Annotated in this window: 218 protein-coding genes, 6 tRNA genes, 1 pseudogene and 1 riboswitch (2 of these 226 cut by a window edge); of the genes and pseudogenes, 156 read left to right on the top strand and 69 right to left on the bottom strand. The window is 70.7% G+C overall.

Annotation, left to right across the window (positions count from 1 at the left end):
* Both MYK68_RS11415 and MYK68_RS11410 read right to left on the bottom strand, forming a co-directional pair.
* On the bottom strand, positions 1-1255 hold the 5' portion of the coding sequence (locus MYK68_RS11415; RefSeq protein WP_247863823.1) for a neutral/alkaline non-lysosomal ceramidase N-terminal domain-containing protein. 782 nt of this gene lie to the left of the window's left edge; 1255 of the gene's 2037 nt are visible here — the first part of the coding sequence; its start codon is at positions 1253-1255; the stop codon falls past the left edge of the window.
* A 126-nt stretch (positions 1256-1381) separates the two neighbouring features.
* On the bottom strand, positions 1382-2842 hold the full coding sequence (locus MYK68_RS11410) for an MFS transporter (RefSeq protein ID WP_283255213.1): 1461 nt from the start codon (positions 2840-2842) through the stop codon (positions 1382-1384).
* A gap of 99 nt (positions 2843-2941) precedes the next feature.
* Between MYK68_RS11410 and MYK68_RS11405 the strand changes: the two genes are divergently transcribed.
* From MYK68_RS11405 to MYK68_RS11380, 6 genes are read left to right on the top strand one after another with little or no spacing between them, the layout of a single operon-like run.
* Positions 2942-3424: a MarR family winged helix-turn-helix transcriptional regulator gene (locus MYK68_RS11405; RefSeq protein WP_247863822.1), complete on the top strand. Its 483-nt coding sequence runs from the start codon at positions 2942-2944 to the stop codon at positions 3422-3424.
* Positions 3421-4905, top strand: coding sequence for an amidase (locus MYK68_RS11400; protein ID WP_247863821.1), 1485 nt, complete (start codon positions 3421-3423; stop codon positions 4903-4905). Before MYK68_RS11405 ends, MYK68_RS11400 begins: the two co-directional genes overlap by 4 nt.
* A gap of 56 nt (positions 4906-4961) precedes the next feature.
* Complete coding sequence (gene dapB, locus MYK68_RS11395; protein ID WP_247863820.1) at positions 4962-5720, top strand: 4-hydroxy-tetrahydrodipicolinate reductase; 759 nt, start codon at positions 4962-4964, stop codon at positions 5718-5720.
* 3 nt (positions 5721-5723) lie between these two features.
* Positions 5724-6242, top strand: coding sequence for an NADH-ubiquinone oxidoreductase chain 4L (locus MYK68_RS11390; protein WP_247863819.1), 519 nt, complete (start codon positions 5724-5726; stop codon positions 6240-6242).
* A complete protein-coding gene (locus MYK68_RS11385) occupies positions 6235-6792 on the top strand; it encodes a TIGR03086 family metal-binding protein (protein WP_247863818.1) in 558 nt (185 codons plus the stop codon). Before MYK68_RS11390 ends, MYK68_RS11385 begins: the two co-directional genes overlap by 8 nt.
* Complete coding sequence (locus MYK68_RS11380; RefSeq protein ID WP_247863817.1) at positions 6792-7253, top strand: flavodoxin family protein; 462 nt, start codon at positions 6792-6794, stop codon at positions 7251-7253. Before MYK68_RS11385 ends, MYK68_RS11380 begins: the two co-directional genes overlap by 1 nt.
* A 9-nt stretch (positions 7254-7262) precedes the next feature.
* Here MYK68_RS11380 and MYK68_RS11375 read toward each other — a convergent pair whose 3' ends face one another.
* Entirely contained in the window at positions 7263-7637 is a 375-nt protein-coding gene (locus MYK68_RS11375) for a winged helix-turn-helix transcriptional regulator (protein WP_247863816.1), read from the bottom strand.
* 133 nt (positions 7638-7770) lie between these two features.
* Here MYK68_RS11375 and MYK68_RS11370 point away from each other — a divergent pair, with 133 nt between their 5' ends.
* From MYK68_RS11370 to MYK68_RS11305, 14 genes are all read left to right on the top strand, one after another.
* Entirely contained in the window at positions 7771-8421 is a 651-nt protein-coding gene (locus tag MYK68_RS11370; RefSeq protein WP_247863815.1) for an NAD(P)-dependent oxidoreductase, read from the top strand.
* A gap of 477 nt (positions 8422-8898) precedes the next feature.
* Positions 8899-9072 carry a hypothetical protein gene (locus tag MYK68_RS11365; protein ID WP_247863814.1) on the top strand — a complete coding sequence of 58 codons (174 nt, stop codon included), beginning with the start codon at positions 8899-8901 and terminating at the stop codon, positions 9070-9072.
* A gap of 42 nt (positions 9073-9114) precedes the next feature.
* On the top strand, positions 9115-10104 hold the full coding sequence (locus MYK68_RS11360; RefSeq protein ID WP_247863813.1) for a zinc-binding metallopeptidase family protein: 990 nt from the start codon (positions 9115-9117) through the stop codon (positions 10102-10104).
* A gap of 80 nt (positions 10105-10184) precedes the next feature.
* The gene (locus MYK68_RS11355) at positions 10185-10943 is read left to right on the top strand and encodes a thymidylate synthase (RefSeq protein WP_247868025.1); all 759 of its coding nucleotides are present in this window, start codon (positions 10185-10187) and stop codon (positions 10941-10943) included.
* 19 nt (positions 10944-10962) lie between these two features.
* A complete protein-coding gene (locus MYK68_RS11350) occupies positions 10963-11466 on the top strand; it encodes a dihydrofolate reductase (protein WP_247863812.1) in 504 nt (167 codons plus the stop codon).
* A complete protein-coding gene (locus MYK68_RS11345) occupies positions 11463-12689 on the top strand; it encodes a winged helix-turn-helix domain-containing protein (protein ID WP_247863811.1) in 1227 nt (408 codons plus the stop codon). The genes MYK68_RS11350 and MYK68_RS11345 overlap by 4 nt, the downstream gene beginning before the upstream one ends.
* Before the next feature lie 43 nt (positions 12690-12732).
* A complete protein-coding gene (locus MYK68_RS11340; protein ID WP_247863810.1) occupies positions 12733-13503 on the top strand; it encodes a class I SAM-dependent methyltransferase in 771 nt (256 codons plus the stop codon).
* A 50-nt stretch (positions 13504-13553) separates the two neighbouring features.
* Positions 13554-13901: a helix-turn-helix transcriptional regulator gene (locus MYK68_RS11335; RefSeq protein WP_247868024.1), complete on the top strand. Its 348-nt coding sequence runs from the start codon at positions 13554-13556 to the stop codon at positions 13899-13901.
* 69 nt (positions 13902-13970) lie between these two features.
* A complete protein-coding gene (locus tag MYK68_RS11330; RefSeq protein WP_247863809.1) occupies positions 13971-14378 on the top strand; it encodes a VOC family protein in 408 nt (135 codons plus the stop codon).
* Between the two features lie 250 nt (positions 14379-14628).
* Positions 14629-15162, top strand: a complete 534-nt coding sequence (locus tag MYK68_RS11325) for a hypothetical protein (RefSeq protein WP_247863808.1) — start codon at positions 14629-14631, stop codon at positions 15160-15162.
* 36 nt (positions 15163-15198) lie between these two features.
* Positions 15199-15582 carry a hypothetical protein gene (locus tag MYK68_RS11320; protein ID WP_247863807.1) on the top strand — a complete coding sequence of 128 codons (384 nt, stop codon included), beginning with the start codon at positions 15199-15201 and terminating at the stop codon, positions 15580-15582.
* Positions 15579-16787, top strand: coding sequence for a CaiB/BaiF CoA transferase family protein (locus MYK68_RS11315; RefSeq protein WP_247863805.1), 1209 nt, complete (start codon positions 15579-15581; stop codon positions 16785-16787). The genes MYK68_RS11320 and MYK68_RS11315 overlap by 4 nt, the downstream gene beginning before the upstream one ends.
* A complete protein-coding gene (locus MYK68_RS11310; RefSeq protein WP_247863803.1) occupies positions 16780-17700 on the top strand; it encodes a hydroxymethylglutaryl-CoA lyase-like TIM-barrel protein in 921 nt (306 codons plus the stop codon). The genes MYK68_RS11315 and MYK68_RS11310 overlap by 8 nt, the downstream gene beginning before the upstream one ends.
* Positions 17701-17742: 42 nt before the next feature.
* Positions 17743-18513 (top strand): HAD-IIB family hydrolase, encoded by a 771-nt coding sequence (locus tag MYK68_RS11305; protein WP_247863801.1) that lies wholly within the window; start codon positions 17743-17745, stop codon positions 18511-18513.
* Here MYK68_RS11305 and MYK68_RS11300 read toward each other — a convergent pair.
* Together MYK68_RS11300 and MYK68_RS11295 are read right to left on the bottom strand one after the other, a co-directional pair.
* Positions 18510-19367: a tyrosine-protein phosphatase gene (locus MYK68_RS11300; protein ID WP_247863800.1), complete on the bottom strand. Its 858-nt coding sequence runs from the start codon at positions 19365-19367 to the stop codon at positions 18510-18512. The two genes, MYK68_RS11305 and MYK68_RS11300, sit on opposite strands and share 4 nt — an antisense overlap.
* A 74-nt stretch (positions 19368-19441) precedes the next feature.
* A complete protein-coding gene (locus MYK68_RS11295; protein WP_247863798.1) occupies positions 19442-19822 on the bottom strand; it encodes a VOC family protein in 381 nt (126 codons plus the stop codon).
* A 104-nt stretch (positions 19823-19926) separates the two neighbouring features.
* On the opposite strand from MYK68_RS11295, the gene thyX reads away from it, so the two are divergent.
* The 5 genes from thyX to MYK68_RS11270 all read left to right on the top strand — a co-directional run bounded on the left by thyX (position 19927) and on the right by MYK68_RS11270 (position 27637).
* On the top strand, positions 19927-20676 hold the full coding sequence (gene thyX / locus MYK68_RS11290; protein WP_247863797.1) for an FAD-dependent thymidylate synthase: 750 nt from the start codon (positions 19927-19929) through the stop codon (positions 20674-20676).
* A 39-nt stretch (positions 20677-20715) separates the two neighbouring features.
* Positions 20716-21621 carry a 4-hydroxy-tetrahydrodipicolinate synthase gene (gene dapA / locus MYK68_RS11285; RefSeq protein WP_247863795.1) on the top strand — a complete coding sequence of 302 codons (906 nt, stop codon included), beginning with the start codon at positions 20716-20718 and terminating at the stop codon, positions 21619-21621.
* Positions 21621-23513, top strand: a complete 1893-nt coding sequence (locus tag MYK68_RS11280; RefSeq protein WP_247863785.1) for a ribonuclease J — start codon at positions 21621-21623, stop codon at positions 23511-23513. The genes dapA and MYK68_RS11280 overlap by 1 nt, the downstream gene beginning before the upstream one ends.
* Before the next feature lie 72 nt (positions 23514-23585).
* Positions 23586-26468: a DNA translocase FtsK gene (locus tag MYK68_RS11275; protein ID WP_247863783.1), complete on the top strand. Its 2883-nt coding sequence runs from the start codon at positions 23586-23588 to the stop codon at positions 26466-26468.
* A 188-nt stretch (positions 26469-26656) separates the two neighbouring features.
* Complete coding sequence (locus MYK68_RS11270; RefSeq protein ID WP_247863782.1) at positions 26657-27637, top strand: TerC family protein; 981 nt, start codon at positions 26657-26659, stop codon at positions 27635-27637.
* On the opposite strand, the gene MYK68_RS11265 is transcribed toward MYK68_RS11270, so the two are convergent.
* Together MYK68_RS11265 and MYK68_RS11260 are read right to left on the bottom strand one after the other, a co-directional pair.
* The gene (locus MYK68_RS11265; protein ID WP_247863780.1) at positions 27638-27919 is read right to left on the bottom strand and encodes a YciI family protein; all 282 of its coding nucleotides are present in this window, start codon (positions 27917-27919) and stop codon (positions 27638-27640) included.
* A gap of 16 nt (positions 27920-27935) precedes the next feature.
* Positions 27936-28481, bottom strand: coding sequence for an amino-acid N-acetyltransferase (locus tag MYK68_RS11260; protein ID WP_247863778.1), 546 nt, complete (start codon positions 28479-28481; stop codon positions 27936-27938).
* 76 nt (positions 28482-28557) lie between these two features.
* On the opposite strand from MYK68_RS11260, the gene pgsA (MYK68_RS11255) reads away from it, so the two are divergent.
* From pgsA (MYK68_RS11255) to MYK68_RS11225, 7 genes are all read left to right on the top strand, one after another.
* Positions 28558-29151 carry a CDP-diacylglycerol--glycerol-3-phosphate 3-phosphatidyltransferase gene (gene pgsA, locus MYK68_RS11255; protein ID WP_247863777.1) on the top strand — a complete coding sequence of 198 codons (594 nt, stop codon included), beginning with the start codon at positions 28558-28560 and terminating at the stop codon, positions 29149-29151.
* Positions 29152-29298: 147 nt separating this feature from the next.
* Entirely contained in the window at positions 29299-29595 is a 297-nt protein-coding gene (locus MYK68_RS11250; RefSeq protein WP_247863775.1) for a helix-turn-helix domain-containing protein, read from the top strand.
* A gap of 50 nt (positions 29596-29645) precedes the next feature.
* A complete protein-coding gene (locus MYK68_RS11245; protein WP_247863773.1) occupies positions 29646-30440 on the top strand; it encodes a PspA/IM30 family protein in 795 nt (264 codons plus the stop codon).
* 14 nt (positions 30441-30454) lie between these two features.
* Positions 30455-31699 carry a glycosyltransferase gene (locus MYK68_RS11240; RefSeq protein WP_502798249.1) on the top strand — a complete coding sequence of 415 codons (1245 nt, stop codon included), beginning with the start codon at positions 30455-30457 and terminating at the stop codon, positions 31697-31699.
* Positions 31690-31884: a DUF3046 domain-containing protein gene (locus tag MYK68_RS11235; protein ID WP_247863770.1), complete on the top strand. Its 195-nt coding sequence runs from the start codon at positions 31690-31692 to the stop codon at positions 31882-31884. The genes MYK68_RS11240 and MYK68_RS11235 overlap by 10 nt, the downstream gene beginning before the upstream one ends.
* A gap of 176 nt (positions 31885-32060) precedes the next feature.
* Positions 32061-33104: a recombinase RecA gene (recA, locus tag MYK68_RS11230; protein WP_247863769.1), complete on the top strand. Its 1044-nt coding sequence runs from the start codon at positions 32061-32063 to the stop codon at positions 33102-33104.
* Positions 33105-33109: 5 nt separating this feature from the next.
* The gene (locus MYK68_RS11225) at positions 33110-33637 is read left to right on the top strand and encodes a regulatory protein RecX (protein ID WP_247863767.1); all 528 of its coding nucleotides are present in this window, start codon (positions 33110-33112) and stop codon (positions 33635-33637) included.
* Here the strand turns inward: MYK68_RS11225 and MYK68_RS11220 are convergent.
* Genes MYK68_RS11220 through MYK68_RS11205 form a run of 4 tightly spaced genes read right to left on the bottom strand, consistent with a single transcriptional unit; the run spans position 33585 to position 36965 of the window.
* A complete protein-coding gene (locus MYK68_RS11220; protein ID WP_247863765.1) occupies positions 33585-34517 on the bottom strand; it encodes an amino acid ABC transporter permease in 933 nt (310 codons plus the stop codon). The two genes, MYK68_RS11225 and MYK68_RS11220, sit on opposite strands and share 53 nt — an antisense overlap.
* Positions 34514-35197, bottom strand: a complete 684-nt coding sequence (locus MYK68_RS11215; protein WP_247863764.1) for an amino acid ABC transporter permease — start codon at positions 35195-35197, stop codon at positions 34514-34516. Before MYK68_RS11215 ends, MYK68_RS11220 begins: the two co-directional genes overlap by 4 nt.
* Positions 35198-36235: a glutamate ABC transporter substrate-binding protein gene (locus MYK68_RS11210; protein WP_247863762.1), complete on the bottom strand. Its 1038-nt coding sequence runs from the start codon at positions 36233-36235 to the stop codon at positions 35198-35200.
* A 1-nt stretch (position 36236) separates the two neighbouring features.
* Complete coding sequence (locus tag MYK68_RS11205; RefSeq protein ID WP_247863760.1) at positions 36237-36965, bottom strand: amino acid ABC transporter ATP-binding protein; 729 nt, start codon at positions 36963-36965, stop codon at positions 36237-36239.
* 77 nt (positions 36966-37042) lie between these two features.
* Between MYK68_RS11205 and miaB the strand changes: the two genes are divergently transcribed.
* From miaB to MYK68_RS11190, 3 genes are all read left to right on the top strand, one after another.
* Positions 37043-38641, top strand: a complete 1599-nt coding sequence (gene miaB, locus MYK68_RS11200) for a tRNA (N6-isopentenyl adenosine(37)-C2)-methylthiotransferase MiaB (protein ID WP_502798248.1) — start codon at positions 37043-37045, stop codon at positions 38639-38641.
* A gap of 66 nt (positions 38642-38707) precedes the next feature.
* Entirely contained in the window at positions 38708-39430 is a 723-nt protein-coding gene (locus MYK68_RS11195; RefSeq protein ID WP_371307733.1) for an Rv2732c family membrane protein, read from the top strand.
* Positions 39430-40263, top strand: coding sequence for a hypothetical protein (locus MYK68_RS11190; protein WP_247863757.1), 834 nt, complete (start codon positions 39430-39432; stop codon positions 40261-40263). Before MYK68_RS11195 ends, MYK68_RS11190 begins: the two co-directional genes overlap by 1 nt.
* Before the next feature lie 7 nt (positions 40264-40270).
* On the opposite strand, the gene MYK68_RS11185 is transcribed toward MYK68_RS11190, so the two are convergent.
* Positions 40271-41644, bottom strand: coding sequence for a DUF349 domain-containing protein (locus tag MYK68_RS11185; protein ID WP_247863753.1), 1374 nt, complete (start codon positions 41642-41644; stop codon positions 40271-40273).
* A gap of 219 nt (positions 41645-41863) precedes the next feature.
* Here MYK68_RS11185 and MYK68_RS11180 point away from each other — a divergent pair, with 219 nt between their 5' ends.
* From MYK68_RS11180 to hflX, 4 genes are all read left to right on the top strand, one after another.
* Entirely contained in the window at positions 41864-42649 is a 786-nt protein-coding gene (locus MYK68_RS11180) for a class III extradiol ring-cleavage dioxygenase family protein (protein ID WP_247863752.1), read from the top strand.
* Positions 42649-43566, top strand: a complete 918-nt coding sequence (miaA, locus tag MYK68_RS11175) for a tRNA (adenosine(37)-N6)-dimethylallyltransferase MiaA (RefSeq protein WP_247863751.1) — start codon at positions 42649-42651, stop codon at positions 43564-43566. Before MYK68_RS11180 ends, miaA begins: the two co-directional genes overlap by 1 nt.
* A 10-nt stretch (positions 43567-43576) precedes the next feature.
* Entirely contained in the window at positions 43577-44488 is a 912-nt protein-coding gene (gene dapF, locus MYK68_RS11170; RefSeq protein ID WP_247863750.1) for a diaminopimelate epimerase, read from the top strand.
* A gap of 85 nt (positions 44489-44573) precedes the next feature.
* Positions 44574-45992 carry a GTPase HflX gene (gene hflX, locus MYK68_RS11165; protein ID WP_247863748.1) on the top strand — a complete coding sequence of 473 codons (1419 nt, stop codon included), beginning with the start codon at positions 44574-44576 and terminating at the stop codon, positions 45990-45992.
* A gap of 6 nt (positions 45993-45998) precedes the next feature.
* Here the strand turns inward: hflX and MYK68_RS11160 are convergent, their stop codons facing one another.
* The 5 genes from MYK68_RS11160 to MYK68_RS11140 form a co-directional block, all read right to left on the bottom strand.
* Positions 45999-46379, bottom strand: a complete 381-nt coding sequence (locus MYK68_RS11160) for a PIN domain-containing protein (RefSeq protein ID WP_349306133.1) — start codon at positions 46377-46379, stop codon at positions 45999-46001.
* A gap of 399 nt (positions 46380-46778) precedes the next feature.
* Positions 46779-47039, bottom strand: coding sequence for an HPr family phosphocarrier protein (locus tag MYK68_RS11155; protein WP_247863746.1), 261 nt, complete (start codon positions 47037-47039; stop codon positions 46779-46781).
* Between the two features lie 109 nt (positions 47040-47148).
* Positions 47149-49284 carry a PTS fructose transporter subunit IIABC gene (locus tag MYK68_RS11150; RefSeq protein WP_247863744.1) on the bottom strand — a complete coding sequence of 712 codons (2136 nt, stop codon included), beginning with the start codon at positions 49282-49284 and terminating at the stop codon, positions 47149-47151.
* Positions 49285-49305: 21 nt separating this feature from the next.
* Positions 49306-50253: a 1-phosphofructokinase family hexose kinase gene (locus MYK68_RS11145; protein WP_247863743.1), complete on the bottom strand. Its 948-nt coding sequence runs from the start codon at positions 50251-50253 to the stop codon at positions 49306-49308.
* The gene (locus tag MYK68_RS11140; RefSeq protein WP_247863741.1) at positions 50250-51017 is read right to left on the bottom strand and encodes a DeoR/GlpR family DNA-binding transcription regulator; all 768 of its coding nucleotides are present in this window, start codon (positions 51015-51017) and stop codon (positions 50250-50252) included. Before MYK68_RS11140 ends, MYK68_RS11145 begins: the two co-directional genes overlap by 4 nt.
* A gap of 118 nt (positions 51018-51135) precedes the next feature.
* Here MYK68_RS11140 and MYK68_RS11135 point away from each other — a divergent pair, with 118 nt between their 5' ends.
* Complete coding sequence (locus tag MYK68_RS11135; protein ID WP_247863739.1) at positions 51136-52839, top strand: phosphoenolpyruvate--protein phosphotransferase; 1704 nt, start codon at positions 51136-51138, stop codon at positions 52837-52839.
* Between the two features lie 2 nt (positions 52840-52841).
* Positions 52842-53498: a DUF2971 domain-containing protein gene (locus MYK68_RS11130; protein WP_247863737.1), complete on the top strand. Its 657-nt coding sequence runs from the start codon at positions 52842-52844 to the stop codon at positions 53496-53498.
* Between the two features lie 29 nt (positions 53499-53527).
* Here MYK68_RS11130 and lexA read toward each other — a convergent pair whose 3' ends face one another.
* Positions 53528-54226: a transcriptional repressor LexA gene (lexA, locus tag MYK68_RS11125; protein WP_247863736.1), complete on the bottom strand. Its 699-nt coding sequence runs from the start codon at positions 54224-54226 to the stop codon at positions 53528-53530.
* A 151-nt stretch (positions 54227-54377) separates the two neighbouring features.
* Between lexA and MYK68_RS11120 the strand changes: the two genes are divergently transcribed.
* Both MYK68_RS11120 and nrdR read left to right on the top strand, forming a co-directional pair.
* Positions 54378-54974, top strand: a complete 597-nt coding sequence (locus tag MYK68_RS11120) for a LysM peptidoglycan-binding domain-containing protein (RefSeq protein ID WP_247863733.1) — start codon at positions 54378-54380, stop codon at positions 54972-54974.
* A gap of 41 nt (positions 54975-55015) precedes the next feature.
* The gene (nrdR, locus tag MYK68_RS11115; protein WP_247863730.1) at positions 55016-55477 is read left to right on the top strand and encodes a transcriptional regulator NrdR; all 462 of its coding nucleotides are present in this window, start codon (positions 55016-55018) and stop codon (positions 55475-55477) included.
* A gap of 30 nt (positions 55478-55507) precedes the next feature.
* Here the strand turns inward: nrdR and hrpA are convergent, their stop codons facing one another.
* Positions 55508-59194, bottom strand: a complete 3687-nt coding sequence (gene hrpA, locus MYK68_RS11110; protein ID WP_247863728.1) for an ATP-dependent RNA helicase HrpA — start codon at positions 59192-59194, stop codon at positions 55508-55510.
* Between the two features lie 27 nt (positions 59195-59221).
* Between hrpA and MYK68_RS11105 the strand changes: the two genes are divergently transcribed.
* From MYK68_RS11105 to MYK68_RS11090, 4 genes are all read left to right on the top strand, one after another.
* A complete protein-coding gene (locus tag MYK68_RS11105; RefSeq protein ID WP_247863727.1) occupies positions 59222-60142 on the top strand; it encodes a cytochrome c oxidase assembly protein in 921 nt (306 codons plus the stop codon).
* A gap of 49 nt (positions 60143-60191) precedes the next feature.
* Positions 60192-60674 (top strand): SRPBCC family protein, encoded by a 483-nt coding sequence (locus MYK68_RS11100; RefSeq protein ID WP_247863721.1) that lies wholly within the window; start codon positions 60192-60194, stop codon positions 60672-60674.
* 73 nt (positions 60675-60747) lie between these two features.
* Positions 60748-61176 (top strand): YdeI/OmpD-associated family protein, encoded by a 429-nt coding sequence (locus MYK68_RS11095; protein WP_247863720.1) that lies wholly within the window; start codon positions 60748-60750, stop codon positions 61174-61176.
* A gap of 73 nt (positions 61177-61249) precedes the next feature.
* Complete coding sequence (locus MYK68_RS11090) at positions 61250-62479, top strand: aminotransferase family protein (RefSeq protein WP_247863719.1); 1230 nt, start codon at positions 61250-61252, stop codon at positions 62477-62479.
* An 86-nt stretch (positions 62480-62565) separates the two neighbouring features.
* On the opposite strand, the gene MYK68_RS11085 is transcribed toward MYK68_RS11090, so the two are convergent.
* Together MYK68_RS11085 and MYK68_RS11080 are read right to left on the bottom strand one after the other, a co-directional pair.
* Positions 62566-63093, bottom strand: a complete 528-nt coding sequence (locus MYK68_RS11085; RefSeq protein ID WP_247863716.1) for an alkyl hydroperoxide reductase — start codon at positions 63091-63093, stop codon at positions 62566-62568.
* A gap of 19 nt (positions 63094-63112) precedes the next feature.
* Complete coding sequence (locus MYK68_RS11080) at positions 63113-63700, bottom strand: peroxiredoxin (protein ID WP_247863714.1); 588 nt, start codon at positions 63698-63700, stop codon at positions 63113-63115.
* A 133-nt stretch (positions 63701-63833) separates the two neighbouring features.
* Between MYK68_RS11080 and MYK68_RS11075 the strand changes: the two genes are divergently transcribed.
* Positions 63834-64769: a hydrogen peroxide-inducible genes activator gene (locus MYK68_RS11075; RefSeq protein WP_247863712.1), complete on the top strand. Its 936-nt coding sequence runs from the start codon at positions 63834-63836 to the stop codon at positions 64767-64769.
* Here the strand turns inward: MYK68_RS11075 and MYK68_RS11070 are convergent.
* Positions 64753-66861, bottom strand: coding sequence for a DEAD/DEAH box helicase (locus MYK68_RS11070; RefSeq protein ID WP_502798331.1), 2109 nt, complete (start codon positions 66859-66861; stop codon positions 64753-64755). The genes MYK68_RS11075 and MYK68_RS11070 overlap by 17 nt on opposite strands.
* On the bottom strand, positions 66858-67805 hold the full coding sequence (locus MYK68_RS11065; protein ID WP_247863710.1) for a proteasome assembly chaperone family protein: 948 nt from the start codon (positions 67803-67805) through the stop codon (positions 66858-66860). Before MYK68_RS11065 ends, MYK68_RS11070 begins: the two co-directional genes overlap by 4 nt.
* Positions 67806-67949: 144 nt before the next feature.
* On the opposite strand from MYK68_RS11065, the gene MYK68_RS11060 reads away from it, so the two are divergent.
* Both MYK68_RS11060 and MYK68_RS11055 read left to right on the top strand, forming a co-directional pair.
* On the top strand, positions 67950-68576 hold the full coding sequence (locus MYK68_RS11060) for a hypothetical protein (protein WP_247863708.1): 627 nt from the start codon (positions 67950-67952) through the stop codon (positions 68574-68576).
* Between the two features lie 133 nt (positions 68577-68709).
* Positions 68710-69837, top strand: a complete 1128-nt coding sequence (locus MYK68_RS11055; RefSeq protein ID WP_247863706.1) for a DUF4192 domain-containing protein — start codon at positions 68710-68712, stop codon at positions 69835-69837.
* A gap of 4 nt (positions 69838-69841) precedes the next feature.
* Here MYK68_RS11055 and MYK68_RS11050 read toward each other — a convergent pair whose 3' ends face one another.
* The gene (locus tag MYK68_RS11050; protein WP_247863704.1) at positions 69842-70522 is read right to left on the bottom strand and encodes an iron-dependent transcriptional repressor DtxR; all 681 of its coding nucleotides are present in this window, start codon (positions 70520-70522) and stop codon (positions 69842-69844) included.
* Between the two features lie 96 nt (positions 70523-70618).
* On the opposite strand from MYK68_RS11050, the gene MYK68_RS11045 reads away from it, so the two are divergent.
* Both MYK68_RS11045 and MYK68_RS11040 read left to right on the top strand, forming a co-directional pair.
* The gene (locus tag MYK68_RS11045) at positions 70619-71863 is read left to right on the top strand and encodes an acetoin utilization protein AcuC (RefSeq protein WP_247863703.1); all 1245 of its coding nucleotides are present in this window, start codon (positions 70619-70621) and stop codon (positions 71861-71863) included.
* On the top strand, positions 71832-74549 hold the full coding sequence (locus tag MYK68_RS11040) for a bifunctional acetate--CoA ligase family protein/GNAT family N-acetyltransferase (protein WP_371307746.1): 2718 nt from the start codon (positions 71832-71834) through the stop codon (positions 74547-74549). The genes MYK68_RS11045 and MYK68_RS11040 overlap by 32 nt, the downstream gene beginning before the upstream one ends.
* Positions 74550-74583: 34 nt before the next feature.
* Here MYK68_RS11040 and MYK68_RS11035 read toward each other — a convergent pair whose 3' ends face one another.
* Positions 74584-75552 carry a sigma-70 family RNA polymerase sigma factor gene (locus MYK68_RS11035; protein WP_247863700.1) on the bottom strand — a complete coding sequence of 323 codons (969 nt, stop codon included), beginning with the start codon at positions 75550-75552 and terminating at the stop codon, positions 74584-74586.
* A gap of 124 nt (positions 75553-75676) precedes the next feature.
* On the bottom strand, positions 75677-76105 hold the full coding sequence (locus tag MYK68_RS11030; RefSeq protein WP_247863698.1) for a DUF3099 domain-containing protein: 429 nt from the start codon (positions 76103-76105) through the stop codon (positions 75677-75679).
* A gap of 82 nt (positions 76106-76187) precedes the next feature.
* Between MYK68_RS11030 and MYK68_RS11025 the strand changes: the two genes are divergently transcribed.
* Positions 76188-76418: a DUF3039 domain-containing protein gene (locus MYK68_RS11025; protein ID WP_247863696.1), complete on the top strand. Its 231-nt coding sequence runs from the start codon at positions 76188-76190 to the stop codon at positions 76416-76418.
* On the opposite strand, the gene MYK68_RS11020 is transcribed toward MYK68_RS11025, so the two are convergent.
* On the bottom strand, positions 76408-77412 hold the full coding sequence (locus tag MYK68_RS11020) for a YihY/virulence factor BrkB family protein (protein WP_502798247.1): 1005 nt from the start codon (positions 77410-77412) through the stop codon (positions 76408-76410). The genes MYK68_RS11025 and MYK68_RS11020 overlap by 11 nt on opposite strands.
* A gap of 212 nt (positions 77413-77624) precedes the next feature.
* Here MYK68_RS11020 and MYK68_RS11015 point away from each other — a divergent pair, with 212 nt between their 5' ends.
* The gene (locus tag MYK68_RS11015) at positions 77625-79367 is read left to right on the top strand and encodes a DEAD/DEAH box helicase (protein ID WP_247868021.1); all 1743 of its coding nucleotides are present in this window, start codon (positions 77625-77627) and stop codon (positions 79365-79367) included.
* A gap of 84 nt (positions 79368-79451) precedes the next feature.
* Here the strand turns inward: MYK68_RS11015 and MYK68_RS11010 are convergent, their stop codons facing one another.
* The gene (locus MYK68_RS11010; protein ID WP_247863692.1) at positions 79452-79640 is read right to left on the bottom strand and encodes a DUF7455 domain-containing protein; all 189 of its coding nucleotides are present in this window, start codon (positions 79638-79640) and stop codon (positions 79452-79454) included.
* A 118-nt stretch (positions 79641-79758) separates the two neighbouring features.
* Positions 79759-80355 carry a TetR/AcrR family transcriptional regulator gene (locus MYK68_RS11005; protein WP_349306132.1) on the bottom strand — a complete coding sequence of 199 codons (597 nt, stop codon included), beginning with the start codon at positions 80353-80355 and terminating at the stop codon, positions 79759-79761.
* A 106-nt stretch (positions 80356-80461) separates the two neighbouring features.
* Between MYK68_RS11005 and MYK68_RS11000 the strand changes: the two genes are divergently transcribed.
* Genes MYK68_RS11000 through MYK68_RS10985 form a run of 4 tightly spaced genes read left to right on the top strand, consistent with a single transcriptional unit; the run spans position 80462 to position 84282 of the window.
* Positions 80462-81220 (top strand): SDR family oxidoreductase, encoded by a 759-nt coding sequence (locus MYK68_RS11000; protein ID WP_247863691.1) that lies wholly within the window; start codon positions 80462-80464, stop codon positions 81218-81220.
* Complete coding sequence (locus tag MYK68_RS10995; RefSeq protein WP_247863690.1) at positions 81217-82014, top strand: SDR family NAD(P)-dependent oxidoreductase; 798 nt, start codon at positions 81217-81219, stop codon at positions 82012-82014. Before MYK68_RS11000 ends, MYK68_RS10995 begins: the two co-directional genes overlap by 4 nt.
* Positions 82011-83024 (top strand): phosphotransferase family protein, encoded by a 1014-nt coding sequence (locus tag MYK68_RS10990; RefSeq protein ID WP_247863689.1) that lies wholly within the window; start codon positions 82011-82013, stop codon positions 83022-83024. Before MYK68_RS10995 ends, MYK68_RS10990 begins: the two co-directional genes overlap by 4 nt.
* Before the next feature lie 31 nt (positions 83025-83055).
* The gene (locus MYK68_RS10985) at positions 83056-84282 is read left to right on the top strand and encodes an acyl-CoA dehydrogenase family protein (protein WP_247863688.1); all 1227 of its coding nucleotides are present in this window, start codon (positions 83056-83058) and stop codon (positions 84280-84282) included.
* 2 nt (positions 84283-84284) lie between these two features.
* On the opposite strand, the gene MYK68_RS10980 is transcribed toward MYK68_RS10985, so the two are convergent.
* Positions 84285-85601 (bottom strand): D-arabinono-1,4-lactone oxidase, encoded by a 1317-nt coding sequence (locus MYK68_RS10980; protein WP_247863687.1) that lies wholly within the window; start codon positions 85599-85601, stop codon positions 84285-84287.
* A 101-nt stretch (positions 85602-85702) separates the two neighbouring features.
* Here MYK68_RS10980 and MYK68_RS10970 point away from each other — a divergent pair, with 101 nt between their 5' ends.
* On the top strand, positions 85703-86626 hold the full coding sequence (locus MYK68_RS10970; protein ID WP_283255210.1) for a LysR substrate-binding domain-containing protein: 924 nt from the start codon (positions 85703-85705) through the stop codon (positions 86624-86626).
* Here MYK68_RS10970 and MYK68_RS10965 read toward each other — a convergent pair.
* Complete coding sequence (locus MYK68_RS10965; protein ID WP_247863686.1) at positions 86614-87990, bottom strand: RNA polymerase sigma factor; 1377 nt, start codon at positions 87988-87990, stop codon at positions 86614-86616. The genes MYK68_RS10970 and MYK68_RS10965 overlap by 13 nt on opposite strands.
* A gap of 166 nt (positions 87991-88156) precedes the next feature.
* The gene (gene ppgK / locus MYK68_RS10960) at positions 88157-88951 is read right to left on the bottom strand and encodes a polyphosphate--glucose phosphotransferase (RefSeq protein ID WP_247863685.1); all 795 of its coding nucleotides are present in this window, start codon (positions 88949-88951) and stop codon (positions 88157-88159) included.
* Positions 88952-88984: 33 nt separating this feature from the next.
* Between ppgK and MYK68_RS10955 the strand changes: the two genes are divergently transcribed.
* Entirely contained in the window at positions 88985-89926 is a 942-nt protein-coding gene (locus tag MYK68_RS10955; protein WP_371307753.1) for an inositol monophosphatase family protein, read from the top strand.
* Between the two features lie 22 nt (positions 89927-89948).
* On the opposite strand, the gene cei is transcribed toward MYK68_RS10955, so the two are convergent.
* Positions 89949-90605: an envelope integrity protein Cei gene (cei, locus tag MYK68_RS10950; protein ID WP_247863683.1), complete on the bottom strand. Its 657-nt coding sequence runs from the start codon at positions 90603-90605 to the stop codon at positions 89949-89951.
* Positions 90606-90839: 234 nt separating this feature from the next.
* Here cei and MYK68_RS10945 point away from each other — a divergent pair, with 234 nt between their 5' ends.
* Entirely contained in the window at positions 90840-91139 is a 300-nt protein-coding gene (locus tag MYK68_RS10945; protein WP_247863682.1) for a DUF4193 domain-containing protein, read from the top strand.
* A gap of 84 nt (positions 91140-91223) precedes the next feature.
* On the opposite strand, the gene MYK68_RS10940 is transcribed toward MYK68_RS10945, so the two are convergent.
* Positions 91224-91736 carry a DUF3093 domain-containing protein gene (locus tag MYK68_RS10940; protein WP_247863681.1) on the bottom strand — a complete coding sequence of 171 codons (513 nt, stop codon included), beginning with the start codon at positions 91734-91736 and terminating at the stop codon, positions 91224-91226.
* A 113-nt stretch (positions 91737-91849) separates the two neighbouring features.
* On the opposite strand from MYK68_RS10940, the gene dut reads away from it, so the two are divergent.
* Together dut and MYK68_RS10930 are read left to right on the top strand one after the other, a co-directional pair.
* Positions 91850-92347, top strand: coding sequence for a dUTP diphosphatase (dut, locus tag MYK68_RS10935; protein ID WP_247863680.1), 498 nt, complete (start codon positions 91850-91852; stop codon positions 92345-92347).
* 8 nt (positions 92348-92355) lie between these two features.
* Positions 92356-93180: a DUF3710 domain-containing protein gene (locus MYK68_RS10930; RefSeq protein ID WP_247863679.1), complete on the top strand. Its 825-nt coding sequence runs from the start codon at positions 92356-92358 to the stop codon at positions 93178-93180.
* A gap of 4 nt (positions 93181-93184) precedes the next feature.
* Here MYK68_RS10930 and MYK68_RS10925 read toward each other — a convergent pair whose 3' ends face one another.
* Complete coding sequence (locus tag MYK68_RS10925) at positions 93185-93901, bottom strand: alpha/beta hydrolase (RefSeq protein WP_247863678.1); 717 nt, start codon at positions 93899-93901, stop codon at positions 93185-93187.
* Positions 93902-93963: 62 nt separating this feature from the next.
* Here MYK68_RS10925 and MYK68_RS10920 point away from each other — a divergent pair, with 62 nt between their 5' ends.
* The gene (locus tag MYK68_RS10920) at positions 93964-94338 is read left to right on the top strand and encodes an OB-fold nucleic acid binding domain-containing protein (RefSeq protein ID WP_247863676.1); all 375 of its coding nucleotides are present in this window, start codon (positions 93964-93966) and stop codon (positions 94336-94338) included.
* An 18-nt stretch (positions 94339-94356) separates the two neighbouring features.
* On the opposite strand, the gene MYK68_RS10915 is transcribed toward MYK68_RS10920, so the two are convergent.
* From MYK68_RS10915 to MYK68_RS10895, 5 genes are all read right to left on the bottom strand, one after another.
* Positions 94357-94791 carry a hypothetical protein gene (locus MYK68_RS10915; protein WP_247863675.1) on the bottom strand — a complete coding sequence of 145 codons (435 nt, stop codon included), beginning with the start codon at positions 94789-94791 and terminating at the stop codon, positions 94357-94359.
* 44 nt (positions 94792-94835) lie between these two features.
* Positions 94836-96017 carry a globin domain-containing protein gene (locus MYK68_RS10910; protein ID WP_247863674.1) on the bottom strand — a complete coding sequence of 394 codons (1182 nt, stop codon included), beginning with the start codon at positions 96015-96017 and terminating at the stop codon, positions 94836-94838.
* A complete protein-coding gene (locus MYK68_RS10905) occupies positions 96014-96529 on the bottom strand; it encodes an RrF2 family transcriptional regulator (RefSeq protein ID WP_247863673.1) in 516 nt (171 codons plus the stop codon). The genes MYK68_RS10910 and MYK68_RS10905 overlap by 4 nt, the downstream gene beginning before the upstream one ends.
* A 108-nt stretch (positions 96530-96637) precedes the next feature.
* A complete protein-coding gene (locus MYK68_RS10900) occupies positions 96638-97300 on the bottom strand; it encodes a potassium channel family protein (RefSeq protein WP_247863671.1) in 663 nt (220 codons plus the stop codon).
* The gene (locus MYK68_RS10895; RefSeq protein ID WP_247863670.1) at positions 97297-97968 is read right to left on the bottom strand and encodes a potassium channel family protein; all 672 of its coding nucleotides are present in this window, start codon (positions 97966-97968) and stop codon (positions 97297-97299) included. The genes MYK68_RS10900 and MYK68_RS10895 overlap by 4 nt, the downstream gene beginning before the upstream one ends.
* A 48-nt stretch (positions 97969-98016) precedes the next feature.
* Here MYK68_RS10895 and MYK68_RS10890 point away from each other — a divergent pair, with 48 nt between their 5' ends.
* The 3 genes from MYK68_RS10890 (at position 98017) to dxs (ending at position 103254) form a co-directional block, all read left to right on the top strand.
* Positions 98017-100032 carry an APC family permease gene (locus MYK68_RS10890; RefSeq protein WP_247863669.1) on the top strand — a complete coding sequence of 672 codons (2016 nt, stop codon included), beginning with the start codon at positions 98017-98019 and terminating at the stop codon, positions 100030-100032.
* Complete coding sequence (locus tag MYK68_RS20790; RefSeq protein ID WP_283255209.1) at positions 100029-101306, top strand: class I SAM-dependent RNA methyltransferase; 1278 nt, start codon at positions 100029-100031, stop codon at positions 101304-101306. Before MYK68_RS10890 ends, MYK68_RS20790 begins: the two co-directional genes overlap by 4 nt.
* A gap of 73 nt (positions 101307-101379) precedes the next feature.
* Positions 101380-103254: a 1-deoxy-D-xylulose-5-phosphate synthase gene (dxs, locus tag MYK68_RS10880; protein ID WP_247863668.1), complete on the top strand. Its 1875-nt coding sequence runs from the start codon at positions 101380-101382 to the stop codon at positions 103252-103254.
* Here dxs and MYK68_RS10875 read toward each other — a convergent pair.
* From MYK68_RS10875 to MYK68_RS10865, 3 genes are all read right to left on the bottom strand, one after another.
* Entirely contained in the window at positions 103220-104467 is a 1248-nt protein-coding gene (locus MYK68_RS10875; protein WP_247863667.1) for an HRDC domain-containing protein, read from the bottom strand. The two genes, dxs and MYK68_RS10875, sit on opposite strands and share 35 nt — an antisense overlap.
* The gene (locus MYK68_RS10870) at positions 104464-105102 is read right to left on the bottom strand and encodes a DUF3000 domain-containing protein (protein WP_247863665.1); all 639 of its coding nucleotides are present in this window, start codon (positions 105100-105102) and stop codon (positions 104464-104466) included. Before MYK68_RS10870 ends, MYK68_RS10875 begins: the two co-directional genes overlap by 4 nt.
* Before the next feature lie 75 nt (positions 105103-105177).
* Positions 105178-105648: a DUF2510 domain-containing protein gene (locus MYK68_RS10865; protein ID WP_247863663.1), complete on the bottom strand. Its 471-nt coding sequence runs from the start codon at positions 105646-105648 to the stop codon at positions 105178-105180.
* Positions 105649-105822: 174 nt separating this feature from the next.
* Here MYK68_RS10865 and hemE point away from each other — a divergent pair, with 174 nt between their 5' ends.
* The 4 genes from hemE (at position 105823) to hemQ (ending at position 111270) form a co-directional block, all read left to right on the top strand.
* A complete protein-coding gene (hemE, locus tag MYK68_RS10860; RefSeq protein WP_247868018.1) occupies positions 105823-106863 on the top strand; it encodes a uroporphyrinogen decarboxylase in 1041 nt (346 codons plus the stop codon).
* Complete coding sequence (gene hemG, locus MYK68_RS10855) at positions 106860-108227, top strand: protoporphyrinogen oxidase (protein WP_247863661.1); 1368 nt, start codon at positions 106860-106862, stop codon at positions 108225-108227. Before hemE ends, hemG begins: the two co-directional genes overlap by 4 nt.
* A 362-nt stretch (positions 108228-108589) precedes the next feature.
* Entirely contained in the window at positions 108590-110515 is a 1926-nt protein-coding gene (locus MYK68_RS10850; protein WP_247863659.1) for an HNH endonuclease signature motif containing protein, read from the top strand.
* 59 nt (positions 110516-110574) lie between these two features.
* Positions 110575-111270: a hydrogen peroxide-dependent heme synthase gene (hemQ, locus tag MYK68_RS10845; protein ID WP_247863658.1), complete on the top strand. Its 696-nt coding sequence runs from the start codon at positions 110575-110577 to the stop codon at positions 111268-111270.
* 13 nt (positions 111271-111283) lie between these two features.
* Here hemQ and msrB read toward each other — a convergent pair whose 3' ends face one another.
* Positions 111284-111718: a peptide-methionine (R)-S-oxide reductase MsrB gene (gene msrB, locus MYK68_RS10840; protein WP_247863657.1), complete on the bottom strand. Its 435-nt coding sequence runs from the start codon at positions 111716-111718 to the stop codon at positions 111284-111286.
* Between the two features lie 57 nt (positions 111719-111775).
* On the opposite strand from msrB, the gene MYK68_RS10835 reads away from it, so the two are divergent.
* Entirely contained in the window at positions 111776-112567 is a 792-nt protein-coding gene (locus MYK68_RS10835; RefSeq protein ID WP_247863656.1) for a thioesterase family protein, read from the top strand.
* On the opposite strand, the gene MYK68_RS10830 is transcribed toward MYK68_RS10835, so the two are convergent.
* The 5 genes from MYK68_RS10830 to MYK68_RS10810 are packed head-to-tail and all read right to left on the bottom strand — an operon-like array spanning position 112560 to position 118310.
* Positions 112560-113780: a glycosyltransferase family 87 protein gene (locus MYK68_RS10830; RefSeq protein ID WP_247863655.1), complete on the bottom strand. Its 1221-nt coding sequence runs from the start codon at positions 113778-113780 to the stop codon at positions 112560-112562. The genes MYK68_RS10835 and MYK68_RS10830 overlap by 8 nt on opposite strands.
* 31 nt (positions 113781-113811) lie before the next feature.
* Entirely contained in the window at positions 113812-115365 is a 1554-nt protein-coding gene (locus MYK68_RS10825; protein ID WP_247863653.1) for an alpha/beta hydrolase, read from the bottom strand.
* Entirely contained in the window at positions 115362-116072 is a 711-nt protein-coding gene (locus MYK68_RS10820; RefSeq protein WP_247863651.1) for a dihydrofolate reductase family protein, read from the bottom strand. The genes MYK68_RS10825 and MYK68_RS10820 overlap by 4 nt, the downstream gene beginning before the upstream one ends.
* A complete protein-coding gene (locus MYK68_RS10815; protein ID WP_247863649.1) occupies positions 116069-117067 on the bottom strand; it encodes an asparagine synthase C-terminal domain-containing protein in 999 nt (332 codons plus the stop codon). Before MYK68_RS10815 ends, MYK68_RS10820 begins: the two co-directional genes overlap by 4 nt.
* Complete coding sequence (locus MYK68_RS10810) at positions 117060-118310, bottom strand: tetratricopeptide repeat protein (protein WP_247863648.1); 1251 nt, start codon at positions 118308-118310, stop codon at positions 117060-117062. The genes MYK68_RS10815 and MYK68_RS10810 overlap by 8 nt, the downstream gene beginning before the upstream one ends.
* Positions 118311-118414: 104 nt before the next feature.
* On the opposite strand from MYK68_RS10810, the gene zapE reads away from it, so the two are divergent.
* Positions 118415-119446: a cell division protein ZapE gene (zapE, locus tag MYK68_RS10805; RefSeq protein ID WP_247863647.1), complete on the top strand. Its 1032-nt coding sequence runs from the start codon at positions 118415-118417 to the stop codon at positions 119444-119446.
* Positions 119447-119467: 21 nt separating this feature from the next.
* Here zapE and MYK68_RS10800 read toward each other — a convergent pair whose 3' ends face one another.
* The 4 genes from MYK68_RS10800 to MYK68_RS10785 all read right to left on the bottom strand — a co-directional run bounded on the left by MYK68_RS10800 (position 119468) and on the right by MYK68_RS10785 (position 123585).
* The gene (locus MYK68_RS10800; protein ID WP_247863646.1) at positions 119468-120031 is read right to left on the bottom strand and encodes a GNAT family N-acetyltransferase; all 564 of its coding nucleotides are present in this window, start codon (positions 120029-120031) and stop codon (positions 119468-119470) included.
* 5 nt (positions 120032-120036) lie between these two features.
* Entirely contained in the window at positions 120037-122034 is a 1998-nt protein-coding gene (locus MYK68_RS10795) for an FUSC family protein (RefSeq protein ID WP_247863645.1), read from the bottom strand.
* A gap of 34 nt (positions 122035-122068) precedes the next feature.
* Complete coding sequence (locus MYK68_RS10790; RefSeq protein WP_247863644.1) at positions 122069-122563, bottom strand: MarR family winged helix-turn-helix transcriptional regulator; 495 nt, start codon at positions 122561-122563, stop codon at positions 122069-122071.
* Positions 122564-122628: 65 nt separating this feature from the next.
* Entirely contained in the window at positions 122629-123585 is a 957-nt protein-coding gene (locus MYK68_RS10785) for a GlxA family transcriptional regulator (RefSeq protein ID WP_247863642.1), read from the bottom strand.
* Positions 123586-123690: 105 nt separating this feature from the next.
* Between MYK68_RS10785 and MYK68_RS10780 the strand changes: the two genes are divergently transcribed.
* The 3 genes from MYK68_RS10780 to MYK68_RS10770 all read left to right on the top strand — a co-directional run bounded on the left by MYK68_RS10780 (position 123691) and on the right by MYK68_RS10770 (position 126848).
* Positions 123691-124674, top strand: coding sequence for an NADP-dependent oxidoreductase (locus tag MYK68_RS10780; RefSeq protein WP_247863641.1), 984 nt, complete (start codon positions 123691-123693; stop codon positions 124672-124674).
* A 120-nt stretch (positions 124675-124794) separates the two neighbouring features.
* A complete protein-coding gene (locus tag MYK68_RS10775) occupies positions 124795-126192 on the top strand; it encodes a sensor histidine kinase (RefSeq protein ID WP_247863640.1) in 1398 nt (465 codons plus the stop codon).
* Positions 126193-126209: 17 nt separating this feature from the next.
* Positions 126210-126848 (top strand): response regulator transcription factor, encoded by a 639-nt coding sequence (locus MYK68_RS10770; protein ID WP_283255310.1) that lies wholly within the window; start codon positions 126210-126212, stop codon positions 126846-126848.
* 19 nt (positions 126849-126867) lie between these two features.
* Here the strand turns inward: MYK68_RS10770 and MYK68_RS10765 are convergent, their stop codons facing one another.
* Entirely contained in the window at positions 126868-128100 is a 1233-nt protein-coding gene (locus MYK68_RS10765) for an esterase/lipase family protein (protein ID WP_247863638.1), read from the bottom strand.
* A gap of 72 nt (positions 128101-128172) precedes the next feature.
* On the opposite strand from MYK68_RS10765, the gene MYK68_RS10760 reads away from it, so the two are divergent.
* A complete protein-coding gene (locus MYK68_RS10760; protein WP_247863637.1) occupies positions 128173-128808 on the top strand; it encodes a hypothetical protein in 636 nt (211 codons plus the stop codon).
* 16 nt (positions 128809-128824) lie between these two features.
* On the opposite strand, the gene MYK68_RS10755 is transcribed toward MYK68_RS10760, so the two are convergent.
* The 5 genes from MYK68_RS10755 to MYK68_RS10735 form a co-directional block, all read right to left on the bottom strand.
* Positions 128825-128899 (bottom strand) — tRNA-Val (locus MYK68_RS10755).
* A 26-nt stretch (positions 128900-128925) separates the two neighbouring features.
* Positions 128926-128999: transfer RNA gene (locus MYK68_RS10750), tRNA-Cys, on the bottom strand.
* Between the two features lie 7 nt (positions 129000-129006).
* A tRNA-Gly gene (locus MYK68_RS10745) sits at positions 129007-129079 on the bottom strand.
* A 166-nt stretch (positions 129080-129245) separates the two neighbouring features.
* Positions 129246-129320, bottom strand: a tRNA-Val gene (locus tag MYK68_RS10740).
* A gap of 23 nt (positions 129321-129343) precedes the next feature.
* Positions 129344-129416 (bottom strand) — tRNA-Gly (locus tag MYK68_RS10735).
* 200 nt (positions 129417-129616) lie between these two features.
* Between MYK68_RS10735 and MYK68_RS10730 the strand changes: the two genes are divergently transcribed.
* The 11 genes from MYK68_RS10730 to MYK68_RS10680 all read left to right on the top strand — a co-directional run bounded on the left by MYK68_RS10730 (position 129617) and on the right by MYK68_RS10680 (position 140178).
* A tRNA-Val gene (locus tag MYK68_RS10730) sits at positions 129617-129688 on the top strand.
* Positions 129689-129744: 56 nt separating this feature from the next.
* The gene (locus MYK68_RS10725; protein WP_247863636.1) at positions 129745-131055 is read left to right on the top strand and encodes a glycosyltransferase 87 family protein; all 1311 of its coding nucleotides are present in this window, start codon (positions 129745-129747) and stop codon (positions 131053-131055) included.
* An 82-nt stretch (positions 131056-131137) separates the two neighbouring features.
* Complete coding sequence (locus MYK68_RS10720) at positions 131138-132463, top strand: glycosyltransferase 87 family protein (protein WP_247863635.1); 1326 nt, start codon at positions 131138-131140, stop codon at positions 132461-132463.
* Positions 132464-132495: 32 nt separating this feature from the next.
* Complete coding sequence (gene thrS / locus MYK68_RS10715) at positions 132496-134577, top strand: threonine--tRNA ligase (protein WP_247863633.1); 2082 nt, start codon at positions 132496-132498, stop codon at positions 134575-134577.
* Positions 134574-135104, top strand: coding sequence for an ATP adenylyltransferase (locus MYK68_RS10710; protein ID WP_247863632.1), 531 nt, complete (start codon positions 134574-134576; stop codon positions 135102-135104). Before thrS ends, MYK68_RS10710 begins: the two co-directional genes overlap by 4 nt.
* Positions 135101-135781, top strand: a complete 681-nt coding sequence (gene pgsA, locus MYK68_RS10705; RefSeq protein WP_247863631.1) for a phosphatidylinositol phosphate synthase — start codon at positions 135101-135103, stop codon at positions 135779-135781. The genes MYK68_RS10710 and pgsA (MYK68_RS10705) overlap by 4 nt, the downstream gene beginning before the upstream one ends.
* Entirely contained in the window at positions 135778-136674 is an 897-nt protein-coding gene (locus MYK68_RS10700) for a phosphatidylinositol mannoside acyltransferase (protein WP_247863630.1), read from the top strand. The genes pgsA (MYK68_RS10705) and MYK68_RS10700 overlap by 4 nt, the downstream gene beginning before the upstream one ends.
* The gene (locus MYK68_RS10695; RefSeq protein WP_247863629.1) at positions 136671-137795 is read left to right on the top strand and encodes a glycosyltransferase family 4 protein; all 1125 of its coding nucleotides are present in this window, start codon (positions 136671-136673) and stop codon (positions 137793-137795) included. The genes MYK68_RS10700 and MYK68_RS10695 overlap by 4 nt, the downstream gene beginning before the upstream one ends.
* Positions 137796-137809: 14 nt before the next feature.
* Entirely contained in the window at positions 137810-138322 is a 513-nt protein-coding gene (locus MYK68_RS10690; RefSeq protein WP_247863628.1) for a LemA family protein, read from the top strand.
* A gap of 183 nt (positions 138323-138505) precedes the next feature.
* On the top strand, positions 138506-139354 hold the full coding sequence (gene pdxS, locus MYK68_RS10685) for a pyridoxal 5'-phosphate synthase lyase subunit PdxS (protein WP_502798330.1): 849 nt from the start codon (positions 138506-138508) through the stop codon (positions 139352-139354).
* A 41-nt stretch (positions 139355-139395) separates the two neighbouring features.
* Positions 139396-140178: a PP2C family protein-serine/threonine phosphatase gene (locus MYK68_RS10680; RefSeq protein WP_247863627.1), complete on the top strand. Its 783-nt coding sequence runs from the start codon at positions 139396-139398 to the stop codon at positions 140176-140178.
* An 89-nt stretch (positions 140179-140267) separates the two neighbouring features.
* On the opposite strand, the gene MYK68_RS10675 is transcribed toward MYK68_RS10680, so the two are convergent.
* A complete protein-coding gene (locus MYK68_RS10675) occupies positions 140268-142226 on the bottom strand; it encodes an acyl-CoA dehydrogenase family protein (RefSeq protein WP_247863626.1) in 1959 nt (652 codons plus the stop codon).
* 55 nt (positions 142227-142281) lie between these two features.
* Between MYK68_RS10675 and MYK68_RS10670 the strand changes: the two genes are divergently transcribed.
* Genes MYK68_RS10670 through MYK68_RS10610 form a run of 13 tightly spaced genes read left to right on the top strand, consistent with a single transcriptional unit; the run spans position 142282 to position 156536 of the window.
* Positions 142282-143139 carry an acyl-CoA thioesterase gene (locus tag MYK68_RS10670; RefSeq protein WP_247863625.1) on the top strand — a complete coding sequence of 286 codons (858 nt, stop codon included), beginning with the start codon at positions 142282-142284 and terminating at the stop codon, positions 143137-143139.
* A complete protein-coding gene (gene pdxT, locus MYK68_RS10665; RefSeq protein WP_247863624.1) occupies positions 143136-143786 on the top strand; it encodes a pyridoxal 5'-phosphate synthase glutaminase subunit PdxT in 651 nt (216 codons plus the stop codon). Before MYK68_RS10670 ends, pdxT begins: the two co-directional genes overlap by 4 nt.
* Positions 143786-144541, top strand: a complete 756-nt coding sequence (locus tag MYK68_RS10660; RefSeq protein ID WP_247863623.1) for a YebC/PmpR family DNA-binding transcriptional regulator — start codon at positions 143786-143788, stop codon at positions 144539-144541. Before pdxT ends, MYK68_RS10660 begins: the two co-directional genes overlap by 1 nt.
* A gap of 57 nt (positions 144542-144598) precedes the next feature.
* Positions 144599-145186 (top strand): crossover junction endodeoxyribonuclease RuvC, encoded by a 588-nt coding sequence (gene ruvC, locus MYK68_RS10655; protein WP_247863622.1) that lies wholly within the window; start codon positions 144599-144601, stop codon positions 145184-145186.
* The gene (ruvA, locus tag MYK68_RS10650; protein ID WP_247863621.1) at positions 145183-145779 is read left to right on the top strand and encodes a Holliday junction branch migration protein RuvA; all 597 of its coding nucleotides are present in this window, start codon (positions 145183-145185) and stop codon (positions 145777-145779) included. The genes ruvC and ruvA overlap by 4 nt, the downstream gene beginning before the upstream one ends.
* Positions 145776-146867 (top strand): Holliday junction branch migration DNA helicase RuvB, encoded by a 1092-nt coding sequence (ruvB, locus tag MYK68_RS10645; protein WP_247863620.1) that lies wholly within the window; start codon positions 145776-145778, stop codon positions 146865-146867. The genes ruvA and ruvB overlap by 4 nt, the downstream gene beginning before the upstream one ends.
* 37 nt (positions 146868-146904) lie before the next feature.
* The gene (locus MYK68_RS10640) at positions 146905-148803 is read left to right on the top strand and encodes a serine/threonine-protein kinase (RefSeq protein ID WP_247863619.1); all 1899 of its coding nucleotides are present in this window, start codon (positions 146905-146907) and stop codon (positions 148801-148803) included.
* 56 nt (positions 148804-148859) lie between these two features.
* Positions 148860-149255, top strand: coding sequence for a preprotein translocase subunit YajC (gene yajC / locus MYK68_RS10635; RefSeq protein WP_247863618.1), 396 nt, complete (start codon positions 148860-148862; stop codon positions 149253-149255).
* Positions 149256-149299: 44 nt separating this feature from the next.
* A complete protein-coding gene (secD, locus tag MYK68_RS10630) occupies positions 149300-150856 on the top strand; it encodes a protein translocase subunit SecD (protein ID WP_247868016.1) in 1557 nt (518 codons plus the stop codon).
* On the top strand, positions 150853-151950 hold the full coding sequence (secF, locus tag MYK68_RS10625; RefSeq protein ID WP_371307776.1) for a protein translocase subunit SecF: 1098 nt from the start codon (positions 150853-150855) through the stop codon (positions 151948-151950). The genes secD and secF overlap by 4 nt, the downstream gene beginning before the upstream one ends.
* Positions 151947-153647 carry an ABC transporter substrate-binding protein gene (locus MYK68_RS10620; RefSeq protein WP_247863617.1) on the top strand — a complete coding sequence of 567 codons (1701 nt, stop codon included), beginning with the start codon at positions 151947-151949 and terminating at the stop codon, positions 153645-153647. The genes secF and MYK68_RS10620 overlap by 4 nt, the downstream gene beginning before the upstream one ends.
* Complete coding sequence (locus MYK68_RS10615) at positions 153644-154201, top strand: adenine phosphoribosyltransferase (RefSeq protein ID WP_247863616.1); 558 nt, start codon at positions 153644-153646, stop codon at positions 154199-154201. The genes MYK68_RS10620 and MYK68_RS10615 overlap by 4 nt, the downstream gene beginning before the upstream one ends.
* A 25-nt stretch (positions 154202-154226) precedes the next feature.
* The gene (locus tag MYK68_RS10610; protein ID WP_247863615.1) at positions 154227-156536 is read left to right on the top strand and encodes a RelA/SpoT family protein; all 2310 of its coding nucleotides are present in this window, start codon (positions 154227-154229) and stop codon (positions 156534-156536) included.
* A 7-nt stretch (positions 156537-156543) separates the two neighbouring features.
* Here the strand turns inward: MYK68_RS10610 and MYK68_RS10605 are convergent, their stop codons facing one another.
* Positions 156544-157473, bottom strand: a complete 930-nt coding sequence (locus MYK68_RS10605) for a peptidylprolyl isomerase (RefSeq protein ID WP_247863614.1) — start codon at positions 157471-157473, stop codon at positions 156544-156546.
* A gap of 104 nt (positions 157474-157577) precedes the next feature.
* On the opposite strand from MYK68_RS10605, the gene MYK68_RS10600 reads away from it, so the two are divergent.
* The 3 genes from MYK68_RS10600 (at position 157578) to MYK68_RS10590 (ending at position 160790) form a co-directional block, all read left to right on the top strand.
* Entirely contained in the window at positions 157578-158279 is a 702-nt protein-coding gene (locus MYK68_RS10600; RefSeq protein ID WP_247863613.1) for an MBL fold metallo-hydrolase, read from the top strand.
* Positions 158276-159541: a histidine--tRNA ligase gene (hisS, locus tag MYK68_RS10595; RefSeq protein WP_247863612.1), complete on the top strand. Its 1266-nt coding sequence runs from the start codon at positions 158276-158278 to the stop codon at positions 159539-159541. Before MYK68_RS10600 ends, hisS begins: the two co-directional genes overlap by 4 nt.
* 151 nt (positions 159542-159692) lie before the next feature.
* The gene (locus MYK68_RS10590; RefSeq protein WP_247863611.1) at positions 159693-160790 is read left to right on the top strand and encodes a linear amide C-N hydrolase; all 1098 of its coding nucleotides are present in this window, start codon (positions 159693-159695) and stop codon (positions 160788-160790) included.
* 63 nt (positions 160791-160853) lie between these two features.
* Here the strand turns inward: MYK68_RS10590 and ypfJ are convergent, their stop codons facing one another.
* Complete coding sequence (gene ypfJ / locus MYK68_RS10585; protein ID WP_247863610.1) at positions 160854-161741, bottom strand: KPN_02809 family neutral zinc metallopeptidase; 888 nt, start codon at positions 161739-161741, stop codon at positions 160854-160856.
* A 117-nt stretch (positions 161742-161858) separates the two neighbouring features.
* Here ypfJ and aspS point away from each other — a divergent pair, with 117 nt between their 5' ends.
* The 3 genes from aspS to MYK68_RS10570 are packed head-to-tail and all read left to right on the top strand — an operon-like array spanning position 161859 to position 166220.
* Positions 161859-163661: an aspartate--tRNA ligase gene (gene aspS, locus MYK68_RS10580; protein WP_247863609.1), complete on the top strand. Its 1803-nt coding sequence runs from the start codon at positions 161859-161861 to the stop codon at positions 163659-163661.
* On the top strand, positions 163658-164782 hold the full coding sequence (locus tag MYK68_RS10575; RefSeq protein WP_247863608.1) for a hypothetical protein: 1125 nt from the start codon (positions 163658-163660) through the stop codon (positions 164780-164782). Before aspS ends, MYK68_RS10575 begins: the two co-directional genes overlap by 4 nt.
* Positions 164783-164789: 7 nt before the next feature.
* Entirely contained in the window at positions 164790-166220 is a 1431-nt protein-coding gene (locus tag MYK68_RS10570) for a replication-associated recombination protein A (RefSeq protein WP_247863607.1), read from the top strand.
* Here the strand turns inward: MYK68_RS10570 and MYK68_RS10565 are convergent.
* A complete protein-coding gene (locus tag MYK68_RS10565) occupies positions 166195-166674 on the bottom strand; it encodes an OsmC family protein (protein ID WP_247863606.1) in 480 nt (159 codons plus the stop codon). The genes MYK68_RS10570 and MYK68_RS10565 overlap by 26 nt on opposite strands.
* Before the next feature lie 80 nt (positions 166675-166754).
* Between MYK68_RS10565 and alaS the strand changes: the two genes are divergently transcribed.
* The 10 genes and pseudogenes from alaS (at position 166755) to MYK68_RS10515 (ending at position 178451) form a co-directional block, all read left to right on the top strand.
* Positions 166755-169421, top strand: a complete 2667-nt coding sequence (gene alaS / locus MYK68_RS10560; RefSeq protein WP_247863605.1) for an alanine--tRNA ligase — start codon at positions 166755-166757, stop codon at positions 169419-169421.
* The gene (gene ruvX, locus MYK68_RS10555) at positions 169418-169870 is read left to right on the top strand and encodes a Holliday junction resolvase RuvX (RefSeq protein WP_247863604.1); all 453 of its coding nucleotides are present in this window, start codon (positions 169418-169420) and stop codon (positions 169868-169870) included. Before alaS ends, ruvX begins: the two co-directional genes overlap by 4 nt.
* The gene (mltG, locus tag MYK68_RS10550) at positions 169863-171662 is read left to right on the top strand and encodes an endolytic transglycosylase MltG (RefSeq protein WP_247863603.1); all 1800 of its coding nucleotides are present in this window, start codon (positions 169863-169865) and stop codon (positions 171660-171662) included. The genes ruvX and mltG overlap by 8 nt, the downstream gene beginning before the upstream one ends.
* On the top strand, positions 171653-172486 hold the full coding sequence (locus MYK68_RS10545; protein ID WP_247863602.1) for a shikimate dehydrogenase: 834 nt from the start codon (positions 171653-171655) through the stop codon (positions 172484-172486). The genes mltG and MYK68_RS10545 overlap by 10 nt, the downstream gene beginning before the upstream one ends.
* A gap of 81 nt (positions 172487-172567) precedes the next feature.
* Positions 172568-172954 (top strand): A24 family peptidase, encoded by a 387-nt coding sequence (locus MYK68_RS10540; RefSeq protein ID WP_247863601.1) that lies wholly within the window; start codon positions 172568-172570, stop codon positions 172952-172954.
* Between the two features lie 168 nt (positions 172955-173122).
* A complete protein-coding gene (locus MYK68_RS10535) occupies positions 173123-173842 on the top strand; it encodes a DUF1906 domain-containing protein (RefSeq protein WP_371308105.1) in 720 nt (239 codons plus the stop codon).
* A 3-nt stretch (positions 173843-173845) separates the two neighbouring features.
* On the top strand, positions 173846-175051 hold the full coding sequence (gene aroC, locus MYK68_RS10530) for a chorismate synthase (protein WP_283255309.1): 1206 nt from the start codon (positions 173846-173848) through the stop codon (positions 175049-175051).
* Between the two features lie 26 nt (positions 175052-175077).
* A pseudogene (locus MYK68_RS10525) lies at positions 175078-175479 on the top strand (shikimate kinase); the annotation flags it as partial.
* Between the two features lie 81 nt (positions 175480-175560).
* Positions 175561-176667, top strand: coding sequence for a 3-dehydroquinate synthase (aroB, locus tag MYK68_RS10520; RefSeq protein WP_247868012.1), 1107 nt, complete (start codon positions 175561-175563; stop codon positions 176665-176667).
* 248 nt (positions 176668-176915) lie between these two features.
* The gene (locus MYK68_RS10515) at positions 176916-178451 is read left to right on the top strand and encodes a DUF726 domain-containing protein (protein ID WP_247863600.1); all 1536 of its coding nucleotides are present in this window, start codon (positions 176916-176918) and stop codon (positions 178449-178451) included.
* Positions 178452-178540: 89 nt separating this feature from the next.
* Here the strand turns inward: MYK68_RS10515 and MYK68_RS10510 are convergent, their stop codons facing one another.
* A complete protein-coding gene (locus tag MYK68_RS10510; RefSeq protein WP_247863599.1) occupies positions 178541-179041 on the bottom strand; it encodes a B-4DMT family transporter in 501 nt (166 codons plus the stop codon).
* Between the two features lie 42 nt (positions 179042-179083).
* Here MYK68_RS10510 and MYK68_RS10505 point away from each other — a divergent pair, with 42 nt between their 5' ends.
* The 10 genes from MYK68_RS10505 to pyrF all read left to right on the top strand — a co-directional run bounded on the left by MYK68_RS10505 (position 179084) and on the right by pyrF (position 190143).
* A complete protein-coding gene (locus tag MYK68_RS10505; protein ID WP_440712303.1) occupies positions 179084-180211 on the top strand; it encodes a M24 family metallopeptidase in 1128 nt (375 codons plus the stop codon).
* A gap of 34 nt (positions 180212-180245) precedes the next feature.
* Positions 180246-180809 carry an elongation factor P gene (efp, locus tag MYK68_RS10500; RefSeq protein WP_247863598.1) on the top strand — a complete coding sequence of 188 codons (564 nt, stop codon included), beginning with the start codon at positions 180246-180248 and terminating at the stop codon, positions 180807-180809.
* A 55-nt stretch (positions 180810-180864) separates the two neighbouring features.
* The gene (nusB, locus tag MYK68_RS10495; protein ID WP_247868010.1) at positions 180865-181281 is read left to right on the top strand and encodes a transcription antitermination factor NusB; all 417 of its coding nucleotides are present in this window, start codon (positions 180865-180867) and stop codon (positions 181279-181281) included.
* Positions 181282-181366: 85 nt separating this feature from the next.
* Positions 181367-181924 carry a bifunctional pyr operon transcriptional regulator/uracil phosphoribosyltransferase PyrR gene (pyrR, locus tag MYK68_RS10490; RefSeq protein WP_247868009.1) on the top strand — a complete coding sequence of 186 codons (558 nt, stop codon included), beginning with the start codon at positions 181367-181369 and terminating at the stop codon, positions 181922-181924.
* The gene (locus MYK68_RS10485; protein ID WP_247863597.1) at positions 181921-182922 is read left to right on the top strand and encodes an aspartate carbamoyltransferase catalytic subunit; all 1002 of its coding nucleotides are present in this window, start codon (positions 181921-181923) and stop codon (positions 182920-182922) included. Before pyrR ends, MYK68_RS10485 begins: the two co-directional genes overlap by 4 nt.
* On the top strand, positions 182922-184214 hold the full coding sequence (locus MYK68_RS10480; protein WP_247863596.1) for a dihydroorotase: 1293 nt from the start codon (positions 182922-182924) through the stop codon (positions 184212-184214). The genes MYK68_RS10485 and MYK68_RS10480 overlap by 1 nt, the downstream gene beginning before the upstream one ends.
* Positions 184211-184786 (top strand): PH-like domain-containing protein, encoded by a 576-nt coding sequence (locus MYK68_RS10475; protein WP_247863595.1) that lies wholly within the window; start codon positions 184211-184213, stop codon positions 184784-184786. Before MYK68_RS10480 ends, MYK68_RS10475 begins: the two co-directional genes overlap by 4 nt.
* Positions 184783-185979, top strand: a complete 1197-nt coding sequence (carA, locus tag MYK68_RS10470; protein ID WP_247863594.1) for a glutamine-hydrolyzing carbamoyl-phosphate synthase small subunit — start codon at positions 184783-184785, stop codon at positions 185977-185979. The genes MYK68_RS10475 and carA overlap by 4 nt, the downstream gene beginning before the upstream one ends.
* A 7-nt stretch (positions 185980-185986) precedes the next feature.
* Complete coding sequence (gene carB, locus MYK68_RS10465) at positions 185987-189337, top strand: carbamoyl-phosphate synthase large subunit (protein ID WP_247863593.1); 3351 nt, start codon at positions 185987-185989, stop codon at positions 189335-189337.
* Complete coding sequence (gene pyrF / locus MYK68_RS10460; protein ID WP_247863592.1) at positions 189334-190143, top strand: orotidine-5'-phosphate decarboxylase; 810 nt, start codon at positions 189334-189336, stop codon at positions 190141-190143. The genes carB and pyrF overlap by 4 nt, the downstream gene beginning before the upstream one ends.
* 240 nt (positions 190144-190383) lie before the next feature.
* On the opposite strand, the gene MYK68_RS10455 is transcribed toward pyrF, so the two are convergent.
* A complete protein-coding gene (locus tag MYK68_RS10455; RefSeq protein ID WP_247863591.1) occupies positions 190384-191448 on the bottom strand; it encodes a polyhydroxyalkanoate synthase family protein in 1065 nt (354 codons plus the stop codon).
* Positions 191449-191666: 218 nt separating this feature from the next.
* Between MYK68_RS10455 and mihF the strand changes: the two genes are divergently transcribed.
* The 9 genes from mihF to MYK68_RS10410 all read left to right on the top strand — a co-directional run bounded on the left by mihF (position 191667) and on the right by MYK68_RS10410 (position 200477).
* Positions 191667-191981 (top strand): integration host factor, actinobacterial type, encoded by a 315-nt coding sequence (gene mihF / locus MYK68_RS10450; protein WP_005939231.1) that lies wholly within the window; start codon positions 191667-191669, stop codon positions 191979-191981.
* Between the two features lie 3 nt (positions 191982-191984).
* Positions 191985-192575 (top strand): guanylate kinase, encoded by a 591-nt coding sequence (gmk, locus tag MYK68_RS10445; RefSeq protein WP_247863590.1) that lies wholly within the window; start codon positions 191985-191987, stop codon positions 192573-192575.
* Positions 192576-192613: 38 nt separating this feature from the next.
* Positions 192614-192910 (top strand): DNA-directed RNA polymerase subunit omega, encoded by a 297-nt coding sequence (rpoZ, locus tag MYK68_RS10440; RefSeq protein ID WP_247863589.1) that lies wholly within the window; start codon positions 192614-192616, stop codon positions 192908-192910.
* An 8-nt stretch (positions 192911-192918) separates the two neighbouring features.
* Complete coding sequence (gene coaBC / locus MYK68_RS10435) at positions 192919-194220, top strand: bifunctional phosphopantothenoylcysteine decarboxylase/phosphopantothenate--cysteine ligase CoaBC (protein ID WP_247863588.1); 1302 nt, start codon at positions 192919-192921, stop codon at positions 194218-194220.
* Between the two features lie 9 nt (positions 194221-194229).
* On the top strand, positions 194230-195444 hold the full coding sequence (metK, locus tag MYK68_RS10430; protein WP_247863587.1) for a methionine adenosyltransferase: 1215 nt from the start codon (positions 194230-194232) through the stop codon (positions 195442-195444).
* Between the two features lie 145 nt (positions 195445-195589).
* Positions 195590-197533: a primosomal protein N' gene (locus MYK68_RS10425; protein WP_247868008.1), complete on the top strand. Its 1944-nt coding sequence runs from the start codon at positions 195590-195592 to the stop codon at positions 197531-197533.
* Between the two features lies 1 nt (position 197534).
* Entirely contained in the window at positions 197535-198491 is a 957-nt protein-coding gene (fmt, locus tag MYK68_RS10420) for a methionyl-tRNA formyltransferase (RefSeq protein ID WP_247863586.1), read from the top strand.
* Positions 198488-199924 carry an RsmB/NOP family class I SAM-dependent RNA methyltransferase gene (locus MYK68_RS10415; protein WP_283255204.1) on the top strand — a complete coding sequence of 479 codons (1437 nt, stop codon included), beginning with the start codon at positions 198488-198490 and terminating at the stop codon, positions 199922-199924. The genes fmt and MYK68_RS10415 overlap by 4 nt, the downstream gene beginning before the upstream one ends.
* Before the next feature lie 4 nt (positions 199925-199928).
* Positions 199929-200477 (top strand): hypothetical protein, encoded by a 549-nt coding sequence (locus MYK68_RS10410; protein WP_247863585.1) that lies wholly within the window; start codon positions 199929-199931, stop codon positions 200475-200477.
* A gap of 114 nt (positions 200478-200591) precedes the next feature.
* Here MYK68_RS10410 and MYK68_RS10405 read toward each other — a convergent pair whose 3' ends face one another.
* Both MYK68_RS10405 and MYK68_RS10400 read right to left on the bottom strand, forming a co-directional pair.
* A complete protein-coding gene (locus MYK68_RS10405; RefSeq protein ID WP_247863584.1) occupies positions 200592-203012 on the bottom strand; it encodes a VWA domain-containing protein in 2421 nt (806 codons plus the stop codon).
* Positions 203009-204235, bottom strand: a complete 1227-nt coding sequence (locus MYK68_RS10400) for a PASTA domain-containing protein (protein WP_247863583.1) — start codon at positions 204233-204235, stop codon at positions 203009-203011. Before MYK68_RS10400 ends, MYK68_RS10405 begins: the two co-directional genes overlap by 4 nt.
* A 357-nt stretch (positions 204236-204592) precedes the next feature.
* On the opposite strand from MYK68_RS10400, the gene rpe reads away from it, so the two are divergent.
* The gene (gene rpe, locus MYK68_RS10395) at positions 204593-205291 is read left to right on the top strand and encodes a ribulose-phosphate 3-epimerase (RefSeq protein ID WP_247863582.1); all 699 of its coding nucleotides are present in this window, start codon (positions 204593-204595) and stop codon (positions 205289-205291) included.
* 3 nt (positions 205292-205294) lie between these two features.
* Positions 205295-206317, top strand: a complete 1023-nt coding sequence (gene ribD, locus MYK68_RS10390; RefSeq protein WP_247863581.1) for a bifunctional diaminohydroxyphosphoribosylaminopyrimidine deaminase/5-amino-6-(5-phosphoribosylamino)uracil reductase RibD — start codon at positions 205295-205297, stop codon at positions 206315-206317.
* A gap of 67 nt (positions 206318-206384) precedes the next feature.
* Here ribD and MYK68_RS10385 read toward each other — a convergent pair whose 3' ends face one another.
* Positions 206385-206657: a Z-ring associated ZapG family protein gene (locus MYK68_RS10385; RefSeq protein ID WP_247863580.1), complete on the bottom strand. Its 273-nt coding sequence runs from the start codon at positions 206655-206657 to the stop codon at positions 206385-206387.
* Between the two features lie 124 nt (positions 206658-206781).
* A riboswitch (FMN riboswitch) is annotated at positions 206782-206944 on the top strand.
* 56 nt (positions 206945-207000) lie between these two features.
* On the opposite strand from MYK68_RS10385, the gene MYK68_RS10380 reads away from it, so the two are divergent.
* The 4 genes from MYK68_RS10380 to MYK68_RS10365 are packed head-to-tail and all read left to right on the top strand — an operon-like array spanning position 207001 to position 209883.
* Positions 207001-207633, top strand: a complete 633-nt coding sequence (locus MYK68_RS10380) for a riboflavin synthase (protein WP_247863579.1) — start codon at positions 207001-207003, stop codon at positions 207631-207633.
* 2 nt (positions 207634-207635) lie between these two features.
* Positions 207636-208910 (top strand): bifunctional 3,4-dihydroxy-2-butanone-4-phosphate synthase/GTP cyclohydrolase II, encoded by a 1275-nt coding sequence (locus MYK68_RS10375; protein WP_247863578.1) that lies wholly within the window; start codon positions 207636-207638, stop codon positions 208908-208910.
* Positions 208907-209383 (top strand): 6,7-dimethyl-8-ribityllumazine synthase, encoded by a 477-nt coding sequence (gene ribH, locus MYK68_RS10370; protein ID WP_247863577.1) that lies wholly within the window; start codon positions 208907-208909, stop codon positions 209381-209383. The genes MYK68_RS10375 and ribH overlap by 4 nt, the downstream gene beginning before the upstream one ends.
* Positions 209380-209883, top strand: a complete 504-nt coding sequence (locus tag MYK68_RS10365; RefSeq protein ID WP_247863576.1) for a PH domain-containing protein — start codon at positions 209380-209382, stop codon at positions 209881-209883. Before ribH ends, MYK68_RS10365 begins: the two co-directional genes overlap by 4 nt.
* A gap of 26 nt (positions 209884-209909) precedes the next feature.
* On the opposite strand, the gene MYK68_RS10360 is transcribed toward MYK68_RS10365, so the two are convergent.
* Positions 209910-210773 (bottom strand): hypothetical protein, encoded by an 864-nt coding sequence (locus MYK68_RS10360; RefSeq protein ID WP_247863575.1) that lies wholly within the window; start codon positions 210771-210773, stop codon positions 209910-209912.
* Positions 210774-210812: 39 nt separating this feature from the next.
* On the opposite strand from MYK68_RS10360, the gene MYK68_RS10355 reads away from it, so the two are divergent.
* From MYK68_RS10355 to MYK68_RS10290, 14 genes are all read left to right on the top strand, one after another.
* A complete protein-coding gene (locus MYK68_RS10355) occupies positions 210813-212327 on the top strand; it encodes a bifunctional phosphatase PAP2/diacylglycerol kinase family protein (RefSeq protein ID WP_247863574.1) in 1515 nt (504 codons plus the stop codon).
* A 4-nt stretch (positions 212328-212331) separates the two neighbouring features.
* Positions 212332-213318 carry a hypothetical protein gene (locus MYK68_RS10350; protein WP_247863573.1) on the top strand — a complete coding sequence of 329 codons (987 nt, stop codon included), beginning with the start codon at positions 212332-212334 and terminating at the stop codon, positions 213316-213318.
* A 10-nt stretch (positions 213319-213328) separates the two neighbouring features.
* The gene (gene uvrC, locus MYK68_RS10345) at positions 213329-215338 is read left to right on the top strand and encodes an excinuclease ABC subunit UvrC (protein WP_247863572.1); all 2010 of its coding nucleotides are present in this window, start codon (positions 213329-213331) and stop codon (positions 215336-215338) included.
* Between the two features lie 47 nt (positions 215339-215385).
* Positions 215386-216237 carry an RNase adapter RapZ gene (gene rapZ / locus MYK68_RS10340; protein ID WP_247868006.1) on the top strand — a complete coding sequence of 284 codons (852 nt, stop codon included), beginning with the start codon at positions 215386-215388 and terminating at the stop codon, positions 216235-216237.
* Complete coding sequence (locus tag MYK68_RS10335; RefSeq protein WP_247863571.1) at positions 216234-217220, top strand: gluconeogenesis factor YvcK family protein; 987 nt, start codon at positions 216234-216236, stop codon at positions 217218-217220. The genes rapZ and MYK68_RS10335 overlap by 4 nt, the downstream gene beginning before the upstream one ends.
* A gap of 124 nt (positions 217221-217344) precedes the next feature.
* On the top strand, positions 217345-218322 hold the full coding sequence (gene whiA, locus MYK68_RS10330) for a DNA-binding protein WhiA (protein WP_247863570.1): 978 nt from the start codon (positions 217345-217347) through the stop codon (positions 218320-218322).
* Between the two features lie 5 nt (positions 218323-218327).
* On the top strand, positions 218328-219071 hold the full coding sequence (locus MYK68_RS10325; protein WP_247863569.1) for an immunity protein Imm33 domain-containing protein: 744 nt from the start codon (positions 218328-218330) through the stop codon (positions 219069-219071).
* Between the two features lie 109 nt (positions 219072-219180).
* Positions 219181-220197: a type I glyceraldehyde-3-phosphate dehydrogenase gene (gap, locus tag MYK68_RS10320; RefSeq protein ID WP_247863568.1), complete on the top strand. Its 1017-nt coding sequence runs from the start codon at positions 219181-219183 to the stop codon at positions 220195-220197.
* 5 nt (positions 220198-220202) lie between these two features.
* Positions 220203-221420 carry a phosphoglycerate kinase gene (locus MYK68_RS10315; protein ID WP_247863567.1) on the top strand — a complete coding sequence of 406 codons (1218 nt, stop codon included), beginning with the start codon at positions 220203-220205 and terminating at the stop codon, positions 221418-221420.
* Positions 221420-222211 (top strand): triose-phosphate isomerase, encoded by a 792-nt coding sequence (tpiA, locus tag MYK68_RS10310; protein WP_247863566.1) that lies wholly within the window; start codon positions 221420-221422, stop codon positions 222209-222211. Before MYK68_RS10315 ends, tpiA begins: the two co-directional genes overlap by 1 nt.
* 86 nt (positions 222212-222297) lie before the next feature.
* On the top strand, positions 222298-222531 hold the full coding sequence (gene secG, locus MYK68_RS10305) for a preprotein translocase subunit SecG (RefSeq protein ID WP_247863565.1): 234 nt from the start codon (positions 222298-222300) through the stop codon (positions 222529-222531).
* Positions 222532-222664: 133 nt separating this feature from the next.
* Positions 222665-225496: a phosphoenolpyruvate carboxylase gene (gene ppc / locus MYK68_RS10300; RefSeq protein WP_247863564.1), complete on the top strand. Its 2832-nt coding sequence runs from the start codon at positions 222665-222667 to the stop codon at positions 225494-225496.
* A 4-nt stretch (positions 225497-225500) separates the two neighbouring features.
* The gene (locus MYK68_RS10295) at positions 225501-229121 is read left to right on the top strand and encodes a DUF3376 domain-containing protein (RefSeq protein WP_247867885.1); all 3621 of its coding nucleotides are present in this window, start codon (positions 225501-225503) and stop codon (positions 229119-229121) included.
* Positions 229118-229546: the start of a cation:proton antiporter domain-containing protein gene (locus MYK68_RS10290; protein ID WP_247867884.1), read on the top strand. Its footprint extends 1359 nt past the window's final position; 429 of the gene's 1788 nt are visible here — the first part of the coding sequence; it begins with the start codon at positions 229118-229120; its stop codon lies off the right edge, out of view. Before MYK68_RS10295 ends, MYK68_RS10290 begins: the two co-directional genes overlap by 4 nt.

The following is a 229546-nucleotide window of genomic DNA, read 5'->3' as shown; positions in this document are numbered from 1 at the left end:
GCGGGAACAGCTCGGCCTTGGGCGCCTGCGCGTAGACCATCCACGGCTCGGGGGTGGGGACGGCGGTGGCGCCGAGAGCGACGGTCAGCTCGTTCCGCATCCCCTCGTGCAGGATCGAGAGCTGGCTGCGAGTGTTGTCCTCCATGCTGGTCGCCGCGGCGGCCATTCCCATCATCGCCGGGGTGGTGCGCGCGGCCTTCCCATTGGGTGTGTAGTGGCCGTCGATGTGCATGTCGGCCAGGTTGAGATACTTGGTGGCGCAGTCGATGCCGCCGCGCAACGGCCGTGCACCGGCGAGTGCGTTCTGGCCGGCGCGGTCCTGGCGCTGCCCGATCAGGATGCGGTTGGTCCGGTGGTTCGCTGTCGGCCCGCCCGGGTGCATCTTGCGCAGCCACAGGTTCGGCGTCATGTCACCGGCGTTGGTCTGCGCGTGCGCGGTGACCACGTGCGGATCGCGTTGTTCGGCCAGATACGCCGCGTAGCCCTTGTTGTCCGGGCCGATCAGGAAGTTGGCGTCGGTGAGCGACGTGCCGTGCGTGGCGAACCAGATGATCTCGCCGATCGTCTGCCCGCCGCGCCGCAGCCGGATGGCCGTCACCTGCGGATCGATGTGCTGCGGGAAGTGCTTGCGGTCGGGTTCGGGATTCATCGCGAACGCCGGCATCGAGCGGTTGGCGCTCGCGTTGTGGAGTTCGGCGAAGCCCAGTTCGACGGTGCCCGGGCCCAGGCTGCGGTGCGCCTGATCGACGGCGTCGAGCAGCCCCGCCATCTCGGCGACGAGCGAATTGTGCCGGTGTCCCTTCGCGGCCAGGGTGTACGCGTAGTCCCACGACGTGCCGCCGCACGAGTTGTGGTTGTGCGTCGCGTTCAGGTTGACGTTGTGTTCGTCGTACAGATGGCCGTAGCGCTTGCGCAGTTCGGCGAGCAGCAGATTGTGGTGCGAGGTGAAGATGCACGCGATGTCGGCGGTGATGAACAGGACCCGCTTGCCGGTCGCCGCGTCGGCGATCACGTACGCGCGCGCCCAGGTCCGCTGCAACAGACCTTCCGCGACCTGTTCCATGTCGGAGTAGCCCATCATGCCCTGGCCGGCGATGGCCCCGGTCATGTCGCCCTTGCCGGCGCCGACCAGATAGCCGCTCCCGCCCGGGGCCGCGGTGGCGGGCGACGAGGCCCCGGCGATGCCGAGGGCGCCCACCCCCGCGGCGGTGACGGCGGCGGCCTGCAGCAGGTTTCGGCGTGAGATGTCGGCCATGGTTGCTCCCCGAGCTAGAACGTGTGGCAATTCGCTGTACGTTAACTCACGAGTAGCGATAAGACGAGACCCGGGTCACCCATTCGGGTGACCCGGGTCTCGTCGAGGAAGCGCGGACGGCGGCGGTCAGGCGGCGGTGACGGCGTCCTGGAGTTCCTGGGGAGCGAGTCGGCGGCCGCGCAGCGGATAGACGAAGGCCGCCAGGACGGCGCCGATCGCTGCCGCCACCGCACCGACGATGAAGCACAGCTGGAAGCTGCCGAGGGTCGGCACCTCGTGGCCGCCGAGATCCATGGTCCGGCTGGTCATCACGACGGCCATCACCGCACCGGAGACGGTGGTGCCGATGGACCGGGCCAGGCCGTTGACGCCGACGCTCGCTCCGGCTTCGGCCGGCGGCACGTTCTCCAGGATCAGGGTCGGCATGGCGGCGTAGCCGATGCCCACGCCGGCGAAGCCGACGCAGGTGGCGATCAGCAACTGCCACGGGGCGCCGGTGAGGAAGATCGCGAGTACGTAGCCGACGGCGAGGACCAGTCCGCTCAGGGTGAGCGTGAGACGTCCGCCGATGGTCGACAGCAACTTGCTCGACACGGGAGCGAACAGCAGCATCATCAGGCCGCTCGGCGCCATCCAGAGGCCCGCCTGCAGAATGCTCCGGCCGAGACCGTATCCGGTGGCCTCGGGCATTTCGAGGAGTTGCGGCACGACGATGGCCTGCGCCATCATGCCGAACCCGATGAGAACGGCGGCGAGGTTGGTCATCAGGACCGGCCGGCGCGCCATGGTCCGCAGGTCGACCAGCGGATCGTCGAGGCGCGTCTCGAACACGCCCCAGAGCACCAGCACCGCCAGACCTCCGAAGATCGCGCCGAGCGTGGTCGCCGACGTCCAGCCCCAGTCCTGCCCCTTGGAGATGCCGACCAGGAAGGCGACGAGACCGATGGCGAGGCCGATGGCGCCGAGCCAGTCGAGATGCGCGTCCTGCGCGTCGTGCACGTGTGGCAGGAAGAGCAGCGACAGGACGACCATCACCGCGGCGAAGCCCAGCGAGACCCAGAACAGGATGTGCCAGTCGCGGCCATCGGCCAGCCAGGCGGCCAGCGGGAGGCCGAGTGCGCCGCCGACGCCGAGCATGGCGCTGATCGACGCGACCGCGGTGTTCACCAGGTGGAGCGGGGTCACCTCGCGAACGAAGCTGATCGCGACCGGGATGTAGCCCATCGCCATCCCCTGCAGGACCCGCCCGACGAGCATCGGGGCGAGCGTGTCCGAGAGCGCACAGATCAGGGAGCCGACCAGCAGTACGACGCTCAGCGCGACCAGGACCGGCTTCTTGCCGAAGATGTCGGCGAGGCGGCCGGCCACCGGCATCGCCACGGCACCGCCGAGCAGTGTCGCCGTCAGCACCCAGGAGGCGTTGGCCGGGCTGGTGTTCAGGAGGCCGGGGAGCTCGAGCTGGATGGGGAGCACCAGCGACTGCATCAGCGAGACGAACAGGCTGGACACACCGAGCGTGATCACGATGACGATGGGGTTCACCGGCGTGCCGGCTCGTGGCCGCACGTCTGGGTCGGGGATGTTCACGTGAGAAATCCTTTGCATGAATGAGGTGTGCAAACTACACAGCGACGATTGTGTAGATTACACACCGGACCGAACGGTCCCCATCTCCGAGAGGGCGACGTGAGCGAGAGCACGCAGATTTCCGGCGAATACGACTATCGCGGCCTCGGCGACGAGCCGAGCCTCCGGATGGCGAAGGCACTCACACGCCTCGAGGGCTTCCGGCGTCATCGGCCCCGCGACGGCGGGCTCGGTGCCGCGGACATGCGCCTGTTGTGGCTCCTGGTGGAATCCGGCCCGCAGACGCTCGCCGAGGTGACCTCGGCGCTCGGTCTGGAGCGGTCGACGGTGAACCGCCAGGTCAATGCGGCGGTCGCGGCGGGTCTGCTGGGGAAGGAGCGCATCGCGGCGTCCAGCGCGTACCGGGTGTTCCTCACCGCGGACGGCTATCGCGCCTTCGGCGAGGGTGCCCGCCGGGTCCTCGCGTCGATCGGCGAGACGCTCGCCGACATGGGGGAGGACGACTCGACGCGCCTGCTCGAACTGACCGAACGCTTCGTCGACGCCTATGGGCGCCGGATCGGTGGTGAACTAGAGGGATGAACCTCGACGAATACCTGTCTTACGACGCCACCGGACTCGCTGAACTGGTCGCCACCGGCGAGGTGACGCCCGCCGAACTCCTAGACCTCGCCCGGCAGCGACTCGCCGCGGTGAATCCCGCTCTCAACGCCGTGGTGATCGAGACCGCCGAGAACGCCGACGTCCAGGTGGCCGGCGACCTCACCGGACCGTTCGCCGGGGTGCCGTTCCTGATCAAAGACCTGTCGCAGGAGTACCGCGGCTACCCGACCACCGGCGGCTGCAAGGCTCTGCGCAACGACATCGCGACGGAGAACGCGCTGGTCACCGACCGCTTCCTGGATGCGGGGCTGGTGATCTTCGGCAAGACCAACACCCCCGAACTCGGTTCCAAGGGGATCACCGAGTCGCAGCTGTGGGGGCCGGCGCGCAACCCCTGGGACACCACGAGGACGCCCGGCGGCTCGTCGGGCGGTTCGGCCGCCGCGGTGGCCGCGGGAGTGGTTCCGGCCGCGGGCGCCAACGACGGCGGGGGATCGATCCGTATTCCGGCCGCCACCACCGGCCTGGTGGGACTCAAGCCGAGCCGCGGTCTGGTGCCTTACGGGCCGCAGACCGGTGAGCCGATGTTCGGAATGGCCGTGGAGGGTGTCGTCTCGCGGACCGTGCGCGACACCGCCCGCCTGCTCGACACCATCGTCGGCGCCGATCCGGCCGCGGACTATCTCGCCCAGTTCCCGCCGGAGCCCTTCGCCGCCCGGCTGGCGGAGCGGCCGGGCCCGCGCCGCATCGGGTATTCCGCGCACTCGGCCATTCGCGGCGAGCCGACACCGTCGGCGCGGCGGGCGATGGAGGAGACCGCGCAGCTGCTCACCGACCTCGGTCATCATGTCGAGGAGGTGCCGCCGCCGTACGACGACAAGGCGCTGGCCGGGACCTTCCTGACGATCTGGTTCGCGCAACTCGCCGGTCAGGTGGCCGAGATCAAGGAGCGCACCGGTGCCGGTGACGGCGACTTCGAGGCCGACACCCTCGCGATGGTCGAACTGGGCCGGGCGAACGGCGCGGTCGGGCTGCTGCGGGCGCTCGGCGAGATCACCGGGTACACGCGGGCGATGACGACGTTCTACGAGAGCTACGACCTGTTCATGACGCCGACGCTCGCCGAGGAGCCGATCAAGGTCGGCTCCCTCGAGACTCCGGCGCCGTTGCGGGCAGGCGCCCGTCTGGCGCATCGGCTGCACGGCGGCCGGCTGCTCACCGCCACCGGTGTGATCGAGCAGATGATCGACGACAACCTCGGCTGGGTGCCCTACACCCAGATGGCGAACCTCACCGGCCGCCCGGCCATCACCGTCCCGATCCACTGGACCCCCGCGGGCCTGCCGCTGGGCGTGCAGTTCAACGGGCCTCTCGGCGCGGACGGTGCGCTTCTGCGATTCGCGGCTCAGCTGGAGGAGGCGGCACCCTGGATCGACCGGTTCCCGGCCCAGCCCGCCTGAACACCACCGCCTAGACTCGGTGCCGAGAGCGGCGTCGAGTGATGAAGGTGGAGACGATGAGCAGCGGTGCGATCCGGGTCGGTGTGCTGGGCAGCAGGGGCAAGGTCGGGCAGGCGATCGTCGCCGGGGTGCAGGCCGCGGAGGACACCGAGTTCACCGTCGGCGTGGACACCGGCGATCCGCTGAGTTCGTTCGTCGACTCCGGCACCCGGGTGGTGGTCGACTTCACCCACCCCGATGCGGTGATGGACAACCTGAAGTTCCTGATCGACAACGGTATCCACGCCGTCGTCGGCACCACCGGATTCACCGATGAGCGACTGTCCCAGGTGCAGGCCTGGATCGACGATGCGGACAACGGCGTCGGTGTGCTGATCGCCCCGAACTTCGCGATCGGCGCGATCCTGTCGATGTACTTCGCGGAGAAGGCGGCGCCGTACTTCGACTCGGTGGAGATCGTCGAACTGCATCATCCGTACAAGGCCGACGCGCCGTCGGGGACGGCGGGACGTACGGCCGGGCTCGTCGCGCAGGCCCGGGCCAAGGCCGGCAGTGCCCCGATGCCCGATGCCACGTCGACCGGGCTCGAGGGTGCCCGCGGGGCCGACGTCGACGGGGTGCGCGTGCACTCGGTACGACTCGCCGGACTCGTCGCGCACCAGGAAGTGCTGCTCGGCACGCAGGGGGAGACGCTCACCATCCGGCACGACTCCATCGACCGCACGTCGTTCGTGCCCGGCGTGCTCCTGGGCGTCCGCGAGATCGGCACCCATCCCGGTCTGACCGTGGGCCTCGACCGATTCATGGACCTGTAGCCGATGGCGGATCAGCGGAGGGCGAAGCAGAAGGATGCCCGGCCGATCGTCCTGATGATCGGATTCATGGTCTTCGCGATCGGCGTCTACCTGGTGCTGCTCAGCCGGTCCGCGGTGCGGCTCATCCAGACCGGCGGCGCGGTGGGCATCGGCCTGGGCGTCGGTGTCTTCATCCTGCCGGTGATCGGCGTCTGGATCGTCGTGCGCACACTGCAGGCCGGGATCGAGCACCAGCGGATGGCCGCGGCGGTGGCCGACGCCGGGCGCGACCTGAACGTCGACGACCTGCCCCGCCGGCCGTCCGGCCGGATCGAGCGGGACGCCGCGGACGAGCTGTTCGCGCAGGTCAAGATCGAATGGGAGGCCGACCCCTCGGACTGGATGAGCTCCTACCGGATCGCTCGCGCCTACGACTACGCCGGCGACCGCAAACGGGCCCGCGAGATGATGTCGCGCGCCGCGGAGGGATACCGGGCCGCGAAGGCGGCCGGAGGACTCGCGGAGACACGCGAGCATGAATGATGCCGACCGGACACTCGACGACGCCGAGGCCCTCTGGGCCGCAGCGCTGTCGAGTGCCGGTGCCGGCACCCTCTCGGCGCCGAGCGGCTGCGGCGAGTGGAGCAACCGCGAGTTGATCGACCACGTGATCGGCGGCGCCGACCGGTACCGGATGCTGATCGAGGGCGCCTCCGCCGGCGACACCGCGGTCACCCGGGGCCGGGACTACATCGGCGACGATCCGGTCGCGGCGTTCTGGCGATACGAGCGCGCTCTGCGCGCCGCGGCCTCGTCGGCCGATCTCGGCCTGCCGGTGGACCATCGCGCCGGGCCTCGGTCCGGCACGGAACTGATGACGATGCGCGTCATGGAGCTGACGCTGCACGCGCAGGATCTGTGCGTGGGTCTCGGGATTCCGTGGGCGCCGCCGGAGCGGCTCTGCGAGTATCTGCTGACCGAGGCCGCGCCGGTGATCGACGGCCTGCGCGGACTCGGTCTGTTCGCCGCCGCGACGGCACCCCGATCCGCGACGCCCGCGGATCGGCTGCTCGCTTTCACCGGGAGGTCGTGATGTCCGAGCCTCGACGACTGCTGATCGTGCACCACACGCCGTCGCCGCACTGCCAGGAGATGCTGGAAGCGGTGATCGCGGGGGCCACCGACCCGGACATTCGGGGCGTGCGCGTGATCCGGCGCGCCGCTCTCACGCTGTCGCCGGTCGACGTGCTGGAGGCCGACGGCTATCTGCTCGGTTCGCCGGCGAACCTGGGCTACATGTCGGGTGCGCTCAAGCACGCGTTCGACGTCATCTACTACCCGTGCCTCGACGCCACCGGCGGGCGTCCGTACGGACTGTTCATGCACGGCAATCAGGGCACCGAGGGAGCTCAGCGGAGCGTCCACTCGATCGCCGGTGGACTCGGCTGGGTCAAGTCGGCCGACGACGTCGTCGTCTCCGCCAAGCCGACGAAAGACGAAGTCGAGGCCTGCTGGAATCTCGGCGCGACCGTCGCGGCGTGCCTGATGGACTGACTCGGGCCGTCAGGATCCGGTGCGCGCGGCCTGCTCGCGGGCGTCGAGGATCTCGCCGATGTGCGTGTTGGCCCAGAGTTCGAGCTCGTGCAGCGGTGCGCGCAGCGAATGGCCCAGGGGGGTGAGTTCGTATTCCACGCGCGGCGGGATCTCCGGGTACTGGGTGCGGGTGAGGAGGCCGTCGCGCTCCAGGCCGCGCAGCGTCTGGGTGAGCATCTTCTGGGAGATGCCGTCGATGCGGTGGGCGATCTGGCTGAAACGGCGAGGGCCGTCGCTGAGCGTCCCGATGATCAGCACGGTCCAGCGGTCGCCGATCCGGTCGAGGATGTCGCGCGTCGGGCAGTTGCGGTCGTACGGGTTCGGGGCCGTCGGTGCGCCGGTCATGCCGGGTCCCTTCTTCGTCGGTGTGTAAGTTACCGAAAAGTGCCTACTTACCAATAGAGAGTAACACGCCTACAGTGAGTCAAGAGGGGTCGTGAACAGGTCACGACCCGGAACGACAAAGGGAGAACTCTTCATGGCGCACATCACCGTTCTGGGCGGCACCGGCTACGCGGGCCGCCACCTCGTCGCGGCCGCCGCGAGCCGGGGACACTCGGTGACCTCGTACAGCCGCTCGCAGCCGTCGTCGCCGGTCGCCGGTGTCGACTACCGTACCGGCGATCTGACCGATCCGGCCGTCCTCGCCGCGGCCACGCAGGGGGCCGATGTCGTCGTCTCGGCGCTCTCCCCGCGCGGTGAACTGGAAGGACCCGGCGTGCTGCGCGCGCTGGAACAGACGATCGCCGATGCGGCGGCGACGGCAGGCGTGCGCTTCGGGGTCATCGGCGGCGCGGGCTCCCTGCTCGTCGCGCCGGACGGCCCGCGCGTCGCCGACACCCCGGACTTCCCGGCGGAGATCAAGCCGGAGGCGCAGGAGATGGCCGGCGTACTCGACGATCTGCGCGCGAGCGACTCGGGAGTGGACTGGTTCTACGTGAGCCCGGCCGGCGGCTTCGGGCCCTGGGCCGAGGGCGAGGCCACCGGTACCTATCGCATCGGCGGCGATGTGCTGCTGGTCGACGACGCCGGTCAGTCGAACATCTCCGGCGCCGACTTCGCGGACGCGGTCGTGCGCGAGATCGAGACGCCGGCGCACCGCGGCTCCCGGTTCACGGTGGCCTACTGAGCCGCGGCAGCCGCGTATCCGAGAAGGGCGCGCATCGCAAGGGGTGACCCGCCCGGCCTGTGGACGGCGGCCGTCGTCCACAGGCCGGAGACTGGGGGACTGGTGCCGCCGGTACGCCGCGGGAGACGCTGGTCTCCGACGAGGGGAGCCGGCGATGGGGGCACAGGTCTGGGTCACGCTAATCGTCGGCCTGGGGGCGACGTTCGGTGTGCTCGCCACGCTGTGGCAGCGGCAGCGATCGGAACATCTCCGACCGTGTTGAGCAGCGCCGCGATCGCCTGCGGCACGACGAGCAGCAAGCGCGTGTCGAGTGGTGGCGACGGTCGGAGTGGGCCGTTGAACTGGCGTTATCGGATGACGACGCGACAGAGGCGACAGGGATCGAAACGCTCGAAGCTCTCGTCTTGTCGCCACTGCAGACACCCAGTGAGTTCGGTATCGTCGAGATATACCTGAAGAATCGGGGAGGAATCGGCGATGGATCTCAGTGAGAGCGAGCGCCAGCGGATGAACGCCGACTACACGCTCCGTGGCAGGACCCCGCGGGCGCGGTCGGCAGCGGCGCGAGCATTGGTGACGATCGCCCGTCGGCGTGGTGAAGAGCCGGACCAGTGGGTGCTCGACGTCGCCGAGGGCCGGCTCCCCGCCTGATCGCGCCGTGCGCGGGGTCGTCGACCGTGCGAGTCTGGAACGGTGAAACGCTACTCATGCCGTCGCTGCGGCGCGGCGCTGTTCTTCGAGAACTCCATCTGCGTGACGTGTGGCTCGGCGGTCGCGTTCTCGCGCGCGGAACGCGAGATCGTGCCGGTCGACGACGGCTCCTACGTCGACGCGGACGGGCTGATCTGGCACGTCTGCGAGAATCTCGGACTGTCGGGCTGCACCTGGCTGGCGGAGGTCGCCGGTGGTCAGTGCTTCGCGTGCGATCTGACGCGGACGCGTCCGGCCGATGACGACGAGACCGGCATCGCGCAGCTCGTGGACGCCGAGCGCGCCAAGCGGCAACTGGTGGCCGAACTCGATACCCTCGGATTCCCGCTGGTCGGCAAGCGGGACGACCCGCTGAACGGACTCGCTTTCGACCTGCTGTCCAGTGCCGACGAGCAGGTGCTCATCGCCCACGCGGATGGAATCGTCACGATCGATCTCGCGGAGAGCGACGACGTGCACCGCGAGAAGGTGCGCGATCAGCTGGACGAGCCGTACCGGACGATGCTCGGGCACCTGCGGCACGAGGTCGGCCACTACTACGAATGGCAACTGGTGGAACTGGTCGGCGGCGGCCTGCTCGATCGGGCCAGGACGTTGTTCGGCGACGAGACGTCCTCGTATCAGGACGCGGTCGCGCGGCATTACGACGACGGACCTCCGCCGGGATGGGAGGAGACGTTCGTCTCGTCGTACGCGACGATGCATCCGTACGAGGACTTCGCCGAGACATGGGCGCACTATCTCCATATCCAGGATGCCGTGGAGACGGCCGTCGCGTACGGCCTGCTTCCGGCCCGGGAGGTGCGCAGCCGGGACTCCTTCCGGGATCTGGTGAGCCGGGACTGGATTCCGCTCGCGACGGCTCTCAACATGGTCAATCGCTCGATGGGTCTGCACGATCTCTACCCGTTCGTCCTGTCCGGGCCGATCCTGGACAAGCTGGAGTTCGTCGCGGCCCTGCGTCCGGTGTAGCGGAGGCCGGCGGATCGGTAGACTCGGTCGATGTGAGCACGAGGATCCCGACCCCGTACGAGGACCTGCTGCGGCAGGTGATGTCGACCGGCACGCCGAAGGCCGACCGGACGGGGACCGGGACCCGCAGCATCTTCGGCGCGCAGCTCCGGTACGACCTTGCCGAGGGCTTCCCGCTGATCACCACCAAGCGTGTCCATCTCAAGTCGATCGTCTACGAGCTGCTGTGGTTCCTGCGCGGTGACTCCAACGTGCGGTGGCTTCAGGAGCATGGTGTCACCATCTGGGACGAGTGGGCCGACGCCGACGGCGACCTCGGCCCCGTCTACGGGGTCCAATGGCGCAGTTGGCCGACGCCCTCGGGCGCGCACGTCGACCAGATCCAGGCGGCGCTCGATCTGCTGACATCCGATCCGGACTCGCGGCGCAACCTCGTCTCGGCGTGGAACGTCGGCGAGATCCCGCAGATGGCGCTGCCGCCGTGCCACGCGTTCTTCCAGTTCTACGTCGCGGACGGCAAACTCAGCTGCCAGCTGTATCAGCGCAGCGCCGACCTGTTTCTCGGGGTGCCGTTCAACATCGCGTCGTACGCGCTGCTCACCCACATGATGGCGCAGCAGGCCGGGCTCGGTGTCGGTGAGTTCATCTGGACCGGTGGCGACTGCCACGTCTACGACAACCACGTCGAGCAGGTCCGCGAACAACTCGCACGTGACCCCTACCCGTATCCGGAACTCGAACTGCGGCAGGCGGATTCGATCTTCGACTACACCTACGACGACGTCCGCGTCGTCGGCTACGAGTCGCACCCGGCGATCAAGGCGCCGGTCGCGGTCTGACGGCAGGAAGAGGAGAGCGGTGGACATCACGCTGGTCTGGGCGCAGGATCGCGCCGGCGCGATCGGGCGCCGGGGCGCCATTCCGTGGCGGGTGCCCGAGGACATGGCTCACTTCCGCGAGGTCACCGGCACGGGTGCGGTGATCATGGGGCGCAAGACCTGGGAGTCGTTGCCGGAGCGTTTCCGGCCGCTGCCGGGGCGACGGAACATCGTGCTGACCCGCTCGGGTGCCTTCACCGCCGACGGCGCGGAGGTGGCGACCGATCTCGAAGCCGCGCTCGAGCTGGTCGGACGGGTCGCGGCGGTGATCGGCGGAGGCGAGATCTATCGCGCCGCCATGGCGCACGCCACGCGACTGCACGTCACGGAAATCGGGATGCTGGTCGACAGCGCCGATGCCTTCGCTCCCGAGGTCGACCTCGACACCTGGGAGCAGGCCCGGGTGAGCGACTGGCGACACTCGCGGACCGGCACGCTCTACCGCTTCCTCGAGTACCGGCGGATCGACTACACCGCCCGGTGACCATCGAACTCTCGCCGGCGCAGGCGCGCCGGATCGCGCTCGCCGCACAGGGATTCGCCGATCCGGTGCCTACCGGTCCGCCCACGCGCGCCCATCTGCGGCGGGTGCTCGGCCGCACCCGGCTGCTCCAGATGGACTCGGTCAACGTGCTGGCACGGGCACACTATCTGCCCGCGTTCAGCCGTCTCGGACCGTACGACGACGCGCTGCTCGACCGCGCCGCGTGGCGATCGACCGCCCGGGCACCCCGGCTCCTCGCCGAATACTGGGCGCACGAGGCCGCACTGATCCCCGTCGACGACTGGCCGCTGTTCCGCTGGCGCATGCGTGAGTACGCCGAAGGACGCTGGCGGCATACGCGAGAGGTGCTGGCGCGCAACGGATCTCTCGCCGACGACGTGGTGGCCGTGATCGCCGAGGCGGGTCCGAGCACGCCGCGCCGCCTCGAAGAAGCACTCGGGATCGAGCGGCCGTCGTCGCAGAAGGGCAGCTGGTGGGTGCGCGGCGAGGTGAAGCACCTGTGCGAGGCGCTGTTCGCCGGCGGCCGGCTCTCCGCGGTGCGCGACGACCAGTTCTCCCGGCACTACGACCTCACCGAGCGGGTCATCGACCCCGGTGTCCTCGCGCAGCGGATCTGTGACGACGATGCCCGGCGCGAACTGGTGCGCCGGGCGGCCGCGGCGCACGGTATCGCGACGGTGGCCGATCTGGCCGACTACTACCGCCTCAAGACGGCGCAGGTCCGCGGGGTGCTCGGCGACCTGATCGACGACGGCACCGTGACCGAGGTGTCCGTCCGGGGCTGGGCGGACCCCGCGTATCTGCACCGCGACGCACGCCGTCCCCGCCGCGTGCGGCGGTCGGCGCTCCTCTCGCCGTTCGATCCGCTCGTCTTCTTCCGGCCGCGTACCGAACGGCTCTTCGACTTCCACTACCGGATCGAGATCTACGTCCCCGAACACAAGCGCGTGCACGGCTACTACGTGCTGCCGTACCTGCTCGACGGCGAGCTGGTCGCCCGTGTCGACCTGAAGGCCGACCGTAAGTCCGGTGTGCTGCACGTACTCTCGGCGCATCGCGAACCGGGCGCCGACGCCGGACCGGTCGCCGAGACGCTGGCGGGTGATCTGCGGGCGATGGCGGACTGGCGCGGTCTGGGTGACGTCGTCGTGCATCCGCGCGGCGACCTGTCCGGGCCGCTCGCGGTGGCCGCCGCGCGTTAGCCTCGCCGAGCGGAGCTGTTGCGTCCGGCGTAAATTCTGGTTTGTGAACTGGTTCAGCACCGGGGGCGCCGGCTACGCCGAGCACCGCCCGACCTATCCCGCGAGGCTGGCGCGCCTGCTGGCCGAGGCCGCACCGCGCCGCCGTGTGGCGGTGGACGTCGGTTGCGGAACCGGACAGTTCACCGCGCTGCTGGCCGAGTACTTCGACACCGTGATCGGGCTGGACCCCAGCCTGGATCAGCTGGCGAACGCCGCGGTCCGGCCGGAGATCGAGTACCGCGCGGCCCCGGCGGAGGCGACCGGACTGCCCGACGGCGGTGCCGATCTGATCACCGTCGCCCAGGCGGCCCACTGGTTCGACCTGCCCGTCTTCTACGACGAGGTCCGGCGGATCGCCGCCGACGGTGCCGTGCTGGCGCTCATCACCTACGGGGTGGTGGAACTCGAGCCCGATCTGGCGCCGCGGTTCTCGCGGCTGTACACCGAGGAGATCGGGCCGTACTGGCCGCCCGAACGCAGGCATGTCGACAACCACTACGCCGATCTCGAGTTCCCCTTTCCGCGGATCCCGATCGAGGCGCCCGCCATCGAGCGGGACTGGACGCTCGACGAGTTCACCGGCTATCTGCGGACCTGGTCCGCGGTGCGCCGCGCGGAGACGGAGGGCACCGACGACGTCGTCGAAGCCTTCGCCGACGACGTTCGCGGGGACTGGGGCGACGAGCACCGGCTTGTCCGGTTCCCGGTCACGGTGCTGGCCGGCGTCGTGCGGGACCGAGGTGCCCGGAACGGCGGCGGGGCGTCGGACGGGTGAGCCCGCAGTCACCGGAGACGCTGGCGCATCTGCGGCGGGCTCGCGACCTGATGGACCGTGACTACGCGCAGCCTCTCGACGTCCCGGCGATGGCGGCGCGCGCACTGATGTCGCCGTCGCACTTCTCGCGCGAGTTCAAGACGGCGTACGGCGAGACTCCCTACGGCTACCTCGTGACCCGGCGGGTGGAGCGTGCGATGGCGTTGTTGCGCGGCGGGTCGTCGGTGACCGACGCCTGCATGACGGTCGGGTTCTCATCGCTCGGGTCGTTCAGCAGCACCTTCACCCGGATCGCGGGTGAGACTCCGTCGGCCTATCGTGCTCGCCCGCACGACGGGCTCGAGGCGATGCCGTCGTGCATCACCAAGATCCTGGCCCGGCCGATGCCTCCGCGCTGAGTACGGCGTCCCGGCTTCGAGCAGGATTGGAGAAGCACCGCGCGGCCGACGGCCCCTACCGTGGGAGCCATGAGCAACGACATCGATCTCACCGCCACTCCCATCACCGTCGACGACGTCGACGCCGCTCTCGGCTTCTACCGGGACGGTCTCGGCCTCGAGGTGAAACTCGACGTCCCGAACGGCGAATTCCGTTGGGTCACACTGGGTTCGGCCGACTCGGAGTCGAACATCGTCCTGTCCGCCCCGGGCGCCGGCCGCTCGCCGGAGGACGCGGAGGCGCTGCACCGCCTGGTCGCCAAGGGCGTGATGGGGCCGTACATCTTCACCGCCGGTGACCTGGACACGGTGTTCAACCGGCTCGTCGACAGCGGCGCCGAGGTGCTGCAGGAGCCGACGGTCCAGCCGTGGGGGCCGCGCGACTGCGCCTTCCGCGATCCGGCGGGAAACATGATCCGGATCAACGCGGCCGGCTGACCTCGCGCGCGTCATCCGAACCCGAGCCCCGGTGATATGAGCAGCAGATCCCCGGGTTTGGTGACCACATGCTGGTCACGAACGACGGGCCTCCTCACCTGCCCCGTGGCTGGGGGATGATCCCCCGGGGCTGGTGACCATCGGCGGGTCACCAGTCCCGGATGTGCTCACGCGTCCCAGGTGTGGAGAGCAATCCCGGGGCTGCGCTGCCGACGATCGCCCGCCCGCGCCGACGGTCTACGGTTCTCCTGTGACCAACGACAATCCCGGTATGGAGATCCACGGCGCCTGGGGCGCGCTGCTGCCCGACGACACCCGCGCGCAGATGGCGGTGGTCGGCCGCGACGGCCGGCACGTCGTGATCTATCGCACCCGCGAGGACGACTGGGACACGCTCGCGGTCGCGTACGACGAGGAAGCCGCCAAGCGCACCGCCGACCTGGTCCGGAAGATGACCGGCATGCCCGAATACCTCCGGATCGGCGGAGAAGGGATTCTCACCGGGCTCGACTCGGAGCATCCCGGAGTGGAATGGGTGGTCCCGACCGCCGTCGTCGACGACCCGGACCCCATCGTCCGGATCACCGGCCCGGGCACCGATCGGCTCTGGGCGGTGCCGAGCACCGACGGCGAGGTCCTCGGTCTGCTCAACCCCGACGGCGACCCCCGCGAAATCGCCGAGTTCACCTCGGCCGGCGCCGCCGACGCGTTCATCGCGATGGTGGACGCCCTCTTCGCCCTCGCCGGAAGCCGCGGCTTCACCGAAGGACTGGGCGACGACTGAGCCTGCCCGCCGCCCGACCGCACTACGCTGGGCCCTGTGACTACCTTTCAGAAGGCCGCGCGACAGGTGAACAAGCTGGTGGCGCCGATGCTGAATCTTCCGCTGGTCGGGTCGCTCCTGCGCAGGTCGATGACCGAACTCACCTACACGGGCCGGCGCAGCGGTGAGACCTTCCATCTCGTCGTGAACTACACCCGGCGCGGCGAGGACGAGATCGTCGTCGGCGTGGCCATGCCGGACCAGAAGACCTGGTGGCGCAACTTCTCCCCGGAACCCGGCCCGATCCTGGTGAAGCTCGACGGGACGCAGCGGCCCGGGACCGCCGTCGCCAAGCGCTCCGACAAGGGCACGAGCGTGCGCATCATCTTGCAGCCCCTGGGAATCACCGACGCGGAGGACCACCGCGGGAGCGATCTGTGACCGACCGCCGACTGCCACTCGAGGGTGTCCGCGTCCTGGAGCTCGGCAACTACATCGCCGCGCCGTCGGCCGGGCGACTGCTCGCCGATTTCGGCGCGGAAGTGATCAAGATCGAGCGGGAGAGCGGCGACGAACTCCGTAACTGGCGGCTCTACGCGGGCGAGACCTCCATGCTCTTCCGCACGCTCAATCGCAACAAGAAGTCGATGGTCCTCGACCTGCGCACCGAGGACGGCCGCGACGACGCCGCGCAGCTCGCCGCGCAGTGCGACGTGGTCCTGGAGAACTTCCGGCCGGGCACCCTGGAGAAGTGGGGGATCGGTCCGGACGTGCTCAGCGCGGGCAACCCGGACCTGATCTTCGTCCGCATCTCGGCCTTCGGACAGACCGGACCGTACTCCGAGCGTCCCGGATTCGCGGCGGTCGCCGAGGCCTACGGCGGCTTCCGGGAACTGATCGGCGACCCCGACCGCCCGCCGGTGCGCACCGGCGTCTCCATCGGGGATTCGATCGCCGGACTCTACGGCGCCTTCGGTGCGGTCATGGCCCTGTACGACGTGCTGCGCCGCCGGGACGCCGCGGAGGAGCCGCTGCCGCTCGCCGACCGGATCGTCGACGTCGCGCTCCACGAAGCGATCTTCTCGATGATGGAGTCGCTGGTCCCCGACCTCGGCGCCTACGGGGTGAAGCGCGAGCGCACCGGCGGCCGCATGCAGGGGATCGCCCCGTCGAACGCCTATGTCTGCGCCGACGGCTATTCGGTGGTGATCTCCGGCAACGCCGACGGCATCTGGCCCCGCTACATGGCGGCGATCGGCAGGCCGGATCTGGCGGCCGACCCCGGTCTCGCCGACAACGACGGCCGCTGGAACAGACGCGACGAGGTCGACGACGCGATCGGCGCCTGGACCGCCCGGCACACGCGCGAGGAGGTGTTGTCCGCGATGGAGGCGGCCGGCGTTCCCGCGGGCCCGATCTACACCGCGAGCGACATCGTGGCCGATCCGCAGTACAAGGCGCGCAACATGATTCAGGAGTTCGACGTCGACGCCGGGGGTGCCGGCCCGACCCGGGTCGGTTTCCCGGGGATCGTGCCGGTGCTGGGCGGCGCGTCGTTGCCGATCCGCTCACTCGGACCGGAGATCGGTGAGCACACCGACGAGATCCGCGCCCGGTTCCTCACCGCGGAGCGCGGCGATGAGTGAGCCGGTCCTGCGCGATGTGACACTGCGTGACGGACTCCAGCTGACCGGAAAGCTGCTCGACACCGCGTCGAAGGTGCGTCTCGTCCGGGCCCTCCTCGACATCGGGATCCCGGAGATCGAGATCGGTTCGATGGCCCGCGGCGATCTGGTCCCGCCGATGGCCGACAGTCTCGACGTGATCGAGGCGCTGACCCCGGCCGAACTCGAACGTTGCTGGGTATGGGTCGCCACGCCCCGGCACGTGGAGAAGGCGGCCGCCGCCGGGGCCCGGAACTTCTCCTACTGCTTCTCCGTCTCCGACGCGCACAACCGGGCCAATCTCGGCCGGAGCACGCAGGACAGTCTCGCCGCGCTCCCGGCCGCCGTCGAGCACACCGAGAGCGTCGGGGGCAACATCGAACTCACCCTCGCGACCGCCTTCACCTGCCCGTTCGACGGCCCCGTCGATCCCGGGCGGGTGCTGGAGGTCGTCGCCGATCCGCGCACCGAGGGCACGTGCGACGTGATGCTCGCCGACACCCTCGGGCAGGCGTACCCGCGCCAGGTGCACGACCTGTTCACGGCGGCCCGGCCGGCCGCCGGAGCGCGCCGCCTCGTCTTCCACGGCCACGACACCTGGGGCCAGGGTGTGGCCAACTCGCTGGCCGCGATCGACGGCGGCGCGGCGATGATCGACGGCGCCCTCGGCGGTCTGGGCGGCTGCCCGTTCGCGCCCGGCGCCAGCGGCAATACCGCGACCGAAGACCTCCTGTTCGCACTGCGCCCGGCGTACCTCACCCCGGAACGATTCGCGCGGGCCGTCCGGGCGGGCGAGGAACTCCTCGCGGAGCTGGGGGAGACCTCACGCTCGAAGGCCGCGCAGGGCGCCCGATCCAGGGCCGGGGCGTTCGGCTGGGTGATCGCGGAGTCGTAGCTGCGTCGGGCCCGACCGGCGTGTCTGGCTATGCTGACCGGCATGACTGACGGAGTGACCCACAACGGCAAGACCTATCAGCTGGTCATGTTCGACCTCGACGACACCCTCGCGCCGTCGAAGACGGCCATGAGCGACGACATGGTCGGACTGTTCCGCGAGCTGCTCGGCACCAGCCTCGGCTGCATCATCTCCGGCGGCCAGATGGGCCAGTTCTCCAGCCAGGTCCTCGACCGGCTCGGCGAGTTCGACGACCGCGGCAACCTGCACCTGATGCCCACCAACGGCACCCGCTACCTGCGCTGGGAAGACCCGGAATGGGTCACCGTCTACGCCGAAGACCTGTCCGACGATCAGAAGGCGCGCGCGCTCGCCGTCGTCGAGGAGGGCGCCCGGGAACTCGGCCTGTGGGAGAGCGAGACCTGGGGCCCGATCCTGGAGGATCGGGGCAGCCAGATCACCTTCAGCGCACTCGGGCAGGCCGCGCCGGTCGATGCGAAGGCCGCGTGGGACCCCGACGGCCGCAAGAAGGAGTCGCTGCGGGCCTACGCCGCCGAGCGACTGCCCGACCTGGAGGTCCGCAGCGGCGGCTCCACCTCGGTCGACATCACCGCCAAGGGCATCGACAAGGCGTACGGTGCCCGCCGGCTGATGGACATCCTCGGCCTGGACACCGGCGACATCCTGTTCTTCGGCGACCGCCTCGACGAGGGCGGCAACGACCGGCCGGTGATGGAACTCGGGATCGACTCGATCCCGGTCCACGGCTGGGAGGACACCTACGCGAAGCTCTCGGCCATCGTGCGGGGCTAGACCAGGAGCTGGCGGCGCAGGGCGGCCAGGTCGGCGTCGGACAGCTTGAGGCCGACCTTCAGGTAGCGGTCGAAGGTGCCGTAGCGGGCCTTGACGGCGCGGTACGAGGTGTTGAGCAGTCCCATGTTCACGCCGTTGAGCGGGTCGTTCGCGCGGGCGTGACGGTAGTGGTTGCTGGCCAGGTAGTCGGCGTTGATCGTCGCCCGGTCCACCCCGAGGATGGTCAGCAGCGTCACCGCGACCCAGCCGGTGCGGTCCTTGCCCGCGGTGCAGTGGAACAGCGCGGTGCGGCCCTGCGCGGTGGTGTTCTTGATGGCGATCAAGGTGTCGCGGATCTCCCGGCGGGCCTGCGCGTCGTTGACGAACGCGGAGTACGCCTGCGGCAGGTCGATCAGCGCGAGCGGAGGCACCCCGCCGAGCACGTCGGCCGACATCCACCGCGCCCCCGGCACCGGTCGGTCGGGCTGGATCTGCCGCTCGATCCCGGTGCGCAGGTCGACCACCACACCGACCTTGCGCGCGGCGAGTCTGCGCTGGTCGGACGGGGTGAGCTTGGACAGATTGTCGCTGCGCAGCACCAGATTGTTCACCACTTTGCCGCCGAGTCCGCGGTAGCCCGCGAGCAGCCGGGTGTTGTCGGTGCCCGCCAGGCCGATCTCCCGGCCCGGCACGATCACCTTGTTCGGCAGGGTGACGGTGGTCCACGACGCCGCGAGCGTCGCCGACGGCTGCGCGGCGGCGTGCGGGGCGAACGCGATCGGGGCGAGGGGGGCGAGGAGAGCTCCGGACAGGGCCACCGCGGCGATGCGGTGAGAGGAGCGCAGGCGGGTTCGGGTGCGAGCAGTGTGCGTCATACCGGGGATTCTCGCGTACCGGGGGCGGCGGTGCGCGCCCGCCACCGAGAATTCATCCGCCGGTCCCGGCCGGGTCATGCCAGATTGAGCTGCCACGAGACGCCGAACCGGTCGGACACCCAGGCGAAGGCCGTGGAGAAGCCGTAGTCGCCGACCGGCATCAGCACCCCGCCGCCGTCGCCGAGGGTCGCGGCGAGCCGTTCCAGTTCGGCGCGGTCGTCGACGGCCACGAACAGCGACATCGACGGGGTGAAGTCGAAGGCGTGCGGGACGGCGCTGTCGCTGACCAGGACCCGGAGTCCCGACAGATCCAGTTCCGCGAGCTGCACGCCGGTCGCCGGGTCGGCATGCGGGACCGCGGCGACCACCTCGCCGTCGAACACGCCGAGGTAGAAGTCGATCGCCTCCTGGGCGACGCCGTGCTGGAACATGAGGAAGGGCCGGATCGTCGACATGCGCTCAGGGTATGGGGTCCGGTGCGACGCCGGCCCGCCGTCGGGGACAATGAGCCCGGGTCCCGCGTCGAGTCCGGGGCGGAACACGAAGGAGGCGTCGCACTGTGGCGGAACTGGTCCCGTTGAACGTGCAACTGGTCGCATCGACCACGTTCGACATCCCGGACGTGCCGTGGGCGACCGACGCGGAAGGCGGCGAGGCCCTCATCGAGTTCGCCGGCCGCGCCTGCTACGAGAGCTGGGACAAGCCGAACCCGCGGACGGCCAGCAACGCCGGCTATCTGCGGCACGTGCTGGAGGTGGGGCACACCTCGCTGTTCGAGCACGCCAGCGCGACCTTCTACATCACCGGTATCTCCCGGTCGTGCACGCACGAGCTGATCCGGCACCGCCACTTCTCCTATTCGCAGCTCTCCCAGCGGTTCGTGCCGTCGGGCGACGCCGACGTGGTCGCCCCGCCGGCGATCCGCGGCGACGCCGAACTCGAAGCGCTCTTCATCGCCGCCACCGATGCGAGCCGGGCCGCGTACAACGAACTGCTGGCCGGGCTGGAGGAGAAGTTCGCCGACGTGCCCAACGCGATCCTGCGGCGCAAGCAGGCGCGGCAGGCGGCCCGGTCGGTGCTGCCGAACGCCACCGAGACGCGGATCGTGGTGACCGGCAACTACCGCGCGTGGCGGCACTTCATCGGGATGCGGGCCACCGAGCACGCGGACGTCGAGATCCGGCAGCTCGCGGTGGAGTGTCTGCGGGCGCTGCAGGGGCTGGCGCCGACGGCCTTCGGCGACTTCGAGATCAGCGAACTGGCAGACGGTTCCGAGGTCGCTACCTCGCCGTTCGTGTTCGAGGGCTGACGGTCTCGCGGCCGGTGGGGGTGCGGTAGCGTAATCGGCATGAATTCGCCTGCTGCCGGGGGAGATACCGTGCCTTTCGGAACCAATGCCGTCGCCATGGTCACGCCGTTCGATGCGGAGGGCAAGGTGGATCTGGACAAGGCCGCCGAGCTCGCGGACCACCTGGTGACCGGCGGCCTGGACGCGCTGGTGGTCTCCGGCACCACCGGCGAATCACCGACGACGACGCCCACCGAGAAGAACGACCTGCTGCGCGTGGTGCTCGACGCCGTCGGCGACCGCGCCCGGATCACCCAGGGCGTCGGCAGCTACGACACCGCCGAGTCGGTCCTGCGCGCGCGGGAGGCCGCCGAGATCGGGGCGCACGGGCTCCTCGTCGTCACCCCGTACTACTCCAAGCCGCCGCAGCGGGGCGTGCTCGCGCACTTCCGGACCATCGCCGACGCCACCGACCTGCCGGTGATGCTGTACGACATTCCGCCGCGTTCGGTGATCCCCATCGAGACCGAGACCATCCTGGCGCTCGCCGAGCACCCGAACATCAAGGCCGTCAAGGACGCCAAGAGCGACCTGCACGCCGCGCGCAAGATCATCACCCAGACCGACCTGCAGTACCTCAGCGGCGAGGACGCGCTCAACCTGCCGTGGCTCGCGATCGGCGCGGTCGGCTTCGTCAGCGTGATCGGGCACCTGGTGCCCGGCCGGATGGCGGCACTGCGCGACGCGGTGGCCGCCGGCGACCTGGACACCGCCCGCTCGCTCAGTGACTCGATGGCGCCGCTGGTCGACGCGATGGGTCTGGTCGGCGGCGTGACCATGGTCAAGACCGCATTGCGTCTCACCGGATTCGACGTCGGCGACCCGCGTCTGCCGCAGGTGCCGGCCACACCCGAGCAGATCGAGCAGATCCTCGGCTACCTGCGCGCCGCCGAGGTGATCGCCTGATGACCGGTCCCGGCCGCAGCAGCCGTCGTCGTGCCGGACGCAAGGCGGGCCCGCCCGCCGAGTCCCGCCCGGCGGCCGAGAATCCCACGCAGGACAAGCCGCACCCGGCCGCCGAGGCGGCCACCGGCATCGGCGTCACCGGCGACCTGATCGAGCGGCTGCCCGATCCGCCGGCGCTGGCCCCGAACGGGCTGCGCATCGTCGCGCTCGGCGGCATCGGCGAGATCGGCCGCAACATGACCGTCTTCGAACTCGGCGCCGGGAGCGGAGCGAGCGGGCCGGATGGTGCAGACGGGCGCCTTCTGATCGTCGACTGCGGGGTGCTGTTCCCGGAGGATCAGCAGCCCGGCGTCGACCTGATCCTCCCGGACTTCCGGTATATCGAGGACCGGGTCGGCGACATCGACGCGATCGTCCTGACCCACGGGCACGAGGATCACATCGGCGCCGTGCCGTTCCTGCTCCGGCTGCGCGCCGACATCCCGGTCGTCGGCTCCAAGTTCACCCTCGCGCTGGTCGCCGCGAAATGCCGCGAGCATCGGCTGCGTCCCAAGCTGATCGAGGTCCGGGAGGGCGACCGCCAGCCCTTCGGGCCCTTCGACTGCGAGTTCTTTGCGGTGAACCACTCTATTCCGGACGCGCTCGCGGTCGCCATCCGCACTCCGGCGGGCCTGGTGCTGCACACCGGCGACATCAAGCTCGACCAGTTGCCGCTGGACAAGCGCCTCACCGACCTGGCCGGCTTCAGCCGGCTCGGCGATGAGGGCGTCGATCTGTTCCTGGTCGATTCGACCAACGCCGAGGTCCCCGGCTTCGTCACCCCCGAGCGCGAGATCGGCGGGGTGCTCGACACGGTGATCGGCAAGGCGCAGCAGCGGGTGATCGTGGCGTCGTTCGCGAGCCACGTGCACCGCATCCAGCAGATCGTCGACGTCGCGCACCGGCACGGCCGCCGCGTCGCCTTCGTCGGGCGGTCGATGGTCCGCAACATGCAGATCGCCCAGGACCTCGGCTATCTGGACGTCCCGGAGGGCGTGGAGGTCGACATCGACACCGCCGCGGCCCTGCCCGACGACAAGATCGTCCTGGTCACCACCGGCTCGCAGGGCGAACCGCTGTCGGCGCTGTCGCGCATGGCGCGCGGCGAGCACAGGCAGATCAACATCCGCGCCGACGACCTCGTCGTGCTGGCGTCGTCGCTGATCCCCGGCAACGAGAACTCGGTGTTCGCCGTGGTCAACGGCCTGGCCAAGAGGGGAGCCACGGTGATCACCCAGCAGAACGCCAAGGTGCACGTCTCCGGTCACGCGTCGGCGGGCGAGTTGCTGTACCTGTACAACGCGGTGCGGCCGTCGAACGCGATGCCGGTGCACGGCGAATGGCGGCACCTGCGGGCCAACGCGGCGCTCGCCGAGGCGACCGGGGTGCCGTCCGACCGGATCGTGCTCGCCGAAGACGGTGTCACGGTCGACCTGATCGACGGCCGGGCCCGCATCTCGGGCAAGGTGCCGGTCGGCTTCGTCTATGTCGACGGCAATTCGGTGGGTGACGTCGGTGACTCGACGCTGTCGGACCGCCTGGTGCTCGGCGAGGGCGGCTTCATCTCGATCACCGTCGCGGTCGACGAGCACACCGGCCGGGCGGTCAGCACCCCGCAGATCTCCGGTCGCGGATTCTCCGACGATCCCGATGCGCTCTCCGAGGCGGCGGCACTGGTCGACAAGGCGCTCGACGAGCTGGCCAGCGAGGGGGTGACCGATGCGCACCGGATCGCCCAGGGTGTCCGCCGCACGGTCGGCCGCTGGGTGGCGCAGAAGTACCGGCGCCGGCCGATGATCGTGCCGACCGTTCTGGAGGTCGAGTCGGCCGGGCAGCAATTGCCGCGAGAGTAACAACTTCGACACGGCCCCGACGCGCCTGAGGCGGGTGTGACTGGTGTGGCGCAGAGGCACTAGGCTGAGCGCATGGCTTCTCAGGCAAGCACGCGTAGCTCCGCGCCCGCATCCGGACGTGGCGGTGCCGGCTCCCGCTCCCGCGGCACCCGGTCCACCGCGGCCGGAAGCGGTGGGGGAGCGCGCCGCGCGGCGCCGAAGACGGCGTCGTCGGCCCAGCGCCGCGCGGGCGGCCGGGCGCCGGCCCGCACCCAGCACTCCCAGGATCTGCACCGCGGGGCGTCGACGCTCGGCTCGGTCGGCCGGGGTATCGGCCGCGGCGTCGCCGGTGCCTGGAATCTGACCGCCCGCGGCCTCGGCGGTGTGGCCCGCATCGGGCTGGCGCCCCAGGTGGACCCGGAGGACCCGGATTCGCTCATCGAGCCGACCCGCTCACCCCGGCGCGATGGCGCCGCGCTCGCGTTGACCCTGGTCGCCGCCGTGGTGATCGCCGGCTTCTGGTTCGGGGTGCCGGGTGCGATGGGTGCCTTCGTGGAGGTTCTGGTCCGGGCGGCCATCGGGTCGCTGGGCTATGTGCTGCCGGTGGTGCTGCTCGGCATCGCGGTCGCCCTGATGCGCTGCGGGCCGAACCCGTCGCGCCGGGTGCGCAACGTCGGCGGCGGTCTGCTGCTGGGGCTCTCGGCCCTCGGGCTGGCGCACGTGCTGCTCGGATCGCCGACCGAGTCGGTGGCCCGGCGCGGTGCGGCCGGCTTCTTCGGCTACGCCGTCGGCACCCCGCTGACCCAGGCCGTCACCCTCTGGGTGTCGGTTCCGGTCTTCGTAGTCTGCGGCCTCGGCGGGCTGCTGCTGCTCAGCGGCCGGACGCTCCGCGAGGTGATCGACGCGACCGCGTCGTACCTGGGCATCGGCGCCTACCGCGGTCTCGAAGACGAGTGGGACGACGACTACGACGAGGACGACGCCTACGACGAGTACGAGGACGACGAGCCCGACGAGGAGCCCGCCCCGGCGCGGTCCCCGCGGCCGGCCCGCCGCGCGCGCTCGGTCGTCGACGACGACCCGGACGCCGAGGCCGACTGGGGCGACCCGTACGACAACTATCCGCCCGACGAGCGTCGCCGTCCGGTGGCCCGTACTCGTCGCCCGGCGCCCACCGGCCAGACTCCGGCCGCTCAGTCGCCGGCCGCACCGTCCCGGCCCGCCCGCCGTCCGGCGCGACCCACCGCGGGTGCCGACCGCGACGCCCATCTGGCCGACCTGATGACCGAGCCGTTGCTCGACGCCGCGGTGTCCGAGCTGGTCACCGAGCCCATCGATCCGCCGACGCCGACCCCGGCCGCCGAACCGGTCCGCCGTCCGGCGGCCCGCCGGCCCGCGCCGAATCCGGCGGCGGCGCCCAAGCCGGCGCCGAAGCCGCGGCCCGCGCCGGTCCCGGCGCCGCGCGCCGTGGACGCGGGGGACTACCAGCTGCCGTCGACCGATCTGCTGATCCACGGGGATCCGCCGAAGCTCGGCAGTTCCGCCAACGACGACATGATCGACCGGATCAACGGGGTGCTCGAGCAGTTCAAGGTCGACGCCGCGGTCACCGGTTACACGCGCGGCCCGACCGTCACCCGCTACGAGGTGGAACTCGGCCCCGCGGTGAAGGTGGAGAAGATCACCCAGCTGCAGCGCAACATCGCCTACGCGGTGGCCACCGACAACGTCCGCCTGCTCGCGCCCATCCCGGGCAAGTCGGCGGTCGGCATCGAGGTGCCCAACGCCGACCGCGAGATGGTGCGGCTGGCCGACGTGCTCACCGACCCGGACACCGCCGACGACCCCAGCCCGATGCTGATCGGCCTCGGCAAGGACATCGAGGGCGACTTCGTCAGCGCGAACCTCGCCAAGATGCCGCACCTGCTGGTGGCCGGTTCGACGGGCTCGGGCAAGTCGAGCTTCGTCAACTCGATGCTGGTCTCGCTGCTCACCCGGGCCACCCCGGAAGAGGTCCGCCTGATCCTCATCGACCCCAAGATGGTGGAGCTCACTCCGTACGAGGGCGTCCCGCACCTGATCACGCCGATCATCACCGAACCCAAGAAGGCGGCCGCCGCGCTCGCCTGGCTGGTGGAGGAGATGGAGCAGCGCTACCAGGACATGAAGGCCTCGCGGGTGCGGCACATCAACGACTTCAACGCCAAGGTGCTCTCCGGCGAGATCACCACGCCGCTCGGCAGCGAGCGCGTGTACAAGCCGTATCCGTACATCCTGGCCGTGGTCGACGAGCTCGCCGACCTGATGATGACCGCCCCGCGCGACGTCGAGGACGCCATCGTCCGCATCACGCAGAAGGCCCGCGCCGCCGGTATCCACCTGGTGCTGGCCACCCAGCGGCCGTCGGTCGACGTGGTCACCGGTCTGATCAAGACCAACGTGCCCTCGCGGCTCGCGTTCGCGACGAGTTCGCTGACCGATTCGCGCGTCATCCTCGATCAGCCGGGCGCGGAGAAGCTGATCGGCATGGGCGACGGCCTGTTCCTCCCGATGGGGGCGAACAAGCCGATCCGCATGCAGGGCGCGTTCATCACCGACGAGGAGATCAACGACGTCGTCGAGTTCACCAAGGAGCAGTCCGAGCCGGAGTTCGTCGAGGGCGTGACCAGCGCGAAGGCCGGTGACAAGAAGGAGATCGACGCCGACATCGGCAACGATCTGGACGACCTGCTGCAGGCCGTCGAACTCGTCGTGTCCAGCCAGTTCGGCTCGACCTCGATGCTGCAGCGCAAGCTGCGCGTCGGGTTCGCCAAGGCCGGCCGCCTGATGGATCTGATGGAGACGCGCGGCGTCGTCGGGCCCAGCGAGGGCAGCAAGGCGCGCGAGGTGCTGGTGAAGCCGGAGGACCTGGCCGGGGTGATCGCGTCGATCACCGGCGGCGGTGGTGGCGAGGACGACGAGCAGCCCCCGTTCTGACGTGAGGTAGACTGGCCCTCACGATCAGGAGGGGAGTATCCCCTTCACGACGCTCTCGTCAATACGGCGGCGTGGGCCCGGAGTGCCGATCACTCCGGAACCGCGGCGCCCGGGACGTCGGTCCGCCTCGGGCGGACGGGAGAGACCTCCAGCATCGCTTCCTTAGTGTTGCGCGCTGGAGGTTCGGCATGGATGTCTCTGTTCTCACCTGGGTGATCACCTGCGCGGTGATCATCGGGTTGTTCGTCTTCGATTTCTTCTCCCACGTGCGGGTGCCGCACGAACCGACGCTCCGCGAATCCGGGTTCTGGTCGGCCGTCTACATCAGCCTCGCGCTCGCCTTCGGCGGATTCGTCTGGTGGAGATGGGGCGGCACCTACGGCGGTGAGTACTTCGCCGGATTCGTCACCGAGAAGGCCCTGTCGGTCGACAACCTCTTCGTCTTCGTCATCATCATGGCCAAGTTCATGGTGCCGCGGATCTACCAGCAGAAGGTGCTGCTCCTCGGCATCGTGATGGCGCTGGTCATGCGCGGCGCGTTCATCGCCGTCGGCGCGGCCGCGATCTCCGCGTACAGCTGGGTGTTCTACCTGTTCGGCCTGTTCCTGATCCTCACCGCCGTCAAACTCCTCACCGAGAGCGAAGAGCCGGTGGAGCACGAGCGGGAGCGGGAGGGCCGGATCGAGCGCTTCGCCAAGCGTTTCCTGCGGACCACCGACTCCTACGACGGCGACAAGCTGGTCACCCGGATCGACGGCAAGCGCTATGTGACGCCCCTGCTGGTGGTGCTGATCGTCATCGGATTCACCGACGTGCTCTTCGCACTCGACTCGATCCCGGCGATCTACGGGCTCACCCAGCAGCCGTACCTGGTGTTCACCGCCAACGCCTTCGCCCTGATGGGCCTGCGCCAGCTGTACTTCCTGCTCGGCGGCCTGCTCGACGAGCTGATCTACCTGTCGTACGGGCTGTCGCTGATCCTGGCGTTCATCGGCGTCAAGCTGGTCCTGCACGCCCTGCACGAGAACACGCTCGGCTTCATCAACGGCGGCGCCCCGGTGCACGTGCCGGAGATCTCCACGCCGCTCAGCCTGGGTGTCATCGGCGCCACACTGCTGGTCACGACGGTGGCCAGCCTGGTGGTCAGCCGCCGCCGCGCCCGGACCTGATCAGGCGAAGGGGCCGTACAGGCAGTTCCACTCCCGCACGCGGGTCTCGTCGATCGCACCGACGAGGGCGAACGGGTCGTGGGCCAGCACCTCGGCGGCGGCCTCCGCGTCGTCGGCGTTCACGATGACGAGGGCGCCGCTGCCGTCGGCGAAGGCACCGACGGCGAGGACGATCCCGGCCTCGTGGCCGTCGTGCAGCCAGAGCCGGTGCGCGGGGCGGTGCTCGTCGCGCAGCGCGGCGGTGTCGGGCAGGTAGGTGTATTCGGCGACGTACTTGGGCATGGGATGACCTTACGGCCTACAGATAGGCGAGCATGCGGGTGTTCCCGAGCGTGTTGGGTTTGACGAAGCTCAGGTCCAGGAACTCGGCGACACCGGTGTCGTACGACCGGCACATCTCCTCGTACACCTGGTGCGTCACCGGGGTGCCCTCGATCTCGGCGAACCCGTGCCGGGCGAAGAAGTCCACCTCGAAGGTGAGGACGAACACCCGGTCGAGCTCGAGGTCGCGGGCGACGTCGAGCAGCTTGGCCACCAGCCGGTGACCGATGCCCCGGCCCGCGACGGCAGGGTCGACGGCGACGGTGCGGACCTCGCCGAGGTCGTCCCACATGACGTGCAGCGCCCCGCAGCCGACGACGCGGCGCCCGCCGTCGTCGGCCAGTTCCACCACCCAGAACTCCTGGACCGACTCGTAGAGGGTGACCAGGTTCTTTCCCAGGAGGATCCGGCCGGCGTAGATGTCGATCAGTTCCTTGATGCGTGGGACGTCCGAGGTGCGTGCACGGCGGACGATCGGCTCGCCGTCGTCGGCGGGATGCTCGGCCGGAAGCGCAGTGGACATGACAGACCACGATAGTCCTCGCCGTCCGGCGTGCCCGCGACGACAGGCCGCGACCGTGCCCGATAGGCTGGCGAGCGTGACCGAACCCGTGCCGCACACCCAGGCGCCGCTCAAGGCGGTACCCGTGGTCAACCTGGCGAACGGGCTCACGGTGTTCCGGATCGTCTTGGTGCCGGTGTTCGTGGTGCTGCTGTTCGTCGCCGACGGCCAATCGACCGCCTGGCGCATCGCGGCGTTCGTGGTGTTCGCCGTGGCGGCGTTCACCGATCAGCTCGACGGCCGCATCGCGCGGTCCTGGGGTCTGGTCACCGAATTCGGCAAACTCGCCGATCCGATCGCCGACAAGGCGCTCATCGGTGCGGCGCTGCTCGGTCTGTCGATCCTGGATGTGGTGCCGTGGTGGGTCACCGCAGTGATCCTGGTGCGGGAGATCGGGGTGACCCTGCTGCGGTTCTGGGTGGTGCGGCACGGTGTGATCGCGGCCAGTCAGGGCGGGAAGCTCAAGACGCTGCTGCAGTCGATCGGTATCGGCCTGCTGGTGCTGCCGCTGCACGGACTGGCGCAGGACATCGCGCTGTGGATCCTGTATGTGGCCGTCGCGGTGACGATCGTGACCGGGCTGGACTACGTCTGGCGGGCCGTGGTGCTGCGGCGGACGGCCCGGGACTGAGCGCCGGACGTCGCGGCCGGGCGGGAATAGCGGTGACCGGATCGGAGTTGTACCTGTTCGGACTGCCGGACCCCCGGCGGCGCACGGCGCCGAATTCGGATAGGGTCGACGGCAACTACGACGATGCGAGGCGAGAAGGAGTGGTCGTTGGCACTGTTGCTGCGTGAGGCGCTCGGCGACGAACTGCGCCGGCTGCGTACGGACCAGGGGCGGACGCTGCGTGAGGTCTCGACCTCGGCACGGGTGTCGCTGGGGTACCTGTCCGAGGTCGAGCGCGGGCAGAAGGAGGCGTCCAGTGAACTCCTGGCCGCCATCTGCGATGCGCTGGAGATTCCGGTCGGCGCGGTGCTCACCCAGGTCGGCCACGTCATGACGCCGCCGGTCATCGAGGTGCTGCCTACCGAGGCGCCGGTCCCGGCCACCGGAGCCCTCGCCGCGGCCTGAGCCCGGTATCGAAGTCTGTCCGCACTCACCGCAAGGGAAGAATCGAGAAGATGGCGAATCCGTTCGTGAAGCTGTGGCGCTACATGACCGCATGGGGCAACGACACCATCGATCAGCGCGCCGATCCGCGAATCCAGATCCAGCAGGCGATCGAGGACGCCCAGCGCCAGCACGAGGCGCTGTCGAAGCAGGCCGCCGCCGTCATCGGCAACCAGCGTCAGCTGGAGATGCGGCTGAACCGGCAGCTCGAGGACATCGAGAAGCTGCAGGGCAACACCCGCCAGGCGCTTACCCTCGCCGACCAGGCCGCCGCCGCGGGGGACACCCGCAAGGCGAACGAGTACACCAACGCCGCCGAGGCCTTCGCCGCGCAGCTGGTCACCGCCGAGCAGAACGTCGAAGACCTGAAGGTGCTGCACGACCAGTCGCTCACCGCGGCGCAGTCGGCCAAGCAGGCCGTCGAGCGCAACGCGGTGGCGCTGCAGGGCAAGCTGCAGGAGCGCTCCAAGCTGCTCAGCCAGCTGGAGCAGGCGAAGATGCAGGAGCAGGTCAGCGCCTCGCTCAACCAGATGACCGAGCTGACGGCCCCCGGGAACACCCCGAGCCTGGATCAGGTGCGCGACAAGATCGAGCGCCGCTACGCCAACGCCCTGGGCTCGGCCGAGCTGGCCAAGGACAGCGTCGCCGGCCGGATGGCCGAGGTGGAGCAGGCCAGCGTGCAGATGGCCGGGCACGCTCGGCTGGAGGAGATCCGCGCCAGCATGAGCCTGCCGGCCCCGCCCGCGCAGGGACAGATCAACGACGCCGCGGCCGCTCAGCGCCAGCCGGGGCAGGCACCGAACTGAGCCGTGTGGCCTTCGTGGCCGGCTCCGATGCCGGCCACGCCTTCGCCGCTCTCGGGCTGGCCGCGGCGTTCGCCGCCGCCGGGGACCAGACGGTCGTGTACACCGGCACCCGCTGGCGCGAGGCGGCTCTGCGCCGCGGCCTGACGGTGCGGGAACTGCCCGGGCTGGCCGCCCGGGACGACGAGGACGACGCCGACGCCGGCGCCAAACTGAGCACACGCGCCGCGCGGATGGCGCTCGAACTGGCTCCGCGGCTCGCGCTCGACGGTGTCGACCTGGTGATCGGCGACGCGATCACCCTGGCCGGTGGCTGGGCCGCCGAACTGACCGGGCTGCCCTGGATCGAACTCTCCGCCCATCCGCTCTACGACCAGTCGCGCGGCCTGCCGCCGATCGGCTCCGGCCTCGACGCCGGAAGCGGCGCGCGCGGGAGGCTTCGCGACGGCGTCCTCCGTGCGCTGAGCGCCCCGGCCGAGCGCAAGGGCCGGGTCCAGCGACGGCGCGCCCGCGCCGCGATCGGTCTGTCCGCCCAGAGCCGGCCGACCGCGCGATTCGTGGCCACGCTGCCCGGCCTGGAGGTGCCGCGTCCGGACTGGCCGGAGCGCACCCACCTGATCGGCCCGCAGTTCTTCGAACCCACCGACGACGAGTTCACGATCCCGCCGGGGAGCGCGCCGCTGGTGGTCGTGTGCCCGTCGACCGCCGCGTCGGGCAGCGACGAGCTGACCCCGGTCGCGCTCGGCGCCCTGGCCGATCTGCAGCGCGAGACCGGCGGCGCGGAGTCGTCGCCGCGTGCGGAGTCGCCGGACCGGCCGCTGCTGCCGGCCGATCGGTGCGCGAGCCCGCGCGTCGTGTACTCGGCTCTGGAACCGCCGGCCGGGTGCGACGGCCTGCCCGCCGGGCTGGTCGCCGGCCTCGGTCGGCAGGACCGGCTGCTCACCCGCGCTGACCTGGTGATCTGCGGGGGCGGACACGGAATGCTGGCGAAGTCGTTGTCGGCGGGGGTACCGGTCGTCGTCGTGCCCGGCGGCGGCGACCAGTGGGAGCTGGCGTGCCGGGTGCGGCGAGCCGGGGCCGGTGAATTGGTGCGCCCGGTGACCCGGGAGGCGGTGGCCGCGGCCGTGCGCCGGGTGCTGGGCGACGAGTCGTACGCGGCGGCGGCCCGGGCGATCGGACGGACCGGGCGGGACGTGTCCGATCCGGTGGTGCTGGCGCACCGGGTCCTCACCGAATCGAGAAGGGGAGTGTCGTGCGCCTGACCGAGTTCACCGAATTCATGCACACCGAGTTCGGCCGGTTGCGGGCCGACGCCATGCTGGTCGACCACGCCATCCTGGAACTGGGCGGTCGTACCGGGGCCCAGGCCATCGAAGACGGCGTCGATCCCCGCGACGTCTGGCGCGCCCTCTGCCGCGACTTCGACGTCCCCCGGGACCACTGGTAGCCGGTTCGGCGTGTCGACTTGCCATCGAACGTATGTTCAGATGATCCTTGAAGGGAACCGAACACCGGGCCGGCGCGTCTAAACCTTGACCGGGCGCAGATGGCCGGACCGAGTTTGTCGGAGGTGCCCGCTACCTTGTGGGCATGGCTGGCAAGAAGACGAATCGAGGAAACAACATGGCGCTCTCATCCGATCGGGAGAAGGCACTCGACCTGGCCCTCGCGCAGATCGAGAAGAACTACGGCAAGGGTTCGGTGATGCGGCTGGGCGAGGACAACCGTCCGCCGATGGAAGTGATCCCGACCGGCAGCGTCGCGCTGGACATCGCGCTGGGCGTGGGCGGTCTGCCGCGCGGCCGCGTGGTGGAGGTCTACGGCCCGGAGTCCTCGGGTAAGACCACCGTCGCCCTGCACGCGGTCGCCAACGCGCAGGCGGCGGGCGGTGTCGCGGCGTTCATCGACGCCGAGCACGCCCTCGACCCCGAGTACGCGGCCAAGCTGGGCGTCGACGTCGACGCGCTGCTGGTCTCGCAGCCGGACACCGGTGAGCAGGCGCTGGAGATCGCCGACATGCTGATCCGATCGGGTGCCCTGGACATCCTGGTGATCGACTCGGTGGCCGCGCTGGTCCCGAAGGCCGAGATCGAGGGCGAGATGGGCGACAGCCACGTCGGTCTGCAGGCCCGCCTGATGAGCCAGGCGCTCCGCAAGATGACCTCGGGCCTGAACAACTCGAACACCACCGCCATCTTCATCAACCAGCTGCGCGAGAAGATCGGCGTCATGTTCGGTTCCCCGGAGACCACGACCGGCGGCAAGGCGCTCAAATTCTACGCCTCGGTGCGCCTGGACGTGCGCCGTATCGAGACCCTCAAGGACGGCACCGAGGCGGTCGGCAACCGCACCCGCGTCAAGGTGGTCAAGAACAAGGTGGCCCCGCCGTTCAAGCAGGCCGAGTTCGACATCCTCTACGGGCACGGCATCAGCCGTGAGGGCTCGCTGATCGACCTCGGCGTCGCCGAGGGCTTCATCCGCAAGTCCGGCTCGTGGTTCACCTACGAGGGCGACCAGCTGGGGCAGGGCAAGGAGAACGCCCGCAAGTTCCTGCTGGAGAACCCGGACATCGCCGCCGAGATCGAGCTCAAGATCAAGAGCAAGCTCGGCATCGGCCCGAACCTGGCCGACCTCGACGCGCCGGTGCCCGCCCCGGTCGACTTCTGACCGGAATGTCCGACGACAAGCCGGGCCCGTCCGCCTGGGATGCCGCCCTGCGGCTCCTGGGGGTACGGGCCCGCAGTCGTGCCGAGATCGCCGAGCGCCTCGCGCGCCGGGACTTCGACCAGCCCACGATCGACGACGTCCTCGCCCGACTCGAAGAGTCCGGTCTGATCGACGACGACGAGTTCGCCCGAGAATGGGCCGGCTCGCGCAGCCGGTACTCCGGGCGCGGCCGCCTCGCGTTGCGCCGCGAACTGCGCACCAAGGGCGTCGCCGCGCACACCATCGAGGCGGCGCTCGCCGAGATCGAGCCCGACGACGAGCGCGCCCAGGCCGCCGAGCTGGCCGCCAAGAAGCTCGCGTCGTCGTCGCTCGATCTGACCGACCCGGGCGATCGCGCCAAGGCACACCGACGCCTCGCCGGTGTGCTCGGCCGCCGTGGCTTCCCGCCCGACGTCATCTCCTCGGTGGTGGCGGAGACCCTCAGAAGCGGCGGTCCGGGTGGTTCGGACGCTCGTCCATCGCCACGCCGCTGAAGCCGGGCACGTTCTCCATCGCCTGCAGGTCCGCGACGTCCGGGTCGGGCGCGCTGGTCTTGCGTCGGCCGGTTCGCAGCATGCGTTCCAGGTAGTTCGCCAGACCGGTCAGGCAGAAGTTGATGATGATCATGATCGCGGCCACCACGAGCAGCGCGGGCAGGTAGTTGCCGAAGTACGACGCCGACTTGATTCCGGAGCGCACCACCTCGATGTAACCGACGGCGTAACCCAGGGCGCTGTCCTTCAGCGCGATCACCATCTGGGCCACCAGGGCCGGCAGCATCGCGGTGACGGCCTGCGGCAACAGGATCATCAGCATCGTCTGCGTCTTGCGCAGACCGATCGACTGGGCCGCCTCGGTCTGCCCGCGCGGGAGCGACTGGATGCCCGCCCGCAGGATCTCGGCGAGGACCGAGCCGTTGTAGATGGTCAGACCGAACACGACGGCCGCGAACGCCAACTGCGACGACGGGAAGACCGAATACGCCGCGAACAGGAAGTACGCGAAGTAGATCAGAATCAGCACCGGGATGGCGCGGAAGACCTCGACGATGACTCCGCAGACCGCGCGCACCCACCGATGATCGGACAGGCGGCCGATGCCGAGCAGGGTCCCGATGATGATCGCGAAGACGATCGACAGCGCCGCCGCCTTGATGGTGCCCCACAGACCGGGCAGCAGCCAGGTGGTCCAGGTGCTGCCCTGGATGAAGGGCTTCCACTTCTCGGCGGTCAGCTGCCCGTTGTCCTGCAGCACGAGGACGATCCAGACAAGGAGCGCGATGATCGCCGCGGTGAACACCAGCGCGATGATCCGGTTGCGCAGTCGTGCGCGGGGGCCGGGCGCGTCGTAGAGAACTGTTGCCTGCGAACTCATCGCTTCACCGCCCAGCGCTTAGCCGCCCACCCGAAGATTGCGCCTTCGATGAGCGTGATGATCATGAATCCGATCGCGAACACCGCGAAGATCGCGAGGATCTGATCGGAGTGGTTCTCCAACTCCTCCTTCATCAGCAGGGAGGCCTCGGCCACCCCGATCACCGACGCGATCGTGGTGTTCTTGGTCAGCGCGATCAGCACCGAGCCCATCGGCGCGATCACCGCCCGCATCGCCTGCGGCAGAATGATCAGCCCGAACACCTGCGTGAAGTTCAGCCCGATCGACCGGGCCGCCTCGGCCTGGCCCAGCGGGACGGTGTTGAAGCCCGAGCGGAGCGTCTCGCACACGAACGTCGCCGTGTAGAGGATGAAACCCAGCACCGCAAGGCGGAAGTTGTTGTTCTCGAAGAAGTGTGAATTGTTGGCCGCGAGAGTGAGGCCGAGATTCTGATAGAGGCCGATCGAGCACAGCAGGACGATCAGCGTCAGCGGGGTGTTCCGGACCACGTTGACGTACACCGTCGCGAACCAGCGCATGGCCGGGACGGGGGAGACTTTCATGCCGGCCAGCAGCACTCCCCAGATCAGGGCGCCGATGGCGGACCAGAAGGTGAGTTGGATGGTGAGCCAGAAGGCGGGCCACAGCCGCGGGCCCATCTCGTTCCAGAGGTCGCTCATCTACTTCATTCCTTCCGGGCACGGTGTCGACGCGGAATCGAGGAAGCTGAGATCACCCGGGTCGGGAGTGAAGGTGAACTTCGATCCCGGGGCGTCGGCGCGCGCGATCATCGCGTCCACCGTCGAATCGCCCAGCGCATCCCGGAGATCGGTCTCCCAGATCGACCGGCCGCCGCTCGGCGGGGTCGCCATCATCGCCCGCAGCGCCTCGTTCACCTTGGCGACGGCCTCCGGGAAGTCCTTGGCCATGCCGATGCCGTACCGCTCGTATGAGAACGGGGTGCCCGCGATCTTGAGAACCTGCGCCTTCTTGCCGCCGATCTTCCCGGCGACGCAGACGTCCTTGGCGTATTCCAGCGTCACCAGCTTGAACTCGTTCTTCCAGCGGTTGGAGTACCCGGCCAGGATCACCTCGTCGGTGGTGAGGGCATCCACCTTGCCGCGGCGCAGCGCCTCGACGCAGGAGGAGTAGGAGTCGTATTCCTGCAGCTGGACGTCGGGCATCATCTTCTTGATGTTCTGCGCCGGTGTCGATCCGGCGACCGAGCACAGTTTCTTGCCCGGCAGGTCCCGCAGGGCGTTGAGGCTGTGATCGTCCTTGCGGACCAGGAGTCCCTGGTAGGTGATGAAGTACGGTCCGGCGAACGCAACATCCTTCATTCGCTCGGGCGTGATCGAATAGGTGGCCGCGATGGTATCGACCTCGCCGTTGCGGATGAACGTCTCCCGCTGCGCGGACGGCGTCTCCTTCCAGGTGATCTTCGGGTGGGGCACCTTCATCTGGTCGGCGAGGTAGTTCACCACGAACGTCGAGACCGAGGCGTCGAAGCCGGTGATCTTGCCGCCGGGATTCTGCAGGCCGAGTCCGGGCTGGTCGAACTTGGTGCCGAGGACGACGTGGCCGGCGCGGATGTCGTCGAGCAGGTTGCGCGGGCCGCTGCTGCCGCACGCGGTCAGCAGGGCGGCCAGTACCGCGAGCACCGCGAGGAGGACGACGGCCGGCCGGACACGTCTCGATGGGCGGGAATGGTCGGCCATATCAGTGGCCCAGGATCTTCGACAGGAAGTCGCGGGCGCGCTCGGACTTCGGGGCGTTGAAGAAGCTCTCCGGATCGGTGTCCTCGACGATCTGCCCGTCGGCCATGAACAGGATCCGGTCGGCGGCCTTGCGCGCGAAGCCCATCTCATGGGTCACGACGACCATGGTCATGCCCTCGCGGGCGAGCGACACCATCACGTCGAGCACCTCGCTCACCATCTCCGGGTCGAGCGCGGAGGTGGGCTCGTCGAACAGCATCACCTTCGGCGCCATGGCGAGGGACCGGGCGATCGCCACGCGCTGCTGCTGGCCGCCGGACAACTGCGCGGGATACTTGTCCTTCTGGGTCGCGACGCCGACCCGGTCGAGCAGTTCGACCGCGCGCTTGCCGGCCTCCTCCTTGCCCATCTTGCGGACCTTGATCGGCCCGAGCGTCACGTTCTCCAGAATCGTCTTGTGCGCGAACAGGTTGAACGACTGGAACACCATTCCGACGTCGGCGCGCAGCCGCGCGAGATCACGTCCCTCCGACGGCAGCACCTCGCCGCCGATACGGATCTCGCCGGTGTCGACCGGCTCGAGCCGGTTGATCGTCCGGCACAGCGTGGACTTGCCCGAGCCCGACGGACCGAGAACGACGACGACCTGTCCCTTCGGGATCTCCAGCTCGATGTCTTTGAGGACGTGAAGGTCGCCGTAGTGTTTCTGCACGCCCTTCATGGCGATCATGGGACTCTCGCTCGGTTGTGTCATACCCAAGCACCCTATGCCACCCGTCCTGGGGTCGCTCGACACTTCTGTCTCGCATGCCGATGTGGTACCTCGGTCCGATTTGCCCCGGCACGTATTCTGGAGGGGTGAGTAGCGCCCTTGACCAACGCGCCCCGAGCGAGGCCGGGGGCGGTGCCCGTTCCTACTCGGTCCGGACCTACGGCTGCCAGATGAACGTTCACGATTCCGAGCGCATCTCCGGCCTTCTCGAAGATGCCGGCTACGTGCGCGCCGAGTCCGGCGACGACGCCGACCTGGTCGTCTTCAACACCTGCGCCATCCGGGAGAACGCCGACAACAAGCTGTACGGCAACCTGTCCCATCTCGCGCCCGTCAAGCAGCGCACGCCCGGCATGCAGATCGCCGTGGGCGGCTGCCTGGCGCAGAAGGACAAGGACACGGTGCTGGCCAAGGCGCCGTGGGTCGACGTGGTGTTCGGCACCCACAACATCGGCTCGCTGCCGGTGCTGCTGGAACGGGCCCGCCACAACGAGGAAGCCCAGGTCGAGATCCTCGACGCGCTGGAGGCGTTCCCGTCGACGCTGCCGGCCAAACGGGAGTCGGCGTACGCGGGCTGGGTGTCGGTGTCGGTGGGCTGCAACAACACCTGCTCCTTCTGCATCGTGCCGTCGCTGCGCGGCAAGGAAGTGGACCGGCGGCCGGGCGACGTCCTCGCCGAGGTTCAGGCGCTCGTCGACCAGGGTGTCCTCGAGGTGACCCTGCTCGGCCAGAACGTCAACGCCTACGGCATGTCGTTCGCCGATCCGGAGATCCCGCGCAACCGCGGCGCTTTCGCCGAGCTGCTGCGCGCCTGCGGCGCGATCGACGGCCTGGAGCGCGTCCGGTTCACCTCGCCGCACCCCGCCGAGTTCACCGACGACGTGATCGAGGCGATGGCGCAGACCCCGAACATCTGCCCGCAGCTGCACATGCCGCTGCAATCCGGCTCCGACCGCATCCTCAAGGCGATGCGCCGCAGCTACCGGCGCACCAAGTTCCTGGGCATCCTGGACCGGGTCCGCGCGGCCATGCCGCACGCGGCCATCACCACCGACATCATCGTCGGTTTCCCCGGCGAGACCGAGGAGGACTTCCAGGAGACGCTCGAGGTGGTCGAGGCGGCCCGCTTCTCCAGCGCCTTCACCTTCCAGTACTCGCCGCGCCCGGGAACCCCGGCGGCCACCATGGATCAGCAGGTGCCGCCGGACGTCGTAAAGGACCGCTACCAGCGCCTCATCGCGCTGCAGGAGCGGATCTGCCTGGAAGCCAATGAAGAGCTGATCGGCACCGACGCCGAGTTGCTCGTGGTGGCCGACGAGGGCCGCAAGAGCTCGGCCACCGGCCGGATGACCGGACGCGCCCGCGACGGCCGCCTGGTGCACTTCGCGCCGGGCGGCGCGGTGGGGGTGCGGCCGGGCGACGTGGTGCACGCGGCGATCACCGCGGCCGCGCCGCACCATCTGATCGCCGACGGCGGGGTCACCGCGCATCGTCGTACACGGGCGGGGGACGCCTACGAGGCGGGCAGCACGCCGACCACCGAACCGGTCGGCGTCGGACTCGGCCTGCCGGCCATCGGCAGGCGGGAGCCCGTCGCCGCCGCGAGCGGTTGCGGGTCCGGCTCGTGCGGCTGAGGCCGCGCTGCGGGGACAACAGCAGGGGACACACTCGTCCCCGAGAGGAATAGGAGTTGAGCAGTCGTGAGTGAATCGACCAGCGAGGGACGCGGCGGCGGAGCCGGCACCGGACCGCAGGACCGTTCGACGGCCGCTCGCGACCGCGACGCCCTGCGCGCCTACGAAAAGGATCTGCGGCAGGCCGAACGTAAGGTGGCCGGGGAGATCGATCCCGGCGGTCGCGCCGTGGTGGTCGCGGCGCTGGTCCTGGTGGTGATGGTCTCGCTGGTGCTGCCGCACGCGGGCAACGCGAGCGGCATCGATGTGCTCACCATGTCCGCGCACGCGCACCAGCAGCGGATCTCGCTGCCCTCGCAGATCTTCGTCTGGATGCTGGCGATCTTCGGCATCGGCTTCTCGATGCTCGCGCTCCTCACCCGGCGCTGGGTGGTGGCCTGGGTCGCGCTCTGCGGCTGCGCGGTGGACTCGGTGGCCGGCATGCTCGCGATCTGGACCCGGAACACCGTCGGCGTCGGCGGTCTGGCGCCGCCGAGCGGCGCCGGTGCCGGACTCATCCTGGGCTGGATCGCGGTGATCGCGCTGACCTTCCACTGGGCCCGCGTGGTCTGGGCCCGCAGCACCTACCACATGGCGCTGGAACAGGAGCGCCGCGAACAGGCCGCGGTGCACGAGGCCTTCAACCGCGCCCTGCGTGACCGCCGTGCCTCCGGCGCCCCGGCCCGGACGCAACGACCCGATCCGGAACAGATCCGGGGCGACGACGGCGAATCGCGGCCGACGGAGTAGTGATCCGACTCCCGATGCGCGCCCTGTACACGCTGACCGCGGTCAGCCTGCTGCTCGCGGCGTTCGTCACCGCACCCTGGGCGGCCGCCGCGCCGCGGGAGTGGCGTCTGCTCGGCATCGATGACGTCTCCACCCTCGAATACACGCAGGGGCTGGCGGGGGATGCCGCGGGCCGGTTGCACGGCCGCGGCTACACGACGATCCGGCCCGAGGTCGCGATCGACGGCTGGACCCACATCGGCGACGGTGACCTGTTTCGCGGCCGCATGTACGACGCCTACGAGCAACTCGGTTCCGGCCGCAAGCTGTACACGATCACCGAGCCGGACGGCCGGCTGTCGCGCTACTACCACCGGCTGACGCCCGGGGAGATGGCCAACAACTCGTTCGTCACCGTCTCGCCGTCCGGCCGGTACCTGGTGAGCGGCGAGTGGGACACGATGGACCGGCTCCTCGTCTTCCGCAACCCGGTCGGGCGGCCCGACGGTTCGGCACTGCCGCTGGCCGGGACCGTCGCGCTCGACACGCCGATGCGCGATGTCCAGAGCTGCGACTTCGTCGATGCGACGCACCTCGTCTGCGCTGTCGACCGGCCGGCGCAGGCGGTCTACTCGATCACCCTCGACGGCCCTCTCGACGACGCCCCCGCCGGACACGCGCGCGGCACCGTGCGCCGCGAATTCGCGGTCCCGCACCTGTCTGCCTGCACCGGCTCCTACGAGATCGAGGGGATCGACTACGACGCGCGCCGGCGAGTGCTGAGCGTGTCGATGATCGACCCGTCGCCGTGCCTGCTGAACACCAAGGTCCTCCGCCGCCGCATGTCGCGGTAGGGCCCGGTCAGCGGCCGTCGACGGCGCTGTTGGCGGCCTCGGCCCACTCGGTCCACTGCGCGGCCTGCTCGCGGAGCTTCGCGGCATCCCGGTCCTTGCCCGCCGCCGCGGCCTTGTCGGCCTGCTCGGACAGCTTGGCGGCGCGCTCGGCGAACTGCGCGGCACGCGCCAGCGCCTCCGGATCGGTGCGCGACCAGTCGGCCTCCTCGGCGTCGCGGATGCGCTTCTCCAGGGCGCGGGCCCGGCCCTCCAGCGCATGCATCTGCTCGCGTGGCACCTTGCCGATCTCTTCCCAGCGTTCCCTGAACGTCCGGAACTCGCGCCGGGCGGCCTCCAGACCGGACCCCGGGTCGATGGTCTTCTCGTACTCGCTGAGCAGCGCGGCCTTGGCCTCGGCGTTCTGCCCGAACTCGGCGTCCCGCTCGGAGTGCACCGCGTTGCGGGCGGCGAAGAACACGTCCTGGGCGGCCTTGAACCGCGCCCACAGCGCGTCGTCGGCGTCGCGCGGCGCCCGTCCGGCCGCCTTCCACTGGGTGAGAAGTTCCCGGTACTTGGCCGCCGTCGGTCCCCAGTCGGTGGAGGTCGACAGTTCCTCCGCCGCGGTGATCAGCTCTTCCTTGCGGGCCTTGACCACGGCGCGCTCGCGATCGAGTTCGGCGAAGTGCGCGCCGCGTCGCCGGTTGAACGCGTCGCGGGCCCGCGAGTAGCGCTTCCACAGGATGTCGTCGGTCTTGCGGTCGACGCCGCGGATGGTCTTCCACTCATCGAGGATCACCCGGAGCCGGTCGCCGCTGGCCTTCCACTGGGTCGATTCGCTGCCGATGGCCTCGGCCTCGGCGGCCAGTTCCTCCTTGCGGGCGATGGCGGCCGCCCGCGCCGCATCGCGCTCGGCACGGACTTCTCCGGTCAGCGCACCGGCGCGCTCGACGATCGTCGCCAGCCGCGCGGTGAGGGCGTCGATGTCGCCGATCGCCTGGGCGGACGGCAGCTCGTCCAGCAGATGCTGCGCGGCGGCCTGCGTCTTGCGGGGGTCACCGGACCGGGCGTCGAGCCGTTCCTCCAGGATCTCCGTCTCGGTCGCCAGGTCGGCGAACTTCCGCGCGAAGTGCGCCATCCCCTCTTCGCGGGTGCCGGCCTGCCACGACCCGATCTGCCGCTCGCCGTCGCGCGTGGTGAGCCAGACGTTGCCGTCGTCGTCGATCCGGCCGAAGGCGGTGGGATCACCGGCCTCGATGTGGTGGACGACGGGGCCGGGGCGGTGTCCGGGGGTCGGCCCGGGGCGCGGGGCGCTCGGGCGCGGTCCGGGCCGCGGGCCCGGCCGGGGAGCGGGGGTGGCCTGGCCGGTGTCGTCGGCCGGGGTCTGGTCGTTCGGAGTGCTCATCGGATGGGTCGCCCTTCGTCAGTCGCGCCGCGCGTCACGGCCGCCGGAATCACCGCGGTGACGGCGTCGTGCGGCGCCGCGCGGGGGCGGCGGACACGGCAGAGCCGACGGTGATTCGTTCATTTCGCTGTTCATTGAAACAGTTCGGTGCCGTCGATGGGGCCGACAGAGCCGTATCCGGCGCGTCTCGCCGTCCCGGCGGCCGGTACCGTCGGAGCCGTGTTGGCTGAGATCGCGGTGATTCCGAGCGCGCCCCTGCTGGTGCCGGAGCTGTCCGGTCCGGCCGCCGACGACACCGTCCCGGTCCGTGACGCGGTGCTCGCGGCGGGAGCCTCGCTGGCGGCCGCGGCGTCGCGGTGGATCGCGATCGGCGTCGCCGATCGCCCCGACACGTCCGCGCGGGGCCGGGTGAATCCGCGCATCCCCGACTGCCGGCAGTCCGGCGACTTCGGCGCCTACGGCGTGCCGGTGCCGGTGAGCCTGCCGCACCCGCCGCTGCCGGACCGGATCGAACCGCCCGCTCCGTTGCCGCTGTCCATGCTGCTCGCCGGCTGGCTCGGTGCGCAGGTGTCGCCGCGGCCGGTGCGCATCGACCCGGTCGTCCTCGATCCATGCTGCCGGCCGGAAGTCGTGCGGCTCGCCGTGCGCGAGCTCTCCCTCGCGGAGCGGCCGGTCTCGGATGAGCCGATCGGTGTCCTGGTGATCGCCGACGGCGCGAACGCGCTCAGTCCTCGGGCCCCCGGGGGCGGTGAACGCGCCTCGGCATGGGAACTGCAGAACCGGATCGACGACGCCGTGGTGGGCGCCGACCGGGAGACCCTCGCCGCCCTCGGCGAGGCGGAGTGCGCCGCCGAAGGCGTCGGTACACGGGCTGCCTGGCTGGCACTGGCGCAGCTCCTCGACGGCCGGCCCGCGTGGGACGTCGACGCGCGCTTCCGCGGTGCGCCGTTCGGGGTGGGCTACACGGTCGCGTCGTTCCGGCCCGCCGGCACCGGGAACGCGTGATGGGCGGAGCGCCGATCGCCGTCATCGGGCCGACCGCCAGCGGCAAGTCGGACCTGGCCCTCGACCTCGCCGAACGTCTCGGCGGCGAGATCGTCAACATCGACGCCATGGCGCAGTACCGGGGGATGGACATCGGCACCGCCAAGCTGCCGGTCGCCGAGCGGCGCGGCATCCTGCACCATCTGCTCGACGTCCTCGACGTCACCGAGACGGCGACGGTCGCCGGATACAAAGAGGCGGCCACCGCCGTCATCGACCGGCTGCTGGCCGACGGCACGGTGCCGATCATCGTCGGCGGCTCGATGATGTACATCCAGGGGCTGCTCGACGACTGGCGCTTCCCGGCCACCGACCCGCGGGTCCGGGTGAAGTTCGAGGAGCAGCTCGCCGAGATCGGTGCGCTTGCACTGCATCGCCGTCTCGCCGAGGTGGACCCGGCGGCCGCCTCGACCATCCTCGACACCGACGGGCGGCGCATCGTGCGGGCGCTCGAAGTGGTCGAGCTGACCGGGCAGCCGTTCGCCGCATCGGCCCCGACGATCGGCGAACCGCGGTGGGGCACGAGGATTCTCGCGCTCGACCGGGAGACCACGGCCCTCGACGAGCGCATCGCGCGGCGCACCGACGCGATGTTCGACGGCGGCTTCGTGGACGAGGTGGTGGCGCTCTGCGGGCAAGGTCTCCGCGACGGCAAGACCGCGTCCCAGGCCATCGGCTACGCGCACATCCTGGCCCACCTGGACGGCGAGTACGACCTCGACAAGGCCCGTGAGCTGACGTTCATCGGCACCCGTCGCTACGTCCGGAGGCAGCGGTCGTGGTTCCGCCGCGACCACCGGGTGCACTGGCTCGACGCCGCCGATCCGGGGCTGGCCGGCCGCGCGCTCGCCGTCCTCGACGCGGGGACCGCCGGGTAACCTGGCAGTCGTGACGACTCCTGCGCCGACGACTTCCGGACTGCGGTTCGCCAAGGGCCACGGCACCCAGAACGACTTCGTGATCCTGCCCGACCCGGACGCCGAGCTCGACCTGACCGAAGAGCTGGTCACCGTCCTGTGCGACCGGCAGCGCGGTCTCGGCGGCGACGGCCTGCTGCGCGTCGCCCGGGCCGGTGCCCTGGTGCGCGCCGGGGTGCTCGACGGCCTCGCACCCGGTATCGCCGAGGACGACTGGTTCATGGACTACCGCAACGCCGACGGTTCGATCGCCGAGATGTGCGGCAACGGCGTGCGCGTCTTCGCGCACTACTGCCGGGCTTACGGACTGGTCGAGGCGGCCGAATTCGTGGTCGGCTCCCGGGCGGGAGCCCGGCCGGTGGTCGTGCACAGCTGCGATGCGAGCGCCGCGGAGGTGACCGTCGGGATGGGCCCGGCGCGGCTCGACGGCGTCGCCGCGACCACGATCGCCGGGCGTGAGCTGTGCGGTGAGGCGGTCGACGTCGGCAACCCGCACCTGGCGTGCGTCGTCGACGGGCTGACCCCGGAGGGCCTGGCGGCGCTCGACCTGACTGCCGCGCCGGTGCTCGATGCCGCGGTGTTCCCGCACGGGGCCAACGTCGAACTGCTGACACCACTGCAGCCCGCGTCCGGGGACACCGATTTCACGTCCCACCTGCGGGTCTTCGAGCGCGGTGTGGGGGAGACCCGCTCGTGCGGTACCGGTCTGGTGGCCGGGGCGGCGGCGGCCCTGCACGGTCTCGGCCGCGCCGAGGGCGTCGTGCGTATCGCGGTGCCCGGTGGAGCGGTCACCGTCACCGTCACGCCGACCGAGGCGTTCCTGCGCGGACCGTCGCGGCTGGTGGCCCACGGCGAACTGATCGAGGGCTTCCTCGACGGCTGATCTCGGCTCCGCCCGACCGGCGTGATTGCGCCCAGAGAAAACCCGGATGCACGAGGGCGTCGTGTTCAGTCATCATGGATGACATATGACTGAACTGTACGAACTCAGCACCCCGACGACCGGCGAACTCCAACTCGACGACCGCGCCAGTCTGCAGCGTGTCGCCGGACTGTCCACCGAACTCGCCGACATCACCGAGGTCGAATACCGGCAACTGCGGCTCGAACGTGTGGTCCTGGTCGGCGTCTGGACCTCGGGCACCGTCGCCGAGGCCCGCGCGAGCATGGCCGAGTTGGCCGCGCTCGCCGAGACGGCCGGCTCGGAGGTGCTCGACGCCCTCATCCAGCGGCGCGGCAAGCCCGACCCGTCGACCTATCTCGGTTCCGGTAAGGCCGAGGAACTCCGCGAGGTGGTGATCGCCACCGGCGCCGACACCGTGATCTGCGACGGTGAACTGACCCCCGCGCAGCTCACCGCGCTGGAGAAGGTCGTCAAGGTCAAGGTGATCGACCGCACCGCGCTGATCCTCGACATCTTCGCCCAGCACGCCACCTCCCGCGAGGGCAAGGCCCAGGTCTCGCTCGCGCAGATGGAGTACATGCTGCCGCGTCTGCGCGGCTGGGGCGAGTCGATGTCCCGGCAGGCCGGCGGCCGCGCCGGCAGCAACGGCGGCGTGGGCCTGCGCGGTCCGGGCGAGACCAAGATCGAGACCGACCGCCGCCGCATCCGCGAGCGCATGGCCAAGCTCCGCAAGGAGATCCGGGGCATGAAGACCGCCCGCACCGTCAAGCGGGCCGCGCGCAAACGCGGTGGTGTCCCCGCGCTCACCGTGGTCGGCTACACCAACGCGGGCAAGTCGAGCCTGGTCAACGCCATGACCGGTTCCGGGGTGCTGGTGCAGGACGCCCTGTTCGCGACCCTCGATCCGACCACCCGCCGCGCTCGGCTGGCCGACGGTCACGAGGTGGTCTTCACCGACACCGTCGGCTTCGTCCGCCACCTGCCGACACAGCTGGTCGAGGCGTTCCGGTCGACGCTGGAGGAGGCGGTCGACGCCGACCTGCTGATCCACGTGGTCGACGGCGCCGACGCCTTCCCGGGGAAGCAGATCTCGGCGGTCCGGCAGGTTCTCGGCGAGGTCTTCGCCGAGGAGGATCGCGACGGCGCGGGCCCGCCGCCGGAACTGCTGGTCATCAACAAGATCGACGCCGTGGACGCCACCCGGATGACCGCCCTGCGCGGCGAGTTCCCCGACGCGGTCTTCATCTCCGCGCGGTCCGGTGAGGGGCTCGACGAGCTCTTCACCCGGATCACCGAGTTCGTGGAACAGGGCGACGTCGAGGCCGTCCTCTCGGTGCCCTTCGCCCGCGGCGAGGTGATCGCCCGCCTGCACCAGCACGCCCACGTGCTCGACACCGACCACACCGCCGACGGCACCCGGGTCCGGGTCCGCATGCCGAAGGCGCTCGCCGCCGAATACGCCGACCTGGTCATCGGGGGATAGCTAGCGTCAGTCGCCGACGGAGAGATCGATGATCAGCAGGGCATTGCCGAGCGCGGTGAAGTCTGCCGCGTTGTAGGTGGCGAGCGCTGCCCCGTACTGAATGGCAGATGCCGCGATCATCATGTCGATCCGGCGTTTCCTGCTCGTCTGTCCCGATCTGGTGGCGACACCCGACAGCACCTGGTAGAGCTTGGCAGTTTCTCCGTCGAAGGGCACCCCGCCCTGGTACAAGCGATCGAGCAGTGTGAGCTGGCGTCCGGTCTCGATCACCACGGCGGGATCGTGTGAGTTGAGACCTTCCAGGAATTCTGCGTACACGATCGAACTGATCTGCGTCTGATCGTTCGTGCCGATCGGTGATCGGCTCGGGAATCCCCGGATCAACACGTTCGTATCGAGATGAACCAATGTCAAAGGACGTCCCCAGACTCGTCGCGACCTGCCTCGATCTCATCCAGTCGCTGAGCGATCTGCTGCTCGGTGAGCCGGCTCCGTGAGAGAACGTCCGCGACGTCGCTCCAGGTCGCTGTGGGTACCGTCCGCAGTCGGCTTCGATGGGTGAGAACGACTCCGGTGTCCCGGCCTTGACGAGTGACTCCGAACTCTTCGTGGTCTTGTTCGACTTTGCGGACCAGCTCGGAGCCGCGATGGCTGAGATCTGCAATACCGATGGTAGACATACTAGAAGAATAGCAACACGACGCGGACGGCGGCGCTCCGGCGGATCACGTGGTCGTCGAGGACCGGTGACCCGCCAGGGCGCCGCCGTCGTGCGGGCGCCCGGTGTTACTCGGCGTCGAGATCCTTCGCGACGAGGGCCGCGATCTGGTCGACGGCGGCCTGATCGTCGCTCTCCACGATCACCACGGCGTCCTTCTCGGCGCCGAGGGTCATGATCATCAGAGCGCTGCCGGCGTCCACCGGCTCGCCGCCCTCGACGGCGAGGGTGACCGGCACGCCGAGCGCGCTGGCGGCCTCGGCGATGACGGTGGCGGGGCGGGCGTGCAGGCCGACGGCGGAGCCGACGGTCACGGTGGTGCTGGGCATGGAATGCCTTTCTGTCTTCGATGGGTTTCCGGCGCGGACACGCCGGAGGTGATGAGTCGAACCTAGTACGCGGTCGCGGTGCGCCGCCGGGTTTGCGGCGCCGGCGATGTCAGGCAACGGCTGCGGCGGCCTCGATCTGGGCCTCCTCGGCGGCCGGAGTCCGCTTGATCTGCTTGGTGGCGACCACGCTCACGGCACCGACGACGGTGCCCACGACGAGCGCGATGAGGAACTTCCACCAGGTGTTCTCCATGGCGAACAGCACGAAGACACCGCCGTGCGGGGCGTGCAGTTCCACGTTCATCGCCATGCAGAGGCCGCCGGTCACCGCGCCGCCGAGCATCATCGGCGGGATCACCCGGAACGGGTCGGCGGCGGCGAACGGAATGGCGCCCTCGGAGATGAACGAGATGCCCAGCAGCCAGGCCGCCTTCCCGTTCTCCCGCTCGGGCTCGGTGAACAACGACGGCCGCAGCACCGTCGAGGCGAGGGCCAGCGCCAGCGGGGGCACCATGCCGGCGGCCATGACGGCCGCCATGATCTGCCACTGCGCCAGACCGGCACCGGCCGTGCCGAGGCCGAGCGCGGCGAACGAGTACGCCGCCTTGTTCACCGGGCCGCCGAGGTCGAAGCACATCATCAGGCCGAGGACGACGCCGAGGGCGATCTTGGAGCCGCCGCTCATGCTGTTGAGGCCGTCGATCATCTGCGTGTTGAGCCAGCCGAGCGGCTTGCCGAGCAGCATGTACATGATGCAGCCGACGATCAGCGAGGCGAAGAGCGGAATCACGACCACCGGCATCAGGCCCGCCGCCCAGCGCGGCAGATTCAGCCGGGTGAACCAGAGTGCGACGACGCCGGCGATCAGGCCGCCGATCAGGCCGCCGATGAAGCCCGAACTCACCGAGAGGGCGACGGCACCGGCGACGAAGCCGGGAGCGATACCGGGGCGGTCGGCGATCGCGAAGGCGATGTAGCCGGCCAGCACGGGGACCATGAAGGCCATCGCGAGGCTGCCGAGCGCGAAGAAGACCGCACCCAGGTACTGGAGGAGGCCCCCCGGCGGCAGATCCCAGAGCGAACTGTGCAGCGCGTAGAACACGGCGTCGTTCATGCCGCCGGCGCAGCCCGCCGGATAGGTGACGTCGCCGTCGACCAGCGATTGCGGGACACACACCTTGGCGTTGGCGATCTCGTAACCGCCGAACAGGAAGCCGAGGGCCATCAGGAGGCCGCCGGCGGCGACGAACGGGATCATGTAGCTGACGCCGGTCAGCAGCGCCTGCTTGAGGCGGCCGCCGATGCCGATGCTCGCGCCCTCGTCACCACCGGTGGAGGCGGCGGCGCCGTCGCCCGCGGGGACGCGCTTGGCGTTCGGATTGCCCGCCGCGGCGACGGCTTCGGCGATCATCTTGTCCGGCTCGTTGATGGCGCGCTTGACGCCGGACTCGATCACCGGCTTCCCGGCGAAGCGCTCGCGGCCCTTCACCCCGACGTCGGTCGCGAAGATCACGGCGTCGGCGCGGGCGATCGCGTCCGACGTGAACGGCGTGGTGCCCGACGAGCCCTGCGTCTCCACCTGGTACTCCACCCCGGCGCGGTCGGCCGCGAGCTTCAGCGCGTCGGCGGCCATGTAGGTGTGCGCGATACCGGTGGGACAGGCGGTGATCGCCAGGACGAGGGTGTCGTCGGCGGGCGCCGCCGCGGTCTCCGTCACCTCGGTGGCGGCGGGCTTCTCGGCGGGCGCGGCCGCCGCCGCGGGCGCGGGGGTGGCCGCCGGTTGCTGCGGCGGTGGGGCGACGGCCTCACCGACCAGTTCGACGATCGCGTCCGCGTCCGGGGCCTCGCGCAGCGCGGTGACGAACTCGGGGCGCACCAGGGCGCGGGCGAGGGAGCTGAGCAGCTTCATGTGCGCGGCGCCGGCACCGCCGGGGGCGGCGATCAGGAAGACGATGTCGGCGGGACCGTCGGGTCCGCCGAAGTCGACCTTCTTCGACAGTCGCGCCATGCCGAGGGACGCGGTGCCGACGGAGTCGACGCGGGCGTGCGGGATGGCGATGCCGCCGGGCAGGCCGGTCGGTGATTTGGCTTCGCGTTCGAGGGCGGCCCCGGCGAGTTCGTCGGGGTCGGTACAGCGTCCCGCAGCGGCGAGAGTCTGGGTGAGACGGCGGATCACCGCCTCGGCGTCGTCGCCCGCGTCGGCGTCGAGCAAGACCAGCTCGGGCGTGATGATCGGATCGGACATGGGTTTTCCTTCGCTGGTCGGTCAGGGTAGGGGCCGGACATCGACGCCGGTGAGGTCGAGAAGATCGGGTGTGGGGGGTGTGGTGCCGGGCAGCCCGGCTGCCGCGGACCCGTAGGCGACGGCGGAGCGCAGGCACTCGGCGGGATCGGCGCCCCGAGACAGCGCGATCAGGTAGCCGGCGAGCGACGAGTCGCCGGCGCCGACGGTGCTGCGGACCTGGATCCGCGGGGCGCGGGCGACCCAGGTGCCCTCCGCCGTGGTGAGTAGCGCACCGCCCGCCCCGAGGGTGGTGAGGACGGCGCCGCCGGTGCGCCGCGCGAGTTCGGCGGCGGCGCGGGCCGCGGGAGCCGGGTCGCCGTCCTGCGCCGCCTGCTCCATCGCCGCACCGTCGTCCCCGGTGAGTTCGGCGAGTTCGAAGGCATTGGGTTTGAGCAGGTCGGGCCGGGCGCCGGCGACGGCGGCCAGCGGCGGCCCGGAGGTGTCGACGGCCACCTTCCGGCCTGCCGCGTGCAGCCGGCCGGCCATGGTGGCGTACCAGTCGGCGGGGACGCCCGGCGGCAGTGAGCCGCAGAGGGCGACCCACTCGGCGGCGCCGGCGGCGTCGGTGATGAGCGCGCCGAACTCGGCGAGTCCGTCCTCGGTGAGGGCGACGCCGGCGTCGTTGATCTTGGTGGTGGTGCCGTCCGGCTCGGCGAGGGTGAGGTTGACGCGCACCTGGCCGTCGATCGAGACGCACCGGTAGTCGAGCGCCACCTCGTCGAGCTGGCCGAGCAGCGTGTCGCCGGCGCGGGCGGGCAGCAGGGCGAGTGCGTCCAGGCCGGCCTCGCCGATGACGCGGGCGACGTTGATGCCCTTGCCGCCCGGCTGGTCGCGCACCGAGGTGACCCGCTGCACCTCGCCGCGCTGAAGCGGTCCCGGCAGCTGGAGCGTGCGGTCGACGCTGGGGTTGGCCGTCACGGTCACGATCATGAGATCACCACTTCGATGTCGAGGGCTCGCAGGTCGGCGAGGAAGGTGTCGTCGATCCCGGTATCGGTGACGACGGCGTCGACGTCGCAGAGCGCGCCGAAGCTCACCAGATCCTCGCGATTGAACTTCGAGGAGTCGGCCAGGACCACCACCTGATTGGCCGCCGCGATCATCGCCCGTTTCGCGGCGGCCTCGTCGGGATCGGGCGTGGACAGCCCGTGGGCGACACTGAGGCCGTTGGTGCCGATGAAGGCGAGCGAGGCGCGCAGTCCGCGGAAGAAGTCGATGGTGGTGGCGCCGACGGTCGCCTGCGTCTTGCCGCGCACGCGGCCCCCGGCGAAGGTCACGTCGCAGCGCGGCAGGGTCGACAGGTGGGCGGCGAGCGGCAGGGCGTTGGTCACCACCGACAGGTCGCGGTCGGCGGGCAGGGCGAGCGCGGCGCGCAGCGTGGTGGTCCCGGCGTCGAAGATCACCGAACCGCCGGACGGTGGGAGGAAACGCTGCGCGGCGGCCCCGATCGCGGTCTTCTCGGCGAGCCGGGACTGCTCGCGCTGGGCGAGGTCGGGCTCGCCGACGGTCATCACGTCCGGCCGCACCGCTCCGCCGTGGACCCGCAGGACCACGCCCTGTTCGGCGAGGACTCCGAGGTCGCGGCGCACCGTCTCGCCGGTGACGTCGAACCGGGTCGCCAGCTCGGCGACCGCGACGCGGCCGCGCGCCCGTACTTCGCTCGCAATGGCCTGCTGGCGTTCTTCCGCGTACACCGTGCCGTCCTGAGTAGAGTCCTCGAAAGAGGGGCTGAGTTCCCAATCCCGTTTGGTTATGTCTTTGTTTACTTGTGTATGCGTTGACTCGTCAAGCGGCTTCTGTAATCTCTGTCACATGAATGAGGTGGACGCGATGGCAGCGGAGGATTTCGGGGCGACGACGGTGGTGCGGGGGACACCCGTGGTGCACGGGCTCGCGTACGGTCCGGTGATCCGGCCCGCCGAGACGCCGGAGTTCGACATCGACGCGACGGCGGTGATCGACGAAGCCCAGCGCTCCGCCGAAGAGGAACGGTTCACGACCGCGGCGAACACCGTCGCCGAACGGTTCTCGGCGCGGGCCTCGGCGAGCACCGGCAGTTCGGCCGAAGTGCTCGCGGCGACGGCCGCGCTGGCCAAGGACCGGGCCTGGATCGGCGCGGCGACCAAGCTCATCGCCGGCGGTACGCCGGCGGCGGCGGCCACGGTCGCGGCGATCGAGCAGATCGCGGCGATGTTCACCAAGCTCGGCGGCCTCATGGCCGAGCGGGTGACCGATCTGAACGACATCCGTGACCGCGTGGTGGCCGAGATCCTCGGCCTGCCCGAACCGGGCATTCCGACGCCGGACCGGCCGTCGATCCTGTGCGCCGACGACCTGGCGCCCGCCGACACCGCGGGGCTCGATCCGCAGCGGGTGATCGCCCTCGCGACCCGCCTCGGCGGACCGTCGAGCCACACCGCGATCATCGCGCGGCAGCTCGGCATCCCCTGCGTCGTGGCGATCGCCGATCTCGGCGAGATCCCCACGGGCGCACTGGCTTTCGTCGACGGCGAGCGCGGAGTGGTCGGCCTCGACCCGGACGAGGCGGCAGTCACCGCGGCGGTCGCGTCGTCGAAGGAGACCGCTGCCGCGGCAGCCGCCTGGCGCGGTCCCGGACAGACCGCGGACGGTCACCGGGTGCTGATCCTGGCCAACGTGGCCGACGGCGTGTCGGCCCGGGCGGCCGCCGACCTCGGAGTGCTCGAGGGCGTCGGGCTGTTCCGCACCGAACTGGCCTTCCTGGACCGTCCGGACGAGCCCTCGGTCGCCGAGCAGACGTCGCTCTACCGCGAGGTGATCGACGCGTTCGACGGCGACAAGGTGGTGATCCGGACGCTCGATGCCGGCTCGGACAAGCCGCTGAAGTTCGTGACGCACCCGGACGAGCCGAATCCGGCGATGGGGGTGCGCGGCAACCGGATCATCCTGTCGAATCCGGAGATCCGCGCGCACCAGCTGGAGGCGCTGGCCGCGGCCGCCGAGGGCACCACGGTGGTCCCGTGGGTGATGGCGCCGATGATCGCCACGGTGGCCGAGGCGCGCGAGTTCGCGGCGCTGGTGCGCGAGCGCGGAATGATCCCGGGTGTGATGGTCGAGGTGCCGTCGGCCGCGGTGATGGCGGGCCAGATCCTCGCCGAGGTCGACTTCGTGTCCATCGGCACCAACGACCTGACCCAGTACACGATGGCCGCCGACCGGATGTCGCCGGAACTGGCATCGCTGACCGATCCCTGGCAGCCCGCCGTCCTCGCGCTGATCGAGCGCGTGGGTGCCGCCGGTACCGAGCAGGACAAGCAGGTGGGCGTGTGCGGCGAGGCCGCCGCCGATCCGCTGCTCGCGTGCGTGCTGGTGGGTCTCGGCGTCACCTCGCTGTCGTCGGCCCCGGCCGCGGCACCCGCGGTGGGGCTCAAGCTGAGCACGGTGACCCTGGATCAGTGCCGGGCGGCCGCGCAGGCCGCGGTGGCCGCCGACAGCACGGCCTCGGCCCGGGAGGCGGCGCGGGCGGTACTCGGCTGACGATGAGCGACGTCGTCTACGAGCCGACGATCCTGAAGCGGTACACGACGCTCTCCAACGCGATCGACGTCCTGCTGAATGAGCGCGTCACACTGCTCAGCCCGCGCACCTGGGTCGACCGGAACGACAGCGGGTTCATGGATCACTACTGCGCACTGAAGGGTTCGTCTCGCGTCAGCGTCGCGTGCTTCACCCAGTCCACGGAGACCTATCACCACTGGGGCGTCTTCGCCGGCGGCACGGACGGCGTGCGGCTCGAGATCAGCAAAGCGAAACTGCTGGCGGGCATCGCAGGCGACCCGGCCTACGCGTCCGGTCCGGTCCGCTACCTCACCCTGGACGAGATCGAGGAAGAGGCCGGCGACTCCCGGCTGACGGCCGACGATCTGCCGTTCGTCAAACGGCACGGTTTTCGCGACGAGAACGAGTTCCGCATCGTCCACCTCGGGAGCGGTGACGGGCCGCCGGTGCACCACATGCCGATCGAGCGAGGCTGGATCAACCGGATCTCATTGAGCCCGCTCCTGCCGGAGGGGCTGATCGAGACGATGAAGGCCGCGCTACCGGCGCTGCCCGGCTGTGCGGACGTGAAGGTCGTGCGGTCGAATCTCTGCGAGAACCAGCGGTGGACCCGAACGGGGGAGTCGATCGCTCTGTAGGACCGCCGGGCGCGGTGTGGATGTCCGGATCAGATGCGCCGCAGCACGGTCACGACCTTGCCGAGAATGGCGGCGTCGTCACCGGGGATCGGCTCGAAGTGCTCGTTGTGGGGCATCAGCCAGACGTGACCGTCGACCCGCTTGAAGGTCTTCACGGTGGCCTCGCCGTCGATCATGGCGGCGACGATGTCGCCCTGCTCGGCCACGTTCTGCTGGCGCACCACCACCCAGTCGCCGTCGCAGATCGCGGCGTCGATCATGGACTCGCCGACCACCCGCAGCAGGAACAGGGAACCCTCGCCGACCAGCTCCTTGGGCAGCGGGAAGACGTCCTCGACGGCCTGCTCGGCGAGGATCGGACCACCGGCGGCGATGCGGCCGAGGACCGGAACGAACGCCGGTGACGGCATACCCGGCTCGTCACCGGCCGCGTCGCCCGGCGGCGGGGGACGATGGTCGTCGCGGACGTTCACCGCGCGCGGCCGGTGCGGATCGCGCTTGAGCAGCCCGCGCCGCTCCAGGGTTCGCAGTTGGTGGGCGACCGACGACGTCGAGGTGAGTCCCACGGCCTCGCCGATCTCCCGGATGCTCGGCGGGTAGCCGCGCTCCCGGACGGACGAGCGGATGTACTCCAGGACCTCGCGCTGGCGCTGGGTCAGTGAGGCCTCCAGGGTCGCCGTCGACAGCAGCGGGTCGACGTTCGACGTGTTCTGCGGTCCGTCGGTCATCTGAGGTTCCTTTCCTCGTCGGTGATCCCCAATCTAGTCGACTAGGTCACAGAACTCAAACAATTGTTCGACGTGTCGGGACGGTTGTCGGACCCATGGTGTTAACTGTCGAACAAGAGTTCATCGAACATACGAACGATGGGAGTTAACGATGACCGCATTGCTGAAGGACCGTGACCGCCGAGCCGCCGGAACGGCCGCGTCGGTGACCATGACCTGCGATGTTCCGATCGTCGTCGGTACGCGCGTCCGTCGTGCGGTGCAGGCCGCACCGACGTGCCGGCCGACCGGACGCAGCCCGCAGAGCCGCACCGGAGTGCCGCGCACGGTGCCCGCCGCTGCTCGATCGAACATCCCGGAGCGCCGGGAACGTGTCCGGATCCCGGGCGTGGCGAGCGCCGGTTCGAACACTCCGGCCACGACCGCGCGGCCGTCCTCGGCGCCGGCGCGGCGGACCGCCGGCAGCCGTCGGCGCTGGGCGGCCGGGGTGCTGGCCGGGCTGGCGGTGGCGCTGATCGCCGCGGTGATGGGCGTCGCCGGGCACGACTACCAGAGCGCGGCCACCGGGACACCGGCGGCGACGCAGGTCGTGCACGTGCGCAGCGGGGAATCGCTGTCGTCGCTCGCCGAGCGGATCGCCCCCGAGCTGCCCGCCGAGTCGGTGATCGCCACGGTGCGGAACCTGAACGGGCTGGACGGCACCGGGCTGCGCCCGGGTCAGGCGCTCGTGGTTCCCGCATACCGCTGAACGCGCGTGGGATCGGGATGCGCGGCGGGTACGCTGAGGGCATGCGATGCCCGTTCTGCAAGAACGACGACACCCGAGTAGTCGATTCGCGCGCCTCCGACGACGGTCTGGCGATCCGGCGGCGCCGGTCGTGCGGTGCGTGCGGCCGCCGATTCACCACGGTCGAGTCGGCGGTGCTCGCCGTGGTCAAGCGCAACGGTGTATCCGAGCCCTTCAGCCGCGAGAAGGTGATGAAGGGCGTCCGCCGCGCCTGTCAGGGCCGCCAGGTCGACGAGGATGCGCTCGCGAAACTCGCTGCGGCGGTGGAGGACACGGTGCGCGCATCCGGTTCCGCCGAGATCCCCAGCAATGAGGTCGGCCTGGCCATCCTCGGCCCGCTGCGCGACCTCGACGAGGTCGCGTACCTGCGGTTCGCGTCGGTGTACCGATCGTTCGAGTCGGCCGACGACTTCCAGCGCGAGATCGACGATCTCCGCGCGGGCCGCAAGCAGCCCGTCGCCTGACACCCGGCCCTCGAGGGTTCCGCGCGACGGTCAGGTGAACGCGTCGAGCGCCTTGATCACACGCTTCTCCGACACCGGCCCCGCGGTGCCCAGCTGCTGGGCGAAGAGGCTGACGCGGAGTTCTTCGATCATCCAGTGCGCCAGGTCGTTCAGCGCATCCTGGCGGTGCGCCGGGACCTGTGCGAGACGCTGATTCCAGTGCGCGATCACCCGGTCGACGGCGTCGAGACCGGTCGCGTCCCGGGACGCCGAACCGGGTAGCGCCTCCAGCCGGGCACGAGCGGCCCTGAGATAGCGGGGCAGATGACGCAGGTGAGTCAGCGCGGTGTCGCGGACGAAGCCGTCGTACACGAGGTGCGCCAGCTGCTCGGCGACGTCGTCGGCGGCGACCGAGCCGCTGCGCGCGTCGATCGCCCGGCGCAGCGGGGCGGTCTCGGCGAGAGCCGCCGCGGCGACGGTGAAGTAGTCGGGTGCGGCGGCGCGGACGGCCGGTGACAGCCGCTGCGTGAGCGCGGCGAAATCCGCGGGCGTGCGGATCGCGGCCACGCCCGGTTCACCGGCCAGGGCATCTGTGATCGCCCGGCGGGTGCAGTCGGCGAACAGGTCGTCCGCCCGCCGGTACGGGCTCTGGCTGAGGGCGAGTCGTTCGCCGGGCGGCAGCGTGTTCGCGATCTTCTTGGTCAGCGGGCTGATCGTGTTCTCCAGCAACACCTGCGCCCCGGCGCGGATCCCGGCGTCCCGCGCGGTGGGGCTGGTCGCGTCGACCACCCGGACTCCGGCCCCGGCCGGGCGCAGGGTCGGGTAGGTGACCACCGGCTGACCTGCGACGGTGGCATCGATGCGCTCCGGAAGGGCACCGATGGTGTCGTCGGTCCAGCGCTGGTGCACCGGCGCCGCTGCCGCCGTCGTCGACGGGCCGGAGAACTCGCGGCGGAGTTCGTCGAGGGAATCGCTGCGGGCGACGATCTTTCCGTCCGGGCCGGTGACCGCGAAGTGGATCCGGAGGTGCGGAGGAAGGTTCTCGACGCGAAAGTCGCTCGGGGACAGGGTGATCCGCGTGATGACGCCGAGCTCGCGGGCGAGGGCCGGCACCAGTGGCTCCGACCGCGGCTCCAGCTGGGAGAGGGCGAGGTCGGCGTACTGCTGCGCCGGCGACATCGACTTGCGCAGGCCTTTCGGCAGCGACTTGATCAGCGCGGTGGCCAGCTCGCTGCGCAGTCCGGGTACCAGCCAGTCGAAGCCGCCGCCGTGGAGGTGGTCGAGGAGCGGGCGGGGCACGACAACCGTGACGCCGTCGTCCGGCGCGCCCGGCGCGAAGTGATAGCGCAGTTCCAGCCGGGTCTGTCCCTGCCGCCAGGCGGGCGGGAAGTCGGCGGCAGCCGGAGTCCGGGCGTCGTCCCCGTCGGCGTCGTCGAGGTACAGCAGGCGCGGATTCTTCTTGCTCTCCTTCTTCCACCAGGAGTCGAAGTGGCGGGTGGAGACGACGTTCGCGGGCACGCGGGCGTCGTAGAAGTCGTAGAGTTCGGCGTCGCTGCGCCGGAGCGCGCGCCGCGTGCGGTGCTCGAGGTCCTCGGCCTCGGCGAGGAGACGCTGATTGTGTTTCCAGAACTCGTGGCGGGGTCGCCAGCGGCCCTCGACCAGCGCGGCCTGCAGGAAGATCGCGCGTGATTCGACGGGGTCGATGGACCCGTAGTTCACCCGGCGCGCGGCGACCAGCGGTACCCCGTAGAGGCTCACCTTTTCGTTGGCGGTGACCGCGCCGCGGCGTGACGACCACGCCGGCTCGCTGTAGGTCCTCGTCACCAGGTCGCCGGCGACCTGCTCCACCCATTCGGGGTCGATCGCCGCGACGGTGTGCGCGAACAGGCGTGAGGTCTCGACCAGTTCTCCGGCCATGACGAAGGCCGGGGGCTTCGAGGCGAGGAACGACCCGGGGAAGACGGCGAACTTGGTCCCACGGGTGCCGAGGAATTCCCTGGTCTCGCCCTGCTTCGCGCCGATATTGGTGAGCAGCCCGGTGAGCAGGCTGCGGTGGATGGCCCCGGCGTCGAGTTCGGTGGCCGGCACCTCCCAGCGCAGATCCTTGACCGTGCGCCGGAGCTGACGGTGGAGGTCCATCCACTCGCGGATCCGCAGGTAGTGGAGGAACCCGCGTTCGCATTCGCGGCGGAACTGATTGCCGGACAGCGCTTCCCGGCGCTCGTGCAGATGCTCCCAGAGCCTGAGGTAGCCGAGGAACTCCGACCCGGGCACGGCGTATTCCCGGTGGGCGGCGGTGGCGGCCTCACGCTTGTCGGCGGGGAACTCGCGCACATCGGGGAGCGAGAGCGCCGCGGCGATCACCAGGACGTGGTCGAGTACCCCGTTCTGGTGCCCGGCCACCAGCATGCGGGCCAGCCGGGGATCGATCGGCAGCCGCGCGAGGTCGCGTCCCACGGCGGTGAGCCGGGCGTCGGCCGAGTCCAGGCCGGTCACCGCGCCGAGTTCGGAGAGCAGCGCCATGCCGTCCTTGATCGCGCGGGCCTCCGGCGGCTGGACGAACGGGAACTCGGCGACGTCGCCCAGCCGGAGCGACAGCATCGACAGGATGACGGCGGCCAGGTTGGTGCGCAGGATCTCCGGGTCGGTGTACTCGGGGCGGGCGTCGAAGTCGTCCTCGCCGTACAGCCGGATGCAGATGCCGGGGGCGACGCGGCCGCAGCGGCCCGCACGCTGGCGGGCACTGGCCTGCGAGACCTTCTCGATGGGCAGCCGCGTGACCTTGGTGCGCGTGGAGTAGCGGGAGATGCGGGCCGTGCCGGTGTCGATCACGTACCGGATACCGGGCACGGTGAGCGAGGTCTCGGCGACGTTGGTGGCGAGCACGATGCGCCGCCCGTTCGACGGGGTGAAGATCTTCTGCTGTTCGGCCACCGAGAGGCGCGCGTAGAGCGGCACGATCTCGGCGGCAGTGCGATGTTTGAGCGCGTCGGCGGTGTCGCGGATGTCGCGTTCGGTGGGCAGGAAGACCAGGATGTCGCCCGCGCCGCCGGACCAGAGCTCGGTCACCGCGGCGTCGATGGCGGCGATCTGATCGAGATCGGCATGCTCGCGGTCGTCGCTGGTGAGCGGCCGGTAGCGGATCTCGACCGGGTAGGTACGGCCGGAGACCTCGATGATCGGCACCTCACCGGCCGGGCCGGCCGGCTCGGCGGTGGAGAAGTGCCGGGCGAAGCGGTCCGGCTCGATGGTCGCCGAGGTGATGATCACCTTGAGATCCGGGCGCCGGGGGAGCAGGCGCTTGAGGTAGCCGAGCAGGAAGTCGATGTTGAGGCTGCGCTCGTGGGCCTCGTCGATGATGATCGTGTCGTAGCGGCGCAGCGTCGGGTCCGCGGTGATCTCGCGCAGCAGGATGCCGTCGGTCATCACCTTGATCTGCGTCTGCTTGCTGGTCTTGTCGGAGAAGCGGACGCTGTAGCCGACGAGGTCGCCGAGCTGTGTCCCGGTCTCGTCGGCGATACGCCGGGCGACGGACGTCGCGGCGATCCGGCGCGGCTGGGTGTGGCCGATGCGGGTGCGGCCCAGCGCGAGACAGATCTTCGGCAACTGGGTGGTCTTGCCCGAACCGGTCTCGCCGGCGATCACCACCACCTGGTGGTCGTTGATCGCGGCGGCGATCTCGTCGCGGCACGCGCTGACCGGAAGCTCCGGCGGAAAGGTGAGGACGGGGACCGGCATGATGACCCCGAGTCTATCCTCGCCGGAGTGAGCCTCACTGTTCCCCTGTCGGCCTGGAGCGACTGGACGGCCGACCCGATCGGGGTCCTCGCCGTCGCGACGTCGGCCGGCTACCTCGTCGCCGGGTGGCGGCGCCGCCGGGGCGACGGCGTTCCGGTGCCGCGCCGGATCGCCTTCCATCTCGGCTGCCTGGGGCTGTTCGTGCTGAGTTGCGGACCGCTGACGCACTACACCACCGAACTCTTCTGGGTGCGGGCGCTGCAGATCACGGTCCTGCTGTATCTGGTGCCGCTCGCGCTGGCGTCGGGAACTCCGCTGACCGCGATCGGCGCGGCCCTGCCCGCCCCTGCGGCGCTGCGTGGAATCGCCGCCTTGCGGAGCCGGCCCGCGCACCTGCTCACCCATCCGGCGGTCGCGTCCGGCATGCTCCTGGCCGTGCCCTGGATCCTGATCTTCACCGGCTGGAACGTCGCCGCGATGCGGCACGGCGCTCTCGACGCCGTCACCAGGCTGATCCTGCTGATGATCGGCGGCCTCTACTTCTGGACCCGGATCCAGGCCGATCCGGTGCCGCGGCGGTGGCCGCAGGGACTGTCGCTGCTGGTGACGCTGGTCGAGTCGATCGGTGACGGGATCCTGGGCGTCGTCGTGTGGCTGGGGCCGGTCCTGTACACCGGCTACTACGCGGCGCTCGGGTTTACCGACGCCGACGCGCTGCGGACGTCACAGACCATCGGGGCCGGCATGCTGTGGATCCTCGCGGACGTGATCGGCGTGCCGTTCCTGATGATCCTGCTGGTCGCGCTCCGCCGCGAGGACACCGCGACCCAGGCCCGCGTCGACGCCGCGCAGGACGCCGCCGAGGCGGCCGCGCCGGTGGACGACGCGCCGCCCGCCGGCCTGTGGTGGGAACAGGACCCGCGACTGCGCGACCGTTTCCGCGGTTGAGGCGCGACGCCCGCTCGACGCGGGCGGCGCGGGGTGCTTGGCTGGCAGCATGACGACGGAGACCGCATCGATGTCCGGAGACGTGCCCCGCGTGGTGAGCGCTGAGCGGATCGTCCGTGCCGGGCCCGCGACGATCTTCGGACTGATCGCCGACCCGCGCCGGCAACCGGAGTGGGACGGCAACGACAATCTCCGGGTCGCCGAGTCCGCCGAGCGGGTACGCGCCGCCGGGGACGTCTTTCTCATGGAGCTCACCAACGGCCAGGTGCGGGAGAACCATGTCGTCGAGTTCACCGAGGACCGGCTGATCGCCTGGCGGCCGTCGGAGGTGGGTCGGACGCCGCCGGGACACCTGTGGCGCTGGGAACTGGAACCGGCCACCGACGGCACGCTGGTGCGGCACACCTACGACTGGACGGCGCTGCGCGACGAGAAGCGCGAGGCCCGCGCCCGCGCGACCACCGGTGACCGGCTGCGGGCGTCGATCGACCGCCTGGCCGCGCTCGCCGAAGCCGAGTCGCCGGTGCGATGAGCCGGTAGGCCCGAGCCGCGCGGATCGCCCGCGGTCGTCCACAGATCGGTGCCGATCTGATTGGATCGGCCCCATGGAGATCCGCACCATGCTCGAACCGCACGGACCGGCGACCGCCCTGGTGCTGTCCGACGACCAGGTCGACGAACTCGGCGGCGGACGGCGCGCGGCGGTCGTGGTGACCATCGGGGATCGCGCCGCCCGGTTGCGTCTGGCCCGGATGGGCGGCGTCAACATGATCGGGCTCTCGAAGGCGACTCGCGCCGAACTGGGGGTCGAGATCGGCGACGCCGTCGTCGCGAACGTGGAACTCGATACCGCCGAACGCACTGTCGAGGTACCCGGTGATCTGGCTGACGCCCTCGACGCCGCGGGGCTGCGGGCGGCGTTCGACGCGCTGAGCTTCACTCGCCGCCGGGAGGGCGCCGAGTCGGTGACCGGTGCCAAGCGTCCCGAGACGCGGCGCCGCCGGATCGACGCCGTCGTCGACGGGCTGCGCTGAGATCCGATCCCAGGACGGGGCGAAGACGATCCCGGACACGCCGGGGAAGCCCGGACGTGTCATATTGGGAGCCATGGGTTCTCTGTGGCACGGCTTCGCCGATATGGGCGCCGTCAACGACAACGGTCCGTTCGTCATCACCCGCGGTGAGGGGGTGCGCATCTACGACGACGGCGGGAAGGAATACCTCGACGCCACCGCCGGTCTGTGGTTCACCAACGTCGGCCACGGCCGCGGCGAGATCGCCGACGCGGTGGCCCGCCAGCTCTCCACCGTGGCGCACTATTCCAACTTCGGCGACTACGCCAACGACACCCTGATCGCGCTGGCCGAGCGCGTCGCGGCGATGGCGCCGGTGCCCGGCTCCAAGGTGCTGTTCACCTCCGGCGGCAGCGATTCGGTCGATTCCGCGGTCAAACTCGCCCGGCGGTACTGGACCGAGTCGGGGCGGCCGGACAAGCGGATCGTCGTCTCGCGGACCAAGGCCTACCACGGCATGCACGTCGGCGGCACCGCGCTCGCCGGGATCCCGGGCAATCGCGAGGGCTACGGCCCGGACTTCGTGCCCGACACCGAGCGCATCGACTGGGACGACGCGAAGGCGCTGCTCGGCCTGATCGAGCGGGTCGGCGCGGAGAACATCGCCGCGTTCATCGCCGAGCCGATCATCGGCGCCGGCGGTGTCTACCTGCCGCCCGAGGGGTACCTGCGCGAGGTGCGCGACATCTGCCGCGACCACGACGTGCTGTTCATCGCCGACGAGGTGGTGACCGGCTACGGCCGGATCGGGCACGGGCACTGGTTCGCGTCGAGCCGATTCGAACTCGCCCCGGACATCATCACCTCGGCGAAGGGCCTCACCAGCGGCTACGTCCCGATGGGCGCGATGATCGCGGCGCCGCATCTGGCCGAGCCGTTCTTCGCCGGCGGCACCTGGTGGCGTCACGGCTACACCTACGGCGGCCACTACGGTGCCGCCGCGGCCGCCATGGCGAACTTCGACATCATCGAACGCGAGGGTCTGCTCGACGAGGTCACGCGACTGGAGGGCGACCTGGCCGCCGCCTTCGCGCCGCTCGCCGACCTGGACGCCGTCGCCGAGGTCCGCACCGGACTCGGCGCGGTCACCGCGGTGCAACTCGCCGATCCGGCCGACGCCCCGGCCGCGGTGCTCCGCCTGCGCGAGCATGGCGTGGCCGGCCGTGCCGCGGGCATGGGCGCGCTGCAGGTCTCGCCGTCGTTCGTGATGACCACCGACGAGGTGAACGAGATCGCGGCCCGCTTCGCCGCCGCGCTGAGCTGAGTCGTCAGACCGATGCGAAACGCCCCGCCGGGATCACCGGCGGGGCGTTTGGCGATTCGGCCCTTCGACAGGCTCGGGGGCTGCGATCAGGCGAGCGTTTCGGCGATGGTGATCGCCTGGCCGACGCCCTGCACGATCGACGCGGCCTTGAGTGCCTCGAAGACCTGCTCGCGGTCGAGACCGGCCTCGCGCACCACGTTCTCGTGGGCGGCGACGCAGTGCTCGCAACCGTTGATGGCGGAGACCGCCATCGACCACAGCTCGAAGTTCGCCTTGTCCACGCCGGGGTTGCCGATGATGTTCATCCGCAGACCCGGGCGCAGGTCGTCGTACTTGCCGCCGAGGAACCCGCGGCCGCGGTAGAACACGTTGTTCATGCCCATGATCGACGCGGCACCGAGGGCGGCGTTGTAGGCCTCGGCCGACAGGTTGTCGGCCGCCTCATCGGCGATCTCGCGCAGCACGGTCGCGTTCCGGGTGGCGGCCGCCGAGGCGAGGAGGGTGCCCCACAGCTTCTCGTCGTCGAGCACGGTGGTGCGCGACAGCGAGCCGAGGTTGAGCTTGAGGTCCTTCGCGTACTCCGGAAGGGCTTCCTTCAGATTGTCGATGCTCATCGTGTGCGATGTCCTCCGATCAGGCCGAGGCGCTCATGAGCTCGCCGGCGTCGATCGTCGGGTCGCCCTTCTTCCAGTTGCAGGCGCATAGCTCGTCGCTCTGCAGCGCGTCGAGGACGCGGAGGACCTCGTCGACGTTGCGGCCGACGCTGCCGGCGGTGACCGACACGAACTGCACCTCGTTGTTCGGGTCGACGATGAAGGTGGCGCGATCGGCGACGCCGTCGGCGTTCAGGACGCCGGTGGCCTCGACCAGCTCACGCTTGAGGTCCGAGAGCATCGGGAAGGGGAGGGTCTTGAGATCCTCGTGCTGGGCGCGCCACTGGAAGTGCACGAACTCGTTGTCGACCGAGGCGCCGAGCACCTGGGTGTCGCGGTCGGCGAACTCGTCGTTCAGCTTGCCGAACGCGGCGATCTCGGTCGGGCACACGAAGGTGAAGTCCTTCGGCCAGAAGAAGACGACGCGCCACTTGCCCTTGTAGTCGTCGCTCGACACGGTGGTGAAGTAGTCGTCCGGCTGCTGGGCGTCGACCTTGCTGAGGTCGCCGCCGATGACAGCGGTCAGGTTGTAGGCGGGGAACTGGTCTCCGATGGTGAGCAGTGCCATGTCATGACTCCTTCGTCGTGGTGGGTGAATCACTCGGCCGGGCGTATCGGGGGTGTCCGTACCCGGCGGTAATTCCATTCTGCCGCAGACGGTCTGAAAACGAAACGTGATGACACGCACTATATTGATAGGCATGAGCGATCAGAGTTATCAGCCGTCGGTGGGTGGTCTGCGGGCCTTCGTCGCGGTCGCGAAGAAGCTCCATTTCGGTTCCGCGGCAACGGATCTCGGAGTAAGCCAACCCTCGCTGTCGCAGGCGCTCGCGGGGCTGGAATCGGGCCTCGGCATCCAGCTGGTGGAACGCACAACGCGACGCGTGATGCTCACCGCGGAGGGGCGCCGGCTGCTGCCCTCGGCGATGGCGGCGTGCGACGCGATCGACAACTTTCTGGCCGACGCCGCGGGGGAGGACGACCCGCTGCGCGGCGCCGTACGGCTCGGATTGATCCCCACCATCGCGCCGTACATCCTCCCGCGACTGCTGCGCGGCCTCCCGGTGCGGCGGCCCGGACTGGAGCTGCGGGTGGTCGAGGACCAGACCGCGCGACTGCTGGAGCAACTCCGCGAGGGCACGCTCGACGCGGCCGTGCTGGCGCTGCCCGCCAACGCTCCCGGCATCGGCGAGATCGCCATGTACGACGAGGACTTCGTGCTCGCGATCCCGGCCGGGCACCCGCTCGCCGGGCGCAGACGACTCGCCCCGTCGGTGCTCGCCGACCTGCCGCTCCTGCTGCTCGACGAGGGACACTGCCTGCGCGATCAGGCGCTCGCCGTGTGCCAGCTCGCCGGGGTGAACCCGGATCTGCGGCAGACCCGCGCGGCCTCGCTGACCACCGCGGTGCAGTGCGTCGAGGGTGGCCTCGGGGTGACGCTGATCCCGCGCACGGCGGTCGCGGTGGAGACGGCCTCGGGGGAACTCTCGACCGCGGAGTTCACCAAGCCGCGCCCCGGCCGGCGGATCGGCCTGGTGTACCGGACCTCATCCGGGCGCGGGGCGGCGTACGCCGAACTGGCCGCGGACATCGCGGCACTGGCCGCCGAGTCGGGGGACGTCACCGCTGCGCGGTGAGTTCTTCCCATTCGTCGATCAGCGAGGAGTCGACGCCGCGGATCAGCTCGCCGAGGTCGTCGGTGATGTCTTCGATCTGCTCGGTCACCGCGGACATCGGCAGGCCGCTGCGCAGGGCGCGGTAGCAGTCGGTGAGGTAGCGCAGCACCACGCCCTCGCTGCGTTGCAGCCCGAACTCGCTGATCAGGTCGGTGAAGGTCAAGTCCCGTTCGAGCATGTACCGCAGCACCGACTTCGGCGACGGCGGCATGCCGGCCAGCCACGGGTGGCCGCGGCGGTAGGTCTCGTAGGCGAAGCCGATCTCCTCGGCCAGCGGCTGCGGCCAGGTGATCTCCTCCAGCCGGGCCATCCGCTCCTCGTACTCGATGCCGTCGGCCTTCATCTCGGCCACCGCGGCGTCCCGGGCCACCTTCCGCTGGGCCATCAGGACCTGGCGGGGATCGTCGAGCGTCGATTCGAGGATCGAGACCACGTCCAGGGCGAACGTGGCGGACTCGCTGTCGAGCAGTTCGAACGCGGCCACGGCGAACGCGGAGAGGGGATTGGTGAGCGCGAAGTTCTCCGGCAGATCGATGGACAGCTCGACGCGCTTGCCGTCCGCGGCGGGGACATCGAGCCGGGTGACGATCCCGGTCTCGACCAGGTCCCGGTACAGCGCGATGGTGTGCTTGATGTGCCGCAGCTGCCGCTTGCGCGGCTCGTGATTCTCCTCGAGCAGGTGCCGCAGGGCCGCGAAGCAGTCGCCCGGGCGTTCCAGGACCTCCATCAGCATGGCGGTGGTCATCCGGAAGTGCGAGCGCAGTTCCTCGTCGGGCGCGTCGACCAGCGTGAAGAAGGTCTGCTCGCCCCAGCCGACGAAGCCCTCCGGCGGCTTGCGCCGCACCAGCTTCCGGAGCTTCTTGGGGTCGTCGCCGGCCTTGGCGACCAGGCGTGCGTTCTCCACGTCGTGCTCGGGCGCCTGGGCGACGACGTAGCCGATCGTGTCGTAACCCGCGCGCCCGGCGCGCCCGGCGATCTGATGGAACTCCCGTGCGCGCAGCCGGCGTACTCGGTGGCCGTCGTACTTGGTGAGACCCGCGAACAGCACCGTCCGGATCGGCACATTGATACCCACGCCGAGGGTGTCGGTGCCGGCCACCACCTTGAGCAGACCGGCCTGCGCCAGCCGCTCGACGAGCCGCCGATAGCGGGGCAGCATGCCGGCGTGGTGGACGCCGATCCCCGAGCGCAGCAGTTTGGAGAGGGTCGAACCGAAGCCGGTGCGGAAGTCGAAGTCGCCGATCGCCTCGGCGATCGCGGCTTTCTCCTCCTTGGAGCAGATCTTGGCCGACAGCAGCGCCTGGGCGCGTTCGACGGCCGCGGCCTGGGTGAAATGCACCACGTACACCGGCGCACGGCCGGTGGTGACCAGCTCTTCGATGGTCTCGTGGATCGGGGTCATCGCGTACCGGTACTCGAGCGGTACCGGCCGCTGGGCGCCGGAGACCTCGACCGTGGGCCGGCCGGTGCGGCGCGTCAGGTCGTCGGTGAAGAACGACACGTCGCCGAGCGTCGCCGACATCAGCAGGAACTGAGCGTGCGGCAGCTCGATGAGCGGCACCTGCCACGCCCAGCCGCGATCGGACTCGCCGTAGTAGTGGAACTCGTCGGCCACCAGCACCCCGACGTCGGAGCCGGGGCCGTCGCGCAGCGCGAGGTTGGCGACGATCTCGGCGGTCGCGCAGATGATCGGGGCGTCGCCGTTGACACTGGCATCCCCGGTGAGCAGGCCGACGTTCTCGGCGCCGAACTGCGCGCAGAGGTCGAAGAACTTCTCGCTGACCAGGGCCTTGATCGGCGCGGTGTAGTACGCCCGCTGGCCACGGCAGCGCGCGAAGTAGATCGCGCCGGACGCGACCAGCGACTTCCCCGACCCGGTCGGGGTCGCCAGGATGACGTTGGCGCCGGAGATCAGCTCCAGCAGCGCCTCCTCCTGATGCGGATACAGCGAGATACCCCGCGACGCCCACCAGGCGAGGAAGTGCTCGAAAGCGTCGTCCTCGTTCCCAGTGGGCGTCAGCGGGGTCTGCGTGAGTTCCGGGGCGTCGGTCAGGGCGTGTCCTCGTCGGGACCGAATTCGCCGGCGTGCTCGGCCAGGAACTTCTCGAACTCGGCGCCGAGCTCGTCTCCGGACGGCAGGTCGCCGTCGGCGGACAGCAACTCGCGTTCGGCCTTGGCCTGCATGTACGCGTCGTACTGCTGCTCCAGGGCGGCGACGACGGTGCCGATCTCGGCATTGCCCGCGACCTCGGCGTCGACCTGGCGGCGCACCTGGTCGGCGGCGTTCTCCAGCGCGGTGATCGGCAGCTTCAGGCCGGTCACCTGGCCCAGCGTGGTGAGCAGCGCGGCCGACGCGGCCGGGTAGTTGTTCTGCGCCAGATAGTGCGGCACGTGGGCGGACAGCCCCGCGGTGGGGTAACCGGCCTCGTCCATCCGGAGTTCGAGCAGCAGCGAGGCGCTGGCCGGCAGCTTCATCTCGCCGCCCCAGCGGGGCAGGTCGCCGAGGGCGTCGCCGTCGGTGCCGTGGGCGATCACGCCGGACGGCCGCGTGTGCGGCACCGCCATCGGGATCGAGTTGAGCCCGACCACCTTGCTCACGCCGAGGCGCTCGGCCAGGGCGAGGATCGCGGTGGTGAACTGCTCCCACCGCAGGTCCGGCTCGGAGCCGTCGAGCAGCAGGAACGGCACGCCGTTGTCGTCGACGACGGCGTGCATGGTGATCGACGGCATGTCGATGCCGTCGAAGCGCTCGCCGGTGAAGGAGATCATCGGGCGGCGCGACCGGTAGTCGATCAATTCGTCGGTGTGGAACGTGGCCACGAGCTTGCTGTCGAGGGCCTCACGCAGGTGGGTCGCCGCGAGGGTGACCGCATGGCCGGCGTCGGCGTAGCCGTCGAGGGCGTGCACCAGCACAGGCCCGTCGCCGTGCGGTCCGGTGACGGCGGGACCGGGGAACTCGAGCTCGTACAGCCCGGGTGTCTCCTGGGGCTCGTTCATCGAGCGTCTCCCTTCATCTTTCGGTGTTCTTCAGTCTCCCGTATCCGGGGACTCTTGGCTAATAACGCCCCGCCCACGCGGGTCATTCCCGAGGGGACGTGACTGGTGGTGGCAGAGTGAACTTCTGTGAGAATCGTTCTTTCTGTGACCGCGGCGGTCGCCGTCGCCGTGCTGGCGGCGGGCTGTTCGGTATCCGGCACCCCGAAACCGGTCGCCGACCTGTCCCGCCAGGTGGTGCCCGCGGCCGAGTTCCCGTCACCGGGGGCGACGGCGGTGCCGCCGGCGCAGGTGCCCGGGATCGTGGCCGACATCACGCTGCGGCCGCTGCGGGGCGACGTCGATCCGGCCCGCTGCACGCCCGCGGCGGTGGAGACCGGCAGCGCCGAGGTAGTGGTCGGGCCCGGTCCGCAGCCGGGCAGCACGCTCACCGAGATGGTGGTGCGCACCTCCGAATCGCTCAGTGCATTCGCTTCTGCCGCAAAGGAATGCGCGACGTTCACCGGGGGCGCGACCGGTCGTCAGGTGGTCACCACGGCGATCGTGTCCGGTCCCACGGCGCAGAACGGGGCCGACCGGATCCAGATCGTGCGCACGCTCGCCTCGCCGGGAGCGCCGGAGAGCGTCACCACTCTCGACCAGTGGATCGCCCAGCGCGGTGACGTTCGGGTCGTGGTCCAGCTGAGGTACCTCGGCGCCGCCGACGCGGCCGCGCGAGCGACCACGGCGGAGTTCTTCGAGACCGCGGTGGCGCGGGCCTTCGGCGGCGGCTGACCGGCGCGGATGGTACGACGACGGCCGCCCCGAGGGAAGAGGGGACGGCCGCCGGCTGTGGATACACGACGTTGTCCACAGGTCGCGGGAAACACCCCTGTCGCCGCCGCGCCCGCCGGGCGAGGCTCGGGGCATGACATCGCTACCGCTTCCCGCGTCCGACGGCCCGGCCGTGCTCATCGATCCCGACCGGCTGCTCGCCGCGATACCCGGGTTGCTCGGGTTCATCCCGGAGCGGTCACTCGTCCTCCTCGCGTTCGAGGAACCGGCGACGCTCATCGCGAGCATGCGGCAGGACCTCGGGTTCACCGACACCGGGCGCCCGGATACCGCGATGCGCGCGCAGCTGCGGGAACTGGGTGAGATCGTCGCCGGTTTCGGTGCGGCGGGCGTGGTGGCGGTGGTCGTCGACGACCGCTTCGACCGCGGCGATGCGGCCGCCGAACTGGTGCGTTACGGCGCGGTGTTCCGGGCGGTCGAGGGGCGCTTCGGCGAGGCCGGCGGGGTGTGCGCGGGGTTCGTGATCGGTGAGCTGTCGGCGGGGGCGGAGTGGTTCACCGCGTGGGAGCCCTACCGTCGCGCCGGCCGGCATCACCCGCCCGCGCCGCTGCGCGGACCGATCGCCGCATCGGGGCGGCTCAGCGATCCGCTGCTGTCACCGGTGGCTCTGGAACGCGCGGTCTACGGCGGCCGGCCGGTGCTGTCCCGGCGGTCCGATCTGATCGCCCTGCTCGACCCCCGCCCGCACTGCGACGACCGGCGCTGCGTCCCGGTCGTGCCGGTGCTGCCGCCCGGACCGCCCGGCGAGGACGACGCGCAGCGGGTGCGACTGGTCCTGGAGGCCGTCGGCCGCGGCGCCGACGCGTCGATGAGCTGCGGTCGGGTCAACCGCCTGGCGGAGGCACTCTGCTCGGTGCACACGCGCGACGTCCTGCTCGCGCTCGCCCTCACGGACCTGCGCGACCGGGCCGAACACCTGTGGCTCCGCCTGGCGCGCAGCCTGCGCGGGCGGCCCGGCGCGGCGGCCGCCACGCTGCTCGGCCACTCGCACTACCTGGCCGGTGAGGGGGCGTTCGCCTCGATCGCGATCGAGCGCGCGCTGGATCTCGACCCCGAGTACCACCTGGCGCAACTGCTCGATTCGGCGCTGATCCACGGCTTGCGGCCGGCAGGCCTGGGCGACGTGGTCGACTATTCCTTCGATCTCGCCGGCGCGCTGGGCCTGACGCTTCCGCCCCGGACCCGCCGTCCCGCCGGCTAAGACGTCAGACGCGTTCGACGAAGATCGCGTGCGCCATCTCCGAGGACAGCGTCAAGCCGTCGTGCCCGGGCGTGGAGATCACCACCGACCGCGGGTTGACGACGACGCTGACGCGCGCGTTCGGCACCACCCCGGCCTCGCGCAGCTCGGCGATCAGTTCGGGGTCGGCCTGGACGTGTTCGGCCATCCGGCGGATGATCACCGCGGACTCGCCGGCCGGCAACTCGACGAGCCGGTCGGCCTCCTTGATCGGCGACGGCACCCGCACACCGAGTTCTTCGAGACCGGGAATCGGGTTGCCGTACGGGGAGGTGGTCGGGTTGTCGAGCACCTCGAGCAGCCGCCGTTCGACGTTCTCGCTCATCACGTGTTCCCAGCGGCAGGCCTCGTCGTGCACCTCGTCCCAGGGGAGACCGATGATGTCGACCAGCAGTCGCTCGGCGAGGCGATGCTTGCGCATCACCTGCACGGCGAGAGCGCGGCCCTCGTCGGTCAGTTCGAGGTGCCGGTCGCCCGCCACCCGGACCAGTCCGTCGCGCTCCATGCGCGCCACCGTCTGGGACACGGTCGGTCCGCTCTGCTCCAGTCGCTCCGCGATGCGCGCGCGCAACGGAACGATCCCCTCTTCTTCGAGGTCGTAGATCGTGCGGAGGTACATCTCGGTGGTGTCGACAAGATCGTTCACGAGTGCCTCAGTCCTTTCGCCAGACATCAGGTTACCCGTATCGAGTGACAGGCGAGGCACTAGCGTTGGGGGTGTGATGTGGGAAATGGGGCAGCGGTGAACACAGCGGTCATCTGGAGCGAGGAGTTCCTCGATTACAAGTGGGCGTACACCCACCCGATGAGCCCGATCCGGCTCGCGCTGACGATGGACCTCGCGCGGGGTCTCGGGGTGCTCGACGGGGTGGACACCACCCCGCCGCTGCCGGTGGACGACGACATCCTGCGCACCGTGCACGCGCAGGGCTACATCGACGCGGTCCGCGCGGTCGGCTCCGGGATGGCGTCGCTCAGCGGACCGATGCTGGAACGGCTGTTCGGCCTGGGCAGCGAGGACAACCCGGTGTTCGCCGGGATGCATGAGGCGGGATCGATGCTGGTCGGCGGCACCCTCGCGGCGGCGCAGGCGGTGCACTCCGGGGCCGTGCAGCGGGCGGTGAACATCGGCGGCGGCATGCACCATGCGATGCGCGGCCACGCGGCCGGCTTCTGCATCTACAACGACGCGGCCATCGCGATCGACTGGCTGCTGGCCCAGGGGTACGACCGCATCGCCTACGTCGACATCGACGCACACCACGGTGACGGCGTGCAGGCGCAGTTCGAGCACGACCCGCGGGTGATGACGGTCTCGGTGCACCAGCATCCGGCGACCCTGTGGCCGGGCACCGGCTGGCCCACCGAGGTCGGCGACGGTGACGCCGCCGGAACCTCGGTGAACCTGGCACTGATGCCGGGCACGCAGGATCGCCTGTGGCTGCGGGCCTTCCACGCCGTGGTGCCGTCGGTGATCGCGGCCTTCCGGCCGCAGATCATCCTCACCCAGATCGGGGTGGACAGCCACCGCGCCGACCCGCTGACGGACCTGTCGCTGACCGTCGACGGCCAGGCGGCGGCGATGCGCGCCCTGCGCGACCTGGCCGACAAGTACTGCGAGGGCCGGTGGATCGCCGTCGGCGGTGGCGGCTACGGCGTGATCAACGTGGTGCCGCGCGCCTGGACGCATCTGCTCGCCACGGCGCTCGACCGCGACATCGATCCGGGAACCGCGATCGGCGCGGAATGGATGGAACGGGCGGTCGCGGCCTCGGCGGAGGTCCATCCCGACTACGCCCGGCCGCCGGTAGGCATGATGGGAGACAACGGCGACGTCGGCTTCGTCCCCTGGGACGGGGACACCGGCGCGTCGCCGCCGACCGGCATCAGCGATGCCGCTCAGCAACAGACCGACCGCGCGATCCTCGCCACCCGGCGCGCGGTGCTGCCCCTGCATGGACTCGATCCGGAGGACCCCCGTGACTGACCCCAGCCCCACCACCGATTCGGCCGGGAAGTACCCGCGGCACTGGGCCGCCGACGTGCTCGCCTCCGACGGCGGCGTGGTGCACCTGCGGCCGATCACCCCGCTCGACGCCGACGCGCTGGTGCGTTTCCACGAGGGACTGTCCGAGCGCACCCGGTACCTGCGCTACTTCGGCCCGACGCCGACGCTGCCGCCCCGCGAGGTGGTCCGGATGACCACCGTCGACTACCACGACCGGGTGGCGATCCTGGCCTGGCTGGGCGAGGAGATCATCGCGATGGGCCTCTACGAGGGCCTCGCCGAGGCCGGGAAGCCGCACTCGGCGGAGGTGGCCTTCGTCGTCGCCGACGAGCACCAGGGCCGCGGCCTGGGCCCCATCCTGCTCGAGCACCTGGCCGGGGCGGCCGCGGAGAACGGTTTCACCCGGTTCGAGGCCGAGGTGCTCTCCGAGAACCCCACCATGGTCGCCGTGTTCAAGGCCGCCGGCTACCAGATCAGCCGCGCCTTCGACGGCAGCACCGTGCACGTCGAATTCGAGATCGACCCGACCGACGCGCTGACCTCGGTGCGCAACGCCCGCGAACGCGCGTCGGAGGCGCGGAGCATCGCGAATCTGCTGCGCCCGCAGTCGGTGGCGGTGGTCGGTGCGTCGACCGATCCGAAGAAGGTGGGCAACGTGCTGCTCGCCAACGTGCTGGCCGCCGGCTTCACCGGCCCGGTGTACCCGGTGAACGGGCCGGGCCAGGCGCGGTCGGTGCGCGGCATCCGCGCCTACGAGCGGGTCAGCGACATCCCCGATCCGGTCGATCTCGCGGTGGTCGCGGTGCCCGCGGCCGGGATGACCGAGGTGCTCGACGACTGTCTCGCCAAGGGCGTCAAGACGCTGGTGGTGGTCTCGTCCGGGTTCGGTGAACTCGGCGACGAGGGGCTGGCCTCCGAGCGGGCGCTGGTGAAACAGGTGCGGGCGCACGGGATGCGGCTGGTGGGACCGAACGCGCTGGGAGTGGTGAACAACGACGCGGAGATCGCGCTGAACGCCACTCTCGCACCGCGCATCCCCGGGCCCGGCCGGGTCGGCTTCTTCTGCCAGTCCGGCGCGCTCGGCATCGCCATTCTCGACACCGCCGCGCGGCGCCAGCTCGGACTGTCGACGTTCGTGTCGGCCGGCAACCGCGCCGACGTCTCCGGCAACGACGTCCTGCAGTACTGGGACACCGACGACGCCACCGACGTGATCCTGCTGTACCTGGAGAACTTCGGTAATCCGCGCAAGTTCGGCCGGATCGCGCGGCGCGTGACCCGGAAGAAGCCGGTGATCGCGATCAAGTCGGGCCGCGGGGCGATGACCCGCGTGGGGGAGCAGGGCGAACGCTACGGGGCCGTCGACGACCGGATCGCGCAGATGGTGCTCGCGCAGGCCGGTGTGCTGCAGGTCGACACGCTGGCCGATCTGTTCGACGCGGCCACCGTGCTCGCCTATCAGCCGCTGCCGGAGGGGCCGCGCACGGCGGTGATCGGCAACTCCTCGGTGATCGCCTCGCTGGCCGCGCACACCGCGCGCAACGCCGGGCTCGACGTGGTGTCCGTGGTCGATCTGGGCCCGGCGGTCAGCGAGCAGGAACTGTCCGCGGCGGTGGCCGGGGCCCTCGGCGACGACGGGGTGGACGCGATGATCGTCGTCTTCGTCCCGCCGGTCGCCGTCGACACCGCCGAATACTCCCGCGCGCTGATGGCCGCGACCGAGTCGACGGGGCACTGGAACAAGCCGATCGTCACCACGTTCCTGGCGGTCGAGGGCATTCCGGCGGGCCTGTCGGTGGCCGGCCCGCAGGGCGTGCCCATGCGGGGGTCCATTCCGTCGTATCCGACACCCGAACGGGCCGCCGGTGCGCTCGGGCTGAGCTGGCGCTACGCCCGCTGGCGGGCGCGGCCGGACGCCGTCGAGGTGGAGTTGAGCGGGGTGTCCGCCGAACACGCGCGCAGCTACGTGCGTGAGCTGCTGGGCGACGGACCGCGCGAACTCTCCACCATCGAGACCGCGACCGTGCTGGCCTGGTACGGGATCGACGTCGTGGAGTTCCGCGAGGCGAAGACCCTGCACGAGGCGTCGGCGGCGGCCCGCGAGCTCGGTTTCCCGGTGGCCGTCAAGGCGACCTCGCCGGAATGGGTGGGCCGGCTGGATCGGGAGGGCGCCCGGCTCGATCTCGGCGATGCGACCGCGGTGATCACCGCGTTCGCCGAACTGCAGGCGCTCACCGGCGAATCCACGTTGCAGGTCCAGCGGATGGCGCCGAAGGGTCTCGGCCTGGCGATCTCGGCGGTCGACACCCAGTCGTTCGGGCCGGTGATCTCGTTCGGGCTGTCCGGGCGGCTGTTCGAGACCCTCGGCGACCGCAGCTACCGCGCGGTGCCGTTGAGCATGGACGACGCCCACGACCTGCTCGCCGAGCCGCGCTCCGCGGAACTGCTCGCCGGCGACGCGGGACAGCGTCCGCCGTCGGACACCGAGGCGGTGATCGATCTCCTGCTGCGGGTGTCGGCACTGGTGGAGGACATTCCGGAGATCCGCGGCGTCGTGCTGGACCCGATCCTGTCGTCGGCCGACAGTGCCGCGGTGCTGGCGGCGCGCATGACGATCGGCCCGGTGCCGACCCTCGCCGACACGGGACCGCGCCGCCTCGGATGAGGCGGCGCGGCCGGTGGGGAAGTGCTGACGCCGGTCAGCTGGCGTAGGCGCGCAGCTTCTCGGCGCGGTCGCCCTGCCGGAGCTTGCCCATCACGTCGCGCTCGATCTGCCGGACGCGCTCGCGGGACAGCCCGAAGGAGCGGCCGATCTGGTCGAGGGTGCGCGGCTGGCCGTCGTCGAGCCCGAAACGCAGGGTGATCACCTGGCGCTCGCGGTCGTCGAGCGTGCCCAGCACCGAGCGGATGTCCGAGTGCAGCAGGCTGGAGATCACGACGCTCTCGGCGGAGGTGGCCTCGGCATCCTCGATGAAGTCGCCGAGCGGCGCCTCCTCGTCGTTGCCGACCGGCATGTCCAGGCTCACCGGGTCGCGGCTGTGATCCATCAGGTCGGCGATCTTCTCGGCGGGGATGCCGGTCTCGGCCGACAGCTCCTCGTCGGTGGCCTCGCGGCCGAGCTGCTGGTGCAGTTCACGGCGGATACGGGCGATCTTGTTGACCTGTTCGACCAGGTGGACGGGCAGCCGGATGGTGCGGCTCTGGTCGGCCATGCCGCGGCTGATCGCCTGCCGGATCCACCAGGTGGCGTAGGTGGAGAACTTGAAGCCCTTGGCGTAGTCGAACTTCTCGACCGCACGGATCAGACCGAGGTTGCCCTCCTGGATCAGGTCGAGCAGCGGCATGCCGCGACCGGTGTAGCGCTTGGCGAGGGAGACCACCAGGCGCAGATTGGCCTCCAGCAGGTGGGCGCGGGCCTGCTCGCCCTCGCGCACCAGAATCGCCAGGTCGCGCTTGCGGGCCGGGCCCAGGCGCTTCTTGGTCTCCAGCAGATGCTTGGCGTACAGGCCGGCCTCGATGGCCTTGGCGAGATCCACTTCCTGCTCGGCGGTGAGCAACGCGGTGCGCCCGATCCCGTTCAGATACACGCGGACCAGATCGGCGGAGGGGGACTGGGCGTCCAGATCCTCGGCGGTGGGAGCGGGACGGGTACGAGTTGCGGTGGACATGCGGCCTCCTCGGACGACGATCTGTGGCGAGCGTTCATCAGGTCCAACGCGCCGACGGCGCGGAAGGTTCCCGGCGAGGCTGAGAAGTCGCTGAGTATGTGCGCCCGGCGGGAGACGGGCGGGATCAGTCCCGGCGCGCGGCGGGGTCGGCCGGATCGGCCTCGATGACGAGGCCCTCGGCGGCCGGGTCGCGCGGCGGAGGCGGCGCGGGTTCGGTGGACAGTTCGGCGGGGCCGACGGTGCGGCCGGGTCCGAACTTGTAGTACTGCACCTCACCGCGCTTGCGCGGCGGGCGGTCGTTGGCGATCAGCACCGCCATCCAGGGCATCGGAATCGAGATCGCGATGATGCCGACGGCCCACCACGGATTGTGCGTCCAGGCGTAGACGCCGCTGGCCAGCAGGAGCGCGGGTATGCGAATGCTCATCATCCACAGGTACTTGCGGACGCGGGCACGCTGCTGATCCTCCAGGCTCTGCTCGGCCCGGGTGATCAGGAAGGCATCCGCGCCGGCGCCGCGGCGCCCGCCGGAATCCTCGCCCGTTCGTGCCATACCTCCACTGTTCCACTCGAGGGTCGGTGACGCCAACGCGGGGCGGGCTGCATCGCCGCGCCGCCTGCGTCACAATGGAACGATGAGCACCCAGACGATCGAACGCCCCGACCTCGACGAGCGGACCGAACAGGACGACGACACACCCAAGGTCTTCCACTACGTGAAGAAAGACCGGATCGCCGAGAGCGCGGTGATGGGCACGCACGTCGTCGCGCTGTGCGGCGAGATCTTCCCGGTCACCAAGTCGCCCAAGCCGGGGTCGCCGGTGTGCGAGAAGTGCAAGAAGGTCTACGCGAAGCTCAAGAAGTAGGCGGCCGCCGCCGGATCGGTGCGGTCGGCCGCGCGCCGAGTTCGTCGTCGACGGGCTGCGGCGCGGGCCGTCGCGGCCGCTGACCGGGCCGGATGGCGCGCCGTCGCAGGGTGTCGGTGATCTCGCTGGTCTGCGTCGACACCCATTGCCGCACGACCGGCCCGTTGTGCTCGCGCGGCCAGAGATCCTGGATGGCGGCGTTGAATTCGGCCCCGAGGACGATCGAGAAACCCAGGAAGAAGCCGAACAGCAGAAAGGCGATCGGCGTCGCGAGCGCACCGTAGGTGTAGCCGGTCTTGGCCAGCGCCGTCAGATAGGCGCGCAGGATGTACGTCGCCACCCAGAAGAACACCCCGGCGAGGAAGGCGCCCGGCACCAGACGCAGCCAGGGCAGCGGGTAGGGCAGGGCGAAGCGGTAGAGCAGCACCAGCACGCCGATCAGCAGCAGGCCGACGAACGGGAAATAGCCCCAGGTGATCAGCCAGTTCATCGCCTTGCCCCAGTCCGCGGGGACGATCTGGATCAGATACGTCGGTCCGAGGGCGACCAGCGGCAACAGCAGCACCGCGGTGATCAGGAAGACGATGTAGATGATCAGCGCGAAGATGCGCTGCCAGACCGGGTTGCGCACCTGGTGCTGGTCGTGGGCGGTGACGATGGCCGCGACGAAACAGCTCATCGCCGAGGACCCGGCCCACAGCGACATCACGAAGCTCAGTGAGATCAGGGCGCCGCGGCCGCGATGGAGGACGTTGTCCACGGTGGGCCGGATCAGATCGTCCACCACCTGCTCGGTGAACACGCTGCCGGAGAATCCGACGATCCGGTCGCTGATGATCTGCACGGTGTCCGGGCCGAACCACCCGCCGATGTAGCCGAGGCTGCCGATCACGCCGAGCAGCAGCGGCGGCAGCGAGAGGGCCTGCCAGAACGCGGCCTGCGCGGACCAGCCGATGATGCCGTCGTCCCACGACTTGACGGTGGTCCGCCACACCAGCCGCCCGCTTTTGCGCAGCGCTGAACCGCCGGCGGAGTGCTCTCCGTCGGCCGGCGGCGCGGGCCTCGGGCCATCGGTACTGATGGGTACCAGCATGGCCGATCGGCGGGACTCGGTGGCGTCCGGGGCGGTCCTGCGGCGTGGCGGCTCTGTCGCCCGGAGGGTTTAGACTCGTCTGCGATATGAGTGAACCGGGGCTGACATCGACCATGGACGAGACCGTGACGCCGGGGCAGAGCAGGCCTGAGCCCTCGGGATCGCTGCGTGCCTGGCAGCGCCGTGCGCTCACCAAGTACCTCACCGCCAAGCCCAGGGACTTCCTGGCCGTGGCGACGCCGGGCGCCGGTAAGACGACGTTCGGCCTGCGGATCGCCGCGGAGCTGCTGTACGACCGGACCGTCGAGCGCATCACCGTGGTCGCGCCGACCGAGCACCTGAAGTACCAGTGGGCGGCCGCCGCGGCGCGGGTCGGGATCAACCTCGATCCGAACTTCTCGAACTCGACCGGATCGACCAGCTCCGATTTCGACGGGGTGGTGCTCACCTACGCGCAGGTCGCCGCGCACCCGTACCGGCACCGGGAGCGCACCGTGCGGTGGCGCACGCTGGTGATCCTCGACGAGATCCACCACGGCGGCGACGCGAAGAGCTGGGGCGACGGCATCCGGGAGGCCTTCGACGACGCCGAGCGGCGGCTGTCGCTGACCGGTACCCCGTTCCGGTCCGACGATTCGCCGATCCCGTTCGTCACCTACGAGCCGGAACCGGGCGGCGGTGCCCGCTCGCGGGCCGACCACGCCTACGGCTACTCCGATGCGCTGCGCGACGGCGTCGTCCGCCCGGTGGTCTTCCTGGCCTACTCGGGGCAGGCCAGCTGGCGCACCAGCGCCGGTGAGGAGTTCACCGCGCGACTGGGTGAGCCGCTGTCGGCCGAGCAGACCGCCCGCGCGTGGCGCACCGCGCTCGACCCGCACGGCGACTGGATCCCCGCGGTGCTCAGCGCCGCGCATCGCCGTCTGCAGAAGCTGCGGGCGTCCGGGGTGCCCGACGCCGGTGGCCTGGTGATCGCCACCGACCAGAAGAACGCGCGCGACTACGCCGAGCTGCTCGAATCGATCACCGGCACGCGTCCCACGCTGGTGCTGTCCGATGAGGCGGGCTCGTCGGAGCGGATCGAGGCCTTCGCGGCGTCCGGCGACGAGTGGATGGTGGCCGTCCGCATGGTGTCCGAGGGCGTCGACGTGCCGCGCCTGGCGGTCGGCGTCTACGCCACCAACGCGTCGACGCCGCTGTATTTCGCGCAGGCCATCGGCCGCTTCGTGCGGTCGCGGCGGCCGGGTGAGACCGCCAGCGTCTTCCTGCCGTCGGTGCCGGTGCTGCTGCAGCTCGCCAGCGAGCTGGAGGCGCAGCGCGATCACGTCCTGGGCAAGCCGCACCGCGAGGAGACCGGGCTCGACGACGCCGCGCTGGTCGAGGCCAACAAGCGGGAGGACGAGCCCGGTGAGGACGAGCCGGCGTTCCAGTCGCTGCACGCCAGCGCCGAGCTGGATCAGGTGATCTACGACGGTTCGTCGTTCGGCACCGCGACCATGCCCGGTTCGGAGGAGGAGTCGGACTACCTGGGGCTACCCGGACTGCTCGACGCCGAGCAGGTGCGGACGCTGCTGCAACAGCGGCAGGCGCAGCAGGTGTCCAATCGGTCGACGGTGCGTCCGCGCGAGGACGCCGCGGCCGCCGAGGCGCCCAACGCCGCCGAGCGGAGCACCGGCGCGAGCCTGCACGCGCTGCGTAAGGAACTGAACACGCTGGTGGCGCTGCACAATCACCGGACCGGCCGGCCGCACGGCTGGGTGCACAACGAGCTGCGCCAGCGGCTCGGCGGTCCGCCGACCGCGATGGCCACCGCCGAACAGCTGCAGGAGCGGATCAAAGCGCTGCGCACCTGGAACTGAGCGCCCGGACCCGGCGCACCGACGACGAGACCGGGCCGCGAGCGATCATCGCTCGCGGCCCGGTCTCGATCGTCGGCGGGGGCGTCAGTCGGTGACGACGGCCCCGGCTTCCACGAGGCGCGCCTCGTGGTCGTTGTAGTGGTGGCGGCAGAACAGCAGTTCGCCGCCGGCGGGCAGCGTCGCCCGTACCTTCGCGGCGGCCCCGCAGCGATCGCAGCGATCGGCAGCGGTGAGCGAGGGGGAGACGATGGTGGTCGTGGCGGTGTCGGTCATGGATTCCTCCGTCCCAGTGCGGCGCCCGAGGCGGTGCGCCTTGGGTATCACTCTGTCAGACGATCGGGGCGGGTGATTTGTTCCCGGGGGCGTCCGGGTGTGTCGCGACACACGTCGGCTACTGTCCGCGGGCCTGCACCATGCGCAGCGCGAGCGCGCTGTACGACTCGGCCAGGGCCTCCGGCGTGGGGCCGCGATCGTCGGAGTACCACCGGCCGATATCGATGCCCATCGACTCGAGCGCGAGGGTGACGGTCGCCGGATCGTCGGTCGCGAAGTCGCCGCTGGCGACGCCGGCGTCGACCGCGGCCCGCAGGCGGCGGGCGATGGCCCGGCGCAGGGTGGTGATCCGGGCGAGATGCTCGGGGGTGAGCGCGCCGAGCTCGTAGTTCACGATCCGGGCCCAGGTGTGGTCCTCGGCGTGATAGCGGACGAACGCCCGGATCAGCGCGGCCAGCCGTACGCCGGGAGCGGCGCCGGGCGCATCGGCGGCGTCGAGCACGGCGAGGGTCCGTTCGTGGCCGGTCAGCGAGAGCTGGAAGAGCAGATCCTCCTTGGACGGGTAATGCACGTACACCGCGGCCGGGCTCATCCCCGCAGCCGCGGCCAGGTCGCGCGTGGTGGTGCCGTGGAAACCGCGCTCGGCGAAGGCTTCGACGGCCGCGCGCAGCAGGCGCTGCCGGGTCTGGTCGGCCCGGGACATGTTCTCGGTCACTTCTCTCGTCTCCTTCCCCAGTGCTTGACGCTGCGCAGTGTCTGCAGGCAGAGTAGAGCACACGCAACTAAGCGAGCGCTTAGTCGGCACGTGAAGAGGAGACGAAATGAGTACATCCCGGTTCGCCGGTAAGACGGCGGTCGTCACCGGCGCCAGTCGAGGCATCGGTCTGGCGATCGCCCAGCGGCTGGTCGACGACGGCGCCCGCGTGGTGATCACCGCGCGCAAGCAGGCCGCGCTCGACGAGGCCGTCGCGGCGCTCGGGGGACCGGATCACGCCGTCGCGGTGGCCGGTCGTGCCGACGACACCGATCACCAGGATCAGGTGGTGGCGACCGCCCTCGAACGATTCGGCTCGCTCGACTTCCTGGTCAACAACACGGGCATCAACCCGGTGTTCGGGCCGCTGATGGAGATGGACGTCGACGCGGCCCGCAAGATCATGGACGTCAACGTGCTGTCCGCGCTGTCGTGGGCGCAGAAGGCGTACGCGGGCTGGATGGGTGAGCACGGCGGGGCGATCGTCAACGTCGCCTCGATCGCGGGCCTGCGGCCGGCACCGATGATCGCCTTCTACGGCGTGTCCAAGGCCGCGGTGATTCACCTGACCGAGGAACTCGCGATGGAACTGGGTCCGAAGATCCGGGTCAACGCGGTGGCCCCCGCCGTGGTCAAGACGCGCTTCGCCGAAGCCCTCTACGTGGGCCGCGAGGAACAGGCCGCGGCCGCCTACCCGCTGAAGCGGCTCGGTGAGCCGGAGGACATCGGCTCGGTGGTCGCGTTCCTGCTGTCGGGCGATGCGGGCTGGATGACCGGTCAGACCCTCGTGGTGGACGGCGGCGTGCTGCTCGGCGGTGGCGTGTGAGCGCCTTCGACCCGGCCGGGGCGTGCGTCGTCGTCACCGGAGCGGCCGGCGGCATCGGTGCGGCGCTGGCGACCGGGCTCGCCGCCCGCGGCGGCTGGGTCGTCGTCGCCGACCTCGACGCGGCCGGTGCCGACCGCACGGTCGAGGCGATCACCGCGGCCGGCGGAACCGCCCTCGCGGTGGCCGGGGACGCCGCATCCGAGGAGGGCGTCGCCGCCCTGATCGCGACCGCGCGGCAGGCGTACGGCCCCATCGCGGCGTGGTTCGGCAACGCAGGCATCGACGGCGGGCACGGGCTGGAGTCGTCCGACGCGGATTGGGCGCGCACCGTCGACGTGAACGTCATGGCGCACGTGCGCGCCGCCCGCCACCTGATCCCGGAGTGGATCGAGGCCGGCGGCGGCCGATTCGTGGTGACGGCCTCGGCGGCCGGTCTGCTGACCATGCTCGGCGCCCCGGCCTATTCGGTGACCAAGCACGGCGCCGTCGCCTTCGCGGAATGGCTCTCGGCCACCTACCGTCATCGCGGTGTGGTGGTGCAGGCGCTGTGCCCGCAGTGGGTCCAGACCGGCATGATCGACGAGGTGCCCGCCGCACTCCTGGGCGTCGGCGAGGTGCTGAGCCCCGAATCGGTGGCCGACACCGTCGTGGAGGCGCTCGGCGACGACCGGTTCCTCATCCTCCCGCACCCCGAGGTGGCCGGTTACTACGGTGCGCGGGCGTCGTCGACCGACCGCTGGCTGGCCGGAATGAACCAGCTCCAGCAGGTGATCGAGAAGGGGGAGGGCTCGTGACCGATCGGCTTCCCGGCCTCGACCTGGACGCGCTGACCCCGTGGTTCGCCGAGCACGTCGCCGATCCCGGCGCCGCGCTGACCGCCGAGCTGATCGCGGGCGGCAAGTCGAATCTGACATATCTGCTGCGCGCGGGGGAGCGGCGCTGGGTGCTGCGCCGCCCGCCGGTGGGGCATCTGCTCGCCACCGCGCACGACATGGGCCGCGAGTACCGCTTCATGTCGGCGCTGGCCGAGACGGCGGTGCCGGTGCCGGCGATGTACGCGCACTGCGACGACGACGCGGTCCTCGGGGCACCGTTCTACGTCATGGAGGCCGTCGACGGGACGCCCTACCGCCGGGCGTCGGAACTGGTGCCGTTCGGGCCGGAGCGCACGAGGGCCATCGCCGAGCGGCTGATCGACACCCTGGCCGCCCTGCACGCCGTCGATCCGGAACACGTCGGACTCGGCGACGCCGGTCGTCCGGAGGGCTTCACCGGACGCCAGGTCCAGCGGTGGCGCAAGCAGTTCGACGCCGCCCACACCCGTGATCTGCCGGACATGGTCGCCCTGTACGACGCGCTCGTCGCGCGGGTGCCCGCCCGCGACGGGGCGCCGGGCATCGTGCACGGCGACTACCGCCTCGACAACGTCCTGTTCGACGCCGCCGATCGTCCGGCGGCGGTCCTGGACTGGGAGATGGCGACCATCGGCGACCCGCTCACCGACCTGGCCCTGATGACCGTCTACGACCGGGTGGGCAAGCTCGGCGGCGGCGTCACCGACGTCTCGACGGCGCCCGGCTACCTCACCGAGGACGAGGTGATCGCCCGCTACTCGGCCGCCTCCGACCGCGACCTGACCGATTTCGGCTTCTACCAGGCCCTCGCCTTCTTCAAGCTGGCCGGGATCTCCGAGGGCATCCACTACCGCTACGTCAACGGACAGACCGTCGGCGAGGGCTTCGCGCGGGTCGGCGACGGGGTTCCGCTGCTGCTCTCCGCCGGTCTCGCCGCGCTCGCCGACTGACCCGTCCACCACCGATCCGAGGAGCACCGACATGGACTTCACCTTCGACCAGACCACACAGGAGTACCGGGAGAAGCTCCTGGACTTCATGGACTCCCACATCTACCCGGCCGAGCCCGTCTTCGCCGAGCAACTGGCCGCGCTGGCCGACCCCTGGGACTGGGACAGCGTCCCGGTCCTCGCCGAACTGCGGGCCGAGGCCCGGCGCCGCGGCCTGTGGAATCTGTTCCTGCCCGGCGAGCACGGCGCGGGCCTGACCAACGTGCAGTACGCGCCGCTCGCCGAGATCACCGGCCGCAGCCCGGCGCTCGCCCCAGCGGCGCTCAACTGCGCCGCGCCGGACACCGGCAACATGGAGGTCCTCGCCGCGTTCGCCGACGACGCGCAGCGCGAACGCTGGCTCACCCCGCTGCTGAACGCCGAGATCCGTTCCGCGTTCGCCATGACCGAGCCGGACGTGGCCAGCTCCGATGCCACCAACATCGAGATGTCGATCGTGCGGGACGGCGACGAATACGTCATCAACGGCCGCAAGTGGTGGATCACCGGCGCGATGAGCCCCAAGGCGACGATCTTCATCGTGATGGGCAAGACCGATCCCACCGCGGACCGGCACCGGCAGCAGTCGATGATCCTCGTCGAGCGGGACACCCCCGGCCTGGAGGTGGTGCGCGGGATGCACGTCTACGGGTACGACGACGCCAGCCACGGCGGCCACGCCGAGCTGCGGTTCACCGACGTGCGCGTGCCTGCCGAGAACCTGATCGGTGAGGAGGGCGACGGTTTCGCGATCGCGCAGGGCCGCCTCGGCCCGGGCCGCATCCACCACTGCATGCGCTCGATCGGGATCGCCGAACGCGCACTGGAGCTGATGTGCGACCGCGTCTCGACCCGCATCGCGTTCGGGAAGCCGCTGTCCGAACAGGGGGTGATCCGCGACCGCATCGCCGAGTCCCGGGTCGCGATCGAACAGCTCCGGCTGCTCACCCTGAAGGCGGCCTGGCTGATGGACACGGCTGGAAATCGCAAGGCGCACACGGAGATCCAGGCCATCAAGATCGCGACACCGCGCGTGGTCGGGGAGATCCTGGACTGGGCGATCCAGGCGCACGGAGCGGGCGGGCTGTCCCAGGACTTCCCGCTCGCCGAGATGGCCGCCGGGATGCGGACGCTGCGCTTCGCCGACGGCCCGGACGAGGTGCACAAGAACGCCCTGGCCCGCTACGAACTGCGCAAGCAGGCGGCCCGTCACTCCTGACGTCAGGCGGGGCGTACCGGCCCGAGGACCCGGCGGATGTGGTCGTTGGTGAACACGCCGCCGGGATCCAGCCGGGACCGCACGTCCTGGAAGCGATCCCACTCGGGGTAGCGGCCGGCCAGCGCCTCGGCGTCGAGCAGATGCCGCTTGCCCCAGTGCGGGCGGCCGTCGTACGCCGAGGCGATGTCCTCGAAGGCCCGGAAGTACGGCCGCCACGGCATGCCGCGGAACATGTGCACGGCGATGTAGCAGGTCTCGCGGTCGTACGACGGACTCAGATAGGAGTCGGTGTCACCGGCCACGAAGCGCACCTCGACCGGGAAGTTCACCGCGAAGCCCTCGCGCTCGATCGCCCGCGCGAGATCGTCGAGCACGGGCAGGCAGGCGGACCGCGGGACCGCGAACTCCATCTCGGTGAACCGCACGGCGCGCTTGCTCGCGTACACCCGGTAGCTCCGGTCCACGTACTCCGACCCGGAGGCCAGCGCGGTGAGCGTCCGGTTCAGGACGGGAATGGCCCGGGGGAGACGCCTGCCGAGCCGCGAGGCGCCCTCGACCACGGTGTTCTCCAGGAATTCGTTCGCGCGGGCGGCGAGCTCGCCGCGCGGCGCGAGCGGCCGGTCGGTCCGGTTGTTCAGCTTCACCATCGCGGCGCCGGTGTGCGGGAAGTGGAAGAACTCGAAGTGGTCGTTGGTGTCGATCAGTTCGTCGAGCCGGGCGGTCAGCTCGGGCATCGGCATGGTGAACTCACGGGCTGCGAGGGCGAACGCCGGCACCACCTTCAGCCGGTAGGAGGTGGCCACGCCGAGGGCGCCGAGGCTCACCCGCGCCGCGGCCAGCGTATCCGGGTCGTCGCCGGAGCAGGTCAGCGTGCTGCCGTCGGCGAGCACCAGATCCATGGACTCGATCCCGGTGGCCAGATTGCCGAGCAGCCGGCCGGTGCCGTGGGTCGCGGTCGACGACGCACCCGCGAAACTCTGCTGGTCGACGTCGCCGAGATTGGGCAGCGCCACACCGAGGGCGTCCAGCGCCGGGTTGAGGTCGTACAGGCGGGTGCCGGCGCCGATGGTGACCAGGCCGGCGTCGGCGTCGTAGTGCGCGATACCCGCGAGCCTGTCCAGGCTCAGCAGGAGACCGTCGGTGGCGACCAGGTCGCTGAACGAGTGCCCGGCGCCCACGACGCGGACGGTCTGACCGGCCGCGGCCGCGGCCGCGACCGCGGTGGACAGTTCCTCGACCGTGGCGGGCGTCAGAATGCGCGCCGGGATGGCCGACTCGTCGCCCGCCCAGTTGGTCCAGGTCCCGTTGGTGATCGTCATCGCGTGCTCCTCATCGCTGTGATGCACTCCATCGTCGCGGCAACCCCCTCGCGTTGTGAAACACCGAATCGCCGTCGATCTACACTCTGAAGATTGTGGATGTGAACACGCGGCGCTTGCGGGCCTTCGTCGCCGTCGCGGAGGAATTGCACTTCACCCGGGCGGCGGCGCGGCTCTACCTGGCGCAGCAGTCGCTGAGCAAGCAGATCGCCGAGCTGGAGGCCGACGTCGGCACGCCGCTGCTGACCCGCACCTCGCGCCGGGTGGAGCTGACCCCGGCCGGGACGGTGTTTCTGGACGCGGCGCGCGACGTGCTCGCCCGGCTCGATCAGGGGGTGACGCAGGCGCGCAGCGTCGGCCGCGGCGAGCACGCGGTGCTGCGGGTCGGCTTCATCGTGGGTGCCGCCCTGGAACTCACCCCGCTGATCCTCGGGGACTTCGCGGAACGGTATCCCGATGCCCGGCTGGAACTGCGCGAATTCGGGCTGACCGATCCGACCGCCGGACTCGGTACGGCCGAGACCGACGTCGCCTTTCTGCGGCTGCCGTGCGCCACCGACGGCCTCGACGTGTATCCGCTGTTCACCGAACCCTCGGTGGTCGGGGTGCGGTCCACTCACCGGCTGGCCGCCCGCGAGTCCCTCACCCCCGCGGACCTGGCGGACGAGCCGATCGCCGTCGGGCGAACGTCCGACGCGGTGTGGCGCGACTTCTGGACCCTCGCTCGCGCCGACGGGCCGCTGGTGGAGACGTCGTCGCACAGCGAGGAGATGGAGGTGGTGGCCGCCGGTCTGGCCTGCTGCATCACACCGGCCGCCGCGGCGCGGTTCACCCCGCGCCCGGCCGTGTGCTTCGTGCCGCTGACCGGCTACCCGGGCTCGACCGTCGCCGTCGCCCACCGGGCGGGCGCCGACGGGACGCTGGTGCGGGGGTTCGTGGAGACTGCGACGGCCACCGTCGCACGCGAACGTGAGACGGTGGCCGTGATCGGGAACGCCGCTGGGACGCAGACTCAGTCCAGGTAGTCGCGCAGCACCTGCGAGCGGCTGGGGTGCCGCAGCTTGCTCATGGTCTTCGACTCGATCTGGCGGATGCGCTCGCGCGTGACGCCGTAGACCTGACCGATCTCATCGAGCGTGCGCGGCTGGCCGTCGGTGAGGCCGAAGCGCAGCCGGACCACGCCGGCCTCGCGCTCGGAGAGGGTGTCGAGGACGTCCTGCAGCTGATCCTGCAGCAGCGTGAAGCTCACCGCGTCGACCGCGACGACGGCCTCGGAGTCCTCGATGAAGTCGCCGAGCTGGCTGTCGCCCTCATCACCGATGGTCTGGTCCAGCGAGATCGGCTCCCGGGCGTACTGCTGGATCTCCAGCACCTTCTCCGGGGTGATGTCCATCTCCTTGGCGAGTTCCTCCGGGGTGGGCTCGCGGCCCAGGTCCTGCAGGAGTTCGCGCTGGATCCGGCCCAGCTTGTTGATCACTTCGACCATGTGCACCGGGATGCGGATGGTGCGGGCCTGATCGGCCATGGCGCGGGTGATGGCCTGGCGGATCCACCACGTCGCGTAGGTGGAGAACTTGTAGCCCTTGGTGTAGTCGAACTTCTCCACCGCGCGGATCAGACCGAGGTTGCCCTCCTGGATCAGGTCCAGGAACGCCATGCCGCGGCCGGTGTAGCGCTTGGCGAGCGAGACGACGAGGCGGAGGTTGGCCTCCAGCAGATGGTTCTTGGCGCGGTTGCCGTCGCGGGAGATCCAGTTCAGGTCGCGGCGCTGGGCCACCGACAGCTTCTCGCCGGACTCCATCACGCGGCGCAGCTTCTCGGTGGCGAACAGGCCGGCCTCGATGCGCTTGGCGAGTTCCACCTCCTCCTCCGCGTTGAGGAGGGCGACCTTGCCGATCTGCTTGAGGTAGGCGCGGACCGAGTCGGCGGAGGCGGTGAGCTCGGCGTCCTTGCGCGCCTGGCGCAGGGCCTCGGACTCCTCCTCGTCCCAGACGAAGTCGCTCGACGACTTCTCGTCCTTGGCGTCGCCGTCCTTGGCCTTGTCGGCGTCCTTCGCATCGTCCTTGGCGTCATCGTCGACCTGCAGGTCCTCGTCGGCCAGATCGATGTCTTCGAGATCCTCGGGCGCGTCGGCGTCGAGCTGCGGCTCGTCGTCGGCGGGAGCCTCGGCCCCGGCCTTCGAGGTCGCCTTCTTGGCCGCGGTCTTCTTCGCGGCGGTCTTCTTCGCCGCGGTCTTGCGCGGCGCCGCCTTCTTGGCCGCGGTCTTCTTCGCGGCGGTCTTCTTGGCGGCGGTCTTCTTCGCGGGGGCCTTGCGGGCGGCGGTCTTGCGGGCCGGAGCGGTCTGATCGCCGGTGTCTGCCTCGACGTCCGGGGATTTGGTGGTTGCCACGTACGACCTTTCACACACTCAATCAACGGCCGCGCGTCGCCGCGCTCACGCAGGAGACGTGAACGGCCTGGTCAGGGGAGTCGATCGAGCTGAACGGGATCGACGCGTTCCATTGTAACGAAACCGACTCGCCGCGGGGTGCGGCGGGAGCGAATCGACGCCGCCGCTACCGGTCGCCGGCGATCGCCATCGCCGCGCCGACGATCCCCGCGGTATTGCGCAGATGAGCAGGGACGACGGGCACCTCGTTGGTCAGATACGGGATCCACTTGTCGGCCTTGCGGCTGATCCCGCCGCCCACCACGAACAAGTCAGGCGAGAACAGCCGCTCGTACATGGTCAGGACGCGGGAGAGCTTGCCCGCCCAGTGCTCGTAGCTCCAGTCCCGGTCCTTGCGGACCTTCGCCGAGGCCCGCTTTTCGGCGATCACACCGCCCACCTCGATGTGGCCGAGTTCCGAGTTCGGGATCAGCACGCCGTCGTAGATGAGTGCCGAGCCGATCCCGGTGCCCAGCGTCAGTAGGATCACCAGGCCCTCGTCGACGGCCGCGCCGCCGCCGTAGCGCTGTTCGGCCAGGCCGGCGGCGTCGGCGTCGTTCAGGACGGCCACGCCCCGGCCGCCGAGCACACCGCTGAAGAGCGCCCGCGCGTCGGTGCCGATCCAGCCGGGATCGATGTTCGCCGCGCTGCGGACCACGCCGTCTTTGACGATGCCGGGCAGCGTGACGCCGACCGGCCCGGTCCAGCCGAAGTGCTCGACGATCTCCGCGACGGTGGCCGCGATCAGGTCGGGCGTGGCCGGCTGCGGGGTGTCGATCCGGTGCCGGTCGCCCACGAACTGACCGGTGCGCAGGTCGACGATCGCGCCCTTCACGCCGGTGCCGCCCACATCGATGCCGAAACCGAGTCCGGAACCGGGGCTGGGGGCGCGGTCGGCGCCGAGAATGGTCACGTCGGACATGAGCGATCCTGTTCTGCTGTGAGGCCGGTGGCGATGCTCACCGAAGCTTACGGCGGATCGGGCCGGACGTGGGGACCACTAGACTCGGACACCGTGAGCGTTGCCGCCGAGAATGCCGACCCGACCCCCGAAGAACTCGCCGAGCTGGCGTGCACCGTCGCCCGGGAGGCCGCCGCGCACGTGCGGGCCCGGCGGCCCGAGGTGTTCGACGTGTCCGGGCACGACGGTGCGGCGAGCGCGGTGAGCACCAAGTCCACGCCGACCGATCCGGTGACCGTCGTCGACACCGAGACCGAGGAGCTGGTGCGCACACTGCTGCACCGGGCCCGGCCCGGTGACGCGATCCTCGGCGAGGAGGCCGGCGGCAGCGACGACGTGCCCGCGGGGCTGCGCTGGGTGGTCGACCCGATCGACGGGACTGTGAACTTCCTCTACGGCATCCCGGCGTACGCGGTCTCGATCGCGGTCCAGGCCGATGGCGTGTCGATCGCCGGGGCCGTCGTCGACGTGGCCCGGGACGTCGTCTACTGGGCCGCGCGCGGCGGCGGCGCGTTCAGCGCCGGTCCGGGCGAGACGGCGCCGCGGCGGCTGCGGGCCAACCCGGTCGACGACGTCGCGCTCGCGCTGGTGGCCACCGGTTTCGGCTACGCCCCGGCGCGCCGTCGCGCGCAGGGCGCGCTGCTCGCCGAGCTGCTGCCGCGAGTGCGGGACGTCCGGCGGGTGGGGGCGGCGGCCCTGGACCTGTGCATGGTCGCCTCGGGGGCGGTGGACGTGCACTTCGAACACGGCCTCTCGCCGTGGGACTGGGCGGCGGGCTCGCTGATCGCGGAGGAGGCCGGCGCCCGGGTGATCGTGCCGCCGCCGACATCGCGATCGGCCGACGGGCATCCGACGGTCGCGGCGGCCCCCGCGATCGCCGACGAGTTCGTGGCGCTGCTGGGCGGCCTCGGCGGGATGGACGCGCTGCCCGAGTGAGGCCCGGCCGCGGGCGGCGGGCTCAGCAGGACTGCGCGTGCACCGCGTCGATCAGCGAACGGTCGACGCCGGACTTGGGATTGCGCGGGTCCACCGACCGGAGGGCTTCCAGCGCGGCCTGCACGTCCTGGCTCGGCTTGGTGCCGGTGTAGAACTCGCCGAGCGCGACGTCGACGTTGGTGCCCGCGCGGCCGTCGTTCACCAGCTGGGCACAGGGCACGGCCAGCCATACCGCGGCGGCGGCGCCCTGACCGGCCTGCCCGAACCGGATCTGTGCCACACAGTGCAGGTTGCGGTCGGCGTACACCGTGTCGTCTCCGTAGGCGGGGTCACCCGCCGCGAAGCCCTGGGCCACCAGATCGTCGGACACCGAGCGGGCCTCACCGCGCGCCGCCGCCGAATTGAGCACGCTGACCCGGAACGTGGACAGCGCCGCCGGTGCGACGCTGAGCATGTCGCTGCGGCCCACCACCTTGAGCTCGGGGGCGCCGGCCGCGGTCGGCATGTTGCAGTCGGTCGGGTAGCTCTTCTCGCCGCTCCCGGTCAGCGCGTACGTCCAGGCGGCGATCGCGGCCACCACCAGGACGGTGACGATGATGATCGCGGGCGTCATGTTGCGCCGCTTGAACGGGCGGCCCTGCGCATCGGTCGCGTAGCCGGTGGCGAACTTGGAGACCATGCGCCCACCTTAGAGGCCGACGGCCGTCAACCTGCGCAGGCGGCGCCCGGCAAGCCCGCGATCGGCCGCGCCGCGAGGGCGTGAACAGTCGTTGTTGACCCGGCGGCATCGCTCACCTAGAATTCGGGCGCCCGCTGCGTTCGACTACCGTCCGCGGGGACGGGGGACGAGCCACGAGCGAGCCCTCCGCACGAGAATGACAACGCACTACGACACCCAGGGTTGAGGCACTACATGGCTACCGATTACGACGCCCCACGGCGGAGCAACGATGACGACCTGGCGACGGATTCGCTGGAAGAACTGAAGGCCCGGCGCAACGAGGGCGCCGCCGCCGACGTGGACGTCGACGAGACCGATACCGCCGAATCCTTCGAGCTGCCCGGTGCCGATCTGTCCGGTGAAGAACTCTCGGTGCGCGTGGTGCCCAAGCAGGACGACGAGTTCACCTGCGCGAGCTGCTTCCTGGTGTACCACCGCAACCGGCTCGGTGCGGAGCGTAACGGTCAGCTGATCTGCGTCGACTGCGCCTGAGTCGCGGCACGACGAGAAAGGCCGGCCCCGGGAACGGGGCCGGCCTTCGTCGTCAGGTGGTGGCGTCGTCAGGTGGTGGCGTCGTCAGGTGGTGGCGTCGATCTGGCCGTCGGCCGCGGCGGCACCGGCGTCGGTGATGCCCATCGCGGCGAGCACCTTGTCCGGGTGGCGCGTGGAGACCAGCCAGTACGGCGTGGGGTCGTCGGGATCGTCGAGCACCAGCAGTGCCATCGGCTTGATCCACGACCGGTAGACGAGGAACGCCGCCGGGTCGAGCTGGCGGCCCATCGCCGCGCTGCGGGCCGAGGCGGGCACGACGGCGCCGCGGCCGACCACCTCGGCGGGCAGGACGGCCTTGTGCGCGTGGAGGGCCCCGTCGGCGTCGACCCGGACCTGCATCCGGCTCATCGAGAACAGCAGCCAGGCCACCAGGACACCGAGGACCGGATAGAAGACGACGCTCCACGCCTGCCGGTAGGCGGCCAGCTGGGCCTCGTAGCCGAGGAGGGCCACGACGACGGCGCCGAACACCCACCACCACCAGGGAACGGTCAGCCGCTCGGAGTATCGGTCGGCGGCGGAACTCGAGTCGGTCACGAGATCCAGACTAGATGAGTGGTTCCCGGCGGCGGATCGATGCCTTCTCACGCCGTGGCACATCTCACCCGCGTCCCGGCCGGGCCCGGGACCGCCGAGTAAGGTGGCGTCCCGTGACCTCGCAACCGATCAGCTACGAACCACTGCGCGTGGTGCGCCTGGACCCCGACCTGCCGCTGCCGCAGCGCGCGCACGCCGGGGATGCGGGCGTCGACCTGTATTCGACGACCGATCTGGAACTCGCACCCGGCCGTCGCCAGGTGGTCGGGACCGGGATCGCGATCGCTCTGCCGGCCGGCACCGTCGGGCTGGTGCATCCGCGGTCCGGGCTGGCCGCGCGGGCCGGGCTGTCGATCGTGAACGCGCCGGGCACCATCGATGTGGGGTACCGCGGCGAGATCAAGGTCTGCCTGATCAACCTCGACCCGGAGGCGCCGATCGTGATCTCGCGCGGCGACCGGATCGCGCAGCTGCTGGTCCAGCGGGTGGAACTCCCGGAGATCGTCGAGGTGAGCGAACTGGACGACACACAGCGCGGAACGGGCGGCTACGGCTCCAGCGGTGGCCACGCGATCCTGGCCGGCGACGCCCCGGCGACCACGGAGGGATGATTTCGGACATGGCAACCACGCACAAGATCGGCGACACCGCCGGACCCTACGATCTCGGCGACCTGACCACCCGGGCCGACGAACTCGCGAACTCGCATCTCGACCTGGGCTCGGTCCTGGTCCCGGTGGTCGAGGGCGGTCAGGTGACGGTCGAGATGTCGGCCGACCACCAGCCCGAAGCGGTGTACCTGGTGACCCCGGTGGGCCGGATCGGAATCCATGCCTTCGCCGCACCCCGCTCCGGCGGGCTCTGGCGCGAAGTGGCCCGGGAACTGGCCGAATCGCTCGGCGCCGAGGGCGCCGCGACCAGCGTCGAGGACGGCCACTGGGGCCGCGAGGTGATCGCCCGGGTCCCCGGCGGCGAGCACCGGTTCATCGGCGTCGACGGACCCCGCTGGATGGTCCGGTGCGTGGCCAGCGGCCCCGACGGCGACAGCGCGCAGCTCGCGCAGCTGGCCCGCGCGGTGCTGGCCGAGACCGTCGTGCGGCGCGGCAAGGAGCCGTTCCCGCCGCGCGAGGTGCTGCCGCTGGTGCTGCCTCCGGTGCTGGCCGAGCAGGTGGCCGCCGCCCAGGAACAGATGGCCGCCGAGGCCGGAGTCGCCGCACCGGCGGCGTCGTCGCTGGACGACGCGCCCTCGGCCGCGGCACCGGCCGCGCAGGAGACCGACGAGGTGGTGCCCGGCGGGGCCGTCGAACAGGCCGCCGCGGCGACCTTCTTCACCGAAGACGAGGACGTGATCGAGACGGGTGAGCCGGAGCCGGAAGCGGCCCGTCCGCCGTCGGAGGGCTCGGCCATGGCGCGGCTGCGCGGACGGCGCCGCCGGCGCCGCTAGCCGCTCACCACCCGGTGCGGCCGCCGGCGCGGTGCCAGGCCGCGAGGCAGGCATCGCCCAGCCGGCGCGGATCCGGCCCGAACTCGGCGAGCGAGACCTCGGTCAGTGCGGCGCGGGGCGCCGCGGCCGCCCACTCGCGGGCGACCCGTATCGGATGCAGCGGATCGTCGGGCGCGGCGGCGATCGCCAGCGGCACCTGGAGCCCGGCGATCTGATCGACCGTCGGCGCCGTCGCCGAGGCGGCGATCCGCAACTGACCCACCAGGTCGCGGTCGGCCAGTGCCCGCCACGACCGGCTCAGTTCGGCGGCCAGCCAGGCCGGACTGCCCGCGGCCATCCCGGCGATCGCCGGCTCCAGCCCGTCCTGTTCGACGGTGTCGGCGGTGAGCCGGGCCGACAGTGCCGCCAGGCTCTCACCGGGTGCGCCCGACCATGGCGGCAGCGCCGCCCACACGCCCGCGCAGACCGTGCCGCCGTCGCGCAGCGCCCAATCCAGGGCGACCACGGCCCCGAGGGACACCCCGCCCACGACGATCCGTTCGCCGCCGGCGCGGGCGGCCGCGGCGGCCGCATCGAGTTCGGCGCGGTAGCCGCCGAGCAGGTCCGCGGACGGTGCCAGCGCCCGCAGTGTGCCGCCCGCACCGGTCACCGCGGGGCCGAAGGCGCGGCGCAGGTAGTCGTCGTCCGAGCCGGTTCCGGCCATCAGGATCACGGTGGGCATATTCCCGCTTTCTCCGCGTTGTACAGTGTGGACGCACACAATTCCGTCAGTCGGAGGATCGCATGTCTCACTCAGGACTTCTCAAGCGCCTGGGGCGGATGCTCACCGAGGATCTCGATGTCCTCGAGGACGATCGCGTAGACCGCGAGTGTTCGGAGCCCGGTGCGCAGCGCGCCAAGGATTGCTGCCGCGGCGACGAGGCCACCATGGTCGGCGAACTGCGCTCGGTCCAGACCTGTTCACGGAACGCCAAGACCGGCGTGATCGCCGAGTTCTTCGACGGCAGCGACACCGTCCGCCTCAAGTGGCTCGGCCGCAGCCGGATCCCGGGGATCGAGCCCGGCCGCCGGCTCACCGTCCGCGGACGCGTCGCCGTCGCCGACGGCGTCAAGACCATCTACAACCCGTATTACGAGCTGCACTCGATCAACGACTGACCCGGGCTGCTCGTCGACTCAGCTCAGCACCGCGATACCGGCCGTGAGCAGTCCGGCCACCTTGATCACTTCGAACGCTACGTACACCAGATGTGCGTGGCTCCGCTGAGCCGGAACGTTCTCCGGGTCGGCCAGCACCGCGTCGGAACGCCGGGTCAGGGCCGGGCGCACCGCCACGACCTGCACGCCGAGGGCGGCGATCGCGACGCCGAGTCCGGCCAGCGCGGCGGACGGCCAGCCTTCGCCCACGACCGCCAGCACGATCAGGGCGACCGCCAGGGCCGACTCCACCGAGTTCAGCGCCCGGAAGACCAGGCGGCCGATGCCCAGGCCCAGGGGAATGGTGATCCCCGGGGCCTGGAACTTCAGCGGCGCCTCGATGAACGAGATGGCGACGACCATCCCGAACCAGCAGAACACCAGCGCGACTCCGGCCGACAGCGCACCGTTCATCGAGGTCACCTCTTACTTTCCGTGGGGAGTATCGTCCGCGGGATTCAGCCGCGGCCGCCGACGCGGACCAGCTCCGGACCGAAGGTCTCGTAGTGGATCCGGTCCTCGGGGACATTCTTCTCCAGCAGTGAGCCGCGCACCGCGCTGAGGAAGCCGGCCGGGCCGCAGAGCAGCGCGACGGTCTCCGGGTCGATGGCGATGTCGTCGAGCGACATCAGGCCCACCCGGGTGCCGTCCCCGGCGTCGAGGCCGTTCTCGTACCACTGCTCCAGGCTGGCGTCCGGCAGTCGCTTGACCAGCCGGGCCAGTTCGCCGCGGTGCGGCTGGCGCGACCGCGAGCGGTCGGCGTGCAGCACCGTCACCGGGCGGCGGTCACCGGTCTCGACCAGGTAGTTGAGCAGGCCGATCACCGGGGTGCAGCCGATTCCGGCCGAGGCCAGCAGCAGCGGCCCGTCGCCCTCGGGGAGGGTGAGGTCGCCGAACGGGGTGGACACCCGCAGTTCATCGCCCTCGAAGGCGCGCTCGTGCAGGTAGCCGGACACCTCGCCGTCGAGCTTCACCGAGAACCGCCACGTCGGCTCGCCGGGCGCGCCGGTGAGGCTGTACTGGCGGATCTGGTGGGCGCCGTCGGCGAGCGGGACCTGGACGGAGATGTACTGGCCCGGCGTGAAGGACGGCAGGGCGGTGCCGTCGGTCGCGGCGACGGTGAACGACACGGCGTCGGGCGCCACCTGGTCGCGGCCGACGACGCGCACGGTGCGCCAGACGTCGCCCGGGGTGACGCCGGCCCGCTCGTACAGCTCGTTCTCGCGGCCGATCAGGACGTGGGCCATCTCCCAGTACAGCTCGTCCCAGGCGGCGGCGACCTCGGGGGTCACCGCTTCGCCGAGGACCTCGACGATGGCGCCGAACAGGTGCTCGTGCACGATCGGGTACTGATCGGCGATCACGCCGAGCGAGGCGTGCTTGTGCGCGATCCGGTCGATGATGATGCGCTGCTGCTCGCGGTCCGGATGCAGCTGCAGACGGGCGAAGGCCGCGATCGACCCGGCCAGCACCTTCGGCTGGGTGCCGATCTTCTGATTGGTGCGGTTGAACAGATCGTCGAGCAACTCCGGGTGCGCGGAGAACATCCGCTGGTAGAAGTTCGGCGTGATGTCGTCGAGGGCGCCCTCGACGGCGGGCAGCGTCGCGGCGAGGACGTCACGCGTCTGGTCGGAGATCATGATCGATTCCTGTTCTCTGGGGTGGGGCTGGGGAGTGCGCGGCGGCCATGCGGCTCGCCGGCCCGTGCCACCTCGGCACGGGAGATCAGTGGGAGGACCGCCGCCGCGGCGCTCGGCACGGTCAGATCGGCGACGGTCAGGGTGTCCAGGCTGGCGTAGAACGCCTCCTGGGCGCGGGCCAGCGCGCCGCGCAGCCGGCAGGTGCGCAGCAACGGGCACGGGCCCGACGGCGGCGTGCACTCGACGAGTTCGTCGTCGCCCTCGAGGGTGCGGGTGAGCCAGCCGAGGCGGGCGGTGCGGCCCAGCGGCGTGATGGTGAGGCCGCCGTCGCGGCCGCGACGCGAATGGACGACGCCGATCTCCGAGAGGCGGCTGACGACCTTCGAGACGTGGGTGCGCGGCAACTCCAGCTCGGCTGCCAGATCCCGCGCCGTGCGGGTGGTGGCGCCGTCGTCGGAGGCTAGGCGCATCAGCACCCGGAGGCCGATGTCGGTGAAGCGCGTCAGTTGCACGGACCGATCAAAACATAATCGGAATCTGTGATGCGCATTTAAGTGCGCAAGGTCTCAGAAAGGACGAAAGTCCTTGTCATGCAGGGTAATTCGGGTTTTCGGTGCAGGTCAGGGCGTGGACAGCATGGCCTGCTGGAGGTCGTGCTCGGCCTCTTCCGGGGCGATGAAGACGAGTTCGTCGCCGCCTTCGATCGGGTCGTCCGGCTGCGGCACGATCACCCGCCGGCCGCGGATGATGGTGACGAGGGCCACGTCCCGGGGCAGCGCCAGCTTGCGGACCGGCTTGCCGGCGAGCGGGGTGTCGTCGGGGAGGGTGAGCTCGACCAGATTGGCCTGTCCCTGCCGGAACGTCATCAGACGCACCAGATCGCCGATGGAGACGGCCTCCTCGACGAGGGCGGCCAGCAGCCGCGGCGTGGACACCGCCACGTCGACGCCCCAGTCGTCGGTGAAGAGCCATTCGTTGCGCGGGTCGTTGACGCGCGCGACCACCCGGCCCACCGCGAACTCGGTGGTCGCCAGAAGGCTGACCACCAGGTTGGCCTTGTCGTCGCCGGTCGCGGCGACCATCACGTCGAAGGTCTGCAACTGGGCCTTCTCCAGGTCCTGAAGCTCGCAGGCGTCGGCGTGCAGCCACGTCACCAGGGGGAGGGCGCTCGGGTCGAGGTGGCCGGCGTCGCGCTCGATGAGCGTCACATCGTGCCCGGCGGTGACGAGCTCGCGGGCGATGGCCCGGCCGACCGCGCCGGCGCCGGCGATGGCGACCTTCATTCGTTGTCTCCTTCGGAGGGCGGCAGGGCGGCGGTGGCCCGGGCGTGGTCGAGATTGGCCGCCGGCGTCGCGACGAAGACCTCGTCGCCGGCCTGCAGCACGCTGCGCGGCTCGGGGAGCACCGGGCTGCCCATGCGTTCCAGGAAGGCCACGCGGGCGCCGGTGAGTGACTGGAACTTGGCGCAGCTGACGCCGAGCCACTCCTCGTGGACGGTCACCTGGGCGAGCACCAGGGAACCGGTCGGGTCGTGCCAGAGCGGGACGCGGGGAGTCTCGCCGAGCGCGGTGATGAAGCGCTCGGTGGTCCACGGCACCGTGGCGACGGTCGGGATGCCCAGCCGCTCGTAGACGGCGGCGCGCTTGGCGTCGTAGATCCGGGCCACGACCCGCTCCACGCCGAAGGTCTCGCGCGCCACGCGCGCGGAGATGATGTTCGAGTTGTCCCCGGAGGAACAGGCGGCGAAGGCATCCGCGGTCTGGATTCCGGCGTCGATCAGGACATCCCGGTCGAAGCCGACACCGTGGACGGTGCGGCCACGGAAATCGTCGGCGAGACGATGGAAAGAGGACTCGTCGCGGTCGATGACGACGACGTGATGGCCCCGGCGTGACATGGCCGAGGCCAGCCCGGCCCCCACCCGCCCGCAGCCCATGATGATTACGCGCACGCGATGGACGTTACCCGGCGGCGGGTCTACAGTCGCGGAGTGCCTGGAATGACGACGGCGACGACCGCGGCGAAACGACTGCTGCTCGGTCGGCCCTTCCGCAGTGACCGACTGGGGCACACGCTGCTCCCGAAACGCATCGCCCTTCCGGTCTTCGCCTCGGACGCGATGAGCTCGGTGGCCTACGCCCCGCAGGAGATCTTCCTGGTGCTGTCGGTGGCCGGGATCAGCGCCTATTCGTTCGCGCCGTGGGTGGGTCTGGCCGTCGCCGCGGTGATGGTCGTGGTGGTGGCCTCGTACCGGCAGAACGTGCACGCCTACCCGTCCGGCGGCGGCGACTACGAGGTGGCGACGGTCAACCTGGGGCCCAACGCGGGCCTCACCGTCGGGGCCGCGCTGCTGGTCGACTACGTGCTGACGGTCGCGGTCTCGGTGACCTCGGCGGCGGAGAACATCGGTTCCGCGGTGCCGTTCGTCCATCAGCACAAGCTGATCTTCTGTGTGATCGGCATCGCGCTGATCGCCGCGGTGAATCTGCGCGGCATCAAGGAGTCGGGCGTCTTCATGGCGATCCCGACCTACGCGTTCATCCTCGGGGTCCTGGTGATGCTGGCCTGGGGCTTCGTGCAGATCTTCGCGATGGGCCGCGATCTGGAGGCGCCGACCGCGCACTACGAACTGGTCGCCGAGCAGAACAATCTGACCGCGCTCGCGATGGTCTTCCTCATCGCGCGGTCGTTCTCCTCGGGCTGTGCCGCGCTCACCGGTGTTGAGGCGATCAGCAACGGCGTGCCCGCGTTCCGCAAGCCCAAGTCGCGCAACGCGGCGACGACGCTTCTGCTGCTCGGGACGTTCTCGATCGTGCTGCTGCTGGGCATCGTGCTGCTGGCCCAGCGCCTGCACGCCAAGTACGTGATGGATCCGAAGGTCGAACTGCACGGTCTGCCTGCCGGCTACCAGCAGAAATCGATCATCGCCCAGCTGGCCGAGACGGTGTTCCACGGTTTCCCGGTCGGCTTCTTCTTCATCGCCGTCGTCACCGCCCTGATCCTGCTGCTCGCCGCCAACACCGCGTTCAACGGCTTCCCGGTGCTCGGGTCGGTGCTGGCCCAGGACCGGTACCTGCCGCGGCAGCTGCACACCCGCGGCGATCGCCTGGCGTTCTCCAACGGCATCGTCTTCCTCGCGGTGGCGGCGCTGGCCTTCGTCGTCGCCTTCGGCGCCGAGGTCACCTCGCTGATCCAGCTGTACATCGTCGGCGTGTTCGTGTCGTTCACGCTGAGCCAGACCGGCATGGTGCGGCACTGGACGCGGCTGCTCACCACCGAGACGGATCCGGCGGCCCGGCATCGGATGAATCGGGCACGGGTGGTCAACGCGGTCGGCATGGTGATGACCGGCACCGTGCTGGTGGTGGTGCTGATCACCAAGTTCACCGCCGGTGCGTGGATCGCCATCGTGTCGATGGTCGTGCTGTTCGCCGTGATGAAGCTCATCCATCGGCATTACCGGTCGGTGGAGCGGGAACTGGAGGCGGCCGCCGCCGAGGACGACGGGGTGCTGCCCAGCCGGACGCATTCGATCGTGCTGGTTTCCTCGCTGCTACTACCGACGCTGCGCGCGCTGCGGTACGCCAGGGCCACCCGGCCGGACGTCCTGGAAGCGGTCACCGTGAACGTCGACGACCGGGACACCCGCACCCTGGTGGCGCGCTGGGAGGAGAGCGACACCCACATCCCGCTGAAGGTGATCGCCTCGCCGTACCGCGACATCACCCGCCCGGTGATCAACTACGTGCGCCGGATCCGCCGCGAATCGCCCCGCGACGTGGTGACGGTGTTCATCCCCGAGTACGTGGTGGGCCACTGGTGGGAGCACATCCTGCACAACCAGTCGGCGCTGCGGCTCAAGACGCGTCTGCTCTTCGAGCCGGGGGTGATGGTGACCTCGGTGCCGTGGCAGCTGGACTCATCGAACCGCGCGGCGCGGCGGAACGAGGCCGACTTCGTCGCACCGGGCGACACCCGCCGCGGGTTCGGCGTCAACCCGCCCAACGAGCGATGACGGTGGGCGAGGAGCTCGAGCTGGCGGTCACCGGATACGCCAACGGCGGCGCGGGCATCGCCCACGACCCCGAGGGCCGGGTGATCTTCGTCACCGGCGCACTGCCGGACGAACGGGTCCGGGTACGGATCGACGACGCGAAGGCTGCGTACGCGAAGGCTCATGTCACCCGGGTCCTGGAAGCCTCCCCGCAGCGGGTGGCCCCGCTCTGCCCGGCCGCGGCCGCCGGGGCCGGGTGCTGCGACCTGGACTACGCCCGCCCCGACTACGCGGCGACGCTGCGCGCCGGGGCCCTGGCCGATGTCCTGGCCCGGATCGGGCACCTGCGCGGCGACGACGTCCCGCCGCCGCCCGCGGTCACCGAACTGTCCGGCGGCGTCGCCGGCTGGCGCGTGCGGACCCGGCTCGCGGTCGGCCGCGACGGGGTGCCGGGGCTGCGGTCGCGCGGATCGTCGCAGCTGGTCACCGAGCCGTGCGCCGCGCCGGATCCGGGAATGCTCCGCGGGCTGGGCGATCTCGACGCGGCCCCGGGGACCGAGTTGGCCGTGGCGGTCGGCTCCGACGGCCGGCGGCACGTCGCCGAACTGGCACCGGCGCCGGGCGGGCGGGGACCCGCCGGGTCGCGCCGGGCCGCCCAGCGGGCACGACATGCCGCGGCCGCACCGCGCCGCACCCGGATGCTCGACGGTGACGAACTGGTGACCCAGCGCGTCGGCGGCCACACCTGGCGGGTGCCGGTGAGCGGCTTCTGGCAGGCCCACCGCGCGGCGCCGGAGACCTACGGTGCCACCGTCCGGGACTTCGCCGCCCGGATCCACGGGGCCGGACCGCTGCGGGTGTGGGACCTCTACGGCGGGGCGGGCGTGCTCGGCGCCGCGCTGCTCGACGGTGGGTCGATGGATGGGGTGCCGCCGGTCGCCCGGATCGACCTGGTGGAGACCGCCCCGGAAGCGCTCGCGGCGGCGCACGAGGCCCTCGCCGACGCGCCGGTGCGGCTGCATCGCGGCGATACCGCCCGCGTCGTGCGCGGCCTGGAGGCCCCCGACCTGGTGATCGCGGACCCGCCCCGCAAGGGCGCGGGAGCCGGCGTCATCGCGGCCGTCGCCGACGCCGGGCCGCGCGCCGTCGTGCACATCGGCTGCGATGCCGCCGCCTTCGCCCGCGATCTGCGCGACTACGTCCGGCACGGTTTCCGGGTGATCGACTGGCGGGCCTTCGACGCGTTCCCACTGTCACACCACACGGAGGCGATCGCGCTTCTGGCGAGTCCGTAGAATGGCTCCATCGCTCCGCCGAAGCCCCGGCGGTTCGCGTCGTGAGATGGACGTCGGTCCGCAGGAGGTTCGCATGGGTGTGCTCGATCGGGTCGATTCGCCGGCGGACCTGGCCAAGCTCTCCGATGCGGAGATGACCGAGCTGGCCGGCGAGATCCGCGAGTTCCTGATCGAGAAGGTGGCCGCCACCGGCGGGCATCTCGGCCCGAATCTCGGTGTCGTCGAGCTGACCCTCGCGATCCACCGCGTCTTCGATTCGCCGACCGATCCGATCCTGTTCGACACCGGGCACCAGTGTTACGTGCACAAGATCGTCACCGGCCGCAAGAACGGTTTCGACACCCTGCGCCAGCGCGACGGCCTCACCGGCTACCAGGATCGCAGCGAGAGCCCGCACGACTGGATCGAGTCGTCGCACGCGTCGGCCGCGCTGTCGAACGCCGACGGTCTGTCGAAGGCCTTCGAGCTGACCGGACAGGATCGCACCGTGGTCGCCGTGGTCGGCGACGGCGCCCTCACCGGCGGCATGTGCTGGGAGGCCCTGAACAACATCGCCGACAGCCACCGTCCGGTGGTGATCGTCGTGAACGACAACGGGCGGTCGTACGCGCCGACCATCGGCGGCTTCGCGCGGCATCTGTCCGGCCTGCGGCTGCAGCCGGGCTACGAGAAGTTCCTGGCCGGCGGCCGCCGCATGCTGCAGGGGACGCCGGTGGTCGGCGACGCGGCGTACGCGGTGCTGCACGGACTCAAGAGCGGGGTGAAGGATCTCGTCGCCCCGCAGGCGATGTTCTCCGATCTGGGCATCAAGTACGTCGGCCCGGTCGACGGGCACGACCTGCCCGCCCTCGAAGAGGCGCTGCGCCAGGCGAAGGCCTTCGGCGGGCCGGTGATCGTGCACACGGTCACGCGCAAGGGCATGGGTTACGCGCCGGCCGAGAACGACGTCGCCGAGCAGATGCACGCGACCGCCAAGATGGATCCGGCCACCGGTGTCGCCCACGGCGCCGCCGTCGAGGACTGGACCTCGGTGTTCTCCGCCGCACTGGTCGCCGAGGGCGCCGCGCGGCCCGAGGTGGTCGCCATCACCGCCGCGATGCCCGGCCCGACCGGCCTGCGGGCGTTCGGGGAGCGGTTCCCGGATCGCATGTTCGACGTCGGCATCGCCGAACAGCACGGTATGACGTCGGCCGCCGGCCTGGCGCTCGGCGGCCTGCACCCGGTGCTCGCCATCTACTCGACCTTCCTCAACCGCGCCTTCGACCAGTTGCTGATGGACGTCGCGCTGCTCAAGCTGCCGGTGACGGTCGTTCTCGATCGCGCGGGACTGACCGGACCGGACGGCCCCAGCCACCACGGCATGTGGGATCTGTCACTGATGTCGATCGTGCCCGGGATGCGGGTGGCGGCGCCGCGTGACGCGGTGACGGTGCGCGAGGAACTATCCGAGGCGCTGGACACGGTCGACGGACCCACCGCGGTGCGCTTCTCGAAAGGTGCTGTGCCGCAAGAGATCCCGGCGATCGACCGGCTGCCGGACGGCGTCGACGTGCTGTCCAGGCCGGCGACGGGCGACGGCGACGTGCTTCTCGTCGCGGTGGGCGCGTTCGCGCAGCTGGGCATCGACGTCGCCGCCGGACTGGCGGAACGGGGCATCGGCGCGCTGGTCGTCGATCCGCGCTGGGTGCTGCCGGTGCCCGGATCCATCGTCGAGCAGGCCCGCGAGGCGACGCTGGTCGTGACCCTGGAGGACGGTGGCGTGCACGGCGGAGTGGGGTCGGCCGTGGCCGAGGCACTCTCGGCGGCGCACGTGGACGTCCCGGTCCGTCAGCTCGGCGTGCCGCAGCAGTTCGTGACGCATTCCACCCGCGACGAACTGCTCGCCGACTTCGGGCTGACCGCCGGCGATCTGGTCACGACGATCGCGGCGGATCCGCGGCTGCGCTGAGTCCTGCCGCGGCGCCGAGCGCCTCGGCGATCGGCTCGGCCGTCAGGCCGCGTTGCCAGCGGCGCGCGCCGTGCGCGTCGAGCCAGGCGTCGACCTCACCCGGACCCGCCGGCTCGATGCCCGTCCAGCACAGTTCGCGCAGGACGTCGGGGGCCAGTAGGTTCTCGGCGGGCAGGCCGATGCGGTCGGCGAGTTCCTTGATCGCCGGACGTACCTCGTGGGCGCGGGCCGCGGCCGGCGGATTCCGCTGCTCCCACCGGTTGACCGGCGGCAGGCCGACGACCGGCTGTTTGCGGGGCGGTAACTGCTTCTCGTCGAGCGCGAGAGCGCGGGTGATCGCGTCGAGCCAGACCCGGGCCTGACGACGCTGGCGCGGGCCGCCGAAGACCGGCAGCGCGGTGAGCGCGGCCTCGGTGGTGGGCGCGGCGGTGGCGGCCGTGATGATCGCCGAATCCGGCAGGACGCGGCCCGGGGCGATGTCGCGCCGCTGCGCGATCTGCTCGCGCGCCGCCCACAGCTCGGCGACGACCGCGAGCTGGCGCTGCGTGCGCAGGGTATGGATGTTCGACGTCCGGCGCCACCGGTCGGTGCGCGGCGACGGGGGCGGCTTGCGCAGCTCGTAGGCGAACTCTTCGGTGGCCCACTCCAGCCGGCCCGCGTCCGCCAGGGCGGCGCGCATGGCCGCGCGCAGCTCGACCAGCACCTCGACGTCGAGGGCGGCGTAGTTCAGCCACTCGGCGGGCAGCGGCCGGTGCGACCAGTCGGCTGCGCCGTGCCCCTTCGCCAGGCCGAGTCCGAGGAAGTGCGCGACCATCGCGGCCAGATTGACCTTCTGCAGGTTCAGCAGCCGGCCGGCCAGTTCGGTGTCGAACAGCGACGTGGCGCGCATACCGAGCTCGGTGAGACAGGGGAGATCCTGGTCGGCGGCGTGCAGGATCCATTCCGGGCCGTCGAGCACGTCGATCAGCGGGCCGAGCGCATCCGGATGCTCGATGGGGTCGATCAGGAAGGTGCCCGAGCCGGTGCGCCGGATCTGGATCAGATAGGCGCGCTGGGAATAGCGATAGCCGCTGGCGCGCTCGGTGTCGAGGGCGATCGGTCCGGTGCCCGCGGCCAGTGACTCGGCGGCGCGGGTGAACTCGTCCGGCGTGGCGAGCAGGTCCGGAACCCCGTCGGCCGGGGCGAGCAGCGGGGACGGCTCTGGCGCGGTCACCGGAGGTTCGGCCGTCCCAGCGAGGAGGTGCCCGCAGGCGGGAGCCCCGCCGCACTGGCGAGGACCTCGCAGAAGGCCTCCAGATGTCCGGCGAGGGCGCTGCTGGTCGGCGTCCACGACGCGCGCAGTTCCAGCTGATGGGCGCGCGGCGGGCCGGCGATGTCGCCGTACCGCACCGAGGTGGTCGCGGTCACCGTGCCGCCCAGCGCCACCACCGCGGGGGTGTCCGAGCCGAGCGGGGGCAGTGATTCGGTGCTGCCGCTCGGCACGCCGAGCGCTTCGGTGAGCCATTCCCAGGCCACCTCGGGCAGCAGCGGGTCGTTGGCGAGGTCGGCCTCCACCTCGGCCTGGATGAACGCGACCAGCCGGAACGTGCCGTTCCACGCCTCCTGGCCGGAGGGGTCGTACAGGAGGACCAGGCGGCCGAAGGCGCTGCCCGCGGAATCGGCGGGCACCAGGGACGGGTCGGTGACGTCCGGCGGAGCCACCTCCACGCCGAGCGCGTAGCTGTACGGCGCGAGACGCTGCGGCGGGCGGATCGATCCGACCTCGAGTTCCCCGCGGATCGACGCGCCGTGCAGCGACTGCACGGCGGCGGTGAAATCGGCGGGTTCCGACTGTGCTCCTGTTGTCACACGCGTCACATTAGTGTGTTGGGACTTATCGGGTTCTTAGGCGCGCCGGAGACGGTGCTGCCAACGGGAACGATGTCAGGGCAGCTTCTCGAAGACCAGCGTCGCCTGGATTCGGTCGCCGCCGCCTAGGCCTTTGCTGCCCGCGGCGGCGGTACTGATTGTGTGGAGCCGGTAGCCGAGCGCCGCTTGACGATTGATCGCGTTTTCCAGCTCGGTGAGATTGCCTGACCCCGTTCCGAAGAATTTCTCTTTCAGCACCACCTGGAGAACGACATAGCTCATGCCGCCGGTGGCCGGCGCCGTTGTCGCGGGGGTCGGCGCTGCGCCCGGCGCGCCGGCCGGAACAGCGGGACTCGCCGCAGCCGCCGGACTTGCGGCCGGACGTGGGCGCGCACCCGCCGAGGCCTCGTCTTGGATCCGCTGGAGCATCCCGCTGACGCCACCCTTCTTCGGCGGTTCCTGCGTCTGCTCGGTCCATCGTTGCCCGTCCCACCACCGCAGAGTGCCGGAACCGTCGTCGTACCAGCCCGCGTTTGTCTCGGCCATGTGTCGCTCTCTCCTATCGGATGTGACGGCGCGGTCGCGCAGCTCGGCGATATTAACGCAGCGATGCTGCGCAGGTCGCTGAACTCCGCTTGTCCGGAATAGAGGTCACGAGGCGAACATGGCATTGTTGGGGACATGAGTTCGATGCACCGGGCGCGGCGGAATTCGGATGGGATGCCGCTTATCGCGGCGGCGACCGGAGGGCAGCCGTCCCGGCGGCCGGTGTGGTTCATGCGGCAGGCCGGACGCTCGCTGCCCGAGTACCGCGAGATCCGGGCCGGCCGCGGCATGCTCGAATCGTGTTTCGATCCCGCGCTGGTCTGCGAGATCACCCTGCAGCCGGTCCGCAGGCACGACACCGACGGCGCGATCCTGTTCTCCGACATCGTGGTGCCGCTCAAGGCCGCGGGCATCGATCTCGACATCGTCGCCGGAACCGGGCCGGTCATCGCGCAGCCGGTGCGCACCGCGAGCGACGTCGACGCTCTGCCGCGCCTGGAACCCGGTGAGGTGGGCGCCGTCACCGCGGCGATCTCGCTGATCCTCGACGAACTGGCCGGCACCACCGCGCTGATCGGCTTCGCCGGCGCACCGTTCACCCTGGCGTCGTACCTGATCGAGGGCGGCCCCAGCCGCACCTACGAGCACACCAAGACGATGATGCGCGCCGACACCCCGCTGTGGCACCGGCTGATGGGCAAGCTGACCGACATCACCATCGCGTTCCTCACCGCGCAGCTGGAGGCCGGAGTCGACGCCGTGCAACTCTTCGACTCCTGGGCCGGCACCCTGTCGGAGGCCGAGTACCAGACCTACGTGGCGCCGCATTCGGCGCGGGTGATGGCCGAGATCGCCGGTTTCGGGGTGCCACGCATCCACTTCGGCGTCGGCACCGGTGAACTGCTGTCCGCGATGACCCGGGTCGGTGCCGACGTGATCGGCGTCGACTGGCGGGTGCCGCTCGACGTGGCCGCGCAGCGGGTCGGCTGCGGCTCCGGTGAGCGGAGCGTCGCACTCCAGGGCAACCTGGATCCGACGGTGCTGATGGCCGGCGACGAGGTGCTGACGCGCGAACTGTCCCGGATCATCCGCGAGGGGGAGCGGGCCGTCGACGCCGGCGCGCGCGGCCACATCCTGAACCTCGGCCACGGGGTGCTGCCGAACACCGACGCCGGCGCGATCACCCGCGCCGTCGAACTGATCCACTCGCTATGACGCCGCGGATCGCGGTCGTCGGCGGCGGCGTCTCCGGTCTGACCGCCGCCTACGCGTTGCGCCGGAGGCTCGGCGCGGACGCCGCCATCGACGTGTACGACGCCGCCGACCGCCCCGGCGGACTGCTGTGCACCCGCCACGCCGGCCCCGTCGCGATGGATGTGGGCGCCGAGGCGTTCATCATCCGGCGGCCCGAGGCGCTCGCGCTGGTCACCGAGCTGGGACTGGCCGGGGAAGTGGTGTCGCCGGGACCGCTGCGACCGGCGATCTGGTCCGGCGGACGGCTCCATCCGATGCCGCGGCCCGCGGTGATGGGCGTACCGGACGGCGCCGCGGCGATGGGTGCGCTGATCGGTGATGCCGACCGGGCCCTGATCGACGGCGAGGCCGCCCGTCCGCTGAACTGGACACCCGGTGCGGCGGTGTCGGTGGGCGCCCTGGTGCGGGACCGCTTCGGCGATGCGGTGGTGGCGCGCAGCGTCGACCCGATGCTCGGCGGGGTGTATTCGGCGCGGGCCGACGACCTCGGTCTCGCCGAGACCGTGCCCGCGCTCGCCGCGGCGCTCGACGCGGGCGCCGATTCGCTGACCTCCGCCGTGCGCGGGATCCTCGCGGCCCCGTCGCCGGACGGCCCGGTGTTCGGCGCGCTGCGGGGCGGCTACCGCCGGCTCGTCGAGGTGCTGTCCGGGGCGAGCGGCGCGTCGATCCTCCCGGAGACGCCGGTGCACCGGATCGAAGCGGATCGCGGCGGCTATGTGCTCGACGCCGCCGGTGCGGCGCGCGACTACGACGCGGTGATCGTCGCCGTGCCGCCGTGGCGGGCCGCGACGCTGCTGGCCGCGGTGGCGCCGGAGTCGGCGGCGACGCTGTCGCAGGTCCCGGCCGCCGGGTCGGCCGTCGTCGGCTGCGTCCTCGCGCCGGGCACGGCGCTGCCCGGGCATTCCGGGATCCTGGTGGCCTCCGACGCCGGCATGCGCAGCAAGGCGGTCACCCTGTCGTCGCAGAAATGGCCGCACCTGGCGGAGTCCGGTCCGCCGGTGCTGCGGGTGTCGTTCGGGCGGCTCGGTGAGCCGGTGACCGCCGACGACGACACCCTGCTCACCTGGGCCGCAGAGGATCTGGCGACCTACTTCGCCGGCGCCGGCCTGGCCGCGCCGGTGATCGAGCACACGGTGGTGCAGCGCTGGCCCGAGGGGCTGCCGCAATACGCGCCCGGTCACCTGGCCGCGATGGCCGGCGCGCGGGACTCGCTGCCCGCGGGACTCGCGCTCGCCGGTGCGGCGTTCGACGGCGTCGGCGTGCCGGCCTGCATCGGCTCGGCCCGGCGGGCGGCGGCGCGGATCGTCGATCATCTCCCAGCATGACGACGGCCGCAGTCCGCCGCCCGAGCTCGCCGTGAGTTCGCCGCAGTCCGCCGCCTGAGTTCGCCGTGGCCCGCCGTAGTCCGCAGCCTGAGCCGCCGACGAACGCAGTGAGGAGGCGAGTCGAAGGCAAGCACCTCGACTCGATCTATTCGAACATGTCACCGCGATCGTTCAACTTCTGTGGGCGAATCGCCGTCGACTCGATGTGATCGGGTGACCGCCTCCGCGTGGCTGATTATTGTCGTAACCAGGTCATATAGTCGTGGTGACGGTACAGAAAGTCGGGTGGCACACACCGTGATGTGTCTGTATCGTAGATCATAGACAAGTCGAACAATGAGCCCTTGGGGGAGGTGACCATCATGACGACCGACGTGATCGACGACGCGTTCACCTCCCGCTGGGCGGGGATCGATCTCACCGCGGCCGGGATGGTCCCCGCCGACGAAAACGACGACGAGAAGGCCCAGTGCCGGTCATGGGCGGTCTACGCCGAAGCCGCCTGGCGGGGCCAGACGTACCTGTACTCACAACAGTTGTTCGCCGTCGGGCAGTTCCTCGACATCGAGCTGGCCACCCTCGACGACCGCGTCTGCGCCGGAGAAGACCAGAAAGACCTGTTCGACCCCTACACACTGGCCGTGGAATTCTTCGCGATCTATTTCGCCGGGAACCGGCGGGCCTCCCGCGCCCTGGTCGGCGTGGCGATCGCGGCCGCCGAACGACTCCCCGCCACCGCGGACCTGCTCCGCCGGACTGTCATCTCGCCGGAGATGTTCGAGAAGGTGGCCCACCGCACCGACATCGTCGACGACGGCCAGATCATGGCCCAGGTCGACCAGGATCTCGCTGATGCGCTCGCCATCGCCGGGCACATCTCCGAGAGGGCGGCCGAACGGATCGCCGACCGGATCGTGAACAAACGTGACGCCGACGCCGATCGCAAACGGCGGGAGAAGGCCCGGCGCCGTAAGAACATGACCAATCGCGACTACCCCGACGGTCTGGGCGGGATCAACATCACCGCCGACGCCGAAGAAGCCCGCCTGGCCTACGAATCGGTCGAGGCGATGATCGCCGGGGTCTGCCCGAATGACCCGCGTACCAAGGGCATGCTCCGTTCGGCCGCGGCGATCGCCCGCCTGCGCCGGCTCCCGTTTACCTGCGCGTGCACCGACAAGGAGGCTTGTACTGCCACGCTCAATGCCGAGGAGATATCCGAGCGGCAGGCCCGGATCATCGTGCACGCGGTCTGCCAGAAGAGCACCCTCACCGGCGACAACGACGAACCGGCCCATCTGGACGGGCACGGCCCGATCAGCGCCGGCCACGTCCGGGACCTCGCACAACGCCCAGACACTCTCGTCCGGGACCTCGACCTCGGTGCGCTCCTGCAGCGCCGTCCCCCGGTCACGGCGCCACCCGAAGACAGCAACAGTGTCGAGCCGGTCGCCGCCGAGTCGCCCGACGGACACGACACCGACCCCCACGCCAAGCAGGACCCGAACGCCACTGCGGCCCAGAACCGCGAGAACGACACCGACGGCCGCCAGGAGGACGACCCGTCCGGCGGCCACGCGGCCGAGCTCCGGCATCACCGCAACCCCGAGCAGCCCGATGCCGAGCGCACTGATGCCGAGCGCACTGATGCCGGACGGTCCGGGACGCGCGGCGAGCTTGTTGACGGGCACGAGGTGCCGCCGGCGTTCCTGAACGGTCAGGCCCAGCCCGCCGACCCGTACCGGCCCACCGAAGCCCTGAGTGTCCTGGTCCGCGCCTTGTTCGGCACCTGCACCGTGCCCGGATGCGAGCAGCCGGCCTGGAACTGCGAACTCGACCACTGTGAGGAGTTCAACCAGATCTGCCCCGCCTCCGGCGGCCCGACCTGTCTGTGCAATATCGGCCCCAAGTGCAAGCGTCATCACCTGTTGAAGACCTTCCTCGGGGCGGCCAATCCCGAAGACGGATGGGTCGACGAGCAGTGGATCGACCAGCAGGGCGTGGTGTGGACGGCGATCACCCTCCACGGCACGACCTCCGAGACCCGCGCGGAGAATCAGTGGCTGTTGCCCCAGTTCACCGGGGTCAGGTGTGCCCATCAAGCCCAAGCGCCACCGGAACCACCGCCACCGGGCCCGGCACGGTCGGACGGCGCCGGCGGGAACGTGACAGGAGGAGGTCTCCGGGCCGCCACCGCCTACAAACACGCCTGGCGCCGCGCCGAACGCGCCCGCCTGCGCCGCGCCCGCGAACGCGCCGACGCCGCCTACGGCCCACCACCGTTCTGAGACCAGACCGGGTGGGCCCACGGCCATCAGGCCCCGGGCGCAGTGGCACTATGGGAGTCATGGCTCGCTTGGATTACGACGAACTCAATGCCACCATCCGCTACCTGATGTTCTCGGTCTTCAAGATCCGGGCCGGGGAGCTGCCGGACGATCGGAGCGAGGTGATCGCCGATCTGGAGCGGTTCGTCGCCGAGGTCGAGGGCAAGGGGGTGGTGATCCGCGGCATCTACGACGTCGCCGGACTGCGCGGGGACGCCGACTTCATGTTCTGGTGGCACGCCGAGACCATCGAGCAGCTGCAGGACGCGTACAGCTCGTTCCAGCGCACCACCCTGCTCGGCAAGGTGAGCGAACCGTTCTGGAGCGCCGCCGCGCTGCACCGCCCGGCCGAGTTCAACAAGAGCCACATCCCGGCGTTCCTGGCCGGGGAGGATCCCGGGAACTACGTCTGCGTCTACCCGTTCGTGCGGTCGTACGACTGGTACCTGCTGCCCGACGAGGACCGCCGCAAGATGCTCGCCGACCACGGCAAGGCGGCCCGCGGCTACAAGGACGTGCGCGCCAACACGGTGCCCGCGTTCGCGCTCGGCGACTACGAGTGGCTGCTCGCCTTCGAGGCACCCGAGCTGTACCGCATCGTCGACCTGATGCGTGACCTGCGCGCCACCGAGGCCCGCTACCACGTCCGCGTCGAGATCCCCTTCTTCACCGGCCCCCGGGTGGAGCCGGCGACGCTGGTCGCCGCCCTGCCCTGAGCCTTCGGCAGGCTCAGCCGTCGGCGGACGTGTCCAGGTCCAGGCTGACCGAGTTGATGCAGTACCGCAGATCGGTGGGGGTGTCGTAGCCCTCCCCGGCGAAGACATGGCCGAGATGGCTGTGGCAGTTGGCGCACAGGATCTCCACGCGCTCCATGCCGAGCGAGTCGTCACGGCGCTCGATCACCGCATCGCCGGCGAGTGGCGTGAAGAACGACGGCCAGCCGCAGTGCGAGGAGAACTTCGCATCGGACCGGAAGAGTTCGGCGCCGCAGGCCCGGCAGCGGTAGATGCCCTCCGTGGTGGTGTCGGTGTACTCGCCGGTGAACGGGGCTTCGGTGCCGGCCTGCCGGAGCACCCGGAAGGCGGCGGGGCTGAGGCGCTCGCGCCAGTCGGCGTCGGTGAGCGCCTTCGGATCGGCCGGGTAATCACGTGCGTCATCGCTCATGGATTCCACGGTAGTCCGGTTGCCGCGCGCGTGCCGCGCTGAGTTAGCGTGGCTGGCATGGCTCCCTCCACGCGCGCGTACTTCACCAGGATCGACGACGACACCTTCGCCCCGACCGACTGCGCGGCCGGGGCCTGGCGCGAGGACGAGCTGCACCTGGCACCGGTCGCCGGACTGATCGTCGACCACCTGGAGCGGTGGCGGACGGCGCACGCCGCCGGCCTCCAGTTCAGCCGGTTCAGCCTCGAAGTGCTGGGCCAGATCGCCCGCGACCGGATCGAGCTGAGCGTCGAGGTGATCCGGCCGGGCCGCACCATCGAACTGGTCGAGGCCACCGCGGTGATCGGCGGCCGCCCCACCGTCCGGGCGCGCGGCTGGCTGCTGCAGGTCTCCGAGACCGCCGAGGTGGCCGAGAACGAGTTCGCGCCGCTGCCGCCGCCGGAGACCTTCACCGAGCCGTCGTGGCTCAAGCGGTGGAAGGGCGGGATGATCGACACCGTGCAGGCGTGGCAGGCCGATGACACCCGGCCGGGCCGCGCCCGGGCGTGGGTGACGACCGACGTCGAGCTGATCGCCGGGGAGCCCGCGACCGCGCTCGGTGACTACGCCAAGCTGTGGGACACCGCGAACGGCATCTCGCTGCGACAGGACCCGCACGTCTGGATGTACCCGAACGTCGACCTCACCGCGCACCTGTTCCGACAGCCCGCCGGGCGATGGCTGGGCCTGGACACGCGCGTCGCGTTCGGGCCGAGCGGCGTCGGTCTCACCAGCAGCGTCCTGCACGACGAGCAGGGGCCGGTCGGAACGCTGGCGCAGTCGTTGACGCTGCGCAGGCACCTCAGCTGAGCGCGGGGGCCTCGGCGGTGGTGGAAGCGGCGTCGTCGTCCAGCTTGCGGATGTCGAGCCAGCGGAACAGCAGGACGCAGAAGACGACGATCATCAGCAGCGACCAGCCGAGGGTCACCCGGTTGTATTCGAGGTAGCGGCCGAACGGCTCCCACCGCCGCGAGCCGAACACGTCGAACGTCATGCAGCCGTAGACGGCGAGCCAGGCGGGCCAGTTGCGCATCACCGAACCGGACCGGAAGACGGTCATCAGCATCGGGAACAGCAGCATCGAGTAGTAGCCCTGGCCGAGAGAGCTGACCAGCCAGAGCGTGGCCATCAGGACGCCGGACGAGGTGGCGAGCCAGAGCAGCTCGTCGTTGTCGGAGTAGTACTTGTACAGGAACCACAGCGAGAAGATCGCCATCAGCACGAACGCGATACGCAGCAGGATGATCAGCCAGTCGGCGACGCCGAAGTAGGCGCCGTTGCCGGCGATCGAGCTGTTGTAGTAGTCCCGGGTCTCCGACAGGTACGGCACGGTGCGGTCCAGGAACGACCGCGAGTCGACGATCAGCGGCCACGCCGCCAGGTTGAGCAGGATCGGGATGCCCAGGCCGGTGACGAAGACCTTCCAGCGCAGTTGCAGCAGCGGCAGCAGAAGCAGCGGTGCCAGGACCGGCTTCACGGTGAGCGTCATGGCGATGAAGAAGCCGGCCCAGTAGTCGTTGCGGCTGCGCATCAGCATGAGGAACGCGATCATGCCGAGCAGCACGAAGGCGTTGAAGTTGGTGAAGATGAGGGTGTTCGCGACGGTCTCGGTGCTGAACATGAAGAACAGCACGCCCGGGAGGACCCAGGAATCGAGGGGCAGGTCGAACATCCGGACCAGCAGATAGGCGCAGATGATCAGGACCACCACGCTGGCCGCGATGAAAGTCCAGCGGGCATGTGTGGGGTCCAGGTACGCCAGCGGCGCCATCAGCAGGGTGCCCGACGGCGGGTACAGATAGTGCGGGTCGACGGTGGCGTAGTTCTCCGCGTACACCGGCTGCCGGTTCAGGAAGTGCAGCGAGGCCTGGTAGACGGTGGTGAAGTCGTCGGTCCGGGCGCCGTTGACGGCGAGAATGATCGACCGCTGCAGGATCATCATGATGCTGATCGGCCAGAGGATCATCGACAGAATGCGCGCCGAGTCCATGCGCGGGTACAGGTAGCGATCCATCACACTCACCTGAGCGAACCTACTACACGACGGCGCCGTCTCAGGCGGGGCACGCGCGTTCGGCCGGGCCGGAGAGTTTCACGTCACCCAGATATTCGGCGACGACGTCGGCCGCGCACTCGCTGCGGGACAGGACGCTGTAGCCGAGGCCGTCCCAGCTGACCGTCGTCGGCGACGCGCCGGCCGTCACCATCAGCGGGGTGAGGCTCTCGGTGATCTTGAGTCCGTTGATCGGGTCGTTCTGGCCGAGCAGGATCAGCGGGGACACCGCGAAGGTCTCCGGTGCCTTCGCCGGGTCGGCGACGCCCCAGCCGTCGCACCGGGCGAGCCCGAGCGCCGCGGAGTTCGCCGTCAGCGGCGCATCCCGGCCCCACGACGTCGCCAGCCCGGAGATCTCGGCGAGGCCCGGACGCCCGACGAGGTCGTTGCACCGGGCCAGGAGCTGACCGTCGGAGTCGCGGACACCGTCCGCGGCCGTGGCCAGGGCGGCGAGCTTCCCGGAATCGCCGCGGTCGGCGGCGCTGATCGCGTCGGCGAGTCTCCCCAGGCCGTCCGGCGAGGTGTCGCCGAGGGCCAGCGCCGTGGTGATCGCGGCGAGGACCGACGTGTCGGACAGGCCCGGCAGGCCGCCGCTGGCGCCCGCACCGACCACCCGGTTGAGCATGCCGAGGCCGTCGGCGCCGAGACTGCAGCCCGTGTTGGAGCAGCGGGTGGCGAAGGTGGCGAGCGAGTTCTGCACTCCGGCCGCACGCGCCGCCGCGGCCGGCGTGGCCGCGACGTTCAGGCCGACGGGAGAGTCCAGGATCAGCCGGCCCACCCGGCTGGGATGGGCGCCCTGGTACGCGAGCGCGACGGTGGCGCCGCTGCCGACGCCGACCAGCCCGATCCGGTCCACCTGCCAGCGGGTGCGCAGTTGCTCCAGATCGGCGGCCGCGTCGGCGTCGGCGAAGTCCAGCTGATTCGGCGACAGCGTGTCGTTGCAGAGGTCGGCGCCGGCGCGGGTCGCGGTGGCCAGCGCCGTGACGCGGGCCTCGACGTCGCGGGTGCCCGCGGCGCCGTCGTCGGCGATGATGCTGCGCTGGCTGCGGGTGAGGCAGTCGATCTCGGCGGACTCGCCGATCCCGCGCCGGTCGACCAGGACCAGCGGATGCCGGTCGAGCAGCGGGCCGATCGCGCTGCTGTTCAGGGTCAGTGCCAGCCGGGAACTGGGCAGATCGGTGCCGGTGGTGAGCACCAGCGGTGCGGCATCCTTCGGGGTCTCGGCCTTGCTGGCACGCACCACGCCCACCGACAGGGTGGAGCCGTCGGGCTTGGCCGGATCGATCGGGGAGTCGAAGGTCGCGCATTCCAGGCGGATACCGTCGGGCTGCGCGACGCCGTAGGTCTCCGCGAGCCGGCCCGCGCAGTTCGAGTAGTTCAGATCCCGCTTGGGTGCGGGGAGATTCGGGAGCTTGTCCGGCGCCGTCGCGCCCGCACCGCCGTGGTCGCCGCGCACGATGTCCGGCCCCGCCTCCGGGCCGGGGGTGCAGGCGGTGGCCAGCACGGCGGCGGTGGCGAGGGTCGCGAGCAGGCGGAAGGTGGGGGGCCGGATCACCGGGGCTCCTTGTCGGTTCGGGTCCAGCGCGTGAACAGAAAATGGTCGACGATGCCGGTCACCGTGGGGACGAAATCGGCGGTGACTGCCGCTGTGGGACGTGGTCGTCCCTCACCACCGATGTTCGGTGAGAGGGTGATGCAGAGCTCGTCGACGAGGTCGTCGCGCAGAAGGGCGTCGGTCAGCGTTGGCCCGCCCTCACAGAGCAGATGGGAATAACCACGGTTATGGAGCAGCGACAGGCCCTCGGCGAGTCCGTCGGGTGCGTGCAGCAGTTCCATGGTCCCGTTCGACGCGTCTATTGCCGCGACGGCGCGATCGACAGCATCGTGATCGGTGGAAGTCAGTAGCAGGAAGTTGCCGGTGATGGTTTGGGTGATGAAGCGATGAGGACTCCCGATCCGGCCGGATGCGGTCACCACGACGAGCGCCGGCGGCCCGCCTTGACCGCGTCTCTCCCGGGCCAGGGCCTCGTCGTCGGGCAGCGAGATGCCGATGTAGTCCTCGGCGGTTGCCGTGGATGCCCCGACCACGACGGCATCGGCGGTGGCCCGCAGATGGTGGAGGAGTGCGTTGTCTGCGGGTCCGGAGAGGCCCGCCGAGTGTTGATCTCGGGTCAGACTGCCGTCGATCGAATAGACGAAATTGGTGCGGAGCCACGGTCCGGCGGGCCAACGGTACTCATCCTGTAGTTCGGCCGGGATCATCGGTTCGTCCCGTCGAGATGCCGCAGATACTGCCGGACGATGGTGTGTTCCAGTGGTTCATGACGAGGATCGTCATACGTCTGCTGGCCGGGCTGAGCGGCGATATCTGCGCGCGCGGTACGCATGAGAGCTCCGATGACTCCCGATGAGACCTGGAGCGGAGCTTTGTCGGTCCACACGTATCCGGGTGGCACGCCGAGCCGGGCCGCCGCGTTCCTGAGAACGAACTTGTCGTAGACCCGGCCGTCGGGCCCGTGGCGCCAGAGCAGACCGGGGCTCAGCGACATTGCATAGCGCCAGAAGGTGGCCGTCTGGAAGATCTGAATGAACAGTCCAGAGCGGTCGCCGAGAAGCCGTTCGTAGTAATCGGGCACTAACCGGTGGCGGGTGAAATTGGCGGAGACCTTCGCGGTGACGGTGCTGCGGAATTCGGCGAGCCCCGCGGTCGAGTCCGGATCGGCCCTGAGCGCGCCGCCGCCCATGAAAAGGGCGTCGGATCCGGCCCCGGTGAACACCGGCCCGGCGTCAAGCTGCGCAAAGCGCCCGAATGCCGCCTGCACCGGTATCGCGGAGGTGATCTCCCAGAGTTCCCAGGTGCCGAGGCGTCGAATGCAATCGATGGCGGCGTCGACGAGTCGATCGGCATCGAGATCGACCACCTCGTGAGGAAACGCGAGAAGTCGTGCGACGTCACGGCCGCGGAGATCTTCCAGTTTGGTGTCTGATTCGGTGACGACGGTGAGTGCATACGGCGCGAGACCGAGATCAGCGCACACCGCCGCAACCAGAATCGAGTCGATACCGCCCGACAACATCAGCGCAGGACGGCCGGGATGGGCGGCCACGACGGCGTGAATACGACGACGCAGCAGATCGATGACCCGGTCCGTGGCGTCGTCGAGGTTCGTGATGAGGGCTTCGGTACGGTATGCCATCTCCTGGGGATCGTCGGCCACGTACTGCGCTGCGACGCCGGTCACACGCGAGTCAGGCATGCGATTCCTCCCGGAGTGCAGTTATCTCGTCCTCGCTGGCGTCGTCGACCGCAGTCGGTCGCGGTGGCCGCACGATCCATCTGAGTAGAGCGAAGAAACCGAGGATGATGAGGCCGCCCGCGAGCACGATCAACACCCGCCCCCACCACTCGATCCCGTCGCCGGCGGCATTACTGGCGACGACAGTCGCGATGGCACCGATGATCGCAGTGAATACGCCGAGGATCTCCACGACCTTGAACAGGGAATCGGACAGCTGGTCGTTTGTTCGCTCGATCAGGGAGTTGAGCTTGCGACGCTGCCTACCGCCTTCGATCTCCAACTGGCGGGCGATCTCGGCGTCGAGGCGCAGCTTGGCGTCCTGCTGGATGGCGATGGTGACGCGTTCCAGCTTGAAGTCGTTGTGGGCTTCGCGATCAGCCGGGGGATGCAGCTTGATGGCGTCGTTGATGGCGCGGATGGCGTCGTCGAACCGGCCGAGTCGGCGGTAAGCCGACGCCATCCGCATGTGAGTGACCGCGTTGTCGGGATTCAATTCGAGCAGTCGGCTGCCGAGCGCGAGCATTTGTTCTGCGTAGGCCCGGCCAGAGGTGAACCACAATCCGTGCAGAAGCAGTGAGAGGATCTTCTCGGAATCCCGAGCGGCCCCGGCGATGGTCTCGATCTCGTCCGCTGTGACCTGTTTCGCCCGGCCCATTCGGCTGTATTGAAGCATCGCACGGTAGTACAGCGACGAGTTGGTGACCGACTCTCCGACCGCGTTGAGGATCTGCTCAATCCGGATGAAGTTGAAGTCATAGCGTGCGGTCTGGAGCAGGATCGCCAGGTGCGTCTGGAAGTGCGGGTCCGACGACTCCATCTCGGTGATGACCTGGCCAAGCGTCAGTGCGTTGAGGAGCGCGGTGTGGGCGATCCTCAACTGCCATGTAATTGCCGACGAAGCGAGTTCGAACGCCTCGTCGTGGTCGTCGGGGCTGCGAATCGACGTCAGCCACTCGGAGAGATAGGACGGCCATGCGGTGCCCGCTTCGGTGTGCTGTTGCTGTGTGGCGAACCACTGCGCGCTCACGTCTGATCCCGCATGTCGCGTGTCGGCGTCATCGTGAAGAATCGCAGCGAGGACGTCCATGTCCTCGCGCGAAAGGTCGTTGACGATCGAAGTGATGTTCGCACTCGTTCGGACCGCGTCACCGGGCACCCGTGCGATCAGCAGTCGCGCGCGCAGCGCGTCGATGTCGGTCATGCCGTCACCCTAACAGCGTGCAATCGGGCTACTCAGCTGTGAGACTCGTCGCTTAGCGGCGAGGACGTTGTCGCCGGTGATGGGCATATGGCTAGGCTTCCCGCATGGTGGCACGACTCTCCGACCGAAACCCGGTGATCGCGGCGGACGCTTTGATCGGGGAGATGGTCCCCCCGTCGATGTTCGATCACGTCAGCTTCGACTCCTATATCCCGGACCCCAACGAGCCCAGCCAGGCGGCGGCGGTGGCCGCCGCTCGCGACTTCGTGGCGCGCGCGTCCAAGATCCGCTCCGGCGGCAAGCGCGGCCTGTTCCGCAAGGCGGCGCCCCCGCACGGCATCGGCCTCTACCTCGACGGCGGGTTCGGTGTCGGCAAGACGCACCTGCTGGCATCGATCTATCACTCGATGCCCGGGCCCAAGGCGTTCGCCACCTTCGGCGAGGTGACCAACCTGGTCGGCGCCCTCGGCTACACCGACGCGCTGGAGCGCCTTTCCGGGCACAGCGTGCTCTGTATCGACGAGTTCGAGCTCGACGATCCGGGCGACACGATGGTGGTGTCCCGCCTGCTCAGCGAGTTGAGCGCCCGCGGCGTCTCGATCGTGGCCACGTCGAACACGCTGCCGGGGCAGCTCGGCGAGGGCCGTTTCGCCGCCGCCGACTTCCTGCGGGAGATCCAGAAGCTGTCCGGCATCTTCGAGAGCGTGCGGGTCGACGGCCCCGACTACCGGCACCGCGATCTGCCGCCGGCACCCGAGCCGGTCACCGACGGGGAACTCCTCGCCAAGGCGGAGGCGACGCCGGGCGCGACCCTCGACAGCTTCTCCGAGCTCAGCGCGCACCTGGCCAAGCTGCACCCGTCCAAGTACAAGTCGCTGGTCGACGGTGTGACCCTGGTCTGCATCTCCGACGTGGAACCCGCCCAGGATCAGGCCGTCGCGCTGCGGCTGGTGGCGCTGACCGACCGCCTGTACGACGCCGACATCCCGGTGGTGACCTCCGGCGTGAAGCTCGACGAGATCTTCACCCCGGAGATGGTGGCCGGTGGCTACCGCAAGAAGTACCTGCGCGCCACCTCGCGTCTGCTCGCGCTGTCCCGGTTCGCCGAGGCGGAGGGGGCGGTGTCGGCCGGCTGACCGGCCGGGACCTGTGCGCGGCTACAGCCCCCGCACCATGACGTAGTCGTGCTCCACCGCGCCGTTCATGTCGAAGCTCCTGGTGCCCGCCACCGCGAAGCCCATCTTGCGGTAGTAGGTCAGGGCGCGCGCATTGAGCTGGTTGACCCCGAGCCAGGCGGACTCCGCGCCACGGGCACGGCCCGCATCCAGCGCGGCGGCCATCAGGAGATGCGACGGGCGGGCGCCGCGGCCGGTGCCGTGATGGTCGGGCAGGACGTACATCTTGGAGACCTCGACGGCCCGCCCGCCCGGCAGGGCGTCGCGCACCGCAGGATCGGCCGGCGGCCCGTACCCGATCAGGCTGTATCCGATCGGCGGTCCGCCGCGGCCGTCCCGGGCGACGAGCACGTCGTGGTCGTCGCCGGTGATCCAGTGCGCGAAGTGCTCCGGGGTGAGGGAACCGGCGAGATGCGCGGCGATGTTCTCCCGGGTGGAATGCGGCGGGCAGGCGAGAGGGAAGGTCACCGCGGCGACGAACGCGATCTCCGCGGCGGCGCCGGGATCGGTGACGAGTTCGATGAGGACGGGGCGATCGGCGGGCATGGGTCTCATCGTGCCCGACGTGAGGTGAGCGGCCGGAGCCGGTCGACGAAGCCGGCGAGCTCGTCGTCGATCGACCGCGCGGTGATCACCACGTCGCAGTTCTGACCCTCGGAGCTTTCACCGTCGGCGGCCGGCCGGACGCGTCCGGCGGTCGCCGAGCCGAAGACGTCCCGGGCATCCGCGGACGCGAGATCGTCGGCGAGGGCGCGGAACTCGCGCGCCAGCAGATCGGCGTGGACGATCTTGCCGGGGCGGTCGTCGTCGGTCAGGGTCTGGCCGAGCGCGGCGAAACCGGCGAGGGTGGCGCCGATCCGGCTGACCGAGTCGACCGACGGCAGCAGGGCCGCATTCGTCCACCGGCCGTGCTTGTCGGCGGGTTCGACCAGGGCCTGCCGCGCCGAATCGCAGAAGTCGAGGCGGGCGAGCCGGCCGCGCACGGTGGTGTCGGCGACGTGCCGACGGCCGGCCTCGGTGTTGTGACTCCACAGTGCGGCGAGGGCGTCGAGCTTGTCGGCCGCCGACAGCGCCCAGGCCCGCAGCCGGCGGGTGAGCATCCGGCGCTGATAGCTGGGGAACAGCAAGAAGGCGGCGAACGCGAGGACCACGCCGATCACCGTGGCGCCGGCGCGGGTGGTGGCGCCGAGAACCCCGGGCGTCAGGTGCGCGATCCACGCGACGACGAAGAGCATCGTGTAGAGCTGGCCCATCGACCGGAACGCCAGGTACAGCAGGAACAGCGCCAGCAGGATCAGGCCGTGCGTGATGTGGTGGTAGGGGACGAAGGCGAGAGCGATACCCAGGCCCATGCCGAGAACGGTGCCGGTCGTGCGGCCGATCCCGCGTGCCATGGTCGATCCGTAGTCGGGAAAGACGATGAGCGCGGTGGCGATCACGATCCAGAAGCCGTGGCCGGAGAGCATCTGGTCGGACGGCAGGTAGGCGGAGATCACGATGCCCAGGGCCACCGCGAGGGTGGACACGACGGTCAGCCGTACCGCGTGCTGGAAGACGTGCGACGTCGGGGTGAGCTGGTCGCGGATCAGTTCCCAGCTGGTCGGGACACGGCGTTCGTCGGATGCCGGCGGGGCCGATCGTCCGGCGACCAGCGCGGTGGCGGCGTCGACGGCGTGGGCCAGTGCGGTTTCGGTGGCGCCGGTGACCGGCCGCGGCCAGGTGACGTCGACAAGGTCGGGGCCGCCGATCGCACCGGAGGCGATCCGGTCGCCGATCGCGGCCGTCTGGGAGCGCACGGCGGCGGTCAGCGCGCGTGTACTCGCGTCGGTCGCGGGCCGTCTTTCGATCACCAGCAGCAGCTGGGCGATCTGCTCGCCGTACTCGGTGAGCTGGGTGAGCCGGTCGATCTCGTCGTCGTCGCGCAGCCGGAGATGCGCGAGCGTGCGGTCCGCGGCGAGCAGGGCCGGTGCGCTGTACTCCTCCGGGGACGAGACGGTCCGGTAGAAGGTGCCGACCGCCGTGCGCTGCGCCCGGTTCCGGCCGTCGAAAGGCGGCAGGAACTGCGCGGCGTACATGATCGCGACGCCGAAAGCGAAGAAGCCGATGGTGACGCCGTAGCCGGTCGGGAGCTCCGGCTCCATCTCGGCGAGGGCGAGGAAGACGAACGAGAGCACGAGGATGCGGATACTGAGTCCCGCCGAGACGGCGCGCAGCATGCCGGACGCGAAGAACATGACGACCAGGACGGGCACCACCGCCCACCAATCGGTCCCGACGGCCAGGCCGGCCGCGGCGGCGGTGACCATCAGGATCGAGGTCAGGCCGGTGGCGCCCAGCCGAGAGCGGTCGTGCGGCATGATCGCGGCGATCGCGGTGAGAAAGGCGCCGATGGTGACCAGCAGGGCGCCGGCCTCGTCGAAGAAGAAGGCGGCGACCGTGGCGGCGATCATGCCCACGGCGACGCGGAGCAGACGTGGGCGGTCCTGGAGCGGTCTCCCCGCGGGGGCGAGGCCGCGCTTGGCGGAGTCGAGGAAGGCTGTCCAATCCATGGGCGGGGTCCTTGGGGAAGTGTCGGTGCGGGTCTCAGACGTCGGTACCGGGCGACCGGTCACGGACGTTCGCCTGGATCTGCGCGAAGGTGCGCCAGGCCGCGTCCCGGTCGGCCGGCTCGATGCCGTCGGCGACGGCGGTGAACCAGCCGGTCACGAGCGGTGCCACGGTCGCGACGGTCGCGCGCCCGTCCTCGGTGAGGTGCAGGGCGAGGGTGCGGCGATCGGTCTCGTCGGCCTCGCGGATCACCAGATCGCGCTTGACGAGGTTGTCGACGAGTCCGGTGACCGTCGCCCGGGTGACCACGAGCCGGTCGGCGAGCGCCGCGGGGGTGATTCCCGGCTCGGCGTCGATGGCGAGCAGCGCGGCGAAGCGTCCGTCGGTCACGTCATGCTCGGCCAGGCCGGCGTTGTAGGCCCGGATGACCCGCCGGGCCGTCGTCAGCAGTCCCATGAGGAGTTCGACGTCGCGGTCGCCGCCGGCGCGGTCGAGGAGGAGTTCCTGGCGGCGTCCGACGATAGTGGTCATACACCCATACTATTAGGTTCCTTACTATTAGGCGAGAGTTCGTCGTATGATCTGCCGGACGTCGTTCACCGCCGGTACGCCCGCCGGTACGACGACGGCGAGACGCCGTGTTTGAGGCGCAGCTGCTTGCGCAGAGCGCTCCCGGTCCCGAAACCCGCGCGATGCGCCACGTCGTCGACGGGATACGCGGTGGTCTCCAGCAGAAGCTTGGCGTACTCGGTGCGCTGATCGAGCAGCCAGGCCATCGGGCTGGTCCCGGTGGCCTCCCGGAACCGGCGGGTGAAGGTGCGGCGGGACACCCGCGCGTGGCGGGCGAGGGTGTCGACGGTGAGCGGGTCGCCGAGATGGTCGCGCGCCCATTCCAGGGTGGGGGCGAGATCGTCGCCGTCGAACTCGGGGACCGGCTGCGCGATGTATTGCAGCTGGCCGCCGTCGCGCCAGGACGGGACGACGCAGCGGCGGGCGACGTCGTTGGCGACGGCGCTGCCGTATTCGGCGCGGATCAGATGGAGCATCAGGTCGATCCCGCTGGTGGCGCCCGCGGCGGTCAGATACCGCCCCTCGTCCACGTAGAGTGCGCCGGGGTCGACCGTGACCCGCGGGAAGGTGCGCGCGAAATGATCGGCGGCGGCCCAATGGGTGGTCGCCGTGCGGCCGTCGAGATGACCCGCGGCGGCGAGCACGTACGACGCCAGACAGATCGAGGCGATGCGCGCGTGCGCCGGGACGGCGCCGAGGGCGGCGGCCAGCGGTGACGGCGGACCGTCGGGGGTGAGGGTCGCGTGCTGTGCCGACGGCGCCACGACGACGAGATCGGCATGGCGCAGGGTGTCCGGGCCGTGCCGGGGCACCACGTCGAACCCGCCGGACGCGGTGACCGGCGCGCCGTCGCTGGTGCACACCTTGACGTCGTAGAGCGGGTTCCCGTCGCCGTCGGCGGCCGTGCCGAAGACCCGGCCGGCGAGGCTCATCTCGAAGGGCATCACTCCGTCGTCGGCGAGGACGACCACGCGGGAGACCATGGCCCGATCTTCCCATATGTCGGCCTACGGGCCACTGTCGGCGGCACCGCGTGCCGGGAGAGGCTGTGGGGGCTGATTCACCGTCCACGATGAGGAGAAATGTCGATGACCGTCACCACCACCGCCACCACCACCATGCGGGCGATCGCCTCCACGCGCCTCGGCCCGGCCGAGGTCCTGGAATCGGTCGAGGTGCCGCGCCCGGTTCCGGGACCGTCGCACGTGCTGATCCGGGTGGTCTCCACCGGGCTTAATCCGACGGACTGGGGTCATCGGGCGATCCCAGGGTTCCTCGGCGAGCCGCGGCCGTCGGTGCCGCGGATCCTGGGCTGGGAGGTGGCCGGCGTCGTCGAGGAGGTCGGGCTGGGCGTCGGTATCCACCGGCCGGGCGACCTGGTCTTCGGGATGCTGCCGTATCCGTTCGGGGTGGGCGGCGCCGCCGACTACGTGGTCGCGCCGGCGCGGTCGATGGTGCCGGTGCCGGAGAACCTGCCGCTCACCGCCGCGGGGGCGGTGCCGCTTGCCGCGCTGACCGCCTGGCAGGCGCTCGTCGACGTCGCCGGGGTGCGACCCGGCCAGCGGGTGCTGATCCATGCCGCGGCCGGTGGCGTCGGGCATGTCGCGGTGCAGATCGCCAAGCATCTCGGGGCGGTCGTGATCGGCACGGCGAGCGCCGCCAATCACGACCTGCTGCGCGAACTCGGCGCCGACGAGATGATCGACTACCGCACCGACGACTTCGCAGCGGCCGCGGGCGAGGTGGACGTGGTGCTCGACGCGATCGGCGGCGAGGCGACCGCGCGGTCGCTGGCGATCACCCGGCCGGGCGGCACGATCGTCTCGCTCAACCTGCTGGTCACCGAACCGCTCGGCGCCGCCGCCGAGGCCGCGGGAGTCCGCCATGTGCCCATGCTCGTGGAGGCCGACCAGGCCGGGATGGCCGCCGTCGCCGGCCTGATCGCCTCGGGCGCGCTGCGCCCGGTGATCGCCGGCAGCTACGACCTGCACGACGTCGACGAGGTCCGCGCGGCGCATCGCCGAGGCGAGGCCGGGCACGTCGCGGGGAAGCTGGTGCTCGTCGTGCCGTGATCGGCTGTGAACGGCCGTCGCGGTGGTGCCGTCGGGCCGCCGCGGGTGGGGGACAGCCCCCAGGGGGATCGCCGGGGCGGCCGGATTCCGTGGGCGGGCGGGGTGCGGGAGGCTGGTGGGGTGAGTGTGAATGCGGTGGAGATGGAGAGCGATCACGGCGCCGGCCGGCGCGGCTACCTCGCCCTGTGGCGGGCGGTGCCCGGGACGGTGGTGTACGTCGGGGTCGCGATGGTCCTGGGATGGGCGGCCTTCGCGGCGCTGATCAGCGGGCTGTCGGCGGGTGTGGGACTACTGGTGGTCGTGCTCGGGCTGGCGGTGCTCGTGGTGACGATGTGGGTGGCCCGCGGCTTCGCAATGGCCGACACCGGACTGCTGCGCCTCACCGGGCTGCCGCCGATCCCCGAACCCGAGTGGGATCGCTCGGTCGACGCGCCGGCCGGGGCGAGTGTGAAGCGCTTCCTCGCACCGCTGATCAGCGCCCGCTACTGGGCGGCGCTGGTGCACCAGATGATCATCGCGCCCGCGGTGGCGACCGCGACCTTCGTGGTGATGGTGACCTGGCTGGGCCTGGGCCTCGGCGGGGTGAGCTATTTCGCGTGGCGCGGGCCGCTGGAACGCGCCGACGGCACGACGGTCAAGAGCGGGGAGGTGTTCAGCGGACCCGTGCAGATCTTCGGCGGGATCCCCCTCGACATCGATCCGTCGCACGTGGTGCTGGTCGAGGTCCTGATCTCGCTGAGCGTCGGCATCGTCGCGCTCGCGACCCTGCCGTGGATCGCCGCCGGGTGCGCGCACCTGCACTACTGGCCGGCCCGTGTGATGCTGGGGCGCTGGAAGTCCGACGACCTCGTCGTCGCGCTGCGCGAGGAGAACCTGGCGCGCGAAGCGGCGATCCGCGCCGAGGACCGGTCGCTGCATCGCCTGGAGCGCGACCTGCACGACGGCCCGCAGCAACGACTCGTGCGCCTGCAGATGGATCTCGCGGCGCTGGAACGCCGGATCGGCGACGACGACGGGACCGCCGCGCTCACCCTCGCGGCCGAGGCCCGCACGCAGGCGCAGGCCACGCTCGACGAACTACGGGCCCTCTCGTCCGGAGTCGCGCCGCCGCTGCTCACCGACCGCGGCCTGACCGCCGCGCTGGAATCGCTCGCCGCGGGCTGCCCGGTGCCGGTGACCCTCGACGTCGAACCCGGCCTGGACGGGCTGGTCGGGGCGGAGACGGCGCGGGCGCTGTACTTCGTGGTCGCCGAACTGCTGACCAACGTCGTCAAGCATGCCGGAGCCACCGCGGCGGGGCTCACCGTGCGCCGCATCGAGCCGCAGCGGCTGATGGTCCAGGTGGACGACGACGGCCGCGGCGGTGCCCGGCCGGTCCCCGGCCACGGTCTCGCCGGTCTGGCCGACCGGGTGCACGGCCTGCACGGCGCGCTGTCGGTGGACAGCCCGGACGGGGCGGGCACGCGGGTGGTCGTCGTCCTCGACCTGCCGCAGCCGGGGCCTACCCTGAATCCGTGAATGAACCCGGGCCAGTGCTGCGCGTCCTGATCGTCGAAGACTCCGTTCTGCTGCGCGAAGGTCTCGTGCGACTGCTCGACGAGGCCGGCTACCTGACCGTGGGCGCGTTCGGCGACGCCGTCGGCCTGTCCGAGCGCGTCGCCGAACTGGCACCCGACGTGGTGGTGCTCGACGTCCGCCTGCCCCCGACCTTCCGGGACGAGGGACTGCGGGCCGCGCGCGAACTGCGAGCGCGGGACAGCGGCGCCGGAGTGCTGGTGCTGAGCCAGTACGTGGAGGCGCTGTACGCGGGTGAACTGCTGGCCGGCGGCGCCGGGGGAGTCGGCTACCTGCTCAAAGACCGGATCGCCTCGCTCGACGACCTGCGCGACGCCATCGAGCGCGTGCACGCCGGTGGAACCGTCCTCGATCCGCAGGTGGTGTCCGCGATGCTCGCCGCCCGGCACGACCCGCTCGACGCGCTCACCGGCCGCGAACGGGAGGTGCTCGAGCTGATGACCCAGGGGCGCAGCAACCGGGCGATCGCCCAGCGGCTGTTCGTGAGCGTCGGCACGGTGGAGAAGTACGTGACCGGGATCTTCACCAAGCTCGGGCTCCCGGTGTCCGACGACGACCACCGGCGGGTCCTCGCGGTGCTTGCCTCGCTGGGGGTCTGAGGGGCGCGAGAGCGGTGCGTCAGCCGATCCAGGCGACCAGCTGGTCGGCGAGGGCCGGGTCGTTGAGCAGGTGGAAGTGGTGGCGGCGGCCGAGATGCAGCCCGTTCGCGTCGTCGAAGCCGAGGTGCCGGGTCGAATTGCGGCCGCCGGCGCTGTGGTGCAGGACCAGGCCGTCGCCGATCACCCGGCTCAGCGGATGCCGCGGGTCGCGTGTGAGGGTCGCCGAGACGAAGTAGTGGTCGGCGCCGGGCAGCAGCGGGATCTCGGCGGCCAGGGCACGGGCGAGGTCGTCGGGATCGCGGCCGGCCCAGTCGTCATCGATCAGGGATCCGGCCCGCAGGTCGCGGATGCCGCCCGAGCGCCGCCGCAGGAGCCGGCCGAAGGCATTGGTCTCCGGGACGGCGGTCAGGGCGGCGCTGGCGTGGTGGGCCACGCTCTCCAGCGGGGCGCCGACGTGCGGCGTGCCGAGACTGACGTACGTCCGGACGCGCTGCGTCCACAGCTGGCCGGCCTCCTTACCGTGGTGGGCGGCGCTGCGCAGCACCAGTCCACCCATCGAATGCCCGATGAGGATCAGCTCATCGACGTCGTTCGGCCAGAAACGGACCAGGTCGTCGAGCAGTTCCGCGAGGTCCTGGCCGTTGGTCGAGATGCGTCGGCCGGTGTTGTACCGGATGAACACGCTGGTGACGCCCGCGGCCCAGAGTCGGTGTTCGTAGGGCGCGGAGTGCTTCTGGCCGATCCGCCAGGCGTGTTCGGTCTCCACCAGACCGTGGACGAAGACCGCGACGCGCCGGCCGGCCCGCGGGAACGCGGCCCGCAGGCCGTCGGCGGTGACGTCGACCGGCCGTCCGGCGACCCGCACGCTGAGATTGCTGTCGGTGAGCGCGGACTGTCTGCCGTCGAGTTCGTCGCCGATCAGCCCGTTCACCACGCCGATCAGGCTCGCGCCGGTCGTCGTCTCGGACAGGGGAGTCGCCAGCGGCAGGTCGGCGACCTTGCCGCTGACCCGGCCGGCGGTGGCCGTCGACTCGGCGACGATCGTGTACACGCCGTCGGTGATTCCGTCGTGCAGGGCTTTGACCGGCGCGAGGGCGGTGGCGCCGAGGCCGCGTTCGACGAGGCCGAAGACCCGGTCGGAGATCGCCCGGTGCGTCTGGTGGATGCCCGACGAGGCCTTCGCCAGTTCGGTGAGGCCCAGTTCGGAGAGGGCCCGCACCTCTCGCCGGCGCGCGTCGATGTCCGTCGTCATACCAATCAGTGTACATGTGTGCACTGACAACCGCCTAGAATGCTGATTGGGCCGGGAGAAACGGAACGAGTGATGAAGAACACGCTCTCGGCCACCGTGCTGCTGGCGACCGGATTGCTTGCGGCCGCACTGATCACCGGGTGTGGCAGCGACGACGACCACGCGCACGACGGCACCTCCACGGTGACGGTGACCTCCGTCGCTCCGGGCAGCGGCGCCTCCGGCACCACCGGCACTCCCGAACCGGTGACGCCGCCGGCGGCCGTGTCCCCGCATCCCGGGCCGCCCGCGGGCTCGGGCCTGATCAACGCGAACCCGGACGACTACCGGTCCGGTGGCAGTCTCGACGGCGACGTCGCCTTCGTCTCGCCCACCGGCAACGTGTGGTGCCGCCTGGGGAAGGAGCAGTACACCGCCGGCTGCCAGGCCAAGACCGCCCCGATCCCGGCCGGTGCCGACTGCCGCGGATCGGCGGAGTATCCGGCGAGCATGCTCTCCCGCGGGTTCGTCCTGTCCGGGGAGACCGTGACGCCGTCGTGCTTCAACCAGGGCGTGTTCACCTCGCCGGAGCGTAAACCGCTGCCGTACGGGTACACGATCACCGACAACGGCTACACGTGCACCTCGCGGGAATCGGGCGTCACCTGCACCACGCCGTCGGGGGAGCACGGCTTCGTCCTGTCGATGCAGGAAGCCCGGGCGTTCTGAGCCCGGGCTTCCGCGATGGTGCGCGATACAAGGATTGAACTTGTGACCTCTTCCGTGTCAGGGAAGCGCTCTCCCACTGAGCTAATCGCGCGGGAACTGTGAAATTATGAAACATTCTGGAGGTGACGACGGGAATCGAACCCGTGTGCACGGCTTTGCAGGCCGTTGCCTCACCACTCGGCCACGTCACCAGGTGCGAGCGGATGACGGGATTCGAACCCGCGACCCTCACCTTGGCAAGGTGATGCGCTACCAGCTGCGCTACATCCGCATGTCGGTGAACTCGTCTTGTGGACTCGATTGCTCACCGGCGAGAACAAACACTAGCGGGCGGTGCGCGGCAATTGCAAACTGGGGATCCCCGCGCTGGTCGGCGGCGTTCTCCGGGGGTCCGAAACGCGAGAAACCCCCGCCGGCGGCGGGGGTTTCCGTGTGGATGGTGCGCGATACAAGGATTGAACTTGTGACCTCTTCCGTGTCAGGGAAGCGCTCTCCCACTGAGCTAATCGCGCGGGAAGGGTAAAGAAGATCAGAGAGCGGATGACGGGATTCGAACCCGCGACCCTCACCTTGGCAAGGTGATGCGCTACCAGCTGCGCTACATCCGCACGCCGGTGAACGTCTGTCTTGTGGACTCCCGCTCACCAACGGAACGAAACATTAACCATCTCGCCGCCACGACACAAATCGGCTGGTCAGCGTCTTACGCGGCTGTGTTTCCGCTGGAAGTCGCCCCGATTTGGTTCGGGCGCCGATCGGTGTGTAATCTCGTTGCTCGTGCGGTCCGCCGCACCGAACAACCGAATACGGTCCCGTGGCTCAGTGGAAGAGCGTCCCGTTCACACCGGGGAGGTCGCTGGTTCGATCCCAGCCGGGACCACCGACGACGGCCCCTCGCAGACGATCTGCGAGGGGCCGTCGCGTACTCTCCCTCCGGTGAAGTCGCGAGCGATCCCCGGCCCCCTCCTGGTGGGCGCGGCGGTGTCCGCCGTCGTCGCCGTGGCGATGGCGGTCTGGATGACCGTCATGGCGGGCTTTCCCGCGGCGGTCCTGGTGTCGGTCGACGTCGAGGTGTACCGGGCCGGCGGCCGCGCGGTCCTGCACGGTCTGCCGCTGTACGGGCCGACCGCGCCGGGCAGCAAGCTGCCGTTCACCTACGCGCCGTTCGCCGCCGTCGTCTTCGCTCCGCTGGCCTGGCTGCCGGCCTCGCTCACGGCCGCGGTCGGCGCGCTGACGAACCTCGCGTCGGCCGGTCTGGTCATCGCCGGGTCGATGACCGTGCTCGGCTACCGCCGGGATCGCCGGCTCGCGCTGTTCACCGTGCTCGCGATCCTCGGGTGCTACCTGCTTCAGCCGCTGTCGCAGACCTTCTGGCTGGGGCAGATCAATCTGATCCTGATGGCCGTGGTCCTCGCAGATCTGCTGTGGAGCGACGACCGGTGGCGAGGTGTGGGCGTCGGCATCGCGGCCGCGATCAAGCTCACACCGCTGATCTTCGTCGGCTATCTGCTCGTCACCCGGCAGTGGCGGACCGCGGCGACGGCGCTGGTCACCTTCGCCGTCGCCCTCGTCGTCGCCGTCGCGGCCCTCGGCGGGCAGGCCGCCCGGTACTGGACCGGCGCCCTTCTCGATTCGGGCCGGATCGGCGCCGTCGACGGGCACGGCAACAACTCGATCAACGGCCTGCTCAGCCAGTTGCTGCGGGTCGCCGACGTGGAACGGTACGCCCGGCTCGGGGACGGGGGGACGACGGTCTTCGCGGCGCCGACGTGGATGTGGCTGGCGGTCGCCGGACCGGCCGCGATCGCCGGTTTCTGGGTCGCCGCCCTCGCGCATCGGCGCGGCCGCGAACTGTTCGCCGTCACCCTCACCGGTCTGACCGGCTGCGCGGTGTCGCCGTTCTCCTGGGGACACCACTGGGTGTGGGTGCTGCCGCTGCTGCTCATCGCCGTCGACTGGGCCTGGCGGACCACCGACCGGGAGCGGCCGCTGAGCCGGCTTCGCTGGGCGGCGCCGGCCCTGATCGTCCTCACCGTCTTCCCGTACCCGTGGACCCGCGGGACCGGGCGCTGGACCTACAGCGGGATCTCCGGGCTGCCGCGGCCGGCGGCGGGCCACTGGTACACCTACCCGGTCGACACGGTGCTCGCCGGCCACTATTCGCTGCTGTGGCTCGCGGCGGTGATCGCCGGTTTCGTCGCGTACCGGACACGCGATGACCTGCGGTCCGTCCGGGTTGCGCGGTAGGGGTGATATGCGGGAGGAATCTGCGTGAAATGCTCGGCGCGCCCCCGTGATCGGGGTCGCCGGGCGGCGTAGTGTCGCGGCCGTGGCAGCACATTCGGTCGGGGTCGCGACGATACGGAGCATCCCGGCGGCGCTCGTCGGGGTGATCGCCGTGCTGGCCGTCGCCGCCGTGGTCTGGCACCTGTCCATCGGGACGGTCGGCGACATCCGCCACGGCCTGTTCGGCCCCGGCATCGACACCAAGGTGTACCGCGGCGGAGCGCGGGCGATCATCGACGGCACCCCGCTGTACGCCGGACCGGTGTTCGAGATCTGGCAGTTCACCTACCCGCCGTTCGCCGCCATCGCCATGCTGCCGCTCGGCCTGGTCAGCCCGCACCGCGCCGTGCTGGCGATGAATGCGGTGAACGTCGTCTGCCTGGTCCTGCTGGTCGCCCTGACCCTGCGCGGCCTCGGTTTCCGCCGGGACGGCCGGTTCTGGCTGGCCACGGTGCTGGCGGCGGTCGCGATGACCGCGCTGGAACCAGTCCGCGGCACCTTCGGCAACGGTCAGATCAACCTGGTGCTGGCCGTGCTGATCATCGGCGGCCTCACCCTCACGCGTGGGCCGTGGCGCGGTATCGGCATCGGGATCGCGGCCGGCATCAAGCTGACGCCGCTGTTCTTCGCCGCGTACCTGGCGGTCACCCGGCAGTGGAAGGCGCTCGTGGTCGCGGTGGCGACCTTCGCGGTCACCGTGGTGGTCGGGCTCGCGGTGATCCCCGGCCAGGCGTGGGAGTTCTGGACGGTCACCGTGCACGACACGTCGCGCATCGGGCCGCTGGCGTGGCCCGCCAACCAGTCGTTCAACGGGTTCTTCGTCCGGCTGGGTGCGCTGCAGGGCCTGTGGAACGCGCCGTCGTGGTTGTGGCTGCCGGTCGGCGTCGTGGTGGCGGTGGTCGCGCTGTTCGCGTCGTGGTGGGCCTGGCGGTGCGGGGCGACGATGCTGGCGATCACGATCACCGGCATGGCGTCGTGCGCGGTCTCGCCGTTCTCCTGGGGCCATCACTGGGTGTGGCTGGTGCCGTTGCTGCTGATCGGACTGGTGCAGGCCGTCGAGTCGGCGCGTCGTTCCCGGCCGGTGACCTGGCTGTGGTGGCTGGCGCCCGCCGCGGTGGTCGTTTTCGGGCTGACCTGGCCGTCGCACAAGTGGGACGGCCGCGTGTCGGTGCTTCAGTTCGGGATGTTCCGGCTCTTCGCCGATCCCGATCCGCACGGCTGGCGTGCGGTGGCCGCGGTGATCGCGTCGGGGAGCTACCTGCTGGTGTTGCTCGCCACGCTCGCGGTCACGCTGTGGTGGTGCGGCAGGCGCGACCCGATACGATTCAACGCGAACAGATCCGTCGGCGCCGGAGAACCCCTGCGCTGACGACCCGCGTCCAGCCCCGAGGAGTCCTCACCGTGCCCGACCACGCCGCACCCGACCGAGTCGCCCTGCCGGAAACGTTCCGGGTCCCGGCCGGCACTACCGCGGGTGAGGCCATGCGCGAGCTGGAACTCCCGAACAAGGGTCCGCAGGCCATCGTCGTCGTCGCCGAGACCGACGGCACCCTCCGCGATCTGTCGTGGGCGCCCGCCGTCGACACCGACGTCGTACCCGTTCCGGCGGACTCCGAGGCCGGCCGCAGCGTGATCCGGCATTCGGCCGCTCACGTCCTGGCCCAGGCGGTCCAGTCGATCAATCCCGACGCCAAGCTGGGCATCGGGCCGCCCATCACCGACGGCTTCTACTACGACTTCGACGTCGAGCAACCCTTCACCCCGGAGGATCTCAAGGCGCTCGAGAAGAAGATGAAGCAGATCATCAAGTCGGGCCAGCGCTTCTCCCGCCGCGTGTACGCGTCGAAGGACGAGGCGCGCGCGGAGCTGGCCGGTGAGCCGTACAAGCTCGAACTGATCGACGACAAGGGGGCCGCCGACGACGCCGAGGTGATGGAGGTCGGCGGGGGAGAGCTCACCGCCTACGACAACCTCAACCCGCGCACCGGCGAACGCGTCTGGGGCGACCTGTGCCGCGGCCCGCACGTGCCGACCACCAAGTACATCCCGGCGTTCACGCTGACCCGCAGCTCAGCCGCCTACTGGCGCGGCGACCAGTCCCTCGCCGACCTGCAGCGCATCTACGGCACCGCCTGGGAGTCGACCGAGGCGATGGACACCTACCTCGACCGGCTGGCCGAGGCGGAGAAACGCGACCACCGCCGGCTCGGCGCCGAGCTGGACCTGTTCAGCTTCCCCGACGAGCTGGGCTCGGGCCTGCCGGTGTTCCACCCGAAGGGCGGCGTGATCCGCCGCGAGATGGAGGACTACTCGCGCGAACAGCACGCCGCCGCCGGGTACGAATTCGTCAACACCCCGCACGTCACCAAGGGCCACCTGTTCGAGGTGTCCAAGCACCTCGACTGGTACGCCGAGGGCATGTTCCCGCCCATGCATCTGGATGCGGAATACAACGACGACGGCACCGTCCGCAAGCCCGGGCAGGACTACTACGTCAAGCCGATGAACTGCCCGATGCACAACCTGATCTACCGGTCGCGCGGGCGCAGCTACCGCGAGCTGCCGCTGCGGCTGTTCGAGTTCGGGTCGGTGTACCGCTACGAGAAGTCCGGCGTGGTGCACGGCCTCACCCGGGCCCGCGGCTTCACCCAGGACGATGCGCACATCTACTGCACGCAAGAGCAGATCGTCGAGGAACTGAGCGGCACCCTGCAGTTCGTGCTGCAACTGCTCAAGGACTACGGCCTGGACGACTTCTACCTGGAGCTGAGCACCAAGGATCCGGAGAAGTACGTCGGTTCCGACGAGGTGTGGGAAGAAGCGACGGAGACGCTGCGCCAGGTCGGCGAGGCGTCCGGCCTGGAACTGGTCCCCGATCCGGGCGGGGCCGCGTTCTACGGCCCCAAGATCTCGGTGCAGGTCAAGGACGCGCTGGGGCGCACCTGGCAGATGTCGACGCTGCAGCTCGACTTCTTCGAGCCGGAGCTGTTCGAGCTGGAGTACACCGCGTCCGACGGCACCAAGAAGCGCCCGGTGATGATCCACCGCGCGCTGTTCGGGTCGATCGAGCGGTTCTTCGGTGTGCTCACCGAGCACTACGCCGGTGCCTTCCCGGTCTGGCTGGCGCCGGTCCAGGTGGTCGGCATCCCCGTCGCCGACGCCTTCGCGCCGCACCTGCAGTCCGTCGTGAACCGGCTCCGCGGCCGCCGCGTGCGCGCCGAGGTCGACCACTCCGACGACCGCATGCAGAAGAAGATCCGCACCCACACCACCGCCAAGGTGCCGTTCATGCTGCTCGCCGGTGAGCGCGATGTCGACGCCAACGCCGTCAGCTTCCGCTTCCGGGACGGCACCCAGCTCAACGGGGTGCCGGTCGACGATGCGATCGTCGCGATCGACGAGTGGGAGGAGTCCCGCCGCAACGATTCGCCGTCCGCCGAGACGATGCAGGAGTTCCTGGACATGGCCAGGAAACGGCGATGACCGACCTGCTGCAGCGGCTGTGGACGCCGCACCGGATGAGCTACATCACCGAACCGCCGCGCGCCGCGGCGGACGGCGAGGAGCTCTCCGGGCACCCCTTCCTGGACATCCCGCGGATGTCCGACGAGGACGGACTCATCGTGCGGCGCGGGGAGAACGTGTACGCGGTGCTGAACCTGTACCCGTACAACCCCGGCCACACGATGGTGGTGCCGTACCGGCAGGTGGCCGCGCTGGAAGACCTCACCGCCGCGGAGTCGGCCGAGCTGATGGCGTTCACCCAGCAGACCATCCGGGTGATCAAGTCGGTGTCGAACCCGAATGCCTTCAACGTCGGCCTGAACCTCGGATCGGCCGCGGGCGGTTCGCTCAGTGAGCACCTGCATCAGCACGTCGTGCCCCGATGGACCGGGGACGCGAACTTCATCACCGTCGTCGGCGGCACCAAGGTGATCCCGCAGCTGCTGCGCGACACCCGGCAGTTGCTGGCCGACGCCTGGTCCGACCTGGAGGAGGAGGGCCGGTGATCAGCTTCAAGGGGCGCCAGGTGGTGTCGGCGGTGACTGATCCGCTGGGCCGGTCGTTGCTCAAGATCGGGTTCACGCCCGATGCGATGACCGTCATCGGCACCGTCATCACGGTGGCCGCCGCGATCGGGCTGTTCGGCCCCGGGTACCTGTTCGCCGGTGCCCTGGTGTGCTGGGCGTTCGTCATGTTCGACATGGTCGACGGCGCCATGGCCCGCGCCCGCGGCGGCGGCACCCGTTTCGGATCGGTGCTCGACGCCACCTGCGACCGGATCGCCGACGGCGCCATCTTCGGGGCGCTCGCGTACTGGGCGGCCTTCACTCATCCGCACCGGTGGCTGCTGATCGCCACGCTGATCTGCCTGGTCACCTCGCAGGTGATCTCCTACGCCAAAGCGCGCGCCGAGGCCGCCGGCCTGCAGGGCGACGGCGGGCTCATCGAGCGGCCCGAGCGGCTGATCATCGTGCTGGTCGGCGCCGGTTTCACCGACTTCCCGGGCCTGCACTGGTCGTGGGCGATTCACGTCGCGATGTGGGTGCTCGCCGCGGGCAGTGTCTTCACCGTCGGGCAGCGGATGTGGTCCATCGCCCATTCGCCGGGGGCGCGCGACCTGATCCCGATGGCCCCCGCGGCCGGCGACGGCCCGGGCCCCGGCGAGGCGGAGCCGCAGTCGTGACCTGGCAGGAGCGCGCCGCCGACCTCGGCTACCGGGCCGGCTGGGCGGCCGTCCGCCACGCCCCCGAACGACTGGCCCGGAGCGTGTTCGACGGCGCGGGCACCGTCGCCGGCCGACGCCACGGCGGACCGCAGCAGCTCCGGAAGAATCTGGCCCGGGTGATCGGCACCACCCCGGACGAGGTGCCCGACGATCTCGTCGCCGAGGCGATGCGGTCGTACGCGCGATACTGGCGCGAGGCGTTCCGGCTGCCGACCACCGATCCGGCGGCCATCGTGGCGAACACCACCCTCTCTCCCGGGGGCACCGAGCGGGTGGCCGAGCTGGCCGAGTCGGGCCGGGGCGTCGTGTTCAGCCTGCCGCATTCGGGGAACTGGGACACCTGCGGCGTGTGGCTCGTCGCCCACCACGGGCAGTTCGCCACCGTCGCCGAGCGACTGAAGCCGGAGTCCCTGTTCGACCGCTTCGTCGAGTACCGCGAATCCCTCGGTTTCGAGGTCTTCCCGCTGACCGGGGGAGAGCAGCCGCCGTTCGAGGCGCTGGCGCAGCGGCTCCGGGCCGGCGGCATGGTCTGTCTGCTCGGCGATCGCGACCTGTCGCGGCACGGTGTGCCGGTCACCTTCTTCGGTGAGCCGACCCGGATGCCGGCCGGCCCGGCCAAGCTCGCCCTCGACACCGGCGCGGCGCTGCTCGCCATCCACCACAGCTTCACCGGCCCGGACACCTCCTATATCCGGGTGACCGACGTCGAGGTCGACGACGTCGCCTCCGCCACCCAGCGCGTCGCCGATGCCTTCGAGGAGGGCATCTCGGCGGCGCCCGCCGACTGGCACATGCTGCAACCGCTGTGGGAGGCCGACTGGTCTGCCGAGCGCCGGGAGCGGCTGGCGTGAAGATCGGGATGATCTGCCCGTACTCGTTCGACGTGCCGGGCGGCGTCCAGGCGCACGTCATCGAGCTGGCCGAGGTGTTCATCCGCCGCGGACACGAGGTGCGCGTGCTGGCCCCGGCCGCGCTCGACACCGAGCTGCCCGACTACGTCGACTCCGCGGGTCCGGCGCTGGCCATCCCGTACAACGGCTCGGTGTCCCGGGTGAACTTCTCGCCCAAGGGACTGCATCGGCTCCGCAAGTGGATCGCCGACAACGAGTTCGACGTCCTCCACGTGCACGAGCCGAACTCGCCGAGCCTGTCGATGCTGTCCCTGATGGTCGCCACCGGTCCCATCGTCACCACCTTCCACACGGCCACCACCAAATCGCTGTGGCTCTCCGCGTTCGACAGCATGCTCCGGCAGTTCCGCGAACGGATCTCCGGCAAGATCGCGGTGTCCGAACTGGCCCGCCGCTGGCAGATGGAGTCGCTCGGCAACGACGCGGTGGAGATCCCGAACGGCATCAACGTCGCCCAGTTCGCCGACGCCGAGCCGCTCGACGGGTTCCCTCGCGCCGGCCGCACGCTGCTCTTCCTCGGCCGCTTCGACGAACCGCGCAAGGGCGTCGACATCCTGATGCGCGCGCTGCCGCGCATCGTCGAGCGGTACCCCGACATCACCGTGCTGGTGGTCGGCGGCGGCAACGAGAAGGCCCTCGCGCGCCGCGCCGGCGATCTCGCCCCGCACCTGCGGTTCCTCGGCATGGTCGACGACCAGACCAAGGCGCGGGCGCTGCGCAGCGCCGACGTCTACGTGGCCCCCAACCTCGGCGGCGAGAGCTTCGGCATCGTGCTGGTCGAGGCGATGGCGGCCGGCGCGGCGGTCGTGGCGAGCGACCTGGTCGCGTTCTCCCGGGTGCTCGACGGCGGCGCCGCGGGACGCCTGGTCGAGACCGGATCACCGTCGGCCCTGGCCGCCGCCGTGATCGACCTGCTCGACGACGACGCCGAGCGCGCCGCACTGGTGGAACGAGCGCGCCGTCGTGCCGACCGGTACGACTGGTCGCGGGTCGCCGACCAGATCCAGAAGGTGTACGAATCGGTCACGCTGGGCGCCGGCCCGGTCGTGGTGTCGGACTGAGACGGGGGAGAGGAATGGACGCGGCAGACTGGCTGACGGCCGTCGTGATCGTGGTGGCCGCCGCCGCGGTGATCTGGCTGGCGATCCTGGCGGCGACCCGGGCGACGCGTCTCAATCGCCTCAACATCCGGGTGGATCTGGCCCGCGCGTCGGTGTTCGCGGCGCTGGACCGCCGTGCCGTGGTGGCCCGGGCGATCGCCGCCTCGACGGCCGATCCGGCGGTCGCCGCCGTCCTGGCCGGCGCCGCCGACGCCGCCGAACACGCCGAGCCCGCCGACCGCGAGGCCGCCGAGAATCACCTGGCCACGGTGCTCGCACAGACCGATCCGGTGGATCGTCCGGCCGCGCTCACCGCCGAGCTGGCCGACGCACAGGCCCGCGTCAGTATCGCCCGCCGGTTCTACAACGATTCGGTGCGCGACGCGCGCACCCTCGGCTCCCGGCGGATGGTGCGGATTCTGCACCTGGGCGGTCATGCGACGCTCCCGGAGTTCCTGGAGATCAGCGAGCGTGTCGCCCCGGACTGAACCGCACCAGGTTTCCGGCGACCCGGTCTGCGCGGCCCGGACCGTCATCGGGAATACTGGTTCCACACCGGAGACCATGGCTCTCCGAACCAGGTGACGACTTTTCCGAACATCAGGAGCAACCGAGTGACCAGCGAGACCACGAACATCCCCGCTACCGGCACCGCGCGCGTCAAGCGCGGAATGGCCGAGATGCTCAAGGGCGGCGTGATCATGGACGTGGTGACGCCCGAGCAGGCCAAGATCGCCGAGGACGCCGGTGCCGTCGCGGTCATGGCCCTCGAGCGCGTGCCCGCCGACATCCGCGCCCAGGGCGGCGTCTCGCGGATGAGCGACCCGGACATGATCGACGGCATCATCGAGGCCGTCTCGATCCCGGTCATGGCGAAGGCCCGCATCGGGCACTTCGTCGAGGCGCAGATCCTGCAGAGTCTCGGCGTCGACTACATCGACGAGTCGGAGGTCCTGACCCCCGCCGACTACAGCAACCACATCGACAAGTGGGCGTTCACCGTGCCCTTCGTCTGCGGTGCCACCAATCTCGGCGAGGCGCTGCGCCGCATCACCGAGGGCGCGGCGATGATCCGCTCCAAGGGTGAGGCCGGCACCGGCGACGTCTCCAACGCCACCACCCACATGCGCAAGCTGCGCGATCAGATCCGCTGGCTCGGCTCGCTGCCGGAGGACGAACTGTACGTCGCCGCCAAGGAACTGCAGGCGCCGTACGAGCTGGTCGCCGAGGTGGCCCGCGAGGGCAAGCTGCCGGTGACCCTGTTCACCGCGGGCGGTATCGCCACCCCGGCCGACGCGGCGATGATGATGCAGCTCGGCGCCGAGGGCGTGTTCGTCGGGTCGGGTATCTTCAAATCCGGCAATCCGGCACAGCGCGCGGCGGCGATCGTCAAGGCGACCACCTTCCACGACGACCCCGACGTGCTGGCTCAGGTCTCGCGCGGGCTCGGCGAGGCGATGGTCGGCATCAACGTCGACGAGATCCCGCAGCCGCACCGCCTGGCCGAACGCGGCTGGTGATCCGCGGGCGCCGGGCGGCCGCGAAGCGAAGAGGAGACGAGATGAGCGAGCCGGTGATCCTGCGGGACGTCGCTGCCACGGGCCTCGACGAGGCCGCGGGCCTGCGTCTGGACTGGGCGGTGGCCTGTCACGTCGGCAGCATCCGCCCGGCCAACGAGGACGCCGCGCTCGCACTGCCGGGCCGCTACCTCCTGGCCGACGGCATGGGCGGGCACGAGAGCGGTGAGCTCGCCAGCGAGGCGGCGCTGCAGACGCTCGCGTCCGCCCCGGTCGGGGTATCTCTCGCGCAGACCTCCGGCGCGCTGGAAGGTCTCCTCGTCGAGGCACAGGACCGGATCGGCGGTCTCGACGCGGAGACCGCCCGCCGGGCGGGCACCACGGCGACCGGCGTGGTGCTGGCCGTCGAGCACGACGCCCCGCACTGGGTGGCCTTCAACATCGGCGATTCGCGCACCTATCTGATCAGCGGTGGCCGGATCAAGCCGGTCAGCGTCGACCACTCGCAGGTGCAGGAACTGGTCGACGGCGGTTTCCTCACCCCGGCGCAGGCGCGGGTCGATCCGCGCCGCAACGTCATCACCCGGGCGCTCGGTGCCGGAATGGCCACCCCGCGTGCGGACTACTTCGCCTTCCCGGCCGTGCCGGGCGACATCGTGCTGCTCTGCTCCGACGGCCTCAACGGCGAACTGACCGACGACGAGATCCTCGCCGCCGTCACCGAGACGGATTCGCTCGAGGAGGCCGCCGAGGCCCTGGTGGAGTGCGCGAACATCAGTGGTGGCCACGACAACGTGACGGTCGTCCTGGTCCGCGTCGCCGAATAGCCAGGCTGATCGAGCGAAGTCGAGATCACTGCGTCCAGGTCGGTGGTCTCGACTGAGCAGTGGGTCGAGCGGAGCCGAGACCTCGACCGTCATGGGGCGGTCGCGGCGTCGCTGGTCAGCATCGGGACGTCCAGGGCGACGGCGGGGACGCCGAAGGCATCGACCAGGTCGCCGGCGACCGGGCGGAGGCGGGCGCAGAGGTCGTTGACGCCGCGGCGGATGGCCTTGGCACGCTCGACCGACACGAAGCGGTGCATCAGGAACCAGCCCAGGTCCGCTTCCAGCGCGGAGTAGACGAACAGGTCGCGCACCGTCTCGAGGGTGTCGCGGACCGGGGAGTCCTTCGGCAGCCCGGCGAGGGCGGCCTGCATGCTCTCCAGCGCGATCCGCTCGATGTGCGCCGAACCGGCCTTGATCAGGTGGTCCTGGGTGGAGGTGAACACCTCGAAGGCGTCGGCGTCGTCGTCGGAAGCCCGGCGCAGGCGCGCCGCCGCGGTGCGCACCAGATGATCCTCGCGCCCGGTGAACAGCGCGAGCTGCGCCGAATAGTGACTCAGGTCGCTGTCCTCGGGGGCCTCGTCGGAGTCGTCGCGGACGGTCTGCACCAGCTGCCGCGCACCGGTCTTCTCCAGCGCGACATCTCGCGCCATCGAGGCGACGAACCGCACCCAGCCTGCGGCGTCGAGGTGGTCGATGTCGGCGGCGTAGTCGGTCAGCAACTGCTTGGCGGCCAGTTGGGTGAGAACGAGGTTGTCGCCCTCGAAGGTGGTGAACACGTCGAGGTCGTCGCGGATCAGCGGCAGCCGGTTCTCGGCCATGTACCCGGCGCCGCCGCACGCGGTCCGGGCCTCGATGCCGGCCGTCGACGCCAGCGAGGTGTGTCCGGCCTTGATCGCCGCGGCCTTGGCCTCCAGCCGCCGCACCGCGTCCGGGTCGGCCTCGTCGGCCGGCCGGACCTGCAGTTCGTGGAGTTCCTCGGTCACCTCGTTCTGGGCCAGGGCGAACGCATAGGCCCGGGCGACGAGGGGCAGCAGGCGACGCTGGTGGGCGCGGTAGTCGAGCAGAAGCAGTTCACCGTCGTCGCCGGGTCCGGCGAACTGCCGCCGCCGCAGCGCGTATTTCACGGCGAGGGTCAGGGCCAGCCGCCCGGCCGCGCCGCCGGACGCGCCGACGGTGACGCGCCCGCGGATCAGGGTGCCGAGCATGGTGAAGAAGCGCCGGTTGTCCGACTCGATCGGACTCGAATAGGTGCCGTCCGCGTCGACGTCGGCGTAGCGGTTGAGCAGCGCGGTGCGCGGGACGCGGACGTGATCGAACAGGATCCGGCCGTTGTCGACGCCGGGCAGCCCGCCCTTGTAGCCGCAGTCCGAGGTGGTGACGCCGGGCAGATCGGCGCCCTCGTCGTCGCGCAGCGGGACTACGAAGCAGTGCACCCCGCGCCCGGCCGGTTCCTCGCCGGGACCGCCGGTGATCAGCTGCGCGAAGACCGCAGCGTACCGCGCGTGCAGGGCCGCGCCGCCGATGTAGTCCTTGCGTGACGACGGCGTCGGCGAATGGATCTCGAACTCGCCGGACTCCGGCAGATAGGTGGCCGTGGTCTCCAGCGCCTGCACGTTGGAGCCGTGCCCGGTCTCGGTCATCGCGAAACACCCGAGGACGTCGAGGTCGATCAGGCGCTGCCGGTACTCGTCGTGGTGGCGCTGCGTGCCGAGGTTCTCGATCGCACCGCCGAACAGGCCCCACTGGACGCCGGCCTTGACCATCAGCGACAGATCGCCGTAGCCCAGGGTCTCGATCGCGGTGACCGCGGCCCCCGGATCGCCCGGCCCGTCGGTGCTCGGGAAGCCCTGCGCCGGGAAGCCGAGCGGCACCATCGCCGCCATCAGGCCGAGCATCCGCTCGCGGTACTCGGCGAGGGACAGACCGTCGAGGGGAACCAGGTGTTCGTCCTCGATGTGCCGCCGGACGATGTCGCGGGTGGCCGCCCAGCGGCCGTCCAGCACCTCGCGCAGACCGGTGGACAGTGTGGAACCCGTGTCGGAGGTCATGGGCTCCAACGTACCGGCCCCGATCGGCCGCGGCCGGGGTGCGATAATTCCTCCTGTGCCGAGTATCGAAGAGATCCTAGCCATCGAGCGGATCGACAACGACATCTATCGCGGCGGAGTGTTTCCGAGCGTGCTGCGCCGCACCTTCGGCGGCCAGGTGGCCGGGCAGGCGCTGGTCGCCGCCACCAAGACCGTCTCGCCGGAGTTCGAGGTCCACTCTCTGCACGGCTACTTCCTGCGGCCCGGGAAGTCCGATCAGCCGGCGATCTTCCTGGTCGACCGGATCCGCGACGGGCGGTCGTTCGTGACGCGGCGGGTGACCGGCGTGCAGAACGGCGAGGCGATCTTCTCGATGTCGGCGTCCTTCCACGTGACCGGCGACGAGGGGCCGCAGCACCAGGACACCATGCCGTCGGCCGGCGATCCCGAATCGCTGCCCGACCGCAAGGACGACCCCGACGAGACGGTCCGCTCGCTCTACCAGGAGTGGGAGAAGTTCGACGTGCGGATCGTTCCGCGAGAAAAGCTCCAGGTCAACGGCTTCTTCGCGGCCCAGCAGCGGGTGTGGTTCCGGCACCGCGATCCGCTGCCCGACGATCAGCTCCTGCACGTCTGCACGCTCGCCTACATGAGCGACATGACGCTGCTCAGCTCCGCCGCGGTGCCGCACCCGAGCACTCCCGCGCAGACCGCGTCGCTCGATCACGCGATGTGGTTCCTGCGGCCGTTCCGCACGGACGACTGGCTGCTCTACGACCAGACCTCGCCGTCGGCGGGTGGCGGCCGGTCGCTGACGCAGGGCCGGATCTTCGACCCGTCGGGCCGGATGGTGGCGGCGGTGACCCAGGAGGGGCTCACCCGCACCAACGTGCCCGCCGACCAGGTCTCGATCATGAAGAAGGGCGATTCGTGACGCCGACGATCGGTGTGCTGGCACTGCAGGGCGACGTCCGGGAGCATGCCGCGGCGCTGCGGGCCTGCGGCGCCGAGGTGATCCCGGTACGGCGGGAGAGCGAACTGCGCGCCGTCGACGGGATCGTCATTCCGGGCGGCGAATCGACGACGATGAGCCGCCTGCTCGATGTCTTCGGCCTCGGTGACCCGCTTCGGGACGCGCTGGCCGGCGGACTGCCCGCCTACGGGTCGTGCGCGGGCATGATCATGCTCGCCTCGCAGGTGCTCGACACCCGTTCGCACGGCGCGGGCAGCGAACTGCGCGGTGACGACCGGCTGGCCCGCGGCCTCGGCGGTATCGACATCGCGGTGCGCCGCAACGCCTTCGGGCGGCAGGTGGAGTCGTTCGAGTGCGACCTCGAGTTCACCGGCATCACCGGCCCCGGAGACGACCCGCTGCGGGCGGTGTTCATCCGGGCCCCGTGGGTCGAATCGGCCGGGCCGGACGTGCAAGTCCTGGCCACCGTGCCGGAGGGCCCCGCGGCGGGGCGTATCGTCGCAGTTCGGCAACGGGACGTGATCGCCACGTCCTTCCATCCGGAGGTCACCGGGGATCTGCGGGTCCACCAGTACTTCGTCGACATCGTCAAGGAAGGGAGAGCCTGATGAGCGGCCACTCCAAATGGGCTACCACCAAGCACAAGAAGGCGGCCATCGACGCCAAGCGCGGCAAGATGTTCGCCAAGCTGATCAAGAACATCGAGGTCGCCGCGCGCACCGGCGGCGGTGACCCGGCCGGCAACCCGACGCTGTACGACGCCATCCAGAAGGCGAAGAAGTCGTCGGTCCCGAACGACAACATCGAGCGCGCCCGCAAGCGCGGTGGCGGCGAAGAGGCCGGCGGCGCGGACTGGCAGAACATCACCTACGAGGGCTACGGCCCGAACGGCGTGGCCCTGCTCATCGAGTGCCTCACCGACAACCGCAACCGCGCCGCCACCGAGGTGCGCACCGCGATGAGCCGCAACGGCGGCAACATGGCCGACCCCGGGTCGGTGAGCTACCTGTTCACCCGCAAGGGCGTGGTGACCCTGGAGAAGGGCACCCAGACCGAGGACGACGTCCTGATGGCCGTGCTCGACGCCGGTGCCGAGGAGGTCAACGACCTGGGCGAGAGCTTCGAGGTGGTCTGCGAACCGACCGATCTGATCGCCGTGCGCACCGCGCTGCAGGAGGCAGGCATCGACTACGACGCCGCCGAGCCCGACTTCCGCGCCTCGGTCGAGGTCGCGGTGGACGCCGACGGCGCCCGCAAGGTGATGAAGCTGATCGACGCCCTCGAGGACTGCGACGACGTGCAGGACGTGTACAGCAACGTCGACATCAGCGACGAGGTCCTGGCCGAGCTCGACAACGACTGACCCGAATGCGCTAGAATCTCGAACAACTGTTCGCAACAGGTCGAGAGGTGGCCGCGGGTGCGTGTGATGGGAGTCGATCCCGGGCTGACGCGGTGCGGTATCGCGCTGGTCGAGTCGGGCGCGGGGCGCAGCGTCGTCGCGCTCGACGTCGACGTGGTCCGCACCCCGGCGGCGATGGAACTGCCGGAGCGCCTGATGGCGATCTACGCCGCCGCGCAGCACTGGATGGACACGCACGCGCCGGACGTCGTGGCGGTGGAGCGGGTCTTCGCGCAGCGTCAGGTCAGCACGGCGATGGGCACCGCCCAGGCCGCCGGGGTGGTGGCCCTGGCCGCGGCGCAGCGCGAGGTCCCGGTCCGGTTCCACACGCCCAGTGAGGTCAAGGCCGCGGTCACCGGTTCCGGCCGCGCCGACAAGGCGCAGGTCACCATGATGGTCACCCGGATCCTCGGCATGCAGCAGGCACCCAAGCCCGCCGACGCGGCCGACGCGCTGGCCCTGGCCATCTGCCACTGCTGGCGCGGGCCGGTCAACGAGCGCATGGAGGCCGCGGCCGAGCAGGCGCGGGCGGCGCAGGAGGCGCACCGCCGCAGGCTCGCGCAGGCCCAGGCGGAGCTGGCACAACGGAAGGCGGGGGCGCGGTGATCTCCTCGGTACGCGGTGAAGTGGTGGACATCGCACTCGACCACGCCGTCGTCGAATGCGCCGGCGTCGGCTACCGGGTGCTGGCGACACCGCCGACGCTGGCCACTCTTCGCCGCGGCGAGCAGGTCCGGCTGATGACGGCGATGATCGTGCGCGAGGACTCGATGACGCTGTACGGCTTCACCGATCCCGACGCGCGGGAGCTGTTCGGCGTGCTGCAGACGGTGACCGGCGTGGGTCCGCGCCTCGCGATGGCCACGCTCGCCGTCCTGGAACCCGACCGGCTGCGCCGCGCGCTCGCCGACTCCGACGTCAAGGCGCTGACCGCGGTGCCCGGTATCGGCAAGCGCGTCGCGGAACGCCTGGTGGTGGAACTGCGCGACAAGGTCGCCGCTCCCGCCGGCGATCCGGGCGTCGCGCTGCCCGGCACGGCGGCCGGAGTCGGCGCCCAGGTGACGCAGGCCCTCGTCGGCCTCGGTTTCACCGAGAACGCCGCCGCGCAGGCCGTCTCGAAAGTCCTTGCCGGGCAACCGGATGCGGACTCGCAGACGGCGTTGCGGGCCGCACTCGCCGGGCTCGGGCCCCGCCGATGACCGGCGGCTTCGGCGACGGGAACTTCGGCGACGAGGAACTGCTCGCCCCGTCGATCGTTCCGGGCGACTCCGAACTCGACGCCAGCCTGCGGCCCAAGACGCTGGCCGACTTCATCGGCCAGGCGAAGGTCCGCGAACAGCTGGAACTGGTGCTGCACGCCGCCCGCAACCGCGGCCGCACGCCCGACCACATCCTGCTCTCCGGCCCGCCCGGTCTGGGCAAGACGTCCCTCGCGATGATCATCGCCGCCGAGATGGGCGCGGCCATCCGTATCACCTCCGGCCCGGCGCTGGAACGCGCCGGCGACCTGGCCGCGATGCTTTCCAACCTGGTCGAAGGCGACGTCCTCTTCATCGACGAGATCCACCGCATCGCCCGGCCCGCCGAGGAGATGCTGTACCTGGCGATGGAGGACTTCCGGGTCGACGTCGTCGTCGGCAAGGGACCCGGCGCCACCTCCATCCCGCTCGACGTGGCGCCCTTCACGCTGGTCGGCGCCACCACCCGGTCCGGCGCCCTCACCGGCCCGCTGCGCGACCGCTTCGGTTTCACCGCCCACATGGAGTTCTACGAGACCGCCGAACTGGTCCAGGTCCTGCGCCGATCGGCGGCCATCCTCGGCATCCCGCTGGCACCGGAGGCCGCCGTCGAGGTCGCCGGCCGCTCACGCGGCACCCCCCGCATCGCCAACCGGCTGCTGCGCCGCGTCCGCGACTACGCCGAGGTCCGCAGCGACGGCACCGTCGATCTGGCTGCTGCACACGCAGCACTCGCCGTGTACGACGTCGACGGACTGGGCCTGGACCGGCTCGATCGTGCCGTCCTGGGCGCCCTGGTCCGCGGCTTCGGCGGGGGACCGGTCGGGGTGTCGACGCTGGCCGTGGCCGTCGGCGAGGAACCGGCCACCGTCGAGGAGGTCTGCGAACCCTTCCTGGTGCGCGCCGGGATGATCGCCCGCACCCCGCGCGGCCGGGTCGCCACCGCCGCCGCCTGGCAGCACCTCGGTCTGACCCCGCCGGCCGGCGCCCTGAACCAGACACTGGGCGTCCGCGCCCGGGAGGACACCCTCTTCGACGACGGGATGTGACGGGCTTGCGGCTGGGGTGCGCCGTATGCTCACTCCCGTGGAACCGTTGCGATCGGGTGAGATGTTCGCCGGCTACCGGGTCGTCCGGCTGCTCGGCGCCGGTGGCATGGGGGAGGTGTACCTCGTCGCGCACCCGCGGCTGCCCCGCCACGATGCGCTCAAGGTCCTGGCCCCGCAGTCGGTGGCCGACCCGGGATTCCGGGCCCGGTTCCTGCGTGAGGCGGAACTGGCGTCGTCCCTCACACACCCGGCGATCGTCCATGTGCACGACCGGGGAGAGACCGACGGCCGCCTCTGGATCGCGATGGAGTACATCGACGGCGACGACCTCGACGCGCGAGTCCGTGCGAGCGGCCCGCTGCCGGCCGCGACGGTGGCGTCGATCGTCATGACCATCGGCGACGCTCTCGATCGGGCCCACGCCCGCGGTCTGGTGCACCGGGACGTGAAGCCCGCCAATATCCTGCTGTCCCGGGACGGGGACGTGCACCTGACCGACTTCGGGATCGCGTATTCCGAGGCGACCTCGGCCGTGACCGGATTGACGGCGACCGGCACGGCGGTCGGCACCCTCGCCTACGCGTCGCCCGAGCAACTGAGTGATCGCCAGGTCGGCGGCGCGAGTGACCAGTACTCACTGGCCTGCACGGCCTACCATCTGCTCACCGGCGCAGCTCCGTTCACCGGCAGCAGCGCGGCCGTCGTGATCGGGCGCCAGCTCACCGAGCCGCTGCCGTCGGTGCGCGCCGCCCGGCCTGATCTGCCGCCCGGTGCCGACGCCATACTGGCCCGTGCCACCGCCAAGGAACCCGCACACCGATACGGCTCGACCGGGGAATTCGGCGCCGCGCTCGCGGAGGCGCTGACCGGCTCCCCGGAGCTTCCGCAGACGGCACCCAGGCGACCGGCGCTCACCGAGACGGCGCCCACCGCGAACATCGCGGCGGCCACGATGGCCGCGGCGCCGGCCGGTCCGCGCCGTGCGGCCGTCGCTCACGGCACCCCCGTCCGTACACGCCGACGGCTGTGGTGGGCGGTCGTGGCGGCGGCGATCGTGGTGGCGGCGATCGTCATCGCGGCGGTGACGCTGGTCCGCGGCGACGGTGACAGCGGTGGCGAGCGATACGCGGTGACTCTGACCCTGACCACCGACGACGGGGGAGCGCCGTCGAATGAGCAACTCGACGCCACTCGCCGGGTGATCGAGGAACGCGCGACGCGCGGCGGCCGGGTGACCGACGTGGTGACGGTCGCCGGATCGCCTGCCCGCATGGAATACACGGTCGCCGGCCTCGACGCGCCCGCGGTGCGGATGCTTGCGGCACCGTCCGCGCTCTACATCCGCCCGGTCCGGGACTCTGCCCCCGTCGTCGCACAGCCGGCCCCGCAGACAACGGGCCCGCAGACAACGGCGTCACAGACAACCACGAGCGAGGCCGCGCGCGCAGCCCGCCAGGCGCCGGCGACGGCGAACGCCGCGCAGTTGCAGCGACTGCGCGAGGAGATGACGCGTCTTCACTGCTCGGCGCTGGCCTATGACCCGCTGGCCGGCCACGACGACCCGCGCGACTACTTGGTCACCTGCGATACGCGGGAGCAGGCGGTGTATCTGCTGGCCCCCGCGATCTTCGGGGGCGGCCCGGTCGCCGCGGCCTCGGCGAGCCAGAACGGTGCCGGTGAGTGGGTGGTGACCATCGAATTCCCCGTGGAAACCGCGCTGGAGTGGGCCGACTACACCGCCCGGCACGTCGGTGAGCAGGCCGCGTTCACGCTGGACGGCTCGGTGCTCTCGGCGCCCGTCATCCGTGCGCCGATCCACGGCGCTACCGAGATCAGCGGCGACTTCACCCGTGAGCAGGCGCACGCTCTGGCCGCTGACCTGCGGTCGGGAGCGATGCCGCTGCGGGTCTCCGCGAGCGAGGTGACCCGCAGGTAGCTCCGGCCGACCCCGCGGCGGGGAGCAATGGGGATGCACCTGGCACTATGGACGCCATGGATCGACTCTTTCTGCCCCTCATGCTCGCGCTGCTGGTGGCCTTCATGTTCATCAGCTTCCGGAACAACAAGAAGCGCCAGGCCGCGCAGGCCGAACTCAAGGCGCAGGCGGTGCCCGGCGCTCGCGTGCAGCTGAGCTGCGGTCTGTACGGCACCGTGGCCGCCGATCACGGCGGGGAGACCGTCGAGATCGAGATCGCCCCGGGTGTCGTGACCACCTGGAACCGGCTCGCGATCCGCGACGTCCTCACCGAACACGCCGACGATGCCGACACGGATACCGCGGATGAGCAGGAGACCATCGACGACGAGTTCACCGAGATCGCAACTCACGACGCCGAGAACGACGACGCGCCGCCGTCGGGCGACGACGCCACCGCGAAGGACAAGTAGGCTTTCCGCCCGTGAGCAATCCCTCCCCACGTCCGCGCCGGACCATGGCGCGCCGCGGCGTTCCGCCGTGGCAGCCGCTGACGGTGTTCCTGGTGCTGCTCGGCGTGATCTACGCGCTGATCTTCTTCACCGGCGGCGGCAAACCCGAACCGAAACTCGGCATCGACCTGCAGGGCGGCACCCGCGTGGTGCTGACCGCCCGCACCGATGACGGCTCCGACCCGAAGAGCAGCCAGCTCGAGATCGCCCGCAACATCATCGAGCAGCGCGTCAACGGCATCGGCGTCAGCGGCTCCGAGGTGGTGGTGCAGGGCAGCAATATCGTCATCACCGTGCCCGGCGACGACGGCAAGCAGGCCCGCGCGCTCGGCCAGACCGCGCGGCTGTACATCCGCCCGGTGATCGACACGGCCCAGGCGGTGCCGCAGAAGACACCGCCGGCCCCGCCGCTGGCCGAGCAGACCGCCGAGCAGCAGGCCGCCGCGATCGCCGCGGCCCGCAAGGCCCGGCAGGCGCCGGCGAACGCCACCGACGCGCAGATCCAGCAGCTGCGCGAGGAGATGGCCAAGGTCGACTGCTCCCCGGAGGCCAACGACCCGCTGGTCGGGCACGACGACCCCAAGCAGTACCTGGTGTCCTGCGGTGAGAAGGGGGACGCGGTGTACCTGCTGGCCCCGATGATCATCGACGGCCGGGACGTGGCCAAGGCCTCGTCCGGACAGAACCAGTCCGGGCAGTGGGTGGTCAACGTCGACTACAAGGGTGCGGGCAAGAAGACCTGGGTCGACTACACCGGCAAGAACGTCGGCAAGCAGACCGCGGTGACCCTGGACAGCCGGGTGATCTCCGCGGCCGTCATCAACTCGCAGATCCTCGGTGGCACGGAGATCAGCGGCAGCTTCACGCAGGAGGAGGCCAATTCGCTGGCCAACGCCCTGAAGTACGGTTCGCTGCCGCTGTCGTTCTCGGCGTCCGAGGCCCAGTCGGTCTCGGCGACGCTGGGCTGGCAGGCGCTGCGCGCGGCCCTGATCGCGGGTCTCATCGGCCTGATCGCGGTGCTGCTCTACTCGCTGGCCTACTACCGGATGCTGGGCTTCCTGGCGGCCGGCTCACTGGTCCTGGCCGGCCTGATGGTCTACGGCGTGATCGTGTTGCTCGGCCGCTGGATCGGGTTCACCCTCGACCTAGCGGGCATGGCCGGTCTGATCATCGGCATCGGCATGACGGCGGACTCGTTCGTCGTCTACTTCGAGCGCATCAAGGACGAGATGCGCGAGGGCCGGAGCTTCCGCTCGGCCGTGCCGCGCGGCTGGGCCAGCGCCCGCCGCACCATCTGGACCGGTAACGCGGTGAGCTTCATCGCCTCGGTCGTGATCTACGTGCTGGCCGTCGGCGAGGTCCGGGGCTTCGCGTTCACCCTGGGTCTCACGACCATCCTCGACGTGGTGATCGTGTTCCTGGTGACCCATCCGCTGGTCGAACTCGCGACCCGGTCGGAGTTCCTGTCGCGTCCGAGCGTCAACGGCCTCGGCGCGGTCAGTGAGGTCGCCAAACAACGGCGACGCGCCGCCGCCCGCCAGCAGAAGGAGACGGTGCAGTGACGCACGCGAAGCGTCCCGGGACCGGGACCACCGAGCCGGAGACGACCGAGGTGATCGACACCTCGCCGACCACGCAGTGGGACGACGCCGACTACCGGGCCGATGCGAGCAAGGGCTTCTTCTCCCGCCTGTACAGCGGCACCGGCGCCTTCGACATCGTCGGCAAGCGCAAGATGTGGTACCTGATCTCGGGCCTCATCCTGGCGATCTGCGTCCTCTCGATGATCTTCCGCGGGTTCACCCTCGGTATCGATTTCGAGGGCGGCACCCAGATCTCGCTGCCGGCCAAGGCCGGCGTCACCACCTCCGCCGTCGAGAAGAACGTCTCGGAGTCGCTCGGCTTCGACCCGCATCAGGTGCAGACCGCCGGCAGCGGCGCGGCCAAGACCATCCAGGTCCGGACCCAGCACCTCGACCAGTCGCAGACCGCCGCGGTCACCGCGGGGCTGGCCGCCGCGTTCCCCGAGCAGCTGAAGGCGTCCGACGTCTCCAGCTCGGACGTGAGCAGCACCTGGGGCAAGGAGATCACCCGGAAGATGGTGATCGCGCTGGTCGTGTTCCTGGTGGTGGTGTTCTTCTACATCACCATCCGGTTCGACCGGGAGATGTCGCTCGCCTCGATGGCCTCGCTGGTGTTCGACGTCGTCGTCACCGCGGGCATCTATTCGCTGGTCGGCTTCGAGGTGACCCCGGCCACCGTCATCGGTCTGCTCACGATTCTCGGCTTCTCCGTCTACGACACGGTGGTGGTCTTCGACAAGGTCGAGGAGAACACCCGCGGGGTGTTCGCGACCTCGCGGCGCACCTATGCCGAACAGACCAACCTAGCGGTGAACCAGACCCTGATGCGATCCATCAACACGACGGTGATCTCGGTGTTGCCGATCATCGCGCTGATGGTGATCGCGGTCTGGATGCTCGGTGTCGGCACCCTCCAGGACCTGGCGCTGATCCAGCTGGTGGGCGTCGTCGTGGGCACCTACTCCTCGGTGTTCCTGGCTTCGCCGCTGCTGGTGACGCTGAAGCAACGACGCGCCGACGTCAAGGCGCATACCGCGAAGGTGCTGGCCCGGCGCGCCCGGAGCGCGGCGTGAGACGCCTGGTCTCCGCGCTGGCCGCCGGGCTCACGGCGGTCGTGGCCGTCACGCTCACCGCGTGCGGCAGCGGAGACCGGGATCAGATCGACTATCTGATCGACGCGAGCGTCGACGGATACAACGTCAACACCGTCGACGGCGACGCCTCCGGCGCGATCATGGCGCTGGCCCGCGTGCTGCCCGGCTTCAGTTACCTCGGCCCGGACGGGCAGGTGGTCGCCGACCGCGACATCGGCACCGTGACGGTGCAGGACGGCCCCGTGCTGACGCTGCAGTACACCTTCGCCGACAAGGCGCAGTACTCCGACGGGCACCCGATGGAGTGCGACGACCTGGTGCTGGCCGCGGCCGCGATGGGCGGCAAGCTCCGCGGGTTCGCGGCGTCGACCAACGCCGGCTACCGCGACATCGCCGGCGTCGAATGCACGCCGGGGGAGAAGACCGCGACCGTCACCTTCGCGCGCGGCCGCGACTACGCGCAGTGGCCGGCCCTGTTCGGTGTCGGCGCGCTGCTGCCGGCGCACGTGGTGGCCCGCAAGGCCGGGGTGCCGGACCTGGTCGGTGCCATCGAGAAGGGCGACAAGGCGGCGATCGCGAAGATCGCCGACGTCTGGAACAACGGATTCGCCCTCAAGCCGGGCACCGTGATCGACGAGAAGGACTTCCCGTCGGCCGGTCCCTACAAGCTCCGCGAATACACGGTCGACGGCGGCCTGCGGCTGACCGCGAACGACAAGTGGTGGGGCGACGCCCCGGTGACTCGCGACATCACCGTGTGGCCGCGCGGGACCGCGGGCGACAAGGCCGTCGCCGACGGCAAGGTCGAGGTGGCCGACACCGGCGATCTCGCGGCCGGCGACGTGATGATGGGCCGCGCCGCCACCGAGTACACCGGCGGCGAGAACCGGCGGGCCGCGAAGGACCCGCGGTCGCTCTCGGTGACCCAGCTGGTGCTCTCCGGCCGCGGCGTCCTCGCCGACCCGGCGCTGCGGCGCGCGTTCGCCTCGTGCGTGCCGCGCGACGCGCTGGCCCGGCGCTTCGGCGCCAACGGCCTGGTGTGGTCGCTGCGGACCGTGGCCCCGTCCGACCCGCTCGGCTCGGCCCTCAACGAGCAGTTCGCCCGCCGGTATCCGCGCTCGGACGTACGGCGCACCCGGCAGTTGCTCGACGACCGTCCGGCCGGGGCCGACGGCCGCCGCGCCCCGGTCACCGTGCGGCTCGGCTACCGCGCGCCCGATCCGGTCGGCAAGGCCGTCGCCGACGCGATCATCGCCGAATGCGGCGCCGCCGGACTCACCGTGGTCGACGCGTCGTCCGATGCCCTGACCCCGGGTGCACTGGGTTCCGGCGTCGACGTGCTGCTGACCAACGGCGCCACCGGCTTCGCCGCCGCGGGGACCGCGTCGGGCTTCCCGAACGTCTATCAGCTGTTCGGCGGCGATCCGCTCGACCTGTCCGGCTTCAACAATCCGCAGGCGACCGGCGCGATCGCCGACCTGTCGCTCACCCAGAGCGACAGTGCCCGGCTCCCGCTGCTGCGGACCATCGAGAACGCGGCCTGGGACGCGCTGCCGTCCATCCCGCTGTTCGGCACGGTCCGCGCACGCGAACACACGACGTCGACGGCGCAGGTGATCCCGGGCCTGGCCCGCACCGGCACCGGCTGGAACATGGATCGGTGGGTGCGCAAGTGAACGCGTCAGCGGCGGTGCTCACCGCCCGCGAAGCGATCGACCGGCACGCCCGGCTGGTCGACGACTTCCCGTCCCCGGGGATCGCCTTCAAGGACCTGACCCCGGTCCTCGCCGACCCGGGCGGACTGGCGGCCGTGGTCACCGCGCTCGCCGAATGCTGCGACGGCGCCGAACTGATCGCCGGGATCGACGCGCGGGGATTCCTCCTCGGTGGCGCGGTCGCGCGGGAACTCGGCGTCGGCGTGGTCGCGGTGCGCAAGGGCGGCAAGCTGCCGCCGCCGGTGATCGGCGTCGACTACGACCTCGAGTACGGCAGCGCGCGGCTCGAGGTTCCGGCCGAGGGCATCGCGCTCGCCGGACGCCGGGTGGCCGTCGTCGACGACGTGCTGGCCACCGGCGGCACGCTGGTCGCCGCCGCCCGGCTGCTGCGGCAGGCGCGCGCCGAGGTCGCCGATCTCGCGGTGATCATGGAGCTCGCGGCCTGCGGCGGGCGGACGGTCATCGGTGCCGGACTCGGCTCGTCGGTCCGTGTGCACAACCTCTGTCACGACTGAGCGGCCGCGTGACTAAGCTCGTGACATGAGCGACGCCGAGACCAGCCACCGGCCCGATGAGACAGGTGCGCCGCCCCTGAGTTCGCGGCGGGTGCGGGCCCGCCTGGCCCGGCGCATCACGGCCGGTCCGCGCAGCCCGATCGAGCCGGTCCTGGAACCGCTCGCCACGCTGCACCGCGAGGTCTACCCGAAGGCCGACGTCGCCGTCCTACAGCGGGCGTACGACGTCGCCGCGACCCACCACGAAGGGCAGTTCCGCAAGTCGGGTGACCCCTACATCACCCATCCGCTGGCGGTCGCCACCATCCTCGCCGATCTCGGCATGGACACCATCACCCTGGTCGCCGCGCTCCTGCACGACACCGTCGAAGACACCGGCTACTCCCTGGAACAGCTGGAATCCGACTTCGGGACCGAGGTCGCGCACCTCGTCGACGGCGTCACCAAGCTCGACAAGGTGGCGCTCGGCAGCGCCGCCGAGGCGGAGACCATCCGCAAGATGATCATCGCTATGGCCCGCGACCCGCGCGTACTGGTGATCAAGGTCGCCGACCGGCTGCACAACATGCGCACCATGCGGTTCCTGCCGCCGGAGAAGCAGGCGCGCAAGGCCCGGGAGACGCTCGAAGTGATCGCGCCCCTGGCGCACCGGCTGGGCATGGCGACGGTCAAGTGGGAACTCGAAGACCTGTCGTTCGCGATCCTGCACCCGAAACGGTACGAGGAGATCGTGCGGCTGGTCGCCGACCGCGCACCCAGCCGGGACACCTACCTGGAACGAGTACGCAGCGACCTGAACAACGCGCTCGCCGGGGCGCGGATCACCGCGACCGTCGAGGGCCGGCCCAAGCACTACTGGTCGATTTATCAGAAGATGATCGTCAAGGGCCGCGACTTCGACGACATCCACGACCTGGTCGGCATGCGCATCCTGTGCGACGAGGTGCGCGACTGCTACGCCGCCGTCGGCGTGGTGCACTCGCTGTGGCATCCGATGGCCGGCCGCTTCAAGGACTACATCGCCCAGCCCAGCTTCGGCGTGTACCAGTCGCTGCACACCACCGTCATCGGTCCCGAGGGCAAACCGCTCGAAGTGCAGATCCGCACCCACGACATGCACCGCACCGCCGAGTTCGGCATCGCCGCGCACTGGCGGTACAAGGAGGGCCGGAAAGGTAAGGGGCGCAAGAACGCCGATGTCGCCGAGGTGGACGACATGGCGTGGATGCGCCAGCTCCTCGACTGGCAGCGGGAGGCCGCCGATCCCGGCGAGTTCCTCGAATCGCTCCGGTTCGACCTCGCGGTCAAGGAGATCTTCGTCTTCACCCCGAAGGGTGACGTCGTGACCCTGCCGACGGGCTCGACGCCGGTCGACTTCGCCTACGCGGTGCACACCGAGGTCGGGCACCGCTGCATCGGCGCCCGGGTGAACGGCCGCCTGGTGGCCCTCGAACGGCCGCTGGAGAACGGCGAGGTGGTGGAGGTCTTCACCTCCAAGGACGAGACGGCCGGCCCGAGCAAGGACTGGCAGAACTTCGTCGTCTCGCCGCGCGCCAAGGCCAAGATCCGGCAGTGGTTCGCCAAGGAACGCCGTGAAGAGGCGCTCGAGGCGGGCAAAGAGGCGATCGTCAAGGAGGTGCGCCGCGGCGGCCTGCCGTTGCAGCGCCTGCTGTCCGCCGAATCGGTCACCACCCTCGCGAAGGAGCTCGGCTACGCCGACGTCGATGCGCTGTACACGGCGGTCGGCGAGCACAATCTGACCGCGGGCCGCGTGGTGCACCGGCTGGTGACCATGCTCGGCGGCGTGGAGAGCGCCGAGGAGCAGCTCGCCGAGCGGTCCACCCCGTCGACCGTGCCGCAGGGTTCACGGCCGTCCAGCGCCGACTGCGGCGTCCAGGTGGAGGGCGTTGACAACATCCTGGTGAAGCTCGCCAAATGCTGCACCCCGGTGCCCGGCGACGCGATCCTCGGCTTCGTCACCCGCGGCGGCGGCGTCAGCGTCCACCGCGACGACTGCACCAACGCGGCGGCCCTGCGCGCCCAGTCCGAGCGGCTGCTGCCCGTGCACTGGGCGCCGAGCCCGTCGTCGGTGTTCCTGGTCGCCATCCAGGTGGAGGCCCTGGACCGGCACCGGCTGCTGTCGGACATCACCCGGGCGCTGGCCGACGAACGCGTCAACATCCTGTCGGCCACCATGCACACCGCCCGCGACCGCGTCGCGGTCAGCAAGTTCACCTTCGAGATGGGCGACCCGAAGCATCTCGGGCACGTCCTGAACGTCGTGCGCAACGTGGAAGGCGTGTACGACGTCTACCGGGTGACCTCCGCGGCGTAGCCCCGGGTCAGTCGCTGATGCTGACGGTCTTGATCTCCAGCGGGGTCTTCGGGTTGCCGTCCTGAGCGGTGCCGAGAACGCCCGGGTCGATGCCGCCCTTGGCGATCTGGTCGACCACCTTCATGCCCTGGTCGTCGACGTGGCCGACGATGGACAGGGAAGCCGGGAGCTGCGAGTCCTTGGTCACGATGAAGAACTGGGCGCTGCCGGTGTTCGTGATGCCCTGCTGCGCGTTGTTCTTGTTGGCGATCGCCACGGTGCCGCGCGGGTAGATGTACGTCGCGTCCATGCCCAGCTGCTGCATCTGATCGCTGCCCGGGACCATCTTCAGCTTGGTCGGCAGCTCGTCCTTGGTGCTCCAGCCGGGGCCGCCTGCCCCGGTGAGCGTGGGATCACCGCACTGCAGCACGCTGAGCGTGTCGCGGGCGACCAGCCGGTGGCAGGAGGTGTCGTTGTAGTAGCCGTCCTTCGACAGCGAGACCAGGGCGTTGACGTTGCAGGGCGCCTGGTGGCGGTCGAGGCTCAGTGGGAGGTCGCCCTTGTTGGTCTTCAGCGTCATCGTGACGGTGCCGGTGTTGAGCGTGCGGCCCGGCGGCTTCGGCGCGGTGCGCTGCTTCTTCTGCCCGTCGCGGAGGAGCTGCAGGTAGGCGTTGCCCTGGGCCTTCTGTGCGGCCGGGGCGGCATCGACCTGCTGCTGCACCGCCTTGATCTCGCCATCCCAGTCGAACGGCGCGTCGGCGTAGCTGCATTCGGTGTGGCGGCCGTTGTCCCAGGCCCGGTACCAGAAGTAGCCGCCCACGGCGGCGACCGCGACGACGACCACGCTGACGATGCCGATGACGGTGTTGCGCCGCTTGCGGGCCTGCTGCCGCTCGGCTTCCAGGCGCTGTTCCAGCTTGCGCTTGGCGGCTTCGCGGCGCTCCTCGTTGGTCGTCACGCTCGGTGGTCCTCCTGTGTCATCGGCGGGTGGCCAGATGTCCGGCCGCGGGGAGTCACGGCGCGCCCCATGCTATCGCAGGCCGGAATGACAGAATGGGACCCATGCTCATCACCGGTTTCCCCGCGGGGATGTTCCAAACCAACTGCTACCTGGTCGCCGACGAGGAGACGGGCGAGGCGGTGGTCATCGATCCGGGTCAGGACGCGGCACCCCAGGTCCGCGCCCAGCTCGCCGAACGCGGCCTCACCCCGGTCGCGATCCTGCTGACCCACGGCCATCTGGACCACACGTGGAACGCCCAGGAACTGGCCGACGAATACGCCATCCCCGTCTACATCCACCCCGACGACCGCGGCATGCTCGCCGACCCCGGCGAGGGCCTGGGCAAGGCCCTGGCCGCGATGATCGGGGTGATGGAGTTCCGCGAGCCGGAGAAGGTGATCGAGTTCGCCGACGGCGAGGAGATCGAGGTGGCCGGGATCCGGTGGAAAGTCGACCACGCACCGGGCCACACCCGCGGCAGCGTGCTGCTGACGGTCGAGACACCCGGCGAGGAGGAGCCGTCCGTCGTCTGCTTCAGTGGGGACGTACTGTTCGCCGGTTCGATCGGCCGCACCGATCTGCCCGGCGGCGACCACAGCCGGCTGCTGCGCTCGATCGACGAGCGCATCCTCCCGATGGGCGACGACACCGTCGTCCTGCCCGGGCACGGACCGGCCACCACCGTCGGCGCCGAACGCGCCACCAATCCGTTCCTGCAGGAGCTGCCGGGCCGGGAGAAGAAGGGACGATACGGACTGTGAGCGGAGAATTCCACGCACCCAAGGGGATTCCGGACTATTACCCGCCGGCCTCGGCTGACTTCCTCGCCGTTCGTACCGCCCTCACCGACGCCGCGTATCGCGCCGGGTACGGACACATCGAATTGCCGATCTTCGAGGAGACGGCGCTGTTCGCCCGCGGCGTCGGCGAATCCACCGATGTGGTCTCCAAGGAGATGTACACCTTCGCCGACCGGGGCGGCCGCACGGTCACGCTGCGCCCGGAGGGCACGGCGGGGGTGATGCGCGCGGTGATCCAGCACGGTCTCGATCGCGGTCAGCTCCCGGTCAAGGTCTGCTACAGCGGGCCGTTCTTCCGGTACGAGCGACCGCAGGCGGGCCGCTATCGCCAGTTGCAGCAGGTGGGCGTCGAGGCCATCGGCGTCGACGACCCCGCGCTCGATGCCGAGGTGATCGCCGTCGCCGACGAGGGCTACCGGCGGCTCGGGCTGTCCGGGTACCGGCTGGAGCTCACCTCGCTGGGCGACGACACCTGCCGCCCGCAGTACCGCGAGGCGCTGCAGGAATTCCTGTTCGGGCTGGATCTGGACGAGGCGACGCGCGAGCGTGCCCGCATCAATCCGCTGCGGGTGCTCGACGACAAGCGTCCGGAAGTGCGCGAGATGACCGCGGGCGCGCCGCTGATGATCGACCATCTCAGCGACTCGGCGCGGGAGCATTTCGAGTCGGTGCGGGCTCACCTGGACCGGCTGGGCGTGTCGTACGAGCTGAATCCGCGGCTGGTCCGCGGCCTGGACTACTACACCAAGACCACCTTCGAATTCGTGCACGACGGTCTCGGCGCGCAATCGGGGATCGGTGGCGGTGGCCGCTACGACGGCCTCATGAAGCAGATCGGCGGCAAACAGGATCTGTCCGGCATCGGCTTCGGTATCGGTGTGGACCGCACGGTCCTGGCGCTCGGCGCGGAGAACGTCTCGGTCGCCGGGCAGGGCCGCGTGCAGGTCTTCGGCGTCCCGCTGGGCGCGGCCGCCAAGGACGAGCTCGTCGCGCTCGCCGGCCGGCTGCGTGAGCGCGGTGTCCGCGTCGACCTGGCCTACGGCGACCGCGGCCTGAAGGGTGCCATGAAGGCGGCCGATCGTTCCGGTGCGCGGCTCGCGCTGGTGCTGGGCGAGAACGAGCTGGCGGAGCGGACCATCGAGATCAAAGACCTGTCGAACGGGGAGCAGCGCAAGGTCGCGCTCGACGGCGTCGTCGACGAGATCGCCGGTCTGCTGGCCTGAGTATGGCACGTGGTATACGTGCATCTATACGCAATTCATTATATCCGGTGACATGCGGAGTTCCCATTGCGCGAGCCGATTCGTTCGGTGATTATGGAGGCGCTCGCATCACCACTCATTTCCTTTCACGACAGCGAAAGCAGGCGCTTACATGTGCACTCGTGTGCTCTGGCCCGAAGCCGGCGGATCGGTCATCACCGGCCGCAATATGGATTTCCACATGGATCTGCGGACCAATCTCTGGAAACTCCCGCGGGGCATCAAGCGTGACGACCGGGTGAACGGCGCGCTCACGTGGACGGCGAAGTACGGCAGCGTCGTGGCCGGCGTCTTCGACATCGTGTCGGCCGACGGCATGAACGAGGAGGGCCTCACCGGCCATGTCCTCTGGCTCGCCGAGTCCGAATACGGCGATCCCGACCCGACGCGGCCGCAGCTCGCGATGTCGGTGTGGATGCAGTACTACCTCGACAACTTCGCCACCGTCGCCGAGGCGGTCGAGTGGACCGAGGCGAACAATCCGCAGGTGATCCCGATGGCCGACCCGACCGGCGGCAGCCACCCGGCGCTCCACCTCGCGCTCGGCGACGCGGTCGGCGATTCGGCGATCTTCGAGTACATCGACGGCAAGCTGAACGTCCACCACAGCCGCGACTACTGGGTGATGACCAACTCGCCCGCGTACGACCAGCAGCTCGAACTGGTGAAGCAGTACGAGGGCCTCGGCGGCGACGCCCCGCTGCCCGGCACCTGCGATGCGCGCGACCGCTTCGCCCGGGCGCTCTACTACGTCAAGCACCAGCCGGAGCCGGCGTCGAAGCTGACCGCCATCGCCTCGATGTTCAGCATCATCCGCAATGCCGCGCAGCCCTTCCGCAACCCGGAGCCGGGCAAGCCGGACGCCTCCCAGACGCTGTGGCAGACGGTGTCCGACCACACCGCCAAGCGCTACTACTTCGAGTCGACCACGCGCCCGAACACCGTGTGGGTGGACCTGCCGGAACTCGACTTCAGCGAGGGCTCGGGCGAGGCCCGGCTCGATCTGATCAGCGATCTCGAGGTGGAGCACGGCCTGTCGGGCAACGTCACCCACAAGTTCAAGAAGCACCACAAGTTCCACCTCGTCTCGATCAAGCAGGCCACGCTGATCGGTGAGGCCGTCGAGGAGGCCAAGAAGGCCGCGAGCGGTGCACATCAGGTCCAGGACCTGGTCCGCCAGAAGACCGTCGCGATCTTCGGCGCCGAGTAGCCCGGGGTCCGTCTCGTCGCCGCCCACTCGGTCCGAGTGGGCGGCGACGTCGTCTCCGGGCGGCTACAGCTGGTTGGTGGCGAAGGTGTCGCACTTACGGGGATCGCCGTCGGCGTAGCCGACCTTGAACCAGCGGATACGCTGGGCGGCCGAGCCGTGGGTCCAGCCCTCCGGGTTGGAGTTGGCGCCCTGGATGGTGTCGTCACCGATGGCCCGGGCCGTCTGGATCACGTTGGCGATCTGATCGTCGGTCAGCGGCTCGATGAAGCCCTTCCCGGAGCCGCGCTGGGCGTGGTAGAACCACACGCCCGCGTAGCAGTCGGCCTGCAGTTCGGTGCGCACCGAACCCGCGTTGCCCATCCGCTGGCCCTTGGCGAGCAGTCCGGTGAGCTGCTGGACGTGATGGCCGTACTCGTGGGCGACCACGTACTCCTGCGCCGCGGCGCCGTCGGACCCGCCCATCCGCTTGAGTTCGGCGAAGAACGTCGGATCGAAGTAGGCGGTCTGGTCGGCGGGGCAGTAGAACGGGCCCATGGCCGACGACGCGGCGCCGCAACCGGTGTTCACCTGCCCGGAGAAGATCACCATCTTCGGCTTGGTGTAGCCGTCGACCAGTGTCGGCCACACCGTGTTGAGGCTGTTGGCGGTGGCCACGATCCGGCACACATCGCCGGAATTGGCCTTCTCGATGGTGCAGCTGTCGATCTGCTGCTGCAACGCCGCGTTCGAGCCGGTGCTGCCCTGCGAGATGTTCCCGACCTGGTTGGAGGAACTGCTGTCGCCGCCGAGGATGTCGCCCGGATTGATCCCGAACAGCACCGCCACGATGGCCACGATGAGGCCCACCCCGCCGCCGAGCGCGATCTTGCCGCCGCCGAAGCCGCCGCCCCCGCCGGATCCGCCGGCCGAGATACCGCTGGTGTCGAGTCCGCCGCTGCCCTGAAAAGTCACGCGCTCATGATGACATGCGGTGCGGTGTCCGATGGGCCGGATACCGCGTGTCGGGGGCGGCCTCTACCATGGAAGATCGAGCAAGTTCGCCCTTTACCCGCCGCTGAAAGGACCTCAGTGCTTCGCACCCACCTCGCCGGGTCTCTCCGTCGTGAGAACGCCAGCCAGACCGTCACCGTCGCCGGATGGGTGGCCCGCCGCCGCGATCACGGAGGGGTGGTCTTCATCGATCTGCGTGACTCCTCCGGCCTCGTGCAGGTGGTCTTCCGCGACGAGCAGGTGGCCGAGGCCGCGCACCGGCTGCGCGCCGAGTACTGCATCCAGGTGACCGGCACCGTCGAAGTCCGTCCCGAGGGGAGCGAGAACCCGAACCTCGCCTCCGGCGCGATCGAGATCAACGCCGGCGAACTGGTCGTGCTCAACGAGTCGGCGCCGCTGCCGTTCCAGCTCGACGAGCACCCGGGCGAGGAGGCGCGCCTGCGCTACCGCTACCTGGACCTGCGGCGCGAGGATCCGGCCAACGCCATCCGCCTGCGCTCGAAGGCCAACGCCGCGGCGCGCGAGGTGCTGGCCGCCAACGACTTCCTCGAGATCGAGACGCCGACGCTGACCCGCTCCACCCCGGAGGGCGCCCGCGACTTCCTGGTGCCCGCCCGCCTGCAGCCCGGCACCTTCTACGCCCTGCCGCAGAGCCCGCAGCTGTTCAAGCAGCTGCTGATGGTGGCCGGAATGGAGCGCTACTACCAGATCGCCCGCTGCTACCGGGACGAGGACTTCCGCGCCGACCGGCAGCCGGAGTTCACCCAGCTCGACGTCGAGATGAGCTTCGTCGACGAGGACGACGTGATCGCGCTCGCCGAGCAGATCCTGGTGGCCCTGTGGCAGCTGATCGGCTACCAGATCACCACCCCGATCCCGCGGATCACCTACGCGGACGCGATGGCGCGCTACGGCACCGACAAGCCCGACCTGCGCTTCGGCCTCGAGCTGGTCGAGTGCACCCTCTACTTCGCGGACACGCCGTTCCGCGTCTTCCGCGCGCCGTACGTCGGCGCCGTGGTGATGCCGGGCGGCGCCGCGCAGCCGCGCCGCCAGCTCGACGCCTGGCAGGAATGGGCCAAGCAGCGCGGTGCCAAGGGGCTGGCCTACGTGCTGGTCCAGGAGGACGGCAGCCTCACCGGCCCGGTCGCCAAGAACCTGTCCGACGCCGAGCGGGAGGGCCTCGCCGCCCACGTCGGCGCGCAGCCGGGTGACTGCATCTTCTTCGCCGCCGGCCCGGTGAAGCCGATGCGCGCGCTGCTCGGCGCTGCCCGCAACGAGATCGCCGACAAGCTCGGACTCCGCAAGGACGGCGACTGGGCGTTCACCTGGGTCGTCGACGCGCCGCTCTTCGAGCCCGCCGACGATGCCACCGCGTCCGGTGACGTCGCCGTCGGCTCGGGCGCCTGGACGGCCGTGCACCACGCCTTCACCTCGCCCAAGCCGGAGTCGCTCGACACCCTCGAGGAGAACCCGGGCGCGGCGCTGGCCTACGCCTACGACATCGTCTGCAACGGCAACGAGATCGGCGGCGGCTCGATCCGTATCCACCGCCGTGACGTGCAGGAACGCGTTTTCGAGATCATGGGCATCTCCCACGACGAGGCGCAGGAGAAGTTCGGCTTCCTGCTCGACGCCTTCGCCTTCGGCGCACCGCCGCACGGCGGCATCGCCTTCGGCTGGGACCGGATCACCGCGCTGCTGGCCGGTGAGCCGTCGATCCGCGAGGTCATCGCCTTCCCGAAGTCGGGTGGCGGCGTGGACCCGCTGACCGACGCGCCGGCACCGATCACACCGCAGCAGCGCAAGGAGTCGGGGATCGACGCCACGCCGAAGCCGCCGGTGACCGCGCAGAAGGCCGACGACACCGCGAACCGATGACCGTGGCCGGGGAGGCGCTGCTCGCCGATGCGCTGGCGACCGGGGAGGCCCTGCTCACGCGGCGGGCCGGTTCGTCGGTCACCCTGACCGACCCGGAAGACCTCGGCGGCACCGGGCGCAGCACCGTCGTCCGCTCCCGGCTGGGTGACAATCCGCTGGCCACCGGCCGGACCGTGGTGATCAAGGTGCTCGACGACGGCGCGCCGATCGCCCCCTTCCTGCGCGAGGTGGCCGCCTACCGCTACGCCACGGCCCTGCCGACGCGGTCCCGCCCGGGACCACAGCTGCTCGCCTCGGACACCGACGCCCGGATGCTGGTGCTGACCGACCTCGGACACGGCCGCAGCATGATCGAGGTGCTGGGCGAGGACGCCGACACCGCGGCCCGCGGGCTGAGCGCCTGGGGCCAGGCACTCGGCCGGATGCACGCGGCGACCGTCGGCGGCGAGGACGACTTCCGGGCGCTACTGCGCCGGACGGTCGCCGGCAGCGCCGAGCGGGGCGCCGACGAGGTCGCCGCGCAGGCCCGAGACTGCCGGGAGGGGGCGCCCGCCCTGGTGCAGCGCCTCGGCATCCCGCTGTCGGACCGGCTGGCCGCGGACCTGCGGGAGGGCTGCCGGCTGTTCACCGGCGGCGACCTGCGGGCGTTCAGCCCGTCGGACGTCGGCCCGGAGAACATCCTGATCAACGAGGACGGCGTCCAGTTCATGGACTACGAGTTCGGCGCCTTCCGCGACGGCACGCTCGACGTCGCCTACGCACTCGCGACCTTCCCGGCCCGGCTGTCGGAGGTGGCCCTCGGCCGCCGCGCGGACCTGGAGAAGCGCCTGGTCGACGCGTGGCGGTCGGAAGTGGAGGCGCTGTGGCCGGTCGCGCACCGGGACGGCGAGTTCACCCGGCGTCTCCTGGTCGCCCGCACCCTGTGGGTGTGGCTGTCGACGCACTGGATGGTGGGCGGCGGCCGCCGCGGGCACGACTGGGCGCTGCACACGACCGATGCGCGGGTGGTGCTGACCCGGTGGGCCGACCTCGGCGACGCCGCCCGGCGGGCCGGCGACACCGAACTGGCCGGCGCCGCCGACGAGATGGAACGCGCGTTGCGCCTGTTCTGGTTCGAGTGACCACCCGATGACCGACGATCCTGGGCTCTTCGCGGATCCGGCCGACCCGCCGCGGCCGGCCGCCGGCGGGGGACCGGCCACGCCCGCCGGGGCGCGCCGCCCGCAGGCCCCGCTCGCCGTCCGGATGCGGCCGGAGACACTCGAGGAGATCGTCGGCCAGCAGCATCTGCTCGGCGAACGCGCACCGCTGCGCCGGCTGATCGAGGGCTCGGGGGCGTCGTCCGTGCTGCTCTACGGCCCGCCCGGCACCGGCAAGACCACGATGGCATCGCTGATCAGCCGCGCCACCGGCGGCCGGTTCGAGGCGCTCTCCGCGCTGTCGGCCGGGGTCAAGGAAGTGCGGACGGTGATCGACCTCGCCCGCCGCCGCCTGGCCCACGGCGAACAGACGGTGCTGTTCATCGACGAGGTCCACCGCTTCTCCAAGACACAGCAGGACGCGCTGCTCGACGCCGTGGAGAACCGCATCGTGCTGCTGGTGGCCGCCACCACCGAGAACCCGTCGTTCTCGGTGGTCGCCCCGCTGCTGTCACGGTCGCTGGTGCTGCAACTGCGCTCGCTGACCGACGACGACATCGCCGCCGTCGTGGCCCGGGCCATCGCCAGCCCGCGCGGGCTGGCCGGCGGCGTCGAGCTGACCGACGAGGCGCTCGACCACCTGATCGCGGTGGCCGGCGGCGATGCGCGCCGCGCCCTCACCGCGCTGGAGGCCACCGCCGACGGCGTCGTCCGCGACGCCGGCGTGGACTCCGACGGCGCCGACGGCGCCGAGCACCGGGTGCTGACCATCGAGGTGTCCGACGTCGAGGCGGCGATCGACCGCGCCGCCGTCCGGTACGACCGCGACGGCGACCAGCACTACGACGTGATCAGCGCGTTCATCAAGTCGATCCGCGGGTCCGACGTCGACGCGGCGCTGCACTATCTGGCGCGGATGATCGCGGCGGGGGAGGACCCGCGGTTCATCGCGCGGCGCCTGATGATCCACGCCAGCGAGGACATCGGGATGGCCGACCCGACCGCGCTGCAGTCCGCGGTGGCCGCCGCGCAGGTGGTGCAGCTGGTCGGCATGCCCGAGGCCCGGCTCGCTCTGACCCAGGCCACCATTCACCTGGCGACCGCGCCCAAGTCCGCGGGCGTGGTGAAGGCGATGAGCGAGTCGATGGCCGATGTCTCGGCCGGGCGCATCGGAAACGTGCCGCCGCACCTGCGGGACGGCCACTACGCCGGTGCCGAAGCGCTGGGCAGCGCCGTCGGCTACCGGTACCCGCACGAGTATCCGGGCGGGGTCGTCGCCCAGCAGTATCCACCGGATCCGCTGGTCGGCCGGGACTACTACCACCCCAGCGAGCACGGCTTCGAGCGTGAACTCGGGCCGCGAGTGACGCGTCTGCGCAGCATCGTGCGCAGAATCACGAAGGGGCCGGCGAAGCGGTGACCGTCGCCGAATGGTGAACCGGGAAGTTCACCGAATTCGCGATGAAGCACCATTCGTGCGCGTCGTCGTGGGCGGCGAGGGCGTCGTCGATCATCGACTCCTCGGCGACGACGACCCGTGGCCGCAGCGTCGCGGAGGTGAACCGGCCGCCGTTGCCCTCGGTGCGCATCACCGCCGTCGCGTCGTCGGTGTACGAGGTCACCACCACCCCGCGAGCCACGCAGGCGTGGAGGTAGGAGAGCAGGTGGCACTCGGCCAGGGCGGCCAGCAGCATGTCCTCCGGGTTCCAGCGCCCGGCGTCGCCGCGGAACGACGGGTCCGCCGAGACGACCAGGTCCAGCCGGCCGGCCGACTCCAGGCGCACGGTGCGGTCGTAGTCGCGGTAGCCGGAGGTGCCGGATCCGCGATTCCCGAGCCAGGTGGCGGTCAGCGCGTAGCGGTGTTCGGGTCCCATGGGTCGAGTCTGACAGAGACGACGGTAGGCTGGAGAGTCGCAACAGCCGTACCAGCCGACATTCTGAGGACGACACCGCAGTGCAGACGCATGAAATCCGGAAGCGCTTCCTGGATCACTTCATCCGGGCCGGACATACCGAGGTGCCCAGCGCCTCGCTGATCCTCGACGATCCGAACCTGCTGTTCGTGAACGCCGGGATGGTGCCGTTCAAGCCCTACTTCCTCGGCGACCAGACGCCACCGTTCGCCCGCGCCACCAGCGTGCAGAAGTGCGTGCGCACCCTCGACATCGAAGAGGTGGGCATCACCACCCGCCACAACACCTTCTTCCAGATGGCGGGCAATTTCAGCTTCGGCGACTACTTCAAGCGCGAGGCCATCGAATTCGCCTGGTCGCTGCTGACCGACCCGGTCGACGAGGGCGGCTACGGCATCGACCCGCAGAAGCTCTGGCCGACGGTCTACCTCGACGACGACGAGGCCGAGGCCATCTGGCGCGACGTGATCGGCGTCCCGGCCGAGCGTATCCAGCGCCGCGGACTCAAGGACAACTACTGGTCGATGGGCGTGCCCGGCCCGTGCGGCCCGTGCTCGGAGATCTTCTACGACCGCGGCCCGGAGTACGGCATCGAGGGCGGCCCGGAGGCCGACGAGGACCGCTACATCGAGATCTGGAATCTCGTGTTCATGCAGAACATCCGCGGTGAGGGCGGCGGCAAGGAGGGCTACGAGATCCTCGGCCCGCTGCCGAAGAAGAACATCGACACCGGCATGGGCATCGAACGCGTCGCCTGCCTGCTGCAAGGCGTCGACAACGTCTACGAGACCGACCTGCTCAAGCCGGTGATCGACCTGGCGTCGGAGCTGACCGGCCGCGGCTACGGTACCGGCGATCACGAGGACGACGTCCGCTTCCGGGTGATCGCCGACCATTCGCGTACCGCCGTCATGCTGATCGGCGACGGTGTGGTGCCCGGCAACGACGGCCGCGGCTACGTGCTCCGGCGGCTGCTTCGACGCGTGGTGCGGTCCATGCGCCTGCTCGGCGCGAGCGAGCCCACGATGGGCCGCATCGTCGAGCGGGTGATCGAGCTGATGAGCCCGTCGTACCCGGAGCTGGCCGAGCAGCGCGAGCACATCCTGACCGTCGCGGTCGCCGAGGAGTCGTCGTTCGGCAAGACCCTGGCCTCCGGTTCCAAGCTCTTCGCCGACGCCGCGGCGTCGACCAAGAAGTCCGGCCGCAGCCGGATCAGCGGTGACGATGCCTTCGTCCTGCACGACACGTACGGTTTCCCGATCGATCTCACGCTGGAGATGGCGTCCGAGGCGGGCCTCGAGGTGGACCGCGAGGGCTTCGCCGAGCTGATGGCGGCCCAGCGCACCCGCGCCAAGGCCGATGCCACCGCCCGCAAGTCCGGGCACGCCGATCTCTCGGTGTACCGCGAGTTCCTGGATCGGGGGCCGACCGAGTTCACCGGCTTCGATGAGCTGGTGTCCCAGGCGCGCGTGATCGGCATGGTCGCCGGCGGCGAGCGGGTGGTCTCGGCGACGCCGGGCACGGAGCTGGAACTGATCCTGGACCGGTCGCCGCTGTACGCCGAGTCCGGCGGTCAGATGGCCGACACCGGCACCATCACCACCTCGTCGGGCGCCCGGCTGACCGTGACCGACGTGCAGAAGCTGTCCAAGCTGGTCTGGCTGCACCGCGTCACGGTCCAGGAGGGCGAGATCGTCGAGGGCGACGAGGTGCTCGCGGCCGTCGATCCGTCCTGGCGGCACGGTGCCACGCAGGGCCACTCCGGCACGCATCTGGTGCATGCCGCGCTGCGCGAGGTCCTCGGACCCACCGCGACGCAGGCGGGATCGCTGAACCGGCCCGGCTACCTGCGGTTCGACTTCCACTCGTCCGAGCCGCTGAGCGAGGCTCAGCGCACCGAGATCGAGCGCATCAGCAACGAGGCCGTCGAGGCCAACTACACCGTCAACACCTTCGAGACCGATCTCGCCTCGGCCAAGGCGATGGGTGCGATGGCGCTGTTCGGCGAGAACTACGGCGACGAGGTCCGCGTGGTCGAGATCGGCGGACCGTTCTCGATGGAGCTGTGCGGTGGTACGCACGTCGGCAGTTCGGCGCAGGTCGGCCCGGTCACCGTGATCGGTGAGGGTTCGGTGGGTTCCGGTGTCCGCCGCGTCGAGGCGTACGTCGGCATGGACTCGTTCCGCTACCTCTCGCGGGAACGCGCCCTGCTGGCCGGCCTCGCGAGTTCGCTGAAGGTGCCGTCCGAGCAGGTGCCCGACCGCGTCGAGCAGCTGGTGACCAGGCTCAAGGACGCCGAGAAGGCGCTCGACGCCGTCCGCGCCGAGCAGGCCCGCGCGGCCGTCGGCGGACTGATCGACGACGCCGAGACCGTCGGCGGCACCCTCGTGGTGGCCGGCCGGGTGGGCGACGGCGTCGACGCGAACGGCCTGCGCGCGCTGGCCACCGAACTGCGCGGCAAGGTCGCCGATCGTGACGCCGTGGTCGTGCTGTTCGCGGCGGCCGGCGGCAAGGTGCCGTTCGTGGTGGCGACCACCGAGGCCGCGCGGGCCGCCGGACGCAAGGCCGGTGACCTGGTCCGGGAGATCGCTCCGCTGGTGTCCGGCCGCGGCGGCGGCAAGCCGGACCTGGCGCAGGGCTCCGGCACCGATGCCGAGGGCATCGACGCCGCGTTGCGTCGCGTGCGAGAGGTCGTCGGCGAGTCGTGATCTCACCGCGAGGACGGCGCCTCGGCATCGATGTCGGGAGCGTCCGCGTCGGCGTGGCCAGCTGCGATCCCGACGGGATCCTGGCGACCCCGGTGGAGACCGTCCAGCGCACCGCCGACGACGCCGATGTGCGGCGCGTCGCCGCGCTGGCCGACGAATACGAAGTGGTCGAGGTGGTGGTGGGCCTGCCCCGCACGCTGCGCAACACCGAGGGCGCGGCGGTGGCCGCGGCCCGTGACTTCGGCGGCCAGGTGGCGGCGGCGATCGCCCCGGTGCCCGTCGTCTACCACGACGAACGACTCACCACGGTGACCGCGGCCGGTGCCTTGCGCGCAAGTGGACGCAAGGGAAAGGCCGCGCGCGCCGTCATCGATCAAGCGGCCGCTGTGGCTATTCTTCAAGGATGGCTGGATGCCCGACGCAGCGAAGGACGAGGCGCGAGTGACTGAAGAGCAAGAGCCACGGACCCGGCACCGGCGCCGCCGCGCACCCGGCGACCCGACGACGACCGGCAGCATCCCGATCGTCCGCACCGATCCCGGCCTGCCCGATCCGACCGTCGAGTACCGGCGGCCGGAACGCTCGGCCAACCCGTATCTGGAGATCCGGTACGCGCAGGCCGAGGTGCCCTCGCCCGCGATCGAGAAGCGCTTCGTCGAGCCGTCGTGGTCCGCCGAGCCGCCGCAGGTCCGGCACCGGGCCGCCGTGCCGCCGACTCCGCTGCCGGAACCGGCCGCGCCGGTGGCCCCCGTCACCGCGCCGGTTCCGGAGGCGCCGACCGTGCCGGCCGCTCCCGCTCCGGTGGCCGACGCGGACACCGCGGCGATGCCGTCGTCGCGGGCCGGCTCGCCCGCGGACTTCACCGCGACCGACCCGCACGTCCCGGCGCTCGACCCGGCCGAGCTGAACACCGCGGCGTTCGCGCTCGCCGCCCCGACCGCCCCGGTCGCGGCGCCCGCGGCCCACGCCGCACCGGTGACCGGATCGTTCGACATCCTCGACGGTCACGCCGAGACCGCCCCGGCTCCGGCCCCGTCCGCCGGTGGATCCGGCGAGCCGCCGACCGGTGACCTGCCGGTCGTCGAGGGCGGGATGCCGGAGCGGCGTTCGCACCGCAAGGCGCTGTTCGCGGTGCTGGCGGTGGCGATCGTCGTGCTCGTCGTCGGTCTGCTCGGCCTCAAACATCTCGGCGTGTTCGACTCGCACAAGAACTTCAGCTCCACCACGGGCGGTTCCCCCACGCTGGTGCAGATCCCGGAACAGGCCTCGGTGCGCGAGATCGGGAAGATCCTCGCCGACGACGACGTGGTCGGCAGCAAGCGGGCGTTCATCGACGCCGCGGGCAGCCGCTCCCTCAAGGCGGGCTTCTACAAGCTGCCCACCAAGATCTCGGCGGCCACCGCGGTATCGATGCTGACCGACGAGAACGACACCTACCGGGTCGGCAGCCTGGTGATCCCGGAGGGGCTGCAGCTCGACTCCAAGAAGGGCATCGACGGGAAGACCACGCCGGGCATCTTCGAGATGCTGGCCGAGGCGACCTCGGTCCAGGCCGACGGCAAGACCTACGGCGTCACGGTGGAGCAGTTGCAGCACGCCGCGGCGCAGTCGTCGGTGGCCGACCTCGGCGTCCCGTCGTGGGCGGCACCGGCCGTGCAGAAACTGACCGGCGATCACCGCCGGATCGAGGGCCTGATCGCGTCCGGGTCGTGGGAGGACATCGATCCCCGGATGGATGCGAAGGAACTGCTGCGCAGCCTGATCACCAGGAGCGTGACCCGGTTCGAGAGCTGGGGCCTGACCAGCCAGAACGACTCCGGACTGATGCCGTACGACGCCCTCGTCGTCGCCTCCATCATCGAGCGCGAGGTGAAGCACGACGACGACTACGCCAAGGCGGCCCGGGTGATCCTGAACCGGCTCGACAAGGGCCAGAAGCTCGAGATGGACTCCACCGCCAACTACACCGCGGCGGTGACCAACATCGACGTGCACGGTGAGACCTACACCGACAAGACCGAGTGGAACACCTACCAGAAGGAAGGCCTTCCGGTGACGCCGATCGGTGCGGTCGGCGAGAAGGCGCTGCACGCCGTCGAACACCCGGCCGTGGGTGACTGGGTCTATTTCGTGACCGTCGACAAGGACGGCACCACGCTGTTCGCGAAGACCTTCGCCCAGCACAAGAAGAACACCGAGGTCGCCTGCAAGAACAAGTTCATCACCACCGGATGCAGCTGATGGACGGCGGCCCGCGCAAGGCCGCGGTGCTCGGCTCGCCGGTCGGGCATTCGCGGTCGCCGGACCTGCATCGCGCCGCGTTCGCCGCGCTGGGCCTGGACGGCTGGACCTACGACGCCCTGGAGACGACGGCCGAGGAGCTGCCCGCGCGGGTGGCCGCCGCCGGACCGGAGTGGACCGGCTTCTCGGTCACCATGCCGGGCAAGTTCGCCGCGCTGGCGGTGGCCGACGAGCGGACCGCGCGCGCCGAGCTGATCGGCTCGGCCAACACCCTGATCCGGCTGCCCGACGGCCGGTGGCGCGCCGACTGCACCGACGTCGACGGGATGACCGGCGCGCTCGCCGAGGCCGGAGTCCCGGTGGCCGCGCGGCACGCGGTGGTGGTGGGCGCCGGCGGGACGGCCCTGCCGACGGTCGCGGCGCTCGCCGACTGGGGATTCACCGGGATCGTCCTCGTCGCCCGCAGCGTGGAGCGCGCCGCGGGCGTGGTGGAACTCGCCGGGCGGCTGGGTCTGGCGTGTCGTCTGGTGGGTTTCGAGAACGGTCCGGCGCTCGCCGAATCGGTCGCGGGCGCGGACGTCGTCGTCTCCACCGTGCCGGCCCCCGCCGCGGAGCCGCTGATCGCGTCGCTGCGCGGTGCCGCGCGCCTGGTCGACGTCATCTACGACCCGTGGCCGACCCCGCTGGCGCGGGCGGTCACCGAGTCCGGGGGAGTCGTGGTCGGCGGGCTCACCATGCTGCTGAACCAGGCGTACAGCCAGTCCGAGCAGTTCACCGGGCGGCCCGCGCCCAAGGAGGCGATGGCCGCCGTCCTGCGCGCCTGACTTGTGGACAACCCGGTACCACTCGTACCGGCCTGTGGACGGTGCCGCCCGGCGCCGGGCGCGACGGTCCACGCTGGTGTCATGCTGCTCACCTGGCTGCTCGCCGCGGGCCTGATCGCCGCCGCCGAGTGTGACCGCCGCACCGGCCGCCTGCCGAATCGGCTCACCCTGCCGCTGCTGCTGATCGCGGCGCTACAGGCGTGGTCGTCACCGGCCGCCGCGCTCGCCGCCCTGGTGCTGACCGCGCCCTACCTGGCGGGCTTCCTCACCCGATCGTGCGGCGGGGGCGACGTGAAGCTGGCGCCGTCGTGCGGGGTGCTCGCGGGGTCGTCGTTCGCGGCCCTGGCCGTGCTGCTCCTGGCCGCGGTGCTGACGGTGGCGGTGTGCGCTCTGGTGCGGCGACGGCGTGTCGTGCACGGGCCGCTCCTGGTCGCCGCCACCCTCGTCGTGGCAGTCGCCGCCGCGTGAGGGTGGAAAGCACCGTGGCCGAGTTGTGACTAGAGTGACTAGAGGTACAGGTGGGGTTTGAGGCTAGGGTGGGCGGGGTAGTCGTCGCCGATCGAGTCGAGGTTTCTCGTGTCCGCCAGTGCCCGCGGGGTGTCCCGCCGCCGTTTCCTGTCCGTGTGCGCCGCCGGAATCGCGGGTGCGGGTGCGGCCGTCGTGCTGCCGTCCGGCCCGGCGCGCGCCGATGGCCTCGCCGACCTCGCCGCGGGCTCGTCGGAGTTGCCGCCCTCGCTGCCCGCCGGCACGACCCTCGGCACGCTGCTGGACTACGCCGTCGGCGTCCCGTCCCCGCAGGCCGTCCGCGCGGCCGGGCACGCCGGGGTGATCCGGTACGTGTCCGATCCGCGCGAGTCGTGGATGACCGGCAAGCCGCTGACCGCCGCGGAGGCGACGGGGATGCGCGCGGCCGGGCTGACCGTCGTCTCCAACTATCAGTACGGCAAGGAGGCGACGGCCGACTGGCTCGGCGGCTACCCGGCCGGGCTGAAGCACGCCGCCCGCGGGGCGCAGCTGCACACCGCGGCGGGCGGGCCGGCCGGTGCCCCGATCTACGTCTCCATCGACGACAATCCGACGCTCACTCAGTTCGTCACCCAGATCGCCCCGTATCTGCTCGCCTGGAACACGGTGATCGGTCCGGGGCGGGTCGGCGTGTACGGCAACGCGCAGACCATCCAGTGGGCGTCGTCGCTGGCGCTCGGGCAGTGGTTCTGGCAGCACGACTGGGGGACGCCGAAGGGCTACCTCCACCCGGCCGCGCACCTCCACCAGATCCCCGGCCAGCAGCAGGTCGGCGGGGTGACGGTGGACGTCAACACCATCCTGAAGCCCCAGTACGGGCAGTGGACGTAGCTTCTGGAACAATTGTTCCTTGTGTTGCGCTGGACTACTGCAGGAGAATCCCACGGGCCCGCCCTGATCGCGATGATCGAGGGCATGGTGGCCGGGGTCGAGATCACCTCGGCCGACATCGCCGAACAGCTCGCCCGCCGACGTCTCGGCTACGGCCGGGGTGCGCGGATGAAGTTCGAGGCCGACAAGCTGACGCTGATCGGCGGCTTCCGGCACGGCCGCACCATGGGCAGCCCGATCGCCATCGAGATCGGCAACAGTGAATGGCCCAAGTGGGAGAAGGTCATGTCGGCCGATCCGGTCGACGACGCCGAACTGTCCGGCGCCCGCAACGCGCCGCTCACCCGGCCGCGCCCCGGACACGCCGACTTCTCCGGCATGCTCAAGTACGGGTTCGACGACGCCCGGCAGGTCCTCGAGCGAGCGAGCGCCCGGGAGACTGCGGCCCGCGTCGCCGCCGGTACGGTCGCCCGCAACTTCCTGCGCCAGGTCTTCGGCATCGAGGTCCTCTCGCACGTCATCTCCATCGGCGCCAGCGACCCGTACGACGGCCCCGCGCCGCGCTACGCCGACCTGCCGGCCATCGATGAGAGCCCGGTCCGCGCCTTCGGTAAGGACGCGGAGACCTCGATGATCGACGAGATCGAGGCGGCCAAGCGCGACGGCGACACCCTCGGCGGCGTCGTCGAGATCATCGCCACCGGCGTCCCGATCGGTCTCGGTTCGCACGTCTCCGGCGAGACCCGGCTCGACGCCCGGCTGGCCGGCGCCCTGATGGGCATCCAGGCCATCAAGGGCGTCGAGGTGGGCGACGGTTTCGCCACCGCCCGCCGCCGTGGCAGCGAGGCGCACGACGAGATGGTCCCCGGGCCCGACGGCGTCCTGCGCTCCACCAACCGTGCCGGCGGCACCGAGGGCGGCATGACCAACGGCGAGGACCTGCGTGTCCGCATCGCCATGAAGCCGATCTCCACGGTCCCGCGCGCCCTCGCCACGGTCGACATGACCACCGGCGAGCCCGCCAGCGCCATCCATCAGCGCAGCGATGTCTGTGCGGTGCCCGCCGCCGGCGTCGTCGCCGAGGCGATGGTCGCGCTGGTCGTCGCGCAGGCCGCGCTGGAGAAGTTCGGCGGCGACTCGGCCACCGAGACCGGCGCCAACCTGCGGGCCTACCTGGAGACCATCGACGTCCGGCCGCCGCGTCCGTGACGCCGCGGGTCGTGCTGACCGGGTTCATGGGATCCGGCAAGACCACCGTCGGGCGGGCGCTGGCCGCCGCGCTCGACGCCCGGTACCTCGACACCGACGAGGAACTGGAACGACGCGCCGGCCGCACCATCCCGGAGATCTTCGCCGACGGTGGGGAAGCCGCGTTCCGCGCGCTCGAGCGTGAGGTGGTGCTCGACGTGCTGGCGACCCGCGACGGGGTCGTCGCCCTCGGTGGCGGTTCGGTGACCGTGCCCGACATCGCCGGCGCCCTGGCCGATCACCACGTCGTCTACCTGCGGATCGGTGCCGACGACGGCTTCGCGCGCGTCGCGCATTCGGACCGTCCGCTCCTGAACGACCCGGATCCCGCCGCGCGCTACGCCGCACTGCTGGCCGGGCGCACCGCCGCCTACGAGGCCGTCGCCTCGCAGACGGTCGACGCGTCCGGTGCCGTCGCCCCGATCGTCGAGCAGATCCTCGCCGCCCTGCCTCCCGAAGGAGAACCGTTCATGACCGAGCCCGTGAAGGTGGCCGTTCGCGCGGCCGCTCCGTACGACGTGATCATCGGCCGCGGCCTGCTGCCCGACCTGGCCGAGGCCGTCGCCACCGCCGATCACGTCGCGATCGTCTACCAGCCGCCGCTCAAGCAGACCGCCGAGCAGATCCGCGAATACCTCACCGAACGTGGGCTGGACGCGCACCGCATCGAGATTCCGGACGCCGAGGACGGCAAGGACCTGCAGGTCGCCGCCTACCTCTGGGACGTGTTCGGGCAGATCGGCATGAAGCGCAACGACAAGGTCGTCAGCCTCGGCGGCGGCGCGTGCACGGACCTCGCCGGCTTCGCCGCGGCCACCTGGATGCGCGGCATCGGCGTCGTCCACGTCCCGACCACGCTGCTGGCGATGGTCGACGCCGCCGTCGGCGGCAAGACCGGCATCAACACCGACGCCGGCAAGAACCTGGTCGGGTCGTTCCACGAGCCGGACGCCGTGCTGATCGACCTCGGCACCCTCGAAACGGTGCCACGCAACGAGATCGTCGCCGGCCTCGCCGAGGTGATCAAGACCGGGTTCATCGCCGATCCGGTGATCCTCGACCTCATCGAGAACGACCCGCAGGCCGCCCTCGACCCGGCCGGCGACGTGCTGCCCGAGCTGATCCGCCGCAGCGTGCAGGTGAAGGCCGACGTCGTCTCTGCGGATCTGAAGGAGTCGTCGCTCCGGGAGATCCTCAACTACGGCCACACCCTCGGGCACGCACTCGAGCGGCGTGAGCGGTACAAGTGGCGCCACGGCGCCGCCGTGGCCGTCGGCATGGTCTTCGCCGCCGAGCTGGCCCGGCTCGCCGGCCGCCTCGACGACGCCACCGCCGACCGCCACCGCACCCTGCTGGAGCTGGTCGGCCTGCCCACCGGCTACGACCCGGACGCCCTCGGCGACCTGCTCAAGTACATGGCCGGCGACAAGAAGAACCGCTCCGGCATGCTCCGGTTCGTCGTGCTCGACGGCCTCGCCCGCCCCGGCCGCCTCGAGGCCCCGGACCCGTCGCTGATCGCCGCGGCGTACTCCGCCGTCGCCGGCGAGTCGTCCCCGGGCGGCGTCTTCCTCGGCTGACCGGGAGTCGTAGCAACGCCCGTGCCCCGCTGCCGCGCTGCGAGGGCCGTCCTGCGAGGTAGATCGTCGCCTTTCAGTGGTGCTGTCGGAACCGCGATCTATAGTCGTCTCGTGCTGTACACACCACGGTGTGCAGGAACGGAGGGACGGCAGTGAGTGCCACGGTGTCAGTGACGATGGTGGGCGAGGGCCGAGTCGCATGCGTGCTTCGGTCGCCGATGGGCCGGCGACTGGAGCTGAGTGGACCGTTGGCCGGTCCGGTAGCCGAGGCGATCGAGGGCGACGACGAGATGCTCTCGAACGCCGCGATGGTGAACAACGCCTGGGCGTATGCCAAACACTCGATCGCTGCGCTCGAAGCGGCGGAACCGGACGACGAGAAGAGTCAGTTGGCGCAGGCCGGAGTGCACGAGGAGATTGCCAGGGAGATCTCGGGCTTCGTCGACCGGCTGACCACCGAAGTCGTGCTCGCTCGGTGGTGTTCGGGGTGCTTCGCCAAGACGACTCACCGGAAGGTCGCCGTCCGTCGCCGTCTGCCGACATACCTGTGCGCGAAGTGCGGGACGCCGACCCGAGTCTGCCCGGCTCCGGGATGTGCGCATATGGCCGTCCGCGGTCCCGGCTCCGTCAGGCTGCCCAAGTATTGCGCGGAGCATCGGCACGAACTTCCGAGCTTCGCGCGGGCCGCGGACAAGATCTCGGCACCGCATCGCTACCGGGACATCCTGAAGTACGACAGCGCCAACCTCGCGAGGCACTCGCGGCTCGCCGGCTTCGGCCTTCTCGGCGGCGCCGTGCTCGGCCCTGCCGCCTACGCGGCGGCTCCTGCGCTCGGCGGTCTGGTCGGCGTGACCTTCGGCGGCTATTCCGGGGCGGTGGCGACGAGCTGGGGATTGGCGACTCTCGGGGGTGGAGCGATCGGATCCGGCGGTATCGCGTTCGGCATGGCGGGTGGCACGGCAGTGATCACGGCCGCGGGTGCGGCGCTCGGGACCGCCTTCGGTGCGAGCCTGATCAATGCCTACGTGAGTGATGACCAGTCGTTCGGCATCCAGAAGTTCCGTGCCGGGAACGGTACGCCGGTGGTGATCGCGCGAGGATTCCTCACCCAGAACGCTCAGGACTGGGACACGGCCGTCGACATGGTCGAGGCCCGGTACCCCGATTCACCGGTGTATCTCCTGCACTGGGGGTCCAAGGAGAAGGAGAGTATCGCCAAGTACGTCTTCGCGAACATGGGCATACAGCAGGGAGCAGCCTTCGCCGGAGTCGGTGGGGCGATGGCGCACAAGGCGGCAGCCGCGGCCCTCGGTCCGATCGGCTGGGCGATGGCGGGCGCCGGACTCGCGAAGAATCCTTGGCATTCGGCGACGGTCCGCGCGGACAAGGCCGGCGCCGCACTCGCTGGAATCCTGGCGCGCACGGAGACCGACGAGGTCATCCTCGTCGGTCACAGTCTGGGCGGCCGGGTGATGATCACCGCCGCTGAGTCGATGGGGACCGACCCCGCTGCGCCTGCGGTCGCAGCGGTACACCTGGTCGGGGCGGCACGGGGCCGTGGCGGCGACTGGGGCAGGCTCGGACGCGCCGTGACCGGGGAGGTGCACAACTATCACTCCACCAACGACAAGGTCCTCAAGTACCTCTACAAGGGCGCGATGCTCGGTAGTGAGGCGGTGGGCGCCAAGGGTTTCGGATCGAGCTTCGCGAACATCGTCGATCACGATGTGTCATCGGACGTACTGGGGCACAGCGACTACTTCGACGACGTCACACTGGTCTGACCGCCGTTCTGGACCCCGGGCCGGTGCTCGGATGCCCGAAGGCCCGGTCCCCGTGAAGGGGGCCGGGCCTTCGGTGAAAGAATGACGGCTCAGGCGCCGGTCTGCACGACCTCGGTCGGCTGGGTGTGCAGTTCGTGGTGCGACCAGTCGGTGTCCTCGCCCTTGCGCTGCTCGCGGCGGACCAGGAAGCGGCCGGCGCTGACGCCGAAGAAGGCGGGCACGTACACCAGCAGCGTGATGAACGACGTTCCGGCGATCATCTCGATCCAGAACGACGCCTGGCCGATGCCGTCGAGCCAGTAGGTGCCGAGGATCCAGCAGATCAGGCACGACGTCCAGCCGGCCAGGAAGCCCGCCTTCAGCCAGCGCATGGTGAGGTCGTCGTAGTCGTCGGGGTCCGGATGGGCGCGCGCATCCTTGATACCGTCGTATCCGCCCCAGATCACCGCGATCAGCACGATCGCGGCGATGGCGATGGCCCGGTAGATCGGGGACTGAATGGGCCACGCGATCACCGCGAAACCCAGCAAGATGCGGGCCGCGATGTTGATGACCGACATGATGATACCGCGCAGTAGCCACGAGTCCATGTCGATACCGTACCGGCCTGAGACCTGTACAACAATCTTGGCATGCCTGTGTCTGGAGAATCCGTCCCCGTGTCCGCCCCCGCCCCCGCCTACGCCGCACGACGCGCCGCCGTCGCCGCCGGCCTGACCCGCCGCGGCGCCGACGCCCTGGTCGTCAGCGACCTGGTGAACGTGCGCTATCTGACCGGTTTCACCGGCAGCAACGGCGCCGTCCTGATCCGGGCCGATGGCGGCGGCACCGGTGACCGGATCGCCACCGACGGCCGCTACACCGCTCAGGTCGCGGCCCAGACGCCGGATGTGACGGCGGTGATCGCCCGCGACACGCTCGCCGCGCTCGTCGCCGAGGCGGCCGGCGCGCGTGTCGGCATCGAGGCCGACGCGGTCACCGTCGCCCAGTTCCAGACCCTGCGCGAGGAACCCGGCGGCGACGGCGCCACGCTGGTTCCCCTCCGCGGCGTGGTCGAGGAGTTGCGCGAGGTGAAGGACGACGGCGAGGTGGCCTTGGTCACGCGGGCGTGCGCGGTGGCCGACGCCGCGCTGACGGCGCTGATCGAGCGCGGCGCGATCGCCCCGGGCCGCACCGAACGACAGGTGGCGCGCGACCTGGAATGGGAGATGTACGAGCGCGGCGCGTCGGGCATCGCCTTCGAGACCATCGTGGCCGCCGGGGCGCACTCGGCGGTCCCGCATCACCGGCCGACCGACGCGGTGCTGGCGACGTCGGACCTGGTGAAGATCGATTTCGGGGCGATGGTCGACGGCTACCACTCGGACACCACCCGCACCGTGGTCCTGGGCGAACCGGCACCGTGGCAGCGGGAGATCCACGAGATCGTGCGTGTCGCGCAGGAGGCCGGAACGCGGGCGCTGACCCCCGGCGCCGACCTGCGCGCGGTGGACGCCACCGCTCGCCAGGTGATCGCCGACGCCGGATACGGCGAGTTCTACGTGCACGGCCTCGGACACGGTGTGGGCCTGCGGATCCACGAAGCGCCGGGGATCGGCGCCACCGCGACCGGTACACTTCTTCGAGGCGCGATCGTCACCGTCGAGCCGGGCATCTATCTGCCCGGCCGCGGCGGGGTGCGGATCGAGGACACCCTGGTGGTCACCGAATCCGGTTCGCGGTCGCTGACTCACACGCCACGCGAGCTGCGCGTGCTGTAGCGCACGACAGACAAGACTTATAAGGAGACCCCTCATGGCGACGACCGCCGATTTCAAGAACGGCCTCGTGCTGAAGATCGACAACCAGCTGTGGCAGATCCTGGAGTTCCAGCACGTCAAGCCGGGCAAGGGCCCCGCCTTCGTGCGCACCAAGATCAAGAACGTGCTGTCCGGCAAGAACGTCGACAAGACCTTCAACGCCGGCGTCAAGGTGGAGACCGCCACCGTCGACCGCCGCGACATGACCTACCTGTACAACGACGGGTCGGACTTCGTGTTCATGGACGGCGAGACCTTCGAGCAGATCTCGATCTCCCCTGAGACCATGGGCGACGGCGCCCGCTTCCTGCTGGAGAACATGAGCGTCCAGGTCGCCACCCACGAGGGCGAGCCGCTGTTCGTCGAGCTCCCGGTGACCGTCGAGCTCATCGTCGCCCAGACCGATCCGGGCCTGCAGGGCGACCGCTCCACCGGCGGCACCAAGCCGGCCACGCTGGAGACCGGCGCCGAGGTGGCGGTCCCGCTGTTCATCAACACCGGTGACAAGCTGAAGATCGACTCGCGCGACGGAAGCTACCTCGGCCGTGTCAACAGCTGATCGGCGCAACCCGGAGCCGCGCGGCCGCCATCGCCAGCGGCGCCGGGCCGTCGACATGCTGTTCGAGGCCGAGGCCAAGGGCGTTCCGGCGACCGACCTGATCGCCGAGCGTCGCGAGGTCTTCGACACCCACGACGCGGTCGGCGAGATGACCGGCTACGTGGTCCGGGCCGTCGAGGGCGTCACCGCCGATGCCGAGCAGGTCGACGCGGTGGTCGCCTCGCATCTGCAGAACTGGAAGTTCGAGCGGCTCCCGGCCGTCGACCGGGCCATCCTGCGCCTGGCGACCTGGGAGCTGCTGTACGCGCCGGACATCGACGTCAAGGTGGTCATCACCGAGGCCGTCAAGCTCGCCACCGAGCTGTCCACCGACGACTCGCCGGCCTTCGTCAACGGCGTCCTGGACCGGATCGCGGCGCTGGCCCCGCAGGTGCGCGCGGCCCAAATTCGCGGCGGCGACGCGGGGGAGTAGAGTCGCTTCCGGCAAATCCTTTAACGATCCGTCCCGTGAGGCGGAGAAGGAGGTCGGTCGCAAGGTGTCGCAAGATTCCGCACCGATGCATTCCCGGACGCTGCTGAGCACGTCCGATGTGGGTCGCACCATTGCGCGCATGGCGCATCAGGTGATCGAGAAGACCGCTCTGGACTCCGATCAGGCCGGCCCGGTGGTGATCATCGGAATCCCGACCCGCGGCACGTCTCTGGCCCGGCGGCTGGCCGCCAAGATCGCCGAGTTCAGCGGCGTCGAGGTGCCCACCGGCTACCTCGACATCACGCTCTACCGCGACGATCTGCGCGACAAGCCGCACCGCCCCCTCGAACGGACGCTGGTCCCCACCGGCGGTGTCGACGGGGCGCTGGTGATCCTGGTCGACGACGTCCTGTTCTCCGGGCGCACCGTGCGCGCCGCCCTCGACGCCCTCCGCGACCTGGGCCGCCCGGCCGCCGTACAGCTGGCGGTACTGGTCGACCGCGGTCATCGGGAGCTCCCGCTGCGCGCCGACTACGTCGGCAAGAACATCCCCACCTCGCGCGACGAGGACGTGGAGGTGCATCTCGCCGAGGACGACGGCGTGGACGAAGTGGTGCTGCGCACCCCGGGGGAGGACCGATGAAGCATCTGCTCTCGACCGCGGACCTGAGCCGCGACGACGCCGTCGAGATCCTCGACGAGGCCGCCCGCTTCGAGCAGGCGCTCGCCGGCCGCGAGGTCCGCAAGCTGCCGACGCTGCGCGGGCGCACCGTGATGACCGTGTTCTTCGAGAACTCCACCCGCACCCGGGTGTCGTTCGAGGTGGCGGGCAAGTGGATGAGCGCCGACGTGATCAACGTGAGCGCGTCGAGCTCGTCGGTCAGCAAGGGCGAATCCCTCCGCGACACCGCGAAGACCCTCCGGGCCGCGGGCGCGGACGCGCTGATCGTCCGCCACCCCGCGTCCGGCGCGGCCGCGCAGATCGCCCGCTGGACCAACGACGGCTCCGACATCCTCGGCCTCCCGACCACCGGACCCGCGGTGATCAACGCGGGCGACGGCACCCACGAACATCCGACCCAGGCACTGCTCGACGCCTACACCCTGCGCTCGCAGTTCGGCTCGCTCGACGGCCGGCGGATCGCGATCGTCGGCGACATCCTGCATTCCCGGGTGGCCCGCTCCAACGCCCAACTGCTGTCGACCCTCGGCGCCGACGTGGTGCTCGTCGCCCCGCCGACCCTGCTGCCCACCGGCGTCGAGACCTGGCCGGTACGGGTGAGCACCGAGCTCGACGCAGAACTGCCGGCCGCCGACGCGGTGATGATGCTGCGCGTGCAGGCCGAGCGGATGAACGGCGGCTTCTTCCCGAGCGCCCGCGAGTTCTCGGTCCGCTACGGCCTGAACGACACCCGGCTCGCCCTGCTTCCCGAGCACGCGAAGGTGCTCCACCCCGGTCCCATGCTGCGCGGCATGGAGATCGGGTTCGACGTCGCCGACGCTCCCCAGTCGGTGGTGCTCGACCAGGTCCGCGCCGGGGTGCACGTCCGCATGGCCGTGCTGTTCCGGCTCCTCGCCAGCGACGCGCACGAGGCCGCGGGCGACACCCCCGTTCATCACCAGGCAGGAGGGGTCCACTAGTGGCGGCCCACGGCAATGTCCTCATCACCAACGTTCGCCCGTACGGCGAAGGTGACCCGGTCGACGTCGCGGTCACCGACGGCGTCATCACCGGGATCGGCCCGGCCGGCACGCTGACCGCACCCGAGGGCGCCGGGACCGTCGACGGCGGCGGACACGTCCTGCTGCCCGGTTTCGTCGACCTGCACACGCACGTCCGCGAACCCGGCCGCGAGGACACCGAGACCATCGCGACCGGCTCGGCCGCCGCGGCCAAGGGCGGCTACACCGCGATCTTCGCGATGGCCAACACGAGCCCGGTCGCCGACAACGCCGCGATCACCGACCTGGTCTGGCGGATCGGCCAGGACGTCGGCCTGTGCGACGTCCACCCGGTCGGCGCGGTGACCGTCGGACTCGAAGGCACCCAGCTCGCCGAGATGGGCATGATGGCCGACGGCGTCGCGAAGGTGAAGCTCTTCAGCGACGACGGCAAGTGCGTCCACGACCCGGTCATCATGAAGCGGGCGCTGGAGTATTCGCGCGGCCTCGGCGTGCTGATCTCCCAGCACAGCGAGGATCCGCGGCTGACCGTCGGCGCGGTCGCGCACGACGGTCCCACCGCCGCGCGCCTCGGGCTGGCCGGCTGGCCGCGCGCCGCCGAGGAGTCGATCGTCGCCCGCGACGCGCTGCTCGCCCGCGACGCCGGTGCGCGGATCCACGTGGCCCACGCCTCCTGCGAGGGCACCGTCGAGCTGATCCGTTTCGCCCGGGGCCAGGGCATCGACATCACCGCCGAGGTGACCCCGCATCATCTGCTGCTCGACGATTCGCGGCTGGAGACCTACGACGGCGTCAACCGGGTGAACCCGCCGCTGCGCGAGGACCGCGACAAGCTGGCCCTGCGCGCCGCACTGGCCGAGGGCCTGGTCGACTGCGTCGCCACCGACCACGCGCCGCACGGCTCGCACGAGAAGTGCTGCGAGTTCAGCCAGGCCAAGCCGGGCATGCTCGGGCTGGAGACCGCGCTGTCGGTGGTCGTGGAGACGATGGTCCGCCCCGGCCTGCTCGACTGGCGCGGGGTGGCCCGCGTGATGAGCGAACGGCCCGCGCAGATCGTCGGGCTCGACGATCAGGGCCGCCCGATCGCCGTCGGCGAGCCGGCCAACCTGACCGTCGTCGACCCGGACACCGAGTGGGTGGTCGATCCGGACGAGCTGGCCAGCAAGTCGCGGAACACGCCGTACGCCGCGATGACCCTGCCCGGCGTCGTCGTCGCCACGATCCTGCGGGGGTCGGTGACGTACTCGTGAGCGACTGGCTGTACGACCTGATCATCGTCGTCGCGGTCGTCATCCTGTGGCTCGGTCTGGTGGCCCTCGCCCTGCGGGGCTGGCGCCGCCGTGGCCGCGCGCAGGCGCAGGCCGTCGGCGAGTTGCCGCCGGTACCCGCCGACCTCGGCGAGCCGGTCCGCGGACCGGAGACCGGCATGTACGTCGGCTCCACCCTGGCGCCCAGCTGGACCACCCGGATCGCCACCGGCGACTTCGGTGACCGGGCGCTGGTCGCCTACAGCGAGTACCCGGGCGGCATCCTGCTGGCGCGCACCGGCGCGTCGGACATCTGGATCCCGGCGGAGTCGATCACCGCGCTGCGCACCGAGAACCGCCTGGCCGGGAAGGTGATGAGCCGCGACGGCCTGCTCGTCATCCGGTGGCGGCTGGCGTCCGGCCTGGAGGTGGACTCCGGGATCCGCGGCGACGACAAGTCGGTGTACCCGGACTGGACGGCCCCCTACCGGGAGATCACCGAGGCCACCTTCGCGGCACTGAACGCCGGCGACAACGAGACCACAGCATCCGATACGAAGAGGAAGAAGTCATGAGCAAAGCGGTATTGGTGCTGGAGAACGGCAACATCCACACGGGTATGAGCTTCGGTGCCGAGGGCGCCACCTTCGGTGAGGCGGTGTTCTGCACCGCGATGACCGGCTACCAGGAGATGCTCACCGACCCGAGCTACCACAAGCAGATCATCGTCTCGACCGCCCCGCAGATCGGCAACACCGGCTGGAACACCGAGGACGGCGAAAGCCTGCTCGGCAAGCGGTCCGACGTGCGTTGGTCGGCCGAATTCATCGACCACGACGACCCGGGCAAGATCTGGGTCGCCGGCTACGCCCTGCGCAACCCCACCACGCGCGTCTCCAACTGGCGCGCCAGCAGCAGCCTCGACGACGAGCTCAAGGCGCAGGGCGTGGTGGGTATCGCCGGGATCGACACCCGCGCCGTGGTGCGCGTGCTGCGCGAGGCCGGTTCCATGCGCGCCGGGATCTTCTCCGGCGCCGCCGTCACCGACGCCGCCGACATGCTCGCCCAGGTCCGCGCCCAGGCGCCGATGTCCGGCGCCGACCTGGCCGGCGAGGTCAGCACCGAGCAGACCTACGTGGTCGAGGCGGCCGGTGAGCCGCGCTTCCGGGTCGCCGCCATCGACCTCGGGATCAAGGCCAACACCCCGCGCATGCTCGCCGCCCGCGGCGTCGAGGTGCACATCCTGCCCGCCGGGGCCACCTTCGACGACGTGATGGCCATCGAGCCCGACGGCTTCTTCCTGTCCAACGGCCCGGGCGACCCGGCCACCGCCGACGACGCCGTCGCGCTGACCCGGCGCGTCCTGGAGGCCGGCCTGCCGCTGTTCGGTATCTGCTTCGGCAACCAGATCCTCGGCCGGGCCCTCGGCCTGTCCACCTACAAGCTCAAGTTCGGGCACCGGGGCATCAACATCCCGGTGGTCGACCTGGCCACCGGCGAGGTGGCGATCACCTCGCAGAACCACGGCTTCGCCCTGGAGGGCAAGGCCGGCGACGAGTTCGACACCGACTTCGGCCGCGGCCGGGTGAGTCACGTCTGCGCCAACGACGGCGTGGTCGAGGGCGTCGAGCTGATCGACCGCCCGGCGTTCTCCGTCCAGTACCACCCCGAGGCCGCGTCCGGCCCGCACGACGCCGCCAACCTCTTCGACAAGTTCGTGTCCGCGATGGACGCGTACACGTCGGCCTCGACCACGGAAGGGAACTGATCCTCCGATGCCACGTCGCTCCGACCTCAACCACGTCCTCGTCATCGGCTCGGGCCCGATCGTCATCGGCCAGGCCTGCGAGTTCGACTACTCCGGCACCCAGGCGTGCCGCGTCCTCAAGTCCGAGGGCCTGCGGGTCTCGCTGATCAACTCGAATCCGGCGACCATCATGACCGACCCGGAGTTCGCCGACGCCACCTACGTCGAGCCGATCACCCCGGAGTTCGTCGAGAAGGTCTTCGAGACCGAGGCCGCCGCCGGTCATCCGATCGACGCGGTGCTGGCCACCCTCGGCGGCCAGACCGCGCTGAACACCGCCGTCGGCCTGCACGAACAGGGCATCCTCGCCAAGCACGGCATCGAGCTGATCGGCGCCGACATCGACGCCATCCAGCGCGGTGAGGACCGTCAGATGTTCAAGGACATCGTCGCCAAGATCGGCGGCGAGAGCGCTCGCTCGCGCGTCTGCCACACCATGGAGGAGGTGCACGCCACCGTCGCCGAGCTCGGCTACCCGGTGGTGGTGCGGCCGTCGTTCACCATGGGCGGCCTCGGTTCCGGCATGGCGTACGACGAGGACGACCTGAACCGGATCGCCGGTGGCGGCCTGGCCGCGTCGCCCACCGCGAACGTCCTGATCGAGGAGTCCATCCTCGGCTGGAAGGAATACGAGCTCGAGCTCATGCGGGACAACCGCGACAACGTGATCGTGATCTGCTCGATCGAGAACGTCGACCCGGTCGGCGTGCACACCGGCGACTCGATCACCGTCGCCCCGGCGATGACGCTCACCGACGTCGAGTACCAGCAGATGCGCGACCAGTCGATCGCGATCATCCGCGAGGTCGGCGTCGACACCGGCGGCTGCAACATCCAGTTCGCTCAGGACCCGCGGGACGGCCGGCTGGTCGTGATCGAGATGAACCCGCGCGTGTCGCGGTCGTCGGCGCTGGCGTCGAAGGCGACCGGGTACCCGATCGCGAAGATGGCCGCCAAGCTGGCCATCGGCTACTCGCTCGACGAGATCACCAACGACATCACCAAGGCCACCCCGGCCGCGTTCGAGCCGTCGATCGACTACGTCGTCGTCAAGGCCCCGCGCTTCGCGTTCGAGAAGTTCCCGGGCGCCGACGACACCCTCACCACCACCATGAAGTCCGTCGGTGAGGCGATGAGCCTGGGCCGCAGCTTCGCCGAGGCGCTCGGCAAGGTGATGCGCTCGCTGGAGACCAAGGCCGCCGGATTCTGGACCGAACCGGATCGGCCGGATCCGGCGACGCTCGATCTGCCCGCGCTCCTGGACGACATCCGGGTGGCCCGTGACGGCCGGATGTACAAGATCATGCAGGCGATGGAGGCCGGGGCCACCATCGAGCAACTGTACGAGGCCACCGCGATCGATCCGTGGTTCCTCGCCGAGATCGGCTGGATCGGACAGGTCGGTGCCGACGTGCGCGACGCCGACCGGCTCGACGCCGACCTGGTGCGCCAGGCCAAGTTCACCGGCCTGTCGGACCGGCAGATCGCCGCGCTGCGGGCCGCCGCCGGCGACGCGACCTTCGGTGACGAGGCCGCGGTCCGCGCGTTCCGCGCGGAGTGGGGGATCCGGCCGGTCTACAAGACCGTCGACACCTGTGCCGCCGAGTTCGAGGCCAAGACGCCGTACCACTACTCGAGCTACGAGCTCGACGAGGCGGCCACCTCGGAGGTCGCCGAGCAGCGTGAGCGCCCGAAGGTGATCATTCTCGGCAGCGGACCGAACCGGATCGGCCAGGGCATCGAGTTCGACTACTCGTGTGTGCACGCCGCGCTCACCCTGAGCCAGGCCGGCTACGAGACGGTGATGGTCAACTGCAACCCGGAGACCGTCTCCACCGACTACGACACCGCCGACCGCCTCTACTTCGAGCCGCTCACCCTGGAGGACGTCCTCGAGGTGATCCACGCCGAACAGGAGTCGGGGAACGTCGCGGGCGTCATCGTGCAGCTCGGCGGCCAGACGCCGCTGGGTCTGGCCGCGCAGCTGGAGGCCGAGGGCGTGCCGATCGTCGGCACCGGCCCGAGCGCCATCGACCTGGCCGAGGACCGCGGCGAGTTCGGCAAGGTGCTGGTCGCCGCCGGGCTGCCGGCCCCCAAGTTCGGCACCGCCACCACCTTCGAGCAGGCTCGCGACATCGCCGCCGGCATCGGGTACCCGGTGCTGGTGCGGCCGTCGTACGTGCTCGGCGGCCGGGGCATGGAGATCGTGTACGACGAGGCCGCCCTCGCCGACTACATCTCCCGCGCCACCGAGATCTCCGACGACCGGCCGGTGCTGGTCGACCGGTTCCTCGAGGACGCCGTCGAGATCGACGTCGACGCCCTGTACGACGGCACCGAGCTGTACATCGGCGGCGTGATGGAGCACATCGAGGAGGCCGGTATCCACTCCGGCGACTCGGCGTGCGCGCTGCCGCCGATCACCCTCGGCGGCGAGGAGATGGACGCCGTCCGGCGCTCCACCGAGGCGCTGGCCAGGGGCATCGGCGTGCGCGGGCTCCTCAACGTGCAGTACGCGCTGAAGGACGGCGTGCTGTACGTGCTGGAGGCCAACCCGCGTGCCAGCCGGACGGCACCGTTCGTGTCCAAGGCCACCGCGGTGCCGCTCGCCAAGGCGTGCGCCCGGGTGATGATGGGCATGACCATCGCCGAGCTGCGCGATCAGGGCGTTCTCCCGGCCACCGGTGACGGCACCGTGGTGCCGGTCGATTCGCCGGTCGCGGTCAAGGAGGCGGTGCTGCCGTTCAACCGGTTCCGCACGCCCGAGGGCGCCGTGGTCGACACGCTGCTGAGCCCGGAGATGAAGTCGACCGGCGAGGTGATGGGCTTCGACGCCGACTTCGGCCGGGCCTTCGCCAAGGCGCAGACCGCCACCTCCGGCGCGCTGCCCACGTCGGGTTCGGTGTTCGTCTCGGTCGCCAACCGCGACAAGGCCTCGGCCGCCTTCCCGGCCAAGCGCCTCGCCGACCTGGGCTTCACCGTCCTGGCCACCAAGGGCACCGCGGACGTGCTGCGCCGCAACGGGATCCAGGTGACCGAGGTGCGCAAGCACTACGAGGCCGCCGAGGGCGAGGAGTCGGTGGTCGACATGATCCGCGACGGCCGCGTCGACCTGATCGTCAACACCCCGGCCGGCAGCTCCGGCCCGCGGGCCGACGGCTACGAGATCCGTGCCGCGGCGATGACCGCGGGTATCCCGTGCGTCACCACGGTTTCCGGCTTCGGGGCGGCCGTGCAGGGTATCGAGGCCGCGCTCGGCGCGACGATGGGCGTGGAGTCCCTGCAGCGCCGCCACGCCGTGCTGCGCGGCGGCAAGTGAGCGCCGGCTTCGCGGCCGCCTACCGGTCGGCCGTGGCCGACCGGGGGCGGCTGTGTGCCGGTATCGACCCGCATGCGGCGCTGCTGGAGCAGTGGGGCCTGCCGGTGTCCGTCGACGGCCTGCGCGCCTTCGCCGGCGCCTGCGTGACCGGTCTGGGCCCGGTGGCGGCGGTGATCAAGCCGCAGGTCGCCTTCTTCGAGGCCTTCGGCTCGGCCGGTTTCGCGGTGCTCGAGGAGACCATCGCCGGCTGCCGGGAGGCCGGGGCACTGGTGCTGTCGGACGCCAAACGCGGCGACATCGGCACCACCATGGCCGCCTACACGACCGCCTGGCTCGACGACGCGTCCCCGCTGTGCTCCGACGCGGTCACCGTGTCGCCGTACCTGGGCTTCGGTGCGCTCGACCCGGCCGTCGCCCAGGCCCGCGCTACCGATCGGGGGGTGTTCGTGCTCGCCCGGACCTCGAACGCGGAAGGCGCCGCCCTCCAGCGAGGGGTGGCGCAATCCATCGTCGACGCCGCCGCGGCCGTCAACGCCGACGGCTCCGGCACGGCCGGCGTCGTCGTCGGGGCGACACGGGAGCACGGCCTCGACCTGTCGTCGCTGGGCGGCCCGATTCTGTCGCCCGGCCTGGGCGCGCAGGGCGCCACCGCGGCCGACCTGACCGCCATCTTCGGTGACACCGCCGACCTGTCGTGGCTCCTCCCGGCCGCCTCACGCAGCATTCTGCGCGCGGGCCCCGATCCGGCGGCCCTGGCCGCCGCCGCGCGGGCCACACGCGACGAGATCGAGTCGGCGCTGCGCTGACCGCGCCCGCGGAGCGCCCCTTTCGACACGGTCTCGTTTGGCGGCTGTCCTCAGCAGCTGCCCCGGGTGGTCATCAACAGCCCGTTGACGAGTGGTCATCAGCAGCCCGCCCCGCCGGACGGGCCCGCTAGGGCCCGGCCGTGTCGAAACGACCCCTGAATTGGCGGGCTCGGTGGCGGCTCAACGGGCTGCTCGGGTCCAGCTGTCAGGTCGCCCCGCCGGTCAAGCCGCCTCGCCGCGCTAGAGACGCTCGGCGTCGAGCCGGGCGCGGAACGTGGCGATGGCCGGCCAGGTGTGCTCGGCCGCGTCCGGACCGGTCAGCAGGCCCAGGTGGCTCGACGTCACCGCGTGGAACTCCACCCGCGCGGACGAGGAGAACAGTTCCTCACCGTGTCGTACGGCGCCGTACGGCGCGATCGGGTCGCGCGGGCTGCCGACCATGAACACCGGCGCGGTGATCGACGTGAGGTCGACCGTGACGTCGTCGAACTGGAGCAGTCCGCGACTGACCTCGTCGCGGATCACGAAGTTGACGAGCATCTGCTCGGCGACCTTGCCCGGATAGCCGGGGAGGGACCGCTGGAAGCGGTCGATCACCTGCATACGCGCCAGCGCCTCGGTGTCGCCGAGATTGGCCAGGATGTACCACGGCTTGGTCAGCTCGCGCTGCCATGCGAAGCCCCGGTACACGGTGCGCACGATCGGCGCGGGAATGCCCGCCATGGCGCGCAGCGCGTACGTCGCCGGGCGGCCGCCGGTCGGGCCGAGCAGTTGCCGGACCAACGGATACGGCGGGATCTGCATGTAGTCGAGGGGTGTGCCGACGCTGATCACCGAGCGGATCGGCAGGCTGCGGTCGTGCGCGGCGGTCAGGAAACTGAGGGTGCCGCCCAGGCTCCAGGCCATCAGATCCAGCGCATCGCCGGGGCCGCGGAAGTCATCGACCACCTCGCCGATCGCGCGTGGGATCAGCGTGTCGAAGTAGTCCTCGAAGCCCAGTCCACGCTCGGCCCGGCCCACGTCACCGAAGTCGATGACATATGGAATAGTGCCGCTGGCCAGCAGAAACTCCACCACGGAGTTGCCCGGAGCCAGGTCGTAGCACGACGCGGGCACGGCCAGCGGCGGGACCAGCAGCACCGGCACCGCGCCGGCCTCCCGGGCGGCGCCGAGTTGGTCGGCGGTGCCGTAGCGGAGCAGCCGGGCGTGCGGCCGATCGGACAGCACGACGGACTCCGTCGCCGTGCGCGGCGCCAAGTCGTCGCGGAGGACTCGCGTGAGGGTGACCAGGTCGGACTGTCGCATGGTGCGACAGGCTACCGATGGACCCGGAGTGCGACGCGCCCAGGGGCGGTGTTCGGTTCTCTCAGGGACGCGGGGTACCGTCTGTCCTGGTCATGACGAGAATAGATAGAATCGTCGTGCATCTCGGCGGGCCGGATCGACCCGCGGAGCGAAGCCGCCCGGTGCTCATATAGCGTCGGGGGACCAACCGAACCGAACCAACGAAAGGCGGAGGAACCGTGGCGCTTCCCCAGTTGACAGACGAGCAGCGCGCAGCAGCGCTCCAGAAGGCAGCCGAGGCCCGTCGCGTGCGTGCCGAGCTGAAGGAGCGCCTCAAGCGTGGCGGCACCGATCTCAAGCAGGTCCTGGCTGATGCCGAGGAGAACGAGATCCTGGGCAAGATGAAGGTCTCGGCGCTGCTCGAGGCGCTGCCGAAGGTGGGCAAGGTCAAGGCGCAGGAGATCATGACCGAGCTGGAGATCGCTCCGACTCGTCGTCTCCGCGGCCTCGGCGACCGCCAGCGCAAGGCTCTGCTCGAGAAGTTCAGCTCCTGAGCTGTGCCTGCTGAGCGATCCGCACAGGATTCCCGACCGAGGGGCCGACTGGTTGTACTGGTCGGCCCCTCGGCCGTCGGGAAGTCGACCGTCGTGACCCGGGTGCGCGAGCTGCTGCCGGAACTCACCTTCTCGGTGTCGGCCACCACGCGCGCCCCGCGGCCCGGTGAGGTCGACGGCCGCGACTACTACTTCGTCTCGCGCGCCGACTTCGACGCGATGATCGAGCGCGGCGAGATGCTCGAGTGGGCCGACATCCATGGCGGACTGCAACGATCGGGCACTCCGGCAGGACCGGTGCGGCGCGCCCGGGAGAGCGGTACGCCGATGCTCGTCGAGGTCGATCTGGCCGGCGCACGGCAGCTGCGGAGCTCGCTGCCCGAGGCCGTGACCGTCTTCCTGGCGCCGCCGAGCTGGACCGAGCTGGAGCGGCGCCTCACCGGCCGCGGCACCGAGACGCCGGAGGCGATCGCCCGCCGCCTGCAGACCGCGAAGGTCGAGATGGACGCCCAGGACGAGTTCCAACACGTCGTCGTGAACGACGATGTCGACGCTTCCGCCCGGACCTTGGTAAACTTGCTAGTCGGCCGCTGAGTGGCCGCACCCTAACGAACTTTGCAGGAGAACAACGCGTGAGCACCGAAACCGGGATCGAACTGGATCTCGTCGAAGAGACCGTCTACGACACCCCGCTGGGCATCACCGATCCGCCGATCGACGAGTTGCTCGAGCGCACCTCCTCCAAATACGCCCTGGTGATCTACGCGGCCAAGCGCGCGCGCCAGATCAACGACTACTACAACCAGCTCGCCGAGGGCCTGATGGAGTACGTCGGGCCGCTGGTGGAGCCGGGCGTGCACGAGAAGCCGCTGTCGATCGCGATGCGCGAGATCCACTCGGACCTGCTCGAGCACACCGAAGGCGAATAGGCCCCCTCGTGGGTGACGAGACCGCTCGCCGTCACGTCATCGTCGGGGTCGGCGGCGGCATCGCCGCGTACAAGGTCTGCTCGGTCATCCGGCACTTCACCGAGGCCGGGCACGACGTCCGCGTGATCCCGACGCGCAGCGCCCTGAAGTTCGTGGGCGCCGCCACGTTCGAGGCGCTGTCCGGCAATCCGGTCACCACCGAGGTCTTCGACGACGTCGACGAGGTGGCCCACGTCGCCCTCGGACGACAGGCCGACCTGGTGGTGATCGCTCCGGCGACCGCCGATCTGATGGCGCGTGCCGCCGCCGGCCGCGCCGACGATCTGCTGACCGCCTCGCTGCTGACCGCCCGCTGCCCGGTGCTGTTCGTGCCGGCCATGCACACGGAGATGTGGGAGCATCCGGCGACCGTGGCGAACGTCGAGACCCTTCGGCGGCACGGCGCGACCGTGCTGACTCCCGCCTCCGGGCGGCTGACCGGTGCCGACACCGGTGCGGGCCGGCTGCCCGAACCGGCGGAGATCGGTCTGCTGGGCGACTTGCTGCTGACCCGGCCCGACGCCCTTCCGCGCGATCTGGCCGGCGTCCGCATGCTGATCAGCGCCGGCGGGACTCGCGAGGCGCTCGATCCGGTGCGCTATCTCGGCAATCACAGCTCCGGCAAGCAGGGCTACGCGTTGGCCCGCGTCGCCGCGCAGCGCGGCGCCCGGGTGACCCTGGTGTCGGGCGCGGTGAGTGAGCCCGGCGAACCGGCCGCCGTCGACGTGGTGCACATCGACTCGGCGGCGGCGCTGAACGAGGAGATGACGGCCAGAGCCGCCGGCGCCGACGTGGTCATCATGGCCGCCGCGGTGGCCGACTTCCGCCCGGTGTCCGTGGCCGGTGCCAAGATCAAGAAGGGCGCGGACGGGCCGTCGCCCATCGAACTCGACACCAACCCGGACATCCTGGCCGGCCTGGTCGGCGCCCGCCGAGACGGCCGCATCCCCGCCGAGACGGTGATCGTCGGCTTCGCGGCGGAGACCGGCGACGCCGACGGCGGCGTCCTGGATCACGGCCGGGCGAAGCTCCGGCGCAAGGGCTGCGATCTGCTCGTGGTCAATGCCGTCGGCGAGGGCCGCGCGTTCGGTACCGAGGACAACACCGGCTGGGTGCTGTCCGCCGACGGAACCGAGACCGGATTGCCGTACGGCTCAAAGACATTGATGGCGAGCAGAATCCTTGACGAAGTCTCCTCGCTGGTGCCTGATAGTGGGGGCACCGAAGCCGATCACCCACTTTCCCAGCTTTCCACCGACCCCGTTCTCTGAGAGGAACCGATGACCGCGTCCGCGTCCCGCCTGTTCACCAGCGAGTCCGTCACCGAAGGACATCCGGACAAGATCTGCGATGCCATCAGTGATTCGATTCTCGACGCGCTGCTGTCCCAGGATCCGGGTGCCAAGGTGGCCGTCGAGACGCTCGTCACCACCGGCCAGGTGCACGTCGCCGGTGAGGTGAACACCACCGCCTACGCCGACATCCCGACCATCGTGCGTGAGAAGATCCTGGAGATCGGTTACGACTCGTCGACCAAGGGCTTCGACGGCGCGTCGTGCGGCGTCAACGTCGCGATCGGCGCGCAGTCGCCGGAGATCGCCCAGGGCCTGACCGCGTCGCACGAGGCGCAGACCGGAACCCACGCCGACGAGATCGACCTGCAGGGCGCCGGCGACCAGGGCCTGATGTTCGGCTACGCCACCGACGAGACCCCCGAACTGATGCCGCTGCCGATCGCGCTGGCCCACCGGCTGGCCCGCCGGCTCACCGAGGTCCGCAAGGACGGCACCCTGCCGTACCTGCGCCCGGACGGCAAGACCCAGGTCACCATCGAGTACGCCGACGACGTGCCGGTCCGCCTGGACACCGTCGTCGTCTCCACCCAGCACGCCGCCGACATCGACATCGCCGGCATGCTGACGCCGGACATCGAGAAGCACGTCCTGGCCCCGGTGTTCGCCGAGCTGGACCTGCCGACGCCGCTCGACACCAGCAGCCCGCGCCTGCTGGTGAACCCGACCGGCAGCTTCGTCCTCGGCGGCCCGATGGGCGACGCCGGACTGACCGGACGCAAGATCATCGTCGACACCTACGGCGGCATGTCCCGCCACGGCGGCGGCGCGTTCTCCGGCAAGGACCCGTCGAAGGTCGACCGCAGCGCCGCCTACGCCATGCGCTGGGTCGCGAAGAACGCCGTCGCCGCCGGCCTCGCCAAGCGCATCGAGGTGCAGGTCGCCTACGCCATCGGCAAGGCCGCGCCGGTCGGGCTGTTCGTCGAGACCTTCGGCACCGAGAAGATCGACGTCGGCACCATCCAGAAGGTGATCTCCGAGGTCTTCGACCTGCGTCCGGGTGCGATCGTCCGCGACCTGGAGCTGTTGCAGCCGATCTACGCCGCGACCGCCGCCTACGGCCACTTCGGCCGCACCGACGTCGACCTGCCGTGGGAGCGCACCGACCGCGTCGCCGAACTCCGCGCCGCCGCCGGCCTGTAGCCGGCTCCCGGCGGATGAGGACCCCAGCCCGCACCGTGTCGAAACGCCCGTCTAGGTCGAGGAGCACCCCGTGGCCGGTGAGTCCGCCAAGGACAAGCACCGGCGCCTGCCCGCGCCGGAGAACCCGGTCGCGCGGGTGCTCCCGATGCTCGGCCTCGCGCATCTCGACCGGCCCTTCGACTATCTCGTCGACGAGGCGATGGATTCCGATGCCCAGCCGGGTGTCCGCGTCCGCGTCCGGTTCTCCGGCCGGCTCGTCGACGGCTTCGTGCTGGAACGCCTTCCGGAGAGCGATCACGGCGGCAGGCTGGCCTGGCTCGACCGCGTCGTCTCACCGGAACGCGTTCTGACGCCCGACCTCGCACGACTCGCCCGGGCCGTCGCCGATCGGTACGCGGGCACCATGCCCGACGTCCTGCGCCTGGCGATCCCGCCGCGGCACGCCCGCGTGGAGAAGGCCGATCCGCGCGGCGATCCCGAACTCGAGATCGTCGCCCCGTCGGCCGAGCGCTGGCACGCGTACGACGGTGGCGCCGAATTCCTTGCGGCCCTGCACGATGCCACCCTGCACCCGCGGGTGTGCTGGCAGGCCCGGCCCGGCGAGGACGTTGCCGCCCGGCTCGCCGAACTGGCCGCCACGGTCGCCGCGCAGGGGAGAGGCGTGGTGATCGTCGTCCCCGATCAGCGTGACCTGGACCGGCTCGACGCCGCCTGCCGGCCGCTGCTCGGCGACTGGTGCATCACCCTGGCCGCCGGTCTGGGGCCCACCGCGCGCTACCGCCGCTGGCTCGCGGTGCTCCGCGGGCAGGCACGGGTGGTGATCGGCACCCGCAGCGCCGTCTTCGCGCCGGTCGCCGACCTGGGCCTGACCGTCGTGTTCGACGACGGCGATCCCAGCCTCGACGAGCCGCGCTCGCCCTACCCGCACCCGCGCGAGGTCGCGGTGCTGCGGGCTCACCAGAGCGCGTCGGCGCTGGTGATCGGCGGCTTCGCCCGCACCGCGGAGGCGCAGGCGCTGGTCGAATCGGGCTGGGCGCGATCGCTCACCGCACCGCGCGAGACGATCCGGGCCGACATGCCGCGCGTGGAGGGCATCTCCGACGACGACCGGCGCGTGGCCGGCGACCCGCTCGCCCGCTCCGCGCGCATCCCGGCGATCGCCTTCGACGCGGCCCGGCGCGCCCTCGCCGACGACGCCCCGGTGCTGTTCATCGTGCCGCGGCGCGGCTATCTGCCGTCGGTGGCCTGCGCGCGGTGCCGGACGCACGCGCGCTGCCGGTCGTGCCACGGTCCGCTGCAGATGGGTGATCGCGGCGATCTGTCGTGCCGGTGGTGCGGGCGGCTGGAGACCCGCTTCGTCTGTCCGGCGTGCGGCGGTACCGCGGTGCGCGCCTTGATGATCGGTGACAAACGCACCGCGGAGGAGCTGGGCCGCGCCTTCACCGGGATACCGGTGGTGACGTCCGGCGGCGACAAGATCGTCGATGAGATCGACGCCGGTGCGCGCGTCGTCGTCGCCACGCCCGGTGCGCAGCCGCACGCGGCCGGGGGCTACGGCGCCGCCGTGCTCCTCGACACGTGGGCACAGCTCGACCGGCAGGATCTGCGCGCCGCCGAGGAGGCGGTGCGCACCTGGATGTCGGTGGCCACCTTGGTGCGGCCGCACGGTGACGGGGGCCGGGTGGTGATCGTCGCCGACGCGACGTTGCTGCCGGTGCAGGCCCTCATCCGCTGGGACCCGGCCGGTTTCGCCGGGCACGAGCTGGCTCTGCGCCGGGAACTGCGCTTCCCGCCCGCGGTCACGATGGCGTCGATCGACGGGCCGCCGGCGGCGATCAGCGCGTTCCTGGGCATGGTCGACACGCCGCCCGGGGCGCAGCAGCTGGGACCGGTGCCGCTGCCGCCGGGGGTGCGTCCGCCGGCCGGTGCCGAACCGGGGGAACCGCTGGAGCGGGTCCTGCTGCGCACCGACCGCGGCCACGGCCGCGATCTGGCCGCGGCGCTGCGGGCGGCCCAGGTGCTCCGGCACGCGCGCCATGAGGACACCGCGGGTATTCGGGTCCAGGTGGACCCGCCTACGATCGGTTGACATGAGAGTGGTGTTCGCGGGTACCCCGCACCCGGCCGTCCCGACGCTGCGGGAACTGATCGACTCCGACGATCACCGCGTGGCCGGGGTGATCACCCGGCCGGACACCGTCGCGGGCCGCGGCCGCAAGGCCGTGCGCTCACCGATCGGCGAGCTTGCCGACGAGCACGCCATCGAGGTGATCACGCCCCGGCGGATGAGCGATCCCGAGGTGGCCGAGGCCCTCGCGCGCTGGAACGCCGACCTCGGCGTCGTCGTCGCCTACGGCGGGCTGATCCCCGCCGAGGTGCTCACCGCACTGCCGTACGGCTGGGTCAACCTGCACTTCTCGCTGCTGCCGGCCTGGCGCGGAGCCGCCCCCGTGCAGGCGGCGATCGCCGCGGGCGACGAGGTGACGGGCGCCAGCGTGTTCGCCCTGGAAGCCGGGCTCGACACCGGGCCGGTGTTCGGCCAGTTCACCGAACGCATCCGGTCCACCGACACCGCCGGTGATCTGCTCGACCGGCTGGCCGAGGCCGGAGCGGCGTTCACCCGCGACGTGGTCGACGGGATCGCCGCCGACCAGCTGTCGCCGGTGGCGCAACCGGGCGACGGGGTGTCGTACGCGCCGAAGATCACCGTCGACGACGCCCAGGTGCGGTGGGATCTGCCGTCGCACGTCGTCGACCGGGCGATCCGCGCACATACGCCCGCGCCCGGGGCGTGGACCAGGCTGGGTGACGCGCGGATCAAGCTCGGTCCGGTGACCGTCGTCGACGACGCCGAGCCACCCGCGGGGATCACCGCGCCGAAAGACCTTGCCCCCGGGGCGATCTCGGCGGGGAAGAAGGCCGTCCACGTCGGCACCGCGTCGGGTGCGGTGCGGCTCGGCTGGGTGCAGCCGCCGGGCAAGATAGCGCAGCCCGCCGCTGACTGGGCGCGCGGCGCGCGGCTCACCGGCGAGGAGCGCTTCGCGTGAGCCGGGACGACCGGCGCCGCCGGGATGATCGGGGCGGCCGGGACAAGAAGCCGCAGGACAAGAAGCTCCGCACCAAGGAACTCGATCCCGAACGCGTCGTCGCCCGCGATGTGCTGCGGGCCGTCCGGGAACGCGACGCTTACGCGAACCTGTTGCTGCCCAAGCTCCTTCGTGAACGACGGATCACCGGCCGCGACGCCGCGCTGGCCACCGAACTGACCTACGGCACCGCGCGGAGCACGGGACTGCTCGACGCCGTCATCGCGTCCGCGGCGGGCCGCCCGGTCGCCGAGATCGACGGCGAACTGCGCGACGTGCTGCGTCTGGGCGCCTACCAGCTGCTGCGGACGCGGATCGGCTCACACGCCGCGGTGTCCACCTCGGTCGACCTGGTGCGCAGCGAGAAGGGAATGGGCCCTTCGGGTTTCGTGAACGCGGTGCTGCGCAAGATCTCGCAGCGCACCGAGCAGCAGTGGCTCGACACGCTCGCCCCGTCGATCACCGACGACCTGATCGGGAACCTCGCGATGACCTACGCGCATCCGCGCTGGATCGCCGAGGTGTTCGCCGAGGCGCTCGGCGGCTCGGCCGGTGAACTGCAGGCGGCGCTGGCGGCCGACGACGAGCGGCCGATCGTGCACCTGGTGGCCCGGCCCGGCCAGATCAGTGCGGAGGAACTCGCACTGGTCAGCGGCGGTGAGGAGGGCCGGTACTCGCCGTACGCGGTGTACCTGCCCGAGGGTGATCCGGGGCAGCTCGACGCCGTCCGCGAGGGCTTCGCGGGTGTCCAGGACGAGGGCAGCCAGCTGGTGGCGCTCGCCCTGACTCGTGCCGAACTCGTCGGCGAGGACGGCGGCCGCTGGCTCGACCTGTGCGCCGGGCCGGGCGGCAAGGCCGCCCTGCTCGGGTCGCTCGCCGGCCTCGACGGTGCCCACCTCGACGCGGTCGAGATCTCCGAGCACCGCGCCGGACTGATCGAGAAGGTGGTCGACGGGCTGCCGGTCACCGTGCACGTCGCCGACGGCCGCGCCACCGGCCTGGAGCCGGGCTACGACCGCATCCTGGTCGACGCGCCCTGCTCCGGGCTCGGCTCGCTGCGCCGCCGTCCCGAGGCGCGCTGGCGGCGGCAGCCGTCGGAGATCGGTGAACTCGTGGAGTTGCAGACCGCGCTGCTCACCGAGGCGCTCCGCCTGGTGCGCCCCGGGGGCGTCGTCGTGTACTCGACGTGTTCCCCGCACCCCGCCGAGACCACCGCCGTGGTCGCCTCCTGCCTGAACACGTCCGGTGAGACCACCCAACTCGACGCCCGGCCCTTCGTCGCGGGCGACATGGTCGACCCGGAGAGTCTGGGCCCCGGCCCGTACGTCCAGCTCTGGCCCCATCGCCAGGACACCGACGCCATGTTCCTCGCCGTCCTGCGCAGGGATGCCTGACACCGTGAGCCAGTTCCTGCAGTTCTATTTCTCGCTCGACGACTCGGGTGCCGCCGCCGAACGGCAACTCGCCGAGACGGTCCGCCTGGTGCTCAGCGCGGACCCGGACGACGACCCGGTGGAGCCGGGCGGCCCCGTCGACGAGGCCCGCCTCGCGGAGATCATGGCGATCGCGCACGCCGCCGCCTCCGACGGCAACCCGTTGCCGCTCGACGAGCGCGGCGACGTCTCCGTCGACCTCGGCCCCGGTGCGACGGTCAGCGCCTTCTCCGACAGCGTGCCGCCGGAGTGCCCGCGGTGCCACGAACTGCTGACCGACTGGGATCCGCAGGACTGGTGGGACGGCGGCGAGGAGCCGACCGAGGAGTGCCCGTCCTGTGGGTTCACCGCGCCGATCGGCGACTGGCACATCGGCAGCACCCCGTACGCCCGCACCGACTGCGGTCTGGTCCTGGTCGACTGGCCGAATCTCGAAGAGTACGGGCCGGAGCTGCACGACGCCCTCCTGGCCTCGGTGGGTTCCCGCCCCCGCTACGTCTCCGGTCACCTCTGACGCCCGGCCCCGCGTCCCGCGTCCCGCGCCTGCCGCCCGAAGCCCCGGGAGCGGTGACCGGATACCGTCCACCGCTCCCGGACCTTCACACCGCCGGCGTGGGCGGCGGCGCCATCAGGTTGGGAGGGACGTGCGGCTGGCGCGGGATTTGCGTTTCTTGGCTCGCCGGATCGAGATCGCCCCGCCCGCGGCCAGGATCACGCCGACGAGGAACACCACGGTCATGATCCCGCTGTAGCGGGGGATCACCCGGATGTCCTGAACGGTTTGTCGAGCGGATCCGTCGGGAGCGATTCCCTGCGCGACCAGCTTGTGTCGGCCGGGAGTCACGTGGCTCGGCAACACGAAATGGACGTTCACGTTCCCATTACGGTCGGCGATGAAGCTGCCGATGGCGCGCGGAGTCGAACGCACCTCGATGGTGACCACACTGTTCGGCTGGTATCCGGAGCTCTGGACGTTGATGTCGGTCAGCGGTTCCATGAGATCGAACTTCTTGACCGGGGCCGAGATCAGATTACTGACCTTGTCCACCGGATTGCGTTCGGATATCACCACGTCCGACCAATCGGAACGGTGCTCGTCGCGAGGTACGAAGCGGGTCGTCGTCTGCGACCACCCCCGAAGACTGCTGGCCATCGCTTCGTAGCCCTTCCGGTTCGGATGGGCGATCTGCTGCTGCAGCCATGGCGCTGCGTTCGCGGCGACACTGTTGACCGCGTACGAGTCCCGCGCGCAAATGGTGTGATCGGGCTGAAAGGCACCGATCACATCTTGTGCGTAGTACACCGGCACCCCGGTGGCCCGGGCCGCGTCCACCGCACGGGCGATCGTCGCGTTCACCGCGTCCAGCATGGAGTTCAGCTCGGTGATCTCGTCGGGACTGACACCCATCATGCAGCCTTCGCCGGGTCGGAGTTGCCCAGGTTCGCCCTCTTCGGCGAGGGCGTTGTTGGTCGGCGTGATCCGCGGATACGGGACGACGACGATCGGCGCCGTGTGCTGTCCTCGCTGCTTCCGTGGGGTATCCGAATTGATGGTGTTGTCGACGTCGGTGTAGACATCGGCGAGCCGGTCGGCGAGAGACTGTGCCTTCGCCTTCTTGGTCGCCTCTCGGACCTGCGGGATGCAGTGATCGAATTTCGCGATGCAGGCACCCAGGACATCGCCGAAGCCAACGTCATTTCCGCCGACCGAGAGAAATACGGCGTCGACGGGGTGATGAGAAGCCACCTCGTGGAGGCGCTTGAGCTGGGGCATCTCGTACATGCCGCGGTTCTTGGGAGGTGACCATGCTACCTGCTGCTGGGCCCAGAAATCCCAGGTCGTCGCCCCGGAGCAGGCGATCGTGTACGCGTTATCGGAGAACATGACACCCGCATAGTTCGCTTTCGACCGGTGACACATGTTCTCGAACTGCGAGTTGGTGCCCGCGATATAGTCTCCGGATCCTTCACCGGAAGAATAAGAGTCGCCGAGTACCGCGACGCTCTGCACGTCGCCGAGGAGTCCGGAGACCGGGCCGCTGCGGACGACCTTGAACGACCCGCTCTGCTGTACCGGTGAGGTGTTCACCGAATACGCGGTCCCCGTCACTTTGTAGTCGCCGATGGTGCCCTCGGGTGGACGGATCGTCATCCGCACCTGCCGTTCTCGCTGGCCGGGCTGGAGATTGCCGAGGAAGCGGACGGCCTGCGGAATGATGAGTTTGGTGCTCGGCTTGCCGTCGGCGCCGGTCACCTGGATCGACACGCGCACGTTGTTGGCCGGCTGCTGTCCGGTGCTGCGCACCTTGGCGACGATCGTGCTGCCCTGGGTGCCGGTACCGGCGACTTCGGGCATCTCTTTCGGCACCTCCAGGTCGAACTCCAGCTTCGCGCCGCTGAGTTCCTCAAGTACGGGTTCCAGCGCCCCCGGCTCGGTGACGTTCACATGTCTGCCGCCGAGTGTCTTCGCGACACAGGCGAGTTGATCGTCTTCGTGGTGGAATCCGACGGTATGCGCCTGGACGGCCATGCCCTCCTTGGCGATCTTCTCGGCGACCTCGCAGAGGTTCGACGAGCCGCAGTTCGCGTCACCGTCGCTGACGACGATGATCGTGCCGTGGCCGCCTTCCTTGCGGAGGACGTCTGCCGCGTGTTGCAGCGCCGGGCCGGTAGGCGTGTCGCCGCTCGGAGTCAGCCGCCGCACAGCGGTCGATACCGTGCCGGCCTCGAGTGTGCCGAGTTTGATCTCCTCGTCACCGATCGAGCAGCCGTCGACCACGCGACCGTTGCCGGGATAGGCGATGAGCCCGAAGCGGGCACCGGTGGGCAACGAGTCCGCGGTCTTGAGTACGGCACTTCGTGCCTCCTCGATCCGGGTGCTGCCGCCGTCGGTGGACGCCGACATCGACCCGGAGGTATCCATCACCACGAGTACGGTGCCGGGTCCGCTGGCCTTGGGCTCGGCCGCGGCCGGGCCGGCCGGCAGCCACGGCAGTCCGCTCAGCACCAGCAGTGCGGCGATCGCGGCGACGATCAGCCGCCGCATCATCGCCGGCCCGCGATCTGGTCGAGGCCGTCGGTGGAACCGCGCAGCCGGGCGTCGCCCAGCACGACCGTCGGGGAGTCGTCACCGCCGCCGGAGGTCACCACGATCCGCAGGCGCATCATGTTCCGGACGTCCACCCGGATGTCCTCGGAACGGCCCAGGCCGACGTTCACCGTCTTGAGTGGACGGTCGTCGCCGTAGATCGTGACCGTCGCACCACCCTTGCCCTTGGTGTCGTCGGTGCCGACCGTCGCCTCGAGCAGGGTGGCGTTGCGGTTGATCGCGTATTCCGCCTCCGCCTTCTTCGACGACCCCGGCGTACAGGTCACGTTGTTGCTCAGGGTCTTGCCCGCCACACTCGCCGAACTCGAGGTCGAACAGCTCGACGAGGAGACGGTCGACACCGTCGAGAGGCTGAGCGCGTCGCCGGGATCGGCGACCACCATGGTCACGCTCGACGGCATCGGCTGGCCCTCGGCGGGATCGGTGCGCAGTACGGTTCCCGCCGGTGCGGCCGGGTCGACGACGCTCTCGACCGTGACGATCGCACCGAGGTCTTCCAGGGTGGTCCGGGCATCCCTGTTCGGGACGCCCTTCAGCGCGGGCATCGGTGCGGGCACCGAGAGAGTCAGTTCGATGCCGTCGGTCACCGCCACGCCGGCGGCGGGTGTCTGGGCGATGACCGTGCCGGTGGGTCCGGCCGCGGGCTTGTCGCGATAGTCGATGGTGATGCCGCTGATTCCGGCGTCACCGATCGCGGCGACGGCCGCGTCGCGGTTCAGCCCCACCAGTGACGGCATGTCACCCCGTGTCGCGGTCGCCTCGAAGGCTTCCTTCGGAATGACGATCTGGTCTCCGCCGCCGCTGCGCGGCATCACCAGGTAGCCGACGGACCAGCCGATCAGGATCAGTCCCAGACACAGTGCGGTCCAGCGGAGAAGAGTGCCGCGGCGGGTGCGGAAGAAGGCGAGGGGGCCGCGCCGGCGGTCGCCGCCTGCCGAATCGGTCGTCGTTGCGGCGCTGCCGGGGAGTTCGGTGGGCGATCCCTTGCGGCCGAATCGTCGGCGTCGTTCCGGGGCCGGCGCGGGACCGCCGATCGCGATGGTGGCCGTCGGCTCCGCCGGAGCGTCCGGAATCGGGCCCGCCGCACCGGGCCGAGGTGGCTGCGGAAGTGTCGGCGGTCGGGGTCCGCCGGGTGTCGTGGGGTGCGGCCCGGCCGCGGGCATGGGCGGGGCCGGCGGCACCGGGTGCGACGGCCCGGACAGGGGCCGTCCGGGGCCCGGCGGTGCGGGCGGCGGGCCGGCCCGTCCGGGGAGCGGGGCTGCCGGATGCGGCGCGTGTCCACCGAACCGGGGCGGTGCCGCGTCGGCCGCGGCCGGGGGCGTGCCGGGAGGAGGCGGGGGAGTCGGCCGGGGAATCCGGCCTGGTCCGGGCTGGCGGGGATCGCGACTCGGCATGACACTCCTGGCTCGTGGTAGGCACGAAGATTATCGCGATCCTCGCGAATCGCCCCGTCATGTCCTCCAAAAGGAGTACGGCGCCACGGCCCGGCGCTCACCCCGGAGACCGTTACACTACGACGCATGTGTCAACGACCGGCGCCGATGATCGCGCCCTCGATCCTGTCCGCCGATTTCGCCAACCTCGCCGCCGAGATCGCCGCCGTCGGCCCCTCCGAGATCGACCCCGGTGTCGACTGGGTGCACGTCGACGTGATGGACAACCACTTCGTCCCGAATCTGACCCTCGGCCTGCCGGTGGTCGAGTCGCTGCTCAAGGCCACCGACATCCCGCTCGACTGCCACCTGATGATCGCCGATCCGGGGCGCTGGGCGCCGCCGTACGCGGAGGCGGGGGCGTACAACGTGTCGTTCCACGCCGAGGCCACCGACGACCCGGTCGCCGTCGCCCGCGACATCCGCGCGGCCGGCGGCAAGGCGGGGCTGGGCATCAAGCCGGGCACCGAGCTGGCGCCGTACCTGGAGATCCTGCCCGAGTTCGACACCCTGCTGATCATGAGCGTGGAACCCGGCTTCGGCGGACAGAAGTTCATGCCGGAGGTCCTGCACAAGGTGCGTGAGCTGCGGAAGCTGATCGACGCCGAGCAGCTCAAGCTGCTCATCGAGATCGACGGCGGCATCGCCGCGAACACCATCGAGGAGGCCGCCGAGGCCGGCGTCGACTGCTTCGTCGCCGGATCGGCCGTCTACGGCGGCGACGATCCGGCCGCCCGGGTCGCCGAACTGCGCCGGCTCGCCACCGACGCCGCCGTCACCGTCTGACGCATGTCCGCCACCGCGATCGAGCGCGCCATGCGCCTGGCGATCGAGACCTCTAGGGGCGCACAGGGATTCAGCTCGCCGAACCCTCCGGTCGGTGCGGTGATCCTGGACGCCGAGGGCGGGGTCGCGGGTGTCGGGCACACTCAGCCGCCGGGCGGACCGCACGCGGAGATCGTCGCCCTGCGCGATGCGGGACGCGCCGCTCGCGGCGGCACCGCGGTGGTCACCCTCGAGCCGTGCAACCACACCGGCCGTACCGGGCCGTGCAGCGAAGCGCTCATCGACGCCGGGGTGACGGCGGTCCATTTCGGTGTGTCCGACCCGAATCCGATCGCCGCCGGGGGAGCGGAGAGCCTCCGGGCCGCCGACGTCACCGTGACCGGCGGCGTCCTCTCCGACGAGATCCGGCGGGGGCCGCTGCGGCCCTGGCTGTTCCGGCAGGCGCACGGCCGCCCCTTCGTCACCGCGAAGATCGCCGCCACCCTCGACGGCCGCATCGCCGCACCCGACGGCACCAGCCGGTGGATCACCGGGGCGCAGGCGCGCGCTCACGCGCACACCCAGCGGTCACGGCTCGACGCCATCGTCATCGGGACCGGGACGGCCCTCGCCGACGACCCGTCGCTCACCGCGCGGCGGCCGGACGGTTCGCTCTACGCCCATCAGCCCACCCGCGTGGTGGTCGGGCAGCGAGACCTGCCGGCCGGTGCGAAACTCCTCGACGACACGGCTCCGCTGGTCCAGGTCCGCTCGTACGATCCGCGCGACGTCCTCGACGCCGTCCCCGACGCCCTGTGGGTGCTCGTGGAGGGCGGTCCCGGCATCCTCGGTGCCTTCCTGGCCGCCGGTGTGGTCGACGAGGTCCAGTACTACCTGGCGCCGACGATCCTCGGCGACGGCTCCCCGGCCGTCCTCGACCGCACCGTCACCACCCTCACCCAGGCGCACCGCTTCCGTCGCGAGTCGGTGACCGAACTCGGCGACGACCTTCTGGTCACCCTGACCGCCCGGAACGAATCCGAATGATGTCGGCGCAGCACCGACCGCGCCGCTGATCTACGTCACAGTACGGTCAGCCGGCGCGGGTACCGCCTCAGTCGCTCTTGCCCCGGCGCCCGACGAACCAGCCGATCACGAAGCCGACGATCACGGTCACGGTGATGGTGAGCCACAGCGGCGAGTTGATGGTGACCCAGCCGATGGTCAGCGGCGTGTCGTTGGTGTTGGTGGCGATGAAGATGATGGCCAGGATCACCAGGATGATCGGCAGCCAGAACCGCTTGATGAAGACGCCGATGTCACGGCCGGCGCCCTTCGAGGCGGGCGGCTGCCCGGCGGGAATCTTTCCGGTGGGCGAAGTGGTCATGGCGTCCCCTGGGTGTCGTCGCGGTGACGCGCACGGGCTTTCGTGCGCTGTGCGTCTATCTAACACCGCAGGACAGCGCCGGAGCGCGCGCCACGACGGCGCGTCCGCGTGCTAGCGTCGGAGACAGAGTTCTCGGGGCGGGGTGCGATTCCCCACCGGCGGTGATGGAGGCGAGCGGCAGGTCCGTGAGCGTCACGAGCCCGCGAGCGCCCGTGCCAGCACGGGGACAGCAGATTCCGGTGAGATCCCGGAGCCGACGGTCACAGTCCGGATACGAGAGAACGGCAGCGCGGCACCGGGCCGCGACCTGTCCTCCCCGAGCGCGGATGCATGGAGGAGACGGGTGTTCACCGGAATCGTGGAGGAACGCGGCGAGATCGTCGCGCGCGAGGATCTCGACCGCGCGGCGCGGATCACCATCCGCGGCCCGCTGGTCACCAGCGACGCCGGATTCGGTGACTCGATCGCGGTCAACGGGGTCTGCCTGACCGTCGTCGAACAGACCACCGACACGTTCACCGTCGACGTGATGGACGAGACCCTGCAGCGCAGTTCCCTCGGCCGCCTGGCCCCCGGCTCCGCGGTCAACCTGGAGCGGGCGATGCCGGCCGGTGGGCGCTTCGGCGGGCACATCGTGCAGGGGCACGTCGACGGTGTCGGCACCATCGCGTCGATCTCGCCCACCGAGAACTGGACCGTCGTGCGGGTCGCCATACCCGCCGGGCTGGCGAGATACGTGGTGGAGAAGGGGTCGATCACGATCGACGGCACGTCGCTGACGGTGTCGGCGGTCGGCGACGACGCCGGCGCGCCCTGGCTGGAGGTCTCCCTGATCCCCACCACGCTCGCCGGAACGATCCTCGGCGTCGCGCAGGTGGGCGACCCGGTGAACCTCGAGGTGGACGTGATCGCGAAATATGTAGAACGACTGACCGGGGCGACGGCGCACGGCAGCGTGGTGAAGGAAGGCGAGTGAGGATGACTGACGAGACCGGCAAGGTGACGCTGGACAGCGTCGAACGCGCACTCGCCGACATCGCGGCCGGCAAGGCCGTGGTGGTGGTGGACGACGAGGACCGCGAGAACGAGGGCGATCTGATCTTCGCCGCCGAGAAGGCCACCCCCGAACTGGTGGCGTTCATGGTGCGATACACCTCGGGCTACGTGTGCGTGCCGCTGGAGAGCGCCGACTGCGACCGCCTCGGGCTGCCGCCGATGTACTCGGTGAACCAGGACAAGCACGGCACGGCGTACACCGTCACCGTCGACGCGCGCGAGGGCGTCGGCACCGGCATCAGCGCCGCCGACCGCGCCGTCACCATCCGGAAGCTCGCCGAGGCCGACGCGCAGGCGCACGACTTCACCCGCCCCGGACACGTCGTGCCGCTGCGCGCCAAGGAGGGCGGCGTGCTGCGCCGCCCCGGCCACACCGAAGCCGCCGTCGACCTGGCCCGGCTCGCCGGGCTGCGGCCGGCCGGCGCGATCTGCGAGATCGTCAGCCAGAAGGACGAGGGCCACATGGCGCACCTCGAGGAGCTGCGCGTCTTCGCCGACGAGCACGACCTCGCCCTCATCTCCATCGCCGACCTCATCGCGTGGCGGCGCCACCACGAGAAGCATGTCGTGCGCGTCGCCGAGGCCCGGATCCCCACCGAGTTCGGCGACTTCACCGCCGTCGGCTACTCCAGCCCGTACGACGACGTCGAGCACGTCGCGCTGGTGATGGGCGACGTCGCGGGACCCGACGGGGCGGGCGCCGACGTACTGGTCCGTGTGCACTCGGAGTGCCTGACCGGCGACGTCTTCGGATCGCTGCGCTGCGACTGCGGCCCGCAGCTGCACGCCGCGATGGAGGCCGTCGCGCAGGAGGGCCGCGGCGTGGTGCTGTACATGCGCGGCCACGAGGGCCGCGGAATCGGCCTGCTGCACAAGCTGCAGGCCTACCAGCTCCAGGATGCGGGCAGCGACACCGTCGACGCCAACCTGGCGCTCGGCCTGCCGGCCGACGCCCGCGACTACGGCATCGGCGCGCAGATCCTGGTCGACCTGGGCGTGCGGTCCATGCGGCTGCTGACCAACAACCCGGCCAAGCGCGTCGGCCTGGACGGCTACGGGCTCACCATCATCGACCGGGTGCCGATGCCGGTCCGGGCCACCAAGGAGAACCTGCGCTACCTGAAGACCAAACGCGATCGCATGGGTCACGACCTGCAGGGACTCGACGACGCGATCGAGAACGGAGCGGGCGCATGAGCGGCAGCGGAGAACCGACGCTCGAGCTGGCCGACGCCGGACGGCTGAAGGTCGCGATCGTCGCCTCGCAGTGGCACGAGCTGATCTGCACGGCGCTGCTCGACGGCGCGGTCAGCGCCGCCGCGAACGCGGGCGTCACCGATCCGACGGTCGTCCGGGTCGCCGGGGCGATCGAGCTGCCGGTGATCGTGCAGGCGCTGGCCCGCACGCACGACGCCGTCGTCGCGCTCGGCGTGGTGATCAAGGGGGAGACCCCGCACTTCGAATACGTCTGCGACGCGGTGACCGCCGGCCTGACCCGGGTCTCGCTCGACGAGTCCACGCCGGTCGGCAACGGCGTCCTGACCACCCTGAACGAGGCCCAGGCCATTAACCGGGCGGGTCTGCCCGGATCGTCGGAAGACAAAGGCGCGCAAGCGATGACGGCGGCGCTCGCGTCGGCGCTGGTGCTGGCCGGCCTCGCCGGCCGATGAACACCGCGGCGCCGGAGCAGCGGCCCGACACCGACGACGACTGGGTCTACGTCTACCGGCCCAAGGCGATCGTGCGGATCGTGATCATCGCGATCGTCGTGGTGATCGCCATTCACGTCACCTTCGGTCTGCTGCTCACCTGGCGGGACACCGGAGCGCCCGTCGGCTGGCAGGATCAGGCCGCGCTGATCACCATCGGCGTGGTGATCTCCTGCGTGCTGCTGCTCTTCACCCGTTCGCGGCTGCGCGTCGGCCCGCGGGGGATCGGCGTCCTGAACCTGGTGACCGAGCGGGTGTACGGCTGGGACGAGGTGACCGGCATGAGCTACCCGGAGAAGGCTCCGTGGGCCCGGCTGCTGTTCCCGTACGACGAGCACATTCCGGTGATGGCCGTGCAGGCCCGGGACGGCGACGCCGCCGTCGCCGCGATGCGGCGGGTCCGGGAACTCCAGCGCGAGTACCGCCCGCCCGCCGAGCCGACACCGGACCGGCCTGCCTAAGGGCTGGTCCGGCCCGGGCGGCGCCGCTATCTCGCGATCGATGCCGACAGCGGGATCCCGGCCTCGGCGGCGCGATGCTCCGCCGCTTCGAGCACCGCGGGATCGGTGCCCCGCGGCAGGACCAGCTCGAACTGCGGTGCGGTGACCGGCCGCTGCGAGTTCGCCCGCCAGCGCACCGGCGTGACCCCGGGCGGAAGCGCCGCGAGCACCTGCCGCAGCGGCCGCAGCGGCTCCACCGAGTCGCCGGCGTCGAAGCTCACCACGCCCAGCGCACCGACATCTCCGCTGGTCGCCGACATGTAGCGGACGCCGGGCGGGTCGGTGCGCAGATAGTCGTTCAGCCGGTCCGCCGTCACGTACGGGTCGCCGGTGGTGCTGCCGCGCAGGTCGTGGATGAAGGTGTCGAGCGTGATCAGCCCCGGATCGGACGCGGCGAAGGCCCGCACCTCGGCGATCCGGCGCTCGAGCGCGGCGGGGGAGGTGTCGCCGAGCGCGCCGTCGCCGGTCCGGACGAACACCGACACCGTCGCGGGCGCCCCGCTGCCGTTGACCGCGGGGAAGTAGAACGACAGATTGTGGTGCGCGATCTTCCGCGCGACGCGGTGGTGCGTGATCTCGCTGATCGAGCGGGCCAGCTCGGCGTCGGACAGGCCGGCGCGCAGATCCACCCGGCTGTCGGCGGAACCGCGCCCGGGAAGGTCGTTGTTGCCGCGGATCCGATGGCTCGCGACATCGTCGCGGCCGTCGAGGTACCGGCCGAACTGACTCGCGAACTCGGTGCCGGCGTTCATCTGGCAGCTCGACAGCAGCAGGACGAGGGCGCTCGCGAGGACCCCGGTCACCGCAGCCCGGCTGCGGCGCCGGGCCGCGGGGCGCGGCGAGCGCGTCATGAGCACCAGTTTACCGTCGCGGGCCGCTACGGTTTCCCTATGATCCGTCCCACCCGATTCACCGGTCCCGTCGTGCCCAACGAACAGCCCGCCGAAGCGCTCACCGCCGGCCTCGCCGAACTCGATGAGCGGGTGTTCCGCGCCGTCGCCGACTCGCCGAGCCCGTTCCTGGACGCCGCGATGAAGCCGCTGTCGGCGGCCGCGGACAAGGGCAAGCTGTGGTTCGTGATCGCCGCCGCGATGGCCACCACCAAGTCGCCGTCGCTCCGGCGGGGTGCCGCGCGCGGCGTCGTGACCCTCGGCGTGACGAGTCTCATCGCGAACCAGGTGAGCAAGCGGGTGCACCCGCGGGTGCGGCCGGACACCGCCGGGATCGGGCTGCGCCGGCTGCGCCGCCAGCCGACGTCCAGCTCGTTCCCGTCCGGGCACTCGGCCAGCGCCGCGGCCTTCGCGATGGCCGTCGGCGTGGAGAACCGGCCGGCCGGATACCTGCTGGGCGGGCTCGCCGGACTGGTCGGCCTGTCGCGGGTGGCCACCGGCGCCCACTATCCGGGCGACGTCCTCGCCGGCTTCGCGCTCGGCGCCGGGATCGCGGTGCTGGGCGCGCAGCTGGTGAAGCCCGTCGACGACCACGCGATCACCGTGCCGCCGCCGCGCCGCCCGGAGCAGCGCCCCCGCCCGGACGGGGAAGGCCTGGTGATCCTGGTGAATCCGGCGTCCGGGGACGGCACCGGTGAGCGGGTGCAGGCGCAGATCGAGAAGGAGCTGCCCGCCGCGGAGATCGTCGACCTGTCGACGGCCGGGGACCTCGGCGACGTCGCCCGGGAGGCGGCGGCGCGCGCGGAGGTGCTGGGCGTGGCCGGCGGCGACGGCACCGTCGCCGCCGTCGCGCAGCAGGCGATCGAGTCCGGTCTGCCGCTCGCCGTCTTCGCGGCGGGCACCTTCAACCACTTCGCGAAGGACATCGGCGCCGAACACGTCGGGTCGACCGTCGACTACGTCCGGTCCGGCGAGGTCACCGACGTCGACGTGCTCTGGCTGAACGACGACCAGCTGATCCTCAACACGTCGAGCATCGGCGCCTACCCCGAATACGTGAAGGCGCGCGAGCGCTTTCAGCACAGCGCGAGCCGCCCGGTCGCCACCATCCGCGCCGGGCTGCACGTCCTCCGGCACAGCGAACCGGTCACGGTGGCGATGAACGGCGACGAGGTGCAGACCCTCTTCTTCTTCCTCGGCAACGGCATGTACGGCACCGCCGGATTCTTCCCGGGCCGCCGCACCCGCCTGGACGACGGCCTCATCGACGTCCGCTACCTGCGCACCGGGCACCGCTTCGAGACCCTCCGCATCGCCGCCTCGCTGCTCACCGGCCGGATCAAGGCGTCCAAGCTGTATCAGGAGGCGCAGGTCCCGGCCTTCGAGATCACCTCCGCCGCCCCGATCCGCGTCGCCCACGACGGCGAGGCCGGCGACGAGATGACCACCGCGTCGTACCGCCTCGGTTACCGCTCGCTGAGCGTGTACGGCACCAGCATCGTCCGGGAGGCGTGAGCCGGTGACGGCGTGGGTCGAGGTGCTGATCGCGATGGTCGACGGTCCGTCGGTCCCGGTGACCGGGGTGGTGGAGACCGTCGATGACGACGACGGCTTCCGGATGTGGATGGGTGAGATACCGGTCTTCGTCGGCCTCCCGCCCGGTGCGGTGCGGGTGTGGCAGCACGGCCGCCGACTGCGCGTCGATCTGCCCGACGGGACGCCGGTGTTCCGCCGCGACGGCGAGCACGCGTGGCGGTTCGACCCGTCGGCGCCGGCCGAGCCACCGGTGCTGAGCCCGGGCAGCCGGGTGGAGTACACCGGGCCCGGCAGAGCGATCCTCGCCGTTCGGGACGCCAACGATTGGGCGCGCAGCGACGACTTCACCCGGCCCACGAAGAGACCGATCGAGGAGACCGAGTTCCTCGGCCGCCCGGCCTGGGCGGTGGAACTCGCGGCGCCGGAGCGCAAGCCGTATCCGATCCGGCTCGTGGTCGATCGGGAGACCGGCGCGGTGCTGGAGATGCGGAACGACCACGCCGGGGTCCGCGCGTCGTATGTGCGCTTCGCCACGGCGGACGTCGAACCCGGCTGGTTCCGCTACGACGGTCCGGTGACAGCGGTCGCCGAGCGCGACGCCGACCTGCGACGGGAGTGGGAGCAGCGGCGGAAGGCCGAACAGGACTGGTTCACCGAGCACGTCGGGCCGGCCGGGTTCGCACTGCCGCTCACCGTGCCCTTCGGGCAGCTCAGCGTGCACCGCCGGGACGACGACGGCGGTTTCGAGGCGAGCACCCGCAGTGCTGCCGGGCACGTATCACTCAGCCTCGCCCGGCGGCCGCGATCATCGGAACCGTGGGATCTGCACTGGCCGGACGAGAGCACACGCTGGTCCGACGACGACTACGACTGGGCGGCCTGGATCCACGGCTTCCCATTGGACGATGCGGCGGCCGCCGTCCTCCGCCGCACCTTCGCCCGCCGGACCCCTGTCGGACCCGGCGACTAACCTGGGAACCGTGGCCGATCCGACGACCTACCGCCCGGCTCCGGGCACCATCCCGACCGACCCCGGCGTGTACAAGTTCCGCGACGCGCACGGGCGGGTGATCTATGTCGGCAAGGCCAAGAGCCTGCGGTCACGGTTGACGTCGTACTTCGCCGACCTCACCACGCTGCACCCGCGCACCCGGCAGATGGTCACCACCGCCGCCTCCGTGGAGTGGACCGTGGTGGGCACCGAGGTGGAGGCCCTTCAGCTCGAATACAACTGGATCAAGGAGTTCGATCCGCGCTTCAACGTCCGCTACCGGGACGACAAGAGCTACCCGATGCTCGCGGTCACCATGAACGAGGAGTTCCCGCGGGTCTTCGTCTACCGGGGCGCGCGCAAGCCGGGTGTGCGGTATTTCGGCCCGTACGCCCACGCCTGGGCCATTCGGGAGACCGTCGACCTGCTGACCCGGGTGTTCCCGGTGCGGACCTGCTCCAACGGGGTGTTCCGGCGCAACGCGCAGATGGGCCGGCCGTGTCTGCTCGGCTACATCGACAAATGCGCGGCGCCCTGCATCGGGCGGGTCGACGCCGCCGAGCACCGGGAGATCGCCGAGGACTTCTGCGACTTCCTCGCCGGCAAGACCGACACCCTGATCCGCCGGCTGGAACGCGAGATGGGCGCCGCCGCCGAGGATCTGGACTTCGAACGCGCGGCACGGCTGCGCGACGACCTGTCGGCCCTGCGGCGCGCCATGGAGAAGCAGGCGGTGGTGCTCGGCGACGGCACCGACGCCGACGTGATCGCGATGGTCGGCGACGAACTCGAGACCTCGGTGGCGATCTTCCATGTCCGTGACGGCCGGGTCCGCGGCGAACGCGGCTGGGTGGTCGAGGTGCAGGAGAACGCCACCCTGGGCGACCAGGTCGGGGCCTTCCTGCTGCAGTTCTACGGCGACGAGTCGGAGATGAGTTCCGGCATCCCGCGCGAGGTGCTGATCCCCGAACTGCCCGACGACGCCGAGCAGCTCACCGCGTGGCTGTCCGAGCGCCGCGGCAGCCGGGTCTCGCTCCGGGTGCCGCAGCGCGGCGACAAGCGCACCCTGGCCGAGACCGTCGAACGCAATGCCGGCGAGGCGCTGACCCGGCACAAGCTCAAGCGGGCCGGTGACCTCACCACCCGCTCGGCCGCGCTCACCGAACTGCAGGAGGCGCTCGGCATGGACGACGCGCCGCTGCGCATCGAGTGCATCGACATCTCCCACGTGCAGGGCACCGACGTGGTCGCCTCCCTCGTCGTCTTCGAGGACGGCCTCGCCCGCAAATCCGATTACCGGCACTACTCGATCCGGGAGGCGGCCGGCGACGGCCACTCCGACGACGTCGCCTCGATCGCCGAGGTGACCCACCGCCGCTTCCTGCGCCATCGAAGCGATGCCGCGGACCGGGCGGGCGCGGCCGCGCCGGGGGAGACGGAGCCGGGGGAAGCCGCCGCCGACAACGGGGGCGATCTCGCGCCGGAAGCGGCCCTCGACCCCAAGACCGGCAGGCCGCGCCGCTTCGCCTATCCGCCGAACCTGTTCGTCGTCGACGGCGGGCAGCCGCAGGTGCACGCCGCCGCGGCCGTCCTCGACGACCTCGGCGTGACCGACGTGACGGTGGTCGGTCTGGCGAAACGACTGGAAGAAGTCTGGATTCCGGGCGACGATGAACCGGTGATCCTGCCGCGGAACTCCAAGGCGCTCTTCCTGCTGCAACGCATCCGCGACGAGGCGCACCGCTTCGCGATCGGCTTCCACCGGTCCAAGCGCAGCAAACGGATGACGGCGTCCGCGCTCGACGGGATTCCCGGCCTGGGACCCTCGCGGCGGACCGCCCTGGTGACCCATTTCGGCTCGGTCGCCAAGCTGAAACAGGCCACGGTCGACGAGATCGCGCAGGTCCGCGGGATGGGCAAGGCCACCGCCCGCACCGTCCACGAAGCACTGCACAGCGACACCCCCCACACCGACCTCAAGGAGAGGACCGCGCCGTGAGCGAGGCCGAGGCCCCCAGCGCCACCACCGTCCTGTTCGTCACCGGCATGTCCGGCGCGGGCCGGACGTCGGTCGCCAACGTGCTCGAAGACGACGGCTGGTACGTCGCCGACAACGTCCCGGTCTCGGTGATCGCCCAGGTGGTCGACGGAGTCCGCACCAGCGAGATCGGCGCGCAGAAGATCGCCATGGTGGTCCGCCCGACCGGCCCGACGTTCGCGGCCGACCTCGCCCATCTGCGGGCCGAGCTCGCCGACGGCGGGGCGCACACCGTGCTGCTCTTCGTCGACGCCTCCGACCCGGTCCTGATCCGGCGCTTCGAACAGGTACGACGCCGCCACCCGCTGCAGGGCAGCGGCACCCTGTCCGAGGGCATCGCCGCCGAACGGGCGATGCTCGCGGGCGTCAAGGCCGACGCCGAGACGCTGATCGACACCTCCGACCTCTCGGCGACCCGGCTGCGGACGATGGTGGCGCAGGTCTTCCCCTCGCAGACCGGACAGGGGCTCTCGATCGCCGTCCAGTCGTTCGGTTTCAAATACGGGCTGCCCATCGACTGCGACCTCGTCGCCGACGTCCGCTTCCTGCCCAACCCGTACTGGATCCCGGAGCTGCGCGAGCACAACGGCCGGGAGGCGCCGGTGCGCGACTACGTGCTCGGCCAGCCCGATGCGCTCGAGTTCCTGCAGCGCTACACCGAACTGGTCGACATCATCGCCCGCGGATACCTCCGCGAGGGCAAGAGCTACATGACCATCGGGATCGGCTGCACCGGCGGCAAACACCGCAGCGTCGCGATGACCGAGGAGATCACCCGGCGCCTCGCCGCGGAGACCGACACCGACGGCCGTCCGCGCTATGAGGTGGTCGCCTCCCACCGCGATCTGGGGCGCGAATGAAGGCGGTCGCGCTCGGCGGCGGGCACGGCCTCTACAACACGCTCACCGCCCTGCGCTACCTGACACCCGAGGTCACCGCCGTGGTGACCGTCGCCGACGACGGCGGGTCGTCCGGGCGCCTGCGGCACGAACTCGGCCGGATTCCACCCGGAGACCTGCGGATGGCGCTCGCGGCGCTGCTGTCGGCCCCGGCCGCGCTCGAGGCGCGCGGCGCCGTCGATCCGGCGTCCGCCGACCGCGCCCGGATGTGGGCCGATCTGCTGCAGCACCGCTTCGGCGGCAGCGGTGCGCTCGCCGGGCACCCGATCGGCAATCTGCTGCTGTCCGGCGTGGACGAGCGCTGCGACGACATCGTCGCCGCCCTGGACGCGCTGGTCGACCTGTTCGGGATCGACGGCCGGGTGCTCCCGATGGCCACCGAGCCGCTGGTGATCGAGGCCGATGTGACCGGCCTCGAGGAGGACCCGCGGATGAGCCGGGTGATCCGCGGGCAGGTCGCCGTCGCCACCACCCCCGGCGTGGTGCGGCGGGTGCGGGTGACGCCGGCCGAACCGTCGTCGTGCACGCAGGCCGTCGAGGCGATCGGCGCCGCGGATCTGGTCACTCTCGGGCCGGGTTCCTGGTTTTCCAGTGTGATCCCGCACGTGCTGGTGCCCGAGCAGCTGGCGGCGCTGCGTGCGACGCCGGCCCGCAAGGTGCTGGTGGTGAATCTGGCCAACGAGCCGGGGGAGACCACCGGGTTCTCGGTGGAACGGCACCTGCACGTGCTCGCCGCGCACGCCGGCGGCTCCCTGCGCTGCGACGACATCCTGGTCGATGCCGCCTCGGTGCCGGCCGGACGCGAACGCGAGCACCTGGAGCGGGCGGCAGGCGAGTTCGGGGCGCGTCTGGTGATCGCCGATCTCGGACTCCCCGGACAGGATGTGCACGACCCGGTCAAGGTGTCCGTGACGCTCGGTGCGCTCCTGCACGACCGGAGGTGAGGCCGCGACGTCCCCCCGGAAGGAGAGACAGGAGAGACGGTATGGAAGTCATAACTGACCGCACGGTAAGCTTTGACGAGAGTTGCTGGACGAGTGGCACGAAGGAGGCTTGGTCAGGTTGGCCATGACAGGCGCGGTGAAGGACGAATTGAGTCGTCTGTCGGTGGCGCAACTGAGTTGCCGGAAGGCGGAAGCCGCGGCGCTCCTGCGGTTCGCCGGGGGATTGCACATCGTGGCCGGACGGGTGGTGGTCGAGGCGGAGGTGGATCTCGGGAACGTCGCCCGCCGGCTGCGCCAGGAGATCCACGATCTCTACGGCTACCCGTCCGAGGTGCACGTGCTCCGGTCGGGAGGACTCCGCAAGAGCGCGCGATACATCGTGCGCGTCAGCAAGGACGGTGAGGCGCTCGCCCGCCAGACCGGGCTGCTCGATCCGCGTGGCCGCCCGGTGCGCGGGCTGCCCGCGCAGGTGGTCGGCGGCAGCGTCGGCGACGCCGAGGCCGCCTGGCGCGGTGCGTTCCTGGCGCACGGTTCGCTGACCGAGCCGGGCCGGTCGTCGTCCCTCGAGGTCAGCTGTCCCGGACCGGAGGCCGCCCTGGCCCTGGTCGGTGCGGCCCGGCGGCTCGGCGTGGTGGCCAAGGCCCGCGAGGTACGCGGCAGCGACCGCGTGGTGATCCGCGACGGCGAGGCCATCGGCGCACTGCTGACCCGGATGGGCGCCAACGAGACCCGGCTGGTGTGGGAGGAGCGCCGCATGCGGCGCGAGGTCCGGGCCACCGCGAACCGCCTCGCCAACTTCGACGACGCCAACCTGCGCCGCTCGGCGCGTGCCGCGGTCGCCGCGGCCGCGCGCGTGGAGCGCGCCCTGGACATCCTCGGCGACGAGGTGCCCGACCACCTAGTGGCCGCGGGCCGCCTCCGCGTCGAACACCGGCAGGCATCCCTGGAGGAACTGGGCCAGCTCGCCGATCCGCCGATGACCAAGGACGCGGTGGCCGGCCGGATCCGGCGGCTGCTGTCCATGGCGGACAAGAAGGCCCGCCAGGAGGGCCTGCCCGACACCGAATCCGCGGTGACCCCCGAACTCCTCGACGAAGCGTGAACATAATGACCGACCCCACCGCGGCCGCGCAGACCTGCCACGTGAGCCGTCGCATCCTCAACGACCGCCGCCCGGTCGGCTACATGGTGCGCGACGAACTCGGCTGGAGTTTCCTGGCCGGTGACGAGACCCAGGAGTACGTCGACACCCCGGAGAACCTCGCGGTGCTCGCGCTCGCCGAGATCGGCGTGTGGGACCCGGCGGTCACGCCGCACCTGTCGTCACCCGTCGGCACCGCGCTGGTCCGTGCCGGCGACGGCTTCGTGCCGGAACAGACACGAGGTACCGGCCCCATCGCACCGGCGCCCGTCCCGGCCGGCCTCAACCCGGACTTCCCGGTGGTCAGCGGGCCGCTGCCGCTGTCTCCCGAGTGGGAGATCACCCTCGACCGGCCGGTGAACCGCCGCGTCGAGGACGGCACGCTGGTGCTGTGGCGGCCCGGTTTCACGGCCCGGCTCACGCTCTGGCGGCGCGACGACGGACAGGACGCCGCGGCGAGCCTGGCACGGCTGCTGGCGGGTGCCTCCCCGGATCGCTACGACGAACGGACGTGGTTCGCGGATCAGGTCCGGTATGCCGGTTTTCGCCTTCACGAGCCGGAGACCGGTGCCGGCGCCGACTCGTTCTACGGCTTCGCGGTCGGACCGTCGAAGTTCGTGCAGCTGGCGGTCTCCTTCGACGACGAGTCCGAGCTCGCCGCCGCCGGAATGCTGCTCGGTTCGGCGCGGGTGCGCACCGAGCGGGCGTGACGCACACCGCATCGGGACCTTCTGCTGAAGAGCGGGCGGCCTGCCACTAGGCTGGACGCAGTGGGCCGGACATTCCCACCGGCTCTCCCACTCTGCTAAGGAGCACAACGTGACCGTTCGGGTAGGCATCAACGGATTCGGCCGCATCGGCCGCAACTTCTTCCGTGCCGTGCTGGCGACGAATGCCGCCGGCACCACCGACATCGAGATCGTCGCGGTCAACGATCTGACCGACATCAACACCCTGGCTCACCTGCTGAAGTTCGACTCGATCCTGGGCCGCCTGCCCGAGGACGTGTCGGTCGACGGCGACGAGATCGTGGTCGGCGACAAGCGCATCAAGGCGCTCGCGCTGCGCGAGGGCCCGGCCGCGCTGCCGTGGAAGGACCTCGGCGTCGACGTCGTCGTCGAGTCGACCGGTATCTTCACCGGCCGCGACGCCGCGCAGGGCCACCTGGACGCCGGCGCGAAGAAGGTCATCATCTCGGCCCCGGCCAGCGATCCGGACATCACCATCGTGATGGGCGTCAACGACGACCAGTACGACGGCAGCCAGAACATCATCTCGAACGCCTCGTGCACCACCAACTGCCTCGCGCCGTTCGCCAAGGTCCTGCACGACAACTTCGGCATCAAGCAGGGCCTGATGACCACCGTGCACGCCTACACCCAGGACCAGAACCTGCAGGACGCACCGCACAAGGATCTGCGCCGCGCCCGCGCCGCCGCGATCAACATCGTGCCGACCTCGACCGGTGCCGCCAAGGCCATCGCGCTGGTGCTCCCGGACCTGAAGGGCAAGCTCGACGGCTACGCCCTGCGCGTGCCGATCCCCACCGGCTCGGTCACCGACCTCACCGTGGAGCTGGAGAAGGCCGCCACCGCGGAGGAGATCAACGCCGCGATGAAGGCCGCCGCCGAGGGCCCGATGAAGGGCATCCTGAAGTACTACGACGCGCCCATCGTGTCCAGCGACATCGTCACCGACCCGCACAGCTCGCTGTTCGACGCCGGCCTCACCAAGGTGATCGGCAACCAGGCCAAGGTCGTCTCCTGGTACGACAACGAGTGGGGCTACTCCAACCGCCTCGCCGACCTGGTCACCCTCGTCGGCAAGTCGCTGTAAGCCCGATGGCTGTACGCACTCTCAAAGACCTTCTCGCCGAAGGAGTCTCGGGTCGCGGCGTGCTGGTCCGGTCGGACTTCAACGTGCCGCTGGACGGCGGCGAGATCACCGATCCGGGCCGCATCCTGGCCAGCATCCCGACGCTGCGTCAGCTGGTCGACGCCGGTGCCAAGGTGATCATCACCGCGCACCTCGGCCGTCCGAAGGGCGAGCCGGACCCGGCGCTGTCGCTGGCTCCGGTCGCCGCCCGCCTCTCGGCGGAACTGGGCCGCAACGTCCAGCTCGCCGGTGACACGGTCGGCTCCGACGCGCTCGCGCGCGCCGAGGGCCTGACCGACGGCGACGTCCTGCTCCTGGAGAACATCCGCTTCGATCCGCGGGAGACCTCCAAGGACGAGGCGGAGCGCACCGCGCTGGCCCGCGAACTGGTGGAGCTGGTCGGCGACGACGGCGCGTTCGTGTCCGACGGCTTCGGCGTGGTCCACCGCAAGCAGGCCTCGGTGTACGACGTGGCGAAGCTGCTGCCGTCGTACGCCGGTGACCTGGTGGCCACCGAGGTGGACGTCCTGCAGCGGATCACCACCGACGTGGAGCACCCGTACGCGGTGGTCCTCGGCGGGTCCAAGGTGTCCGACAAGCTCGCCGTCATCGAGGCCCTGGCCCCCAAGGTCGACACCCTGGTGATCGGCGGCGGCATGGCCTTCACCTTCATCAGGGCGCAGGGCAGCCCGGTCGGCGACTCGCTGCTGCAGGAAGACATGATCGACACCTGCAAGGACCTGCTCGACCGGTTCGGCGACGTGATCCACCTGCCGCACGACATCGTGGTGGCCGACAAGTTCGCCGCCGACGCCGGCACCTCGATCGCGTTCACCCGCGACGGTTTCACCGAGGGGATGGGCCTGGACATCGGCCCGGGCAGCGTCGAGCGTTTCTCGGCCGTGCTCCGCGGCGCCAAGACGGTGTTCTGGAACGGCCCGATGGGTGTCTTCGAGTTCGAGAAGTTCTCCACCGGTACCCGCGGCGTCGCCGAGGCGATCGCCGCGGCCACCCAGGACGGCGCGTTCAGCGTGGTCGGCGGCGGTGACTCGGCCGCGGCCGTGCGGTCGTTCGGCCTGCCGGATTCGGCGTTCTCGCACATCTCGACCGGCGGCGGTGCTTCGCTGGAGTATCTCGAGGGCAAGGAACTCCCGGGGCTCGCCGTACTGGAAGTGGGGAACTGATGGCCGCCGCACGCAAGCCGCTGATCGCGGGCAACTGGAAGTGCAATCTCAACCACTTCGAGGCCATCGCGCTGGTACAGAAGATCGCCTTCGCGCTGCCCGAGAAGTACTTCGACAAGGTCGACGTGACGGTGCTCCCGCCGTTCACCGACATCCGCAGCGTGCAGACGATCGTCGACGGCGACAAGCTCCTGCTCACCTACGGTGCGCAGGACGTGTCCGAGCACGACTCGGGTGCCTACACCGGTGAGATCAGCGGCGCCTTCCTGGAGAAGCTCGGCTGCACCTACGTCACCGTCGGCCACTCCGAGCGCCGCACCCTGCACGGCGAGACCGACGAGGTGGTGCTGGGCAAGGCCAAGGCCGCGCTCAAGTACGGCCTCACGCCGATCGTCTGCATCGGTGAAGGGCTCGACGTCCGCGAGGCCGGCGAGCACGTCGCCTACAACGTCGCGCAGGTCAAGGCGTCGCTGGCCGGTCTCACGGCCGAGCAGATCAGCAAGGTGGTCGTCGCCTACGAACCGGTCTGGGCCATCGGCACCGGCCGGGTCGCGAGTGCGCAGGACGCCCAGGAGGTGTGCGCGGCGGTGCGTGCGGCGCTCGCCGAGATCTCCGACGCGGCCACCGCGGCCGGGGTGCGGGTCCTGTACGGCGGCAGCGTCAACGCCAAGAACGTCGGCGAGATCGTCGGGCAGCCCGACGTCGACGGCGCCCTGGTGGGCGGCGCGTCGCTCAAGGCGGACGAGTTCGCGCAGCTGTGTGCGATCGCCGCGGGCGGGCCGTTGCTCTGATCGGGCGGTTCATCGCGTAGACTGTGGCAGGTTGCCCCTTCGGGGGCGCCTGCCACAGTCATTTCACCGAACAGGATTCTCGCCTCGTGGAACTCGCACTCTTCATCGGCCTGGCCATCACCAGTGTGCTGCTGATCGTTCTCGTGCTGCTGCACCGGGGCAAGGGCGGCGGCCTGTCGTCGCTGTTCGGCGGCGGCGTGCAGTCGAGCCTGTCCGGTTCGTCGGTGGTCGAGAAGAACCTCGACCGGGCGACCATCTTCATCGGGCTGATCTGGTTCATCATGATCGTGGGCGTGGGCCTGAACATCAAGTACTCGTAGCGCGGTCGCGCGCCGATCGAGCCGCAGAGCCGGGACGCTCCCCCTCGGGGGAACGTCCCGGCTCTCGTCGTCCGGCCCCTGCGACTGGCCGGTCACCCTGCGCCCCGGGAGGGACGGGACGATACTGGGACCCATGGCCGACTTCCCGATCCCCGATCCCGCCGCCATCGACCGCGCACTCCGTACTCCGATGATCGAGCGCATCCGCATCATCGACTCCGGCCGGGCGGCCACCGAGCCGCTGCGGGAGGACATCCGTTTCCTCGGCGGCCTGCTCGGCGACGTGATCAAAGCGCACGCCGGGGAGGAGACCTTCGCCCTGGTCGAGAGCTCGCGCCGGGATGCGTTCGCGATCCGCTACTCCGAGATCAGTCGCGACGACCTGGCGGCGCGGTACACCACGCCGACCGTCCGCGAATTGATGGCGGTGATCCGCGCCTTCTCCAACTTCGCGCTGCTGGCGAACCTGGCCGAGGACCTGCACCGGGAACGACGGCGCCGCATCCACCTGCGTGCCGAGGATCCGCCGCAGCCGTCGAGCCTGGCCCGGACCTTCGAATCGCTGGCCGCGGCCGCGCTGCCGGCGGCCGAGGTGGGCCGCGCCCTGGCGCACGCCGCGGTGGTGCCGGTGATCACCGCCCACCCGACCGAGACCCGGCGGCGCAGCGTGTTCGACGCGCAGAACCGCATCACCGAATTGATGCGGGTGCGGGCCCGCACCGAGCTGACCCCCGCCGAACTGGACCGCATCGACCGCGACATCTACCAGCAGATCCTGATGCTCTGGCAGACCGCGCTGATCCGCCTGCGCCGGCTGACCATCAGCGACGAGATCACCACCGGTCTGCGCTACTACGACGCCTCCTTCTTCGAGGTGGTGCCCCGGCTGAACCGCGACGTCCGCGCCGCGCTGACGGCGGCCTATCCGGACGCCGGTCTCGACGGCCTCTCGATGATCACGATGGGTTCGTGGATCGGCGGCGACCGGGACGGCAACCCGTACGTGACGGCCGAGGTGGTGGCCGAGGCGACCACCAAGGCGGCCGTCGCCGCATTGCGGCACCACCTGGACGAGCTGACCCGGCTCCGGCAGGAACTCGCCATGTCGGCGCGCCTGGTGGCACCGATCACCGACGATCTGCGCGCGCTGTCCGGCCGTGCCGCGGACCACGACGACGAACCGTTCCGGTCGGCACTGCACACCGTCTCGGCGCGCCTGGTGGCGACCATGCTCGAGCTGCTCGGACCCGAATACCTCTCGGCGACCGAGATGTCGTGGGTCGACGGGCACGCCGCGTACACCGGGCCCGGCGAGCTGCTGGCCGACCTCGATGTGATCGATGCGGCGCTGCGGGCCGTCGTCGACGACACGGTGGCCGACAACCGCCTCGGCGCCCTGCGGGAGGCGGTGCACACCTTCGGGTTCCATCTGTCGGGCCTGGACATGCGGCAGAACTCGGAGACGCACGAGCAGGTGGTCGCCGAGTTGCTGGCGTGGGCCGGGGTGTGCGACGACTACGCCGCGCTCGACGAGGCCGCCCGGGTGGCGCTGCTGTCCGAGGAATTGACCTCCCGGCGGCCACTGACGACGCCCGAGGCGCCGCTCAGCGAACTGGCGGCCAAGGAACTCGGGGTCGTCCGGGCGGCCGCGCGGGCCGTGGAGCGATTCGGCCCGGCGGCCGTGCCCACCTACATCATCAGCATGTGCCAGTCGGTGTCGGACATGCTCGAAGCGCTGGTGCTGCTGAAGGAAGCGGGGCTGTACGGCCTCGATACGGCGGGCCGGCCGTCGTCGACGGTGCGGGTGGTGCCGCTGCTGGAGACCATCGAAGACCTCCAGTCCGGTGCCGGGATCATCTCGGCCGCCTGGGACCTGCCGTTCTACCGGACTCTGGTCGACGCCCAGCACGGGGCGCAGGAGATCATGCTCGGCTACTCGGACTCGAACAAGGACGGCGGCTACCTGGCGGCGAACTGGGCGCTGTACCGGGCCGAACTCGACCTGGTCGCCGCGTCCCGGAAGGCCGGGATCGCGCTGCGCCTGTTCCACGGCCGCGGCGGGACCGTCGGCCGCGGCGGCGGACCCAGCTACGACGCGATCCTCGCCCAGCCGCCGGGCGCCGTGCAGGGGTCGCTGCGGCTCACCGAACAGGGCGAGATCATCGCGGCCAAGTACGCCGAGCCGGTCGGCGCCCGCCGCAACCTGGAGACGCTGCTGGCGGCCACCCTGGAGTCGACGCTGCTCGACATCGAGGGCCTGGACGACTCCGCGGAGGCCTACCGGGTGCTCGACGAGCTCGCGGCGCTCGCGCGGGCGTCGTACAGCGACCTGGTGCATCACACGCCCGGCTTCGTCGAGTACTTCACCGACTCGACGCCGCTGTCGGAGATCGGCGCCCTGAACATCGGGAGCCGGCCGACGTCCCGGAAGCAGACCACCGCGATCTCGGATCTGCGGGCCATCCCGTGGGTGCTGTCGTGGACGCAGTGCCGGGTGATGCTGCCCGGCTGGTACGGCACCGGCAGCGCCTTCGCCACCTGGATCGGCGACGACGACGGGCGGCTCGCGCAGCTGTCCGAGTACTACCGGACCTGGCCGTTCTTCCGGTCGGTGATGAGCAACATGGCGCAGGTGCTCGCCAAGTCGGATCTGGGGCTGGCCGCGCGCTACGCCGACCTGGTGCCCGATGCCGATCTGCGCGCGCGGGTCTTCGGGATGATCGCCGTCGAACACGAGCGGACGCTGGAGATGTACACCAGGATCACCGGCACCGACGACCTGCTCGCCGACAACGACGCGCTCAAACGGTCGGTGTACAACCGCTTCCCGTATCTGGAACCGCTGAATCTGATGCAGATCGAGCTGCTCCGCCGGTTCCGCGGCGGTGAGGACACCCCGGAGATCCGCCGCGCCATCCAGCTGACCATGAACGGCCTCGCGACCGCGCTGCGGAACAGCGGGTAGTCCAATGACCGCCCCGTCGCCGCACCCGCGCCGCACTCTCCGGCTGGCGCTGGCGCTGCGCGGCGGCGTGTCGCTGGCGGTCTGGATCGGCGGCGCGGTGGCCGAGCTGGACCTGTTCCGGCGCGCGTCGTTGCGGGACGACACGGGCGATCATCTGCCAGCGGAGTTCTTCCTGCCCGCCGAACGCGGGCGCGTCGAGATGTACCGGACGCTGCTGGCCGACAGCGGCTTCGACAAGGTGGAGATCGACATCCTCGCCGGGGCCAGCGCCGGGGGGCTGAACGCGGTGCTGCTCGGGGTGTCTCAGGGCATCGGCATTCCGCTCGACGGCCCGGCGCACCGCACCTGGATCCAGGACGGCGGGATCTGGGAACTGCTGTGGCATCCCGGGTTCGGCCGTATCCGGTCGATCCTCAGCGGCGACGGCCGCTTCTTCCACGTGGCCCGGACCGCGCTCGAGCGGATCGCCGGGGACGGCACCGCGCTGCCGACGCAGCAGCAGACGGCGTTCTCGGCGACCGACATCACTGTGGATCTCGCGGCCACCGTCGTCGGCCGGGGCCCGGACGCGGGCGGCTACGCCGGGAACGACGCGCAGGTGCGGGATCACGACCATCGGGCCGGTTTCACCTTCACCTCCCGGCCGGGCCGCCTCGCCACCGGCTTCTCGACCGTCCCGCAGCCCGACGAGGACAGCGTGGCGGACTTCCGCACCGCGCTCGACCTGCTCGCGCTGGCGGCGCGCGCGTCGTCGTCGTTCCCGGGCGCGTTCGAGGCGGCGTCGATCTACTCCGCCGTCGCCGACGACGGATCGGCGGTACCCGGCGAGGCCACCGGGCCCGGCGGCCGGGGCGATCGGCCCCGGGACGGCCGGCTCGGGCACAACGCCGCGGGCGTCTTTCCGCTCGCCGATGTGGTGCCCGCCGGATCGGCGATGGCGCAGAGCGTGTCGTTCCGGGTGATCGACGGCGGCATCTTCGACAACATCCCCGTCGACCGGGCGATGCGCGCGATCCAGCGTGCGCCGTCGTCGGACTGCACCACCCGCCGCCTGATCTACCTGGATCCGAGTCCGGCGCTGCGGATCGAGACGCCGCGCCGCCGCGCCGATCCCACCTGGCTGAACATGCTGGTCACGGCCGGAATGCTGAAGATCCGCAAGGAGTCGGCCGACGACGAACTCGATCTGGTGCGCGGCGGCAACGAGGAACTGCTGCGTCAGCGGTCCCGGGTCGCCGCGCTCGCCGGGGCGGAGGGCGAGATCCCGCTGCTGGGTGCGGTGACCGCCCGGCGATATGCCCGCGCGCGGATCGGGCCGGATGCGCGGCGGCTCGCCCGGCTGCTGCGTGAGCCCTGGGTGGAGGTGCCCGTCCGGCCGCCCGGCTGGGCCGCGCCCGGCCCGATCACCGCGCTGCACGCGGCCGGCCGTACGGACGTGCTCACCCTGGGCGACCGGCTGACCGCGCGCTACGGTGCGTCGCCGGCGCCGGATCTCTCCGGCGACCTGCAGGCGGTGATCGACGGAATCGCTCTGCTGATCCTCTGGCTGCGGGAGATCGACGCCGCCACCGATCGGCCGCCGGCCCTGCTCCCGGTGCGCAAGGCGCAGCTCTACCGGATGCTGATCACCGCGCTGCTCGCCCGGCGCGAGGCCGTCTACCGGCCGGTCGTGACCGCGATCGGGCCGGACGGGACACTCGACGGACTGTCGGCGGCGCTGGACGCCGCCGCGCGGCAGCAGCGCGAACTGCGGATGTCGGACGCACTGTGGACGACGATCGGTGCCGCCGAGACCGGGGCGCCGGCCGAAGGCCGGTTCCTCACCGCCCTCGGCGACGGACTGACCTTCGGCGGTACCGGTACACCGCTGATCGACAGGCTGTTCCGGCGGCTCGACGAGCTGATGGCCGAGTTTCGCACGACGGCGTTCGCGCCCGCGGAGCCCGCCCAGTGGTGGTCGGGCTCGATCTGGCGGCGGGTGGCCGACGGCTCACTCGACGCACCCGGCATGGACGCGCGGCAGGCGCGTGCGCTGGTGCGCACGATGGCGATCATCGAGCTCTCGGGCACCGATGCGATCGTCGCCTTCGCCTCGATCAGCGGCACCCAGCGGCCCGCGGTGATGACCGGTGCCGTCGACGCCGCCGACCGGAATCTCTGGATCCGCCGCTGGCTGCGCGAGGTCCCGCGGGACCGGGCGCTGCTGCCGGAATGGCGCACGGGGGTGCACGCGGTGATCGATCAGGGCGAGCACCGGCCGCTGGCGGCGTCGAGCAAGCTCGCCGGAACGAGTATCGCGAACTTCAGCGGCTTCCTGGACTGGCGCTGGCGCGCCAACGACTGGCGGTGGGGCCGCCTCGACGCGGCGGCCGGAATCGTCGGCATCCTCGACGACGCCGGCGCGGACAACCGGACCGCGCGTGCCGCGTCCGTCGTCGTCGATCACCGCGTGGCCGACTTGCAGCGCGGTGTCCTCGAACAGGAGGAGACGTTCACCGACGGTGCGGGCGGTACGTGGCGCATGCCGGAGCTGAGCTACTCGTTCGCCGATCTGTCGCCGCAATACCGGTATTCGCTGGCGGCCCGGCTCGGCCCGCTGGTGGGGCGGGCACTCGCGCCGCGTGCCCGGACCCGCTGGACGCCGGCCGGGCAACTCGGCCGCGCCGCCGTGCTGCTCGCGCGCATCGTGGCGTTCCCGCTGCTCTTCCTCGCCGAACCGCTCCGGTTCGCGGCGGTCGGCGCGACGGTGCTCACCGCGGTCGCGCTCGGGCACGCCCTCTCGGCCAGCGCCCAGCGGCCCGATGCCGCCGGTGTGGCCGCGACGCAGATCACGGTGGGTGCGGTGCTGGCGATCGTCGCGCCGGCGATTCTGTGGTCGGCGTTTCGCGGGCGACGACGGCGACGTCTGTTGCGGGAAGCGATCGACGGGGCGGCCGGCGGGCCGTCGTCGGCCTGGCACACCGATCTCGACTACGCCGAGGAGTCGACGCGGCGGGCGGTGACGGCCACGTGGGTGCTCGCCGGGCTCGCGCTGACGGGCGGGCTGGCGCTGGCCGGGGCCGGCGTCGCGGCCGCGGTGGGCACGCTCGACGCGAGCCGCTCCCTGTACCCGGAGGGCTGGGTGCTGATCGGTGCGGTGGTGCTCGGGCTGGTGGCGGGAGCGTCGGCACGTGCCCGGACGGTGCCCGCCGACCTCCCGAGGCCGGCGCGTCGTCCGTGGCATGCGAGTCCGGTCAACTGGGCGGCATGCCTGCTCGTCACGGCGGCCGGGGCCGCATGCACGGCACCGTGGTGGCCGGGCCGGCCGTGGCGGGTCGACGCCGCCGCCCTCTGGCCCGCGCTGGCGGCGTTGGTCGCCGCGATCCTGATCTGGCTCGCGCTGCACGGGTGGGCGCAGCGGGACTGGCTGGACAGCCTCGTGATCGGCGGTGCGCTGCTCACCGCCGGGGCGGCGGCGGCCGCGCACGCGGCCGGGGCGTCGTCGACGACGGTGATCGCCGGGGTGCCGTGCGCACTGTTCTTCCTGCTGCTCGGGGCCGGTTCGGGCACGATCGCTCACCGCGACCGGGGCTACGGGGAGGAGCCGGTCATAGCGCCGATAACGGACACTAGAATGATCCCATGACTCTGGTGGCGATCTACGTCGCGGTCGTGTTCGGCTGCGGCCTGGTCGCCAGACTGCTGCGGCTGCCGCCGCTGATCGGCTTCCTCGCGGCGGGCTTCATCCTCAACGCCGCCGGGGTGGAGAAGCTGACCGGCATCGATGAGATCGCCGAGATCGGTGTGATGCTGCTCCTCTTCGCGATCGGCCTGCAACTGGATCTGCGGTCGCTGATCAAGAAGGAGGTGTGGCTCGGCTCCACCGTGCACATGGTGCTGATGTCCGTGGTCGGCGTCGGCTTCCTGTCGCTGTTGTCCCTGGCCGGCGCCTTCGGACCGGAGTCGCTGCGGGTCCTGGTGGCGATCGCGTTCGTGCTGTCGTTCTCCAGCACCATCGTCGCGGTCAAGGTGCTGCAGGAACGCGGCGACGAGCAGGCGCTGTACGGGCGC

The organism is Gordonia sp. PP30 (assembly GCF_023100845.1).
Lineage (GTDB): Bacteria > Actinomycetota > Actinomycetes > Mycobacteriales > Mycobacteriaceae > Gordonia.
The sequence above is the reverse complement of the archived record's forward strand: the minus strand, read 5'-3'. Positions and strand labels throughout refer to the sequence as shown.

Coding starts and splice junctions, on each gene's coding strand:
- MYK68_RS11280 (WP_247863785.1), top strand. CDS start 21,621: ATGACCGGTCCCGGCCGCAGCAGCCGTCGTCGTGCCGGACGCAAGGCG.
- MYK68_RS10575 (WP_247863608.1), top strand. CDS start 163,658: ATGACCGTGGCCGGGGAGGCGCTGCTCGCCGATGCGCTGGCGACCGGG.
- ppgK (WP_247863685.1), bottom strand. CDS start 88,951: ATGTCCGACGTGACCATTCTCGGCGCCGACCGCGCCCCCAGCCCCGGT.
- aroB (WP_247868012.1), top strand. CDS start 175,561: ATGACCGAGCCCGTGAAGGTGGCCGTTCGCGCGGCCGCTCCGTACGAC.
- MYK68_RS11275 (WP_247863783.1), top strand. CDS start 23,586: ATGGCTTCTCAGGCAAGCACGCGTAGCTCCGCGCCCGCATCCGGACGT.
- pdxS (WP_502798330.1), top strand. CDS start 138,506: ATGGCCGAGATGCTCAAGGGCGGCGTGATCATGGACGTGGTGACGCCC.
- MYK68_RS10600 (WP_247863613.1), top strand. CDS start 157,578: ATGCTCATCACCGGTTTCCCCGCGGGGATGTTCCAAACCAACTGCTAC.
- carB (WP_247863593.1), top strand. CDS start 185,987: ATGCCACGTCGCTCCGACCTCAACCACGTCCTCGTCATCGGCTCGGGC.
- ruvB (WP_247863620.1), top strand. CDS start 145,776: ATGACCGGCGGCTTCGGCGACGGGAACTTCGGCGACGAGGAACTGCTC.
- MYK68_RS11090 (WP_247863719.1), top strand. CDS start 61,250: ATGGGTTCTCTGTGGCACGGCTTCGCCGATATGGGCGCCGTCAACGAC.
- MYK68_RS10335 (WP_247863571.1), top strand. CDS start 216,234: ATGAAGGCGGTCGCGCTCGGCGGCGGGCACGGCCTCTACAACACGCTC.
- MYK68_RS10400 (WP_247863583.1), bottom strand. CDS start 204,235: ATGCCCGCGGCCGGGCCGCACCCCACGACACCCGGCGGACCCCGACCG.
- lexA (WP_247863736.1), bottom strand. CDS start 54,226: ATGACCGACGGACCGCAGAACACGTCGAACGTCGACCCGCTGCTGTCG.
- MYK68_RS11210 (WP_247863762.1), bottom strand. CDS start 36,235: ATGGCCGACCATTCCCGCCCATCGAGACGTGTCCGGCCGGCCGTCGTC.
- MYK68_RS11220 (WP_247863765.1), bottom strand. CDS start 34,517: ATGAGTTCGCAGGCAACAGTTCTCTACGACGCGCCCGGCCCCCGCGCA.
- MYK68_RS10955 (WP_371307753.1), top strand. CDS start 88,985: ATGCTCACCGAAGCTTACGGCGGATCGGGCCGGACGTGGGGACCACTA.
- MYK68_RS10385 (WP_247863580.1), bottom strand. CDS start 206,657: ATGACCACTTCGCCCACCGGAAAGATTCCCGCCGGGCAGCCGCCCGCC.
- MYK68_RS10795 (WP_247863645.1), bottom strand. CDS start 122,034: ATGGATTGGACAGCCTTCCTCGACTCCGCCAAGCGCGGCCTCGCCCCC.
- carA (WP_247863594.1), top strand. CDS start 184,783: ATGAGCAAAGCGGTATTGGTGCTGGAGAACGGCAACATCCACACGGGT.
- MYK68_RS10920 (WP_247863676.1), top strand. CDS start 93,964: ATGTCTCACTCAGGACTTCTCAAGCGCCTGGGGCGGATGCTCACCGAG.
- MYK68_RS10565 (WP_247863606.1), bottom strand. CDS start 166,674: ATGGGACCCGAACACCGCTACGCGCTGACCGCCACCTGGCTCGGGAAT.
- miaA (WP_247863751.1), top strand. CDS start 42,649: ATGGGCGGAGCGCCGATCGCCGTCATCGGGCCGACCGCCAGCGGCAAG.
- ribD (WP_247863581.1), top strand. CDS start 205,295: ATGTCCGCCACCGCGATCGAGCGCGCCATGCGCCTGGCGATCGAGACC.
- MYK68_RS10810 (WP_247863648.1), bottom strand. CDS start 118,310: ATGACCGACATCGACGCGCTGCGCGCGCGACTGCTGATCGCACGGGTG.
- MYK68_RS11365 (WP_247863814.1), top strand. CDS start 8,899: ATGGATCTCAGTGAGAGCGAGCGCCAGCGGATGAACGCCGACTACACG.
- MYK68_RS10325 (WP_247863569.1), top strand. CDS start 218,328: ATGACCGACCCCACCGCGGCCGCGCAGACCTGCCACGTGAGCCGTCGC.
- pyrR (WP_247868009.1), top strand. CDS start 181,367: ATGCATTCCCGGACGCTGCTGAGCACGTCCGATGTGGGTCGCACCATT.
- hrpA (WP_247863728.1), bottom strand. CDS start 59,194: ATGCCGGTCCCCGTCCTCACCTTTCCGCCGGAGCTTCCGGTCAGCGCG.
- MYK68_RS11030 (WP_247863698.1), bottom strand. CDS start 76,105: ATGGCACGAACGGGCGAGGATTCCGGCGGGCGCCGCGGCGCCGGCGCG.
- MYK68_RS11295 (WP_247863798.1), bottom strand. CDS start 19,822: ATGTCGACGATCCGGCCCTTCCTCATGTTCCAGCACGGCGTCGCCCAG.
- MYK68_RS10930 (WP_247863679.1), top strand. CDS start 92,356: ATGGCAACCACGCACAAGATCGGCGACACCGCCGGACCCTACGATCTC.
- msrB (WP_247863657.1), bottom strand. CDS start 111,718: ATGAGCGATGACGCACGTGATTACCCGGCCGATCCGAAGGCGCTCACC.
- MYK68_RS10365 (WP_247863576.1), top strand. CDS start 209,380: ATGAACACCGCGGCGCCGGAGCAGCGGCCCGACACCGACGACGACTGG.
- MYK68_RS10980 (WP_247863687.1), bottom strand. CDS start 85,601: ATGACGATCACCAACGGGACCTGGACCAACTGGGCGGGCGACGAGTCG.
- MYK68_RS10315 (WP_247863567.1), top strand. CDS start 220,203: ATGGCTGTACGCACTCTCAAAGACCTTCTCGCCGAAGGAGTCTCGGGT.
- MYK68_RS10985 (WP_247863688.1), top strand. CDS start 83,056: ATGGACTTCACCTTCGACCAGACCACACAGGAGTACCGGGAGAAGCTC.
- MYK68_RS10425 (WP_247868008.1), top strand. CDS start 195,590: ATGCTCGGCCTCGCGCATCTCGACCGGCCCTTCGACTATCTCGTCGAC.
- MYK68_RS11265 (WP_247863780.1), bottom strand. CDS start 27,919: ATGCCCAAGTACGTCGCCGAATACACCTACCTGCCCGACACCGCCGCG.
- hemE (WP_247868018.1), top strand. CDS start 105,823: ATGCCGCTTATCGCGGCGGCGACCGGAGGGCAGCCGTCCCGGCGGCCG.
- MYK68_RS11380 (WP_247863817.1), top strand. CDS start 6,792: ATGTCCGAGCCTCGACGACTGCTGATCGTGCACCACACGCCGTCGCCG.
- MYK68_RS11055 (WP_247863706.1), top strand. CDS start 68,710: ATGACATCGCTACCGCTTCCCGCGTCCGACGGCCCGGCCGTGCTCATC.
- MYK68_RS10710 (WP_247863632.1), top strand. CDS start 134,574: ATGACCGACCTGCTGCAGCGGCTGTGGACGCCGCACCGGATGAGCTAC.
- MYK68_RS11260 (WP_247863778.1), bottom strand. CDS start 28,481: ATGTCCACTGCGCTTCCGGCCGAGCATCCCGCCGACGACGGCGAGCCG.
- secD (WP_247868016.1), top strand. CDS start 149,300: ATGGCGCGCCGCGGCGTTCCGCCGTGGCAGCCGCTGACGGTGTTCCTG.
- MYK68_RS11245 (WP_247863773.1), top strand. CDS start 29,646: ATGGCGAATCCGTTCGTGAAGCTGTGGCGCTACATGACCGCATGGGGC.
- MYK68_RS10785 (WP_247863642.1), bottom strand. CDS start 123,585: ATGGTCTCCCGCGTGGTCGTCCTCGCCGACGACGGAGTGATGCCCTTC.
- MYK68_RS11010 (WP_247863692.1), bottom strand. CDS start 79,640: ATGACCGACACCGCCACGACCACCATCGTCTCCCCCTCGCTCACCGCT.
- MYK68_RS11375 (WP_247863816.1), bottom strand. CDS start 7,637: ATGACCGGCGCACCGACGGCCCCGAACCCGTACGACCGCAACTGCCCG.
- MYK68_RS10890 (WP_247863669.1), top strand. CDS start 98,017: ATGACGACGGCGACGACCGCGGCGAAACGACTGCTGCTCGGTCGGCCC.
- efp (WP_247863598.1), top strand. CDS start 180,246: ATGGCGACGACCGCCGATTTCAAGAACGGCCTCGTGCTGAAGATCGAC.
- MYK68_RS10355 (WP_247863574.1), top strand. CDS start 210,813: ATGATCCGTCCCACCCGATTCACCGGTCCCGTCGTGCCCAACGAACAG.
- MYK68_RS11225 (WP_247863767.1), top strand. CDS start 33,110: ATGTCCGACGACAAGCCGGGCCCGTCCGCCTGGGATGCCGCCCTGCGG.
- tpiA (WP_247863566.1), top strand. CDS start 221,420: ATGGCCGCCGCACGCAAGCCGCTGATCGCGGGCAACTGGAAGTGCAAT.
- MYK68_RS10505 (WP_440712303.1), top strand. CDS start 179,084: ATGCCTGTGTCTGGAGAATCCGTCCCCGTGTCCGCCCCCGCCCCCGCC.
- MYK68_RS10835 (WP_247863656.1), top strand. CDS start 111,776: ATGGCTCCCTCCACGCGCGCGTACTTCACCAGGATCGACGACGACACC.
- fmt (WP_247863586.1), top strand. CDS start 197,535: ATGAGAGTGGTGTTCGCGGGTACCCCGCACCCGGCCGTCCCGACGCTG.
- MYK68_RS11205 (WP_247863760.1), bottom strand. CDS start 36,965: ATGATCGCCATGAAGGGCGTGCAGAAACACTACGGCGACCTTCACGTC.
- MYK68_RS11310 (WP_247863803.1), top strand. CDS start 16,780: ATGAGTGAGCCGGTCCTGCGCGATGTGACACTGCGTGACGGACTCCAG.
- yajC (WP_247863618.1), top strand. CDS start 148,860: ATGGATCGACTCTTTCTGCCCCTCATGCTCGCGCTGCTGGTGGCCTTC.
- MYK68_RS10485 (WP_247863597.1), top strand. CDS start 181,921: ATGAAGCATCTGCTCTCGACCGCGGACCTGAGCCGCGACGACGCCGTC.
- MYK68_RS11100 (WP_247863721.1), top strand. CDS start 60,192: ATGACGACGGAGACCGCATCGATGTCCGGAGACGTGCCCCGCGTGGTG.
- recA (WP_247863769.1), top strand. CDS start 32,061: ATGGCGCTCTCATCCGATCGGGAGAAGGCACTCGACCTGGCCCTCGCG.
- MYK68_RS10910 (WP_247863674.1), bottom strand. CDS start 96,017: ATGATCTCCGACCAGACGCGTGACGTCCTCGCCGCGACGCTGCCCGCC.
- MYK68_RS10790 (WP_247863644.1), bottom strand. CDS start 122,563: ATGACCACTATCGTCGGACGCCGCCAGGAACTCCTCCTCGACCGCGCC.
- MYK68_RS11040 (WP_371307746.1), top strand. CDS start 71,832: ATGGACTCGATCCGGAGGACCCCCGTGACTGACCCCAGCCCCACCACC.
- miaB (WP_502798248.1), top strand. CDS start 37,043: ATGCCGATGTGGTACCTCGGTCCGATTTGCCCCGGCACGTATTCTGGA.
- MYK68_RS11400 (WP_247863821.1), top strand. CDS start 3,421: ATGAACCTCGACGAATACCTGTCTTACGACGCCACCGGACTCGCTGAA.
- MYK68_RS11270 (WP_247863782.1), top strand. CDS start 26,657: ATGGATGTCTCTGTTCTCACCTGGGTGATCACCTGCGCGGTGATCATC.
- whiA (WP_247863570.1), top strand. CDS start 217,345: ATGACAGGCGCGGTGAAGGACGAATTGAGTCGTCTGTCGGTGGCGCAA.
- MYK68_RS11135 (WP_247863739.1), top strand. CDS start 51,136: ATGAATGAGGTGGACGCGATGGCAGCGGAGGATTTCGGGGCGACGACG.
- MYK68_RS11335 (WP_247868024.1), top strand. CDS start 13,554: ATGGACCGTGACTACGCGCAGCCTCTCGACGTCCCGGCGATGGCGGCG.
- MYK68_RS10850 (WP_247863659.1), top strand. CDS start 108,590: ATGACGACCGACGTGATCGACGACGCGTTCACCTCCCGCTGGGCGGGG.
- rpe (WP_247863582.1), top strand. CDS start 204,593: ATGTGTCAACGACCGGCGCCGATGATCGCGCCCTCGATCCTGTCCGCC.
- MYK68_RS11305 (WP_247863801.1), top strand. CDS start 17,743: ATGACTGACGGAGTGACCCACAACGGCAAGACCTATCAGCTGGTCATG.
- MYK68_RS10610 (WP_247863615.1), top strand. CDS start 154,227: ATGAGCGACGCCGAGACCAGCCACCGGCCCGATGAGACAGGTGCGCCG.
- MYK68_RS11155 (WP_247863746.1), bottom strand. CDS start 47,039: ATGCCCAGCACCACCGTGACCGTCGGCTCCGCCGTCGGCCTGCACGCC.
- MYK68_RS11000 (WP_247863691.1), top strand. CDS start 80,462: ATGAGTACATCCCGGTTCGCCGGTAAGACGGCGGTCGTCACCGGCGCC.
- zapE (WP_247863647.1), top strand. CDS start 118,415: ATGGTGGCACGACTCTCCGACCGAAACCCGGTGATCGCGGCGGACGCT.
- MYK68_RS10455 (WP_247863591.1), bottom strand. CDS start 191,448: ATGCGACAGTCCGACCTGGTCACCCTCACGCGAGTCCTCCGCGACGAC.
- MYK68_RS11215 (WP_247863764.1), bottom strand. CDS start 35,197: ATGAGCGACCTCTGGAACGAGATGGGCCCGCGGCTGTGGCCCGCCTTC.
- hflX (WP_247863748.1), top strand. CDS start 44,574: ATGACTGAACTGTACGAACTCAGCACCCCGACGACCGGCGAACTCCAA.
- ribH (WP_247863577.1), top strand. CDS start 208,907: ATGAGCGGCAGCGGAGAACCGACGCTCGAGCTGGCCGACGCCGGACGG.
- MYK68_RS10405 (WP_247863584.1), bottom strand. CDS start 203,012: ATGATGCGGCGGCTGATCGTCGCCGCGATCGCCGCACTGCTGGTGCTG.
- MYK68_RS10760 (WP_247863637.1), top strand. CDS start 128,173: ATGAAGAACACGCTCTCGGCCACCGTGCTGCTGGCGACCGGATTGCTT.
- MYK68_RS11015 (WP_247868021.1), top strand. CDS start 77,625: ATGGACGAGACCGTGACGCCGGGGCAGAGCAGGCCTGAGCCCTCGGGA.
- MYK68_RS11085 (WP_247863716.1), bottom strand. CDS start 63,093: ATGAGCATCGACAATCTGAAGGAAGCCCTTCCGGAGTACGCGAAGGAC.
- MYK68_RS10865 (WP_247863663.1), bottom strand. CDS start 105,648: ATGGCCGAGACAAACGCGGGCTGGTACGACGACGGTTCCGGCACTCTG.
- MYK68_RS10360 (WP_247863575.1), bottom strand. CDS start 210,773: ATGACGCGCTCGCCGCGCCCCGCGGCCCGGCGCCGCAGCCGGGCTGCG.
- hemG (WP_247863661.1), top strand. CDS start 106,860: ATGACGCCGCGGATCGCGGTCGTCGGCGGCGGCGTCTCCGGTCTGACC.
- MYK68_RS10510 (WP_247863599.1), bottom strand. CDS start 179,041: ATGGACTCGTGGCTACTGCGCGGTATCATCATGTCGGTCATCAACATC.
- MYK68_RS11035 (WP_247863700.1), bottom strand. CDS start 75,552: ATGTCCACCGCAACTCGTACCCGTCCCGCTCCCACCGCCGAGGATCTG.
- MYK68_RS10765 (WP_247863638.1), bottom strand. CDS start 128,100: ATGACGACGGACATCGACGCGCGCCGGCGAGAGGTGCGGGCCCTCTCC.
- dapB (WP_247863820.1), top strand. CDS start 4,962: ATGAGCAGCGGTGCGATCCGGGTCGGTGTGCTGGGCAGCAGGGGCAAG.
- MYK68_RS11150 (WP_247863744.1), bottom strand. CDS start 49,284: ATGTCCGATCCGATCATCACGCCCGAGCTGGTCTTGCTCGACGCCGAC.
- MYK68_RS11075 (WP_247863712.1), top strand. CDS start 63,834: ATGAGCGATCAGAGTTATCAGCCGTCGGTGGGTGGTCTGCGGGCCTTC.
- nusB (WP_247868010.1), top strand. CDS start 180,865: ATGCTGTTCGAGGCCGAGGCCAAGGGCGTTCCGGCGACCGACCTGATC.
- MYK68_RS10820 (WP_247863651.1), bottom strand. CDS start 116,072: ATGATCCCGGCCGAACTACAGGATGAGTACCGTTGGCCCGCCGGACCG.
- MYK68_RS10570 (WP_247863607.1), top strand. CDS start 164,790: ATGACCGACGATCCTGGGCTCTTCGCGGATCCGGCCGACCCGCCGCGG.
- MYK68_RS11025 (WP_247863696.1), top strand. CDS start 76,188: ATGAGCACCCAGACGATCGAACGCCCCGACCTCGACGAGCGGACCGAA.
- MYK68_RS11300 (WP_247863800.1), bottom strand. CDS start 19,367: ATGACGCACACTGCTCGCACCCGAACCCGCCTGCGCTCCTCTCACCGC.
- dxs (WP_247863668.1), top strand. CDS start 101,380: ATGGGTGTGCTCGATCGGGTCGATTCGCCGGCGGACCTGGCCAAGCTC.
- MYK68_RS10590 (WP_247863611.1), top strand. CDS start 159,693: ATGTGCACTCGTGTGCTCTGGCCCGAAGCCGGCGGATCGGTCATCACC.
- MYK68_RS11145 (WP_247863743.1), bottom strand. CDS start 50,253: ATGATCGTGACCGTGACGGCCAACCCCAGCGTCGACCGCACGCTCCAG.
- MYK68_RS11390 (WP_247863819.1), top strand. CDS start 5,724: ATGGCGGATCAGCGGAGGGCGAAGCAGAAGGATGCCCGGCCGATCGTC.
- cei (WP_247863683.1), bottom strand. CDS start 90,605: ATGGTCTCCAAGTTCGCCACCGGCTACGCGACCGATGCGCAGGGCCGC.
- MYK68_RS11130 (WP_247863737.1), top strand. CDS start 52,842: ATGAGCGACGTCGTCTACGAGCCGACGATCCTGAAGCGGTACACGACG.
- MYK68_RS10915 (WP_247863675.1), bottom strand. CDS start 94,791: ATGAACGGTGCGCTGTCGGCCGGAGTCGCGCTGGTGTTCTGCTGGTTC.
- MYK68_RS10675 (WP_247863626.1), bottom strand. CDS start 142,226: ATGACCTCCGACACGGGTTCCACACTGTCCACCGGTCTGCGCGAGGTG.
- MYK68_RS20790 (WP_283255209.1), top strand. CDS start 100,029: ATGACGGTGGGCGAGGAGCTCGAGCTGGCGGTCACCGGATACGCCAAC.
- MYK68_RS10900 (WP_247863671.1), bottom strand. CDS start 97,300: ATGAAGGTCGCCATCGCCGGCGCCGGCGCGGTCGGCCGGGCCATCGCC.
- MYK68_RS11355 (WP_247868025.1), top strand. CDS start 10,185: ATGTCGACCGGCACGCCGAAGGCCGACCGGACGGGGACCGGGACCCGC.
- MYK68_RS10800 (WP_247863646.1), bottom strand. CDS start 120,031: ATGCCCGCCGATCGCCCCGTCCTCATCGAACTCGTCACCGATCCCGGC.
- MYK68_RS10815 (WP_247863649.1), bottom strand. CDS start 117,067: ATGCCTGACTCGCGTGTGACCGGCGTCGCAGCGCAGTACGTGGCCGAC.
- hemQ (WP_247863658.1), top strand. CDS start 110,575: ATGGCTCGCTTGGATTACGACGAACTCAATGCCACCATCCGCTACCTG.
- MYK68_RS11065 (WP_247863710.1), bottom strand. CDS start 67,805: ATGAACGAGCCCCAGGAGACACCCGGGCTGTACGAGCTCGAGTTCCCC.
- MYK68_RS10540 (WP_247863601.1), top strand. CDS start 172,568: ATGCTGCTCACCTGGCTGCTCGCCGCGGGCCTGATCGCCGCCGCCGAG.
- MYK68_RS11095 (WP_247863720.1), top strand. CDS start 60,748: ATGGAGATCCGCACCATGCTCGAACCGCACGGACCGGCGACCGCCCTG.
- MYK68_RS10925 (WP_247863678.1), bottom strand. CDS start 93,901: ATGCCCACCGTGATCCTGATGGCCGGAACCGGCTCGGACGACGACTAC.
- MYK68_RS10780 (WP_247863641.1), top strand. CDS start 123,691: ATGACCGTCACCACCACCGCCACCACCACCATGCGGGCGATCGCCTCC.
- MYK68_RS10375 (WP_247863578.1), top strand. CDS start 207,636: ATGACTGACGAGACCGGCAAGGTGACGCTGGACAGCGTCGAACGCGCA.
- metK (WP_247863587.1), top strand. CDS start 194,230: ATGACCGCGTCCGCGTCCCGCCTGTTCACCAGCGAGTCCGTCACCGAA.
- MYK68_RS10945 (WP_247863682.1), top strand. CDS start 90,840: ATGGCTACCGATTACGACGCCCCACGGCGGAGCAACGATGACGACCTG.
- MYK68_RS11120 (WP_247863733.1), top strand. CDS start 54,378: ATGACCGCATTGCTGAAGGACCGTGACCGCCGAGCCGCCGGAACGGCC.
- nrdR (WP_247863730.1), top strand. CDS start 55,016: ATGCGATGCCCGTTCTGCAAGAACGACGACACCCGAGTAGTCGATTCG.
- MYK68_RS11080 (WP_247863714.1), bottom strand. CDS start 63,700: ATGGCACTGCTCACCATCGGAGACCAGTTCCCCGCCTACAACCTGACC.
- MYK68_RS10680 (WP_247863627.1), top strand. CDS start 139,396: ATGAGCGAGCCGGTGATCCTGCGGGACGTCGCTGCCACGGGCCTCGAC.
- MYK68_RS11185 (WP_247863753.1), bottom strand. CDS start 41,644: ATGAGCACTCCGAACGACCAGACCCCGGCCGACGACACCGGCCAGGCC.
- MYK68_RS11370 (WP_247863815.1), top strand. CDS start 7,771: ATGGCGCACATCACCGTTCTGGGCGGCACCGGCTACGCGGGCCGCCAC.
- MYK68_RS11330 (WP_247863809.1), top strand. CDS start 13,971: ATGAGCAACGACATCGATCTCACCGCCACTCCCATCACCGTCGACGAC.
- MYK68_RS10690 (WP_247863628.1), top strand. CDS start 137,810: ATGGACGCGGCAGACTGGCTGACGGCCGTCGTGATCGTGGTGGCCGCC.
- MYK68_RS10545 (WP_247863602.1), top strand. CDS start 171,653: ATGCAGCTGATGGACGGCGGCCCGCGCAAGGCCGCGGTGCTCGGCTCG.
- MYK68_RS10295 (WP_247867885.1), top strand. CDS start 225,501: ATGACCGCCCCGTCGCCGCACCCGCGCCGCACTCTCCGGCTGGCGCTG.
- MYK68_RS10660 (WP_247863623.1), top strand. CDS start 143,786: ATGAGCGGCCACTCCAAATGGGCTACCACCAAGCACAAGAAGGCGGCC.
- rapZ (WP_247868006.1), top strand. CDS start 215,386: ATGTCCGGCGCGGGCCGGACGTCGGTCGCCAACGTGCTCGAAGACGAC.
- ppc (WP_247863564.1), top strand. CDS start 222,665: ATGGCCGACTTCCCGATCCCCGATCCCGCCGCCATCGACCGCGCACTC.
- MYK68_RS11385 (WP_247863818.1), top strand. CDS start 6,235: ATGAATGATGCCGACCGGACACTCGACGACGCCGAGGCCCTCTGGGCC.
- dapA (WP_247863795.1), top strand. CDS start 20,716: ATGAATTCGCCTGCTGCCGGGGGAGATACCGTGCCTTTCGGAACCAAT.